Below are 196972 nucleotides of genomic sequence, written 5' to 3' on the forward strand. Positions count from 1 at the left end.
AACGGCCTCTCCCCCGCGCACCGGGCCTTCTTCGCCAACGGGGGCCTCGGCCTGCTGATCGGCGACGGGCGGCTCAATTACGGGACCGAGCGCGCCTTCGAGGCCTTCTACGCGCTGAGCCTCGCCAAGTCCGTGACGCTCACGTTCAACTATCAGTTTGTCGTGAACCCCGCCTACAATCGGGACCGCGGCCCCGCCAACTTCTTCGGGACCCGGATCCACGCGGATTTCTGAGGCGCGCCTATCCGGCCTCCCGCTCCTCCGCGTGGAGCGCGTCGAGGTCCGGCAGCACCACCACGCTCTCCTGCTCGTTCGGGTCGGTCCGGGCGATCACCGCGATGCAGGGCTCCGTCGCGCTGAGGTTGTAGGGCCGGTGGGGCATGTTCGCCGGGATGTAGACGAAGTCGCCGGGGCCGGCGACGAGGTGGTGCTCCAGCCCCTCCCCGTACCACGTCCCGGAGCGCCCGCTCAGGATGTGGATCGCCGTCTCGTGGTTCTCGTGCTTGTGCGCCTTCGCCCAGGCCCCGGGCGGGATCGTCACGATCTGCATGTGGAGCCCGCGCGCGCCGACGGTCTCGGCCGAGATCGCGGGCGCGTAGGTGAGCCCCTGCTTGCCGATGAAGGCGGCGCCGGCCCCGACGACGCGGCAGGTCGGCACGAGGACGGTCGGGAGTTCGGGATCGGTTCGGTCTTCGGGATCGGTCGGGAGTTCGGGATCGGTCGGCATGGCGTGGCCTCCGGTGCCGGCCGGGGACGAGGCCCCCGCGCGGCCCGCCCCACTCTACGCTCCGGCCGGGCCGCGTACAGGGCGCCGCGCGTCGCAACCTCTTGGCGCCCCGCGAGTTCAAACCCCATCGCGATCCGGTCTTGCGGGACCAGTCTTGCCGGATCGTCCTGAGCCGGGCGGGTCACCGACCCGCCTCGGCGCCACTCGGACCCCAGATCCCGCGCGCGTTCCTCAGTGCAAGCTGACATCGGGCAGGCCGAATCGGGCGGGCCAGACGGAGGCGGCGATGACGCGGTCTCAGAAGATGAAACTGAAACGCTGGATCATGCGTGAGATCGATCGGACGCTGACACGAGGGGGACACGGCCCCGCGTGCGATCGAGCGATGCCGGAGACGGACGGTCGAGACGGGCACGGCCCCGTCCGATGATGCGCTCGCGCTCGCGCGGGACGCCCTCTTCCCGGGCGATCGACAGCCGCGCCGGGCGGCGCACTTCCAGGAGGATGCTGGCGCCGCCGACGACCGCGCCCGTCCGGTCCCGCAGGAGCGTCGGATAGGGCATGAACGTCACCCGCGTCCCGTCCGGCCGCTCGAGCACCGCCTGCGCGCCGCGCACCTCGCGGCCCTCCCGCAGCGTCAACGCCATCGGGCAGCGCTCGTGCGCGAGGGGCGCCCCGTCCGCGTCGTAGAGGCGCCACGCGCCGCACCAGCGGTCGAGCCCGAGCACGGGCCGGCGGCCCCACAGGGCGGCAGCGGCCTCGTTGTAGTAGGTCAGGCGCCCGTCCGGATCCGTCGTGTAGAGGGCGGCGTCGACCTGCCGGAACAGCTCGGCCCGCGACGGCTCGTAATTCCAATCGGAATCCGGCGCATCGAAATCATACTCGAAATCGGCTGGGTCCACGACGCTCTCCCACGACAGGCGGGCTCGAAATGCCCGCTCTAGCATTTCGCCTGCCCCCATCTGTCGCGGGTCCCTGGGAGCCGCCCGAGCCCGCATGGTGCGGGAAGGGCCGCCCTTCGGTGGGCGCCGGACGGCGCCTCACTCCAGATCGTCCAACGATACGGGATTGTGCCTTGCAAGCTTCCGGGGGCGGTCGCTCGCGAGACGCCATAGCCGAATCGCTTCGGCCTGGGCTCTCCCGTATTGCCTTGTACGGACGATTGATCAGTGTCACGGCACGCGGCGCGATGCAAGTGCTCCGAGAGACAAAAAGTGCCCCCTCGACCTTCCGGCCCCGCAACGGTGCAGGGTTGTGCAGTGCAATAGCCTCACGGAAATTCTAAATACTGACCGGCGACGCGAATCATCGTCGGCTGAGCTCGCGCGTCGTCATCCCGCGAGGTGCAGGTAGCCGGGATCGAACTCGGCGAAGGCGCGAAGGCGGGCGACGTCCGGCACCGTGAGCACGTGCTTGCCGGACACGATGAGGCCGCTCGCGCGCAGGGATTGCAGCACGCGGTTGACGTGCACGAAGGAGATGCCCGCCGTATCCGCGAGATCGACCTGCGAGAGGCGCAGGTCGATGCTGCTGTCGCCGGCGAGGTCGACCGCCTGGAGGCGGACGAGGAGCTCGCAGAACAGGTGCGCGATCCGCCGGTCCGCCGGCCGGCTGTCGTTGGCGAGCCATTCCCGGGCGGTGCTGAGTTCGGTCAGCGTGATCCAGCGCAGGGCCCGATCGATGCCCGGATGCGCCCGTGCGAGCTCCGCGAGCCGCTCCCGCGGGATGTCGGCGATGGCGCAGGGCGTGAGGGTGCCGATGCTCCAATCCGCCGCCCCGGAGGCGCTCGCGTGGACGTCGCAGAGGTCGCCCGGCAGGAGGTAGGAGACGATGCGCCGGGTCCCGTCGAGCAGGATCTTGTAGCGGCAGGCGATGCCGCCGAGGACGAGGTGCACGCTCTCGGCGGCCGGAGGCATGGCGATGTCCCGCCGGGGCGCCACCGCGCGCGGGTTCAGCGTCAACTCCCGCAACACCCCCTGCTCCGTGTCCGAGAGGGGACCTGCGTGAGCGAGCCTTCTGGTCAGCGGATCAGGCACGAGCCCCTCGGTGCGGCTGCTCCGTACAGCCTAGGCCAAAGCCCGCTCCTGACAATATGTCACAACCCCGAGTTGATTTTTCTCGGTGAAAGGCCGGGCGGAGTGCGAACCGCTCACGGGCCGTACTGGTGTCCCGTCTCCGCGTAGACGTGCCGCTCGGCCTTTCCCACGATCGTCGCCGGATCGTGGCCCCGAAGACGGGCGAGGAGCAGCAGGTCGGTGATGAGATCCACGATCTCGCATTCCGAGACATCGTGGAGACGGCGCCCGCTGGAGCGCCAGCGAGGGGGGCTCGCGGTCTGGCGGGCGTAGGTGTCGAGAGCCTTCTGGGCGAGCTCGGCGCGTCGGTCCTCCGTCGGCATGAGCGTTCTCCACGATCCCCGCGGGCAACCTCCGCCCGGCAGGGCCGCCGCAGAGTACCAGCCTTCGCAGGATCCGCCGGCTCCGTACGCTGGCGGACGGGGCGTGGATATCAGATCGCCTCGTAGGCGAAGGCGACCGCGAGGGCCGTGAGCGCGATCAGGCCGAGGAGGAAGAACAGGTCGGCCATCCGCTCCAGGCGCAGGCTGACGGGGCGCCGGACCGGCATCCGCAGGGAGAGATAGGAGGTCAGCGCGCTGGCCAGGAACAGCAGCGCCGACAGCCCGACCCACTCGTCGACCCGGGTCATGCCGACCTGCCCCTCCGCGATCTTCACGAGCCCGATCAGGGTCGTGCAGATCCCGATCATCGTCGCCGCGCTCGGCAGGATGTGGTGGGACAGGGCGCTGTCGCGCCCCTGCCGCTCGCCCGCGCCTCTCCGCTCGCCGGCCGTGGGCGGCCGCTCCTCCGACGCCATGGTCTCCTCCCGACGGGTGCCCGGCGCCGGCGATGGTATCATCAGCTGGGCTTCTGCAACCGTCAGGCGAGCATCGCCTCTGCGGCGGGGCTGAAGCGCTCGACGAGGCGCCCCTCCTCGCGGGTGAGGAACCGGGCGGCGATGCGGTGTCGGCCCGCGTGGCCGGGGCCCGCCTCCGGCCCGAGCGCCATCAGGGCGGTGGCGAGCCCGTCCGCCATCATGCAGGAGGCGTGGAGCACGCTCACCGCGACGAGGTCTCCCGGGACCGGCCGGCCCGTGCGGGGATCGAGGCTGTGCCCGTAGCGGCGCCCGCCATGCTCGAAGAAGCGCCGGTACTCGCCGGAACCCGCCACGGCGAGGTCGTGGAGGGCGACGACGGTGCCCGGGCCGCCCGTTCCCTCCCCGCCCTCCAGCGCGACCCACCAGGGCTCGCGGCCGGGCTTCAGCCCCCGCCCGCGCAATTCGCCGCCGATCTCGACGAGGTGGTGGACGAGGCCCCGCCCGCTCAGGAGCTCCGAGACGCGATCGACCGCGTAGCCCTTGGCGATGGCCGAGAGGTCGAGGCTCAACCCGCCGGGCTGCAGGGCGCTGCGGCCCTCGCGATCGAGGGCGAGGCGTTCCCAGCCCGCCGCCGCCCGCGCCGCCGCGAGGGAATCGGGCGCCGGCGGCGCGGCGACGGGACCCGGCGGCCCGAAGCCCCAGAGGTCGACGAGGGCGCCGAGAGTCGGGTCGCAGGCGCCGCCCGTGTCCCGCGCGATGGCGCAGGCCGCATCGAGCACCGTGAACAGGGCATCGGGCAGGACGTGGCGGCTGCCCGGCTCGGCCCGGTTGAAGCGGCAGAGGGCGGAGGCCGGCTCCCAGTGGCTGAGCTCGGCCACGAGGCGGGCAAGCTCGGCCTCGATCGCGCTCCTCAGGGAGGCGCCCTCCCCGCCCGCTCCGGCGCAGCGGACGGACCAGGTCGTGCCCATGGTCCGCCCGGCGAGCGTGAGGACCGGGCCGGCGGGTGCGCCGCCCGGGCCGATCGGCGCCACCGTCGCGGGGATCAGGACGCGGCGCATGCGGGCTTATTGCGGAAGCACCTCGAGCGTCGCGTTGTAGGCGGCGCGGCGGCGGGCATTCGGGATCGTCGCCTTGTCGTCCTGCACCTCGGCGCCGAGCCAGTACATCCCGGCCTGGGGCCATGTCACGCTGAAGCTGCCGTCGGCGCCCGTCTTCAGGCGGATCTCGCCCGGCGCGTCCCGGTAGCGCACGCCGCCGCGGACGATCTCGACGTCGACATTGGCCGCGGGCGCGCCGTCGAGGAGGAGCGTGAAGCGGGCGGTCTCGCCGGAAGCGAGGTTGTTCGGGTGGGTCTCGGCCCGCAGGTCCAGCCCCTTGGCGGCGGGCGCAAGCGCCGGCGTGCTCGGCTTGCCGAGCGACACGAAGGTGTCGGTGCGCTGCTGCGTCTGCGTCAGCCTGAGGTCGGTCGCCTCCTTCGGGACGTCGCGCTCGAGCGCCTCGGGCCGGCCGCGCCAGCGCTTCGGCTCACCGTTGAGCTTGTAGGTCGCGAACAGGCCCTCGCCGACGACGCTCGCCCGGTAGGTGCCGGGCTTCGTCAGGTGCAGGTCGAAGGTGCTGCGGAACTTGCCCGTGGCAGCGTTCTCGGCCTTCACGGCCTCGCCGTCCGGCCCCGTCACGACGAGGTTGTCCAGCCGCATCGGCACGTGCTCGAACACGAACAGGTCGTTCGAGACCGCCGCGTCGACCGTGACCCAGACGTCGGCTCCCGACAGAACCGTCGAGGAGGGCAGCATCCAGGCCTTGTGGGCGGCGGCGGGCGCGGCCGCGGCGAGGGCGGCGAGGAGGGGGAGCGCGAGGCGGGCGAGATGGCGCATGGGATCTCTCACGGCGGGGTCGTGTCGGGGCAGTTCTGTCGGCAGGTCTGTCACGGCAGGTCTTTCGGCAGGTCTTTCGGCAGGTCTGTCACGGCAGGTCTGTCAGGGCTTGAGGCCGACCGAGACGGCGCCGAGCTCGCTCGTGCCCCTGGCCTCGGCGCGCGCCCCGGCCTGCGGCGGCCAGGAGACGGGCAGGCGCAGGACCTCGCGGCCGCCGACCTCGCGGGCGGCCTCGACCACGATCTCGTAATGGCCGGGCTTGAGGGCCGCGAAGGGGGCGGCGTCGGTGGAGAAGCTCAGCGCGTGGGCGCCGACGGGCTTCGTCGCGCCGCTGATTCCGTCGAGGGGCAGGTCGGTCTCGCGGCCGATGCGGCGCCACCATTGCCGCATGTCCTTCAGCCACTTGGCGCCGCCCTCCCCCTCCTTCTTGCGCACGTCGTACCAGACGGCGAGGTTGGCGAGCGCCGCCCCGTCCGCCCCCTCGAGCCAGACGGCAAGGTAGGGGCGATGGTACTCGGACACGTGGAGGCGCGGGATCTCCACGCTCACGGCGACCTCGCCCGCGAGTGCGGGGCCGGCGATCAGGGTCGGAAACAGGGCGGTGACGGCGCGGCGCATCGGATCTTCGCCTTTCAGGCGTGGATGAACAGGAGGGCGAGGCCGAGCGGTAGGGCGAGGCCGACCCCGACCACGGGCCACGTGGCGGGGCGCCGCCCGGCGTGGAAGTGCAGCAGGATCAGCCCCGTCAGGCAGAAGATCAGGCAGGCGCCCGCGAACAGGTCGATGAACAGGCTCCAGGCGGCCCCCGCGTTGCGGCCCTTGTGGAGGTCGTTGAGGTAGGAGATCCAGCCGCGGCTGCTCCGCTCGTAGAGGACGGCGCCGTCGCTCCGGCCGATGCTGACGAAGCCGTCGCCCCCGGGCCGCGGCAGGGAGAGCAGCACCTCGCTGCGGGAGAGCTCGGCCTCGCGACCCGCGGCCGCCACGCCGAGCGCGCCCTTCAGCCAGTCCGCCAGGGGACCCGGCAGGGCGGCGCGGCCGGTCGCCGGCAGGGCCGCCAGCGCTTCGCGCAGGTCCCGGGGCAGCACGGCATCCCGGCTCTCCACCGCGGCGCGCGCCTCGAAGCGGCCGGCATGGTTGAGCGTGAAGCCCGTCACCGTGAAGAGCAGCATGCCGACGAGGCAGAGGGCGGAGGAGACCCAGTGCCAGGCGTAGAGCTGCTTCAGCCAGAAGGCCCGGCGGCCGCGCGCGCGGCGGCGCGCCTCCTCCGCCCCGTTCTCCGGAGCGGTCTCCGCGGCGGCCTTGGTGGCGAGGCCCGCGCTCCTCACAGCTCGGCCCAGCGGCGCAGGAGGTTGTGGTAGGTGCTGGTGAGCGCGATCACGGCGGGGTTGTCGTCGGAGAGATCGCCGCGCACGCCCGTGATGCCGCGGTCGAGGTCGTAGAGGAGGGCGCGGGCGCCGTCGTCCTTGACCAGGGATTGCGACCAGAAGAACGCCGACCAGCGCGAGCCCCGGGTGATCGGCTCGACCCGATGCAGCGAGGTCGCGGGATAGACGATCATGTCGCCCGCCGGCAGCTTCACGGCGTGCGAGCCGAACGTGTCCTCGATGACGAGCTCGCCGCCGTCGTACGCGGCGGGGTCCGTCAGGAAGAGGGTCGTCGAGACGTCGGCCCGCATCCGGATGCCGGCGCCGGGCACCATCCGGATCGCCCCGTCGACATGGGCGCCGAAGCCCATGCCCACATCGTAGCGGTTGAAGAGGGGCGGCAGCACCCGCAGGGGCAGCGCCGCCGCGTTGAAGAGCGGGCTCCGCCCCAGCGCCCGCAGGATCAGGTCGCCGAGTTCGCGGGCAACAGCCGAATCCTCCGGGATCTGCAGGTTGCGCTTGGCGCGCGCCGCCTGGGCGCCGGCCGTGACGCGCCCGTCGACCCACTCTCCCCCCTCGAGCCGGCCGCGCATATGGGCGACCTCCTCGGGCGAGAGCACGTTCTTCACATGGACGAGCACGGTTTCCGACCCTCAGAAGCGGGTGCCGAGGCTCACCAGCACCGTCCGGCCCGAGAGGGGCACGGCGCGGGTCGAGAAGCCGGAACCGTAATTCAGCTCGTCCGTCAGGTTGTAGACGTTGACGGCGACCCGGTAGGCGTCGGTCTCGTAGGAGATCAGCCCATCGAGCGAGAAGGTCCCGGGGATGCGGGCGATGTTGTCGCTCGCCGGGAAGTAGCCGTCGTCGAAGGTCACTCCGCCGCCGACCGTGACCTTCCCCGGCAGGTTCCACCACGAGCGGCCGAGGGCCGTCAGGTCGTAGGTCGTCCAGAGGGTGAAGGCGTTGGCGGGCACGAAGGGCGCGACCCGGCCCGCATTGACGCCGGACAGGACCGTCCCGTCGAGGTGGGTGTAGCCCGCGATGATGTTCCACTCCTCGCTGAGCTTGCCGGTGATCGAGGCCTCGAACCCGTCGACCCGGCGGCGCTCGCCCGCGTCGAGGGCGCCGTTGATGATGTTGCCCGTGACGGGATCGATGTCGAAGCTGTTGCTCTTGTCGATCCGGAACAGCGCCGCGGCGAGGCCGAGGCGGCCGCCGAGCACGCTGACCTTGGCGCCGACCTCGTAGAGGTCGCTCTCCTCGGGCTTCAGCGCGGCGGCGTTCGGGATCTCGATGCCCGTCGAGTTCGCCACGTACTGCCCCTGCGGGGAGAAGCCGCGCGAATAGGAGACGTAGTAGGTCTGCTCGGGGGTCGGCTGCCAGATGCCGCTGACCTTCGGGCTGACCCCGGTCGAGGGGGCGATCACGGAGGGGGTGAAGACGGCGTTCGCGTTGGTGGCGGTGTAGCTGCTGACGAAGCGGTCGACGCGCACGCCGCCCAGGATCGAGAATTGCTCGGTCAGCCAGACCCGGTCGCTGAAGAAGGCGCCGAGATTGGCGCCTTGCGTCAGGCGGCGGCTGGCAGGGTTCGGCACCAGCGAGTAGCCGACCTGATCGTGGAGCGGGGTCAGCAGGCGCTGGTTCGGGCGCGTTCCGAGCACCTGGTAGTTGATGCGGTCGTCGTCCTGGTAGAACAGGTCGAGCCCGGTCACGACCTCGTGGCGCAGGAAGCCGGTGTGGAACTTGGCGATGGCCGTCGTGACGTTCTGCGCGCCCCAGGCGTCCTGTCCGAACGTCTGGCCGCCGCCCGCGCTATAGGTCACGAAGGGATTGCGGCCCGCGAAGAAGTCGGTGACGCAGGTGCCGGTGCAGATCGCGGCGGTGGTCGAGAAGTTCCGGTCGTAGAACGAGAGCCGGGAATCGTTGGTCACGGTCAGCCAGGGGGCGACCTCCCACTTCATCAGCGAGGTGAGGAGGTGGACATCCGCGACGTCGCGGTCGCTGGTGCGCACGTAGGAGGTGTTGCGCGCCAGCCCGAACTCGGTGATCGGCAGGGCGTTGCGGGCGCCCGGGCGCAGCACGGTCGGCACGCCGTAATCGGGCGTGCGCTCGCTGTGCTGGTAGAAGTAGTTGAGGTGCCAGGTCGTGTCCGTGCCGAGGCCGAAGCCGAGCGAGGCGGCGAAGCCGGCCCGGTCGGATTTCACGAGGTCGCGGTCCTGCACGTCCTGGCGATGGACCATGCCGGTGAGGCGGATCGCGGTGGTCTCGTCGATGCGGCGGTTGATGTCGAAGGTGCCCCGCGCCGTCGGCCCGCTGCCGCCGAGCGTGTCGATCGTCGTGAAATCGGTCAGCCCCGCCCGCTTCGAGACGATGTTGATGGCGCCGCCTGCGGTGCCGAGGCCGAGCGTCTCCGAGGCCGGGCCCTTGATGACCACCACGTCCTGGATGTTGAAGCTGTCGCGGGCGTAGACGCCGAAATCGCGCAGGCCGTCGAGATAGACGTCGTTCTTGGCCTGGAAGCCCCGGATGCGGAACTGGTCGCCGTTGAGGCCGCCATTGCCCTCGCCCGCCGAGACCGTGATGCCCGGCACGTTGCGCAGGGCCTGCTCCAGGGTGGTCGCCTGCTGCTGCCGGATGACCTCGCCCGGGACGACGCTGATCGCCTGCGGCGTGTCCTGGATGCGGCCGGGGAGCCGCGAGAGGCCGGTGCCTTCGTTCAGCACGTTGGGGTCGCTCAGGCGGAAGCCCTCGACGCTGAGGAGCGGCAGGTCGGCGGCGACGTCCTGCGCCTCCGCGTCGAACGGCACGAAGGCGCCGAGCGTCGCCGCGAGTCCGAGGCCGACCGCATTCGATCCGCTCGTGTCCCTCATCGATAGTTGGGCACGCATCACCGATACTCTCCGCTGAATGAGCGTCCATAGTGAAACTCTGCCGCCGGATGCAACGGTTATCCCGCGGTTTTCAGCGGAAGATACACAAGTGCAACATTTTAGATTTGCTCTAAATCGAGTTTGAAATCATTCTGAACTGCGATCGATTACACGCAATCGATGCTTTTCATCTGTGCGATGCATGGTATTGCGGCCGCTGAATGCGGCCCGCCGGGGTGCGCTCGCGGGATCGACGGCTCGGGCGTGGGATCGGACGTGCCACCTTCCGGATCAGCTGCCCGCGCGGGAAGCGGGATCGGCGGCGCGGCCCCGAACGTCTGGGATCTGCACCGGCATTCGGAGGCCGATTGGCGGGCCCTGTTCGCGCGACGCCCGCAGGAGGCGGCGTCCTGGATCCGCTTCGCGGCCGGCAAGGGATTCCGCGCGGCGCAGCTCGTGCTCGGCCAGATGCATCTCGACGGGACGGGCGTGCCGTGCGACGCGGGCGCCGCCTACGAGTGGTTCGCGCGCGCGGCCGCCATCGGCAGCCTGGAGGCCCGCAACATGGTCGGGCGCTGCCACGAGCTCGGCTGGGGCGTGCCGGTCGATCAGGCCGAGGCCCTGCGCCATTACCGGCGGGCGGCCGCGGGCGGCCTCGCCTGGGCGCAGTACAATGTCGGCTGCCTCCTCCTCTACGGCACCGGCGTGCGGCGCGACCATGCGGAGGCGGCCCGGCACTTCGCGGCCGCCGCCGCCACGGGCCACGCCAAGGCGATCGGCCTGCTCGGTCGCTGCCACGAGGAGGGCTGGGGCACGCCCGTCGACCGGGCGGCCGCTCGGGCCTGCTACCGGCGCGCGGCCGAGGGCGGCGATTGCTGGGGGGCGCTCAATCTCGGCCTTCTCCTCGCCGAGGGCGGGCGGCCGGACGAGGCGGGGCCGTGGTTCGAGACGGCGCTGGCCACCGCGACGCCGAACTGCCTCGCCACGCTCGCCGATGCCCTGGACAGCGGGCGGCCCGCCGGCTTCGAGGGGATCGCTCGGCGGGCACGCCGGGCGCTGGGCCAGGGCGGAGCCGAGCCCACCCGCGCGGAGCCCGACGTCGCCGCCGCTCCACCGGCCGTCCCGGCCCGCGCGCCAATGCGAGTCGCTCTCGCCGTGGCGGCCTGGCTCTGCCTGCGCCGGGCCTTGACGGCGCAGCGCGGCACCCTCCCCCGCCGGAGCGGGGATCTCCCGCGCCTCCCCGTCCGGACGAGGGTCCGGGCGGGGCGGCCGGGCCGGCCTCAGGTCAGGAGACGGCCCTCGTGGATCCCGTACTGGAGGTAGTGCTCCAGCGGGTCGATCTGAGCCTGGGCCACGTCCGGGTTCTGGGCGAGGTAGGCGTTGGTGTCGAACGCCTCGCTCGGGTTGCGGCCCTCCCGCCAGCCGAATTCCTGGTAGTGGATCAGCGGGTTGATGCCCGCCGCCGCCACGTCCGGGTTCTGGGCGAGGTAGTAGGTCGTGTCGAAGAAGGCGCTCGGATCCCGGCCCTCGCCCGCGCCGTAGGTGAGGTAGTGCTGGAGAGCCCAGCTCTCGGCTTCCCGGCCCGCCGGGGTCGCGGCCGCGACGTCCCGGTTGTTGGCGAGGTAGTAGCCGGGGTCGAAATCGCCGGTGACGTTGCCGGGGCCCTCGCCGGCCAGCACGCTGCGGCCCTCGTCCTGGCCGTAGGCGAAGTAGTGGGCAAGCGCGTTCAGGTTCGCCTGGGCCACGTCGCCGTTCTGCTTGAGGTAGGATTCCGCGCTGAACCCCTCGCTCGGGCTGCGGCCCTCGCGCTCGCCGTAGGCGAGGTAGTGGCTGAGCGGGTTGACGCCCGCCGCCGCCACGTCGGGATTCTCGGCGAGATACTCCGCCGTGTGGAAATAGGCGTTGGGGTCCCGGCCCTCCTTCCAGCCGAAGGTCGCGAAATGGTCGTCGGCGTCGACATGGGCACGCCAGACGTCGAGATTCTTCGCGTAGTAGTAGATGTCGTCCACCACGCGGTAATTGTCGTTGTTCTGGATCGTGCCGTCGCTGAAGCGCAGCGTGTCGATGCCCGTGACGTCGTGGACGATGCCGTCCGGCCCGACCAGGACGAGCTTCTCCCCGTCGAGGCTGACCTTGGCGTCCGTGAACGCGAAGCCGAAGCTCTGCTCGGCCCGCGGCACCTCGCCGACTACGGTCACGTCGAGCCGCGTCTGCGCGAAGCCGCCGTGGCCGTCGCTCACCGTGTAGTAGAAGGACTCGACCGCCGTGGCGCCGGCATTCAGGCTGTTCGCGCCGATCGCCTGGTAGCTGTAGCTGCCGTCCGCGGCGAGCCGCAGCGTGCCGAAATTGCCCACGACCTCGACGCTGCCGTCGCCCGTGACGGCGTGGCCGAGGCCACCCGCGAACTGCACCGCGGCCACCCGCAGCACGTCACCGGTGTTCACGTCCTGGTCGTTCGCGAGCACGTTGCCGGCGATCGCCAGGGCGTGGGCCGTGGTCCGCGCGCTGTCGACGACCCCGGTGGGCGGAATGTTGGCCGGGTCCGGCACCGCGTCGATCGTCAGAACCACGGGCGCCCCGCTGGCGCCGCGGTTGCCCTGGGCATCGGTGGCGTCCACCGTGAACGTGTAGGTGCCGTCGGGCAGCGGCGGCACCTCGACGCTCCAGCGGCCGTCGCTGCCCGTCGTGCCCGTCACCGTGGCGGGTCCCTGCGGGGTCCCGTAGGTGACGGTGACCGTGCTGCCGGGCTCGGCCGAGCCCGTGAAGACGGGCGAGGGATCGGCGCTGGTGCCGCCGCTCGTGCCGTCGACCGTGGGCGCGGCCGGCGCCACGCTGTCGATCGCGATCGGCTGGCCGCTCGCCGTCGCGACATTGCCGGCCGCATCGGTCGAGACAAGGCTCGACGTGACGGTGCCGTTGAGGCTCGACAGGTCCGCCGTGTAGCGCCCGTCCGCCCCGGCCTGCACGGTGACGCTGCGCGTGCCGTCCGTGAAGGTCACCGCCGCGGTGGCGTCGGGGTCGAGCCCGCTCACCGTGAAGGCCGTGTTGGCGGCCTCCGCCGCGCCCGCGACGCTATCCGCGGGCGGAGCGACGGCGAGGGCGACCGGTGCGCCGGCATCGGCCACCGTGTCGATCACCACCCGCAGGGGCTGCGATGGCGCAGAGACGTTGCCCGCCGCGTCGCGGCCGGTGGCGACCACGTCGTAGGTGCCGTCGGGCAGCGTCGGCAGGTCGACCCGCCAGCTCCCGTCCGAGGCGACCGGCACGGTCAGGTCGTGCGGGCCGGCGGCATCGGTGTAGCGGAGCACAACCGTGGTGCCGGGCGTGCCGAGACCCGTGACGGAGGGCGAGGTGTCGCTGGTGATCGCGTCACCCGGCGTGCCGGTATCGGCGTCGATGCCCGCGATCAGCGGCGTCACGAGGTCCGAGGGCTGCGCCCCGCCCTGGTCGACATCCACGGCGTTGCCGCTCCCGGTCGCCCGGTTGCCGGCCACGTCCGTGATCACGACCGTCGATGTCACGGTGCCGCTGAAGCTCGACAGGTCGACGGTGTAGGTTCCGTTGGCCTGCGCCACGGCGTCGACGCTGCGGATGCCGTCCGTGAAGGTCACGGTGGCGGTGGAGCCGGCGTCGAGCCCGGCGAGGGTGAAGGCGGCCGCGGCCGCCTCCTGGGGCGTCAGCGCGCCGCTGGCCGGCTCCGCCACCACGAGGGTCACGGTCGGCGCGGCGTCGGCCGTCGTGTCGATGGTGAGGGCGAGCGGCGCCGAGGCGCGGCCCGTCTCGCCGTTCGGTCCAGTCGCGCTCGCGGTGAAGCTGTAGCCGCCATCCGCGAGGCTCGGGAGCGCGAGGCTCCAATTGCCCTGCGGGTCGATCGCGCCGGTCAGCGTGTGCGGGCCGGCCGCGTCGGTGTAGCTCACCGAGACCGTTCCGCCCGCGATGCCGGTGCCGGTCAGCACCGGCGCGGGATCGTTGGTGATGCCGTCGCCGACGAGGCCGGAATCCTCGCCGAAGCCGGTGATCACCGTGCGTGCCGGCTCCCCCGGGACCGGGACGTCGACGGCCCGCGAGGCCGGGATCAGGCTCGCGAGGTTGCCCGCGGCATCCGCGATGTCGGAGCCCGGCGCCAGCGAGAGCGTGAGCGTGCCGCTGCCCGTCACGTTCGCGACGGTGACCGTGTAGCTGCCGCCCGATCCCGCCACCGCGCTGATCGTGCCGGCCGAGTCGCCCGTGCCGCTGAGCACGAAATCCTCGGCGCCGAGGCCGGTGACGGTCTCGGGGAAGGTCACGGTCACCGTGAAGCTCGTGGCGGCGGGGCCGCCCGCGGCGGAGGCGGCGGCGGTGCCGGCCGGTGCCACGGTGTCGAGGCTGAGCGTCGGGCCCGTGATGGTGGCGCCGTTGCCGGCCGTGTCCGCGAGGACGAGGCTCGAGGTCACCGCCCCGTTGAGGGCCGACAGGTTGGCGCTGTAGGTGCCGTCCGCGCCGACGGCGACGCTGACCGTGCGGGTGCCGTCCGTGAAGAGGGCCGTGCCGCTCGTGCCCGGGTCGAGACCGACCACGGTGAAGCCGGTCACGGCCGCCTCGGCCGCGTTGAGCACGCCGTCGGCGGTCGTGTTCACGCTGAGGGCGGCGGGCGTCCCCGTGTCGATGGCGGTGTCGACGACGACGTTGAGCGGTGCGGAGGCCGCGCCGACATTGCCGGCCGCATCCGTGAGCTGGACGGTGAGGCTGTGCGCGCCCTCCGCCAGCGGGCTCGTCGGGCTGACCGAGAAGGTGCCGTTCGGGCCGACCGTGGCGGTGCCGATGGCGTTGGTGCCGTCGAGGAGCGTCACGGTGGCGCCGGCCTCGCCATTGCCGGTGATGGCGGGCGTGGTGCTCGCGGTCGGCCCGCCCGGGCTCGTCAGCGTGGGTACGCCGGGTGCGGCAGTATCGACCACGAAGCTGACCGGGGCCGAGGCGACGCCGGTGTTGCCGGCCGCGTCGCGTGCCGTGGCGGTGAGGCTGTAGCTGCCGTCGCCGAGGGTGGCGGGGGTGAACGTGAAGTTGCCGGTGCCATCGGCGGTCACGGTGCCGAGCGGCGTGCCGTTGTTGCTGATCGTGACGACCGCGTTGGGCTCGGCCGTGCCCGTGAGCGTCGGCGTGTTGTCGTTCGTCGGCCCGGCGACCGGGGCGAGGCTCGGTGCCAGGGGCACGCCGGTGTCGACGGTGAGGCCGAGAGCGGCCGAGGCCGGGCCGGTGTTGCCGGCCGCGTCCCGCGCCGTGGCGGTGAAGGTGTAGCTGCCGTCCGGCAACGCGCTCCCGGGCGTGAAGGACCAAGCGCCGTTGCCGTCGGCCATGGTGGTGCCGAGGGCGCCACTGGCATTCGACACGGTGATCATGGCACCCGCTTCCGCGGTTCCGGTGATGGTGGGCGTGCTGTCGCCCGTCGGGCCAGCCGCCGTGGTGATCACGGGCGCGGCCGGGGGCAGCGTGTCGACGACGACGTTGAGCGGAGCGGACGCCGCGCCGACATTGCCGGCCGCGTCCGTGAGCTGGACGCTGAGGCTGTGGGTGCCCTGCCCCAGCGGGCTCGTCGGGCTGACCGAGAAGGTGCCGTTCGGGCCGACCGTGGCGGTGCCGACGGCGTTGGTGCCGTCGAAGAGCGTCACGGTGGCGCCGACCTCGCCGTTGCCGGTGATGGCGGGCGTGGCGCTCGCGGTCGGCCCGCCCGGGCTCGTCAGCGTGGGCACGTCGGGTGCGGCGGTATCGACCACGAAGCTGACCGGGGCCGAGGCGACGCCGGTGTTGCCGGCCGCGTCGCGTGCCGTGGCGGTGAGGCTGTAGCTGCCGTCGCCGAGGGCGGCGGGGGTGAAGCTGAAGTTGCCGGTGCCATCGGCGGTCACGGTGCCGATGGGGGCGCCGTTGTTGCTGATGGTGACGACCGCGTTCGGAGCGGCCGTGCCTGTGAGCGTCGGCGTGTTGTCGTTCGTCGGCCCGGGGACCGGGGCGAGGCTCGGCGCGGCCGGTGCTGCCGTGTCGACGGTGAGACCGAGAGCGGTCGAGGCCGGCCCGGTGTTGCCGGCCGCGTCCCGTGCCGTGGCGGTGAAGCTGTAGCTGCCGTCGCCGAGAGCGGCGGAGGTGAAGCTGAAATTGCCGTTGCCGTCCGCGGTCACGGTGCCGACCGAGGCGCCGTTGCTGCTGATCGTGACGAGAGCGTTGGCCTCGGCCGTGCCCGTGATGGTGGGCGTGCTGTCGTTCGTCGGGCCGGCTGCCGTGGTGATCACGGGCGCGGCCGGGGGCAGCGTGTCGACGACGACGTTGAGCGGAGCGGAGGCCGCGCCGACATTGCCGGCCGCGTCCGTGAGCTGGACGGTGAGGCTGTGGGTGCCCTGCCCCAGCGGGTTCGTCGGGCTGACCGAGAAGGTGCCGTTCGGGCCGACCGTGGCGGTGCCGACGGCGTTGGTGCCATCGAAGAGCGTCACGGTGGCGCCGAGCTCGCCGTTGCCGGTGATGGCGGGCGTGGCACTCGCGGTCGGCCCGCCTGGGCTCGTCAGCGTGGGCACGCCGGGTGCGGCGGTATCGACCACGAAGCTGACCGCATCGGAAGCCGGGCTCACCTGCCCGGCCGCATCCGTGGCCGTGGCGGTCAGGCTGTAGCTGCCGTCACCGAGGGCGGCGGGGGTGAACGTGAAGTTGCCTGTGCCATCGGCGGTCACGGTGCCGATCGGGGCGCCGTTGTTGCTGATCGTGACGACCGCGTTGGGCTCGGCCGTGCCTGTGAGCGTCGGCGTGTTGTCGTTCGTCGGCCCCGCAACCGGGGCGAGGCTCGGTGCCAGGGGCACGCCGGTGTCGACGATGAGGCCGACAGCGGCCGAGGCCGGGCCGGTGTTGCCGGCCGCGTCCCGCGCCGTGGCGGTGAAGGTGTAGCTGCCGTCGCCGAGGGCGGCGGAGGTGAAGCTGAAATTGCCGTTGCCGTCCGCGGTCACGGTGCCGACGGACGTGCCGTTGCTGCTGATCGTGACGACGGCGTTGGCCTCGGCCGTGCCGGTGATGGTGGGCGTGCTGTCGGTCGTCGGACCCGCCGCCGTGGTGATCACGGGCGCGCCCGGCGCCGTCGTGTCGATGCCGAGCGTGACCGCGGCGGAGGCGCCCGAGGCGTTGCCGGCCGCGTCCCACGCCGTGGCGGTGAAGGTGTAGCTGCCGTCGCCGAGAGCCGCGGGGGTGAAGCTGAAATTGCCGTTGCCGTCCGCGGTCACGGTGCCGATGGGGGCGCCGTTGCTGCTGATGGCGACGAGCGCGTTGGCCTCGGCCGTGCCGGTGATCGTCGGCGTATTGTCCGCGATCGGACCGGGCGTGTTCGTGATGGTCGGGACCGGCGGCGGAGCGGTATCGATGATGGCCGTCACCGGCGCGGAGGCCACCGAGACGTTGCCGGCCCCATCCTGCGCGGTCGCGGTGATGGAGACGGAACCCGTCTGGAGCGGAGTGCTCGGCGTGATCGTGTAGACGCCGTTCGCATCCGCCACGGCGCTGCCGAGCACGAGGCCGCCGGCCGTGAGCGTGACGGTCGAGCCGATCTCGGCCGTGCCGGTGATGGTCGGCGTGGTGTCGTTCGTCGGGGCGATCGGGTCGATGGTCGGCTGGCCGGGCGGCGTCAGGTCCACCTGCACCGTGATCGGGGCCGAGGCGGCCGACACGTTGCCCGCGACGTCGCGGGCCGTCGCGGTCAGGGATGTCGGGCCCTGCGGCAGGTCCGTGGCCGGCGTGAAGGAGAAGGTTCCGTTCGCGTCGGCGACCGCGGTCCCGATCGGGTTCGTCCCGATGCTGATGGTGACCGTGGCGCCGGCCTCCGCCGTGCCGCGGATGATCGGGCTCGCGTCGTTGGTCGGCGCCGAGAAGGCGACGAGGGCCGGTGCGTCGGGGGCTATGGTGTCGACGAGGACCGCCAGGGTCGCCGTCGGCGAGACGTTGCCGGTGGAGCCCCGCGCGACGACGGCGAGGGTGCTCGCGCCCTCGGGCAGTTCCGTGACCGTGATGTTGAAGACGCCGCCCGGGCCGGCCGTCCCGCGGCCGATCTCGGCGCCGTTCAGGCTGATCGTGACGAGGTCGCCGGCGGCCGCGGCCGTGCCGGTGATGACCGGCGTGTCGTCGTTCGTCGGTGCGAGGTAATTGACGATCGGGGCACCCGGCACGCGGGTGTCCACGGTCACCGTCACCGTCGGGGAGGCCGCGGAGAGGTTGCCGGCCGCGTCGCGGGCCGTCGCCACCAGCGGGGAGGTGCCGTTCGGCAGCGGCACCTCGGGCTCGATCGTGAAGTTGCCGTTGGCGTCGGCCGTCACGGTGCCGAGCACGAGTCCGCCGCTCGTCACCGTCACCGAGGCACCCGCCTCGGCCCTGCCGGTGATGGTCGGCGTCGCGTCGTTCGTCGGGGGGATCGCGTTGATGGCCGGCGTGCCCGGCGCCACGGTGTCGACCGTCAGCGGCACCGGCGTGGACGGTGCCGAGAGGTTGCCGGCCGCGTCCCGCGCCGTGGCGACGAGCGGGGCGGTCCCGTCCGCCAGCGCGGTCGTCGGCGTGACGCTGAACGTGCCCTGCGCGTCGGCGACCGCCGTGCCGATGACGGCTCCGCCGCTCGTCACGGTGACGGTGGCGCCGGCCTCGGCCGTGCCGCTGATCGTGGGCGTGCTGTCGCTGGTCGGCCCGAGCGGCGTGATCACCGGGGCGCCGGGCGCGGCGGTGTCGATCGTCAGCGAGACCGCCTGGGAGGCGGGCGAGACGTTGCCCGCGAGATCGAGCGCCGTCGCGGTGATCTGCGCGGTTCCGGTAGCGAGCGGCGTCGTCGGTGTGAAGCTGAAGCCGCCGTCCGGCCCGGCCGTCGCGGTGCCGATGGCGGCGCCGTTGCTGAGGATGGTCACCGTAGTGCCGGCCTCGGCGGTGCCGGTGATGGTGGGCGTGGTGTCGCTCGTCGGCGCGAGCGGGTCGAGCGCGGGCGCGGTCGGCGCGGTCGTGTCGATCGTGACGCCGACCGTCGCCGAGACGGGCGAGAGGTTTCCGGCGGCGTCGCGCGCGGTGGCCGTCAGGTTGGCGGTGCCAGCGGCCAGCGCGGTGCCGGGCGTGAAGGTGAAGGTGCCGCCCGGCCCGGCCGTCGCGGTGCCGATGACCGCGCCGTTGTTGAGGATGGTCACCGTGGCACCGGCCTCGGCGGTGCCGGTGATGGTGGGCGTGGTGTCGTTCGTCGGGCCGAGCGGGGTGATCACGGGCGCGGCGGGCGCCGCGGTGTCGACCGTGACGCTGGCGGTGGCCGAGACCGGCGAGAGGTTGCCGGCGGCGTCGCGCGCGGTGGCGGTGAGGCTGGTGGTGCCGTCCGTGAGCGGGTTCGCCGGGGTGAAGCTGAACGTGCCGTTCGGGGCGGCGGTGACGGTGCCGAGCACGGTCGTGCCGTCCGAGATCGTGACGGTGGCGCCGGGCTCGGCGGTGCCGCTGATGGTGGGCGTGCTGTCGCTGGTGAGCGGGATCGAGGCGAGGGCCGGGGCGGCGGGTGCGGCGGTGTCGATCGTCAGCGAGACCGCCTGGGAGGCGGGCGAGAGGTTGCCGGCGGGATCGCGCGCGGTGGCCGTGAGGCTGCGAGTGCCGTCCGTCAGCGGAGTCGTCGGGGTGAAGCTGAACGTGCCGTTCGCGCCCGCCGTCGCGGTGCCGATGGCGGCGCCGTTGCTGAGGATGGTCACCGTGGTGCCGGCCTCGGCGGTGCCGGTGATGGTGGGCGTGGTGTCGCTCGTCGGCGCGAGCGGGTCGAGCGCGGGCGCGGTCGGTGCGGTCGTGTCGATCGTGACGCCGACCGTCGCCGAGACGGGCGAGAGGTTGCCGGCGGCATCGCGCGCGGTGGCCGTCAGGTTGGCGGTGCCGGCGGCCAGCGCGGTGCCGGGCGTGAAGGAGAAGGTGCCGCCCGGCCCGGCCGTCGCGGTGCCGATGACCGCGCCGTTGTTGAGGATGGTCACCGTGGTGCCGGCCTCGGCGGTGCCGGTGATGGTGGGCGTGGTGTCGTTCGTCGGCCCGAGCGGGGCGATCACGGGCGCGGCGGGTGCCGCGGTGTCGACCGTGACGCTGGCGGTGGCCGAGACCGGCGAGAGGTTGCCGGCGGCGTCGCGCGCGGTGGCGGTGAGGCTGGTGGTGCCGTCCGTGAGCGGGTTCGCCGGGGTGAAGCTGAACGTGCCGTTCGGGGCGGCGGTGACGGTGCCGAGCACGGTCGTGCCGTCCGAGATCGTGACGGTGGCGCCGGGCTCGGCGGTGCCGCTGATGGTGGGCGTGCTGTCGCTGGTGAGCGGGATCGAGGCGAGGGCCGGGGCGGCGGGTGCGGCGGTGTCGATCGTCAGCGAGACCGCCTGGGAGGCGGGCGAGAGATTGCCGGCGGGATCGCGCGCGGTGGCCGTGAGGCTGCGCGTGCCGTCCGTCAGCGGTGTCGTCGGGGTGAAGGTGAAGGTGCCGTTCGCGTCGGCGGTCGCGGTGCCGAGCACCGTCGTGCCGCTGGAGATCGTCACCGTGGCGCCGGCCTCGGCGGTGCCGGTGATGGTGGGCGTGGTGTCGCTCGTCGGCGCCAGCGGGTCGAGCGCGGGTGCCGCCGGACCGAGGGTGTCGATCGTGACGCTCACCGCAGTGGAGGGGCCGGAGAGGTTTCCGGCGGCGTCGCGCGCGGTGGCGGTCAGGCTCGCGGTGCCGTCGGGCAGCGCGGTGCCGGGCGTGAAGGAGAAGGTGCCGTTCGCGGCCGCCGTCGTCGAGCCGAGGATCGTCGCGCCGTTCGAGATCGTGACGACCGAGCCGGCCTCGGCCGTGCCGGTGATGGTGGGGGTGCTGTCGTTCGTGGGCGCGAGCGGCGCGATCGTCGGGACGCGGGGCGCGGTGAGGTCGAGCTGGAGCGACAGCGCCGCCGAGGCCGGCGAGGCGTTGCCGACCGCATCGCGGGCCACCGCCGTGAGGTTATAGGCGCCCTCCGTCAGCGGCGTCTCGGGCGTGAAGGTGAAGACCCCGTTCGAGCCGGCGATCGCGGTGCCGAGCACGGTCCCGCCATTGGAGATCGTCACGGTCGCGCCGGCCTCGGCGGTGCCGGTCACCGTCGGGGTCGAGTCGTTGGTGAGGCCGCCGCCGGAGAGGAAGACGGGCGTCCCGGGGGCCGTCGCGTCGACCCGGAGGCTGATCGCCCCCGAGGCGGGGCCGAGATTGCCGGCCGCGTCCCGCGCCGTCGCGGTGAGGGTGTAGGTGCCGTCGGCGAGGGCGACCGTCGGCGTGAAGGAATAGGCGCCGTTCGCGCCCGCCGTCGTGGTGCCGATCGCCGCGCCGTTGCTGAGGATGGTGACGGTGGCGCCGGCCTCGGCCGTGCCCGTTAGGGTGGGCGTGTTGTCGGCGGTGGCCGCGGTGCCGGCGCTCAGCGTCGGGGCGGTCGGCGCGGTGAGATCGACGGTGACGCTCGTCCCGCTCGAACGCCCGCTGACGTTGCCGGCCGCGTCGGTGGCGGTGGCGGTCAGGCTCGCATTGCCGGCGGGCAGCGGGCTCGTCGGCGTGATCGTGTAGGTCCCGTTCGCGGCCGCGGTCCCGGTGCCGATCACCGTCGTGCCGTTGTAGAGCGTCACCGTGGAGCCGGCCTCGGCCGTGCCCGTCACGGTCGGCGTCGGGCTGTTCGTCAGGCTCGGCGCGGTCACGGTCGGCGCCCCGGGGGCGGCCGTGTCGATCCGCAGGCCGAGCGGTGCGGAGGTGACGCTGGTGTTGCCGAGGCCGTCGCGGGCGGTGGCAGTGAGATTGTAGCTGCCGTCGCCGAGGGTCCCGCTCGTCACGCTCCAGGCGCCGCTCGCATTCGCCGTGGTGGTGCCGACGAGGGTGGTGCCGTTGAAGACCGAGACGGTGGCGTTGGCCTCGGCCGTGCCGGAGACCGTCGGGGTGTTGTCGTTGGTCAGGCCGCCGCCGGCCGTGAAGACGGGCGCCGGCGGGGCGGTCGCGTCGATCCGCAGGCTGATCGCCGCCGAGGCCGCGCTCGCATTGCCGCTGGCATCCGTCGCCGTGGCGGTGAGGCTGTAGGTGCCGTCGGCGAGGGCGACCGTCGGCGTGAAGGAGTAGGCGCCGGTCGCCCCCGCCGTCGTGGTGCCGACCAGCGTGCCGTTGCTGAAGATCCGAACCGTGGAGCCGATCTCGGCGGTGCCGGTCAGGGTCGGGGTGTTGTCGGCCGTGGCCGCGGTGCCGGCGCTCAGCGTCGGGGCGGCCGGCGCCGTCGTATCGTTCGTCACGACGTCATCGATCGCGAAGCCGACGCCCAGGTTCACGTTGGCGAGGCTGCGGGAATAGACGCGCACCTCGGTGACGCTGTCGAAGGCGGAGCCGAGCTGGATCCTCTGGTCGCCGACGCCGAGGATGTTGCCGAAATCCGCCGAGGCGACCTGGACGCCGTTGCGATACCCGACGAACAGCGTGTTGCCGAAGAGAGAGATGTCGCGGTCGATCGTGAGGGCGTCGAGGTCGAAGACGCCGCCGGAGGCCTGCGCGATCGAGAGATAGCCGACCGCCGTGGTCGAGAGGTCGAGGACCGCGTCGTTGAACTCGTTCTCGACCGCCAGGGTCCCGATCGATGCGCCAGTGCTGGACCGCAGCGCGTAGGTGTAGCCACCGATCGTGACGGGATTGCCAGAGGTGCCGACGAACCCATCGAAGGTCTGGTTGATGGTAGCCATGGGGGGACCGACGCTCCGTACCGACGCTGACGACTGGGGCGGGAGCTTCGGGAGCTCGCGCTGCGAGTGCATCCGCGGACGGGCGGCCCGATCAGCGAGCTTCCGTGTCGGACAGATCAACCTGTCCGCGTGCCGGGCTTAAACTGATCATCAATGAAATGATGGAAAGCATTGATTGCAGAAAGCACTTTTCCATCAGAGCAAAAGTCGAGTTTCTGCCAGTCAAGCTGCCAGATTTTGTATTGAGAATATGTGGCGCTGGCAGGCGTTGCGACAATTTGACTGGGCCGAAATTCGGGATGATGACAAAATCCTGTCTCGGCGGCAGAAAACATCTGTGTCCGGCTGAGGCCAGCCAGGGCCGCCGCAATGCGGCGACCCGCGTTCCCGCTGCGAAAAGCACGGTGCGGGGAAAGTCTAACCACAGCAGATCCGGGCCTCGAGGAAGGATCTGCTTGGCGCTCCAAGTCGTCCCTCAGCCCTCGTCAGGACGGGCAATTCGGGAAAGTGTTTTTCCAAAATCTCGTCTGTGTCCTGTGCTGCCTCGGGTTATGTCCGATGGGACGGCAGTCACAGTGAGGTTGCTCATGTTCGCGATCATGATGGCGGCGCTCGTCGGAGGTCCCCTGACGTCGGCGATGCTCTGGGACAACGGCGCCCTCGTCGCGCTCTCGGCCGCCCCGTTCGGCGGCAGCGTCTCCGGCCTCGCGGCGGCATGGCTGATCGCGTCCCTGCGGAGCCGGGCGGAAGCCGGGCCTCGCCGGGCCGCGCCGCTCCCGCGCAACCTGCGCAGCACCTGGTAGGCCGCTCCCGGGCGCGGCCGGCGCGAGGGCGCCGGCCCAAGGCGCGGCGCGGGCGCGAGGCCCGCAAGGCCGCCGTTTGTGTGGAACGTCTCTCCGCGACTGCTCAGGCTATAAGCCAAGACAATCGAATTTTATCTAAAATTTGACGAAGAAAATGCAGCGTCGATATTAAGCATATGACGCTGGAAAACTCTTTTCCGTGGCCAACTCTGTTGCGGAATACCTTGACGGGGGCGGCGGTACGTCTATCTAGGGTTGTGTCCGCGGTGGAGGAGGAAACCTCACCTCGGCAAACTCGGGGGAAGAGAGCCAGAGGATATGCCGCAGCCTCAAGTCTTGCGCGATATGGCCCTTTTCGTTGAGGTGGCGAAACGCAAGAGTTTCAGCCAGGCGGCGGCGGCTCTCGACATGCCGATCTCCTCGGTCTCCCGCCGGATCACGCAATTCGAGACGGCCGTGGGCCTGCGCCTCCTCGACCGCACCACCCGCAAGCTCGCCCTCACCCCCTACGGCGAGGCCTACCTCGCCCAGGCCACCCGCATCGTCGACGAGGCCCAGCGCACCTTCGACGACATGATCGCCCAGGCGAAGGGTCCGTCCGGCTTCCTCAAGGTCGCGGCGCCGCCGGATTTCTGGGTGCTGCGGCACCTGACGGACATCGTCTGCGCCTTCTCGGAGAGCCACGAGCACATCCACGTCCATCTCGACCTGCACGCCTCTCAGGTCGACCTCGTGCGGGAGGATTACGACCTCGCGATCGCCGTGGAGGAGCCCCGGCAGACCTCGCTGATCGTGCGCCGGATCGTGGAGACCGAGAACGTCCTCGTCGCCGCTCCCGCCTACCTGCGGTCGCGGGGCCGGCCGAAGCATCCGAAGGATCTCGCCGAGCACGACGTGGTGCTCTCGGTGCCCGGCGCCAGCGACACCTGGCAGCTCACCCGCGGCGACGAGATCGTCTCCGCGCCGGTGTCGGGCCGGATCTCCTGCAACAATCTCAGCCTCGCGCGCCGCCTCGCGGTGACGGGCCGCGGCATCGCGGCGGCGAACCTCGTCAATGTCGAGCGCGACCTCGCCAGCGGACGCCTCGACCGGGTCCTGCCGGACTGGCGCCTGCCGGCGACCTCGATCTACATCGTGACGACGTCCCGGCTCCTGCCGGCCAAGACCCGGCGCTTCATCGACTTCGTCTCGAAGCGTCTCGCGGGCGTGTTCTCCGGCGCGCTGCGCGGCGAGGTGATGACGCTTCCGGAGCGAACCCTCGCGCCGTCGGCCTGCCTCGTCGCCAGGTCCTGACGCGGGCGGGCCGGCCGCCGCAGCCGCCCGTCCCCGACGCTCATTCCCCCTCGAAGGGCAGGGCCCGCACCGGCCGCTGGCCGCTCCCTACTGGCGCGCCGGGGGGATCGAGGCGCCCTGCACGTAGGCGAGGCAGCGGGCCCGCGTCTCGGAGTCCTCGATCGCCAGGAAGGCCTGAAGCAGGCTCGCGGCCTCGGCGAAGTTCGATGCCTCGCCCTCGAAGGCGGGCCGGGCCGACGCCTCGGGCAGGGTCAGCGCCGTCGCGACACCGAGCGCTCCCGCGAGCTGGCGCAGGGACAGTTCGGCCTGGACCGGCAGGCGCAGGGCGAGCAGCTCCTGCTCCGCCTCCCGCTCCGCCGTCGCCGCACCGGAAGCCTTGTCCGCCTGAAGCCAGATCATCGTAGCGCCCCGTTGGGTCCTTGCCGCCGCACCGCCGTGATCGCTTTTCGCCACGAGTATGCGCAACCCTGAGTCTGACCATATGAATATTGCATACTTATAGGATATCCGTTGCGATCACGTATGGAAAATGGGGCTTCGTGCAGACCGTACGTTAACCGCGGCGTTTCCGTTTCCCGGCCGCGGTCCCGCCCCGCGCGCGGCCCGCATGCGCGGCGCCGGGCTGTGCGGATCGGGCCACCGCTCTAATACAAGCGGTGCGCGCCGGGCCTTGAGACCTCGTGGTGCTGCGGCCTCGAGGAGGATCTGCGTGACGGGCGACGAAACCCGATACTGGCTGGCGACCGGGCTCGCCGTCGCGGCCGCCCTGGCCGCTTGGTATCTCCTCCCCGTCGATGCCTGGCTCGCGGCCTTCAAGGCGTGGACGCAGGGGCTCGGCCCCTACGGGCCCGTCGCCTTCGCGGCCCTCTTCGTCGTCGCGACGCTCCTCGTCGTGCCCTGCACGCCCCTCACCATCGCGGCGGGCGTCGCCTTCGGCTGGTGGTCGCTGCCGATCGTTCTCGCCGCCGCCACGCTCGGCTCGGTGCTCGCGTTCGCGGCGGGGCGCACCCTGCTGCAGGACCGGGTCCGCGCCCTGATCGAGCGGCGGCCGGCCATGAAGGCCACCGTCGAGGCGGTCGGCGAGGGCGGCTGGCAATTGCTGACGCTGATGCGCCTCAGCCCCTTCGTCCCCTTCAACGCCCAGAACTACATCCTCGCCATCACCGACGTGCGCCCGGGGGCCTTTCTCGTCTCAACCATCCTCGGCATGCTGCCCGGCACGCTCGTCTGCGTCTATCTCGGGGTGATCGGCCGCGCGGCGGGCGGGGACGCGCCGGAGCACTGGATCTCCCTCGGGCTCGGCCTCGTTGCGACCTTCGCGGCCGTCGGCCTGACCCGGCGGCGCGTACGGGCCAAACTGAGGATGCGGAGAGCCGGCGCGGGCGCATGAGAGATCTATCGAGCATCGAGACCCCGGACGCGGGCTGGCTGCGCCCCGGGGAGACCTGCTGGCGCCGGGAGCCGGCCGCCCGCATCGCCCTGCTCCACGACGGGGCGGCCTATTTCGCCGCCGCGCGGCGCGCCCTCCTCGCGGCGCGACGCTCCATCCTGCTGATCGGCTGGAGCTTCGATCCGCGCGTGCGCCTCGATCCCGTCGGCGAGGCCGAGCGGGAGAGCATGGCCGACCTCCTGCGCCGCCTGAAGGCGCAGCGGCCCGACCTCGCGATCCGGCTGCTGATCTGGGACATGCCCTGGCCGATCTCGGCGGGCAACGACCACACGCCGGACACGGTGCGGGCGGCGCTCGGCCCGCAGATCGATTTCCGGATCGACGGCACCCTCCCCTACGGCGCCTGCCAGCACCAGAAGATCCTGGTCATCGACGACCGCGTCGCCTTCTGCGGCGGGGGCGATTTCGAGGTGAACCGCTGGGACACGCAGGCGCACCGCGACCGCGACCCGCGCCGACGCCTGCCCTCGGGGGAGACCTACCCGCCGCGCCACGACGTGATGATGGCGGTGGACGGGCCTGCCGCCGCCGCCCTCGGCGACCTCGCCCGGCGCCGCTGGCTGGACGCGACGGGCGAGCGGCTCGGAACGCCGGAGGCTGGGCCGGAGGGCTTCGGCGACCCCTGGCCCGACACGGTGACGCCACTCCTGCGCGACGTCGAGGTCGGCATCGCCCGCACCGAGCCGGCACGGGCGGGCCGAGCGGCCCTGCGCGAGAGCGAGGCCCTGTATCTCCGGGCGATCCGGGCCGCGCGCCGCATCATCTACCTGGAGAACCAGTATTTCACGTCGCCCCTGATCGCGGCGGCGCTGGCCGCCCGGCTCGCCGAGCCGGACGGGCCCGAGATCGTCGTGGTGCTGACCGAGCGCAGCCCAAACGGCTTCGACCGGCTGACCATGGACAGCGCCCGCCGCGGCCTGATCGCGCGGCTGCGTGCGGCCGACCCGCACCGTCGCCTGCGGGTGCTGGCGCCCCGCACGCCGGCCGGCGGCCCGATCCTCGTCCACTCGAAGGTCGCGGTCTTCGACGACCGGCTGCTGCGGGTCGGCTCGACGAACCTCAACAACCGGTCGCTCGGCCTCGACACGGAGTGCGACCTCGCGATCGAGGCCCTGCCCGGTGAGCCCTACGACCTGCGCCGGGAGGCGATCGCGCGCGTGCGCGACGGCTTCGTCGCCCACCATGCCGGCTGTCCGCGAGACCGGTTCGAGGCGGTGGTGCGGCAGCGCGGCTCGGTGCGCGCCGCCCTCGACGACCCCGCCCTCGTCTCGCCCGAGCGCCTCTGCGCCGTCGTCGCCTCCCGGCGGGGCCTCCTCGCCCGGTTCATCGAGGCGTGGCATGTCGGCGATCCGGTCGGCACCGCCGACCTCTGGCGCCCGTGGCGCCGCCGGCGCGCCCTGCGCGTCCGCACGGAACCCGCGGCGCGCGGGGATGCCGCGCGCGTCCCATCCCGGTCCGAGAGGGAGGCGGTGAGGGAGGCGGCCTCTCCGGACAGGGCGCATCCCTCGCCCCACTCATCTCCCGCCCGGGAGAGGGAGCCCGTCGTGCCCTCCGGCCCGGACCGCTAGACCGTCGCCGACGCCCGCGCGGCGATCCCGGCCGGTGCCGGCACGAGGCAGAGCTCCGTGAGGAGCGGCAGGTGGTCCGAGGCGAGGCGCGGCAGCGCACCCCGGACGACGCCGGCCCGCTCGGCCGTGACGCCGTCGCTGACGAAGACGTGGTCGAGGCGCAGCACCGGGAAGCGGCTCGGGAAGGTGGCGCCGCGCCCCTGCCCGCCCGCGAGGCCGCGCACGTCGGTGAGCCGGGCGGCGAGCCGCCGGTAGGCCCGGGACAGGGGCGTCGCGTTGAGGTCGCCCACCAGAACGAAGGGCGTGCGCGCCCGGTCCCCGCCGAGCCAGTCGGGGCCGAGCAGCGCCTCGACCTGCGCCAGCCGCTCGCGCCCGGACAGGCCGAGATGCGTGTTCAGGATCTGCAGGCGGCCCCCGCCCACCGCGATCTCGACCCAGAGGGCGCCCCGCGGCTCCAGGCCGGGCCGGCGGGCGAGGCCGGGCAGGGCGCCGGCCTTGACGAGGCTCGCGGGCCGCGTCGTCAGGATGGCGTCCCCGTAGCGCTCCTCCAGGATCTGCAGGGCGGGATGGAAATGGTGGCGCATGTCGAGGAGCCGCGCGATCTCCTCGGCCTGATCGAGCCCGCCGGTGCGGGCGCGCCCGACATCGACCTCCTGGAGCGCGACGACGTCCGGCTCGCAGGCCGCGATCACCTCGGCGATGCGGGCGGGCGAGATCACCCCGTCCACACCCCGGCAGTGGCGGATGTTGTAGGTCATCAGGCGCAGCCGCGCCGGCCGGGGAAGCGGGAGATCCATGCGGGACGCTGGTGGGGCGATCGGCGGATCGCGGGCGAAGGGATCTAGGGCGGTGCGGCCCCCTCTGGAACCCGCGCGGCGCCCCTCTCCCCGACCGGGGCGGCGATCCTCACACCGACAGCCAGCGCCGCACGTCCGCCTCGACCATGGTGGCGCGGGGTCCCGCCTCCACCACCTGGCCTCGGTCCATCACCGCGTAGGTGTCGCAGAGGTCGCGGGCCCACTCGAAATACTGCTCGACGAGGATGATCGCGATCTTCTTTTGGGAGCGCAGAAACGTGATCGCTCGGCCGATATCCTTGATAATCGAGGGTTGTATTCCCTCGGTCGGCTCGTCGAGGACGAGAAGGCGCGGGCGCGTCACCAGTGCCCGGCCGATGGCGAGCTGCTGCTGCTGGCCGCCCGAGAGGTCGCCGCCGCGCCGGTGCAGCATGTCCTTCAGCACCGGGAACAGGTCGTAGACCTCCCCCGGCACGTGGCGGTCCGCCCGCCGGCAGGGGGCGAAGCCGGTCTCCAGGTTCTCCTTCACGGTCAGCAGCGGGAAGATCTCGCGCCCCTGCGGCACGAAGGCGACGCCCGCCCGCGCCCGGTCGTAGGGGGCAAGGCGCGAAATGTCCTTGTCCCCGAGCCGGATGGCGCCCTTCGAGATCGGCTGCTGGCCGACGATCGCCCGCATCAGCGAGGTCTTGCCGACGCCGTTGCGGCCGAGCACGCAGGTCACCTGGCCCGGCTCGGCGGTGAGCGAGACGCCGCGCAGGGCCTTCGCCGCGCCGTAATGGAGATCGACGTCCTCGACGGCCAGCATGCTCAGCGCCCCAGATAGACTTCGACGACCCGGGGATCGCCCGACACGGCGTCGATCGAGCCCTCGGCCAGCACGGCGCCTTCGTGCAGGCAGGTGACCCGGCAGGCGAGCGCCCGCACGAAGTGCATGTCGTGCTCGACCACCATCACGGCGTGGTCCCGCGCGATGGCCCGCAGCAGCGTCGCCGTGGCCTCGGTCTCGGCATCCGTCATGCCGGCGACCGGCTCGTCGACGAGGAGCAGCTTCGGGTCCTGCGCCAGCAGCATGCCGATCTCCAGCCACTGCTTCTGCCCGTGCGAGAGGTCGGCCGCCGGGCGCCCGCGATGGGCGATCAGCCCGACCGTCACGAGGATCTCCTCGACGCGCGCCGCCTCCACCCGGTTGCGCCAGCCGAACAGAGAGGCAAGCGCGCGGCGCGGCCCCTTGAGCGCGAGCACGATGTTGTCGGTCACCGTGTGGCTCTCGAACACGGTCGGCTTCTGGAACTTGCGGCCGATGCCGAGATCGGCGATCGCCGGCTCGTCGAGGCGGGTGAGGTCGTGCACCCCGTCGAAGACGGCCGCCCCGGTATCGGGCCGGGTCTTGCCCGTGATCACGTCCATCATCGTGGTCTTGCCGGCCCCGTTCGGGCCGATGATGGCGCGCATCTCGCCCCGCTCGAGCGTGAGCGAGAGGCCACGCAGCGCCCGGTAGCCGTCGAAGGTGACGCGGACGTCGTCGAGGTAGAGGAGCGCCCGGGTCAGGCGGCGCTCGGTCGCCGGGCCGACCGCGGGCTCGGGGCTCAGGAGATCGGCCTCGCTCATCAGCCGCGCCCTTCCTCGGCGAGCTTGCCCGGGATCTCGGGCTCGGGCGGGAGCCTCGCCGCCGCGCGCCGGCTGCCGAACCGCTCGATCGCGGTGCCGACGATCCCCTTCGGCAGGAAGAGCGTCACGAGGACGAACAGGGCGCCCAGCGCGAAGAGCCACGCGTCCGGCAGGGCGCCGGTGAGCAGCGTCTTGGCGTAGTTGACGAGGATGGCCCCGAGCGCCGCCCCGACGAGGGTGCCGCGCCCGCCGACCGCGACCCAGATCACCGCCTCGATCGAGTTCGTGGGCGCGAATTCGGAGGGGTTGATGATGCCGACCTGCGGCACGTAGAGGGCGCCCGCCACCCCCGCCATCATGGCCGAGACCACGAAGGCGAGCGTCTTGTAGGCTTCCGGCCGGTAGCCGAGAAAGCGGGTGCGCGGCTCGGCATCGCGCACCGCGATCAGGACCTTGCCGTAGGCCGAGACCGTCATGAACCGGGCGATCAGATAGCCGATGGCCAGGGCCGCCGCGGTGGCGAGGAAGAGCGCGACGCGCACCCCTTGAGCCTGGACGGGGAAGCCGAGGATGTCCTTGAAGTCGGTGAGCCCGTTGTTGCCGCCCAGCCCCATGTCGTTGCGGAAGAAGGCGAGCATCAGCGCGAAGGTCATCGCCTGCGTGATGATCGAGAGGTAGACCCCCGTCACCCGCGAGCGGAAGGCGAGCCAGCCGAACACGAAGGCGAGGAGGCCGGGCACCGCGAGCACCATCAGGGCCGCGAAGGGGAAGCGGTCGAAGCCGAGCCAGTACCAGGGCAATTCCGTATAGTTCAGGAACACCATGAAATCGGGCAGGACCGGGTTCCCGTAGACGCCGCGGGGGCCGATCTGGCGCATCAGGTACATGCCCATCGCGTAGCCGCCGAGGCCGAAGAAGGCGCCGTGGCCGAGCGAGAGGATGCCGCAATAGCCCCAGACGAGATCGAGGGAGAGGGCGAGCAGCGCGAAGGCGAGGTACTTGCCGAACAGCGAGACGAGGTAGGTCGGCAGGTGCAGGCCCGAGCCCTCGGGCACCGCGAGGTTGAGGAGCGGGACGGCGAGGCAGATCGCGGCCAGCACGCCGAGGAAGATCCGCCCCTTCAGGTCGATGAGGGCGGGCCTCGGCAGGGTGGCGCCCATGCTCACGACTCCACCGCCCGGCCCTTGAGCGCGAACAGGCCGCGCGGGCGCTTCTGGATGAACAGGATGATGAAGACGAGGAGCGCGATCTTCGCGAGCACCGCGCCGAGATACGGCTCGAACAGCTTGTTGGCGACGCCGAGGGTGAGCGCCGCGACCAGCGTGCCCCAGAGGTTCCCCACGCCGCCAAACACCACGACGAGGAACGAGTCGATGATGTAGCCCTGGCCGAGATTCGGCGAGACGTTGTCGATCTGCGAGAGCGCGACGCCCGCGATCCCCGCGATGCCCGAGCCGAGGCCGAAGGTCAGGGCGTCGACGAGGGGCGTGCGGATGCCCATCGCCGCGGCCATGCGCCGGTTCTGGGTCACGGCCCGGGTCTTCAGGCCGAAGGAGGTCCTGCGCAGCACGAAGAGCAGGCCGAGGAAGACGCCGAACGAGAACACGACGATCCAGAGTCGGCCCCAAGTGATCGAGAGGCCGAAGAGGTCGAAGGCGCCCGTCATGAAGGCGGGCGCGCTCACCTCGCGGTTCGTCGGGCCGAAGATCGAGCGCACCCCCTGCTGCAGCACGAGGCTGATGCCGAAGGTGGCCAGCAGCGTCTCGAGCGGCCGTCCGTACAGGTAGCGGATGACGCTCCGCTCGATGAGGACGCCGACCGCGCCCGCCACCAGGAAGGCTGCCGGGATGCTGGCGGCGAGCGACCATTCGGACAGGGCGGGGGCGTGCGCGCGGATCGCGCCCTGGACGAGGAAGGTCGTGTAGGCGCCGAGCATCACCATCTCGCCGTGCGCCATGTTGATGATGCCCATCACCCCGAAGGTGATGGCGAGCCCGATCGCGGCGAGGAGCAGCACGGAGCCGAGGGAGATCCCGTACCAGACGTTCTGCGCCGCCCCGATCAGGGCGAGCCGCGTCTCGACCGTCCGGACGCCGCGGTCCGCGGCGGCGCGTACCGCCTCGCTCGAATCGGCGGAGAGGGCGCGAAGCAGGCCCAGAGCGTCGCCGTCGCCGCGGCCCGCGATCGTCTGGATGGCCGCGAGGCGCTCGGGCTCCGCCGCGCCGGGCCGGGCCAGGATCACGGCGGCGCGGGCTTCCGTCAGCGCCCGCCGCACGCTCGCATCCGCCTCCTTCGCGAGGGCGGCGTCGAGGGCCGGGAGCGCGCCCGCGTCGCGGGCCTTGAACATGGCATCCGCCGCCTCGTGGCGCTTGCCCGGATCCGGGCTCGTCAGGTTGAGGCCGCCCATCGCGGCCTCGATCGCCCGGCGGACCTTGTTGTTGGCGCGCACGGACTTCAGGCCCTCGGCGCTCGCCGGGGCGCCGGTGCGGGCCTCGACGAGACCGGATCCGTCGCGGATGAACAGGGCCCTGTCGGCGGGCCGATAGAGGAGGCGCCCGTCGGCGAGCGCCCCGATCACGGCCCCGGCGCGCGGGTCGCCGCTCGCCCCGAGCCCGACGATTCCGGCCTCGATCTCCGCATAGCTGTCGCTCGCGAGCCGTGCATAGGCCGCGTCGCCCGGCGCCTGCGCGAGGGCGGGGCCGGCCAGGAGGCAGAGGAGGAGAGTGAGAAGGCGGATCATCGCGGTGCCTCGACGCGCTCCCTCCCCCGTTCGGGAGAGGGCCGGGGAGCGGGATGCGCCCTCCCCCATGCGGGAGAGGTCGGGCGCGCCCTGCCGGGCGGGCGCATCACGCCCCACCGCACTTCTTGGTCTTGGTGTTGTAGTTGCCGCAATTGAGCGTCACCCAATCGGCCTCGAGGTCCTTCGAGCCGTCGAGCTGCTTCGACCACGCCTCGCCGGGGATGAGACCGTCCGTCTTCCAGACGACGTCGAACTGGCCGTCATCCTTGATCTCGCCGATGAAGACCGGCTTGGTGACGTGGTGGTTCGGCAACATCTTCGCGGTGCCGCCGGTGAGGTTCTTCTGCTCGATGCCGGGCAGCGCCGCGATCACCTTGTCGGGCTCCGTGGTGCCGGCCTTCTCCACCGCCTTCACCCACATGTTGAAGCCGATGTAATGGGCCTCCATCGGGTCGTTCGTGACGCGCTTGGCGTTCCTCGTGAAGGCGCGCCACTGCTCGATGAAGGCCTTGTTCTCGGGCGTGTCGATCGACTCGAAATAGTTCCAGGCGGCGAGGTGGCCGAGAAGCGGCTTGGTGTCGATGCCGGCCAGCTCCTCCTCGCCGACCGAGAAGGCCACGACCGGGATGTCGGTCGCCTTCACGCCCTGGTTGGCGAGTTCCTTGTAGAAGGGCACGTTGGCGTCGCCGTTGATCGTCGAGACCACCGCCGTCTTCCTGCCGGCCGTGCCGAAGGCCTTGATGGCGGCCACCCGCGTCTGCCAGTCCGACTGGCCGAACGGCGTGTAGTTGATCGAGATGTCGGCGGGCGCGACGCCCTTCGCCTTGAGGTAGGCTTCGAGGATCTTGTTGGTGGTGCGGGGATAGACGTAATCCGTCCCCTCGAGCACCCAGCGCTCGACCTTCTCCTCGCTCATCAGGTAGTCGACGGCGGGAATCGCCTGCTGGTTCGGGGCGGCGCCCGTGTAGAACACGTTCCGCTCGCTCTCCTCGCCCTCGTACTGGACGGGGTAGAACAGGATCGAGTCGAGTTCCCGGAAGACCGGCAGCACGGATTTGCGCGACACGCTCGTCCAGCAGCCGAACACGGCCGAGACCTTGTCCTTGGCGATCAGCTCGCGGGCCTTCTCGGCGAAGAGCGGCCAGTTCGAGGCCGGATCGACCACGACCGGTTCGAGCTTCTTGCCCAGGACGCCCCCCTTCCGGTTCTGCTCCGCGATGAGCATCAGCATCGCGTCCTTGAGGGTCGTCTCCGAGATCGCCATCGTGCCGGACAGCGAATGCAGGATGCCGACCTTGATCGTCTCCTGCGCGCGCGCTGCGGACGCGCTGGCCAGTCCGAGGGCGAGGATGCCGGCCAGCGCGGCGGCGCGGGTCCAGCGTCCGACGGGCGACGGATGCTCCGGTCCGGTCGAGAGGGCTCTGCTCATCGTCGAGGTCTGCCGTTTCCCTGCCCGTTCGGTGGGCGCGAAGGACTGGCAAGCGATGTGCCAAGCGCCGCCGCGACCGTCGCGCCGAGCCCGTCCGAACGCGGCGCGCCCTCATCCGCCCCTGCCGAGGCAGGCGCCCCGTCGCGCGTGCGGCATCGGCCGTGCATGAGCGCCCGAGCGCGCCTTCAGCGCGTCGCCCGGGCGGGCTAGAACGCGCTGGGGCCTCGCAGGATCGGCTGGGAGCGGCGCATGAGCGGGCGACAGGCGGGGGCGGCCCGCATCGAGATCATCGGCGCGCCGATCGAGGTGGGCACGAGCGAGCCCGGCGCCCTGATGGGGCCCGCGGCGCTGCGCACGGCCGGCCTCGTGCGGACGCTGGCCGATCTCGGCCACGCGGTCGCGGATCTCGGCGACGTGGTGCCCGGCTGCCCGGCTGAGGCTCGGGGCCTTCCGGCGGTCGCGGCCTGGACCCGGGTCCTGTCCGAGCGTGTCGGGGCGAGCCTCGCGGGAGGCGCTCTGCCGGTGGTGATCGGCGGCGACCACAGCCTGTCGCTCGGCTCGGTCGACGGGGTGCTGCGCCATCGCGAGGGGACCGGCCGGCCGCTCTTCGTGCTGTGGCTCGACGCGCACGCGGATTTCAACACGCCGCAGACCTCGCCCTCGGGCAACATCCACGGGATGCCGCTGGCGGCGCTCTGCGGGGAGCCCGGATTCGAAGGTCTGTTCGCGCAGGGCCCGCGCCCGCTCCTCGATCCCGGACGCATCCACCTGTTCGGTCTGCGCTCGATCGATGCCGGCGAGCGCGCCCTCGTGACGGATCGGCACGTCGGCGTCACCGACATGCGGGCCATCGACGAGTTCGGGGTGGTTGCGCCCCTGCGCCGGGTTCTGGAGCGGGTCGCGGCGGCCGGCGGCCACCTGCATGTCAGCCTCGACATCGACTTCCTCGATCCCGGCATCGCGCCGGGCGTCGGCACAACGGTGCCGGGGGGCGCCACCTTCCGCGAGGCGCATCTGATCATGGAGATGCTCCACGATTCCGGCCTCGTCGGCTCCCTCGACGTGGTCGAGCTGAACCCGTTCCTCGACGAGCGCGGGCGCAGCGCCCGGGTGCTGGTGGAACTCGTCGCGAGCCTGTTCGGCCGCCGCATCCTCGACCGGCCGACACCCGTGATCGAGGCCGTGCCGCGGGACCCGACGCCGTGAGGCGGCGCCGCGCTGACTGTCCCCTCGCCCTGTCCCCTGCCGGAACGGGCGCGCGGCCCCCGCGAAAGATCCGTTAGTCCATGCGGCCCCTCCCCCCGCCCGAGGCGGTGCAAGCCCCCGCCCCGCTGCGCCAGCGCTCCCGCGGCTGCGTCCGGCTCCGGATGGCGCGGGCGGGTGCCGCAACGGTCGTCGCCGACCTTTCGGAATCCGGTCCCTCGCGCCTGCGCTTTCCGAGAACCCACGGGCCGGTGCCGGAGGCCGTCCTCGTCAACACCGCGGGCGGCATCGCCTGCGGCGACCTGTTCGAGATCGGCATCGAACTCGAAGCGGGCGCCGGCCTCGTCCTCACCACAACCGCCGCGGAGAAGGTCTACCGCTCGGACGGGCCGGCGAGCTTGATCCGGAACCGCCTCTCCGTCGCGCCGGGCGCACATCTCGCCTGGCTGCCGCAGGAGACGATCCTCTACGACCGGGCCCGGCTGGAGCGCCGCTTCGAGGCGGATCTCGGCGCGGGTGCGGGCCTCCTCGCCTGCGAGATCGTGATGCTGGGGCGCGCCGCCCGAGGCGAGACCTTCGCTTCGGGCGCGATCCGCGACCGCTGGTTCGTCCGCCGCTCGGGCCGCCTCGTCTACGCGGATGCGCTGCACCTGTCCGGCCCGGTCGCCGACATCCTCGCCCGTCCTGCCACCGGAGGGGGCGCACGCGCCTTCGGCACGATCCTCGACTTCGCCCCCGGTGCGGAGAGCCGTGTCGAGGAGGCACGGGCGCTCCTCGACACGCCGGGGGACGGCGTCGAGGCCGGCGCCAGCGCCTGGAACGGGCACCTCGCCGTGCGCCTCCTCGGCCAGGATCCGGACGGGCTCCGGAGCCTTGCGGCCCGCTTCCTCGCGGGTTACCGGCGCGCGCCCCTGCCCCGGGTCTGGCAAGGGTGATCTCCGGCTTCGCGGGCCTGCCTCCCGCTCAGGCCGCCTGCCCCGAGAGCCAGGCCCGCGCCAGGGCGAGGTCCGCCTGGCCGAGTCCGTGGCCCGTGGGGAGCGTGCGGTGCTCCACCCGGGCGCCCGCCCGCTCCAGCATCGCCGCGAGGGAGGCGGCATTCTCCGCCGGCACGATCGGGTCGAAGGCACCCGACAGGATCATCACTCCGGCTCCCGCGAGATCCGCCGCCGGCGGCGCGGCGAGCGGCACCATCGGCCGGATCAGGACGGCGCCGGCAAGGGCCTCGGGGTGCAGCAGCAGCGTCGCGGCGGCGATGTTCGCCCCGTTCGAGAAGCCGAGGGCGACTGGCGCGGGCAGGCCGTAGATCCCGCGGGCCTCGGCGACGAAGCGCGCGAGGTCACCGGCCCGGCGGATCACGTCGGCCTCGTCGAACACGCCCTCGGCGAGGCGCCGGAAGAACCGCGGGCTCCCGTTCTCCAGGACCTGCCCCCGCGGCGAGAGCAGGGCGGCGCCCGGCGCCACCATGCGTCCGAGCGGCAGGAGGTCGGCCTCGTCGCCGCCGGTGCCGTGAAGGAGCAGGAGCGGCGGCCGGCTCGGATCGCTGCCCGGCTCGAAGCGGTGGACGAAGCGTGCGGTGTCGGTCGTGGTCGTCATCGGAACCTCCTCGATCTGGGGCGTGTCACGCGATCTTCGGCAGGACCTCCTCGATCCCGGCCCGGTGCGGCTCCAGGAAGTCCGGGAGCTTGAGCGCCTGCCCCAGCGCCTCGACCGGCTCGTCTGCGGTGAAACCCGGCGCGTCGGTAGCGATCTCGAACAGGACGCCGCCCGGCTCGCGGAAATAGACCGAGCGGAAGTAGTTGCGGTCGCGCTGCTCGGTCACTGTGAGGCCGTGCCGCTCGCTCAGGCGCCCGGCCATCGCCGCCTGGGCCGCGTCGTCGGCCGCCCGGAAGGCGATGTGGTGCACGCTGCCCGCTCCCGGCCGGCCGGGCAGGAAGCCGCCGACTGCGCGCAGGGTGACGAGCCCGCCAAGCCCCGCGCTGCCCGAGAACCGCGTCGCCGAGCCCTCGCGGCCGGACTCGGTGAAGCCGAGCACGTCCGTCAGGATCGCAGCGGTCGGGCCGGCTTCCGCCAGCAGCAGCGTCACGCCGTGGAAGCCGCGAATGGCGTGCTCTTGCGGCACCTCGCCGCCGCTCCAAGCTGCCGCCTCGCCCGCATCCTCGATGCCGACGAGGGCGAGCGCCATCCCGTCCGGATCGCGGAAGCGGAGCGTCGACTCGCCGAAGACCTGCACCAGGGCCTCGTGGCGCACGCCGTGGGCGAGGAGGCGGTGCGTCCACCAGCCGATCGAGGCGCGCGGGACCCGGAAGGCCGTCTCCTGCGTCTCGCCGATCCCGACGCGCCCCGGAGCGGCGTGGGGGATGGGGAAGAAGGTGAGGATCGTGCCGGGCCGCCCCGTCTCGTCCCCGTAATAGAGATGATAGGTGCCCGGATCGTCGAAGTTCACAGTCTTCTTCACGAGGCGCAGCCCGAGGACGCGGGTGTAGAAATCAAGGTTTCGCAGGGCGGGGCCGGAGAAGGCGGTGACGTGGTGCAGGCCGGTCTCGGACATGGCGTGTCTCCTGTGGCTCGCCCGGAGCGGGACCGGGCGGCGTCGTTCGATGGGGCGAATGTGAGCCTTGTCTTCGTCCGCGAAAACGGAAACAAAGGAAAACCATCGTTTCCGGATTGATCGATGAAGCTTCCCGATTTCGAGGCCTGGGCCATCTTCGCGAAGGTCGCCGAGTCCGGCTCGTTCGGACGGGCGGCGGCCGATCTCGGCGTGTCGCCGGGCACGGTCTCGAAGGCGGTGGCGCGGCTCGAGGCGCGGATCGGCGCTCGCCTGTTTCACCGCACCTCACGCCGCCTCAGCCTGACCGAGGCCGGCCGCTCCGCACGCGACGGCGCAGCCCGCCTCCTCGCGGAGGGCGAGGCCGCGGAGGCCGAGGCGCGCGAGGCGGCGGCCGCGCCCCAGGGGCTGGTGCGGCTCGCCGCGCCGATGTCCTTCGGCGTCACCCACGTCGCCCCGCGCCTGCCGGATTTTCTCGCGGCCCATCCGGGGATCTCCGTCGATCTGCACCTCAGCGACGCCCTCGTCGATCTCGTCGGCGGCGGATTCGATCTCGGCCTGCGGATCGCCGCCCTCGCCGATTCCTCGCTGCGGGCACGCCGGCTGTGCGGGATCCGACGCTCCCTCGTCGCGGCGCCGGCCTATCTCGACCGCTGCGGGCGCCCGGACTCGCCGGAGGATCTCGCCCGCCACGCCTGCCTCGGCTACGCCTACCTGCCGACGCCGGACCGCTGGCATTTCCGCGGGCCGGACGGGGCGGAAGCGACGGTCACGCCGGCCGGACCGCTCCGGGCGAACAATGCCGACGCGCTCGGGCCGGCCCTCCGCGCAGGCCTCGGCCTCGCGGTCCAGCCGGATTTCATGATCTGGGAGGACCTGCGGGCGGGCCGCCTGGAGCGCGTCCTGCCCGAATGGTCCGCCCCGCCGATCGCGCTCCACCTCGTGACGCCGCCCGGCGACCCGCGACCCGCCCGGGTGACGGTGCTGATCGCCTATCTGGCCGAGGCCCTCGCGGCCGCTCCCTGGGCCGAAGGCGCGCGCTGAGGCGAAGGCCGGATTGCGCACGGATGTCCGCTCCCGGGGCGAGCGCATCGCGGCCCCTGCCCGGCCGGACCTCGCCGCTGCCCGGCTGGCGCCGGGCTTGCAGAGCGTCGCCGGATCCTGAAGATCGGCGCCCGATACCCTTGGAGCGAACGCGACCCGATGCGACCGAACCGCCTTCTCGCCCTGCCTCTCGCTCTCGTCCTGTCCACGGCCGCACGGGCCCACGACCTCTGGCTCAGTCCGTCGCCCGGCGGCGTCGCGGTGCAGTTCGGGCACGTGCACGAGCCCGTACTGCCGAACGCCGACAAGCTCGTCCACCTCTCCGCGCTGACGGGTGCCGGCACCACGCGCCTCAGCGCCCGGCCTGAGGGCACGGTGCTGGCGGCGGCGCTGCCGGCCGGGGCCGACGGGGCGCTCGTCTCGGCCGCCTACGACAACGGCTTCTGGGTGCGCCTGCGCGAGGGCGGGGAGCGCAATGCCGACCGGCGTTCGGTGCCGGATGCGCAGCGCAGCCAATGGTCGATGAAGTTCGCGAAGGCCGTGATCGGCGCCGGCGCGCCCTGGGAGCGGGTCCTCGGCCAGACCCTCGAGATCGTGCCCCAGGAGGCGCCGGGCGCGGCCGCGGGGGCGATCCGGGTGCGCGTGCTGTTCGAGGGCCGGGCGGTCGCCGGCGCCGAGGTCGTGGCCACCAGCGGCGAGGCGCCGGAGACCCGCGTCACGACGGATGCGAAGGGCGCCGCGCGCGTGCCCCTGGCGCAGGGAGGCCGGCAGATCCTCGCCGTCTCCCACCGGGTGAGGCCCTCGCGTACCCCGGATCTCGCGGATGCCGACGCCTACAGCGCGACGCTCGCCTTCGCGACCGCCGAGCCGCGCACCAACTGATCGTCCTACCCAGGCCCCGCCCCTCGGCCCCTCGGCCTCTCACCCGAGGCCGCCCGCCTCCTCCACGAAGCGGGCGATCGCGTCGGCTCCGCGCCCCTCGCGCAGGGACGCGAAGACGAAAGGACGCTGCCCCCGCATCCGGCGGGTGTCCGCCTCCATCACGGAGAGGTCCGCGCCGACGAGCGGGGCGAGGTCCGTCTTGTTGACGATCAGGAGATCGGAGCGGGTGATGCCGGGGCCGCCCTTGCGGGGGATCTTCTCGCCGCCCGCCACGTCGATCACGTAGAGGGTGAGGTCGGCGAGTTCCGGCGAGAACGTCGCGGCGAGGTTGTCGCCGCCCGACTCGATCAGAACAAGGTCGAGCGTCGAGAATCGGCGGCGCATCTCGGCCACCGCCGCGAGGTTGATGGAGGCGTCCTCGCGGATCGCCGTGTGCGGGCATCCGCCGGTCTCGACCCCCAGGATGCGCTCCTCCGGCAGGGCGCCGGCCACGGTGAGGATGCGGGCATCCTCCTTGGTGTAGATGTCGTTCGTGATCGCGCAGATCTCGTAGCGGTCGCGAAAGCGCTTGCAGAGCTGCTCCATCAGGGCGGTCTTGCCGGACCCGACCGGGCCGCCGATGCCGACGCGGAGAGGGCCGTTCAGGGAGGTCATCGTCTCAGCTCCGGAAGAGGCGGGAATATTGCGTCTCGTGCCGGAACGAGCCGAGATCGAGCCGCAGGCAGGCCGAGCCGAGTTCGTCGAGCCCCGCCCCGCGGAGGGACTCGGCGAGATCCGCGACGCGGGGGCTCAGGTCGGCGATCACCCGCATCCCGGCGCTCTGGCCGATCGGCGCGACGCGCAGGGCGGCCGAGACGAGGTTCTGGACGAAGGCGAGGCCGTAGGCCGCGACCGTGACGTCGCGCGCGAGGCCGTGGGCGCCCGCGGCCGCACCCACCGCGACGGGGTAGGCGACGGCGCCCGGCAGGGCGGCACAGACGGCCGGAAGCGCAGGGCTGGGCCAGGCCGCCGCCGTCGCGTCGAGGAAGCTGCGGCCCTGCTGGCTCGTCTCGAGGTGCAACTCGCGGGAGGGCGCGAGCGCGAGCGCGAGGTCGTTCGTCTCCGCGAGCGCGGCCCCATCGCCCTCCGCCGTGGCCCGGTGGGCGGCACTTGCCAGGATCATGTCGTTGCGGCCGGCGCCGCGCTCCAGCGCGTCCGAGAGCCACGCCTCCAGGCTCGCGGCGTCGGTGACGTCGCCCGCCTCCACGGCCCCTTCGAGGCCGTGCGAGTAGGCGTAAGCCCCGACCGGATAGGCGGGAGAGAGCCATGCCATGAGGCGCAGGGTCTCAACCGTGGGCATGGTGGCCGTGGCGGTGCCCATCTTCATGCCCATGCCCATGCCCATGCCCTTGCCCGTGTCCATGCCCGCCCGCATAGGCGCCGCCTTCGGGGCGGAAGGGGCGCTCCACCGGCTCGGCGGTGCCGCCGAGGCCGCGCACCATCTCGGCGAGCACGTGGTCGTCGGCGATGAAGACCGCCTCCTCGCCGATCTCGGCCGGGATGTGGCGATTGCCGATGTGCCAGATCAGGCGCTTGAGGGCGAGCGGGCTCGGCGCCCGGATCTCGAGGAGGCGCTCGGCCGCGGCCTCCACCCAGACGAGGCGCCCGTCCTCGAGGACGAGGGCGTCGCCGTCCTCCAGCACGGCCGGTTCGGCGAGGTCGAGGAGGAACGGCAGGCCGCCGACGCCCCGCATCGCCACACGGCGGCGGTGGCGGTCGCCGTGGTCGAGGACGACGCGGTCGACGATCTCGCCCGGGCCGATGGCGCGGGCGCGCAGGATGCGGGTGGCGCGGATCATGGGCTCAGAACGGATGATGGGCTCAGAACGGATGATGGGCTCGGAACGGATGATGGGCTCGGAACGGATCATGGGCTCAGAACAGGAAGTAGCGCTGCGCCATCGGCAGCACCTCCGCGGGCTCGCAAACGAGGAGTTCGCCGTCGGCCCGCACGTCGTAGGTCTCGGGGTCGACCTCGATGACGGGCGTGGCGTCGTTGAGCACCATGCTCGCCTTCGAGATGCCGCCGCGCACGTTCTCGACGGCGACGAGCGCCTTGCCGACGCCGAGGCGCTCGGCGAGGCCGTCCTCTACGGCCGCCTTCGAGACGAAGGTGAGCGCGGTGGCGTGGGGGGCGCGGCCATAGGCGCCGAACATCGGGCGGTAATGGACGGGCTGGGGCGTCGGGATCGAGGCGTTGGGGTCGCCCATCGGGGCGGCGGCGATCATGCCGCCCTTCAGGACGAGGTCGGGCTTGACCCCGAAGAAGGCGGGCGACCAGAGCACGAGGTCGGCGAGTTTGCCGGGCTCGACCGAGCCGATATGGCGGGAGATCCCGTGCGCGATCGCGGGGTTGATCGTGTATTTGGCGATGTAGCGGCGCACGCGCAGGTTGTCGTTGCCGGAGGCGTCGCCGGGCAGCGCGCCCCGCTGGCGCTTCATCTTGCAGGCGGTCTGCCAAGTGCGGATCGCGACCTCGCCGACCCGGCCCATCGCCTGGCTGTCCGAGGACATCATCGAGAGCGCGCCGATGTCGTGCAGGATGTCCTCGGCGGCGATCGTCTCCCGGCGGATGCGGCTCTCGGCGAAGGCGAGGTCCTCGGGGATCGACGGGTCGAGGTGGTGGCAGACCATGAGCATGTCGAGATGCTCGTCGATCGTGTTCGTCGTGTAGGGCCGCGTCGGGTTGGTGGACGAGGGCAGGACGTGGGGCAGGCCCGCCACCTTGATGATGTCGGGGGCGTGGCCGCCGCCGGCCCCTTCCGTGTGGAAGGCGTGGATGGTGCGGCCCCGGAAGGCCGCGATCGTGTCCTCGACGAAGCCCGACTCGTTCAGGGTGTCGGTGTGGATCATGACCTGCACGTCCTGCGCGTCGGCGACGGTGAGGCAGGTGTCGATGGCGGCCGGGGTCGTCCCCCAATCCTCGTGGAGCTTGAGGGCGCAGGCGCCCGCCCGCACCATCTCGTCCAGGGCCTCGGGGCGCGAGGCGTTGCCCTTGCCGGCGAAGGCGAGGTTCATGGGGAAGGCGTCCGCCGCCTCGATCATGCGGGCGATGTGCCAGGGGCCGGGCGTGCAGGTCGTGGCGAAGGTGCCGTGCGCGGGGCCGGTGCCGCCCCCCAGCATCGTGGTGAAGCCGGCGCAGAGCGCCTCCTCGATCTGCTGCGGGCAGATGAAGTGGATGTGGCTGTCGAAGCCGCCGGCGGTGAGGATTTTTCCTTCCCCCGCAATGACTTCCGTGCCCGGCCCGATCACGATGTCGACGCCCGGCTGCACGTCCGGATTGCCGGCCTTGCCGAGCCGGGCGATGCGCCCGCGCACGAGGCCGACGTCGCATTTCACCACGCCCCAATGGTCGAGGACGACGGCGTTGGTGATGACGGTGTCGACGGCGCCGGCCGCGTTCGTCGCCTGCGACTGGCCCATCCCGTCGCGGATGACCTTGCCGCCGCCGAACTTCACCTCCTCGCCGTAGGTGGTCAGGTCCCGCTCGACCTCGATCCAGAGGCTCGTATCGGCGAGCCGGATCCGGTCGCCGGTGGTCGGGCCGAACATGTCGGCATAGGCCGCGCGCGGCAGGGCGGCGGGGCTCGGCGCATCGCTCATGGGGTCAGAGCCTCCCCATCACGGCGCCGCGGAACCCGTAGACGGTGCGCCCGCCCGAGAGGGGCACCAGCGTCACCGAGCGGGTGGCGCCGGGCTCGAAGCGGATGGCGGTTCCGGGGGCGATGTCGAGGCGCCGGCCGCGCGCCTGCTCCCGGTCGAACTGCAACCCCGGGTTGACCTCGTAGAAGTGATAATGCGAGCCGACCTGGATCGGGCGATCACCGGAATTGGCGACCGCGATCACGATTCGCGGGGCCCCGACGTTGATCGCGATCCTGCCCGGCGCGGTCTCGATCCGGCCCGGAATCTCCTCGGAGGGCGCCCCGCGGATCGGGTGGTGGACGGTGACGAGCTTGGTCCCGTCGGGAAAGGTCGCCTCGACCTGGATGTCGCGGATCATCTCGGGGATGCCCGGCATCACCTGATCGGCGGTGAGCACCTGCGCGCCCGCCCGCATCAGGTCGGCGACGCTGCGCCCGTCCCGGGCGCCCTCGACGACGACATCCGTGATCAGGGCCACCGCCTCCGGATGGTTCAGCTTCACCCCCCGCGCCAGCCGGTTGCGCGCCACCTGCGCGGCCATGGCGATCAGAAGCTTGTCCTTCTCCCGGGGCGTCAGGAGCATGGGCGGGTCCCTCTTTTTCGTGGGGGCCGGTGCGGGCCGATCCGTGCGGGGGCGGAGCAAGGATCGTGCGCGGCTTCGCTGCCGCTGACGACGTGTTCTAGCGAAGCCTGAGTCAGGAGCCGGCGAGTTTTGCCTCAGAGGCAATGCGCGAAGCAATGCCACGGTCAAGGTAGACAGACGTCGGTGACGCAAATTTCTGATCATTCGGTCCGTTGAACCAACGCTTCTTTTACGCCGATGCTTTCGCCTGATCGTTGCGCTGCATTTTCTGATTTGTCATTGCAATCCAACCGAGAACGCCGAACCGCTAGACATATGTAGCCGAGGGACGCGAGCCGATAGGTAACGCTGATAGCCGCGTCCACTGGTTAGGATGTGCAGAAATGCGTGCTGCGCTTGCCTTTCGCGCATGCGAAGCATTTATGTACCGGTTTCATCGCGCTCTTAGTCGAAAGAGCCCCGCGTGACTTCATCGGTGGGCAGGCTGTTAGAAGATAAACTGATTGGCATTGGAATGCCTCAGGCACATGCGCGTACCTTCGGCGCGCGAAAGGATCAGTCGGTTACGAAAATGCAGATCAATAGGGATTGCTCATCTAAAACCAAATGAGGTCGCCTTCGATTATTGCAGTTGCGGCGGCACCAGAGCGGAGCGTGTCGCTCATGCCCTCGCGAGCCAAAGAACGGTCTTTCTAGAGCTGTTCCCGACCAGGTAGCGATGGCCAAATCTTCTTCGCACCCAGCTGCGGCGAGGTCGTTGCGGCACTCCTCCAGAGTGACACGCGGTCGTAATCTGACGCCTGTTACCTGTTCTGAAGGTCGGCAACGGGACCGCGAAGGAGCCAGATGATGAGGCCGGTGACCCGAACGATGATCCTCAGCGTCGCGTCAGCCGCACTCATGCTGCCGCATTCTGCCTTGGCGCAGACGTTGCCGAAGCTTTCGCAACAGCTCGCCGGGAAAAGCCTTCAATGCGGCCTGGGGTCGGACTTGTATTTCGATCCCAGCATGCGCACGGCCTCGGTCGTGGACTGGGAGAGTGGCCTTTTTCCGATCGTCGAGAGCCAGACCACGATCGAGCCCTCGCGGATCAGTTCCGATGACGTTCAGCTTTTCGAGGTGGTTCTGAAGACCAGGGAGGGAGAGACCCGCCACAGATTCGAGCGCCGGGGCCGCATCTTCCTGCGCCTCGGCGACAGCGCGGGGGACGACGAGTGCGTGCTCGCGGATGGCCGCGCCGCTTACGTCGAGACCCGCTTCAACATGATACGCGAGGGCATCTGCGGGAACGACCCGAAGCCGTCCTGTGAGGAGGGCTTAGCGCAGACCTGTGGTCCGCACCCTGACGCGGCGTGTGTCCGTCGGGTTGCTCCGGGCCAAAGGTAGGAAGCAGACCCATACTTCGGATATCAGGCGTCAGATTACGACCGCATGTCACTCCGCAGGAGCGCCGCACTAACCTCGCCGCGGCTGGGTGCGAAGAAGACTTGGTCGTCGCTACCTGACCGGGAACAGCTCTAGCCTGCGCTTGGCCGGGAGGCTCTACGACTTCAACTCGCAGACCATGCGGCGGGCACGTGCGACACTTGCGGAGCTGGCCCTTGCCCGTGGCAAAGACCCGCCCTTCGCCGCCCGCCCGCCGCCAAGCTCATCCCAGCGCGCGGCAAGCAAATTTTCCTGAAACGACAAGAATTGCTCAGTTTCTGTGCGAAACAAACATAAAAAATAGCCAGATTGACAGATCTGACATCAGAAGAGCAGCTTCGCCCCCCTGAGTTGTCCCCCCCACGGCACGGCCCCGTTGCTGGGCGGCCGCTCCTCTCGTGACGCGTCCCGCGGCGGGGTCCGACATCGCGTTCGGACGACATCTCGGCTCGTCGATACGTCTCACCCAGACATCTCCGGAGGACGAAGCCATGGCGCTGTTCATCGACAAGGCACCGGCATCTCTCGACGCCTTCACCCAGGCCCTCGAGGCCATCCAGACGGGCGAGATCGTCCGGGACACGGAGGAGGTCTTCCGCGTCCGCACGGACGATCTGATCGTGACCCTGCGCGGCAGCAATTTCGACTATGACGAGACCAGCGGACGGCTCGTCGCAGGGGATCTCGACTCCTACAAGGTCTCGGACGGGGACAACACCCTCTACGCCGCGCGCGACCTCGGCGCGGACATCGCCCAGATCGGCGAGCTCACGACGCCGCTTGCCGTGCTGCGCTACCTGTCGAGCGGGGACGACCGCATCATCGCCAACCAGCACGAGGCGAACGACGACGACCTCGCGGGATTTGCCGGCGACGACGTGATCTTTGCCGGCCCCGGCAACGACACGGCGCGCGGCGGGCGCGGCGACGACAGGCTCTACCTGCAGGCCGGGGACGATGTCGGCCGCGGCGGGCCCGGCGACGACCTCCTCGACGGCGGACGGGGCGACGACACCCTGACGGGCGGGCGCGGCGACGACACCTTCGTGTTCAAGCACGGCTACGGCACCGACACGATCACCGACTTCCACACCGGCACGCCGGCAGCGGCCCCGGTCGAGACGGCGGCCCCGGTCGAGACGGCGGCGGCGGACGACGCGGCCGCGGCCGACGGGGCGCCGGGGGACGATTCGGGCACGGACGGGACCGACGACACGCCCGGCCCCGTGGATCCGGGCGATACCGGCTCGCGGGCGGGCGAGCGCGACGTGGTCCGCCTGTCCGAGCGCGACTTCGCCGATTTCGACGCCGTGATCGCCGCCGCGAGCCAGGAGGGCCGTGACGTCGTGATCGTGATCCCGCCCCATGACGGCGGCGACGACCATCACCCTGCCTGGCATCACGACGAGCGCGGCGGGGACGAGGCAAGGGGCGCGGATCCGGCCCCGGATCACCCCACCACGCCCGAGACGCCCGACACCCCCGACACGCTGATCCTGAGGGACGTGGTGCTGGCCAATCTCACGGCGGAGAACTTCGCCTTCGTCTGAGGCAAGGGCGCCCGGGCATCCGCGCCCGCCGCCTCGCGCCGGCGAGGGGGCGGGCGGCGCACCCGACGCCTCGCGCGCCCGGCCCCGCTGCGGGCCGGGCCGCACCATGCGGCAAACTCTCCCCACGGGTTGCGGGGGAATCGGCGTTCCGGTACAAGAACAGAACAGGAACACACAGGGTGGCTCCGGCGTCAACGGAGCCGCCGCCCGCAAGCGACCGAAACCTGTGGAGAGGTGTGGATGAAGCCCCGGTCCTACCGCTTTCACTGCACGGACGGCCACGTCGCCATCATCGACACGCACGGCGTGCGCGTGCCCTCCGAGATGCAGGTCTGGACCTATGCCGAGCAGGCCGCGCGGCTCGCCATGGAGCGGGTCGGGCGCGCCCTCGACTGGTCGGACTGGATCGTCGACGTGCACGACGCCTCCGGGCGGCGCGTGCTGACGCTCCCGTTCCGGGACGTGCGCGACCCCGCCCTGGCAGCCTGACGGAGACCGGAGACAGCGATGCGACGCAAAGCCTTCCGCGCGGCCGAACCCCGCGCCGCGACCCTGCCCGCCTACGTGATCGAGCCGATGGAATACGGCTCGGCGAGCCTCGTGCGCCACGGAGACACCAAGGCCGCGATCCTGTTCGCGCCGATGGCGCCGGGCGAGCCCTACCAGCTCTATCCCCATCCCGACACCTACCGGAGCCTCGACTTCGCCGGGCTGCCGGCGCCGCTGCGGCCGGAATTCATGGCCTTCGCGAGCCTCGACGCCGTGCGCCTGTTCCTCGGCATCGCGGAGGCGGCGGCGCAGGAGGCGGCGGAGGCGGATCACGCCGAGATGGCGCTCGCCGCCTGAGCGGCCGCGTCTGCAGCGTTATCGGCACGGTCTTCCGGTATCCGCGGCTCACAGACCCGCGAGATGCAGGATTTCCCAGGCCGACCAAGCGGTGATCCCGAGCGAAGTCTTGAGAACGACGATCACCATGACCCACGAGGCTTTGCCGAGCATGGCTGGAGAACTCCGATGCGTGCCGGACTGATTGCCGACGTCTGAGGAGATCGGTGTCGAGGTCTTGAGGGGCGTGGAGCTTTGTACGCTGGCTGACGCCGCTTGGGAATCATCCCTTCGGATGGGCCGGCCGCGCATCGGGGCTATGGCGAGGCTCGGGCCGAGGGCTGGGCCGAGCGCTGGGCCGCGGGCGGGATCACGGGTCGCGGCGGGCGGCGCGGCGGGGTGCCGGAGATCCCGGAACTCGGCCGAATCGGGCGGCGTTGCCGGTGTGGGACCGACACGAACCGGAGGGATTCCATGGCGCTCGACGATCTCGGCCTCGATGCCGGCAGCGACGCGGTCGGGGCCGCGAACCTCATCGGCAGCGACCGCGTCGAGGGGACGGCCGTGCGGCGCAGCGACGGCAGCCCCGTCGGGACGATCGCGCGGCTGATGATCGACAAGCCGTCCGGCCGCGTCGTCTACGCGATCCTCGACCTCGCCGGCTCCGGCCACCAGCACGCCCTGCCCTGGCGCCTCCTGCGCTACAGCCCGGATCTCGGGGCCTACGCGCTCGACCTCACCGAGGAGCAGCTCCGGGCCGCGCCCCGCCGGGAGGCCGGCCCGGGCGACGGCCCGTTCGACCGCGCCTGGGAGGAGCACGTCCACAGCTACTTCAACACCGAGCCCTACTGGGAATCCGAGACCGGGCGGGCGACCGACGTGCCCTTCGGCAAGGACAGGCCGTGATCGCGGCGGGCGGCTGAAACCCGGCCGCTCGCTCCCTCGGGCCCTTCCCGCGCGGGGGCCCTCCCCCGCGGCGGGGGCGCGCCTTCAGTTCTGCACGGAGGTCGGCAGGCTCGCGCAGATGCCGCGGGCCTTGATGTCGATCAGGCGCACGAGCTTCTCGTCCGCGCCCTCCGCGCGCCAACCGCTGAGCGCGGCCTCGAGATAGGCCGCGAAATCCTCCCGCCGCATCACGCCCTGCTTCTCGAGGAAGGCGATCAGCGCGTTCAGGATCGCCATGGTGGCGTTGTCCGCCGCGGCGACCGCCTCGGCCTGCTCTGGCGTCATCTCGCAACTCCGCAATGGGTGGGCTGACGGGCCACCCTATCGCGGGCGCGGGCAGGCGCAAGCACCCCGCGCGGATCACGGCCCAGAACGCGGACGGGCCCCGCGCACCGGTCTCGATGCGCGGGGCCCGGATTCAGGCGCGATGCGGGTGGCGGTTACGGGCAGGGATGCCGACGACCGTCATTGCCGAGATAGGTGCCGGTGCGGACGTCGTAGGACCGGAAGCGCTGGCGGCAATACTCGACCTGATCGGCGCTCCCGTCGCCCTCCTGCGCCACCGGGACCTCGGCGTAGCCGTAGCCCACCGGCGCGTAGCCGCCGTAATCGGCACCGCCGTAATAATAGGGGTCGTAGCCGTAGGCGCCGTAGCCGTAGCTGCCCGCGGCGAGGCCGAGCCCGAGGCCGAGACCGAGGCCCCCGTAGCCGTACCCGTAGCCCCGGCGCCACCCGCGATTGCCGTTCCAGCCCTGGCGATAGCCGTAATTGCCGCCGGCCACCCGGCCGGGGCCGGCCCCGATATTGCCGCCCCGGAAGGCGCTCGAGCCGAGGCCCGCCTGGGCGCCGATATTGCCGCGATAGCCGCCGCCGCCAAGGCCCGCTCCGCCGCCGCGGAAGCCCCCGCCGCCGATCCCGGCGCCGCCGCCGCGGAAACCGCCGCCGCCGACGCTGGCCCCGCCGCCGCGGAAGCCGCCGCCGCCGATGCCGGCACCGCCGCCGCTGAAGCCGCCGCCCCCTCCGCCACTGAAGCCGCCCCCGCCTCCGCCCATCGGGGCTCCGGCGGTGCTGAAGCCGCCCACGCTGCGGCCCTGCGCCAGCGCGGCGACGGGCGACAGCGACAGGGTTCCGACCAGGACGGTCGAGGCGAGAAGGATTCTATTGGTCGACAGGCGTCCCATCGGCATTCTCCCGACATCAAGATAATATTCGTTCCCTCATCAAACGCGCCGGGCGGGCTTCGGTTCGTGCTACCTTCCGTCCCACCGCGCGGCTGCGCCCTGGGGAACGCCTCACCCGGAATCGGCGTGCGAACCGCGCGGCTTCATCCGCGCGCCGCAGGATCGGCGGCGCATTCGTACGAAAGCGCACGCGGGCTGAACCGCTCATGACTGGTATCGGCAACATCAGTCCGGCGGGATGATCGGAACGGAGACTTCGGGCTCCCGCGAAAGACGAGGTTCGGCGGGACTTCGCAAATGTTAGGGCCGGGAGCGCACCGGCTGCATCCTTCCGGCAACATGGTCATCGAAGTGTTCCCGTTCGCTACACGTTCCCGTTGTGGAAAACTCGCGAAGCAGACAGTCTGCCTATAGGGTTAAGGGGCACATCATGCATTTGCGAGCCGGGAACCGGCTGCGCCTCACGCTGTGGGGCGCGGGAGGTCGCGCTATGGTCAGTCTCAACACCTACGCGGTGACGCAGCCGGCGCTCGAAGGGCTGGAGCCCTCCCTCGACGGCTTCACCTACGACGTCACGGCCTGGCTGCACGAGGGGCGCAACACCCTGACGGTGGTCCTGATCGGCCCGCCGAGCGGCCGGCCCTTCCGGATGAGCGTCTGCGCCGACGGCGAGGCCGCCTGGACCCTCGACGAGGACGAGTTCCTGCCCCTGTCGGCGCCCTGGCGGCTCTGGACGATCGGGATCGAGCGGCAGAGCGAGGCGGCGTCCACGGGGCGGCGGGCCGGCCGGCGCCCGCCCCTGCGCCTGCGGAGCTGAGGCGAGGCACCCGCCGCGGCCGCGCTGTGCGCGGCCAGGATTGCGCGAGACAGTAAACAGCGCTTAGATGAGCGTGCTGCATGATACAATGCCAGTACGCCGATGGATGTTTCTGCAACGAGACCAGATGATCGACCGGGACCGTACGGTTGGAGACAATCGAGTTCCGGGGCGACATCGGTCGCCGGACACCTAGCCGCCGCGCTGATCCTGATCGTTTCTGTTTCCGCGGGCCTCGCGGGCACGGAGCCCGCGGCCGCCCAATCCTTCCTCGATGCCTTGAGCGGCAAAAGCCAGGCGCAGCCGGCGCCCCGGGCTCCCGCCGCCCGCGCCCCCGCCCGGCCCGGCCCGCGCCCCTCCGCGCCCGCCATCCGCACCGTCACGCTGGTGGCGGGCGAGCCCGGCAGCACGGCGCTCGACACGGCCTACGACCTCATGACCGCGCTCGGCGGCGAGGGCCCGCGGCTCCAGGTCGTCCTCGGCTCGGGGGGCGAGCGGGCGGTCGCCGACGTGCTGCGCAGCCGCGGCGTGGACATGGGCATCGTCACGACCGCGGACCTGAAGCAGGCCGAGGCACCGGGCAGCGGCGTGGTCTACATCGCCAAGCTCCACAATGTGGAGCTCCACCTCCTCGCGCGGCGCGACGTGGCGGACCTGACCGACCTCGACGGACGGCGCGTCAACCTCGGCGAGAGCGGAAGCTCCACCCAGCAACTCGCCCGGCGCCTCCTGCAGCAGCTCGGCATCCGCGTCACCGAGGCGAATCTCGGGCCGGCGGAGGCGGCGGCGCGCCTGCGCGGGGGCGAGCCGGAGGCGATCGCCGCGAGCTTCTTCCTCACCGGCAAGCCGGCCGCCCATTACGCCGGCCTGACCGAGGCGGACGGGCTCCACTTCCTGCCCATCCCCTACGAGCCCGGGCTCGGCGACATCGTCTACCCGGCCAATCTCGGGCGCGCCGACTATCCGGGGCTGATCAAGGCGGAGGCCGGCATCGACACGGTCGCGGTCTCGGCCGTCCTCGTCGCCTTCGCCTGGCCGGAGACGTCGGAGCGCTACCGGCAGCTCGCCGCGTTCACGGCCGCCCTGTTCTCGGGCTTCGACCGGATGCGGGCGCCGGGGCGGCACCCGAAATGGCGGGAGGTCAACCTCGCGGCGAGCCTGCCGGACTGGCGCCGCTTCAAGCCGGCGCAGCAGGCGCTCGACCGTCTCGCCTCCGCGGCCGGACCGGGGCCGGCCGCGGGCTCGGCGGTGGCGGGGGCGAGCCGGTGAGCGGGCCGGGACCGCGGAGGGTGGGGCGCCGAGGGCGCCAGGGAGGACTTGCGGATGTCAGCGTCGTTCAGGAAGCCGCCGGAGCCGAAGGGCGAGGTCCGCGCCCTGTTCCCGGAGCAGGCGGCCGGGCCGTTCCAGAGCACGGGAGGCGATGACACGGACCTCGATTTCCTGAGGCGGTTCGGGCCGAAGGACCGGCCCGTCGACATGCGGGGCTTCGTGGAGGAGCCGCCCGAGGCCGCCGCCTCGGCCCTGTCGGCGCCCGACAATTTCATCGCCGACGGCGCGACCCGCCGCCTCGTGCGGCACATGTTCGGCCGGCGCCGCTGGCCGCTGGTGCTGATCGCCACCGCCCTCGGCGGGATCCTGGCGCTCGGCGCCCACCGCCTCGGCCTCGTCCCGTTCCTCCGGCCGGCCCCCGAGCGCCCGGCGCCGGAGGCCGCCAGGGGCGCGCCCGCGGGCGATGCCCTCGCGACCGCGACGCACCCGCCCGCCCCCGCCCCGGCGAAGGCCGCCCGCGCCGCGCCTGCCGAGACCGAGCCCTCGGCCACCGCCGAGGAGGCCGCCGCACTGGCCCGGCGGATCGCGGCGGGCGGACCCATCGCCGGCGAGGGCGAGGCGGCCGCCTCGCCGAAGGTCACCGCCTTCCCGCCGCTGCAGGCGGCCGAGCCCGAGCCCGCGGCGAACCCCCCGGCCGCCGCTGCCCCTGCGCCGAACACGAAGCTCGACGCCCTCGTGGCGCGGGGCGAGCAGCTCCTCACGGCGGGCGAGGTCGCGGCGGCGCGCCTGTTCTTCCGGCGCGCGGCCACGGAGGGCGACCCGCGCGGGGCGCGGGGCCTCGCGCGGAGCTACGACCCGAGCGTGCTGCGCACCCTGCCGGTCGTCGGCCTCGACGGCGACCGGGCGGAGGCCGAGCGCTGGTACCTGAAGGCGGCCGAACTCGAGGCGCGGCGGCGCTGAGCCACCCTCACTCCGGCGCCCCATCGCCGGCGCGCGGGGGGCGCCGGAGCGGGCCGGCGGGCACCGTCTTCGGGATGGTGGTCACGTTCGCCTCGGCCGGGCGGATCGTCGGCACGGGCGCGGGCGGGCCGCTCGCGAGGCGGCCGAGAGCGAGCGCGGCGGCGAGGGCGAGGAGGCCGGCGAGGACGAGCGTGCGCCGCCGCTTCCGGCTCGGCCGCGCGACGGCGCAATGCGGGCAGCAGCGGGCATCGTGCAGGATCGGCTGGCGGCAGCGGCGGCAGCGCGTCAGCGTCATGGCCCCGGCAGCTCCCCGTCAGCGGCCGGAGCCCGGCGCGCCGGCTCCCTCCGGCCCTTCCGCCGCCCCGGCGAAGCAGCGGCGGACGGCCTCCGCGAAGGCGGCCCGCTGCTCCGTCGTGAGGCGCTGCAGCCGTTCCTGCAGCAGGGCCTGCCCCGCCACCGCGTCGGGATGGCGGGCGGCCTCGGCCTCGGTCGGCGCGGGCGGTCTCGTCCGGTTCGGCATCGCGGTGGCGGCCTTCCTCCCGTCCGGGGCCCTCGCGGCCCGGGCCGTCCAGCATCGTGCAATCCGTGCGGGAAGGCCAGTGCCGGGCCGGCGGCGGCTCCTCCGGGCGCCTTGGACGCAGACTTGCTAGGCTGGGGCTCATGGACCTCAACACGATCACCAGCGTCGTCGTCCCCCGCGCCTCCGAGGCGCTGCCGCCGTGGCGCGCGGGCGATGCGTGGCTCGCGGGCGGCACCTGGCTGTTCTCGGAGCCGCAGCCCGACGCCAGCCGCCTGATCGACCTGACGGGCCTCGGCTGGCCGGCGGCGGAGGTGACGGAGGCGGGCCTCACGCTCGCGGCCACCTGCACCATCGCCGCCCTCGACCGACTCGACCTGCCGCCGGACTGGAGCGCCGCGCCCCTGATCGGGCTCTGCTGCCGGGCGCTCCTCGGCTCCTTCAAGATCTGGAACGCGGCAACCGTCGGCGGCAACCTCTGCCTCGCGCTGCCGGCGGGGCCGATGATCGCGCTCGCCGCCGCGCTCGACGGGACCTGCCTCGTCTGGAACGCGGACGGCACCTGCCTGAGCCTGCCCGTCCTCGACTTCGTGCAGGGGCCGCAGGCGACCGTGCTGCGGCCGGGCGACCTGCTGCGCTCGATCGCGATGCCGGCCGCCGCCCTGAGGCGGCGGGCCGCCTTCCGGCGCGCATCGCTCAGCCCGCACGGGCGCTCGGGCGCCCTCGTGATCGGCACGCGCGACCCCGGCGGCCGGTTCGCGCTCACGGTGACCGCCTCGGTCCGGCGCCCGGTCCGCCTCGCCTTCCTCGAGCCGCCCGACGCGGAGACGCTGGCACGGGCGCTCGCCGCGATTCCCGAGGGGCACTGGTACGACGACGTGCATGGCACGCCCGACTGGCGCCGGCACGTGACCCGCGACCTCGCCGAGGAGATCCGCGCGGAGCTCGCCCGATGAGGCTCACCGTCAACGGCCTCGCCCAGGACGCCGCGCCGCGACCGGGCCAGTGCCTGCGCACGCTCCTGCGCGGGCTCGGCTGGTTCGGGGTCAAGAAGGGCTGCGACGCGGGCGATTGCGGCGCCTGCACGATCCATCTCGACGGCGAGCCGGTCCATGCCTGCCTCGTCCCGGCCTTCCGGGCGGAGGGCCGCGCCGTCACCACGATCGAGGGCCTTGCCGGCCCCTGCGAGCCCGGCGCCGCGGCCCCGGCCGAGCTCCACCCGGTGCAGGACGCCGTCCTCGCCGCGCAGGGGTTCCAGTGCGGCTTCTGCACGCCCGGCCTGATCATGACCGCCTGCGCCCTCGACCAGGGACGGCGCCGGGATCTCGGCGACGCCCTCAAGGGCAATCTCTGCCGCTGCACCGGCTACGGCGCGATCCGCGACGCCCTCGACGGGACGAGCCGGGTGGCGGATGCGGCCGCCGCCTCCGGCACGGACCCGGTGGGGCTGAGCCTGCCCGCGACCGCGGCCCGGGCCGTCGTCTCCGGCACCGCGCCCTTCACCCTCGACCTCGCCGTGCCGGGCCTCCTCCACCTCAAGGTGCTGCGCTCGCCCCACGCCCATGCCCGCATCGAGCGGATCGAGACGGCGGCCGCCCTGGCATCGCCCGGCGTCGTGGCGGTGCTGACCCACGCGGACGCGCCGGACGGGCTGTTCTCGACCGGCCGCCACGAGATCCCGGAGGACGACGCCGCCGACACGCGCCTCCTCGACCGGGTGGTGCGCTTCGCCGGCCAGCGGGTCGCCGCCGTCGTGGCCGAGAGCGAGGCGGCGGCAGAGGCCGGCTGCCGGGCGCTCGAAGTCACCTACGCGCTCCGTCCCGCGGTGCTCGATCCCGAGGCGGCCCTGCGGCCCGGCGCGCCCCTCGTGCACGATCCCGCCGACCGGCCGATCGCGGAAGCGGGGATCGACGCGCCGCCGCTCCACGCCCACCCGAACCTCGCGGCCGAGGTGCACGGGGCGATCGGCGACGTCGAGGCGGGCTTCGCCGAGGCCCACCGGACCTACGAGGCGACGTTCCGCGCCCAGCGCGTGCAGCACGCCCATCTCGAGACCCACGGCGCGCTCGGCTGGCTCGACGAGGCGGGCCGCCTCGTGATCCGCTCCTCGACGCAGGTCCCCTTCCTGACGCGGGACGCGCTGGCCTCCCTGCTCGGCCTCGACCGGGACCGGGTGCGCGTGCTCTGCGGCCGCGTCGGCGGCGGCTTCGGCGGCAAGCAGGAGATGCTGACCGAGGATCTGGTGGCGCTCGCCGTCCTGAGGACCGGCCGCCCCGTGCGATGGGACCTGACCCGCGCCGAGCAGTTCGCGGCCACCACCACGCGCCACCCGATGCGGGTGCGGGTGCGCCTCGGCGCCAGGGCCGACGGCACGCTGACCGCGATCGTCCTCGACGTGCTGGCGAATACGGGGGCCTACGGCAACCATGCGGGCGGCGTGATCCATCACGGCTGCAACGAGGTGATCGGCGTCTACCGCTGCCCGAACAAGCGCGTCGACGGAGCCAGCGCCTACACGCACACCGTGCCGGCCGGCGCCTTCCGGGGCTACGGCCTCAGCCAGACGATCTTCGCCCTCGAATCCGCGATGGACGAGCTGGCCCGCCGGCTCGGCCTCGACCCGTTCGAGATGCGCCGCCGCAACGTCGTGCGCCCCGGCGACCCGATGGTCTCGACGAGCCTGGAGCCTCGGGACGTGGAATACGGCAGCTACGGGCTCGACCAGTGCCTCGATCTCGCCGCGTCCGCCCTCCGGGCCGATCCGGGCGAGGCGGCGCCTGGCCCCGAATGGCGCACCGGCACCGGCATGGCGCTCGCCATGATCGACACGGTGCCGCCCCGCGGCCACCGGGCCGAGGCGCGCATCCGGCTCGAGCCCGACGGGCGCTACGGGCTCGCGGTCGGCACGGCGGAGTTCGGCAACGGCACCGCGACGGTGCACGCCCAGATCGCGGCGAGCGTGCTCGGCACCCATCCCGACCGCATCCGCCTGCACGCCGCCGATACCGACGCGGTCGCCCACGACACGGGCGCCTATGGCAGCACCGGGATCGTGGTGGCGGGCCAGGCGACCCTGCGCGCGGCCGAGGCGCTCGCCGCGGCGATCCGCGACCGGGCGGCGCGGAGGCTCGGCGCGGCGCCGGCTGCCTGCCGCCTCGGACCCGAGGCGGTCGCGGGCGGCGGCGCGCGGGTGCCGCTCGCGGAGATCGCGGGCGGTGGCGCGCTCGAGGCGCGTGGATCCGCCGACGGCACCCCGCGCTCGGTCGCCTTCAACGTCCAGGCCTTCCGCGTCGCCGTGCACCCGACGCGCGGCGAGGTGCGCATCCTGAAGAGCGTGCAGGCGGCCGATGCGGGCCGCGTCGTCAACCCGATGCAGTGCCGCGGCCAGATCGAGGGCGGCGTCGCGCAGGCGCTCGGCGCCGCGCTCTACGAGGAGGTGCGCATCGACGCGGCGGGCCGCGTCGCGAATGCGAGCTTTCGCGGATACCACGTGCCCGCCTTCGGCGACGTGCCGCCCACCGAGGTGCTGTTCGCGCAGACCCACGACCGGATCGGCCCGCTCGGCGCGAAATCGATGAGCGAGGCGCCGTTCAACCCCGTGGCGCCCGCCCTCGCCAACGCGATCCGCGATGCCACCGGCGCCCGGCTCGCCGCGACGCCCTTCGCGCCGGACCGGATCTTCCGCGACGTGATGGCGGCGCTCGAAGCGGGGGAAAGGGCGGACGGGCGCGCATGAGCGGTCCGGGGCGGGCGGTCACCCCATCGCGAAGGGCACCCGGAACACCGTCGTCCGGTCGCTGTACTGCACCTCGACCCACCAGGAGGTCCAATCGAAGCCGGTCGCGTTCGGCCCGCTCAGCATCTGGCGGACCATCTGCTGCGCCTCGCGATAGGCGAGCCCGACATTGTTGCAGAACGAGCCTTCGAGATCCGAGATCCTCTCGTTCTCGGAACACACGTCGAAGAAGAAGCGCGCCATGTCTCCGCAAGCCCCCACGAGATCGAGTCGAGACCTTCCGTCTCGACGCCGGGGTGGTAGCAGCAACGGCGAAGGAGACTCATTAACATTTGCCGAGTCGCAGCGTATTCGACCGAACGTTCCACTGCTGCGAAACAGCATATCTCGGGATTATTGTGCGCAATCTCATCGCGTAAGACCGTATTCGGACATCCGTCTCGGACGAATACGATGTATGATCCATGTTGTTGCGAGCGCTGCGAATCGGGCCCGGGCGGCCGCGCGGTGCGGCCCGGCATCGGCGGTCGCCCGCCGCCGTGACCGGCCCGCATCGTCCGTGGCATGATGGCTGCCTCGCCGAGCTTGAGCCCCCGAGGGGGCTCTTGCGGGCCTCCTGCCGCGAAGGATCCGATGACGAACCCCGCGCCGCTCAACCGCTTCTCCGTCGCGCCGCTCGCCGTGATGACGCGCCGCCTCGCCGACGTCGCGGCGGGCCGCGCCGAGCCCGACCGCGTCATCACCGGCGCGCGGGTGCTCTCGACCTATTCCGAGCGGATCCTGCCCGACCGCGAGGTCTGGATCGCGGGCGGGCGCATCGCCGCCGTGAAGCCGGCGGGCAGCCACCGGGGCGGGGCGCCCCGCTACGACGCGCGGGGAGGCCTGATCGCGCCCGGCCTCGTCGACCCGCATCTCCACATCGAGAGCAGCATGGTCACGGCCTGCGCCTACGCCGAGGCCGCGCTCCTCAACGGCACCACGACGATCGTCTGCGACAGCCACGAGATCGGCAACGTCCTCGACGCCGAGGGCGTCGCCTGGATGCTGGAAGATGCCCGCGAGGCGCCGCTCAACATCTTCCTCACGGTGCCGAGCACGGTGCCGGCCACCAGCCCCGACATCGAGACGGCGGGCGGCGACCTGACGCCCGACAAGATCGCCGCCCTGTTCGACGCCTGGCCCGAGGCGCTGGCCCTCGGCGAGAAGATGGATTTCGTGGCGGTGGCCGAGGGCGATCCCCGCGCCCACGCCATCATCGCGGCGGCGCTCTCCCGCGGGCGCCCGGTCTCGGGCCACATCTACGGGCGGGATTTCGTCGCGCCCTACGCGGCCAGCGGCGTCACCGACACGCACGAGGCGATCGACCGCGACATCGCCGACGACCTTCTGGAGGCCGGCCTCTGGATCTTCCTGCGCGGCGGGCCGCCCGGGACGCCCTGGCACAGCCTGCCGCGGGCGATCGGCACCGTGACCGAGTACGGCGCCGCCTGGAAGCGGGTCTGCGCCTGCACCGACGACCGCGACGCCGACGACCTCCTCGCCTTCGGCCTCGACTGGGTGGTGCGCGAGGCCCATCGCCACGGCATCCCGAAGCCCGCCGCCTGGGCGATGGGCTCGCTCCACCCGGCGACGCGCTTCGGGCTCGACGGGGAGGTCGGCGGCCTCGGCGGCGGCCGGCGGGCCGACCTCGTCCTCCTCGACGACGACCTCGTCCCGCAGGCGACGTGGTACGGCGGCGAACTCGTGGTCGAGGATCGCCGCATCACGCCGCGTCTCGAGGCGGCGCTCGCCCGGCCCTACCGCTACCCGGCCGCCGCCTACGCGACCGTGCACCTGCCGGACCCGCTTCCCGGCCTCGTGCCCGCCCTGCCGGCCGGCCCCTGCGCCGTCAACGCCATCCGCACGACGCTGCCGGGGATCGAGCTCGTCCACGAGCGCGTTGCGCTCACCCCCGGCGCCGACTGGGCCGAGACGCTGCGGGCGCACGATCTCTGCCACGTCGCCGTGGTCGAGCGGCACGGGCTCGGGGCCCGCGTCGCGCACGGGCTCCTCAGGGCCTTCGGGCTGAGGCGGGGCGCGGTGGCGAGCAGCGTCGGCCACGACGCGCACAACCTCGTCGTGACCGGGCTCGACGAGGCCGACATGCGGGTCGCGGTGGAGGCGCTCGCCGCCGAGCAGGGCGGCGTCTGCGTGGTGGAGGACGGCAGCGTCGTCGCGATGGTGCCGCTGCCGGTCGCGGGCCTCCTCTCGGACAAGCGCGTCGGGCCGGTCGCGGCCGAGATGCGGGCGCTGAAGGAGGCCTGGGCGCGGGCCGGCTGCGCCATCCCCTACATGGGCTTCAACCTGATCCCGCTCTCGGTGATCCCGCAGATCCGCCTGACCGACAGGGGCCTCGTGCTGGTGCCGGAGATGCGGCAGGTGCCGCTGTTCGAGCCGTGAGCGAACAATCCCCGATGGACCCGACCTACCCGCGCGACCTGATCGGCTACGGCCGGCACCCCCCGCAGGCGCGCTGGCCGGGCGGCGCCCGCATCGCCCTGCAGATCGTCCTGAATTACGAGGAAGGGGGCGAGAACTGCATCCTGCACGGGGACGCGGCCTCGGAGGCCTTCCTCAGCGAGATCGTGGGCGCCGTACCCTGGCCGGGCGAGCGCCACATGAGCGTCGAGTCGATCTACGAATACGGCTCGCGCGCCGGCTTCTGGCGGCTCTGGCGGCTGTTCACGGCCCGCGCGATCCCGGTCACCGTCTTCGGCGTGGCGCAGGCGCTCGCCCGCAACCCGCAGGCCGTCGCCGCCATGCGCGAGGCGGATTGGGAGATCGCGAGCCACGGCCTCAAGTGGATCGACTACGCCCATCTCTCCCGCGAGGAGGAAGCGGAGCAGATGGACGCGGCGATCCGCCTGCACGCGGAGGCGACGGGCGAGGCTCCGCTCGGCTGGTACACGGGGCGCTTCTCGGTCCATACCCGCGACCTCGCGATGGAGCGGGGCTTCACCTATCTCGCCGATTCCTACGCGGACGACCTGCCCTACTGGATCCCCGGCCCCCGGGGGCCGGGCCTCGTCGTGCCCTACACGCTCGACGCCAACGACATGCGCTTCTCGGCGCCGCAGGGGTTCAATTCCGGCGACCAGTTCCTCGCCTACCTGCGCGACACGTTCGACGTGCTCTATGCGGAAGGCGCGGAGGTGCCCAAGATGATGTCGGTGGGGCTGCATGGCCGCCTCGTCGGGCGGCCGGGCCGGATGGCGGCGCTCATGCGCTTCCTCGACCACGTCGCGGCGCACGAGCAGGTCTGGATCGCCCGCCGCATCGACATCGCCCGCCACTGGATGACCCATCATCCGCCGCCCGGATGAGCGCGATCGCGCGGGCCGCCGTAGACGCGGCGGGTGACCGCGGAGACGGAGCCGGGGAAGCGCCCCGCGTCGGGCTTGGAGCAACGAGGACCGGATGACGGCAACGCGCCTCTGGATCAGGAACCCGCTGGCGATCCTCGCCGAGGGGGCGGGCGCCGGCCTCGTGGTGGAGGGAAGCCGCATCGCCGAATTGGTGCCCGCGGGCGGGCGCCCCTCGGCCGCCGTGGACGAGACCGTCGACGCCTCCCGCCACGTCGTGATCCCGGGCCTCGTCAACACCCACCACCACTTCTTCCAGACCCTGACCCGGGCGCATCCGGCCGCGATCAACAAGCCGCTGTTTCCCTGGCTGAAGGCTCTCTATCCCGTCTGGGACAAGCTGAACGAGGAGGCGTTCCGGCTGGCCACCCGGCTCGCCTACACCGAACTCCTGCTGTCGGGCTGCACCACGGCGGGCGACCACCACTATCTCTATCCGAAGGGGCTGGAGGCCGCGGTCGACATCCAGGTGGAGGAGGCCCGCGCGCTCGGCATCCGCGCCGTCGTCACCCGCGGCTCGATGAGCCTGCCCGAGAGCGAGGGCGGCCTGCCGCCGGACGCGCTGGTGCAGGACGACGACACGATCCTGGCCGACAGCGAGCGGGTGCTCCGCCTGTTCCACGATCCCCGCCCCGGCGCCATGGTGCAGATCGGGCTCGCCCCCTGCTCGCCCTTCAACGTGACGAAGCGCCTGATGCGCGAGAGCGCGCGGCTCGCCGACGTCCACGATTGCCGCCTGCACACCCATCTCGGCGAGACGCTGGACGAGGACGCCTATTGCCTGGAGGTGTTCGGGCAGCGCCCGGTCGACTACCTGGAGGAGGTCGGCTGGATGAACCCGCGGGTCTGGCTCGCCCACGGCATCCACTTCACCGATCCGGAGGTGGCGCGCCTCGGCCGGGCGGGGGTGGGCGTCTGCCACTGCCCGACCTCGAACATGACGCTGGCCTCCGGCCGCTGCCGCACCTGCGAGCTGGAGGCCGCGGGCAGCCCGGTGGGCCTCGGCGTCGACGGCTCGGCCTCGAACGACAATTCGAACCTGATCGAGGGCGTTCGCCACGCCTTGATGCTCAACCGCCTGACCTACGGGGCCGAGGCCGTCACTCATCTCGACGCCCTGCGCTGGGCCACGGACGGCTCGGCGCGCTGCCTCGGGCGCGCGGATATCGGCCGTATCGCACCGGGGCGCGAGGCGGATCTCGCCCTCTTCACCCTCGACGAATTGCGCTTCTCGGGCGCCCACGACCCGCTCGCCGCCCTCGTCCTCTGCGGCGCCCACCGGGCGGACCGGGTGATGGTGGCCGGGCGCTGGCGCGTCCTCGACGGGCAGCCCCTCGGCGTCGAGACGGGGCGCCTGCGCGAGGAGCATTCGCGCCTCGCCCGCACGCTGTTCGGGGGCTGACGGCAATCAGCGCAGGAGGTGCGGCGCTCCCGCTCCTGTTTGGGAGCGGGCGTGCGGTGCGCTTCGGTCATCGCACGGGGTCCCTCGCCAGCGCCCGCAGCGTCCGCAGCATCACCCGCGCGCCCGCCTCGATGTCCTCGAGGCTCGCGAACTCGGCCGGGTTGTGGCTGATGCCGCCGCGGCAGCGCACGAAGATCATCGCGATCGGGGCCAGGGCGGCCACCGCCATGCCGTCGTGGCCCGCCCCGCTCGGCAGGCGCAAAACCGCGTGGCCCTCGGCCGCGATCGCCGCCGCGACCGCCCGGGTGAGGCGCGGGTCGCAGGCGGCGGCGCCGGCCTCGTGGGTCCGCGCCACCGCGAGGTCGAGGCCGCGGCGTCCGGCGATGGCGCGCCAGGCGGCCTCGATGTCGGCGAGCGCGGCGAGCCGGCGCCCATCCTCCGGGGCGCGCAGGTCGAGGCTGAAGCGAGCCTCCCCCGGGATCACGTTGACGGCGCCGGGGCGCGCGGCGATCTCGCCCACCGTGCCGACGAGTTCGGCCTCCGCACGGCAGCGCGCCTCGACGGCGAGGACGCATTCGGCGGCGCCGGCGAGCGCGTCGCGCCGGCCCGCCATCGGCACGGTGCCGGCATGGCCCGCCTCGCCGCGAAGCGTGACGGCGAGGCGCGTCGCGCCGCTGATCGCGCTCACGACACCGACGGGCAGGCCCGCCCGCTCCAGCATCGGCCCCTGCTCGATATGCAGTTCGAGGTAGCCGAGGAGGTCGCCCGGCCGGCGCGCCGCCTCCCCGATCCGGCCCGGGTCGAGGCCGAACGCACGCAGCGCCTCGGCGAGGCTGATCCCGGCGGCGTCCGTGGCGGCGAGGAGCGCCGGGTCGAGGCGGCCGGCAAAGGCCCGGCTGCCGATCAGGGTCGAGCCGAAGCGCGTGCCCTCCTCGTCGGCGAAGGCGACGACCTCGACGGCGAAGGGCGGCCGTCCGTCTTCGGCGATCCACGCCGCGACGCAGGCGAGGGCCGTCAGCACCCCGAGCGGCCCGTCGTAGCGGCCGGCGTCCCGGACGGTGTCGAGGTGCGAGCCGATCACGAGGACCGGCCCTCCGGGCTCGCGCCCCTCGGCGCGGCCGATCAGGTTGCCGGCGGCATCGAGCCGCGCGCGCAGTCCCGCCTCCTGCATCCAGCCCGAGACGAGGGTGTTGGCGCGGGCCTGTTCGGGGCTGAGAGAGACGCGGGTGAGCGCGCCTTCGTCGGCGCTGATCAGGGCCAGCGCGTCGAGGCGGGCCTGGATGCCGGGAGCGAAGCGCAATCCGTCAGCTCCCCCGGTAGGTCTGGTAGCTCCAGGGGCTCGCCACCAGGGGCACGTGGTAATGCCCCTCCGGATCGGCCACGCCGAAGCGCAGCGTCACGACGTCGAGGAAGGGCGGCTCCGGCAGGGCGTGCCCGGCCGCGCGGTGATAGTCGCCGAGGCCGAAGCGGAGTTCGTAGGTCGCGATCGGCACCGGGCGCCCGCCGATCAGCGGCGCCTCGGTGCGCCCGTCGGCATTGGTGCGGGCGCGGGCGACGACGACCGATTCGGTGGCCGAGACGATCTCGGCCAGTTCCAGAAAGACGCCCGCCGCCGGGCGCCCGTTCGCGGTGTCGAGGACGTGGGTCGAGAGGCGCCCGGCCGTTCGGAGCGCCCCCTCCCCGCTCACCAGGGCACCGAGCCGGATCGCGGCGATGCGCAGCACCTCGGCCTCCGCGTTCCGGCGCTCGGCCTCGGGCGTGCCCGCGAGCCGCGCCTCGAAGCTCCGCAGGAGCGAGGCGCGCCCGTGGCGCTTGACGCAGACGATGAACGGGAAGCCGAAGCGCGCGCGATAGGCCGCGTTGAGTTCGGCAAAGCGCGCGTCTTCGGCCTCCGACAACCGGTCGAGGCCGGCCGCCGCCTGCTCGGCGATCGAGTCCGGGGCGATGCGGCCCGCGCGGGCGGCCCGCCCGGCGAGTTCGGGGTGGCCGCTCAGCAGGGCGAGGCGCCGCTCCTCGGGCGCGGCGGCGACGGCCTCGCGCATCGCCGCGAACAGCTCCTCGACGCGGCCGAAGGGCCGGCGCCCGGCGGCCTCCTCCGCGACCCAGGGCGCGTGCTCGAACACCGCGCCGAGCGCCGAGACGAACGCGGCGCGGGACGCCGCGTTCAGGGTGCCGAGATCCCAGCCCATCGCCCGCAACGCTCCTCCGGTGACGCGGCCTCCGAGCGTAGCAGACAATGGGCCAGGGTTGGGGCCAGGGTTGGGGCCAGGGTTGGGGCCAGGGTTGGGGCCAGGGTTGGGGCCAGGGTTGGGCCCAGGATGCGTCCGGGCCGGCGCGGCACGGGGCTTGCCGATCCGCCGCGCGGGACCCGACAATCGCCGCCGGAGGAACGACCATGCCCCTGACCGCCTCGCGCTACGGCAAGGCCCGCGTGCGGGTGATGCGCCTCGCCCGGGACGGCGACCACCACACGCCGCGCGAGCTCGACCTCACGGTGCTGATCCGGGGCGCGTTCGACGCCGCCTGGACGGAGGGGGACAACCGGGCCTGCATCGCCACCGACAGCCTGCGCAACATCGTCAACGTGACGGCGGCGCGGAACCTCTCGGCCGGCGCGGAGGCCTTCGCGGGGATCCTCGCCGGGCACCTCCTCGAGACCTACCCGCAGGTGGAGGAGGTGAGCCTCGAGGTGCGGGAGACGCGCTGGATCCGCCACGCCGTCGCGGGCGAGCCGCACGGCCACACCTTTATCCGCGACGGCAACGGCTTCGGCTATGCCGGGCTCGTGGCGGAGCGGGGTTCGCGCCGCCTTTCCTCGGGCCTGCGCGGCTTCACCTTCATGAAGACGACGGGCTCGGGTTGGGCCGGCTTCGTGGACGATCGGTACCGGACGCTGCCCGACACGACCGACCGCATCGCCGCCACCAGCATGGACGCCACTTGGACCTGGGCGCGCTCGCCCGCCGATTACGCGGCGGCGAACGCGGCCGTGCTCGCCCGCCTCCTGGAGGTGTTCGGCACCACCTACAGCGCCGGCCTCCAGGACAGCATGTACCGGATGGGCGAGGCGGCGCTCGCGGCCGTGCCGGAGATCGCCGAGATCCACTTCGCCCTGCCGAACAGGCACTACATCCCGCTCGACCTGAGCCCCTTCGGCCTCGCCAACCCAGGCACGGTCTTCCTGCCGACGGACGAGCCGCACGGCCAGATCGAGGCGACGATCGGCCGGGGCTGACGCGCCCTACTCGGCCGGGGCGAGGCTCTTCGCAGCGTCGCTCCGGGTCAGCGCGAGGAAGCCGAGGGCCGAGGCGAAGATCACGAGCCCGAACAGGGACGCCGTCCCGAGGACGAGGCCGAAGCCGCCGCGCTCGTGCATGAGCGCGATCATCGGCACCACGAAGCCCGCGGCGGTGAAGCCGAGGAAGTAGCGCACGCTGTAGGCCCGGGCCCGGTAGGCGGCCGGCACGTAGCGCGCGATCATCGCGTCGTTGATCACGACCTGCCCGTAGAGCGCCGCGATCGTCAGGACGAGCCCGATCAGGAGCGGGATGCCCGAACTCGCCGCCGCGAGACCGAGGCCGATCGGCTGCAGCACGGAGAGGCCGACGAACAGCACCGGCAGGGTGAAGCGGTCGACGAGGCGGCCCATGGCAAGCTGGGTCAGGGCGCCGAACACGAAGATCAGGGTCGCCACCGAGCCGATCAGCTCGAGCGGCATCCCCTCCGCGAGGCGCTCGTCGATCACTTTCGGCAGGGCGATGGTGGTGAGGTTGAAGGTGAGGCCGCCCGCCACGATCGCGATGCCGAACACGGCCAGCAGCGCGAGCGGCCGCGAGACCGCGATCACGCTCGCCCCGGCCCCTGCCCGGGCATGGCCCTCGCCGTCGCCGGGCACCAGGGCGACGAAGGCGATGCCGCAGACGAGGCAGATCGTGCCCGGCACGAGGAAGGCCGCCTGCCAGCCGAGATGGGCGGCGAGGAAGGCGGTGGCGCCCGAGGCGAGCGCCGCGCCGAAATTGCCCCAGACGCCGTTGACGCCGAGGTCGCGGCCGAGGCGGCGGGCATGGCTCACGAGCATCGTCGAGCCGACCGGATGGTAGATCGCCGAGGCGAGGCCGAGCACGCAGAGCCAGAGGGCGAAGGCGGTGGGGCTGCCCGCGCTCGCGACCCCGAAGCAGGACAGGCCGTAGCCGAAGAAGAAGATCGCCAGCATGGTGCGCCGTCCGTAACGGTCGGCCAGCCACCCCATCGGCAGCGAGCACAGGCCGAAGCCGACGAAGGCGCCGGTGGCGAGCCCGATCAGCTCGCCGTAGCTCAGCCCCGTCTGAGCCGCGATGGCGAGGACCGCGGTCGGGTAGATCAGCAGCACGTAATGGTCGAGGCCGTGCGCCACGTTCACGAAGCGCAGGATGCGGCGGGACAGGATGTCGGACTCCATCGGGGCGCCTTTCCTCTCTCGCCCCTGTCTACATGACCCGTTGGACGCTGTCGGGCCGAAGGTGTACGCAATCGGGCCAGGGAGGCTGGCGATGGATCCGACCCCGCCCGCGCGAGCCCGCTCGATCCGGGCCGAGGATTACCAGACGATTCCGCGACGCGTCGCCGTGATGCCGAAGCACTTCGCGGCGGGCAGCCGCACGGAGCGCCATTTTCACGCCCGCGCGCAGCTCCTCTACGCCACGACCGGCCTGATGATGGCGACCGCCGAGGACGGGACCTGGGTGGTGCCGCAGGGGCACGCCCTCTGGATCCCGCCCCGCCTGCCGCACGCGGTCGCCATGCACGGCGCGGTGGCGATGTGCTCGGCCTATCTCGACGCGGAGGCGGTGGCGGCCTTCCCGGGCCGGGCGCAGGTGATCGAGGTCTCGCCCCTCCTCGCCGCCGCCCTCGCCGCGCTCACGCACGAGCCCGTCCTCTACGACGAGGGGGGCCGCGGCGGCCACCTCGCCGCGCTCGTCCTCGACGAGATCGCGCGGGCGCCGGAGACGCCGCTGGCCCTGCCGCTGCCGCGCGACCCGCGGCTGCGCCGCGTCTGCCTCGGCCTGATCGACGATCCGGCCGCGGGCCTCGATCTGGACGCCTGGGCCGAGCGCGCCGGGCTCAGCCGGCGGACGCTGACGCGCGGCTTCCGCCGGGAGACGGGCCTCAGCTTCGACGCGTGGCGGGCGCGGGCCCGCGTCGCCCGGGCCCTGGCGCTCGCCGCGGACGGGCGCGGAATCCGGGCGATCGCCGCAGCGGTCGGCTATCGCAGCCTCCAGGCCCTGCGCGGCCGGATGGGGCGCCTGATGCCGGAGCGGGAGACGTCTCCTCTAGATGCGGGCAATGTACGCTCGGTGACGGGTCAGTCGTCGCCGCCGTTACCGACCCGTTCATCTCGGTCGATGTAGAAATGGGAAGCATCCTTCCCGAGGCGGCGCGATGATGAGTGACGAGCCCTCGAAGCGGGATCAGCAGGCCGCATCCCGCGTCGCGCTGCTGTTCACCCTGCTCGGCATCGCGATCGTGATCTACGCGCTCGTCCTGACGAACATGCACTGACCCGCGCCGCGTCTCGCCCCCTCAGGGGAAACGGCAGGAGCCGTAGCTGATGCTCACGTCGGTCCGGCTCTCGGGGTTCATCTGCGACTTCGCGAATTTCAGCTGCGAGTAGTCGATGGTGAGGAAGTAGATGCCGTTCTGGCACTTCATCGTGTTGCGCGGCCGGCCCTCGTTGAGGCGGGGGACGACCTTCTGGCACTCGTAGAACTCGGATTTGCCGGCCGAGATCAGGTTCATCGTGTCGCCGCCCGAGGTCAGGGAGAAGGAGCGCCGGTCGAGTTCCTCGGTCCGGGGCGCGTCGGGCTTTGCGGGCTCGCTCAGGCGGACGGAGACCTCCTCGGAGCAGATCAGCGCCCGGCGCGACTGCGCCAGGAGGGGCGACGCGCTCGCGACGAGCAGCGCGATCCCGATCACCATCCGCATGACGAGGCCCCCTGCCCGGCCGCCCGAAGACGCTGCCCCTGCGTCCGGTCCGGCCCGTCCTTTGTCGATCGCGCCCCGACCGAGTTCAAGAAGCGCGCCGGCCACACCTGCGCTATACCGCGTCCGTCCGCTATCGCACCGGCTTTGATGAGCGTTTTCGCGGCCTTTCTGCTCATGTGAGGCCCTTTGTGGCCGGTTCGAAGTCACCGGAATTTTCGGAATTGTACGAGGACCGGTCTCGACGCGAGCACGAGCGAAGAGAGCCGCCCGGGATCTGGTCGATCTGCAGGGAGCGATCGATTTAACCGGTTGATGACGGCTGCAGCCTAGATTGCTCTCCTGTTGAGGAGGGTAGCCGATCGTGCCCGTCTGGATTCCAGCTCTATCTCTCGGCGGGCTCGTCTGCCTGATGATCATCCCGGCGCCCGGATATTGGGGCGTGGCCATCGGCGGGCTGTGTCTGCTGATCATCGTCGTCTGGGCGCTGCTCTGGGCCCTCGACCGCATCCTGGCCCCGGTCCGGAACAGGCTCGCCCTCTGGCGGGATGCGCGCGCCCGCAAGAGGCGCCGGGCGATCCACGCGGGTTCGGGGATCGCGCGGAAGGCGTGATCCGGGTGCCGGAGGGCCTGGTGCCGGAGGGCCTTCGCGGAACCCGGGCCGACGCCTCGGCATAGGTCCGGGCGGAGCGCGGCGCTCCCGGAGGAGCATTCATGAAGGACGTCCCCATCGGCAGCACGGGCAGCTTCACCCTGCTCGTCGGGCCGCAGCACCTCGCGAGCCAGTTCAAGGACGCGATCCTGCCGCCGGTCTTCGCCACGCCGATGATGGTGCTCGCCATGGAGAACGCGGCCCTCAACGCGGTCCGCGCCTATCTCGAGCCCGGCGAGAGCGCCGTCGGGACCAAGGTCGAGGTCGAACACCTCGCGGCGACGCCCGCGGGCCACTGGGTTCGGGCCGAGGCCGAGGTCGTCGGCGTCGAGGGGCGCCGCCTCCGGTTCCGCGTCGCGGCCTACGACGAGGCCGAGCAAGTCGGCGCCGGAACGCACGAGCGCATGGTGGTCGACCTCGAGCGTCTCGAGAGCCGGCTTGCGAGCAAGCGGCTCGCCACCCCGGTCCTGCCGCCGACGCGTGAATGACGCGCCGCTCGAATCAACCCGCGGTTGCTCTGCTGGCGATCAGCTTGACAACCGCGCGATGCGCGCAGCGTCACGAGATCAGGAAGTTCCTCGCCTCTGGCGAGTAGCGGCGATAAGGATAAGCTGCCCTATATCGACGACGGCGCGCTTGCCGATAGTGTGCGGATTCCTGCAGATTTCTTGCGGCGCTCTCTTGATTCGCTTACCCTTCGGATGATTTATGCGCCAGAGGGGTACTAAGAACTATAGGATTGCACTCGTGGTGGATGAACCTCAGGCCCAGAATCTCGACTTCGTCGAACTCGCAGGCGACATCGTATCGGCCTACGTCTCGAACAATTCCCTGCCGGTGGCCGAACTGCCCGCGCTCATCGTCAGTGTTCACGCCGCGCTGAACGGGCTGGCCTCGGGAGGCGTCACCACCGCCGCGGAGACGGTCGAGAAGCCGACGCCGGCTCAGGTCCGCAAGTCGATCACGCCGGACGCGCTGATCTCGTTCATCGACGGCAAGCCCTACAAGACGCTCAAGCGCCATCTCTCGACCCACGGGCTCGACCCCTACAGCTACCGCCAGCGCTACGGCCTGCCCAACGACTACCCGATGGTGGCCGCCAGCTACGCCGCCCAGCGCTCGGAACTCGCCAAGTCCATCGGACTCGGCCGACCGGGTGGCCGCACCGAGGACGAGCCCAGCAAGGGCCGCCGCAGCCGCAAGGCGGCCTGAGCCGGAACTCGGGCGACGGCTCGGGATGGGGCCGGACCGGCGCGGAATCCGTGCCGCTCCCGGCTCGCCGCGGCGCCTGACGGGGCCGCCGCGAGAGCCGATCCGGACAATCCGAGCGGTTTGCTTCGTCGAACGGTGAGATCCGTCACGCAGGCTGCCGCATGCCCTGCGATCCCCTCAGCGCTCGAAATCTGGCCGGCGCCTGCGCCCTCGGCGGCCTCGTCGTGATGATGCTGGAGCCCGCGCCGAGCTGGAGCGCGGTCGCCACCGGCCTCCTCGCGCTCGCCGCGTTCGCAGTGCTTACCCTCGCGGGATCCCGGCGGCCGGCCGGGCTCGCCCCGCACCGACGCCGGATCAGCGTCGAGGTCGTCATCGAGGATCGGCCTGTGCCGGACCCACGCCTCGCGCCGCAACGGGAGCCGGGTCCCCCCGGCCCGGCCGACGCCATCGCGGCCCATCCCGCGATGCTCGCGGGTGTCCGGGCCCGGCGCGCCGCGCGATAGCGTCCGTCCAGTCCTCGCTCCGTGCTAGCGCCGCCGCTCGCTGCCGGCGCTCATGCGACCGGCGACGTCGTCGCTGGATCGCGAGGCCTGCCCGAAGATGAGCCACGCGATGCCGAAGCCGACGGCGCCGGCGATCAGCAGGCCCGTCGCGGTGGTGCCGTCGACCTCTCCCAGGGCGCGGCTGCCCTGCCTGTACGTGTCCGCGCCGCGCTCCGAGAGATCGTCCCAGGTCTCCGAGGCGCGGTCGCCGACCGTGCGGAGCGTCTCCTGCGCCTGCTGTGCCATGCCCGGGCCGCCGTCGGAGGGCCGGCCCGCGTCCGAGCCGGTCTGCCCCGACGACCGCCCGAGAGGATCGTGTGCGTGAAGGTCTGCCACGGTGTCGCCTCCCGTCTCTGCCCGGCCCCCGAGGAGCCGGGACGCCTCTGCCGGTCCGGCCGCGCCGGCCGGACCCTCTCGCCCCAGCCGGCCGGCCCTCAGGCTGGCGTGCCCTTGCGGCTCGTCATCTGGCTGCGATCGGTCGGCTGGTCGTTCCCGATCGCCGGATCGCCGCGCGGCCCGGTGCTCGGAATCGTGCCGCTCTGGACCGACTTGTCCGCGGCGCCGCCGAGATCGAAGCCCGGCCGATCCGCGCCGCCCGCCGGCGCACCGGCGGCCTTCGGGTCCGGCCGCTCGCTCGGCACCTTGGGCTCGATGCCCGGATCCTCTGCCTCTGACATCGCGCTGCGCCTCTTCCCTGGGACCTGTCCCGGAGCTTCGCCGGAGCTTCGTCTGCCTACCTGAATCCCGAACTCCAGGTTGTGGTTCGATGTTCCGATCGGTGGCGGGCCGCGCCGGGAGGGCGCTCGAACATTCCTTCGCCGCGGCCGAGGCCGCATCGTGGCCCGCTCCCCGCAGCAGGCTCGCGAGGCCGGCCATCATCTCGTCGCAGAGGGAGCGTTCGACGATCTCCCATCCGCCCGCCTCGATCGGACAGGCCGGACCCTCGCCCCACCCAAGCGCCGAGGGCGCGCGCGGTTCGGCCGGCCGAACCCCAGGCCCGCGAAGCGATTGTCGGAGGGGAGCCGGCGCGGGGCGCCGCAGGAGGAGCGTGATGACAGGTACAGGCCCGGCATTGGGAGACGCGCCGCCCTCGGGCTGGAAAGCCGCCGACATCCCGCCCCAGACCGGGCGGACCGCCATCATCACCGGTGCCACGAGCGGGATCGGCTTCGAGACGGCCCTGGCGCTCGCGGGGGCCGGCGCCCGGGTCGTGCTCGCGGCGCGCGACCCGGACAAGGCGGCCCGCGCCGTGGCCGCGATCCGGCGCGCCCGTCCCGGATCCCGGCCGGAGGCCCGGCCGCTCGACACGGGTAGCCTCGCCTCGGTGAACGCCTTCGCCGCCGGCTGGAGGGCCGAAGAGCAAGCCCTCGACCTGCTCGTGCTCAATGCCGGCATCGCCTCGGTGCCCCGGCGCGAGGAGACGGAGGACGGGTTCGAGCGGCAGCTCGGCACGAACTATCTCGGCCACTTCGCCCTCGCCGGGCTTCTCCTGCCGTCCCTGAGGCCGGACCCGGCCTCCCGGGTCGTCTTGGTGGCGAGCATCGCCCACCGATCCGGCCTGATCCACTTCGACGACCTGCAACTGCGCCGGACCTACGGCGCCCAGGTCGCCTACCGGCAGACGAAGCTCGCTCTCCTGATCTTCGCCCTCGAACTCGACCGCCGCCTGCGGGCCGCGGGCTCGCCGATCCGCTCGATCCCCGTCCATCCCGGGCTGGCGCGGACGGACATCACCCGGCGCGGCGATCGGGCCGGCCCCCTCGCGCGGCTCGCGGGCCGCGCGATCTTCGCCGCGATCGGCCAGTCCGCCGCCCGGGGCGCCCTGCCCCTCCTCTACGCGGCGGCGGCGCCGGCGGCGCAGGGCGGCACCTATTACGGCCCGAGCGGTTTCCGGGAGTTCCGGGGCGGCCCGGCCATCGCCGAGGTCGAGCCGCACGCGCGCGACGGGGCGGTCGCGCGCCGCCTCTGGGCGATCTCGGAAGACCTGACGGCCGTCCGCATCCCGCTCGCGCCGGCGCCCCTCCCGCCGGGGTGAGGCGCGGCCTCGCCGGGGGCGCCTACACGATCCGGATCGACAGGTCCGGCAGACCCTCGATCTGTCCCCGCAGCACGTCGCCCCGCACCACCGGGCCGACATTCTCCGGCGTGCCGGAGTAGATGATGTCGCCGGCCTTCAGCTCGAAGGCGGCGGAGAGGTTCGCGATCTGCTCGGCCACCGACCAGATCATGTCCGAGAGATCCGCCTCCTGGCGCACGGCATCGTTCACCGAGAGCCGGATGCGGCCCCTGGTCGGGTGGCCGCCCGAGGCGACGGGCACGATCGGCGTGATCGGCGCGGAATGGTCGAAGCTCTTGCCGATCTCCCAGGGCTTCTTCTGGTCGCCCATGCCCCGCTGAAGGTCTCGGCGGGTCATGTCGAGGCCGGTGGCGTAGCCGTAGACGTGGTCGAGCGCGCGCTCCTTCGGGATGTCGCGGCCGCCGGATCTCAGCACGGCGACGAGCTCGATCTCGTGGTGGTAGTTCTTGGTCAGCGTCGGGTACGGGTGCTCGCCGACCTCCCCCTGCCCGACGACCTGGATCGCGTCGGAGGGCTTCTGGAAGAAGAAGGGCGGCTCGCGGGCCGGGTCCGAGCCCATCTCGCGGGCATGCGCCGCGTAGTTGCGGCCGATGCAGTAGATCCGCCGGACCGGGAAGAGCGTGTCCTGGCCGATGACCGGGATGGTCGCCTGCGCGAGGGGGAACAGGGCCTCGCCCGCCCCCGCCCCCGCCGCCAAGGCGGGACGGGCGAGTGCGCCGGCAGCGAGGCCGCTGGCCGCGCCGAGGGCGGTGCCGAAGGCGTTGCGACGGGTGAAGCTGGACATCTGAGGACAATTCTCGGGCGGCGGTTCCGGGGGCGGGCACGCTATGCCAGGCCGGGCTGGCATGCCAGGGGCCGCGGGCTGGCCGTGCCGCTGCGCGGGCCCGCCCCGGGCGGAGATCCAACGTCACCTAGCCTGCGACAAACTGACCGATGTCCGGCGGCTCGGGGGGCCGGTGCCGCGCCGGAACCTCGGGCGTCGCCGGTGTTGTCTTTTCAAGGCGGTTCACCGCCGGTCCGACGAGGAGGTACGCATGACCGAGGGACATCAGCCGCGGCTCGACCCGATCCTGGAAGGCGCCCATGCCCGGGCGATCGGACGGCCGAAGGACGCCTGCCCCTACCCTGCGGGCTCGTCGGAGCGGCGGGCTTGGTTCGAGGGCTATGACGGCGCGCCCGCCGACGACGGCCCCGACCTGCCGATGGATGCCGGCCGGTGAGCCTCGGCGCCGGCGGAGCCCGACCAATGGCTGACGGAAAGCGGGCCGCCCGAGGGCGGCCCGAAGTCGAGGGAGGAAACGCCCGTCAGTGACGGGTGCGGCGCCCGCATGGCGAATGCCGGGTGCCGTACGCGACCAACCGGCCCTGCGGGCCGGGGTTCCTGGAAATGATTTGTGCCGGCCGCGGGTGCGGGCGGGACGTCTGCCCCGACGGCGCGGCGGCCTGTTGACGATCCGTTAAGGGATGCGGCCCGAGACTGGCGCCGTCGCTGCGGCCTCCCGATCCGGAGGCCGAACGGCAAGCGGGCCGCGCAGCTCCGGTGATCCCACCGAACTGGCGGCCCGATGTCGTTCGGGGACCGCCCGCTCAGCCGCGCCGGCTCAGGGCCGGGCAGCTCGCCGCGAAGGGGCCGAGCACGACGTCTCCCTGACGCGGGTTGTTGACCGTGAACGGGCTCGTTCCCTGCGTGCCGAAGAAGCCGCGGCCGAGCGCGGCGACGAAAAACTGCGTGCCGAACTCGACGTAGCAGCGGTCGAGGAGCGCCTGATAGGTGAATTGCGTGCGGGCGACGGGCTCGGCCCCTCCCCCGTAGGCCGAGCACTGGACGCTGAGATCGAGCGTGCCCGGCCGCGAGAGCCGCACGGGCGCCGAGGAGCCGGGCCGCAGGCTGATCGGCGGCCCGCCATCCTGGCTGACGACCAGCACATAGGCGGAGCGGTTGTAGATCCGCCGGGTGCAATCGGCCGAGGCGGCGCTCGCCCACCCGACGAGAACGGCCGCGGCGACGAGCGCTGAACGGAACTTCGTGTGCTGGCGCATGCCCATCCCTCTCCCTCGGCCGGCGGCGGACGCGACGTGCCGGGCCGTGATCCTGCTTGCGATCTAGGGCGCAACCCCTGCGTTCGAAGAGGCGCCGCCGTACGACGATTCCGGCGGCAACGCGGCGTGGGCCGCGCGACGGCTCGCCGGGTGCGCGCAGGCCCGCCGGCCATCGGCGTGCTGCCTCGAACGCCGCCACGCGCGGAGGGCGGGCAAGTGGCGGAGGGCAGGCAAGTCGCGGAGGGCAGGCAAGTAATTGCTATCTCGGATCGGCCGCCCGGTCCCTAATCCGTCGGCCACGACAGGCCCATGACGGATGCCGATCCATGACCCCTCCCGCCGAGCCGCCCTTCGACCCGGACGCCGTGCCGGCCGAGATCGTGCTCGCGCCCGGCGGCCGGGCGCTGCGCCTCGCTTGGCGGGACGGCGCGTCCGGGATGCTGAGCGCGGAGGCCTTGCGCCTCGGCTGCCGCTGCGCGTGGTGCACGCGGGACCGGGTCCAGGGCCGGTTCCCGGCCTCCTTCGAGGCGGCCGCGGTGACGCGCATCGACCCGATCGGCGGCTACGCCGTCCATCTCGGTTTCTCCGACGGACACGCGCGCGGCATCTATCCCTGGCCCTACCTGCGCGATCTCGCCCGCGGGAGCGCCGGCCCCGCGACCGCTGCGGCCGCCTGAGCCCGGCGATCCGCCTCCCAGTCCCGCGCGGTCGCCCGCGCCCACCCCATCAGGGCCAGAATGAGCGCTCCTCAACCCAAGACCGAGATCATCGAGACCGACATCCTCGTGATCGGCGGCGGCACCGGCGGCCCGATGGCCGCGATCAAGGCCAAGGAGGCCGATCCGAGCCTGCGCGTCGTCCTCATGGAGAAGGCGAACGTGAAGCGCTCCGGCGCGATCAGCATGGGCATGGATGGGCTCAACAACGCCGTCGTGCCGGGCTACGCGACGCCCGAGCAGTACGTGAAGGAGATCACGGTCGCCAATGACGGCATCGTCAACCAGAAGCCGGTGATGGCCTACGCGCAGGGCTCCTTCCCGATGATCCAGTACCTCGACAGGCTCGGGGTCAAGTTCGAGAAGGACGGCTCCGGCGAATACACCATGCGCAAGGTCCACCACATGGGGACCTACGTGCTGCCGATGCCCGAGGGGCACAACGTCAAGAAGGTGCTCTACCGGCAGCTCCGCCGCCTGCAGGTCGGCGTGACGAACCGCTACATGGCGACCCGGCTGCTGAAGGGACCGGACGGGCGCATCGCGGGGGCGGTCGGCGTCAACACCCGCACCTCCGAGTTCCTCGTCGTGAAGGCCAAGGCCGTGGTGCTCGCCTGCGGCGCCGCCGGGCGCCTCGGCCTGCCGGCCTCCGGCTACCTGTTCGGCACCTACGAGAACGCGGCCAATTGCGGCGACGGCTATGCCATGGCCTACCACGCGGGCGCCCAGCTCGCGAACCTCGAATGCTACCAGATCAACCCCTTGATCAAGGACTATAACGGCCCCTCCTGCGCCTACGTGACGGGGCCCTTCGGAGGCTTCACCGCCAACAACAAGGGCGAGCGCTTCATCGAGTGCGACTACTGGTCGGGCCAGATGATGCTGGAATTCTGGCGCGAATTGCAGAGCGGCAACGGGCCGGTCTTCCTCAAGATGGATCATCTGCGCGAGGAGACGATCTCCGAGATCGAGACCATCCTGCACACCAACGAGCGGCCCTCCCGCGGGCGCTTCCACGAGCGCCGCGGCAACGATTACCGCCGGCGGCCGGTCGAGATGCACATCTCGGAGATCGGCTTCTGCTCCGGCCACTCGGCCTCCGGCGTCTGGGTCGACGAGCATGCCCGCACCACAGTGCCCGGCCTCTACGCGGTCGGCGACATGGCGAGCGTGCCGCACAATTACATGCTCGGCGCCTTCGTGAACGGCGGCATCGCGGGCGCGGACGCGGCCGCCTATTGCGCGGGCACGAGCCTGGCCTCGTACGACGCGGGCGACCTCGTCGCCGAGCAGGAGCGGGTTCTGGCCCCGACGCGGCGCGAGGACGGGCTCACCCCCCACGAGATGGAGTTCAAGACCCGCCGCCTCGTCAACGATTACCTGGAGCCGCCGAAGGTGACGGCCAAGATGAGGCTCGGCCAGCGCCGCTTCGCGGAGATCCGCGAGGATCTCGGCCTCCTCTGCGCCCGCGATCCCCACGAACTGCTCCGGGCGCTCGAGATGCAGTCGATCCTCGACTGCGCCGACATGGCGGCCGCCGCCTCCCTCTACCGCACCGAGAGCCGCTGGGGCTTCTACCATCTCCGCGTCGATCATCCGGAGACGAACGACGCCGAGTGGGCCTGCCACACGGTGCTCTTCAAGGACGAGGCCGGCCGCATGGCCCACGCCAAGCGCGCGGTCGACCCCTTCATCGTGCCCGTCGCGGCCGAGGAGATGAACGCCTACCACCAGCTCCGCATCAGGATTCCGGCCGCCGCCGAGTGATCGTCACCCGTATTCCGGAGACTTGAACCCATGCCGATCATCCATCAGGCCAAGAGCGCCGCGGTCGTCGTCGACGACGACAAGTGCATCGCCGAGAAGGGCTGCCGGGTCTGCGTCGATGTCTGCCCGCTCGACATCCTCGCGATCGATGACACCCGCCAGAAGGCCTACATGAAATACGACGAGTGCTGGTACTGCATGCCCTGCGAGGTCGATTGCCCGACGAACGCGGTCACGGTCAAAATCCCCTACCTGCTCCGCTGAGGCTCGCGATGGCATCTCCGTTCGAGACCTTCGACGACGATCTGGAGGATCTGTCCGGGCGCTGCGCGGATCCCGATCCCGGGATCCGCCGCGTCGCCATGATGGAGCTCGCCGAAGCCGTCGGCCCCGAGGCGACGATTCTCCTGCTGAAGGGGCTGGCCGATTCCGATGCCGCGGTCCGCGCGGCCGCCGCCCGCGCCCTCGACGAGCATGACGGGCCGGAGGTGGTCGAGGGGCTCGTGCGCTCGCTGGAGGACGCGGACGAGGCGGTCCGCCAGATCGCCGCCGAGACGCTCGCCGAGAAGAAGGAGCCGGCCTGTGGGCCGCTCCTGATCGAGCGGGCCGAGCACGCCGACCCCTTCGTCCAGGCCGCGGCGCTCCGCGCGCTGCGGGACCTCGTGCTGCCGGACGCGCTGGCGGCCGCGCTCCGCGCGCTGCGCAGCCCGGTGCCGGAGGTGCGCCGCGAGGGCCTCGGCGTGATCGGCTACCTCAAGGCCGAGGAGGCGCTGCCCGCCCTCATCGCCACCGCCGGGGACCCGGACGCGAGCGTGCGCCGCGCCACCATGGCGGCCCTCGTCTTCCTGCGGCCCGGCGGACCGGGCGTCCCGACCCTGCTCGCCGGCCTCGGGGACGCGAACTGGCAGGTCCGCGAGCAGGTCGCGGTCTCGGCCGCCAAGATCCGGCTGCCGGAGGCCGTCGACCCGCTGATCGCGGCCATGGACGATCCGATCTGGCAGGTGCGCACCAAGGCGGCGAACGCGCTCGGCCGCATCAAGGCTTGTTCGGCCGTCGACGTGCTCGGGCGGGCGCTCGCCTCCGATGTGAGCAACCTGCGCAAGGAGGCCGCCGCGGCGCTCGGCGAGATCGCCGACCCGCGCGGCCTCGCCGCCCTCGAAATCCATGCCGAGGATCCCGATCCCGACGTGCGCAAGCTCGTCCGCTGGGCGATCGGCCGCTGCCGGGCCGAGGCGTCGGTCTAGGGGCCCAAGCCGCCCCTAGGTCGCCGCGCCCTCGCATCCGCCGCGGTCCCGATCGACTCCCAGACCGGTGCCGGCCGGGCTGCGCGCCGTCGTCGCAGCCTCTGATAGGTTTCGCCTCACCCTGGGTTGTAGCCATCGGCCACACTCGGGAGACCACGCCGCATGATCAGTTCGACGGAGGCGACGCAGACGCAGATCGAGCCCAATCCGGGCTTCGAGAGGCATTGGAGCCGCGCCCAGTCGGTGCTGCAGAGCCTGATCGCCCTCGTCGTCGTCGCGGGTCTGGCCGGCCTGTTCGGTCAGGGTTGGCTCTCGCGCATGACGCGGACTTTCCCCACGCAACCGCTCACCGTGACCTACGAACGCCTCCTGCGGGCGAATGCGCCGGCCGAGATGAAGGTGTCCGCGACGCAGCCGCTGCCCGGCGACATGCTGCGCGTCGAGATCGGCGCCGATCTCCTCGATCACGTCTCGATCAACGCGACCCAGCCGCGCGCCGCCTCCGTCGACGCCACGCCCGACGGCGTGACCTACACGTTCCGGCTCGGGCCGGAGCGGCAGGGCAGCGTGCTCTTCAAGCTGGCCCCGAGCCGCGTCGGCCGCGTCGACGGCTCGATCTCCGCCCAGGGCGAGCGGCTGAGCCTGCCGCTCTTCATCTATCCCTGACGAACCGTCGAGACCGCGGAGAGACGCGCCCATGGACATCGTTCTTCGCGCCGCCCTGATGTATCTCGTCGTGCTGATCCTGCTGCGGCTCTCGACCCAGAGGATCATGCGCTCGGCCACGCCCCTCGACATGGTGGTGATCTTCTTCTTCGGTGGGATGGCCGTTCCCCCGATCCTCGGCGACGATCGCTCGGTGACGGGAGCCATCCTCGCCCTCTGCACGATCGCCGGGCTGCACACCCTGCTGTCGGCGCTGAAGCGCGTCTGGCCGACGATCGGCATGGTCACGGAGGGCAATCCCGTCGTGATCTATTCCGATGGCCGCTGGGATCAGTCGCAGATGCGGCATCGGCGGATCGACGCGCGCGACGTGATGGCGGAGATGCGCCAGCAGGGCATCACGAACCTCGACGACGTGCAATCGGCCATCATCGAGCATACGGGCGCCATCACCGTCGTCCCGAAGCGGCGCTCCTGAGGCGTGCGCGCGCCGATTTGGGCCGTCTTCCCGTATCCACGGTGCGAACGGCGGCACCGTCTTCGAGGGCCGCAGGAGCGGCGCCGGGACGCTTCGGAAACAAACCGACATAACATAGATCAATTGAGTAAACTGTGTGGATGGAGAGCACCTTATTTGAAAATTAACAACAGGATGCTGTGATGCTGGCCTGATACGGCGCGCTTATTCATTCTGCGTACGCTGAGCGGCACCCGGGTCGATCACAGAATGCCTCCATCCCTTCGCGCCCTCCCCGCTCTGCAGGTGGGTTTCGATCCGGCGGGCGGCGACCGCGCGCGACCCGCTCCGGCGCTGCTGGCCGGGCTCAACGCCCTTCCGCAGGGGCTGCTGCTGATCGACCGCCTCGGCCGCATCATCCTCCGCACGGATCGCGTGACGCATCTTCTCGGCCTGCCGGGCGAGGAGACGCCCGACCGGGTATCGTCGCGGCAGATCCTGTTCGCCCTGCGCCTCGCCCCGCGGGATGGTCGGCGCGCCCTTGCGCGGCGGCTGCGCTGCGCCCTGGAGCAGCGCAGATCGGCCGCCTTCGAGCTCGCCATCGAGACGGCCTGCCTCGAAATCGAACTCCATCCGGTCGACGACGGGGGCTGGTCCGTCAGCGTGGCGGATGTCAGCCTGCGGCGCGCGGCCGAGGCTCAGGCCGAGGAGCGCGCGCGCATCGATCCGCTGACCGGGCTCCCGAACCGCCTGCTCCTGCGCGAGCACCTCGACGAGGCGCTCGCGCGCCTGGCGCGGTCGGGCGAGGGCTGCGCCCTGCTGGTGATCGATCTCGACCGGTTCAAGCCGGTCAACGACACGCTCGGTCACCCGGTCGGCGACGCCCTGCTCGTCAAGGTCGCCGAGCGCCTGCGATCGACGCTCCGGGCGACCGACACGGTTGCACGGATCGGCGGCGACGAGTTCGTCATCCTCCAGACGGCCGTGTCCAACCCGGGCGACACGCAGGCCCTCGCGCGCCGCCTCGTGGACCTCGTCGGCCGGACCTACATGGTGGACGGCCACCTTCTCACCATCGGCGCGAGCGTCGGCGTCGCCTTCGCGCCGGACGACGGACGGGATGCCGACAGGCTCCTCAAGAATGCGGATCTCGCCCTCTACCGGGCCAAGCTCGACGGGCGCGGCACCTACCGGTTCTTCGAGCCCGAGATGGACGCGCGCATGCAGGCGCGCCGGCAGATGGAGCTCGACATGCGGCAGGCTCTCGCCCGCCGGGAGTTCCAGCTGCACTACCAGCCGCAGCTCAACCTGGAGACCAACCAGCTGACCGGCTGCGAGGCGCTGATCCGCTGGCGGCATCCCGAACGCGGCATGATCTCGCCGGCCGAGTTCATCCCGCTCGCCGAGGAGATCGGGCTGATCGTCCCGATCGGCGAGTGGGTCATGCGCCAGGCCTGCCGGGACGCCGCCGCTTGGCCGGTGCCGCTCTCGATCGCGGTCAACGTCTCGCCGGCGCAGTTCAAGAGCGATCGCCTCGTCGAGATGATCCTGTCGGCGCTGGCGAGCTCCGGGCTGCCCGCCCCGCGGCTCGAGGTCGAGATCACCGAGGGCGTGCTCCTGCAGGAGGGCGAGAAGACGCTGCAGACGCTCCATCGCCTGCGCGACCTCGGGGTCCGGGTCTCGATGGACGATTTCGGCACCGGCTACTCGAGCTTGAGCTACCTGCGCTCGTTTCCCTTCGACAAGATCAAGATCGACCGGTCCTTCGTGAAGGATCTCGCGTCGAAGCCCGACGGCGACGCCATCATCCGGGCCATCGCCGGGCTCGGGAAGAGCCTCGGCATGACGACGGTCGCGGAGGGCGTCGAGACCTCCGAGCAGATGCAGCGTATCCGGGCGGAGGGCTGCACGGACGTCCAGGGCTACCTCATCAGCCGGCCGGTTCCGGCCAACGACCTCGTGGCGCTCCTGACGCGCCAGCGCTCCCCCGCCTGACCCGATCGGAGCCCGACCATGAGCGACCTCTACCGCCTCGTCTACGCCAGCAAGAACCTGCTGCCGGGCTCCGACGCGGACGCCGCCGCCTCCGTGGCGCAGATCCTCGCGACCTCCCAGCGCAACAACCCCGCGGCCGGCGTCACCGGCGCGCTGATGTTCAATGCGGGGGCCTTCGCGCAGGTGCTGGAGGGGCCGCGCAGGGGCGTGGAGGATACGTTCGAGCGCATCCAGCGCGACATGCGCCACGGCGACGTCACCGTCCTGCAATGCGGCCCGGTCGAGAGCCGCGGCTTCGCGAACTGGTCGATGGCATTCGTGGGCCATTCGGCGCAGGGCCGTTCGCGCTGGAGCGGGCTCGCGGCCGAGAGCGGCTTCGACCTCTCGCGCCTCGACGGCGACGCCGTCTTCGCCATGCTGCACGGCCTCGTCCTGGAGGAGGAAGGTCTGGCTGCGGCTCCCGCCCCGGTGCGGGACGAGCCCGACCTCGGCCCCGCTCCGGCCGCGCTCGACGTGACGCGGGTCCGGGCCGAGATCGGCGAGATCTGGTCCGATCTCGGGACCGCGCAAGAGAGAGGGCACGAGACCGGGCAAGAGACTGGGCAACAGACCGGGCAGGCGCCCCGCGCCGGGGCGCAGCGGGACGCGGCGGCGCGCCGGCAGCCGCGCGGCGCGAGCGAGGCGGCGCTCATCATCCTGAAGGCGGCGCTCGCGAGCGAGCGCGAGCGCACGAGCGCCCTGCGCAACGAACTCGACGATGTCCAGGTCGATCTCGCCACCGCCCGGGACCAGCTCGCCGTCCTGCGCGAGGAGCGCGACCGCTGGATCGAGCGCGCACGCCTGCTCGCGGCGGCCCTCTGCGAAGAGGCGGCCGCGATCGGGGCCGCGCGCGGCGACGAGGCCGGCGCGGTCTCGCAGCCGCGACAGGCGCCGGGGAAGGCTGGATCGGCGCGCAACGCGGCCTGACGAAGGATTGGGCCGGCAGTCGCGCCCTCGAGCGGCCGGTCCGGCTTGGCAGGCTGGGAGCCTGCCCTGCGCCGGGCTCCGTGCCCACGCTGCCACCGGCTCGGTCGGAAGCCCGCGATCCGCGGGGCAGGGCCGCATCCCGGGCGGCCGGGGCTAGCGGAGCCTGTTCCGGCTCCTATCTGCGTCTCACCGGGCACCTGCAGGCGAGAGGCGGATCGCGATGAAGCCTGGGCCGTCCTGACCGGGATCGTCAGATGGCTCCTGATCGGAGGCGCGCTGGCCTGCGCCCTCTGGATCGCCTTTCACCTCCGATGAGGCCCGGGAGAGGTTCGTGGAATGAGCGGCATCCGCCGAGCTTGGCGGATCAGTGTTGGGAGATCGACGTGGCGTCACGCCTCGAGGAGTTGAAGGGCGATCCGGCGTTTCGGCAAGCCGTGCAGGCGGTGCGGGGGGCTGCGAGCACCCTGAGCGGTCGAGCCGTCACGCACGAGGAGGCGGAGCTTCTGGTCAGCTTCGCGCTCGCGACCTTCGCGAATGCCGGAGGCTTGGCCGAGCCGAGCCTCAGCCGGTTGGCCCGCTTCTGCGAGAGGCTCGGGGCCGAGGCGAAGTTCGAGAGCCTCGCACGGCATTGAGCGAGCCGCAGGCCGGCCCCGGTCCGGCCTGAGCGTGGTCGCCTTCGCCGTCGCTGCCGACCCGGCGGAACTGCTTGCCGCGCCTGTTGTTTGTCTTGCCTCAAGGATGCGGCATGAAGGAGACGCGTGATGCTCGATGTCGGGACGGATCGGACGGCTGATCCCGTCGATGCCGGGGCGGAGAGCCCCGCCGGGTTCGCTCAGGCCGTCCGCGGGCAGACGCAGAGCTACATCGAGAAACGCAAGAGCGACGTCGCCCGGGCCGTCGCGGACGTCGCGGGCGCCATCCGCACGAGCGGGGACGGGTTCTCCGAAAGCCCGAACGTGAAGGCCTTCTTCGACAATGCGGCCGACGGGGTCGAGGAATTCTCCGCCGGGATCGAGCGGCGCACGGCCGCCGAACTCTACGATGAGGTGGACGCGGCCATCCGCCGTCGCCCCGGCGTCGCCGTGGCCGCGGCGGTGCTGGCCGGCTTCGCGCTCTACCGCGTCCTGAAGCCGTCCGGGTTGCGGCCGATCCCGCGCTCGCACGCCGTCGTGCCCGCGGACGTCTTCCCCACACCGGACCTGTGAGGCATCGATGGCCACAGCGCAGACCCGGAGCATCCCCTCCCTCATCGGCGACGCGATCCGCGAGACGCAGGATCTGGTGGGCAAGGAGATCGCCCTCTTCCGCCGGGAGATGGGCGAGGGGCTGGAGCGCTTCGCCCTCGGCATCAGCCTCTTCGTGGCGGCGGCGGTCTTCGCGCTCACCGCGGTGCTCGTCTTCATCCTCGCCGCGGTGAAGGCGCTCGCCGTCCTCCTGAATTCCGAGGCGCTGGCGGCCCTCATCGTGGGCGGGCTCTTCGCCGCCGTGGCCCTCGCGCTCGCGCTGTGGGGTCGCAGCAAGGCATCCGCATCGAGCCTCGAGCCCGCCCGGACCGAGCGGCAGGTCCAGGAGGATGCACGGATCATCACGGAGCGCATGGACGCATGAGCAGATCGGCCGACGAGCTGGAGCACGACGTCGAGGCGAGCCGCGAGCGGCTCGATCAGACGCTCGGGGCCCTTCAATCCCGCCTGACTGCGCCCGGCTTCGCCAGGGACCTCGCGGGGCTGCGGCAATCGAGCCGCACGCTGAACGAGGGCTTCGGGCAGCTTGCCGCGACGATCCGCGCCTACCCGCTCCCGGCCCTCCTGATCGGTGCGGGCCTGAGCCTCCTCGTCTACGACGAGATCCGGCGATCCGGCCGGGGCCGCCGCCCCGTCTTCGAGCCAGGTCCGGTCGCCCGGCGGCCGGACAGAGACCTTCCCGAGAACGAGCGCGCGCGCGCGGACCGGCGCCTCGACGAAGGCGTGGAGGAGAGTTTCCCCGGCAGCGACCCGGTCTCGGTGCGGATCACGAAATAGGCGTCGCCCGCCCCGCCAAGGGGCGGCGAGGCCCGCTTACGGTCGCGCCCTGCGGGCGGGATCGGCCGCCGAATCTCCCCTCAGCCGCCCTGCAGGCTCTCGGCGAAATCGTCCGGCACCTCGCCGAACTGCGCCAGGATGGTGGCGCTCTCCAGTTCTCCGGTCTCGTCGTCGGCCACGACCTTGAGCGCCGCCGTGCCCGGGAACCGGCCAGCCATGGCCTCGGCCTTCTTCAGCGCGCCGCTCTCGGTCCCCGTCACCTCGCGGTCACCCGGCGTCAGGCGCTTCCGCTTCAGCACGAAGGTCTGCACCACGTAGGTCGTCTTCATCGCCATGCTCGATCGCCCCAACGTCCCGGAATGGGCTCGACGCCCTTTGCCCTCGTGCCGGACGCTCTACACCTTGAGCCGGCGAGGCGCGACCGGCGTTGCCGACGACAGGGAGCTCAGCGCACGGATGGAGCAGGACATGAACACCAACGATCCGGACACCCTCGACGACCTGTCGCGCCTTCACGCGAAGATGGTGGCGATGGAACTCGTGCTCGGCGTCCTGATCGGACGGCTGTCGGAGGAGAATCCGGAGGTCCGGGAGGACGTGAAGCGGGACGTCTCGGTGCTGCTGGCCGACATGGCGGGCGGCAGCCCGAGCGAGGAACTGATCGTCGAGGAGGTGCGCCGGGCGGCGGACAGGCTGACGAGCGTCGCGGTCGGCTGAGCCCTCCGGCAGCGTCGGGACGTCGCGTCCAGGAACTCCCGGATCGCCGGGCTTCTTGGCCCTGGGCCTCCCCACGGAATCCTTGGAGCTCGATATGTCGCGAATCCCTCTGCTCGCCCTCGGCGCGATCGGCGCCTTATGCGCGGCCGGCCCCGCCTGGGCGGAAGGCAAGCCCCTGCCCCCGCCCGCCAGCAGCGCCATGCCGCCGGTCGAGCTGACCATCACCCTGGACAACGGCAAGCCGGTCTGCGCGCCGGCCGAGGTGCTGCTGCCGGCCGACACGAACGTGGAACTCCACGTCGTCAGCCAGGCGAGCGCACCCGTGACGATCACGATGGGCGACCAGTTCGAGAACGGCCGGGTGCTGCACGCCGACGGCGATCTCATCCACGTGATGAGCGAGAAGGGCTACCTCGTGAAGCAGAACGGCAAGGGGACGCTGCGCCTGCGGACGATGAAGGCGGGCAGCCAGGACTACGCCTGCACGAGCACGAAGAACCAGGACGCGCCCTTCAAGGGCAAGCTGACCCTGACGCCGCCGGCGAATTGAGACTGGGCCTCGGCCGCGAGGGTGGGGCCCGGCCCCGCCCTCACTCGCCGGAACGGACCGGCCCGTAGAGCCTCGCGATGCCGCGGCGGTAATCCTCCAGGGTCATCTGGTCGATCGCCTTGTCGGCGGATCCGCGCAGATGCCCGACCAGGTCGAGCCCGTGCGATTTCCCGTCCGCGTAGAAGTGGCCGTCATCCGTCCAGCTGAGAAGCGCGTCCATGCCTTCGACGAGGCCTTCCCAGGGATGAACCCGGTCGCCGCGCCTCCTGACCGGCCCGGCCGTGCGGCCGCTGCGGGTCCGGTAGAGCAGTCCATTCTGCAACTTCATCCCGAGTCAGGTGCGGTGTCGGCGCGCGCGATCAAGGATCTGCGTCCAAATGTGCGCGCCATTGCTCCCCGCCCGGTACCGCCGCTGCGCAAGCGTACGGACCCGCCGGGAGCGTGGGCGGTGCGCTAAAACCGGTTCGGCCCCGCTCGTCGCAGCGGGCCGAACACGGGAGGAAGCTATGCCGCTGTTCATCACACAGGGACGCTTCACGACGGAGGCCGTCAGGGGCATGATGGCCAACCCCGAGAACCGCGAGGAGGCTGTCCGCGACCTGATCGTGCGGTCGGGGGGCAAGCTCCTGAACTATTACATGACCTTCGGAGAACACGACTTCCTCATCATCGCGGAGGGGCCGACCGAGGGCATGGCAACCTCGGTCCTCGTCGCCGCCGCGGGAGGCGCCATCACCGACATGACGACCTCGCTGGCGATGACCACGCGCGAGATGGAGGACGCGTTCCAGCGCGCGCGCGAGGTGGCCGGCACCTACAAGCCTGCGGGCGCGCCGCGGGGCTCCGTTCTCTGAGCCTCGGCCGACAGGCGTCTCGCCGGCGAACCCGCGGTTCCCGGCGGGACCATCTCCGTCGATGGAGGGAGGCGGGAATGGTGGGCCCGGCAGAAGTAGCACCTGCGTGTTGTTTCAGGGCCGTTTAGACAAGGTGCGGGATAAAGGCGCGCTTTGATAGCAAAGCGAATTTTTCAGCCGATCCCGCACCTTCGCTTGGCCGTATGGCGTGGGTTCGCCGATCCTCCGAAGGAGTAGGCCAGTGAGGAAATCCACCAACTTGGAAATCGACGTCGCACAGGCAGAAGTTCGGTTTGCTGAAGCTCGCCTCGCGCTGCTGCGGCCCGAAAATGCTTACAAGCAAAACGACGGTGGGGACGGCAATCTGCTGGCAGAGATCGGTGATCGGATCGCTCGCCTCATTGCAGCGCGCGCCGAACTGGATCGAGGTGTGGTCGAATAGGCTAAAGAGTCAGAGACGGTTCCCGTAAACCGTTGCTGTGACCGCCCTGCCCTAGCGACTCAACTACCCTCCCCCGTATGCCCGGCGCCTCGTCAACAGCGCCGGTCCGATGTCCGCCTCCCCTGCCCTTCAGTTCGTCCCGTCCCAGGTTCAGGCGTGGCGCGACGCCTTCTCAGCGCTCAAGCCGTCAAGCCCGCCCTGCCCCGGCCTGTCGCAGACGGCTTGGTTGCCGATGTACGACAACGCCCTCGACTTCCTCGATCGGTTCGGCGCTGAGGCGCTGGATCTCGGCTGGAGCGTGACGGACCTGTTCGGCGTCCACCCGACCGCCGGCACGATGCGCGCGGATCAGTGCGGTGCCCTGATGCTGAGCGGGCAGAAGGTGACCGGGCTCTCGGCGGACCAGATGAAGCACGGCCTCGTCACCTACTACCGGAACGTGCTGGGGGGCGACCGGCATCCCGGTCTGGGAATTTAGGTGGTGAGCCCTATCCTCGGCCCATGGCCGAAAAGACACCACTCCGACCCGTCGACAGCTATACCGCGCAGGAGGTGATGGAGATCGCTCAGCGCGCCGAGTGGCGCCGAGGCGAGGGCTTCATTGTGCCGCCAGCGTCGGTGCCGCTCTATGTCGAGGCGCTGAAGACACTGGCCAGGGAGCGTGCACGTGGCTGACGGACCGACGACCGGCGAGCTCTTCAAGGCGAAAGCCATCACTGACGACGACCTGTGCGCCGCGGTCGACGCCTTCATGGCCGACCCGACCACGGCGTTGTTCGTGATGGGCGACGGCTGCGTCCTCAATCTGGCCGAGGCCGTTCAGGCGCACGAATGGGCGAAGGTCACGACCTCGGACCCTACGGCCACCGATCACCTGAAGCGCCGCGGTGCGCACGGCGATCCTGCTGGCGCGACCGGAGAGGCGATGAGTGACACCCCACCCTGGTTTGAGGTCACACCCGACGACTTCCATTACCGCCGCGCCTTTGGCGACCTAGAGCCAGTTCGGGCCTGGGTGGCGCAGGAGCACCGAGTGAAGGAGCTGCTGGATGCGCAGGACCGCGGCGAGTACCGCCTACGACTGGTACTGCGCGAGGCGGCCGATCTGATGAAGCGTCCGAACCCCGACCCGTGCTGGTTCTTCAGCTACGATGTCGGTGCGTCGATGATCTCGCTCGCCGAGGAGGTGGTGATCGAGTTCCGGAACGGGCGGCGCGAGGTGGTGTTGATCGCTCGCGGACCGGGGCACCTGCCGGGCTCAGGATGGGCGAGTGGGCGGCGGTGAGCCGCTTCTCACCGCACGTCATGCGCTGGGTGCTGGATGCTCTGACCGACGAGTTCGCTACGGCAGACCAGATCGCCAAGGCTGCCCAACTGGCGACCTGCACGCGCGCCGATAAGGCTGAGCGGATCTGCATCGCTCTGGACATGCCTGCGTTCTCTACGTGCTCGTGCGGCACTTGATGGGGTGAGCTGGGTGCAGAGCGGCTCGGTTGAAAACGCAGTTGGCACAAGGCCGCCTGCTACAAAATCGGCGCTGTCTTCCACTCCCTCCCTCGGGCGTCGCTCCCGCTCGGGAGCTCGGTTCGGCCTCCTGTCCCGCGATGTGGACCGTTACGCGGGCTTGAACTCGGTGCCCTGCCGCAGCATCGCGTGCATGATGATCGCCAGCCGGCGCGCGATGCGTGCCTTGCGCAGCAGGATAGGCGTGGCGGTGATATTCACCTATGAGGCGGATCATGGACTTGTATTACGAGATGCAGTGAATGATCCGCGCATCTCAAACAGCCGCGGCCTGCCGCCGTCGTTGTTAGGGGCCCGAAGCCTGGCGCATCGAGCGTGCCTGATCGAGGAGTGTCCGGAGTTTCGGGGCGGTCTCGCCAGCAAGCACACGCATCCATTCGTCAGCGGCATTCGCAGCGCCGCCGTAGATCTGGATCTCCTGCTCCAAAGCTTGAACCTGGAACTCAGCGTAGCGCCGGGTCAGCTCCAGATGGTCGAGCGGCTCCAGGTTCTCGACAATGACGCGGTGCTCCAACTCGGGCTGCTTGGGTAAGGGGACCTTGTGCTCCCGAGCAGCGGCTTCAAGTCTTGGGATCTGCTCACGCCTGAACTCCACCATGCGTTGGACAAATGCCTTTGCTTCGGCGCGGGTATCTCGAGTGGCGGCCAGTTCCGCCGCCCGAGCTTGGACAGTCGCCGAACTGTGGGCCAGCCGAACGAAGGTTGCTGCGTGCGGCGCTTTGGTCGTCTGAGCGTTCGGCGTCGGCGGCTCGTGTTGGGCGAGGCTAAGGAGCGGTGTGACGCAAACGAGTAGGGCTGCTACCCCGAGCACCCCACCGGTGAGAGGCCGGAAGCGGAAAGAACTTCTCCCGCCGCTTGCCATCACTGCCACCCCGAAACGCCGGACATGTCAGGCAGTTTGTGGGCGATCCCCTTATGACAGTCGATGCAGGTCTTCTCGCCCGTGAATAGGAATCGCTCATGTGCCTGGGCGGCGCGCGGGTTCTGCTTGGTCAGGTCCATGGACTCTGCCGAATGACAGTTACGACATTCAAGCGAATCGTTGGCCTTCATGCGATCCCATTCGCGCTCGGCAAGGTGCCGGCGCAGGGTCAGGAACTTCTCGCGCGTATCGATGGAGCCGAAGATGTGGCCCCAGACTTCATTGGAAGCCTGCATTTTGCGGGCGATCTTGTTGGTCCATTCGTGCGGCACGTGACAGTCCGGGCAGGTGGCCCGCACACCGGAGCGGTTCGTGAAGTGGATGGTCCCCTTCAGTTCCTCGAAAACGTTGGTCTTCATCTCGTGGCAACTTACACAGAATTTCTCCGTGTTCGTTGCTTCGAGCGCTGTATTGAACCCGCCCCAGAAGAAAACTCCCGCGGCAAAGCCACCAAGGGTAAGGAAGGCGAGACTGAGGGTTCGCGCGGGCGTCAGGGCAATGCGGATCCACTGACCTGCGCGGGAGGCGCCCATGTTGCGGAAGACTGACGCCACCATGTCAGCGGCTCCGCCGCTCGTGTTCCGTCAGGGCGTCCATATCTGTGAAAGTGTTCTCAACGAGCGGCGGAGCCGCCGTTTGCGGCACGTGGCACCCGAGACAGGCATATCGCCGAGCCGAGACCCCACCTAGGAAGTTGCCGTCGCGATCCTGGTAGTGGGTCACACTGATCATCGGGGCCTGGCTCTGCTCCGTGAACTTGCGGGAGTGACAGGACAGGCACTTGTTCGCATTCAGGTCGAGGGCATACCCCTCGATGGAATGTGGGATGAGGGGTGGCTGGTCGGGGTAGCTCCGGCGGCGGCGCACATCGTCCGTGATCTGGCGCTGCATAGGCGGCGCCGCCGTCTCGCGGGTGAAAGGCTCCGGGCCTTTCAGGCGCGGAGCGTCCCGCCCGGGCCCCCCGACCTGAGCCAGGAGCGCACCCGCGAACAGGCAGGGCAGAGACGCGGCGAGGGCGACTGAAAGAGGATGCTTCATCGCGGCACCCGTCCATCAGGGGCCGCAGCCGGTGCATTCTCCGCAATCGTAGCGGCCCTGACTTTCACGGCGCATTTTTTGAAATCACTCTGCTTCGAGATCGGATCGGTCGCATCGAGCGTCACCTTGTTGATGAGCTGGCTTGCGTCGAAGAACGGCACGAACACGATGCCGGCTGGCATCTTGTTGCGCCCCCGGGTCTCGACTCGCGTCCGGATCTCGCCACGCCGCGAGGTGACCCGCACCTCCTGCCCCCTGCGGAGGTTGCGTTTGGCGGCGTCGTCCGGATGCATGAAGAGCACCGCACCCGAGAAAGCTCTGTAGAGTTCGGGAACTCTGAGCGTCATCGAGCCGGAATGCCAGTGCTCGAGGACGCGGCCCGTCACGAGCCACAGGTCGAACTCTTCGTCGGGAGCCTCGGCCGGCGGCTCGTACGGTGCCGCGACCACGTTCGCCTTCTTATCCGGGTTGCCGTAGAATTCCCAGCCGGTTCCTTTCTGCACATACGGATCACGGCCTTCCCGGAAGCGCCATAAGGTCTCTTTGCCGTCAACGACCGGCCAGCGCAGTCCGCGCACCTGATGATAGGTCTCGAACGGCGCAAGGTCGTGTCCGTGGCCGCGCCCAAAAGAGGCGTATTCTTCGAACAATCCTTTCTGGATGTAGAAGCCGAAGTGCTTCGCTTCCCAGTTCTCGTGCGCCGCATTTACCTCAGAAAGCGGGAACTTGTTGGCCTCGCCGTTGGCGAACAGCACGTCATAGAGCGTTTTGCCACGATATTCCGGTGACTTGGAGAGGGTCTCCTCCGGCCAGACTTCGTCGGTCGTGAAGCGTTTCGAGAACTCGACGAGTTGCCATAGGTCCGATCGGGCCTCGCCGGGCGCGTTCACGAGTTGGTACCAGAAATGGGTGCGTCGCTCCGCGTTGCCGTAGGCCCCCTCCTTCTCAACCCACATGGCGGCCGGCAGGACGAGGTCCGCGGCCATGGCCGTGACTGTCGGATAGGCATCCGAGACCACGACGAAGTTCGCAGGGTTGCGGTAGCCGGGGTATGTTTCGTTGCCGGTGTTCGGCGCCGTCTGGAGATTGTTGTTGCACATGATCCAGTAAGCGTTGAGCTTACCGTCCTTCAGCATGCGGTCCTGCTGCACCGCGTGGTAGCCGACTTTGCCCGGCAAGAGTCCTTCCGGCAGCTTCCAAGTCTGCTCGGCATGCCGACGGTGCTCCGGGTTGTTCACCTGCATGTCGGCCGGGAGGCGGTGCGCGAAGGTGCCGACCTCACGCGCGGTCCCGCACGCGGATGGTTGGCCAGTGAGCGAGAAGGGGCTGTTGCCCGGCTCCGCGATCTTCCCCGTCAGGAGATGGAGGTTGTAGACCATGTGGTTTGCCCACACGCCGCGGACATGCTGGTTGAACCCCATAGTCCAGAGCGACATCACCTTCGTCTGGGGATCGGCGTAGAGGCGGGCCAACGCCTCCAGCTGCTGAGGCCTTACGCCGGAGATCTCGGAGGCTTTCTCCAGCGTGTATTCGCTCATGAGCTTTGCATACGCCTCGAAGGTCGAGGGATGCGAGACCTGGGCGTCATTGGCGTGCTGCGCCCGCTGTTCGAGCGTGTGGTCCGAGCGCAGCCCATACCCGATGTCGGTGTTGGCCACGCGGAAGTTGACGTGCTTTTCCAGAAAGTCGCGCTTCGCGGAGCCGCTCTGGATGATGTGGTTCGCAATGTAGTTCAGGATCGCAAGGTCGGAGCCGGGCTTGAAGATGATGGCCGCATCGGACAGGTCACTGGTGCGGTGTTCATAGGTTGAGAGCGTGTGGATGCGGACATGCGGTGAGGACAGCCGCCGATCCGTGATCCGGGTCCACAGGATCGGATGCATCTCGGCCATATTCGAGCCCCACAGCACGAAGGCGTCGGCATGCTCGAAGTCGTCATAGCAGCCCATGGGCTCGTCCATGCCGAATGTCCGTATGAACGTGACAGCCGCCGAGGCCATGCAGTGGCGGGCGTTCGGGTCGAGGTTGTTCGTGCGGAAACCGGCCCGCATCAGCTTGGACGCCGCGTAGCCTTCCCAGATCGTCCACTGGCCCGAGCCGAACATGCCGACGGCGTCAGGCCCCTTCTCTTTGAGCACGCGCTTGAACTGCCGCGCCATCTCATCGAAGGCTTGATCCCAGGACACCGGTTGAAGCTCACCCTCCTTGGCGAACGCTCCGTTCTTCATTCGCATGAGCGGCTGTGTGAGCCGGTCGGCGCCGTACATGATCTTGGAAAGGAAGTAGCCCTTCACGCAGTTGAGGCCGCGATTGACCTCCGCTTTCATGTCGCCGTGGGTAGCGACGACTCTGCCGTCCTTCACGCCAACCATGACCCCGCAGCCGGTACCGCAGAAGCGGCACGGAGCCTTTGACCATTGGATTTCGATGGCCTCCCCCACGGTCAAGTTCTGCGCTTGGGCGGGGAGCGCGACGTTGGCAGCGGCTGCGGCAGCGCTGGCGGCTTGGGCCTTCAGGAATGCGCGGCGTGAAAGGTCCATGACGCTCATTCTCTTCTTGCCGCGAAGCCTGCATCCGCTTCGAAGTGGTGAAACACGAGGGCGGCCGACATGACCCCGTCGAGAAGCGAGATCGCGTTCAGGCTGGTGACAATCTCCGCGTCGCTATCGGTCTCTAGGGTGACGATGAGCTTGCCCGCAGCTTCGGCATGGATCTCGACGCCGGGCATGCATTCCAGTGCGGCACGCGCGCCAGCGGCCCGCTCGGGGCGTACGTGGACAACGAGACCGGAGACGTGTGCCTCCGCGATGGCAGGATGATCGGCGAGGCGTCCCGTCAGAATTTCGCGACGGGACAGGTGGTCGGTGGAATGCATTGCAGATGCCTCAGACCGGACCCGGGGGGCCGGTAAAGAGGTAATACATCCAGACGAGGAAGCCCCATCCGGCAACAACGCCAACCGCGATGAACGGCCAGATTACGACGGCGAGCAGGAGGAAGAGGATCCGTTCCACGCGCTGGCGCTCGCGATTCAACGGCTGAGAATGCATTTGCGGCCTCCGCACTGCCTAGTGCATTGCATGAGTGCCTCCAACGTGTGGCCCAGTCAGCTTCCGTATCTTCGTCACGCTAATTGAACAGCAACGTGGCGTTTGCTGCTTGATCAAAGAGGACAGACGGCCACGCGTTACTCCGAAAGCGCGTCGCCCCACACTTAGTCGTGCAGACGCCGAATCCGCGGATCTCCACGCGGTCCTCGGCCGCGAGTGCGTCTTCGATCCGGCCGAGGATCTCGTTCACGATGGCCTCGCAGTCCTTCTCTTGGTGGTGCGGTTTCTGCGCCGCGAGGCGGGTGACCAGTTCGGAGCGGACCAAACGCAGGCAGAGACCAGTAGAGGTACAGAAAATCCGCCCGCGGCGGGGGCGCGCGGGCGGAAGATATACTCGCGACAACGTTGAGGTGGGGCAGCCGCGCGTATGCCCCCCTGAATGCGCCTCGGGGCTGCCCCTGTCCATGGTCGAGAGTGCACCAAAACGAGCGCCGGCCGCGTCCCCGTATGCTCACAAGACCGCCGGCTCTCGGTGTTTCCCGCCACCCCCGAGTGGACGGGCCCGCACGCCTCGGAAACGAGCCGTCTACGAGACGAGCCGTCGACGAGAATAGCTCACGCGGTCGCCGCCGCTGGAACCGCAGTGGACCGCTACGCCCGGTGCCCGTTGGAGTTGTGCGAAGCCGCTGTCAGCCTCCGCGGCAAGCCTGGCGAAGAGGCTAAATATGGACGCTAGCAGACATGGCTGGAAATCCGACCCTAAGTTAATGCGGAGTCGATTAACCGAGATTATAGGACCTGGCCGGGGTCACGCGGGCCGATTCGCCCTGAGATGAGGAGGGCTACGCCGTGGCCTCTTCTGCTGGATTGCTTGCGCGCAGACGCTCAGCTCCGTCTTCCGCAGCCGAAAAGCGCAGCACATCTGAGACGCCGCCCGTTGGTCACAGCGTTCCCGGGGTCGCGCGGGCGATTTGCGCTGTCCTCGGCGAACTCGGCGCCGATCCCGATACCCTCTTGGCCGAGGTGGGCCTCGGTCCAGCGCTCTTCGATGGCGGCAGTGCCCCCATCCCGTACGCCGCGCTCGGCCGCCTGATCGCCCTTGGGACCGAGCGAACCGGGTGTCGCCATCTCGGCCTCCTCGTCGGGCAACGGACCGCCCTGGCCTCGCTCGGGCTGATCGGCCTGCTGATGCGCCACTCGGACACGGTGGGCGACGCCCTGCGGGCTCTCGAGGAGCACCTGGGCATGCAGAACCGGGGTGCCGTGGTCGGGCTCGGCGTCGCCGGGGGCGTGGCGGTCCTCAGCTACTCCCCGTACGAGCCGGGAGCCGAGGGGGCCGCTCTGCATTCGGAGCGAGCCCTCGCTACGGCGACCAACGTGCTGCGGGTGCTGTGCGGGGCGGACTGGGCGCCGCTGGAGGTGCTGCTGCCGCGCTCTGCTCCCCACGACACGGCCCCGTACGGCAGCTTCTTCCGGGCGCCCGTCCGGTTCGACGAGGAGGTGGCCGCCCTGGTGTTCCCGGCCGGGCTCCTGAAGCAGCGGATCGCGGGCGCGGATCCAGTCATCCGCCGGAAAGTGGAAGAGCGGCTCCGCCGGCTTGCGGCTGCCCAGCCACCCACCCGGGCTGATGAGTTGCGCCGGTATCTCTGCACCGAGGTGACCCGGAACCGCTGCAAGGCCGAGAAGACGGCCCGCCTGATGTTGTTGAACCGCCGTACCCTGAGCCGCCGGTTGCGTGCTGAGGGCACCAGCTTCAAGCAACTCGCCAACGAGACGCAGTTCGGGTTGGCACAACAGCTCCTGGCCGACACCAGCATGAGCTTGGGGCAGGTCTCAGCTGTTCTGCACTTCTCCGAGCCCGCCGCTTTCAGCCACGCCTTCCGGCGCTGGTCGGGCATGACGCCGAGTGCGTGGCGGCAGGCCAACCGGCAGGAGACGACGCGCGACCAACACCACGAAGATCCTCATCCACGCGGGAAGGGGGACATCAAATGCGGCGGCACGTTCGCGCTTGGGCTTGTGCCCTCGTGATGTTCGCAGGTGGGGTGAGCGCGCAGGAGGCCCGCTCGCCCCTGGTGGACCAAGCGGACGCGCGCATGCAGCTCGGTGCGGCCTCGCTGGTCCCGACGCTGCGCGGACGCTGGCTCTATGCCGATCACAAGCTTGTCGTGGGCCGGGTGCAGGATGTGCGGGTCTCGGCCGACGGCACCACGCTGATCGCGGTCGTGGCGCGGCGGCGCTGGCTCGGCGGCGGGGAGATCGGCATCCCGGTCCCGCACCTGCGGCAAGCCGACAACGACCTGTCGGTCAGCGGCACGCGCGAGAGCATCCAGCAGATCCCGCTTCTCAAGCCGTGAGAGACGAGAGCCGATGGCCGCTACTCTCAACGACGACCCTGGAGGCGTACCATGATGTGGTTGTCTGCCCACGACCTTGCTCTCACGAAGCGCCACCTTGTCGAGGAGGAGGCGCATTGAACCTTTCCTGATGAGGGCGACCCAGGTGCTCAGACAAGAAGACAGAGCCAATCCGCTTGGCACAGCTCTCGACGCCTTTCGCGCAGCGCTGGTCACTTTTGCTCGGGAGGTCGCGGACAGCGACGAGGCTGTTGCCACAGCAGCGTTTGCGCAGGCACGCCGCGCAGCCGAAGTTGCATTAGGCGCTTCCAGCCCCACCGAGACCGAAGGAACGGCATCCAGCTACGACATGGTGGTGCGCAAGGCCGTGCACTTCAGGGTTGAGGCAATCCTGGACGAAGCGCAGGCGGCAATCGCCAGACGGCATCAGCCGTCCTGAGCCGGAAGGCCGCTATTCAGGAGACGGCGCTCCAATAGGGCTTGCTCGTATGGACCGTTCCACGAGCCGATGTCCCTCGTTCCGCATACGTCGCCCGGCATTCTGGACCGGCGGAGCCAAGGTTAAAACAGTCTAGGTTCGCGAGCGTACCAAAAGCGGCACCGGTCCCGGCCGCGGAGCAGACAAGACACCGCTAGGGCCGTGCAACTTCGACGAGTGCGGTCATAGAACGAAGAAACCGCCCGCGAGCGGCAGCACGCGAGCGGTCCCATACGTGCGGCTTCGATTCCAGGAGGTGGAGCGCGCGTACACCCAATGGTGCCTCGCCAGGTTCAAACCAGTCTAGGCCCGCAAGCGTACCAATAGACGGGATGTATAACTTCGGACAATATCTGTTTGTCTCTTCTGATCAAGCAAGAATATTTGCATCAGGTCATCTGACCGGGGGAGAGGAAATTACCATGCTCTCCTCGGTCGGGCTACATACCAAGGGCGGCCCGAACGGGGTGGCCGCGGACGAGAGTTCTGACGCGGCTGAGCAAGCTCCTCCCACTGGCTTCATCCATCTTGATGTCGTGTGGGCGATCCGCACCGTCCTGGTGGAACTCGGCGCGGACCTCGACGGCCTCATCGGTGAAGCGGGCCTTGATCCCCGCCTCTTCGACGGCAGCAGCAAGTTCGCTCCGTTCACCGCGCTCGGCCGCCTGATCGCTCTGGCGGCCGAGCGCACGCGCTGCGCTCATCTCGGGCTGCTGGTCGGGCAGCGAACCACGCTGGCTTCGCTCGGGCTACTCGGGCTGCTGCTGCGCCACTGCGCCTCGGTGGGTGACGCCCTGCGGGCTCTCGAAGCACATCTGTGCGTGCGAAACCGAGGTGCGGTGGTCAGCCTCGTTGTCCACGACGACATCGCCGTCCTCAGCTACGCCCTGCATGAGCCCGAGGCTGAGGGAGCTGCTCTGCAGTCCGAGAGAGCCCTGGCCACAGTGATCAACGTGCTGCGGGCGCTGTGCGGGGTCGAGTGGGCACCACTGGAGGTGCTGCTGCCGCGCTCGGCGCCGCGCGACACAAGCCCATACACCGGCTTCTTCCACGCACCCGTCCGGTTCGAGCAGGAAACGGCTGCCCTGGTGCTCCCGGCGGAACTCCTGCAGCAGCGGATCGCGGGCGCGGATCCGGCCGTGCGCCTGAAGGTAGAGGATCGCATCGGCCAATTTGAGGCGGCTCAAACCTCCACGCTGACGGACAAGCTTCGCGAGTATCTCCAGACCGCGGTGACCCGGCAGCGCTGCAAAGTCGAGAAGGTGGCGCGCCTGAGACTGGTGAACCGCCGCACCTTCAGCCGTCAGCTGAGAGCCGAAGGCACCAGCTTCAAGCAGCTCAGCAACGAGGCTCAGTTCCGGGTAGCCAAGCATCTCCTGGCTGACACCAGCATGGCCATAGCGCACATCTCGGTGGCTCTGGACTTCTCCGAGCCTGCTGCCTTCACGCACGCCTTCCGCCGCTGGTCGGGCATGGCCCCAAGTGCTTGGCGGCAGGCGAACCGACCGGAGACGAAGCGCGACGACCACCGCTGAAATTTTCGCCGGTTCGGGAGGAGGGACACCGGATGCCGAAGCACGGTTTTGCCTGGACCTGTGCCCTCGTGAACTTGGCTCAGGATCACGAGGACGTCGTGATGCAGACCCCACCCCGTTGCGCATACAACCTCGCGCTTGGCAGCCTGCTCGCTGTCTGCGCCAGCCTTCCGGCCGCTGCCGACCCGGCAGAGGACCATCGCATTCAGGGCTGGACCCTGGCCGCGCAACTCTGCAGCCAGTGCCACGTCATCGGCCGTGGCCTGCAGGAGGGCGGGTCCGTTGGTCCGTCCTTCAGGGCGATCGCCAACATGCCATCGACAACTGGCTCGGCGCTCAACGTCTTCCTGCAGAATCATCACCAGCGGATGCCGAGCCTGCGACTGGACCGGGAAGAGATGGACGCAGTCACTGACTACATCCTCAGCCTCAAGGCTGCCCAGGCGGCGGAGTGACCTGCCTCGCGAGGTGACTCTTCGCCAACTTTCGTGGAACGACCTAAGCCATTAGGCCTCAGAGCTTCTGCTACGCTTCTCGGACGATGGCCGTTACGTCAACGGAATGCGGGTCTCTACAGCGTCAGCGCGGCGGTACCGGCGTAGTCCTCCGTCACCGTTCCTCTTATGGGTATTACGGCTGAGGCTGGTGAGCCAAAGTCAGGCTGTCCGAGAAGCCGACATCTGGCGAAAGGCCTGAGATGCAGCTCGTCAGATGGGTGTCCCGGCCGATCAAGCACTAGGAGGAGACGCCGCTAGGATGAGGTTGCCGGCTTCCGGGCCGCAGCGAGGGGCGCCCATGAGCGACCGCCGGTATTACCGCTGTAATTGTAACCGAAAGTGACCTCCAGCCTCGCAAATGCCGAGGTGGGCAAACCGTGAGGCAGACCAGCCTGGGCTTCCTTGGCCTGGCGGCTTAATCGGGTTTGCTATCACGCCGCGATTGGAGGCCGGAACTGTTCCCTCGCTGAGCTGAGGAGGCTTACATGGACATCCGCAAATGCTCAGCCGAGGCGATCGGCACCTTCTGGCTCACCTTCGCGGGATGTGGCAGCGCTGTCGTCGCAGCCGCTTTCCCGCAGGTTGGGATTGGCCTGCTCGGCGTCTCGCTTGCCTTCGGCCTGACCGTGGTCACCATGGCCTACGCGGTCGGTCACATTTCGGGCTGTCACCTCAACCCGGCCGTCACCTGCGGCCTTGCTGCCGGAGGGCGCTTCCCGACGAAGGATATCGCGCCCTACGTCATCTCGCAGGTCATCGGCGGCATTGTCGCCGCGGCCTTGCTCTACGCCATCGCGAGCGGCTCGCCGGACTTCGACCCAGCCAAAGGCTTCGCAGCCAATGGCTACGGCGCGCACTCGCCGGGGCATTATGGCCTCGTCTCGTGCCTGGTCGCCGAGGTGGTGCTCACGATGATGTTCCTGTTCGTGATCATGGGGGCGACGCACGGCAAGGCGCCGGTTGGCTTCGCGCCGCTGGCGATCGGGCTCTGCCTGACGCTCGTGCACCTTGTCGGCATCCCGATCACGAACCTGTCGGTGAACCCGGCCCGCAGCACCGGGCCAGCCCTGTTCGCGGGCGGTTGGGCTCTGGCGCAGCTCTGGCTATTCTGGGTCGCACCGCTGCTCGGCGGCGTGCTGGGCGGGATCCTGTACCACTGGATCAGCGCGGAGCCCTCGGCGCAGGTCACCGGCATCGCGCCGGCCACTCCAGCCGAGTGAGGTCACGCGCGGAGCCGTCGGACGCCGCGGGAACAGGGCTGACGATGCACCAAACCACCTTCAGGTCTGTTTGGTGCCCAACGTTCCCGAAGGCTCCTGTACCCTTGCGCATCCAACCATCACGTTCTCTGCGGCTCGCTTGCAGCGCAGATTCCGGCGAACCGTGATCTGCCTCCTCCCCTGTTCAGGATTAAATTCCGAGGCTCTGGTAGGCCAACCGCGTCCCCACCACCCGCCGTGACTTGGCCACGGCACCGCGCGAGTATCGCTGCGTCGTCGAAGTCTGCGAGTGCTCCGCGGCCGAGCGGATATGAGCGAGGTCTGCACCGGCGTCCTCGGTCTCCGTGATTGCGCCGGCACGCACGTCGATGTTCCACACATGGTGGAAGAACGCTCGTGACCGGCCGCTCTTCCCGCACGCCGTGACGGTCTGGAAAGGGACACTCCAAGGCATTCACTCAGCCGCGCAAAACGTCCGCTTACCGGCAGCTTGAGCCCCGAGCTTGGAGTGGGCCCTTTGGGGTGGACGGATTGAGGAAGGCTGATTGACCGATCTGGCGGGTCTTCGGAGGATGAAGACCATGGCACGGCACCGTTCCCACAGCGTCGCGTTCAAGCGTCAGGTGGCGCAGGAGTACCTGTCCGGCGAGACGCTGCATGGCTGGGCCAAGCGCCGCTACCTCTCGCGCAACCTCATGCGCGTCTGGGTGCAGAAGTACGAGGCTGGCGCGCTCGACGACGATGCGGCGGCCGCCCACACGATCCAGGTCTATGAGGCACGCATCGCGGCGCTCGAACGCCTTGTCGGCCGACAGGCGCTTGAGCTGGAGTTTCTAAAGGGGGCGCTGCGAAGCACGCCGCTGCCGAGAAGCGGGCCTACGTCCGTAATCACCGGCCCGATGGTCTCTCCGTCGCAGCGGGATGCCGGCTGATGGGCCTCGCGCGCTCCACCTACTACGATGCTCCGACACGGGCTGCAGACGACACCGCTCTCGTCTAGCCATGGCTGCGATCTGCGACACGTTCGAAGCTTACGGCTGGCGACACGTTCAGGCGGCGCTGCGCCAGCAGGGGGTGGTGGTGAACCATACGGAGGTCCGCCGCCTCATGCGCGAGCACGACCTGCAACCGCGCGTCCGGCGCCGCTACGTCGCCACCACCGACAGCGATCACGGCGGCCCGATCTTCCCGAACCTCGCCAAGGACATCGTGCCGGCCGGCCCCGATCAGCTCTGGGTCGCGGACCTGACCTACGTCGCGGTAGCGAGCGGCTTCGTCTACGTCGCGATCATCCTGGATACCTGGTCGCGGCGGGTGGTCGGCTGCGCGCTCAGCCGTTCCATCGACGCCCGCCTGACTGTCGCGGCCCTGCGCGCGGCGATCGAGCATCGTCGCCCAGCGCCAGGACTGACCTACCACACGGACCGCGGCAGTCACTTTGCGGCCGAGGCGTATCGGAAGGTGTTGGCCGAGCACGGGCTTGTCGGCTCGATGGCGCGGCAATCCCTACGACAACGCCAAGGCTGAGAGCTTCATGAAGACGCTCAAGGTCGAAGGCGTCTACCTCATGGCGTTCGAGACCTTCGCCGAGGTGGCAGCCGAGCTGCCGCGCTTAATCGAGGAGGTTTACAATGCCCGCCGCCTACACTCTGCACTCGGTTACCTGAGCCCCATGCAGTTCGAGGAGCAACACGCCCAGCAGACAGTCAAAACCGCAGCCTGACCGTGCCCACCCGCAGGGGCCCAATCCATGCAGGCTGTCACGGCTTCGCGTGACAATGCCCATTCACTGACAATCGTAGACGGCCACGATTCCCGGTTCAACGCTCCTATTAATAGCGCCGGTCCATTCTCTGGTCGTGGCGATCCATCCTGCGTTCCTGTCGATTGACCTGTCGGTCCATCCTGCGATCTTGCCGATCCATCCTTCGATTGTGCCGGCGTTCCATTCCCAGGGTCTGCGCCTTGATGACCGGCCCGTCCGTCACACCAAACGCTGCAACCGCGGCCTGAGAACTGATCAGCGGGGCCGCATTTGCCCCACTGTCCAGCCCGAGCGCAAGCGCCGCAGTGATGGAGAGCCCTGCAAGTCTCAGGTACAGCATTGTCATCTCCCATGCCTTGTCTCGGCCCGATGGACCGACAGTGCCGCTCCATTCTTGCAGGTTCTACGTGCGCTGCTTGATCCGATGAGACGTTGCCGTCCGCGCGCTAAGCGGGTCGCAGGCAGTACGCGTGAGGTGGTCACAAGCATCAGACCTGGGCCACCAAGTGCACAAATGTCCTTTCTGGAGACCCAGGCGATCAAGACGGCCGCTGGAGATCAGGTATCTTCGTCGGTCGTGACTGCGGTCCCGCGCCAGTCGAGACTGAGTTCGGCCCCTGAGGACAATGCCCGGGGCAGCCTCCCTGTGGCGCTGTCTTGATGGGATGGACCGCTAAAGGGTCGGGCTCCTGCCTCTGCGGATTGGTCGATCGGTTCCGAACGCGCAACTGGCAGCCATCGAGATGCACATCGCCGCGCCGGTCGATGGCAGCACGTCGGAGAGAGCCACCAGTGGATTACACCCATGAGCGATCCGCGCGTTCAGGCGTCCTCGCCTCCAGACCTCACTCCATCGGACTCTGCAGTTCAGGCCGTCGGCCGGATGCAGCGAATCAGACTTCGGGTACTCGAGGAGGCGAAGCGAATCCTCGGCATATTCGCCTATCTCTGGGTCGTCTTCGGGCTCCTGATCCTCCACGAGCACATCGTTCTGTCGCGCCATGGCGTGGGATACAGCTTCTACGGCCTGGCCTTCATCAATGCTTGGATCCTGGCGAAGATCATGCTCGTGGCCGAGAGCCTGGACGTTCGCCCGCACTTCCAGGGCAGGCCCCTAGTCTACCCGATCCTCGCTCGCTCATTCGTTTTCGCGATACTCCTCGTAGGTGCCTACGCTCTTGAAGAGATGGCGCTCGGGCTCTGGCGCGGGAAGACGGTGTTAGACAGCGTGCCGGCGATCGGCGGGGGCGGAATCCGGGGGCTTGCTTCGGCGAGCGTGATAATGGCCGTGGCCCTGATCCCCTACTTCACATTCCGGGAGCTCGGCCGGGTGCTGGGGCGGGAGCACCTGCACACCCTTCTTTTCAGGGGCGAAGAGGCCACCAGAGAGCTACGGCGCGAGCGGAGCATCGAGGCTTGATGCGCGGGCTGAGGTGCGACGTAGCGGGACCCGATCTCCGCGCGAGCCGAGTGAAAGAGGCACCGCGTCGCAGCAGCGGATCCTCAAGCCAGTGACGTCCCATCCGATCAAGCGCGTTGCGCGAAAGCTGCGAAAATAGGTGCAATGCCGCATTCACAGGGGCGGATGCGAGATGAGGGACGACCATGGTCCACTTTCCCTCTCCATTGCTCGCCGCGCTGGTTGCCGTCGGGCTCAATCTGCCCGCACGCGGCGAGCCGGCTCCGGCCGCGGCGGTTCCGGTCGGGACGGCCTATGCCCAGCGCAAGGCCCTCGATCAGTCGCTCGACTTCGTCGGCCGCGTCGAGGCGGTCGGCCGCGTCGAGGTGCGCGCACGCGTCACCGGCTTTCTCGATGCCGTCCTGTTCAAAGAGGGCGATCCCATCAAGGAGGGGGCATTGCTCTACCGGATCGAGCCGGACCTATTCGAGGCGGGAGTGAAGCAGGCCGAGGGCGCCCTTGAGCGCGGCAAAGCCGCCTATGCCCTGGCGGCCATCCAGTTGCAGCGAGCGCAGGAACTCCTCGATAGGAACTCCGGGACCGTCGTGGCCCGCGACCAGGCCCGCGCCGCCCTCGATCAGGCCAAGGGCGCAGTCACGGGCGACGAGGCAAACCTCCAGACCGCCCGCATCAACCTCGGCTACACCCAGATTTCCACGCCCATCGCCGGCAGGATCGGCCGCACCAGCGTCACCAAGGGCAACGTCGTCGGGCCCGACAGCGGCGTGCTGACCACGATCGTCAGCCAGGACCCGATGTACGTCACCTTCCCGGTGAGCCAGCGCGAGTTCCTGCGCTACCAGCAGGGCGCAGACCGCCCCGACCGCGGCAAGATCGGCGTCCGGATCCGGTTCCAGGACGGCTCGGAGTACGGCCAGGTCGGCCGGGTCGATTTCGTCAATGTCAGCGTCGACCGCGCCACCGACACGGTCGTCGTGCGGGCTGTCATGCCGAACCCGGCGGGCGCGCTGCGCGACGGGCAGCTGGTGCGGGTCGCCCTGCAGATGGGAGCACCCGCGCAGAAGGTGGTGGTGCCGCAGGCGGCGCTGATCGCGGATCAGGGCGGCGTCTACGTCTTCATCGTCGAGGACGGCCGGGCCGCGATGCGGCGCGTCAGGCCAGGGCCCAGCAACACCGGACCAGATTCCGTCATCGAGGAGGGTCTCTCCGGCGGCGAGCTCGTCATCGTCGACGGGCTGCAGCGGGTGAGACCCGGGATACCCGTACGGGCGAGCCCGATCGACCAGCCGGCAAGCAGGACCTGAGGCGATGTTCTCTGCCATCTTCGTCGACCGCCCACGCCTCGCCGTGGTCATCGCGATCGTGATATCGATCGCCGGCGCGCTGGCGCTCCTGACCATCCCGGTGGCGCAGTACCCGGACATCGTGCCCCCGCAGGTCTCGGTGACCACGACCTATCCGGGCGCGTCCGCCGACGTGGTGGAATCGACCGTGGCGCAGCCGATCGAGTCCCAGGTCGTGGGCGTCGACAAGATGATCTACATGAAGAGCGTCAGCGGCAACGACGGCAGCTACACGCTCATAGCTTCGTTCGAGCTCGGCACCGACCCCGACATCAACGCCGTCAACGTCAACAACCGGGTCCAGATCGCCCTCGCCAAGCTGCCCGAGGACGTCCGCAAGCAAGGTCTCACGGTCAAGAAGAAGTCCTCGGCCCTGCTCGGCGTCCTGGCGGTCTACTCGCCGAAGGCGACGCAGGACCCGCTCTTCATCTCGAATTACGTCACGATCAACCTGCTCGACCGCATCAAGAGCACGCCCGGCGTCGGCGACGCCACGCTCTGGGGCCCGCAGGACTACGCCATGCGGGCCTGGGTGCGGACCGACCAGCTCACCGGGCTGAATCTGACGACAGGCGACGTCATCGCCGCGATCCAGGCCCAGAACGTCCAGGCGCCGGTCGGGCGGATCGGCGCTCGGCCGATCTCGGACGAGCAGCAGCTCCAGCTCAGCATCCAGACGCAGGGGCGCCTAAGCTCGGCCGAGCAGTTCCAGCACATCGTCCTGCGCACGAACCCGGACGGCTCATTGCTACGGCTCGGCGACGTCGCCCGGATCGAGCTCGGCGCGGCCAACCTCGACCGCGAGACGCGGCTGAACGGCAGCCCGGCTACGGCTATCGCGATCTACCAGTCGCCCGGCGCGAACGCCCTCACGACTCTCAAGGAGGTCAAGGCCCGCGTCGCCGAGCTGGCCAAGGCCTTCCCCGAGGGGCTGACCTGGAAGGTCACCTACGATCCGACGGCCTTCATCACTGAGACAGTGCACGAGGTGCAGAAGACGCTCGTCGAGGCCTTCGTGCTCGTCGTGATCGTGGTGTTCCTGTTCCTCGGCAGCCTGCGTGCGACACTCATCCCGACGCTGGCCGTGCCCGTCAGCCTGATCGGCACCTTCATCGTGCTCAAGGCAGTCGGCTACTCGGCGAACTCGGTCTCGCTCCTCGCCTTGGTGCTCGCCATCGGCATCGTCGTCGACGACGCGATCGTGGTGGTGGAGAACGTCGAGCGCGTCATGGAGGAGCACCCGGAGCTCTCGCCGAAGGAGGCGACGAAGCGGGCCATGGCCGAGATCACCGCACCGATCATCGCCATCACGCTGGTCCTGCTCTCCGTGTTTGTCCCGGTGGCCTTCGTGCCGGGCATCTCGGGCGAGCTCTTCCGCCAGTTCGCGGTCGCGGTCGCGGTCTCGATGCTGATTTCGGCCGTCAACGCGCTCACGCTGTCCCCCGCCCTGTGCGGCGTGCTGCTGCGCCCACATCACGGCCCGCGGCGGGGCATCATGGGCCTGATCATGCGGGCGATCGACCGGGTCCGCGACGGCTACGGCGCTGCCGTCGCGCGCATCGTGCGTTTTTCGTTGATCGGCCTCGTGCTGGCTGCCGCCGCCGCCTACGGCACGGTGCAGCTCGCCAAGATCACCCCGACGGGCTTCCTCCCGGAGGACGACCAGGGCGCCTTCTTCGTCGTGGTGCAGCTCCCCGAGGGGGCATCGGTCGGCCGGACCTCCGAGGTCGTGGCCCGCGCCGAAGCCGTCCTGCAGCGGGAGCACGCGGTCGCGGACTATACCTCGGTGATCGGGCTCAACTTCATCGACAACTACTCGCAGGGGAACGCCGCCTTCCTGGTGGTGACGCTGAAGCCCTTCGAGGAGCGCAAGGAGGTCTCCGACGGCGCGGCGGCGATCATGACCCGGCTGGGCCAGCAGTTCCGGGAGATCCAGGGCGGGACGGTGGTGCCGCTGGCGCCCCCGCCCATCATCGGCCTCGGCACCGGCGGCGGCTTCACATACGTACTGCAAGACCTGCGCGGCGGCGATCCGAAGGAACTGGCACAGGTGCTGCGCGGCCTGACTGTGGCGGCGAGCGAGGAGCCGCGGCTCGGCCGCGTCTTCAGCACCTTCTCGGCGACGAACCCATCCGTCTACCTCGATATCGACCGCAACAAGGTCCAGATCCTCGGCGTGCCGCTCGACGCCGTGTTCCAGGCGCTCCAGGCCTCGCTCGGCGGCTTCTACGTCAACGACATCAACCTGTTCGGGCGCACCTGGCAGGTGCAGGTCCAGGCCGAGGCGGCCGACCGGGCGAGGATCGACGACATCTACCGCATCAACGTGCGCAACAAGGACGGCCAGATGGTGCCGCTGCGCAGCCTCGCCGAGGTTCGGATCGTGGTGGGACCACCGTCGCTGATCCGATACAACAACCTGCGCGCCGTCACGGTCCAGGGCGCTCCCGCGCCGGGGGTCTCGTCCGGTCAGGCACTCGCCGCGATGGAGGCGGTCGCCGCCCGAACGCTGCCGACGGGCTTCGGCGGCGAGTGGACCGACACAGCCTTCCAGGAGAAGCGGGCGGAGGGCAAGACGGCCATCATCCTGGTCTTCGCGGTGCTGTTCGCGTTCCTGTTCCTGGTCGGCCTCTACGAGAGCTGGACGATCCCCGTGCCTGTGCTGCTCTCGGTGACCGTCGGCATTGTCGGGGCCTACGCGGCCATGGTGTATGCGAAGCTCACGCTCGATCTCTACGCTCAGATCGGCATGGTCGTGCTCATCGGCTTGGCTGCGAAGAACGGCATTCTGATTGTCGAGTTCGCCAAGGAGCTGCGCGAGAAGGGGATTCCCCTGCGCGAGGCGGCGACCGAGGGGGCGCGGCTGCGCTTCCGCCCCGTCATGATGACCTCCTTCGCCTTCATCCTCGGCCTGCTGCCGCTCGTCATCGCGACCGGCGCCTCGCAGCTGGCCCGGCGCGACGTGGGTACCCCGGTCTTCGGCGGCATGATCGCGGCCTCCTTCATCGGCATCTTCGTGATCCCGCCACTCTACGTGGTCTTCCAGAACCTGCGCGAGCGGGCCTGGGGCCTCATGAGCGGCAAGAGCGCGAAGGGACCCAGGCCGGCCGACCGTCCGGCGGCCACCCCGGGACACCTCCCGGCCGAGTGAGGGCGCGGCGCACAGGAGCACGGCCATGCACGAGACCGAGCAGATCACGCTGGACGAGCGGCCGGAGGCGGACGAGGGCAAGCGGGGCAAGAAGCTCAAGCGGAAGATCTACGAGCGGGAGCTGCGCAAGCTCCAGGTCGGGCTCTGCCACCTGCAGGAGGCGGTGCGACAGAGCGGCGAGCGCGTCATCGTCGTCTTCGAGGGGCGGGACGCGGCCGGCAAGGGCGGCACGATCAAGGCCATCACCGAGCGGGTCAGCCCGCGCGTCTTCCGCGTCGTGGCGCTGCCCGCGCCCTCCGACCGCGAGAAGTCGCAGATGTTCCTGCAACGCTACATCGCGCACTTCCCGGCCGCCGGCGAGATCGTGATCTTCGACCGGAGCTGGTACAACCGCGCCGGCGTCGAGCACGTGATGGGCTTCTGCACCAAGGCGGAGTATCGCCGCTTCCTCGAGCTCTGCCCGCGCATCGAGAACTTCATCGTCGACGGCGGGATCCAGCTCATCAAGTTCTGGCTGGAGGTCGGCAAGCAGGAGCAGAAGCGCCGCTTCGAGGCCCGGACCGAGGATCCCCTGCGGCAGTGGAAGCTGAGCCCGATGGATCTCGAATCCTACGGCCGCTGGTACGACTTCTCCCGGGCGCGCGACGCGATGCTCGCGGCGACCGACACGGAGGAGGCGCCCTGGCACATCGTCCGCTCGGACGACAAGAGACGGGCACGGCTCAACTGCATCGCCCACCTGCTCCACCTGATCCCCCACAAGGCGGTGAAGCGCGAGGCGGTGAGCCTGCCGAAGCGCGACCGGGACAGGGCCTACGACGACGCGCTTCGGGACAGGCGCTTCGTGCCGGAGCTGTACTGAGGCCCGCTCTCCGTGGGGAGCGGGCGCGCGGGCTCCGCGTCGGAGAGGATCCGGTTCAGAGCCCGAGGCTCGCCTTGTACTCCTCCAGGCGGCCGATCGAGACGTCGAACCGGGCGCGGGCCGCGTCGTCCATCGTCCCGTCCCGCTGCGTCTGGAGATGGAGGATCTCCTCCTCGAGCTGGTCGCGGGTCAGTTCCTCCACCGGCAGCACCAGCTCGGCCAGGATCGTGAGGCGGTCGCCGGCCACCTCGGCGAAGCCTCCGCGCACGAAGGCGCGGCGTCCCGTCCCGGCGGCGTCGGTGGCGAAGACGATCCCGGGATGCAGCATCGTCAGCAGGGGCGCGTGGCCCGGCAGGATGGTCATGTCACCCTCAATGCCGAGCAGGACCACTGACCGGACCTCGCCGGCGAAGGCGACCCGGTCCGAGGAGACCAGTTCGGCGAAGAGATCAGCCATCGGGGTGCGCACCCGGAGAGCGGGCCGAGCGCGAGCGCTCAGGCCATGATGCTGAGGCCGCCGTCCACGTAGACGGTCATGCCCGTGAGGTGGGCGGCGTAGGGCGTCGTCAGGTAGGCCGCGGTCAGGCCGACATCGTCGATGTCGACGAGCTCGCCGATGGGCGCGCGCTGCACCGCCTCCGTCAGCAGCAGGTCGAAATCCTTCAGGCCCGAGGCGGCGCGCGTCTTCAGGGGTCCGGGCGAGACCGCGTGGACGCGGATGTCCTGCTTCCCCAACTCGTAGGCGAGGTAGCGGACCGCGCTCTCCAGCGCCGCCTTCACGGGGCCCATCAGGTTGTAGTTCGGCACGACCTTGTTGGCGCCGTGATAGCTCATGGTCAGGAGGGTGCCGCCCTCCGTCATCAGCGGCGCGGCGAGCCGGGCCATGCGAATGAAGGAGTGGCAGGATACGTCCATGGCGACCTTGAAGCCCTCGGACGAGCTGTCGACGAGCCGGCCCTGCAGGTCCTCCTTGGGCGCGAAGGCAATGGAATGCAGGGCGATGTCGAGGCCGCCCCAGGTCTCGCCGATCCGCCGGAAGACGGCGTCGAGATCGCCGTCCCGCTGGACGTCGCAGGGCAGGAAGATCGGGGCTTCGAGCTCCCGCGCCAGCGGCTCGACGTAGGGCCTCGCCTTCTCGTTGAGGTAGGTCAGCGCGATCTCCGCCCCGAGGCGGCGGAACACGCGGGCGCAGCCGTACGCGATGGAGTGGGCGTTGGCGACCCCTAGGACGAGGGCGCGCTTGCCGGCGAGGGCGTTGCCGTCGGGAATCTGGGTCATCGGTGAGCCCTCTGCGACTTGCCCCGCCCGGCTGGGCGACGGGGCGGCTGTGATAGAGTTGTCGGCGCTAGGACTCGCTGGAGCTCGGGCATCAGCGCTCTCTGCTCCGGCGCGAGGTCGATCGTGTCCGTCAGCCGCTCCAAGATGTTGAGCAGGCGTTGACGCTGCTCAGCCGTACGGACGAGCGCCGGCAGCGTTGCGAGCGCGCGTTCGGGCTCATGCTCGACGATGTAGGATTGCTGCCGCACGACATGGCTGGCCTCGCCGGCCGCCAAGTCGAGCAAGCCGACCTCGCGCCCAACAAGCTCCCGGATGTGCTTGGCCGTCGAGAGCCGCTTCTCGCGCGGCCCGAGCCGGGCGGCGAGCAGGGCTGCCCGAACGGTGGCCTCGGTGAACCCACCTTCCTCGATCCGGGCGAGGGCCTCACGGATGGCTGGCATCTCACCGCCCGGAAGGGGCACAAGCTTCTCGGCCGCGGGCTCGGCCGGAGCCAGGACGCTGACGGGGCCGTAGACGTTGTAGAACAGGTTCTCGACCGCGGCGTCGCGCAGCTGCCGGTAGAGGTCCCACCCGGCGGTGACGCTGGCCGCGAGGAGCCGCTCCGACGCGACGCTGGGGCCCGCCTCATCGCGCGGCGTGCGATGGGCGCGCGCGAACTCGGCCCAGCCCTTGAGCGGAGCCAGGAAGGGGTTCAGGTCCGAGATCGCCCAGCGCCGCGCCCGGAGCGGATGACAGGCGCGGGCAACCTTCCCTGCCTCCGGCGTCACGAGGGCGCCGAGCACCGGGTGCACGAAGGTCTCGTAGAGCGAGGCATTGAGCTCCGAGACCGTTTCCACCGCGGCGAAGGGGACCTCGTCCTTGCGGGCGTACTTCTGCAGTTGCTGCAGATCCTCGACCCGCCGCTCCCTCAGAACGACGTCGTAGCGGCTCGCGCCGTTCGTCCGCTCCTCGACCTGCATGCCGTACAGGCCCGGCGGCAGATGTTCGATGTATTCGAGCAGGTCGACGATCTGGGCGTGCTCCCGCCGCGCGACGCCGGCCGACACGAAGATGCCGAGATGGCCGATGCTCTCGTGCATGAGGCCGACGATCACCTGTCCGCTCGCCTTGAGCTCCTCAGTCGTCGGATAGAGATCGGCAACCCAGTTGAAGGCCTGCTGCGGCGGGGTGATGTTGTCGCCGAGCGAGGCGAACAGGATGATCGGCGAGCGGATCGCGCGCAGATCGACGGTGTGCCCTTCCGACCACTCCGCGCTGCCGGCAGCCAGCTTGTTGCCAACGAACAGGTTGTCGACGATCCACCGGATCTCCTCCCGGTTCATCAGGAAGTAGCCGCCCCACCAGCGCTCGAATTCCAGGTAGCGCTCAGACTCCGTGTCGATCTTCGCGAAGAGATTGTAGCTCTTGCCGAAGTAGGTGTTGGCCGGGTTCAGGTACTCGAAGTTCTCGACGAGGTAGGCGCCGTCGAAGGTGCCGCCCCCGAGGTCGCTCGCGAGCGAGGCGGTCCAGCTCCCGCCGAGCATGCCGCCCGCGTAGCGCATCGGGTTCTCGGCGTCGTTGCCGGCCCAGTAGGACATCGGGGCGCCGTTCACCACGATGGGCCCGGCGCAATCCGGGTCGAGCGCGCCCACCAGCATCGCGGCCCAGCCGCCCTGACAATTGCCGACGATCACCGGCTTGCCGCGGGCGGGATGACGCGCGCGCACGATGCGGAGGAACTCGGCCTCGGCCCGCGCGACGTCGGCGAGCGTCTGCCCCGCGACGGGCTCGGGGAAGAAGATCACGACGTAGACGGGATGGCCCGCCCTGAGCGCGACGCCGACCTCGGAATCCGCCTTGAACCCGCCGATGCCCGGCCCGTGGCCGGCGCGGGGATCGATGATGACGTAGGCGCGCCTGTCGGGGTCCGTGCGGGTGCCGGGCGGCGCCTCGATCCGCGCGAGCGCGTAGTTGACCGGCCGCGCGAAGGTGCGCGCGTCGGCCACGATCTCGTAGTCGAAGGCGAGGAGCGGGGGCTTGCCGGCCTTCTCATGCTCCAGCCAGTTGTTGCCGCGCTGCCGGAGCGTGTCCCAAAACAGAAGCGAGCGCTGACCGAAATCGGACCAGTACTGGGTCGCGTCCTCCCAGGCCTGCAACGGGGTGAGCGGTCGGGCCGCCGCATCTAGCCAGGCATGACCGGCGGCCGTCATCGCGTCGAAGTAGGCCTGCGCCGCCGAGGCGCAGCGGCCCTGGCAGACCTCCGCAACGCGCGCCTGCATCACGAACACCGAGGAAGCCGCGGATTGTTCGCCTGTAGGTTCGGGGCGAGGTGTCTGGGCATCGGTCATGGTTACGGTCCCGAACCTTGAGGGGCTCATGTGCGGCGGGTTTCCCAGGTGAGGAAGAAGCCGACATCGCCCGGCATCCCGTCCGGCCAGTCGACGATCATCGCCTTCAGGCCGTAGCCGGCCGGCCGCAGTCGGTCGCGCCAGAACTCGAAGGCCTGACGTGGCCGCCCGGTCAGCGTCTCGGGCCAACCCGCCTCCGAATTGTTGATGGCGCGGCCGCCGTCGGTGCACATCAGATTTGGAAACCGCATCACCAGGAGCTCGTTCTTGCCCTGCTCGGCGGCAACCTGAAGCTTGTGCAGGAGCGACTTCGTGATCTCCTGCACCTTCTGAGGCGTGACCTCGATCGTCTCGGACAGGGTCTTGATGAGCTCGGCCCGAGCCTTGGAAACGCGGTCCTCGGCCTGAATGTCCTTCATGGCCTTAGCGGCCTTCAACTTCGCGGTGTAGGCGCCGAGGTCGGCGGCGGACATGAAGGTCTCGTCCCCGAGCTCGTGCTCGGCCGGTGGCTTGGTCTTCAGCGCTTCCATGGCGGACTCCCGTTCCTCATAAGGCCGGCTGGCGCTGGGACCGACCCAGCACCTCGCGCGTGCCGCGCGCGATCATCAGTTCCTCGTCCGTCGGCACGACCCAGGCGGTAGGGCCAGGCCCGCGCGTGACGCGCGGGCCTCCCGACGCGTTCGCCGCCTCGTCGAGCTCGAACCCCGCCCAGGCGGCGGCCCGCAGAACCTCGGCCCTCGTGGCCGCGTCATTCTCGCCGATGCCGCCGGTGAAGATGAGGGCGTCGATGCCTCCGAGGGCCGCCACGAGAGAGCCAAGTTCCCGCCCCATCCGGTAGACGAACAGGTCGATGGCCCGGCGGGCATCGGGATCGGTCGCCGCGAGGGCGCGCAGCTTGCGCATGTCGTTCGACAGCCCGGAGACGCCGAGGAGCCCCGACTGCGTGTAGAGCATCCGCTCCGCCTCCTGCGGGCTGAGCTTCATCTCGCGCAGCATGTAGAAGACAACGCTGGCATCGAGGCTGCCGCAGCGTGTGCCCATGGGCAGCCCGTCGAGGGCGGAGAAGCCCATCGTGGTCGCGACGCTTCGCCCGTCCCGCAGGGCGCACAGGCTGGCGCCGTTGCCAAGATGTGCAACCACTACGCGTCCAGCGGCGAGCGTTGGATCGTACTCCGCCAGCACCGAGGCGACGTAGGCGTAGGACAGGCCGTGGAAGCCGTAGCGTCGTACGCCCGCCTCGGTCATTGCGTGCGGCAGTGCGAAGAGCTGGGCCATCTCCGGCTGATCGCGGTGGAAGGCGGTATCGAAGCAGGCGACCTGCGGCAGGTCCGGGAAACGTCGCCGAACGATCCGGATCGGCTCCAGGTTGTGCGGCTGGTGGAGCGGCGCCAGCGGCACAAGGCGTTCCAGCGCCTCCAGCACCGCTGCATCCACCTGCACCGGCTCAGCGTAGGCGCGACCGCCGTGGACGACCCGGTGGCCGACGGCGGCGAGCCGGAGGTCGCGGCTGTTCGCGCGCAGCCACGCGGCGACGTGCAGGAGCGCCGCCTCGTGGCCGGGGGCCGGCGCCTCGACGGTCTCGTCGGCCACCACGACCCCGGCGCCGTCCCGGATCAACAGGCGGGCGGACCCGTCCAGGCCCTCGAACAGGCCCCGGAACAGTCGGCCCGGATCCTCGGCCTCGCCCGCCTCGAACACCTGGAACTTCAGGCTCGACGAACCGGCGTTGAGGACGAGGAGGACGGGGGTCATCGCCTAGACCTCGGGCAGGACCCGCCGCGCGCGCTCGGCCGCGGCGACCAGGGAGGCGACCGCGCAGGAGGCGAGACGGGTCAGCCGCGCATCGGCGCGGCTCGTCAGGATGATCGGGACCCGCGCCCCGAGCACGATCCCGGCCGCGTCCGCGCCGGCCAGGAAGGTCAGGCTCTTCGCCAGCATGTTGCCGGCCGCGAGGTCGGGGACGACGAGCACGTTGGCTTGGCCGGCGACGGGGGAGCGGATCCTCTTGATCCGAGCCGCGCCGAGGTCGATGGCGTTGTCGAGGGCGAGCGGCCCGTCGAGCACCGCGCCGGTGATCTGCTCCCGGTCCGCCATCTTGCAGAGGGCGGCGGCGTCGAGCGTCGAGGTCACCTTCGGGTTGACGGTCTCCATCGCCGACAGGATGGCGACCCGCACGGTCTCGACACCGAGCGCGTGCGCGAGGTCGATGGCGTTCTGCGTGATGTCGCGCTTCTCCTCGAGCGTGGGCGCGATGTTGACGGCGGCGTCGGTGACGATCAGGGGCGTCGGGTGGCCCGGCACGTCCATGACGAAGCAGTGGCTGAGGCGGCGGGCCGTGCGCAGCCCGATGTCCCGGCGTACCACCGCAGCCATCAACTCGTCGGTGTGGAGGCTGCCCTTCATGAGGGCCTCGGCCTCGCCGGCGCGCACGAGCGCGACCGCCCGCTCGGCGGCCTCGTGGCTGTGGGCGGCCTCGCAGAGGCGGAAGGGGCCGATGTCGGCCCCGAGGGCTGCCGCAGCGGCCTCCACCTTCACCCGCGGCCCGACCAGGACGGGCTCGACGATCCCGAGCTCTGCTGCTTCGAGCGCGGCCCCGAGGGCGGCCTCGTCGCACGGGTGCGCGACTGCGACCCGCAGCTTCGGCAGCGCCCGGGCGGCCGCGATCAGGCGGTCGTACCTCTCGTGCTCGCGGGGGTTCACCGGCGCCCGCTCGATGGTCGAAGTCGACACGGTGGCCTCCTCTGACATTCCGAGGACAGGACCCGGAGCGTGGCGACCACTCTGGACGAAGGATCAGGGCTTGCTCGGTCTGCAGCCGCCCTACCCGCCCGATGTCGCCTCTCGCGAGTGTGCCCGGTCGCCCTCGACACGGAGACGACCACTGCGAACTCATACGCCTTTGGAAAAATTCCGACTTGATCGGACAGGACGGGTCAGCAGCCGACTGAACCGGCAACGCAGGGTGTACGAATTCGACTTTGGTCATCTGTCGCCGCTGCCGGTGCTTCGATCTGCGCCACGCCGATCTCTGATGCATCTCAAAAGAAGGCCGCATTCTATCTTGTAGCAAGCGCCTTCATTCTCGCGAGCGAACACTAGCGCACTCTCGTACGTCCCATCAGCAGCCCCGCGATCGATCAGATGTCATCTGGATTATAGCGCAGGCGCGAGCTATTATGTTCGTGGTGCATATGCCTCCAGCCTGGAGGGCAGCCGTGAATCATCACTCGACGGGAGCTCGATCTCGGTAAGCGCGTGCCGAGACCAGCGCGGCCTTTCTCGCGCGCCTTGAGGCATGAGGTGCCCTCATCCTCGATCTGCCACTTCGCCTCACCGCCGAGATGATGTGCTTCGCGAGGCACCTGGAGGCCCAGGCGGAGCACTGGTCGGCACTCGGGCAATGCGGTTCGGAGAAGGACGCCGTCGACCTGCGGTCGGCGCTTCTGATGCAAACCGTCTGCGGCGACAAGGCCAAGACGACACAGGCGCAGGACGCTATCAGGGCCAGGGCCGCCTAGGCGGCTACGCCCTGCCCGGCGGAGTGCGCTGGGAAGCGGCATGGGAGCAGGCGATGTCGAGGCATGTTCGCCACTGGGGCTGCCTCACGGCCGCCGTGACGCTCGCCGGCTTGGCAAGCGCACAAGAGGCCCGCTCGCCCCGGTGGACCAGGCGGACTCACGCATGCAGATTGGCGCGGCCTCGCTGTCCCGACGTTGCGCGGACGCTGGCTCTATGCCGATCACAAGCTCGTCGTGGGCCGGGTGCAGGATGTGCGGGTCTTGCTGGACGGCAAACAGGCTGATCGCGGTCGTGGCGCGCTGGCGCTGGCTCGGCGGGGAGATCGGCATCCCGGTCCCGCACCTGGGGCAAGTCGACAATGACCTGACCGTCAGCGGACAGCGCGACCATCTGGGCGATGCCCGCCCTCTGAGGAGTGGAGGCCAGACTATGATCTGGGCACCCTCCCCTAAACCCTGCTTCGGCACTCGTTCCAGCTCCAGAGGAGAAGGGCTGCCATGGATGACCTGTCGCAATTCTCGGCCGTCGAGGTCCTCCGCGACGGGGGGACACTCGAAATCCGCGCGCTTCGGCCGGATGACCGCGAGGGGCTGTTGGCTGCCGTCGGCCAAACGAGCGCGCTGTCGCTCTACCGCCGCTTCTTCGGCGCGAAGAGCCACTTCACCGACACTGAGGTCGCGTACTTCCTGAACGTCGACTTCACGAACCACGTTGCCCTGGTCGCGACCGCGAACGACAACGGCGAGCGCGTGATCGTCGGCGGCGCTCGCTACGTCGTGACGCGACCGGGCCAAGCCGAGGTCGCAATCACCGTGGTCGACGAATACCAGGGCCAGGGCATAGGCGCCGCGCTGGTGCGGCACCTTATCGGCATCGCCCGCACCAGCGGGCTGGCGGAACTGACCGCGGAAATCCTGCGGGACAACGCTCCCATGCTGAAGGTGTTTGAGCGGTGCGGATTGCCGCTAAGCAAGAGGGTCGAGGCTGAGGCCGTCCACGTGCTTCTGCAACTCGGTTGAGCGCCCTCCTTCGCCGGTCCCCACTTTCACCGGGGAGGAGCGGCGGTCACCTCAGGATCGCCGGAGGCGGACGGCTCCGTGCGGGCTGGAGAAGACGGACCGATTCACGGCCGCGGGCGCAGGCGGCAGCGTTAACGTCGGTCGGCGCGTGTGCACGCAATCTGGCGAACTTCCTCAGGATGACAAGAATCTACCCGATGAGGAGCCCACCAACGGTTGGGCTAAGGTCGGGCTCGGGGACGACGAGTTCGGCCTCAGTGGCGGCCCGCACCTCCTCGACGCTGACGCCCTCCGCCGTCTCGACGAGGGTTGCGCGCCCTTCCGGGAAACTGATGACCGCCAGTTCCGTCACGACGAGGTCGACCGGGCGGGACGAGGTCAGCGGCAGTGAACATTCGCGGACGATCTTCGGCCGGCCCTTGGCTGTGTGCTGCATGGCCACGATCACGCGCTTGGCTCCGGTCACGAGGTCCATCGCGCCGCCCATGCCCGGCACCATCTTGCCGGGCACCATCCAGTTCGCGAGGTGCCCCTGCTGGTCGACCTGCAGGCCGCCGAGCACCGTCAGATCGAGATGCCCGCCCCGGATGAGCGCGAAGGACATCGCGCTGTCGAAGGCGGAGGCTCCCGGCAGCGCCGTTACCGGCTTGCCGCCGGCATCGGTGAGCCAGCGCAGGCCCATGCCCTGCTCCGGCACCGGGCCTGTCCCGATCAAACCATTCTCGGATTGAAAGAACACGTGGATCCCGTCCGGGACATAGTTGGCGACGAGCGTCGGGATGCCGATGCCGAGGTTTACCAGCATCCCATTGTGAAGTTCTTGGGCGATGCGCCGCGCGATGACGATCTGCGGATCCATCGGGTCAGGCCCTCGCGATGACATAGTCGACGAGGGGGGCTGGCGTGACGACGTGGTCGGGCGCGATCACGCCCACCGGAACCACGTGCTCCGCGCAGACCACGACCGTGCGCGCGGCCATGGCGATGAGTGGATTGAAGTTGCGCCCGGTCAATGCGTAGGTGAGGTTCCCGAGATAGTCGCACAAAAAGGCCTGCACGAGCGCGAAGTCGGCCTGCAGCCCGGTCTCGATCAGGTATTCGCGGCCGTCGACCTCGATCCTCCGCTTGCCTTCTTCGACGACGGTGCCGACCCCGGTGGGGGTGAGAACGCCGCCCAGTCCGCAGCCGCCAGCCCGGATGCGCTCCACCAGCGTCCCTTGAGGCACCAGCTCCACCTGCAAGGTCTCTTCGATCATCTGCTTCTGGGTCTCGGGGTTGAGTCCGATATGGCTCGCGATCAACCGCCGGATCGCCTTGGCGGTCACCAGCTTGCCGATGCCGATGCCTGGCGAGGCGGTGTCGTTCGCGATGACGGTCAGTTCTCGCCGGCCCTGCAGGACGAGTTCATCCATGAGCGGCTCGGGCGTGCCGACGCCCATGAAGCCGCCGACCATCAGCGTTGCGCCGTCGGGGATCGCGGCCACCACCTCGTCGAGCGCGATCATCCTCATGTCGCAAGCTGCCCCTGTTCCATGCGAGCGCGGTCGAGCCTCATGCCGATGAAGGCCCTGCCGCGCCCGCGCTGTCCGTGCCCAGGGCCACGCCGCCGAACGTGGCCGGCGGGCCCGGGCGCGGACTCTCGGATCCGCCGATTAGTAGGGACGGCAGCCGCCGGCATACCTGTCGTAGTAGGCGTTCGGTCCGCATCCACCGTACGAGCCGTAGTAGCCAGCGGCAGCGGCAGCGCCGACGCCGGCTGCGGCGAGCCCGTAGCCAGGACGGTATCCATAGCGGCCGTAGCCGTAACGGCCGGCTCCTGCGTAACCGTAACGGCCGTACCCGCCACGATAGCCGTAACGGCCGTACCCGCCGCGATAGCCGGCCACGCCGCCGCGATAGCCACCGACCCCGCCACGGAAGCCGCCCGCCCGGGCGCCCTGGAAGCCGCCGCCGCGGAAGCCACCGCCCCGGAAGCCGCCAGCGTGGAAGCCGCCACCGCCGCGGAAGCCGCCGCCGCCCCCACGGAAGCCGCGCGCGTCGGCCGCCACACTGGTCAGAATCAGGGCGGCGAAGGCCGCGGACGAGATCAGGAACGCTTTCATGACATCATCTCCGTGACGGAGGACAACACGTCGAGGTGAGGCAGGTCGGAACTGGCCGCTGTGGCCATCCCTGAAATCCGCTCGACTTCACCACCATGGTTGTCGGACCTTAGGACCAAGTCAGCAGCGTCGCTTGATCCAAGAGGACATCCGGCGAAGTCCGTTAAAGGCCGTAGTCGGATGCACATGGCCTCGCGAGGCAGGCCACCAGCACGCGCCGCCAGCGCCACTCGGGCCACCGCGCTGCCCTGCCCACGGCGCCTACTTGGCCGACTTCCTGAGGCGGGCGTAGACCCGTGCACCCGGAGGCATTGCGCCGAGCCGCACCAGGCGCACCGCCGCGAACCGCGTCGCGGTTCACTGCCGCTCTCTTCGCTACGGCCAGTGCAATCGTCGCGCTCTAATGGGCCAGCAATCCGTAGGCGATGACCGCGCATTCTGCCGCGATGATCGAGTACATGAAGGCGAAGAGCTGCGTCAGCCCGGCCTCGGTGTCCAAGTGCGTGTCGAGGGTGCGAAGAACTGTCATGGTGTGACCCCGCTCAGTTCGAGTGGCATTAGAGCAGGCTTCGGCTGCGTCATGAACGGCCAAGCTCCGGAGCCAATGCATTTTTCACGGTTCTGTCCGCCCTCGCACGAGCGGAGCCACGTGCCTCTAGCTCGTACAGCAGGCAAAGGTTCGTCGATGCTCGCGTCTCCGATCCGTCACGAGTCGAGATGCTCAGGATCGCGCGTCAATCTCGGATCAGGCACCGGTTCCCGCACTCGTGCTCAGGCATAATCGGGCAGCGGAGGTTGGAGATGTTGATTCAACTGGTGGTTGGATAGGTGCGAGCATCTGCAGCATCACGGTTCATTCCATCATGATGACGATAGTCATCAAGGTGGCCTGTGTGCATACGGATGTTCGCAGGTACAGCGGCGCTTCCCTGTCGTGGATCATGTCATCTGCCGTGTGTGTCCTGATGGCGCTGCATATCTTGGAAGCCTTAATTTGAGCGATGGTGTACGAGACCGTCGGAGTCGCTCCGGTCGGATCTGATGTCTTGTACTTCGCCTTCGTGAATTACACGACGCTGGGCTATGGCGGCGTCATACCGGTCGAACGCTGGCCTCTCATCGGTCCTGTCACCGCCATGAACGGTATCCTGCTGTTCGGGTGGTCGACAGCCGTTATCTTTGAGGTCCTTCGGCGAACCCTGATCCGCATGGACGAGATCGTGCATTGAAGTTTTCGGAGGCGACGACCCAGCCCGCCCGATCCCTCATGCAGAAAGCGTCGAAGCCCTGATAGGATTGGCTCTAGTGCCTGGCCAATTGCGGAGGGCCGCACATGACGAGCCTCGGATCGACAATGCAGGACTTCCGGAACGGCGCGCCGGCGGAGCTTCGTTTCGACGTCCCAGCAGGGCTCACGGCCGCGGCTGTCGTCCTCCCCAAGGCGATGGCCTATGCCACGGTGGCAGGGTTGCCGGTGGCGGTCGGCCTCTACACGGCCTTCGTTCCCGCGGTCATCTACGGTCTTCTGGGCTCGTTGCGTGTGCTCAGCGTGAGTTCGACGACGACGCTGGCCATTCTGACGGGGGCCGAACTCGGCAGCGTGGTGCCGGATGGGAATCCGGCACGGCTTATCGCCGCCACGGCAACGCTAACGTTACTCGTTGGCACGTTGCTTCTCGCGGCCAGGCTGATGAAGCTCGGCTTCGTTGCCAGTTTCATCTCCGTGCCAGTTCTGACGGGGTTCAAGGCCGGGATCGGGCTCGTGATCCTGCTGGACCAAGCTCCCAAGCTGCTGGGGCTCCATTTCGCGAAGCAATCGTTCTTCGCCGACTTGGTGAGCCTGGTCCAGCACCTTCCCGAAACCTCGCTGCCGACCCTGGCCGTCGCTGGGGCCACGCTGGCCGTGCTCGTCGGCATGGAGTGGCTCAAGCCGCATTCGCCGGCCCCATTGGCCACGGTCGCGGCCGCCATCGCCGCCTCCTGGCTGATGGGTCTCGCCGCATCGGGGGTCTCGACCGTCGGGACGATCCCGCAGGGCCTTCCCTCCCTGACCCTGCCCGACCCGACCCTGATCCAGGCGCTCCTACCCGGCGCCATGGGGATCGCCCTGATGAGCTTCACCGAGAGCATCGCCGCGGGACGGGCGTTCCTGGGCCCCGGCGATCCGCCTGTCGACGCCAACCGCGAGTTGATCGCCACGGGAGCGGCAAACCTAGGGGGCGCCCTGCTCGGGGCCATGCCGGCCGGCGGCGGGACCTCGCAGACCGGCGTCGTACGGGCAGCCGGCGGCCGGACACAGGCAACCTCGCTCGTAACAGCCGCAGCTGCCCTTGGCACGATGCTGCTTCTGGCCCCGATTCTGGGCCTCCTGCCGCAGGCGACCCTCGCGGCGGTCGTCATCGTCTACTCGGCCGGCCTCATCCAGCCAGCGGAATTCCGCGCCATCTATCGGGTACGGGGTATGGAGTTCCGCTGGGCGGTCGTGGCTGCGCTGGGGGTGCTTGTCTTCGGGACGCTCGAGGGCATCGTCGTCGCCATCGTCCTCTCGCTCGTCGGGCTCGCTCTCCAGACTGCCCATCCCCCGGTTTCGGTCGTCGCGCGCAAGCGCGGAGCCGATGTACTGCGCCCCCTATCGCCCGAGCACCCCGACGACGAGACGTTCGAGGGTCTACTCATCCTGCGGCCAGAAGGGCGTCTGTACTTCGCCAACGCGCAGAACGTGGGCGACCGGATCCGGGCGCTGATGGCCGCGCACAAGCCGAGGGTCGTCGTCCTCGACTTCAGCCGCGTGCCCGACATTGAGTATTCGGCGCTGCAGATGCTGCAGGAGGGCGCACGGCGGACCATCGCGACCCTGTGGCTGGTGGACCTCAACCCGGGCGTGCTCGACATGGTGCGGCGCGCGGGCTTAGATCGGGAACTCGGCCCGGACCGCCTGTTGTTCAATGCTCGAACGGCAATTGAGCGCTATAGGAAGCTTCACTCTCAATCAGCGCCTGAATAGGAAGACGCTGGGTCCAGCAAGCGTTGGGCACCCGGCGGTACCGTCGTGGCCGAGTCGCAGTCGCGTGCGGGCCAACCCCGCGGCCTCATGGAGGCAGCACCATCATGACCATGGGCTAGCCCGCGGGCCAGCGGCCGCAGCCCCGCTCCTGTCATTCCGATGTCTTGCGCCTCATGGCGAGCAGCGCTGGTAGGTGACGCCAGTCGGATCCTGATCGCTGTAGTAACGTCTGAGCGTCCCGTTCGAGGGCGCCATCAGAACCCGCACCTCATTGCCGGCCACAGCGTTCGCGCAGTCAAGGAGGAGGATCTGACGGTCACCGACCGGCCGGGCCGATTTGATCTGGCACGATGCCATCGGGGTCCTTAGGCGCTTGCCTGAGATCATGAAGGCGGGCGCGAAGACGTCGATCGGCTTCTTGAACGACGTCGCTTTACCCTCCGACGAATAGACATCCGCGCAGTCGCGCCCCTGCAAGACCCAAGCGCCCTGATAACCCGCAAGGCCGGCCTGGGCCGCGCGTACGGCCGGCACTCCGGTCGAGATGGCGAGGCCTAGCCCGAGCGCAGCGGCCCCCACGAAACTTGCAATTCCCATCGCGATCTCCTTCGACGGCAATACGTTCGTTATCAATTTCCCCAGGCAGGCTCCGCTGGCGCAACGCGCGAATGTCAATGGCGCAATCCTACCGACTGAAAGCTCTAAGTTGCCGGTACGAATAAAACGTAGAAGAGCTGCGACGGCTTCCGCTCCTTGGACGCGCCGATGTCGTTGGATGCGAAGTCACCGCAACCCCGAAGCATCCCACCCTCGATGATTGACCTTAGTCATAAGGACACGCTTTCGCCTCTCTGCGATTGCCGCGTGGTCGTCATGATGAGTGAGGCGCCCACCTTCGAAGGCCAAATCACAACCAGCGAGACTTGCTGCATCCTGCGCGCCGACCGAGCGCGAAGTGGCCACGAAGGCGGAGACCCTGACCCGCAGGGTTCATGCCCGCGGCGAGTTGATCGGCTTCAGCATCATGGGACCAAGCGCGACCGGCATCGGGCGGCTAAGGCCTACCTTGAGGATGTCCTGATCGAAGTAGCGCGGCTGAGCATCTGAGCGCGGTCGTTCGCTCTCATGGAGCGCCGCATCGCGGCCTTTGCCTGTCCTGTTGGATCAAGCGAGGCGCCCGGCGCGGTGTTAGCGTTCCCAACATCAAGGATTGATGCTGCGCGGACCCGATGGGCGGGCGTACGCCCCGGTCCGACGTGGCTCACCCAACTATGTTGTCCTCCGGCAAGGAGACGACCTCATGAAAGCGCTCCTGATCTCATCCGCGGCCTTCGCTGCCCTGATCCTGACCAGCGTGGCGGCCGACGCGCGCGGCTTCCGCGGCGGGGGCGGCGGCTTCCGGGGCGGTGGCGGCTTCCACGCTGGCGGCTTCCGCGGCGGTGGTGTGGGCGGTTTCCGCGGCGGCATCGGGCGGCCCGGCTGGGGCGCGGCGGGACCCATTGCTGGACGGGGCGGTTGGGGTGCGGGTCGGATTGGCGGGGGCTACGGCGGATATCGCGGTTATCGCGGCTACGGGTGGGGCGGCTATCGTCCCTACGGCTACGGGCTGGCCGCGGCCGGGCTCGGTGCAGCCGCAGCGGCCGGCTACTACGGCAGCGGCTACGGAGGCTGTGGGCCATACGCCACCTACGACCCCTACGCCGGCGTCTGCACCTCGTACTGAGGAGCCGGGCATTCGGGCGTCAGCGCAACCATGAGACACGGCGGCTGGAAGCGTGCGGCGCGCTGATGCCGAATGCTTCCGCCTGAAACAAGCCATTCGCTCGCGTCAGAACAGACATAGTACCGTGCTTGGGTAGGAAAATGGACGCTATTGTCAAAGACCGGCGGCAGCCCAAGCGCGCGGCGCAAAAGCTCGACCTCACCCTGATCGACGCTTACTGGCGGGCGGCGAACTACCTGTCGGTCGGCCAGATCTACCTGTACGACAATCCTCTGCTGAAGGAACGGCTGACCAAGGAGCACATCAAGCCCCGCCTGCTCGGTCACTGGGGCACGACCCCGGGCCTGAACTTCGTCTATGTTCATCTGAACCGGCTGATCAAGAAACACGATCTTGATATGATCTACATCACCGGGCCGGGGCACGGCGGGCCGGGCCTGGTTGCGAACGCTTATCTCGAGGGGACCTACAGCGAAGTCTACCCGCACATCTCCGCCGATACCGAGGGCATGAGGCGCCTGTTCAAGCAGTTCTCCTTCCCCGGCGGGATCCCGAGCCACGTCGCCCCCGAAACGCCGGGGTCGATCCACGAGGGCGGCGAGCTAGGCTACTCCCTCTCGCATGCCTACGGGGCGGCCTTCGACAACCCCGACCTCATCGTCGCCTGCGTGGTCGGCGACGGTGAGGCCGAGACCGGGCCGCTGGCGACGAGCTGGCACTCGAACAAATTTCTCAGTCCAGCAACCGATGGAACGGTTCTGCCGATCCTGCACCTGAACGGGTACAAGATCGCGAACCCGACCGTCTTGGCCCGGATCAGCCACGAAGAGCTCGAACACCTCTTCCGCGGATACGGATACACGCCCTACTTCGTCGAGGGACATGAGCCGGCCGAGATGCATCAGCTCATGGCCTCCACGCTGGACGCGGTGCTGCGGGACATTCGGCGCATCCAGTCCGACGCGCGCGACAAGGGTTTCACGGGCCGCCCGCTCTGGCCGATGATCGTTCTTCGGACGCCCAAGGGATGGACGTGCCCGAAGGAAATCGACGGGCGGCGCACCGAGGATTACTGGCGCTCGCACCAAGTGCCGATGGGCGAGATGCACGACAACCCCGCCCACGTGCGCCTCCTAGAAGACTGGATGCAATCCTACCGGCCCGCCGAGCTGTTCGACGAGGACGGCCGGCTGCGCCCCGAAATCGCCGAGCTTGCGCCGACGGGCGAGCGCCGCATGAGCGCCAATCCGCATGCCAACGGCGGCGCTCTGCTCCGCGACCTCCGACTACCGGATTTCCGCGACTACGCGATACCGGTGACCGCTCCCGGCGTCGCCGTGGCGGAATCCACGCGCGTGATGGGCCGCTTCCTGCGCGACGTCATGGAATTGAATGCCGAGGCACGGAACTTCAGGCTGTTCAGCCCGGACGAGAACAACTCCAACCGCTGGCAGGACGCACTCGAAGTCACAAACCGCGCCTGGGTGGCCGAGACCCTGCCGTGGGACGATCACCTCGCGCCCGACGGCCGCGTGATGGAGATGCTGAGCGAACATCAGTGTCAGGGCTGGCTCGAGGGCTACCTGCTGACGGGCCGGCACGGCTTCTTCTCATGCTACGAAGCCTTCATCCACATCATCGACTCGATGTTCAATCAGCACGCCAAGTGGCTGAAGATCTGCAACCACATCCCGTGGCGGCGCCCGATCGGTTCGCTGAACTACCTGCTGTCGAGCCACGTCTGGCGCCAAGACCATAACGGGTTCAGCCATCAGGACCCAGGCTTCATCGATCACGTCGTGAACAAGAAGGCAGAGGTCGTCCGCGTCTACTTGCCGCCCGATGCCAACTGCCTGCTCTCGGTGACCGACCACTGCCTGCGGAGCCGGAACTACGTGAACGTCATCGTCGCGGGCAAACAACCGGCGCCGCAATGGCTCACGATGGATCAGGCGGTCAAGCACTGCACGGCCGGGCTCGGGATCTGGGAATGGGCGAGCAGCGATCGCGGCAGCGAGCCGGACGTGGTGATGGCCTGCTGCGGGGATGTGCCGACCCTGGAGACGCTCGCGGCCGTCGACCTCCTGCGCCGCCACGCTCCGGATCTCAAGGTGCGCGTCATCAACGTCGTGAACCTGATGAAGCTGCAGCCCGAGACGGAGCATCCGCACGGCCTGTCGGATCAGGACTTCGATGCCCTGTTCACGACGGACAAGCCGGTCGTCTTCGCCTTCCACGGGTACCCGTGGCTCATCCACCGGCTGATCTACCGCCGTCACGGCCACCGGAACTTCCATGTGCGCGGCTACAAGGAGGAAGGCACGACGAGCACGCCGTTCGACATGTGCGTGATGAACGACATCGACCGGTTCCACCTGGTCAGCGACGTCATCGACCGTGTGCCGGGCCTGGCTACCCGGGCGGCCTACGCCAAGCAGGCGATCCGGGACAAGCTGATCGATCACCGGGAGTACATCGGCCGGCACGGCGACGACATGCCCGAAGTGTCCGGCTGGTCGTGGAGCCAGACGGCGCCGGCGCGCGGCGCCAGCTCGACGGAGAGCGACAATGTGTGAGGAGGGGCGCCGCGACCGGCGTCGAGTGCAGTGAGGCCGGCGCTCACCGCGGCGATCTTCGACGTGGACGGCGTGCTCGTGGATTCGCCCCACGAGCGCGCGTGGCGAGAGGCGCTGGCGGGGTTCGCCGACCCGGCAGGCTTCACCACCGCGTTCTATCAGGCCAACGTTGCCGGAAAACGGCGCCTCGAGGGCGCGCGGACGGCTCTGGAGCAGCTCGGCGGGCCCGAGGCCGCCGCCCGGACCGCGGAATACGCGGACAAGAAGCAGGCTCTCATCGACCGGTTGATCGAGGAGGGCAGCTTCGAGGTGTTTCCGGACGCCATGCGCTTCGCCGCCGCGCTGAAGGCGGCCGGGCTGCGGCTGGCGCTTGCCTCTTCGTCGAAGAACGCCGCGGCGATGCTGGCCCGACTGAAGCTTCCGGACGGGCGCACGCTCCTCTCGCTGTTCGACGCCGATCTCAGCGGCCGGGAAGTGCCGAGGGGCAAGCCGGATCCCGCGCTCTTCCTGCTCGCGGCCGAAGCCGTGGCGACACCGCCGGCGCAGTGCGTGGTGGTGGAGGACGCGCCCGCCGGCATCCGGGCCGCGCGCGCCGGTGGGATGACCGCCCTCGGGATCGCCCGGCTCGGCGACGAGGCGCTGCTCCGCGAGGCGGGTGCCGATCTCGTCGTGACGAGCCTCGATCAGGTCGAGCTCGCCGCCCTGGCCGAGGGCGCGCTGCGCACCCGGGCCGTCACGGAGACCGCCGCAGATGCTTGAGGTGCTTCAGCCGACAGAGGAGCCCGGTTGGGTTCTGGCGCACGAAGGCTACAGCGTGCTCACGGAAAGCGCCGTCGAGTCGCGCTTTGCTCTCGGCAATGGGTTCCTCGGCATGCGCGCCGCGCGCTCGACGAGCCGAGGGCCGACTTGGGCGAGCTGGCTCGGCTACATCCGATGGGCCTCTTGGCCGCGCTGCTACGTCGCTGGGCTCTTCGATATGCCCAACACAGAGCCGCCCGTGCCGGCGCTCGTGCCTGTCGCCGACTGGTCGCGCGTCCGCCTCATCCTCGATGGAGAGCCGCTGGTGGCACGCGAAGGAGAGATGCTTCACGGCATGCGCCGACTCGACATGCGGCGCGGCGTGCTGCTCTCCGAATGGACGCACCGGACATCGGCGGGCATCACCGCGACGGGCCACGAGCTTCGCCTTCTATCACTGGCGGACCGCGCGGTGGGGCTGCAGCTGCAGCGGATCGTCCTGGACCGGGACGGCGTCGAAGTCCGCCTCGAAGCGAGCTTCGGGCTTGCCGGCCTCGGCATGGAGCCGGTGCGACTTGAGGACGACCTGGGCACTTGGCGCACGGAAGGGACCGGCAAAGCCGTCGCGATGGCCGGCGGCGCCGAGCTGCGCCTCGACGGGACCTCGATCCTTCCCGAGCGTCCGTTCCCGCTGCGGTGGATCTTCCAGTGGCGCTCGAAGGCCGGCCAAGTTGCTGAATTCTCCCGCCTCGTCACCGTCGCGCGGGCCGATCTATCGGCGGAAGATCCGGCTCCGCGAGCCGTGGCCGCGCTGGAGCGCAGCACCTCCGTGGGTTGGCGCGCCCTCCTCCAGGCGCATGAGAACGCCTGGGATGCGCATTGGAGCGAAAGCGGCATCCGCATCGACGGCGACGACGATCTGCAGCGTGCCCTACGGTTCGCCGTGTATCATCTGACGAGTGCCGCGAACCCGAACGACGACCGGGTGTCGATCGGCGCGCGTGGCCTGACCGGCGATGCCTATTTCGGCCACGTCTTCTGGGACACCGAGACATATCTCCTGCCGTTCTACACCGCGGTGTGGCCGGAAGCGGCGCGCGCGCTGCTGATGTACCGGTACCACACCCTGCCCGGCGCGCGTGCGAAGGCTGAGCTCTGCGGGTATCGAGGCGCGCTCTACCCCTGGGAGTCGGCCGACACCGGCGCGGAAACCACGCCGGAATCTGTGCTGGGGCCCGACGGGAAGCCGATCGAGATCCTGACTGGCAAGATGGAGCACCACATCAGCGCCGACGTCGCCTACGCGGTCTGGCATTACTGGCGCGCCACCGCCGACGACGACTTCTTCCGCGATGCGGGTGTGGAGATTCTCCTCGAAACAGCTCGTTTCTGGGCCTCCCGAGCTGTCGTCGAGGCGGATGGCCGCCGCCACATCCGCCATGTAATCGGGCCGGACGAGTACCATGAGGATGTGGACGACAACGCCTTCACCAACGTGATGGCACGCTGGAACATCTCTTGTGCTCTGGAAGCGCTGGACCTGCTGCGGCAGCGCTGGCCTGATCACGCCTCCGCGCTCCAGAACAGGATCGCTCTAGACGACCGCGAACTCGACGACTGGCGGGACGCGATGGGGCGGATCGTCACCGGCCTCGATCCCGCGACCGGATTGTACGAGCAGTTCGCCGGCTTCCACGCATTGAAGCAGCTGAACGTGGCGGACTATGCCGACCACGCGCTCCCGATCGACGTGGTGATCGGCCGTGAGCAGACGCAAGGCTCGCAAGTGATCAAGCAGGCCGACGTGGTGGCGCTGATAGCCTTGTTGCCCGAGGCGTTTCCCGAGCAGGGAGCGGAGACCAATTTCCGCCACTACGAGCCGCGCTGTGCCCATGGCAGCTCATTGAGCGCGGCGATGCATGCACGCGTGGCCGCGCGGCTCGGAGACGCCGAGATGGCTCTCCGGTACATGCGAGAGACGGCCTCCCTCGACCTCGATCCCGATCCGAACAGTGCCGGCGGCATCCGAATAGCCGGGCTTGGCGGGCTGTGGCAGGCTGCAATCCTGGGCATCGCGGGTCTGAATCTCGCGAGCGAAACCCTGGAGCTGGATCCCAGGCTGCCGCACCAGTGGAGCTCCTTATCGTTCAGGGTCTGGTGGAGGGGCCGGTCCGTGAGGGTCAATGTCGCCGGTGATGTAGTGGAGGCGACGCTCATCGAAGGTGACGAGATGTACATCACTGTTGCAGGCCTCAGGCTGAACGTGAAACCTCGGTCAACACTGCGTGTTGACCTGTCGTCGGAGGCCTTTCGTGGCGTAGCGGATGTCGATGCATAGCTTAGCGCGCTGACCATCCAGTTCGAGGCGCATCGGCAATGGTCAGCCAGCGAGGGAGAGCAGGCCAATGATCTGCACGCTGAAGACCTTCACGATGGTCATCGAGGGGAAGATCATCGCGTAGCACACGTCCGGCCGCTCGGTCGGGGCCGTGCGCGCGGAGTAGGCCAGAATCGCAGGATTGCCCGTGGCGCCGGAGGCGACGCCGAGCAGATCATCGAACGGGATTCCGAGCAGGTAGAAGCCGGCGAGCAGCACGATCGCCACGGTGGTTAGCAGCACCGCCACACCGATCAGCAGCATCAGCGGTCCGGTCTCCGCCACGGTCGTGACGAAGGCCTGGCCCGAATTGATCCCGACCGTTGCCAGGAACAGCGTCAGGCCGAGATTGCGCAGCACAATATTCGCGGGCAGCGGCATGACCCAGCTGAGCGGCCCAGTGCGGCGAAGCCTGCCGAGAATCAGCGCCACGATGAGCGGGCCGCCGCCGATGCCGAGAGTGACAGTGCCCACACCCGGCACCGGGATCGGCATCAGGCCGAGAAGGACGCCAAGCACCATGCCCAAGCCGACCGAGACATAGCTGAATTCCGCGGCCGCCTTCACCGTATCGCCGAAATGCGCGCGCGCAGCGGCCACTTGATCAGGTGCCACGAGGACACCGACCCGGTCACCCATCTCTAGCATCAAGTCCGGCGAGGGCATCAGGTCCATGTCGTAGCGTCGGACATGTAGAATGCGGATCGGCACGTCAGGCGGCATCGGCAGCTCGGCCAACCTCACACTGGTCAGGGCCGGCTTCGAGACGAAGAAGCGCTGATAGGTTAGGTCGCCACGATCATTGGCAAGCCGGCCGCGGTCGATATGGCCGAGCGCCGAGGCGACCTCGTCCACTGCCACGGCGCGATCGGCCGCAATTAGGAGCGCGTCGCCGGGATGCAGTTCGAGCTCCGGATCGGGCAGCCGATTGCGGTGCTCCTGCCGCACGCCCGCGATTTGCACGCCGTCCGGGAGCGTCGCCATGACCGCGCCAAGCGTGGCGCCGGCTACCGGCAGGCGCTCGACCGTGACCTCGCCGAGGTGGAAGCGGGCGGGTTTCGGCGGAAAGACCGGCTTCACGCGCCGCGTCATGAAGTACAGGCAGAGGATGGGGCCGATCACGCCGAACGGATAGGTGACCGAGTAGCCGATGGAGGGATCCCGGTTTCCGATCGTGTCGATCGCGGCTTGCAAGGCCGCCGTGCTGACCATCGATCCGGCGAAGATACCGAGCGTGTGGCCGAGCCTCACTTGGAAGATGGCGCCGAGGCCGAGCGCCACCAGCAGGCCAGCGATAACTGCAACGGCCGCGAGCAGGTTGTAGATACGCCCGGGTCCCGACAGGCCCTCGAAGAACTGGCGGCCGTAGAGAATGCCGATCGCGTAGAGAAACATGATCAGCCCGACCAGCCCGAGAGGCCCGGCAATCTGTACCTTCGGTGCGATGGCACCGATGAACAGGCCGACGAAGAGCACTGCCCCCACGCCGAGCGAGAAGTCCAGAAATCTGACCTGGCCCACCGCATAGCCGAGGCCGATAGCGAGGAAGAGCGCAAGGATCGGCTGTGTTCCGATGAACTCGCTGATTGAGGCCGTCATGGGAAGCTCTCCGCTTCAGTGCGTGAACCCCGCCAATCCGGACGATCTCCGGCGCAGTCCGCACCTGCGCTGGTCGATGGGGCGGCGCTACCCTCTTTCGGATCTGACCATCCGCTGACCCTCATCGGCTTACATGCTGGTCAATTCGGTTGGCTGGAACGAGAGCGTCCGCCTGCGGCTGGCCGAGCGGGCGTGTCAGAAGCGGCTCCGCAGAGGAGAGGATCAGATCCTCACCGGCGTGCGAGAAACTCAACTGCTCGCCGTTCAGAAGCTGGTAGGTGGCCGACGCGTGGTCGATCTCGATCCGGAACGTCTGTCCTCTCACGGTCAGGACGAGCTTCAGGCCCGACCATGAGTTCGGCAGGATGGGATTGAACGAGATGCGGCCCTCACTGTCGCGCAGCCCGGCGAAGCCGTAGGCGAGGGCGAGCCAGGTACCGCCAATCGCGGCGACGTGAGCACCGTGCATCATGTTGCCGCCGATATCCGACATGTCCATCGCCGCCGCGAAGTCAAAATACTCGATCGCCTTCTGCCGGAGTCCGATCTCGTTCGCGACGATGCTCTGAATGCAAACCGACAAGGATGAGTCGTGCGTCGTCAGGGGATCGTAATATTCGAAGTTCCGCTTTTTCTCGTCCCGCGTGAAATGGTCATTCAGCAGAAACATGGCCATCACGGTGTCCGCCTGCTTGATCACCTGAGACCTATACAGATTCAATGGATGGTAGTGTAGCAGAAGCGGATAATTTTCTGATGGAGTAGCCGTGAAGTCCCATCTCTCCAGATCAAGAAAGTCATCATCCTGGGGGTGGACTCCGAGGCGCTCATCGTAGGGCAGGTACATCCGCTCGGCCGCGTCGTCCCACTGGCCGAGCTCGGAACGTTCCAGACCCGTACGAGCGACCAGCGCAGCAAACCGGTCGGGGTGCAAGCGCTCGAGAGCCCGGACGGTTTGGACGGCGTAGCGCAGGTTCGCCCGCGCCATCAGGTTGGTGAAGCAGTTGTTGTTGACGATCGCAGTATATTCGTCCGGTCCGGTGACGCCGTTGATGCAGAAACGGCCACCTTTGACGTCGGAGAAGAAGCCGAGATCGAACCAGAGGCGCGCGGTCTCGATCAGGATCTCTGCGCCGTAGCTCCAGAGAAACTCCTCATCGCCGGTGACCTCGACGTATTTCCGCAGCGCGTAGGTGATATCGGCGTTGATGTGGTACTGCGCAGTTCCTGCCGCGTAGTAGGCTGACGCCTCCTCACCGTTGATCGTCCGCCAGGGGAAGGTCGCTCCGCGGTGTCCCAGCTCGCGCGCGCGCGCCCGCGCCTTGTCCAGCATGTCGTAGCGAAATTTGAGGACGCTGCGAGCGATTGAAGTGTTCGTATAGATCAGGAACGGCAGGACGTAGATTTCCGTGTCCCAGAAGTAATGTCCCTCATAGGTCCGTCCGGTCAGGCCCCTGGCGCCGATCCCGTGCCCTTCCGCTCGCTCGGAGGCTTGCAGAAGCTGGAAGAGATTCCACCGGATCGTCTGCTGCGTTCTCGGATTGTCGCTCTCCACTGTCACATCGGCCCGCGCCCAGAAGCGCTCGACATCGCTCCTCTGGCGCTCGAAGATCGCCTGAAACCCATGCTTCGTCGCGCGGTCGAGTGTGGAAGCCGTCTGGAACAGGATCTGGGCGGATTCTGAGTCGCCGGAATAGTGATAGCTCAAGTACTTGTAGATGCGCAGCGGCTTGTTCCGCGAAAGCTTGCAGCGGAATACGACGGCAACAAAATCATCGTCGCCGGCCATCTCGCTCAGAACTGAGCACTCGGTGAAGACGCTGTGGTCCATGCCGCAGCCGAGGCTCAAGCCGGAGCTTCCGGTTCGGTAACTCAGCATCGCCCGCAGGCCCTCGGATCGTGTCCCTGTGGGGTGTAGAACCCGGCCGACAAAACCCTCTGCGAGGCGGGGATCCGCTGTATCGGCGCTCAACGGCTGATAGTTCTCGAGCTCCGATGAGACCGCGACCTCGACGTCCGCGTCCTCGGCGGTAAGTTCAAACTCGATTGCGGCGAGATGCCGATGCGCGAGTGAGACCAGCCGGACCGTTCGCATGCGCAGGCGCTTGCCCGTGGGAGACACCCAGCGGACATCGCGGTTCAGCGTGCCGGCTCTCAAATCGACGGCGCGCCGGTAGTCCAGAATTTCCGCGCGCGGCACGACGAACGGCTCGTCTTCGACGAATAGCTTCAGAGCCGTGCCATTCGGGCAGTTCAGGATGCTCTGGCCGACGGTCGGGAAGCCGTATGCATGCTCACCGTAGGAGATCGGCCGATGTTCGTAGAAGCCGTTGAGATAAGTGCCCGCCTCTCGGACCGGCGTGCCTTCCTCCACGGCGCCGCGGATGCCAACATACCCGTTCGACAGAGCAAACATCGTCTCGGCCTGCCCGGTCAGTTCACGGGCAAGTCTCGCGTCGTAGCGGGTAGCCTCGAACGCCCAGGGGTTCGGCGGGAAGATGTCTTCGGGCGGGATGTAGCGCGGGCGCAGCATAGATCATTCTCAGGTGCGGCCGGGCGCGGCGATTTCATTCGTGAGCGTATGACCCGCCTCAAATTCCGATATGCTTGTAAGCGTTGTGCCGAGGATCGTCTCCAAGGCCTCGCGCGTGAAGAAGGCTTGGTGGCCCGTTACGATCACGTTCGGGAACGAGACGAGACGCTGGATGACATCGTCCGGAATCACGGCGCTCGATAGATCTCTGTAGAACAGATCCGCTTCCTGCTCGTAGACGTCGATGGCCATCCCGCCGAGCCGGCCGGATTTCAGCGCATCGATCGCCGCGTCGGTGTCGACCAACCCGCCGCGGCTCGTGTTGATCAGGAGGGCGCCCGTCTTCACGCGTCCGAGCGTTCGCGCATCGACGATGTGATAGGTCTCGGGCGTCAGCGGGCAATGCATGGAGATGACGTCAGCCTCTTCGACACCTTTGGCATCGACGTAGCGGCCGCCGACCCTCTCGAACTCGGCTGAGCGATGCACGTCGAACCCGATCACCGTGCAGCCGAAGCCGGCCATGATACGGGCGAAGATGGTCCCGATCTTTCCTGTGCCGATCACCGCCACAGTACGCCCGACGAGATCGACCCCCATGAGCCCGTCGAGCTTGAAATTGCCCTCGCGCGTCCGGTTGTAGGCTCGATGGATCTTGCGATTGAGTGCCAGAAGCAAGCCGGCCGCAAATTCAGCCACGGAATTCGGAGAATAGTTGGCAACTCGCACCACACGAATTCCAAATTCCTCTGCCGCCTCTAAGTCGATGTGATTGAATCCCGTGCAGCGTGTCGCGACGAGCTTCGTTTCACCCTGAGCGAGGCTTCTCAGGACGTCGCGGTTGACGATATCGTTAACGAAGACGCTGACGGCCGGCGAGCCGGCCGCGAGAGAGGCGGTCTCGGGTTCGAGCAGAGCGTCGAAATACACAAGGTCATGGCCATGATCTGCATTGAGTTCATTGAGAAGCGCGCGCTCATAGTTTTTCGCGCTGAACATTGCAACTCGCATGCTGAAGCCTCCCTGCTTAGGCGCCGCGGTGTTGTGCGCTAGCGCGTCATCGAGCGAAGTGAGTGCCGGCTCGCGGGAAGAACTTGCCCTCCATCAAGAACTCGGAGCCTCTTCCAGGTCTCGGAATGCGGAAGCGTCTGTCACGTCGTAGGTTGCAGGATAAGCTTTCCCTCGTTCTGCACCGTCATTCTAGGCCGGGCAAAATCCTGCGCTTGATCAACGGGGACATCAGGTCGGACCGGGACAGGCGCTCCCGTCCGGTATCAGTATCGACGGCGTGCGGCGACGTGCGCCCAGTCCGCTTCAGGTGCGATGCCGGGCTCAGCCCGCCTGCCACACCTGCCCGTGATAGACGAACGCCGCGCCCTCGCTCGCCAGCGCCGCGAGCCCCGTGAGGGCCGGGTCGTGGACGGTGATCACGCTCGTCGGGATCTCGCGCATCATCGCGGCGAACGGCGCCTTGCGCTCGAACGCCTCGCGGAAACCGCCCTGCTGCAGCACCCGCACGATCCGCGGGGCGATGCCGCCGCCGATGTAGACGCCGCCGGTGGCGAGGAACGTCAGGGCGAGGTCGCCGCAGGCGCGGCCGAGGAGGCGCGCGAACAGATCCAATGCTTCCACCGCGTGCGGATCCTCGGCCGAGAGCCCGGTCTGGGTGATCGCGGCCGGGTCGAGCTTGTCGCGCGGTGCCCCGGAACGGACGTGGCAGACCGCCGCGTGCAGCCGCGCGAGGCCGGGGCCCGAGAGCAGGGCTTCCACCGTGACGCGCCCCTCGACGCGCTCGACCACGTGCCAGATCGATTCCTCGAACGCGTCGGTGGGCCCGAGTTCGGTGTGCCCGGCCTCGGTCGAGACGATGGCGAGGCGGTCGGAGTAGGGCACGAGGGCCGCCGCGCCGAAGCCGGTGCCCGGACCGAGCACGAGGCGGGCGCCCTTCGCCTCCTCGCGCGTCGCGCCGACGGGGGTGAGATCGTCCGGGGCGATGCCGGCGGCGCCGGCGGCGACCGGCACGTAATCGTTGACGACGACGGTGCTGGAAAGGCCGAAATCCCGGCCGATCCGCGCGCCCTCGATGACCCAGTGGGCGTTGGTGAGCTGCACGGCCGGTCCGTCGACCCGGCCGGCGATGGCGAGGATGGCCGAGCGCGGGGCCGGCGAACCGGAAGCCCCCTCGGCCGCTCCTTTTGCGAGCGCCGCGCGGATCGCGCTCGAAGGGTCAGGATGGCCGGCGGTCGCCTCGTGGGATAGGACCCTCGGCGCGGCCCCCTTCTCCGCGACCAGTGCGAAGCGGGCGTTGGTGCCGCCGATGTCTCCGACGAGGACCGGGAATTCGAACATGATCTTGAATCCGCATGGATGTCGTCGGCCAAGGGGCCGGCGCAGCCGACCGGGTGGCATTCACTGAGCGTCAGGAGCTACGTGCCGCAACCGGCTCGCCTCCGTCCGGGCAACGGAGCGCCCCCTCGCACCACCTCCGGCTGCCTTCGGCAGATCCGAGCCGGACGATTCCTGCCCCGGCCTGGAATGGTGGCAGAACCGCCTCCCCAACGATGATTGGAACCTCAGGCATCAATGGCTCATCAGACAGCACACGGACGCGGTCTGCAGGATGTCTCGTGTTACGCCGCCGAACAGCCACTCCCGCAGGCGTGAATGGCCGTATCCACCCATGACCAAGAGGTCCGCATCCTCCCGGGTCGTGAATTGCAGGATTTCATCGGCCACGTCTCCGGTCGCCGCGTTCAGCAGGTGCGTGACCACCTGTGCTCCGTGGCGGCCCAGAAATTCTGAGACCTGTTCGGCACCTTCGAAGCGGGCCTCCTCACCTGCGCTCACGACGTAGACCTGCTTGGCGCAACGCAGGAACGGCAGAGCGGCCGAGACCGCGCGGCGCGCCTCGGGCGTGTCCTTCCATGCAACGACGATTCGTTCCGCCTTGAGGTGATCGGGGACCGGCGGCGTCACCAGTACCGGGCGACCGACCTCCATTAACACAGCCCCGAGTGAGATGGCCAAGCCTCCGGCGGCGTCCTTTCCGCGCCCGACAACCACGATGTCCGCGGCGAGCGCCTGCCGAACGAGAAAGCTCGAGGCGTCTGCCTCCGCTTGCCGCCAAGTCGTCCGGATCTCCGCGCCGCAACTCTGCTCGAAGATCTCCCGGCACTGCGTCAGATCCTCAGTGAGCTTGGCCTGCTCTTTCCTGTAGGCTGCCCGGATGGTCTCGAGGTCCTCGCCCGGCCCGGGATCAGGGATCTTGCGCGCGGCGACACCCGTCAGGGTGGCCTCGAAGCGGCTCGCAAGGCTGGCCGCGAGCCGGACGCGTTCGGCCGCTCCAGTTCCAAGGTCGGCGGAGACCATGACGCTCGCGATACTCATTTGGGCGCCTCCCCTAGACCGGCGCAACACCGATCCACGCGCAAGGCGCGTACTGCGATCACCGCCAAGATGGCGCCCGTGGTGCACGCTGTCGTCAAAAGCGCGAGCGCCTTCCGGCCCCTCGTCAAAGGGATGTTGCCAGGCGAGAAAACTCCTCTAAGCAGAACCATGAGGGCGTGAGACACTCGACTCTGTGACTATGCCCGGCTCTCTTACCGGCGGAATCGGCCGCCCCCGTGGAAGGCACGACCACCGTGGATGCCGCCGACGCGGCCACCGTAGACAGCGCGCCCACCGTAAACTCGTCCTCCGCGATGCCCATAAACGCGTCCGCCTCGATAGCCGTAGACGCCCCGGCCGCCGTAGTAGCCGGGCCGCCCGTAATAGCCGCCGTAAACGTTTGGCCGGCAGCCTCCATAGGCACCTCGATGGAAGCCGGGCCCGCAGCCGCCCGCCGCCTCAGCTCTGTCAGCGCCGAGGCGGCCCTGTTCAAGTGAACCCATCCCGAACAAGGCTGCGAACGTTACAGCGACGAGCGCCATCAGCCTCGATGCTTTCGTCATGATATAGTCCCGCTTACACGTGTGCCAGCAGAGCAAGTGCCAGGCTGACACTTCATATCGCTCAGCCTGAGCCTGTCATGAGGTGATGTACAGCTCGATCAGAATCGCTAAAATCTTGAGTCAGGGACAATAGAGCGGCGCCAGAAGGCTTGCTTGATCCGATGAGACAAAATGGAGATCCCTCTACTGTGTATCCGGTGAGCATGTGCCCCGGCCGCTCATGCGAGGAGCTAGGCCGACGTACCGACCTTTCGGGTCGGCAAGGCCGCGCTTGGTCACGCTTATGTGCCTCACATGCCAAAGAGAGGTCGATGTCGATGTTTGAAGTAGCTCCTAAATGGCCGGACAGAGCCTCGCGCTTATGGAAGTGTGATGCCTATGGTGGCCCCTAAGGTGTTGAAAGACGGCCTGCGCCTGCTCCAGAGGCGCTGCGCTATGACTCGTCTAATCAAGCAGTGTACGCAGGAACTGCAAGAATGCTATAGCGGTGCCGTTCCTCGATTTACCAATCATTGATCCGCTGGAGGTTGTCGAATTTAAGCTTCAGGCGCTACCGGCACTTGACCGTACTGTGATCGATACTTGATCTGACGGACGAAAAGCACTGACGCCACAGCCTAGGTGCCCCATCTGAGCGCGAGGGGCAACAGCGTCCTTGTGCACTGACGTCATCAAAGCGCACACCCGCCAGTACGAATTCGCTCGTTTTTGCACGCACTTGGCGAGCCGGCGTGTGGTGCGGTTGCCTGCGTCTGTGCACTAGCTGCGGGACGTCGCAGCGTATAGCAGCAGACAGACCGAGATCGTGCCGCCTGAGGAAAAGAAAATTCGCTGTCCCGTTCGATCAAGCACGGATTTCTGCGTTTGCTCAACTGAGAACGGGAGGATCCCTCCATGCTCTCTTCTGCCGGGCTACACACCGGCGGCGGCCCTGATGAGGCCGTCGCGGCCGAGAGTTTCGATGCGGCTGACCAAGCTCCTTCCAGTGGCTTCATCCATCTCGATGTCGTGCAGGCGCTCCACACCCTCCTGGTGGAACTCGGCGCGGACCTCGACGGCCTCATCGGTGAAGCAGGCTTCGATCCCCGCCTCTTCGACGGCAGCAGCAAGTTCGTCTCGTTCACCGCGCTCGGCCGCCTGATCGCTCTGGCGGCCGAGCGCACGCGCTGCGCTCATCTTGGGCTGCTGGTCGGGCAGCGAACCACGCTGGCCTCGCTCGGACTACTCGGGCTGCTGCTGCGCAACTCGGCCTCGCTGCGTGACGCCCTGCGAGCTCTCGAAGCACATCTGTGCGTGCGAAACCGAGGTGCGGTGGTCAGCCTCGCTGTCCACGACGACATCGCCGTCCTCAGCTACGCCCTGCATGAGCCCGAGGCCGAGGGAGCTGCTCTGCAGTCCGAGAGAGCCCTGGCCACAGTGATCAACGTGCTGCGGGCGCTGTGCGGGGTCGAGTGGGCACCACTGGAGGTGCTGCTGCCGCGCTCGGCACCACCCGACGTGACCCCGTACAGTGCCTTCTTCCACGCACCCGTCCGGTTCGATCAGGAAACGGCTGCCCTAGTGCTTCCGACCGAACTCCTGCAGCAGCGGATCGCGGGCGCGGATCCGGCCGAGCGCCTGAAGGTAGAGGATCGCATCCACCAGCTTGAGGTGGCTCAGACCTCCACGCTGACGGACGAAGTTCGCGAGAATCTCCAGACCGCGGTGACCCGGCAGCGCTGCAAAGTCGAGAAGGTGGCGCGCCTGAGGCTGGTGAACCGCCGCACCTTCAGCCGTCAGCTGAGAGCCGAAGGCACCAGCTTCAAGCAGCTCAGCAACGAGGCGCAGTTCCGGGTGGCCAAGCACCTCCTGGCTGACACCTGCATGGCCATAGGGCACATCTCGGTGGCTCTGGACTTCTCCGAGCCGGCGGCCTTCACGCACGCCTTCCGGCGCTGGTCGGGCCTGACGCCCAGTGCGTGGCGGCAGGCCAATCGGGTGGAGACCAAGCGCGACGAGAACCGCGGCGATCCTCGCCTCCGCAGGAGGAGGGACATCGGATGCAGCGGTCCGCATTTCGGTGCCACAGCTGTGTCAGGCCAACAATGAACTGGCCGTCAGCGGCATCTCCGCGACCATCAGGCAAGGCCGCGGTGTAGAAGTTCGATTAGAATGTAGCGGACCCGGATAATACATTGCGACGAGGTGAGGTACGCAATGTCAAATTCTGGCTTGGCGCCACATGCGACACGGCCGTCCCGCCGCTCTCTGCTGACTCTCGCTGCGTGTGGCGCCCTAACCGACAGCCTCCTGGGCTGTGCTCTTCCGACGCGCCTCGCCGCCGTCCCACGCGGTTGCGCGAGTGCTGCAACGGTGCTCGGCGTGCCGAACGAGCGGTTCTTCCCGACACAGGTCACGGGCCAGGCCGCACTCCAGCGGGAATTCATAGAGGCTGTCGAGCGCCAGATCGTGTCGCGCGGCATCCGACCGACGACGCCGCTGCCCGATCTGGATCTGCTCGGCATCTCGGGCGGCGGGGAGAACGGGGCCTTCGGTGCCGGGCTCCTGAATGGTTGGACCGAGCATGGCGATCGTCCTAGCTTCTTCCTGGTCACGGGCATCAGCACCGGCGCATTGAGCGCCCCCTTCGCCTTCCTCGGCAGCCCCCGCGACGCGCAACTGAAGAGCGTGTTCACTGAGATCACACTGGCAGACGTGATGCTGGAGCGCTTCTACACCGCGGCAATCTTGGACGATGCCATGGCGGACAACAGCCCGCTGTTCCGCACGATTTCCCGCTACCTCGACGCGACGATGCTGGCTGAGATCGCCCGAGCCTATGCCGACGGCCGGCTGCTGCTGGTTGGCACCTCCAATCTGGATGCGCAAACCCCGGTCATCTGGAACATAGGCGCCATCGCGCAGAGCGGCCATGAGAGGGCCTTGGATACGGTGCGGCGGATTCTAGTGGCCTCCGCTGCCATTCCCGGCGCCTTCGCCCCGGTGTTGTTCGACGTGACGCTGAACGGGCAGCCCTTTCAGGAACTGCATGTGGACGGCGGGGCTTTCGCCCAACTGTTCTTGTATCCAGCCAGCGTCTCGCGGTTCCGCCGCGAGCGGCTGGCGCGCGGGCAGCCGACGGCACCGGCCCGGGCTTGGGTCATCCGCAACGGCCGGCTGGATGCAGAATGGGCCTCGACGGAGCGTCGAACGCTCGGCATCGTCGGCCGAGCGATCACCGCTATGATCGCCGCCAGCGGCTACAACGACGTGTTGCGAATTCACGCCGCCGCCGAGCGCGACGGGGTGGACTACAACCTGGCCTTCATCGGATCGGACTTCACGATGGAGCGCGACAAGCCGTTCGACCCCTCCTACATGCGCCCGCTGTATGAATATGGCCGGCAGCGCGCCTTGCGTGGCGATGCCTGGGTGAAGCAGCCTCCGATCTGAGGCCGACCGAGGTTAGCCGTGGCCGAGGCAACAGCCCCGGAACGCACAGGCAGCCCCGCTGCGTCACAGAAGGGTGCACGGCTGCGCGGATATCCGGCCGATGACCATCTCAGCGGCAGACCGTGCACGCGCATTGCTGCTGCGGCCTGAACGAAGCTAGACTGTTGCAGGGCAGGAAAAACGCCATGCCGTGTCACCATCAAGCCGACGGCGCACGACCGGGACCGATGAAGGCCATGCCAGCACGCTCCCATAAATGGCTCCGCTGGCCGAGCGAGTTGCCTCAGCCCTGCAATGATAACTGCGGCACGGGCAAAGCGCAGGCCACCAGAATCGCGGCCTTGGGCCTGGCTGGTCTCGTAGGCCTAGCAATCCTCGTTGCTGGCTTGGCGGCCTAGGTAGGACATTCATACACCCATTTGCTGGGGCTTGCGTTTTCCTCCTCAGTTTGGGTTTTCCAGCGCAGGAGGATCGTGATGTCACGGCTGTTCAGGCTCTTAGATTGGGGTTTCGGACGAGACTTGCGCAGCCGGCGCGCGATGACCGGACCGAAGGTGTGCACCTAGCGGCGGATGCTCTCGTAGGCGACGGTGATGCCGTGTTCAGCCAAGAATTCCTCAACGTCGCGGAAGCTGAGCGTGAAACGCAGATACATCCACACTGCACGCTGGATGATGTCGCGAGGGCACCGATAGCCAGAGTACGAGGGGCGCGTTCATCCCTTCCGGATGTGGCGCATCAACGGCCCTTGCAAGCTGGACACCTCCAAAAACCCCTTCTGGCTCCAACTCGGGCCTAATTAGATCAATGGTTTAGCACCCGCCGCGACCACGATCTCGGAGGTTTTTGGAGGTGTCCAGCTTGCGCGCCGCACAATGTGACAAGCACCGTGTCACTGCCTGATCGGCCTTCCGAGTTCGCTCATCGATACCTCAACGGCCGGCAGCAACCGGGCAGCCTGAGCATAATCGGCTGACGCTCGCCCGTAATCGCCCAGTCCGACGTGGAGTCTGGCTCTGAACTGGTAGGCGTCAGCTCGCTTCGGATCGAGGCTGATCGCCCGATCAAAATCGGCCAGTGCGGCCTTGGGGTCACCGCGCTCGCTGTAGGCAAGTCCGCGATTGAAGTAGGCAAGGGCATGACGCGGATCGAGGCGGATCGCCTGCTCGAAATCAGCCAGCGCATGGTCATGATCGCCTTTCCGGCCAAAGATGGCACCGCGGCTACAGAAAGCATTGGCATGTGCCGGGGCGAGACGGATGGCGTCTCTGTAGTCAGCGACCGCGCCGTCGAGGTCTCCGAGTTCTACATGGGCGCGGCCTCGATTGTAGTAGGCGCTGGCGAGATTCGGGTCGTGGCGGATAGCGTCGCCATAGTCGGAGAGTGCGCGGGCCCAATCGCCTTTGCGGTCATAAGCAAGCCCGCGATTGAAGTAGGCGACAGCAATGAACCGATCAGCGTGGCTGCCTTGGCCGATCAACTGTGAGCAGGCCCGGATCTGCTGATCGAGATCGCGGCCGCTGACGCAGTCCGCTTGATTTTGACCGTCTGCTTGAACCGCAGTTGTCACGCCGAGCAACAAGCCAGCAAAGACGCAAACTCGAACCAATCGCATGGCCCTACCTCGCAGCAGGTGCTTTGTCGCCAAGCTTAAACCTGAACGGCGTAGACTGGCACTGTGCGTTTCACGGAGATCCCCTCTGTGCCCAACCGTACTAAAGCCCCTCGCAGCGAAGGCGGCTTGGGGCGCGACCTCGGAACAGTTCCGTTCGGAGGCAGCCTGCGTGCAAGCTTCCCGTGGTGGCGCTCGGGGACCTGTCACGTTGGGGGCTTGCTGGCTTGCCGAGCTGAATTAAGCGTCTAGCCAGGCCGCATGTGCGTGCTCTCGTACACCAGCTGTCACTTCTCACGCGACATCATCCGGCGGGCCATCTGGATGTATCTGCGCTTCACACTGAGCTACCGAGACATCCAAGAACCCTTGGCTGAGCGGGCGTCACTGCTCCTCATAGAGAAGTCTAGCGTCCATTTACCTTGTTCGGCTCACAGGCGTTGGCTTCTGCCGTGAATCTCTGCGTTGACGCCGTCACAACGGACTAGGAGGGCGCCATGCCCGAGCCTCAGCGCACGAGCACTCGGGCGCCGACGGGCACGCGGTTGTACAGGTCGACCACATCGATGTTGCGCAGACGGATGCAACCCGATGACACGGCCTGACCAATCTTCTCGGGCTCATTGGTGCCGTGAATGCGATAAAGCGTGTCGCGGCCCTGGTCCGAAAGGTAGAGCGCGCGGGCGCCGAGGGGGTTTGCGGGGCCGCCCGCCATGGCGTGGACGTGCGGCCAGCGCCGCACCATCTCGGCCGATGGGTTCCAAGTCGGCCACTCCGCCTTGCGGGAAACTGTGGCGCTGCCAGTCCAGCCATAGGCTTCGTCCCCGACCGTGACGCCGTAGCGGAGAGCCTTGCCGCCAGACTGTACGAGGTAGAGCTGGCGCGCCTTGGTGTCGACCACCACGGTGCCAGGCGCCTCCTTGGTTGGGTCGTCCACGAGGTAGCGGGCGAAATGCGGGTCGAACTCGGCCTCCGGCACCATGGCCATGAAAGCCGCATCGCGCGACGACAAGGCCGGATCGGGCACGGACTTGAAGCTGCAGCCCGTGGCCGCGATAGCAAAAAGCGCGCCCAGGAATGCAGCGCGCGCGGAAGGCGAGAATGGCATGGCGCTTCGGATCCCGGCCCCGATCTCGCGTTCATGGTGGATGGGGCCGTACGCAGCTTAAGGGCGGAGCGCAGACCTCCACAGCCCGGAAGGTCGATGCCGCGGCACATTCGGCGCCCTTGTTGCGCGGGCGCGACATCATGTCAGAGGCCGAGTACGGCATATACACCCTGCACCTAACCTCGATGCTAGCGACAGCTGCCGCGATCTCACAGGGCTTGCCGAGGAGGCCGTGGAGCCTGACGTGCGCGCCCTCGCGGGCAAGTGCCAGACCGAAGCCGCTCGGCGGGCAAATCACACCAGCCCTCCAATCCTTCAACATGACGGCGCCCTCCGGGCGTCAAAACCTCTCTGGCGGGAGAATTCGCCGTCAGTGAGCCCAGCGGAAGCCTCGGCGAATCCGCTCGCGCTCCATGCGGCCACCGCGCAGGTGGCGGCGGAACAGCTTGTCCATGGCAATTGCCGCCTGATCGTATTCGGCGGCGCAGTTTTCTGCCCGCTCTCTGGGCAGGTCGCCGCGGTCGACGAGATAGCCGAAGGCGCGCTTGTCCGATCCGTAGGCGAGGCACAGCAGATTATAGAGGCGCTGGTAGAACGGGCCGTGATGATCGGCGAGGGTGTCCTTCTCCAGCTTTTCCTCCGCGCCGTAGCTCGTGAACAGGACGGCGCTGCCATCGATGATCTGCCGGGCCTGGGCCGGCCTCAGGCGCAGCACGACCAGCGCGGCGAACTGGTCGGCGGCGTCCTCTTCCCGGCCAAGCACGGGCACGTCCAGCAGGTGGAAGAGGGCGTGCCCGAACTCGTGCAGGAAGACTTGAGCGACCGGGCCGAAAATGGCGTCGTGACGGAACACAGCGGGTGGGGACGTGGCCTTTTGCGCCCGGTCCCACACATCCTGGATGTACTCGTAGCAGACCGTGACCGAGCGGGTCTCGGGTGCGTACCAGGCGTTAATCTCGCCGTCGCACTCGGACAGGCGCAGAGTGAGAGACCGCGGCAGCCGGACCATCCTGACGATCTCCCGCAAGCCCTCAAGAACGCGGCGCGCCCGCATCTCGCGATAGATCTCCTGTGCCTCCGATTTCTTCGGGGCCTGGTAGACTACCCGGATGAAGTCGCCGTGGCCGGCCCCGGTCGGGCCGGCCACGAGGAAGAGTGTCAAGGCAGCAACGAAGGGAAGCGCCCGTGGCATCGTCCCGCCTCCAGGGGCTCAGGGCATCGGCAGCGCCAGGGCGGTCTCGCGCGTCCCGCTCCTGGCAAGACCTGCGACCCTGCAGTCGGTCGCTGCGCCAGTAGCCGTTGCTCCACGCTGTTCATCGCAGGCGGGGCAGCGGTGTGGCGGGGAAGCAATCAGCCCTCATTGTCGTCGTCATCGTCGTCCGAGAGATTTCTGCGACGGTCTTCAGCAGCCTCCCGCAATCCCCCGATCACCCGGGTGACGACCACACGCATCCGCGCCTTTTGATCTGGAGTGAGGGTCTGGTAGAGCGGCTGCCACGCATCCGCGAGCTTCTTGAGACCGGCTGCGCGCTGACCCAACGAGTCGGCGCGCTCGCGAATCAGCGCGAGCGGATCGGCGTCGCCGCGCTGCTGGGACCGACCTTCCAGGGCGGACAGCCTGCGGTACCGGGTTTCGGCGCGTGCGCGGATCGCTTCCTCGATGGCAGGCCAGTACTGCTGCTGCTCGGGCGTCAGCTGGAGGGCCGCCTTCACCACTCCGATGCGGGCATCGGTCAGGGCCTTGAAATCGGTTTGACTCAGCTTCCCGCTGTCTTCGAGTGCGCCGGTGGTGGCAACATCCCCTGCCGAGGCCATCGGGCATCCGGCAAGGAATAGGGCGGCGGCCACGCCGATCATGCTTCTCTGCATATTGACCTCCTGTGAGAAAAGAACGCCCTGACGAACAAACAGGGCGGCGGCCTCCGACATGCGGTCTGATTAAGAGGCGACCCTATTCGCGATGATATTCGCGGCGAGCCGCGAATGGCTCAACAGTGTGGCGTGTGCGCCGCCTACTCTGACAGTGCAGGCGTGGCGACGATGCAGAAGCCGGACACAGAAGCACAAGGCATTACCCTCTCCTGTGGTTCGAGACCTGTGCTGGCTCCCTCCGGGAGTTTTTTACGTCAATTAAGCTCCGGCTGATCTCCGGCTCATCACGGCTCGGGCTGGCCGACCCCGGACAGCAAGCGCACCGCCGGCACAGCCGCTGACGGTACGAGCACTGGCCTCAGATGGCGCAGGACTGCAGCCGCTCTCGACATAAAACACCGTTCCGGGCTGGCTGCTTGATCATCTGGGTCTGCGATGCAGGCATTCGCTGCCCCAGGGTCAGGGGTACGCTGAGCGACCGTGCGAGGGCGAGCCGAGAGCCAACCCTCGGCAGCCCTGTGCCGACGAACGGAGTCGAACGCCGCAGGCGCGGACGTGAAGGTTTAGCTCTAAGGCGACGCCGGACCTCCGAAGCGCATCCTCTGCGCAGGCACCCGGTCATCACTTTATGCGTCTTGATTGAAACCGCCTTTCGGACGACCATGACTGCTAAGCTCAAAAGATACTTCGCCCCGAAAACTTTGCGCGCGTCTCAGACGATCAAGCACTCTTGTCTGTAGTGAGGGATATTAGCTGGGGGCGCCGTACCTGCGTCCTTGAACGACACTTCTAGGAGGAGGCTATGCCGAACATCCTCACACACACCACGAGTTGGCTCACCGGAGCCGGCGTTGCCGCGGCCGGTCTCCTGGCAGGCTCACTGGCCCTGGCTCAGCCGCTGGTGCTGCGCGTCAACCCGCAGCTGGCCGACCGGGGCGTTCTGATGAACGGCAACGAGCCCGGCAGCGTGCAGACTTTGTTCGACTCCGGACCGCGCTACAACGAACCGAGCGGTGTGCGCGTCGGGCGCGGCAGTGTGATCCCCGGCTGGCTGCAGATCGGCTCCTTCCAGAACGTGTCGCTCGGGGGGCTGAACCCGACCGGGTACTATGGCTACTACATCTCTCCTGACGACCGCGCGGTCCTGATCGACCTCGACTCACGCAGAGTTGTCCGCGTGATCCCACGCTGACGGTCGTCGGGCGGAGGGGCCTGGCGGCGCGCAGTGGAGGAGCGCCGCCGGACGTTTCAGATCACACTTTTGCTCTGGGGCGTCCTCGCCCACTCAGCAGATGATGGGAACAGCCGAGGACTGGCAGCTTGCCTGCAATCGTGGGCGGCCCGGTACCCTCGGATTGTTCTTCAGGAGGCAAGTCGATGCTTCGCTTCACGACGATCGCCCTCGCCCTCACGGGCCTAGCGGCCGCATCCCCTGGGCAAAGACAGCCCACACCCGCATCTGTGTCATCACAGACCGGACCTGCCGAACCCACGACCTTGGATGCACAGAAAGACAGGGAGATGCAGGACAAAAATGGGAAGGCCGCTGACGCGCGCACCAAGTCCTGGGACGCGAAGATGAAGAAGACGATGGGGGGCGTCTGCAGCGGCTGCTAACCCAACCTTCCCGGCTCCGGCGTTTCTCCCATCCGAGCGCCCTGCCATCGCGGCGGGCCTCAGCTCGTCTTTGGCCAATTTGGCGGACGTTTGAGCGTAGTGAGGTGACGAAGCGAACGTGGTGGCTAGGCCGGTGGCGTCCCTCGCCAAAGACACCACATGCCGCACCTACCCGCCCGGTCGCCAGTACCATCCTCACCTTCGCGCCGCTGTTCGTTCAGCGCTTCTGGCGGCATGCGGAGATCCTTCTCATCGGCGCCAACCTGGCTCCGGGCCGCCGCACCGTCACGAGCGTGTTGCGCATCACTGGTCGCAGCCAAGAGCGGCACTGCGTGAACTTTCATCGTGTGCTCAGCCGGGCGGCCTGGAGGCCGCGACAGGGGGCACGCATCCTGCTGCGCCTGCGTGTCGATGCCTTCGTATCATGCGGCCCCGTGGGGCCGGGGGCTCCACGACACGATCGAGCGGCACTTTGGGCCGGCGCATCCGGGCACACGGAATTGACCGCGACCCAGTCCGCTCGTCGGATGCTCGCTTCGTCGAGACGAGCGGCCTGCGCTGAATGAGCTTGATGGTGCTGGCTCCGGTGCCATGGGCCGGGCGTTGCCGTTCTTGACCGCTCTCGTTTCATCCGAATGTTGACGATTGGCGAAGCCGGGTCGGCGACGGGGGCGGGGATTTTTCCTGAAGCGGCCTGCCTGAGCGGGCGCTTCCCGGGAGGCGATCATGGATGTCACCAGGCGGATCTTCGCCGCAGGCGCCGCCACGTTGCCGTTCGCAGGACCCGTTCTTCCACGGGCCTGGGCACAGCCCGTTGTCCAGGACGCGCCAGTCATCGGCAACCAGGCCGTCGCGGGTCCCCTGGGGATGGCGGTGGACGCCCACATCTGCGGCTATCCGCTCGCTACCATGGACAAGTGCAGCCCGTATCGACAGGCATATGGTTCCGGTGAATGCGGCCTCTGCGCGATTGTCACCGTCGTGGACACGGTCTGTCACAACATCGATGAAGAGACAGCGGGCCCGTTCCTGTCGGCCCTTGCGCAGGCGCTTCCGGCGGAGACGGCGGTCGAGTTAGCACGCATCTTGTACGAGCAAGGGACAGACAGGTCTGAGATGGAACTCATGCTCGTGGCGGCTCAGGCGTGGACGCACGCACGCGGGTGGGATGTTTGGACGTGGCAAGGTGCGCATCCACAAGCGGCTGAGACAGCGGAGCACTTTTGGGATCGTTTGAGCGACGTTCTCGAGCGCTCCTACACGGCTGCGATCGTCGGCTTAGGCGAGGACACGCAACCTGACACCCGCTACAGCGGCCATTGGACCTGCCCTGAACACATCACCGAGCACGAGGTCTATTTGCGTGACAGCGATGTGTATCGCCGCATCCCGCGTGCTGACACAGGTATCCGGCCTGAGCCCCGGTGGGCCATCGAGGACTGCTACATTCTCAGTCGTGTAAGCTGACTGCGGTCTGCCTTGAGAGCGGGGTATGGGGGCGTGCCTGCATAAGGGGGCGAGCCGCAAAACAGCTTGAGTGGGAGCGTGACAAGAATCACTGTAGCGATAGCGGTACTGCTCATCAGCGCAGCACAAGCCACGATGGGCGAAGGTGCATACTTCTGCGCCGAAGGGGCCAAAGCCTCACTCGTCAGCCACGACAGTGCTGGAACGAGCCAAAAGAAGGCTCGCCGCTTCAGCATCGAAATATCAGATGAAATGATGCTTGCTAAAGATCGTTACGTCGGAATTTCAATTATAGCGATATATAATACGGCAAGACAAAATTTCATCCTGCTGGCCGCCCGATAAAACAACAGTATTCTTGCTCAGCCTCACGAACTTGCACTATTCCGTGGCTCGCCTGAGCACCGAGAAAGGTTCCGTTCCTATGGCAGCGAGCGGCGAGTGCTCACCGCAACAACGCGCTGATCCCTGGCACTCATTGTGGAAGCATTGCGGGCAGATGGGAAGCCGCTGTCCCCGGTCGTGAACTATGCTCCGTGTCACGCCACTCAATATAATCTGGGCGGCAGCGTATTCGAACGCTTGTTTAGGTTTGCCGAACTAGGGTTCGCCTCGGCGACCACCGCAGGTGGATGGGTAAGCCTCATGGTCACAAGTTAACCACAGCACTTTGGTAGTAGGGCGGAACTCAAGCATCGGAACGGCGTAGCTTCTTACAGGCTTCGCCATTTGCCGATGCGAGTTCCTATGCGCGCTCTACCACTCCTTGCGCTTGCCAGCTTCGTTGTCTCGGCATCACCCTCGTCTCCCGCACTGGCCGACGTTCGCATAACGATCGACAAGGCAAGCCAGCGAATGTCCGTCGCGGTAAATGGACAGCCTGTCTACTTGTGGCGTGTCTCGACTGGGTTGCCGGCGCACGACACTCCGAGCGGCACATTCAGAGTGCTACGTACTGAACGGGTATACTTCTCGCGAAAATACGACAACGCACCCATGCCGAACGCGATTTTCTTCACGTCGGTCGGACATGCGATTCACGGCACCAACCACGTCAGGCGCCTTGGTCGCGCAGCATCTCATGGGTGTGTACGCCTAGCGCCAGGAAACGCTGCTACCCTCTTCGCGCTCGTGCATGCCGAAGGTCTGGGCAACACGCGCATTACGATCGGTGGCGGTGAGCCTTTGGTCGCGAGAAGCATGGGCCGTGGGTTCCATGCTGTCCGGGCGCATCGCTCGTCCGAGTATGGGTATCCGGTACCGGCCCGCTTACAGCCTGAACGGTACGGGTTCGATGGTGGCGCTTACCCGCCAATCCGACGTTCCTATCCCGATTCATACGGTTATGGACCGGGCGGCTCATTCTTCGATGAGGTCGAGTAGGATCGCATCAATTGCTGGAAATGCCCAGGAGTTGCGGAAAAGCAGAGATGCGCTTCGGGGAATATAATTGTTCGCGATCTTCTGGTCCGTCTTGGCTCAGGCAGCGTTTCTGGCACGCATGAGCGACAAGCCCTCGGAGGACCGAGTGGCATCTTCCCACTGGTTATGCATGGTTTCGTACATTGGCTCTGGCGCAACTGGGAATCTTCAAGCGTCTGCAACAAACGTTATTGTGCAACGCCGCATCTGGTATACCAAGCTCGGTGGCAGGGTGGAGGTATGTGGCCTTGGCACAAGCTCGTTTTGCTCTGTGTCCCTTTCATCTCCGCACTTCCACACGCCAAGCGGACATCCCGTGGAACGAGGATGTCTCACGAACAAATTGACAGGCGGCCAGAATAGCCACTGTCTCGGAAGGGAGATGCGCCACGTGTCAGGAAATACTAAGGTGAACGAGAATCTTCCGCCGCAGATTCAGACAGCTTTGGCTGAGTGCATTTCCGGCGCTCACATCGCTGAACGAAAGGCGGACGACTACCTCAAGCTTTCTCGTGGCGAGGCGGATGACTCGATCTATGAGGCATGCCGCTCGATGCATCGGTTCTATAGCTCCATGCACGAGTTCTTCCGTGAGGAGCAAAGGGCGATCTCTGCGCTCCTGAAGACAGATAGGGGAGCCATGCCCTCTCAAGTGGCCGCGGCTGTTCGATGAGATAGAAATAATTCCGGATCGAGCAGGGAGGGTCCCGATGGAGCGGGTGCGCCTTCTGTTCCCGGCGATCCCGCGGGGCTGCATAACCGTCCCGCTGCCCAGTGAGCGCCACCAACGTGCGCGTGGTTCAACGGCAGGGCGCACCCGAAAATCGCAGTGCAATCCGACACCGACCGTATGTGACCAGCGTTCAGGTCGAGGAAGTCGAGAGCTACGTCTCCGGTGCGCCATCCTGGGCTGGCTCCGGCTGGAGTGCAGCCGGCGGCGACTCTGATAGTTAAGCTATAAAGGTCAAGCTTGTGCCTGGTGCATTTCCGACCAGAGCAGTTGCTGCTGGAACGCTATGTCCGCAATCCAGGCCTGTCGCAAACTTTTCTCGCCTGCTGAGTAAGCTGCGGGACGGCGAGTGGCGGCCCAACTTCCAGTCATTGATCGCGGCACTTATGCGGTCCGATCGCCATGTCGAGTTATGTCTAGGCAGGCTCGGCAGAGCGCAATTCCAGCAGAAATCGCGTCCCAGAAAACTTTGCGACAGGTCTCGTCCTTCTGTGGCAACCATAAATTTGGCCCACCCTGTCACTGCGGAGAGATGCGTCCGGTGAGCGTTCAGAGCGCGCCCAGTAGCCAAGCTCCCAGCGAGCGAGAGAGTGATGTCCTCGAAGGTCGGCGGACTGGCGAGAGCTCAGTCGTCCTCGTTACGCTTGGGACCCGGGGTGACGTGCAGCCCTTCTGTCTCCTGGCTCGCGAGCTGCAACGTCAGGGCTACGTGGTCCGCCTTGTCATAAACAACGATTATCTCCCGCTCGCGCGCTCTTTCGGGCTCGACCCGGTGGTGGTCAACCTCGGCTCCTTCGAAGACCTCTTCTCGCACGAGCGAGCCGCTTCTTTCGACCAGTACTCTGCCGGCGGGCGTAAAATCTGGACCGGATGGCGGCAGCTGCGGTTGGTGCAGGCGCGCTTTGCGGAGCTGCTGCGCGACTGCCTCCATGCGATCCAGCAGGCCGACCTCGTCGTCTACAACGCCCTGGCCTTCTTCGCGGGCGAACTGGCGCACGAGCTCGGCATCCCCGCCGTCCGAATGACATGCCAGCCGCTTCTGCCGAGCCGGCTCGCGTCGCTGAGCCTGCTCGGCGGCCGCGACCGCGGCCCCCTCCTCAACCGAGCGAGCTACGAGATCTTCCGCTTGGTCTCGGCCACGGTTCTCCGGGGGATCTTCCGAACCCGGCTGCGCTCGAGCGGCGCCGGAAAGCGGCTGCGCCCCGGCTGTAACCCGCTCACCCTGGGGCTGGGCGACAGCCATCAGCTTCTCGCCTTCAGCCCGGCTCTCGCGCCCGATCCGGGCGATTGGCCGCGCCCCTACACGCAGACCGGCTTCCTCCTCAGGGAGCCCGAGCCGGGCGAGCGGCTGCCGGACGAGGTGGAGAGCTTCCTAGAGGCGGGGCCACCGCCGGTCTATGTCGGCTTCGGATCCATGCGGATGCACGCCGAGCGCAACACCCGTGTCGTGCTCGACGCGCTCGCCCTGCGAGGCGGACGCGCCATCCTGGCCAAAGGGGCGGGGAGCTTGCGCCCGCCGGCGGACCTCCCGCCGGGGGTCCTGGTGCTGGGAGGGGTCCGGCACGAACTGCTCTTCCCGCGAGTCTCCTGCATCGTGCACCACGGCGGCTCAGGCACAGTCGCGGCTGCTGGGCGGAGCGGACGACCGAGCGTGGTGGTGCCGTTTCTTGGCGACCAGCTCTTCTGGGGACGGCGTTTAGCGGCGGCCGGGGCGACCGAGGAGCCGCTCGGTCTCGGACAAATGACTCCGGCCAAGCTCGCGGATCGGATCGTCCGGGCCGAGACCGACAGTCACTACGCGGCGGCCGCGGCGCGGCTCGGCACTACTCTCGCCCGGGAGCCAGGCCTCGCTGGGGCGGCCGATCTCATCCGCCGGCTCTTGGCCACGACTTCCCGGAGAAATGCCGCGTGACACCCCCTCCCTGCCCGATCACGGGAGAGCCGGCGCGACGCCTCGTCCAATGGGTCAGCGCCAAGCTGCTGGTCGAGCTCTGGCATCGTATTTTGCAGGTCGATGTTCGGCCGAGCTTCGCTGGCACAACTCGCTTTGGCCTATGGGAGTCGCCTACGGGGCTCTATTTCTTCGATCCGATGCTGGAGGGCGACGCATCTTTCTACAACGCCTTCTACCGCGTCCTCGACGATGCCGAGCCGCGCGGGCTGACGGGCCGGCTGCGGCGACTCGCGACCGCTCTCGGCCTGCCTAGCCGCAACACGCCGCGGGCGGAGTTCCGGCTCGCGGCGAACCACCTCTCGCCAGGTGACAGCGTCCTCGATGTGGGCTGCGGCCCTGGCGTGTTCCGGCATCTCGTCCCCGGCGGTCGTTATACCGGCCTCGACCCGCATTTCGGAGCCGACCCGGGACAGCCCTGGGCCAGCCCCGAAACCCTATCTGAGCACCTCCGGTCCGGCGCCCGGGCCTACGACGTCGTCTCGGCCTTCCAGGTGCTGGAGCACGTGGCGCGGCCCGTGGCTTTCTTGTCGGAGATGGCGCAAGCCGTCCGCCCGGGCGGGACCGTGATTGTCGGGGTGCCGCATGTGCCCTCCGCCGCGACACGCATCCCGAACTACCTTGTCAACGCGCTCCCACACCATCTCACTTGGTGGACGGCCGAGGCACTTCGGGCCATCGCCGCACGGGTCGGGCTAGTGGACGCCCAAGTCGAGACCATCCCATGGTCCGAGCTCGACAACTTCATCTACTGGATGGCACGCTGCTCGCCTGTGAAGTGCCAGCAGAGGCATTACGCGCATCGCTGGTCTTGGCACGCCTCTGCCCTGCTGGGCCTCGGGGGAGCGCTCGCCATCCAATGCCTGAGGCGGGCCCCGCCCATCAACGACGAAGGCGTCGGCCTGCTTCTCGTCGCGAGGAAGCCCGGCGGCTGACAGGAGCCCCATCCCGGCCGGCTGTCTTGGTCGATGCTTCTAGTGCACAGACGCAGACGAACGAACCACGCGCTCGTTCGCCAACTGCTTAAAATCGCAGCAAGAAACGCGCTGCTTGCTGTGTCAATGCACTAGGGTTTGGACTCGATCAGCACCAGAAGGTAATGACGGCGGCGATTGCGATGGCTGAGGCGTAGTTGCGGGCGAGCTTATCGTAGCGTGTGGCGATGCGCCGGAAGTCTTTGAGGCGGTTAAAGGTCGCCTCGATACGCCAGCGTTCGCGGTAGCGCCGCCTGTCGTGGCGGATACAGCGCTTGCGGCCACGCTTGCCCGGAATGACCGGCGTGATGCCGCTCTTCCGCAGTTCAGTGCGCAGCCAGTCCGCGTCATAGCCCTTGTCGGCGGCAAGACGCTGTATCCGGCCCGGTGCCTCGGCCAACACCGCCGAGGCGGTCGTCACGTCGCTGGCATTGCCGGGCGTCAGCAGGCGGACGCCGGGGCGGCCGAGGACATCGGTGAGCGCATGGATCTTGGTCGTCTGGCCGCCGCGCGACGGACCGATCCCCTGCGCCTTCGCCCCCCTTTCCCGCCGTGCGCCGAGCGATGCGCTCGCACGTAGGTGCTGTCGATGGCAGCCGCCTCGCCCGACCAGCCGGCGTTGGCCAGGGCCGCCAACATCGCCTTCCAGAAACCACGCCGGGACCATCTGTTGAAGCGATTGTAGACCGTGGTGTGCGGGCCGGAGGCGGCCGGGCAGTCACGCCAGCGGCAGCCCGAGGTGAGCACATGCAGGATGCCGGAGATGATCTGCCGGTCGTCCTTACGCTCCGGTCCGGGCTGGTCCTTGGGCATGAACGGCGCAATCACCGCCCACTGCCCATCCGAGAGCCAGAACAGGTCCGCCATCGCCGCCTCCATGCTGCAAACGGCGGCCCTGAACCACAAAACCATAGGCCATGCAATGCCTTGGTTCGGTTCACACCCTAACCTCCCGGTCGGCCGCGCCCCGCCGCGCGCGCGCGAGGTGGAGGTGTACTTGCGTCGGGTCCCGTGATCGCGTCGACCACGACATCCTGCACCGCCTGGACGTGGCTCATGCTGACATGGCCTTCGTTCTCGATCCCGGGCACGAGTGACCGGACATCGACGTTCTGGATCGAGCCTTCGAAGCCAGGGCTCGGCCTCAGCATCGTGGCCCATCCGGACACGTAATAGTGCACGACCTCGGCCACGTTGGTCGGAACTGGATCGGGGTTCCAGGCTTCCACGATCACGATCTTCCGCACCGGGATACCGGCACGGGCGAGCCACGCGGCTGTCGAGGTCGAAGCGCCCGCGCCCATCGAATAGCCGACTAGGATGATGGGGCCCGGCACGCGTTTCTCGATCAGCCCCCCGGTCACGCTGGGCCAGGTTGCCGGGTCGTGAATCTCCGCGGTCCAGCCGCTCGCGCGTAGCCGCTCGACCAAGCGCTCTACCGAGGAGCCGCGGACGGTGTCGCCCGGCGGGACCCAGCCGCTGAACGCTACCACGGTCGGCACACCGCCTGCGGGCGGCTGCGCCGGCTTCGCGAGCGTGTCCGCCACGGAAGGCACATTGCCTGCTGGCGCCCGCGCCGGCTTCGCGAGCGCCTCCGGCGCGACCGAGACCAGCGCGGCCGCGACGGCGAGGGCCGTGCCGATCGCCCGGGTGGCCACGGCGGCTTTCGTCGCGGTTCGGGCGATCAGACGGAACGAGATGACCATGAGCGAGGAACCTTTCGCGAGGAGGCCAGGGTCGCGTGTAGCCCGAGCTTAGCTAGCGAAGATCAGCTTGACCGGCGACCGCCGTCGGAGCCTTCGCGCCGCGCTGACGTGTTCCGGTAGCGCCTCACCGCCGCCCAAGCCTCGCGACGAAGCGCTCGGCGGTTGGGAAGATCCCGCTGACCACCCGCTCGACCTCTTCGGCTTATGAATGAACAGGCCTGAGGGGTATGTCGCGGCGGACCGCCGCAGGGTCGGCGCGTGAGGTTAACAAATCCTTTCCAGCCTGTTCACAGCGTAGAAATGAAAAGCGCCCCGGAGCATAGCCCCAGGGCGCGGACACGTTGCCTTCCGGGTTGATCGGGCCGAAAACGCTGGGCTTGTAGCGTTTTATCAGTAGCTACCGAACTTGTAGTTGAGGCCGGCGCGGACCACGGCGAACTCGTTGTCGCGACGGGATCTGACGATGGCGCCCGCCACCGAGGTGTTGTAGACCCCAACGAGCCCGCCGGCAGTGTTGAGGCCGCCGACGATCGGGAGGTTGCTGCCCCGACCTTGATCGAGGTTCACGTACAGACCTTCGACCTTGAGCGTCACCGCCGAGGCGCGGAAGAAGTTCAGCCAGCTGTCGTTCGCCAGCGCGTACTCGACGCCGCCGCCGACGGTCCAGCCGGTCAGGAAGTCGTCGCCACGAGCGACGTTGGCGAACTGGGTCAGGCGCGTGTCGCCCGAGGCGTAGGCGAAGCCGCCGGTGCCGTAGAACAACGTCCGATCCCAGGCGTAACCGATCCGGCCGCGAACGGTGCCGAAGAAGTCGAGCGTGCTGAGCACGCCGTTCACCGGGACGAAGTTCGGGTTGATCGTGCCGATCGGCGCGGTCGTGACGAAGCGGTTGTTGCGGCTGGCGCCGAAGTCGAGGTACTGGGCGTCAGCCTCGATGCCGATCACGAAGCCGGAGCCGGGCGTGAACTGGTAGTTGTAGCCGATCTGACCACCGCCCGAGAAGCCGTCACGCTCCGAGTTGCGGTAGGCAAGGGTGGCGCCGAGCGGCAGGATGGAGGTGGTGACCGGCGCGCCGCCGGGACCCGTCAGCGTGACCGGGTTGGTCAGCGTCTGGGTGAAGCCATTGGCGGTGTTGCTGCTGACGTCGAAGGCGTAACCGGCGTTGAAACCGGCGTAGAAGCCCGTCCAGGTGAACACCGGAACCGGCGTGAACACCGGCGGGGGTGTCGGACGCGGCAGGTCAGCGGCCGAGGCGGCGCCGGTCAGCAGGGCGGTAGCCGTGCTGGCGAGAAGAAGTTTTCTGATCATCTGGTCCTTGGTCCCCTCTGTCTGGAGAGAAAGTCAAGGAGAGCGCCTGTTACTGCGGGTGCATAGTGCAGCGGCACAACACCTAGCCGATGGCTGAGTGGGAAGCTGTGCTCCGCTCGCCCGAGGCCGCATTTTGGCCTTAGATGTGGCGCCGGAGCCACATTGAACCGTCAGCTTCTGGACAGAAAAGCCCCGCGAGCCGAGGGCTGGCGGGGCGGAGGTGGATTGTAGTCATTTCCCAGGACCAGCCAGGAAAGCTCGCGGTTCAATGGAGCCGTTCGGGGCGGCACTTGCAAGGTGCCTGAACTCTGGAGGCATCAGATATCCGGGAGCGATGCAGCTGAGCCACACCCGACACAGCCGAGGGGCACGGACGATCGGCGGCAGATCGTTCCTGAACAACACGCTGACCCACGCTCCATAACGCCTCATCCGGGAGCGGCCCTACGGCTCGGGTACGAGAAGGGCATGCCCGAACCGTGCCGACGCGGGCGCATAGCTCTGCGGGCAGAGAGAGCCCCGCTGCGCCAAGGGGGTGGGGCGAGCGGGGCTAAGGGAAGGTTGAGTCGAGGGCTGGGGTCCCCCACGGCCAAGCTTCGCACGAACCGGAGCGTAGCGGCACCTCTGACAGCCGATCTGTCGGAAACCGCACGGCTGCGCTCGAGCCGAGCAAAGAAACACCCCAGCCGAAGCCAGGGCAGCTGCTCTCGTAAGTGTGCCTCAAACCAGGTCTCGCGGGCAGCTTTTACGTCCGCTTGTTCCTGCACTGTTGCGTGCGTCGCCTGTTCGAGCCCCGGCCAGAGGAGATCTTACGCAACGGCGGCAAGCGCCGTTTTCTCAGTCGCAGGGCCGGGCAGCAACGTCGCCGGCTCCGCCCAGCGGCCCTCGTCGATCTCCGCGATCCGGCTATCAAGCTCGCGGATGACGTGGCGTGAGAACGGGTAGAGATGCAGATAGACGACCATGTTCATGATCACGAGGTCGAGCGCGCGCGGATTGTGCCGCGCAATGTCGAGGAACGCGGCGCAGAAGTGACGCGCCAGTTCCGGCCGCTTCACCGTCATGCGCCAGCAGGTACGCCCAAGCAGGCGCAGATCTCGTAGCACCGCCTGCCATCGCGGCTTGGTTCCGAAGGTTGGCCGGTCCAACATCCGTCCGAGCGCGCGGACCCGCCGGAAGAAGGCCGAGGGCTCGTAGATCTGCAGCAGGACCTGGCGATAGTCAGCCAAGATCTCCCGGCGCGGGCGCAGCGTGACGAAGTTCAGCCCGCCCGTGCACTGATCGCCGACCTCGGCTGGCGTGAGATTGTAGCCCTCAAACAACCGCCCCTCTCGGGTCAGGCGCCGCATCAACTGGGTGTTCGGCAAGGCATGCAACAAGCCGACCATGGCGACCGGAATCCTTGTTGCATCGATGCAGTCCACCATGGCGCCGGCCATGCTTCCGCGCTCGGTGTCGAACCCGACGATGAAGCCGGCGGTCACGAACATTCCAGCCTTGTAGATGCGGGCGACGCTCTCGGCGATGCTGCGGCGGGTATTCTGCTTCTTCTGCGTCGCGACCAGCGTTGCCTCGTCAGAACTCTCGATCCCGACAAAGACAACGAAGAAGTTGGCCTCTCGCATCATCTGGAGGAGTTCGGCGTCGTCGGCCAAGTTGAGCGAGGCCTCGGTCGAGAACCGGAACGGATACCCGTTGCGCTCCTGCCAGACCTTGAGCTCGGGTAGAAAGCGTTTGATCGCCTTCTTGTTGCCGATCAGGTTCTCGTCGACGAAATCGACATGGCCGCGGTAGCCGAGTGCTAACAGCCGGTCGAGCTCGGCCAGCATCTGCGCGTTGCTCTTGGTGCGCGGCACTCGACCATAAAGCTCGATGATGTCGCAGAACTCGCAGGTGAAGGGGCAGCCGCGCGAGAATTGAACGCCGACATAGAGGCAGTGGTTGAAGTCGAGCAGATCGAAGCGCGGGATCGGGCTCCTTGTCACGTCCGCCTGGAACTTCGGTGCCTCGAAGCGGCCGCTGCGCGCGCCCGCATTCCAAGCCTCGACGAAGCTGTCGATGATGCCCTCGGCCTCGCCCAGAACGCGGAAATCGGCGTGCGCGTAGACGTCGGGGTTCGAGGTTGGGTCGGGCACACCCACGCAGACAGGTTTGCCCTCCGCTCGGCACATCGCCATCACCGCGAGGGTGTCGATCTGCTGGGGCGGCATGCCGCCGGTCAGGACGAGTTCGGCCCAGGCGATGTCGGCATCTGTAAGGTCCTCAGCATTGCGGTTGACGAGCCTGAGGTCCCAGCTGCTCGGCAGGAGCGCGGCGAGGGTGATCAGGCCGAGCGGTGGTGCCGGGCAGCGCGCGCCGAACAGCTCGCAGGCTTCCTTGAAGCTCCAGAAGGAATTGTGATTGAAGCGCGGGAAGACCAGCAGCACGCGAGGACTTGATCGGCTCACCCCTGACATGCCCCCTCCTGCAGCTATTCTCGTCTGCGGCGGCTTCTGCGCCGCACGTCCGAGCGCTCGACCTTGCTCTCGGCCCAACGCGGCTTTTTGGAGGTGCACATCGCTGCCGCACCCGACAGTGCGGAGCCGATCGAGATTGAATACTCATTGGGCCGTCGGGCGCAGAAAATGCGGTCAGCCGAGTGAACAAAATGCAAGCGAAGGAAATGTACGGTTCCTGTCGCAGTTGACATATTTCGTGCGACTCACCTTCTGTGTTGTTTGCGTTACAGGATGGCTCTGAGACGCGTGTTATAGATCGCCGGCATGAAGGTTTTTCTTGTCGCAATTGGCAGCCACGGCGATGTTCTTCCATTCATCGTGCTCGCGGCCGAGCTGAAACGCCGCGGCCGAACGGTCGCACTCGCAGCTCCCGCGCCATTCGCTGCCATGGCGGCTCGCGCTGGGGTTGCCTTCGAGGCCCTCGGTACATGCGAGGATTTCGACCGCTTCGCGGACGAGCCGGATCTCTGGCGCCCCTGGCGCGGCGTTGAGGTTGCATTTCGCTTCATCTCGTCTCTGACGGAGCCCACCTACCGCTGGCTTGCCGCAAATTGGCGGCCCGGCGAGAGCGTCGTCATCGGGTCGACCCTCAGCCTCGGCGCGCGGGTCGCACAGGACAAGCTCGGGCTGCCGCTGGTGACAGTCCACGTCATGCCAGTGCTGGTGGAAAGCCGCCATGCTCCACCGGTGCTGCTCGGCCTGCCGCTGCCCGCCTATCTACCCAATCAGCTGCGGCACTGGATTGGGCGCGGCGCAGACAAGTACGTCATCGGTCCCGCGGCGCTGCCCGCCTTGAACAGGTTCCGCGGCACCCTTGGCCTGCCGCCTGTGCGCCGGCTACGCCACTGGTGGAACAGCCCGCAGCGGGTGCTGCTCACCTTCGCTGATTGGTACGCTCCACCCCAGCCCGATTGGCCGGCCCAGGCCGTACAGGTCGGCTTCCCGCTCGCCGACCGCTTCGGAGATGCCGACGATCTCAGCCCGGACCTCGCCGCTTTCCTCGATGCGGGCGAACCGCCGCTCGCCTTCACCTACGGCTCGGCCATGCGCCGGGGCCGCGCATTCTTCGAGACCGCCGTGCGGACATGTGCGCGCCTGGGCCGGCGCGGCATCCTCCTTGCTCCGCAGAGCGGGCAAGTGCCGAGTGAGTTGCCAACGCAGGTCTTGCACGTGTCGTATGCGCCGTTCAGTCAGCTGCTGCCGCGCTGCAGGGCCGTTATTCATCACGGTGGAATCGGCACGGTCGCGCAGGCGCTGGCTGCCGGCATCCCGCAGCTCATTGTACCGGTCGCCGTCGACCATTTCGATGAAGCGCAACGCTTGAGGCGACTCGGCCTTGGTTCAGCTCTCAACCATCGCCACTTCACGCCGTCCCGAGCGGCTGCGGAGATCCGCCGGCTGTTGAGCACGCCCGAGATCCTGCAGGCCTGTGCGGCGGCGAGAGCGAGAATGATGGATTCGAACGGCCTGCCAGCCGCATGCGACACCATCGAGTCACTCCAGGCGGTTGCGGCATGAGATGGGATAGGATCGCCAAGCGGCAGATGGCAGGGGCGATTTACACGAGCTGCAGGAGGCAATGTTGATGACACACCGTCCGCGCTGCCCCAGAGCAGGTGCATATACGATGGCTGCGCGGATGAGCTTAGCGGCTGCATTTTTCGCCGCGCTCCTGTGCGTGCGTGGTGAAGCGGTGGCAGCGCAGTGCGGTGACACAGCTGCAGGCTTCGAGGCGTGGAAGAAGGAATTCGCCGACGAGGCACGGGGGCGGGTCAGCGCGTCGAGTCTCGCAGCGCTCATGGCTACATCGTACTCGACGGCCACCATCACGGCAGACCGCGGACAGAGGAGCTTCCGCCTGTCGCTGGATCAATTTCTAGCAAAGCGCGGCGGTTCGGTTATTGCGGCGCGCGGGCGTACGCTCAAGCGCTCCAATGCGGCGCTACTCGCATCGATCGAGCAACGCTACGGCGTTCCACCGGGGCCGCTCATGGCCATTTGGGGCATGGAAACGGGCTTCGGTGCATCGCGCGGCAACGTGAACACGCTGTCAGCCGTGGCGACGCTCGCCTATGATTGCCGCCGCTCAGCCTATTTCACCGATCAGCTCTACGCTGCCCTGACACTGATTGATCGCGGGGTCTTCTCACCGAGCACGCTCGGCTCCATGCACGGCGAGGTTGGCCACACCCAATTCCTTCCCAGGAATGTCTTGAACTACGGAACGGACGGGAATCTCGACAACTCAGCCAACGCACTCAGTGCGACAGCAAATTTCCTCAAAGCGCACGGTTGGCGTGCCGGGGCGGGTTACCAGCCTGGAGAGGCCAATTTTGGAGCTCTCCAAGCCTGGAACGCGGCGTCTGTCTATCAGCAGGCCATTGCGCTGATCGGCCGGCAGATTGACGAGGAATAGCGGCCTCTGCAGAACCTCGGCAGACGCCAGCCGAAGATGGCCATGAAGCTGGCCGGTGTTAAGAGCCTTGCTGGCCGGATACATGGGTTACTACTGGTCTGAGTTAGAAATGTGAGTGCATTTGCGAGCAGGGGTCGCAGACTAACGCCCACCTGCGAAGCTCCTCGCCGATGAGCTGTTAAGGAGCACCCGAGTGAACCCTGGATCTTCTAGGGGCTCAGCATCGTGTGCTCGTCGTCCAGCGGGAGCGACCAGACTAGGGTGTGAACCGAACCAAGCTATTGCGGCGTTTGTGGTTTCATGATTCAGGGCCGCCGTTTGCAGCGTGGAGGCGGCGATGGCGGACCTGTTCTGGCTCTCGGATGAGCAGTGGGCGGTGATGGCCCCGTTCATGCCCAAGGATCAGCCCGGACCGGAGCGTAAGGACGACCGGCAGATCATCTCCGGCATCCTGCATGTGCTCACCTCGGGCTGCCGCTGGCGTGACTGCCCTTCCGCGTATGGGCCTCGCACGACCGTCTACAACCGCTTCAACCGCTGGTCCCGGCGTGGCTTCTGGAAGGCGATGTTGGCGGCCCTGGCCAAGGCCGGCTGGTCGGGCGAGGCGGCTGCCATCGACAGTACCTACGTGCGCGCGCATCGCTCGGCGCACGGCGGGAAAGGGGGGCGACGGCCCAGGCCATCGGCCCGTCGCGCGGCGGCCAGACGACCAAGGTCCACGCGCTCACCGATGTCCTCGGCCGGCCCGGCGTGTTCCTGCTGACGCCCGGCAACGCCAGCGATGTTACCGCCGCTCCGGCCGTCCTGGCCGAGGCGCCCGGCCGGATCCGCCGCCTGAGCGCCGACAAGGGCTACGACGCCGATTGGCTACGGGCTGACCTACGCAGAAGCGGCATCACGCCGATCATCCCGGGCAAGCGCGGCCGCAAGAGAAGGATCCGCCACGACAAGCAGCGCTATCGGGAGCGCTGGCGCATCGAGGCGACGTTCAACCGCCTCAAGGACTTCCGCCGCATCGCCACCCGATACGGCAAGCTTGCCCGCAACTACGCCTCAGCCGTCGCCCTGGCTGCCGTCATCGCCTTCTGGTGCTGATCGAGTCCAAGCCCTAGAGCCCCGCGCTCGTCCGTGAGCCAGGCCAGGTTGGCCCCGTCGCTGATCAGGAAGTCGTCGTCGGCCAGGGCCGCGCTCACGGCCGCGGAGGCGGTGGCGGCCTCAATGGGGTGTACCGCCGTGACGTGGTCGGTGACGAGGCCGTTCGGCTCGCGCCAGCCGCGGTGCAGCCAGAACCGGCTCATCGGGAATCCCGCCGCTCGGGCTGCTCGCACGTCTGCTCGATCACGTTCCTCTCTCCTCCCGCGCCGGAAATCCCTCTCTGCTGGCGAGGGCGGTCACGACTTCGTCCGCATGATTTGAAGCTGCGCTCGGCGGGCGCGCAGCGCTGCGAGATGGGTCTTGATGTTCTGCAACATGCCCCTGGCTCCGGTCGCACACTGCCCGTTCTCGTTCAGCTGCTCGATCCGCGCGACCTGCCCGGCGTGGCGCTTCTCGCCCTCCGCGATGAGGCGGTCGAGGGCATCCAACTGATCGTAGATCGATCGCGTCACGCCTCGCTCCGCACGGCCTGTCTCCCGATACCCGTTTCTATCCAGGGTCAGCAGGAGTGCGAAAGCGGCAAGCGCCGGGTTCGTGCAAAGCGCTTTATGGAGCAGACTGGCTCCCGCTCAAGCTTGAGCAAGGGGAACGCTACGGCGTCCGATGCAGGTGGGCACAGATGCTCAGCCGCTGAGCGTTCGCGTTGATGTCGCCAGCGGACGCGAGGCCGCAACGAGCTCGCGCTCACTCACCTCGTGCGTGCCCGCCTCAACGCCCTTGATCCGATAGCGCGGCACACCGCCCTGATCGGGCAGCACACTCACGATCTCGTAGATGCTGTTTCGCGCTGGCGCACCGATCTGGCCTAGGCGCCGCACGAGTTGGCCAAGTTGGAACCGGCAGTGCGACAGCATCGCCTCCCCAAGTCACTGAGACGGATCGCAGTTTATGCATTCTCTCCTGCAACGTCTCCTCCGAGTGCTGATCGTACACGCGCAGCTTAGGCCGGAGCGGAATGCTGAGCATGAGGCCGTGCGATGTACGCAGCTTAGGCGTTAAGGAGCCGCCCGGCTCATCTAGGCGGGAGGCCACATCTTCGACCTCGATGGCATTGATCCGGCGTGAAACTGCGGCGTCATTGACTTCCAGCGGTTACTGAGCCGCAAGGTCATGCAGCATGTGGCAGAGCTGATGTATTCGGTCGTGTGCGTTGCGTTAGGTCAACCAAAGCTTCGCAGGGCGGCCAACTTAGACATACGCCAATTGGATTAGCGCCGAATTTCTCTTGGTATTAGGTCCGCGTCTGCCGACGAACCTCGACAGCAGCGCTGTAGTTGCCACAAAGAAATAAATTCATACTATTCTCAGTTGAGGCCGATGCTGAGTCGTTCCGCGATCTCTGGTGCCGTGCTCACTCACCCTGAAGGGATTGGTCATGCGCAACTTCCTGATCGCTTCGACCGCCGCTCTCGCTCTGGGCATACTCGTCGTCCCACCGGCAGAGGCACAACGCTTCGGCGGCTATCGCGGAGGCGGCTTCGGCGGAGGATTCGGCGGCTATCGCGGAGGTGGTTTCGGCTATCGCGGTGGCGCGGTTGGTTGGCGCGGCGGCTATGGCGGCTGGCGCGGTGGCGCAGTTGGCTGGCGAGGCGGCTACGGCAGCTATGGCTATCGCGGTGCCGGGCTCGCGGCAGGTGCGGTGGGCTTCGCGACGGGAGCGGCCCTGGCGAGCAGCTATGGTGGCTATGGTTACGGTGGCTACGGCTACGGCTATCCCGCCGCCTACGGTTACAGCTACCCGTCCTATTACGGCTACGGTTGCGACGGCTACTAGCGGATAAGCGAACAGCGCTGGCGGACCACCAGCGCTTTTCATCAAAGGAAATTCTACTCTGTTACTCGTCGTTCGATTCGGCGGGAGCGCTGCGTAGCGCACGCGGCCCATGGCGGAACGAGCAAGGAGCAGCGTCCCGAGGGGGAGTTCCCAGAGGTCCGGCGCAGTCCCGGCGACTTCCTGTTCGCTGGATCTGACCTCGAGCGCTTCGTTCCGCCTAAGATCCAGCGCATCTTGTCGTTCGCACCAGGCGTGTGGACGTTATGGAGCCATCTGGTTCGCTAAAGTGCTCCGCGCAGGCTGCGGTAGGCCGCAGCGCTGCTCCGGACCAAGCGGCTGTAGCCGTAAAAATTGATGCGACCAGTCAGCGCCATCTCGGTACCTATCTGCAAGGTCCTCGACGCCAGGAATTCTGCCGGAGACATGGAGAGTTGGCGATCTCGCCGGCGGCAAGGGTACAGTCGCGAACGCTCAAGCTTGTGGGCTAGGTTTAAAAGCGGAATGGCCGCTGTGGCACACCCCAACGGACAAGATGAGACATGCGCGAGATGCATGCTCGTTCCAGTGGGGTCTTGAGGTCGACCAAGTCCGCATTGCCAGTCGCAGGAGCACCTTCTTGCAACGGGGTCACGCCAATCTGGAGCGTTCTGCTAGAGGCTCTGCTAGAGCAAGCGATATTGAAACGGTCGAAAATCATTCTGATCTGCCGGGCAGCCGTCCCAATCGATCAAGCTGCCTTGTTTTTTCCTTGGTATGTTGTGGTGAGCCGCGATCCGGTGTGGCTCTCGAAGTGCTTGCCCATCAGCCTGTTTCCTGACGAGGCGTGGGGTGACGGCTGGACTGCTGGTCATGGTGAGGGCTCGCTGAGGTGAAATGAAAAAGGCCCTCGTGAACAACGGCTAAGGTTAGCGCGTTGTCATGCTAGGGCCCACCCTGAGGTTGCCGCCATGTTCCGCCATGTTGTGGTTCTCGTGCTCCTTGCTATGCCAGGAGCTGTCTCTGCGCGCCCTGCTCAGGCTCCACCGAAGGTCGCCAAAGTGGTAGCCGCTGCCGCGCCCGCACCCGTCTGTGTGCCTGTGCGGAAGAAGTCCTTTGATCACGCGGAAGGCTGGTCAGTGAGGACGGTTTCGCTCGCCTGCAAGGCAGTGACAGCCGTGATCAGCCGACCAGGGAATAAGAGCTTCACGAGCTTGCAGGCGAAGGCGATCAGCAAAACCAAGTAGTGCCTCCACGTGACAGTCACCTGGCACGAACCACAATGGCACCTCCGCGAGAGGTGCGCTGATTGGACTGGGGCACGCAGTCGATCAAAGGAGACTTTGAGGTTACTGTCCGAGCAGACTTCCGTAACTGTTCTCAGGACTGAACTGGCCGGCTGCCGCGGTCAAGGCCCCGCCTCATACTCGCGCCGCACCTCGGCCAGCTCCCTCGTGCGCTCCTCAACCTTCCTGAGGACGCACTGGTCGGATAGCGGATGCCACATCGTACCCTCAAAGACGCTCATGTAAAGGTCGCACTGGGATGTGCTGTACCTTCGCCACGCCTCCTGGGCGGACCCGACATCCTTCTGCTTGTCGGTTGGGACCGCCTTGAGAAACCGCTGGTACTCTCGGTCCAGCTCCTTCTGAGCCTTAGCGATCTGGCTGATCCAGCAGGCTCTCGTATCAGCGGTTGTTCGCACCTTCTCGGCACAGGCGACGGCCTCTTTGGCGAAGGCGCTCTGCTGCTCCTTGAATGCATTTGATCCACGCGCTTGCGCCTGAGGTTCGTTGACGGCGAGCGATACCAGCTCAAGGCCTGCGATCAGGGCAGCTAAAGGTGTCCATCGTGGCGCTACTGACATCGCAAACCTCATGCCGACCGCTACAGCACGCGCTTCACCTATATCGCTGACCACTCGCTGCCGCGTGCTTCTTGACGTTCCGCACGGTCGATTCAGCCGCGAGATTGCAAAACGTGCCAGAGCCCTGCGCCTGAAGGTTGTTTCTCCCCGAGCCCAAGACGTTCTGCGCCTAGGGAGGCCCAGGCTGCGGCCTCAGTGCTTGGCGTCGGTCGGATTACCGTTGATGCCGGCGGGGCCCACATGCGGCGCGGTGGGTGCCTCCCCGTCGAAGATGCGTTTGATGACCTGGGCGACGCTGGCGCCCACCTCCGGCGGCTGGATCGACTTAGCTCGCTCAACGGCCTCGATCATCAGGGTGTCGTGGTCCACGAGGCCGAGACGCTCCAGCTCGTGCAGCAGAAGCGCGTTCATCACCAATCCCGCGATGGCCTGATGTGCCGTAGCCGTCAGGGCCTTTCCGGTCTGCGCGGAAGTCTGCGCTTGCTTCAGAGCCAGCTCGGTAAGCTGCTCGTTGGTGAAGCAGTCGTCCGTTTTGCTCATGGCAGACCTGCTTAGCAGAGTCACTTGAACCTCAGATGCAACGACCTGCAGCGGATCCGGGATTGACCAGCTACAGATCGCATAGGGCCAATCCGGGAGGCGGCCACAGGAATGATACGAGTTCCTATCTTTTTGGGTATGCGACGTAGAAGATGCCGATCACGTCCTTCTTCAGGGTGCGGATCGGCTCGTAGCGGGTGGTGTAAGTTCTGCCCTGAATGTCGGCCTCACCGGAATAGGCATAGCCCTTCGCGATGGCTGCCATGGCCGGCCCCTGCGGATCCTGAATGGGGCTGCCGGATCGTGAACCATCGGCCCTCTTGACGCTTGTCGCGACGAGGACGAACGCGCCGCTGCTCTTCACGAACAGGGCCGCGGTTCCGCCCAGCTCCGTCTGCACGTCGTCCACGGACGGGAAGGTGCCGTGCATCCTGGTCTCTCCGACGTAGAGATCCGGAACGGGCCTCCCGGCCACGACATATTCGCCTTTCAGCTCGGGAGAGCCCAGCTCGGCAGCCTTCGATTTGAGGCGCTGCAACGCATGTCGCGCGACGAGGCTCGGCGGATCGCCATCCGGATCGCAGACATCCCGGATATGCAGATCGCCATGATGGAGCTGAAGAACGAGCGCGATGAGTCGTCTACTAGCGCTCGAGCGATCGCCGCGTCTCGTCGGATCAAGCAGAGCACGCGGAACCTGCAAGAATGGAACTGCACTGTCGGTCCACCGGGCCGAGACAAGGCATAGGAGATGACAATGCCCTATCTGAGGCTTGCAGGGCTCTCCATCGCTGCGGCGCTTGCGCTCGGTCTGAGCAGCGGCGCAAACGCGGCACCATTGACCTCTTTTCGCCCCGCAGTTGAAGCGTCTGGTGTTGCCTCCGAGCTCGTCGTCAAGACGCAGACCCACGGGATGGATCGTCGGGGAGACCGAAGGACCGATCGGCAGGACCGCAGGAACGACCGGCGCCGCTGATACCGGCCGTTGAACTGCGAAAGCGCGCCGCCGCACACGATCACCGAACGTGTGCGGGGGAGAGGTTCGCACGCAGGCGACGTCGCGCGGCTGTTCGTCCTCTTCCGGCTTGGCGGCAAGGCGCCGGAGGACGATGACCATGAAGCAGCCGCCGACGCTGACGGAAGAGCTTCGCCAGTACCTTCACGCCGCGGTGACCCGGCAGCGCTGCAAAGTCGAGAAGGTGGCGCGCCTGAGACTGGTGAACCGCCGCACCCTGAGCCGTCAGCTGAGAGCCGAAGGCACCAGCTTCAAGCAGCTCAGCAACGAGGCGCAGTTCCGGGTGGCCAAGCACCTCCTGGCTGACACCTGCATGGCCATAGGGCGCATCTCGGTGGCTCTGGGCTTCTCCGAGCCTGCTGCCTTCACGCATGCCTTCCGCCGCTGGTCGGGCATGACGCCCAGCGTGTGGCGGCAGGTGCACCGACTGGAGACCAAGCGCGACGAGAACCACGACGATCCTCGCCCACGCGGGAGCAAGCGCTGAAGCCGGACCTGACGTTCCAGGAGGGCTTGGCCTGGTGAGCCCCCGATGCGCAGTCCGGGTATTCTGGAGGCCAAATTCGCGTCATGACAGCCAAGCCCGGTCCTCCAACACGGCGTCCGGCAGATGCGAAAACTCTAGCCTCTGGCGAGCCGTCTCCAGATCTAGTTTTGAGCCCCCTACAACTGACGGCCTCGCCTTCGACCTCGATCAGGTTTTGCTGTAGGAATTTGAAACCAGGAAACTCACTGGTTTCGGTCAACTGGGCAGGGCCATGGCAGCGAAAATAGACAATCTCCTGCCGCTCTCGGCCGAGCCACCGTCGAACAATCAACGATTGTTTTTACGATATTTTACGGGGGTATTGATTGATCTCGTGGTATTAAACCTCTTCGTGGAATATTCTGGGAAAGTATTTATTAGTTCGTTCAGTATTTCCTTGTTAGCTGCCATTCTATTGCAGTTATTGCTGAAACTGACCATCGCAGTTGAGCATTGGGTGGCGGGCTTTTTCCATGAAAGGCCCGGCGCGCCCATGAAATTTCTGCGCTTCTTCTTTGCTTGGCTGGTGTTGTTCGGATCCAAGTTTGTGATCTTGGAAGCTCTTTCCCAGGTGTTCGGGGACAACGTCCGTTTCCAAGGTGCTTTCCACGGAATAGTGACGCTGATTGCTGTCGTCGTCACGATGCTCGTAGCCGAAGAGGCGATTGTGCGACTCTACCGGAAGCTCAATTGAGAGATCGGCCTAGCCATGGTTCAGGTGTCAAATAGCCGAGAGAGCGACAGCTTCGCGCCTGACTCACCACCGCAAAAGCGAAGCCGCACAAAAAACCCGGTGCGCCGCGTCACTCTGGTGGTCGTCGCGCTCGGCGTTGCTCTCTTCGCCTACGGTATCGCCAGTGATCGCGAGACGCCTTACACCTCACAGGGGCTCGTCCAGGCCTACCTGGTGCGGATTGCCCCAGAAGTCGCGGGCAAGGTGACCCAGGTCGGCGTCCGCACCGACCAGCGCGTGGAGGCCGGCACAGTCCTCTTCCGCATCGATCCGGATCAATACGCGCTCGCCGTTCGGCGCGCCGAGGCGAAGCTCGAAGCCGCCGGGCAATCTATCGGTGCCTCGACGGCGGCCGTCGCATCAGCACAGGCGAAGCTCGCTGAGGCGGTCTCCCATCGGGAGAATGTGCGCGAGCAGTCGGGGCGCGTCTTCGAGCTGGTCAAGAAGGGCGTCTATGCCCAAGCCCGTCAGCAGCAGGCGCAGACGGCGCTCGATTCCGCCGAGGCGCTCGTGTCCCAGGCTGAAGCCGAGGTCGAGAAGGCCCAGCAAACCCTCGGGCCGCAGGGTAAGGACAACCCGCAGATCCGGGAGGCCATGGGCGCGCTGGAGCAGGCGAACTTCGACCTCACACGCACCACGGTCGTTGCCCCCTCCGACGGCGGCGTCACCAATCTCTCGCTTGCGGTCGGTCAGGTGCTCGGCAAGGGCGAGGCCGCCATGACCTACATCGACCTGCGCGAGGTTTGGATCGAGGCTGCCTTCCGGGAGAACAGCCTGGAGATCATCGCGGTCGGCAATCCTGTCGAGATCGTTCTCGACCTTCTCCCGGGCCGGGTGATCCGGGGACAGGTCGCTTCCATCGGCTATGGCGTCGGGAACCGCAGCGTCGATGCGCGCACCGGCTTGCCCAGTCCACACAGCCAGAGCGGCTGGATCAGAACGCCCCAATCCATGCCGGTGCGGATCGAGTTCGACAAGGAGACTCGTCCCCTGCAGCTGCGGGTCGGCTCGCAAGCCAGCGTGATGGTCTATCCCGGCGACAGCCCCGTGATGAACGCCATTGGGCGGTTCCGGATGCGGCTCATGGCGCTCCTGACCTATGTCCACTGATCTGACAAGCGACCTAGAGCCTATCGGGGTGCGCCGCGCAGCGCTCCGTCTCGCCATCGGCGTAACCGCCTGCTTCACGCTGGTCGAGGCGCTCGGTTTGGACGCGACGTTCGTGGCGCCGATGCTGACGGCGCAGCTGCTCACGAAGCTGCGCCAGCCCCTGAGCCTGAGCCAGGGCCTCTCCATCGTCGTCCTGATTGGATTGTCGACGGGAGTGGTCCTCGCGATCACGACGTCACTCCTCAGCCACCCCGCTGTCCTGATCCTCAGCCTCGCACTGCTGCTCTACCTGTCGTTCTACGCCCACCTGAGGGGCGCACCGAACCTCGTGACGCTCCTCGTCCAGATCTCAGCCGTCTCCTTGCCGGTCCTCGCCGTCGCCTCGCCCGCCGCAGCCGTGGGATTTGCTGGTGTGCTCATCTTTGCCGGCTTCGTGGCGGTGCTGACGGCCTGGGCCGCGTTCGCAGCGTTCCCCGCAGACGCGGCTGATACCGCACCTCAGGCGTCGGCAGGCGCCTCGGAAGCTCCTAGCCCGCCTGAGGCGGCACGGGAGGCGCTCCTGAACACGCTCGTCCTGCTGCCGGTCCTGATCGGGTTCGTCCTCGTCGAGACGGAACTCGCCGTCGTCGTGCTGATCGTGATCGTGAACCTGCTCCGTCAGCACGATCCCCAGCAGGGGCAGCGCGCGGCGTTGGGCCTGATCCTCGGCAACCTCATCGGTGGGTTGGCGGCGGCGGCGGCCTACAGCTTGGTCCTGCTGAACGAGACCCTCCCATTCTTCGTCGCGGTGTGTCTCGCGGCGACCCTCACCTTCGCGGGTCGCATCGCAACCGCCGGCCAGCGTGCGCCGATCTACGTCATCGCTCTCGCAACCTTTATCCTCCTGCTGGGCCTCGGGATGACACCGTTGCCGGGCGGTAGCGGCGAGGCCTTCCTCACGCGGCTCGCCAACGTCCTGTTGGCCTCCTCCTATGCCGTTGGGGCGGTCTCGGTCCTGGAGTTCTGGCGCGTCCGACCAACCCACGACACGCCCATCGGGCCCAGCGCGCGATGAGGCCCTTCCTCAAGATCGTTATGGTCGTGGGGGTCCTCTTCGCGGGGATGGCGGCCACTGCCTACACCCTGACGCGCCATCCCTGGCTCATCTCGGCCAAATACACTCTGACCTTGGCAACCGGCCCAATTGGAAGCGACGGGCAGAAGGTGCTCGCCGCCTTCATCCGCGATCTGTCCGCCGAGCATCCCCTCGTCCGCTTGGTCCCCGTCCCGACAGACAATTTGTCCGAAAGCGGAAAGGCGCTCACGGAAGGCCGGGTCGACCTCGCCGTCGTGAGAAGCGACGCTGAGGCGGCTGCGAACGGACGGACGATCTTCGTGCTTCGGCAAGACGGGATCGCGGTCATTCTGCCACCGGAAGCAAAGATCGAAAACGTCAGTGAGCTCGCGGGCAAGAAGCTAGCCGTGGCGAGAGGGGCCGATCCCGGTCTGCTCAAGGCTTTCACGGAGTTCTATGGCCTGCGCGACGCCGATCTCATCGAGATGCCGGCGGCGGAATTTGGACCCATGCTGAAGGCGAAGCGCGTCGTTGCCGCCATCGTCTCCGGCCCGCTCGGTCCAGGGTCGATCACGGATGCCTTCGCCGGCATCCGAAAGAGCTTCAAGGCGAAGCCGTCCTACCTCGACATCCCGGAAGCGGATGCCATTGTCGCCCGCACACCTTCCTACTCGTCGGTCGAGATCAAGCAGGGCACCTATGGGGGAACGCCGAGCGAACCCGACGAGAGCATCCACACCTTCGCGGTCCGCACCCTGCTGGTCTCGCGCGCCTCGCTGCCGGACCGCGTGGCTGGCGAGATCACGCGGCTCATGTTGACGACGAAGGCGAAGCTGGTCGCCACGCTGCCAGCGGCGGGACAGATGGAGGCGCCCGAGACCGAGCGGTCCTTGCTGCTGCCTGTGCATCCTGGAACGCTCGCCTATCTGAACGGAGAACAGGAGAGCCTGCTGGACCAGACGGTCAACTACTACTGGCTGGCCGTCATGGTATTCGCCGTTCTAACACCCATTGCGGGCTGGATTGCCTCCAGACGTCGGCTGCGCCGCAGCCGCCAGGATCGGGCGAAGCTGCTTCGCTTGGTCGAGCTCGTCAGGCTGGCTAAGGTGGGTTCAGCGGCACAGCTCGCCACCGCCGACGAGGAGCTCGAAGGCATGTTGGAATGGCTGTTCGAGCGGCTTGCCGCAGGCGAAATCGAGCGCGACCACTTCCTATTTTTCGAGCGGATGATCGCAGGATTGCGTGGGACCATCGAGAAGCGCCTCGGCGATCTTGCCGCGCTCGAGGCACCTCCGAAGTCTAATCTCACATCACCGCATGATCTCGGTGTTCTCGGTACTGCGCCGCGTCAGGTTAGATGACGGGAGGGGGATACCGATCCAATAGGGCTTGCCTGGGCGGAACATTCCAGACCCACTGAACGCTGAACTCTGCCTTAAAGCTTGGGTGCGAGACGGCTCTGCCGGGCGAAGCTCTCGTGCCAGCGGACGGCTGTCGCCGGGCTGACGCCGAAGTGTTTGGCGGCCTGGCGGCGCGAAGCGCCGCGTTCGATCGCGGCGATGACCCGTTTGCGCAGATCGGCAGACAAAGCTGACGGAATGGCGGCCCTCCTGCGAGAGCCGCCCATCGAATAACATCCTGACCAAGCCAGCGGCCCAGCCCGACTCGGTTCGCTCGGATCTTGCTCTAGCGCCGAATTTTTCTGGTTTTAAACCCGCGTCTGCCGACGAAGCCCGATTGCAGCGTTGTATTTGCCAGAAATAAATAACGGTATACAGTTCTCAGTTGAGGTGGATGCTGGGTCGTTCCGCGATCTCTGGAGCCGTGCTCACTCACCATAAAGGGATTGGTCATGCGCAACTTCCTGATCGCTTCGGCCGCCGCTCTCGCCCTGGGCGTACTCGTCGTCGCGCCTGCAGAGGCACAGCTGCGATAAAGCGAACACTCAGCCATTCTTGCGTCGCCGCTTCCGCGGCTTGATCTCATTGCCTCCTATTGCCGCCCGGCAGGCTGGGCTCAGCCTCTGTCTCTTGCTTAAGAGGCAAGTTTTTACTCGGCCAGCGTCGGGGATGAAGTCACCGCAGAAACTCATGGCGTCCGGCGTGCAAGCCTGTCGCTGCTCCGGGGTTCCCTGTCCAAGAGCAGGTGTCGAGGCTGCGAGCGCGGAGATCGCCAGGCAGGCAAAGAAGGTCCTCACGCCCATGGCTCGTCTCTCCCTCGCCACCCCGATGCCAGCTTAGCAGTAAACGTCGGGAGTTGAAGCAAGAATGCTGAGCCGTCCGGGAAGACTTCCGTGGGTATGGAGGAGGTGGCTCACCTCGCTGACGCTGATCGTACAGATTACCTCGGTCGCGCTCTGATCTTGTGAGATCAGCGCATCGGCCTGCCGCAGCATGTCAACGATCTCCTCAGGCTTGGATCGCTTCGTGATCCCGTCCGTCCACCTGGCTCAGAAGCCATACCAAAGGGCGACCACTTCAACGGCGATGTATCACCCCCGTGAGCACAGTGTCCTTCCGGTCACGGTTCGCGAGCATCAGCGGCCGCTTGGCCACCAAAGATTGTCTCAAGCGATTTGTAAAGGCTACGCTTGCCGTCCAGGTGAGCCGGCATTGCCGTGCCCCTGCAGCACGAGCGAGGCTGACCATGACCATTCGCGCTCTTTCTGCCTACACCGCCGCTCTGACAGTTGCGCTCACCGGTGTCGCGAGTGCACAGGGCACTACAGCCCAACAGAATGCCTGTATTCCGGACGTGATGCGGCTCTGCAGCGCCTACATTCCCGACGCCGGCCGGATTACCACGTGCCTGCGCAGTCAACCGCAGAACCTCAACACGCAATGCCGTGCTGCGGTCACACAGTCGTCCTCGCAGCGTGCAGCACGTGAACGCACGAAGACTTAAGCGCTCGCATTCCCAGATCCGGATAAATCAAAGCGCAGTTGCAGCAGGCGCCTACTACGGCCTGTTATGACTTGAGCCAGTCGAGTGCGGCGGCAAGGCAGAGGACACCGGCGAAGCTGGTGGCGGTCTTCTCGTAGCGGGTCGCGACGGCGCGCCATTCCTTTAACCGCGCCCAGAGACGCTCGACCCGGTTGCGGTTGTTGTAGATCCACTCCGGACAGGCGACAGGCGCCTCGTGCCGCTGCGGCGGGATCGCAGGCCGTGCACCCATGCTCCAGATGTGCTCGCGGAAGCGATGGCTGGTGTAACCCCGGTCGCCCACCACCCACTTGGGCACGCCCTGCAGTTGATCGAGCAGCGGGATAGCCTGGGGCAGCTCATGTGCTTGCCCAGGCGCGATCCGGAACGCGATGGCACGACCCGCGCCGTCAGCGATCACGCAAGCCTTGGTGCCATATCCGCCACGAGAGCGGCCAAGCGCCTCACGATGGTCTCGCTCAGCTTGAGATCTCCCCTTCGCGCAGCCCCCGCCGCCTTCTGGTGAGCGCGCACGCTGGTGCCATCGAGAAACACCATGCCGAGTTGCACGCCGCGCTCTTGGACGAGACTGAGGAGCCGCTCCCAGACACCAGCGCGTGCCCACCGGATGAAGACCTGGGCGGCACGCCACCAGGGTCCGAGTTCAGCTGGCACGGCGCGCCACTTGGCTCCATTCTGATGCCGCCACAGGATGGCCGAGACGGTGCGGCGCAGATCCTGAGGCGGTGTCTTGCCCTTTGGCCGACAGGCCTCAATGAGTGGCTCCAACTCGGCCCATTGTGCGTCCGACAGCATCGCTCCTCCTCGCTCAGGAGAGGCGAAACGCTCACACCATCAGGTGGTTCAAGCGATCACAGGCCGTAGGCGGCACCTCTTCGACTACACCGGCCACGGTGAGCCTATCGCGCCGCTCACGCCTCGACTGTGAGCGGGGGGCTACATCAGCGTCATGGGCACTTGGGAACTGCGGATTGCCGGTAGCCGGGGTTGTATGACCTGGACCAGATGTTCGCCCGAGAGGGGGCGACCCATCTCCCATGCATGAGGCTCGGCACCGGAATTCGGCGCAACCCTCGTCAATCTGCATCATGTGAGACGGGCCGCCGCCTCTCGGGCGAACATCTGGTCTAGGTCCCGGAAGCCGCCCTTGCCCTTCGAGCAGCCGAGACTCTTCAGCTTCCTGCCCCGGATCTCGCGCTTTCGCTCCTTGTCGATGAAGAAGATATGCTCTGGGACCGGCCCTGGCTCGTTCTTGTAGCACCGCAGTGTTGGCGCAAGGCGGTCCGGGCACTGCGCAGACTGGACAGAATGCGGCCGGTGTGAAGCCAACAGACGACATGACCGGACAGAACGCAGGCGCACGCTCCGAAATGACGAGTGGCAAGACGAAGTAAAAGTCGAGCAAGCGGAAGCCGTGACGTAGGGTTAGCCGTGCCTGTGGACCCAGAGAACCTGTGCCGACTGTGCTGAGTTTCCCTTCAGCCCGCCCGGCACTGCTGCGGCGGCTTTTTTGACGCGCCCGCCGGAGAAGCCAACGGCGCGAAACGGGTTCGTTCTCCAACGGCGTCGCCGGCTCAACCTCTATGTCAGTACGATCCTGACCCTCACCGTACTGAGGGCTCAAGCGTGCACTTCCAGTTTGTGCCTCTCGTTTAGGCAGGCGATCGTTTTCGCGAGACATCCCCAGATTACCCACCTTGAGCCCGTCCGATGATCGCCGTCGTCGTGGCGGGCTTTTTCATGCGCCAGCAAGTATCGGCGCCCATCTTCCGATTCGAGGGCGACTCGTAGTCCGCTCTCACCCGAGACCGTCCGGCACATACCCTTCGGCCGCGGCGGGCTCAGTCGTGTTTGGAGCGCTTCCACCTCCGGAATTGCCCCGCTCGGGCTTCTTGCAGCCATGCCGGCCAAGGCTGCAGGCTCGGAGTACGGGGCATCGAGTTCGCGGCCGAGGGGCTCCAGAACGACGGCAAGGAGGACTTGAGCCGGCCCTCGACGTCAGCGGTATCGCCTGCATGCCGCCAGACGGGCAGGGGCGCCGTCCCTGTCTCGTCGTCAACGATTGGGAGACCTTTGCCCAGCCCGCGACGCTTGATGATCAGGAGCTTCAGGGCGGCGAACTTGTGTCATTGTTTCGCTCCCTTTCGTTCTCCTGACGATGAGGAAACACGAGGCGGAAATAGCAGGTTCCGGTTCGTCTGCCTGATGACGATGAGCATGATGAACTCACCACAAAGAAGCCCGCCAGGGCTAAGCCGGGCGGGCTGAAGTTCATTCATCGGAAACAGAGAAGTACTGCCGCTCGGACAACCGGCGGCGGGGCCAGTGGTTCAATCAGCGCAGCGCATGTTTCGCAGCCTATCGCTGAGGGACAGCACCGCGTCACACATAGCGCGCTGCTCAGCATGGCGCTCTCGGGCGAGATCGTTCTCGTGCGCTCGGCACTCCTTCGCCAGGTGCTTCATCGTCTCCATCTCGGCCTCGCGGGCGAGCGTGCAGCGATCGTGTGAAGCTGCCACACCTCGCAGGGCCTCGATGAAGTCCTGCATCTGCTGCTGACCCAGCACCATGCCGCCGATCTGCGCGAGGCCGCTCGGGGGAACCGCAGGCTGAGCGACAGGCGGCCTCTCGGCCTTCGCCTTCAGCCAGCCGAAGAACGCCAGGAGAATGCCGCCTACTGATCCCACGCCCGAAAACGTGACGAGGTAATCGAGGACCTCCTTAGCTTCCGGCGACATCTCACGCTCGACCGAGAGAGCCGTTCTTCTGCACATCGTAGCCAGCCGCCGCGAGGCACCAGCCCTCGAATACGAAGAACACAGGGTAGAAGTGCACGCCGGCTGGCAGCGTCGCACCCTTCTTGGCGCTGGCTGCAAACATCAGGACGCAGAGCGCCAGCCAGAACAGGCCCGAGAGGAGCGAGCCGACGGCTCGGATCAGCGGCGAGCGGCGCCACCAGCCGTTGATGGCAAGCCCGACCAGGCGCAGGCACGCGATGGAAACGGCGAGCGCCCCCCAGGCGGTCTCGCGCATCAGTTCACCGAACAGACGGTATGCTGGCAACTCGAATACAGCGCTGGGCGAAAGCACGCCATAGCCCCAGGCAATCGCGACGAAAGCCAGCAGCCATTCGGTCGATCGGGTCTTGTTGAGCGAGGTTATGGCGACGTTGTTGTTCGTCATGGCGTCACCTCTTGGCGGCTGCGGTACTCAGGTTCGTGATGGTGTCGTCCTTGCGCTGCGAGGAGCGGTTCGACCCGAGCCAGAACTGTGTGACGAGGCCGACCGCCAGCCAGAGCGCGCCGTAGGCTCCACTCAGCAGGTTGTAGAGGCGCTCCGGGATCTCGGTCTGCACGAAGAACAGCGCGACCGTCAGCAGGATCGCAGAGCCAATGATCAGGTAGCTGATGATCGCAGGCGTGGAGCTCGTCCAATGGCCGGCCTGCGCGAGGCTGACCTGCATGGCGCGGGCGTTCGCCGTGTCTGCGAGTTCGGCCTTGTAGCGCTCGGCCTCGGCGTTGAGGCGGGCGGCGAGCGCGTCGCCGAGCGCCGGGTCAGCCTGCACGCGAGCCTGCGCCTCGGCCGGGTCGGTGGTGCCGAGCACGTCGCGCACCGCCTTGACGGCACCCTCCGCGACTTCGCCGGCCTTGTCACCGGCCAGGAGGCCGATCAGGGCGGGCGCGTGCTGGATCGCGAAGCCGAGGATGGGAACGAGGATCGGGAGCATGCTTAGGAGGCCTTCTCGAAGAGCGCGACGATGGCCGCGAGGAGACCGCCTGTCTTCACGGTCGGCACGGGCTGGGTCCGGGGTGTCACGGCTGGCGGCGGGACTGGGATCGGCCGTGCGGGAGCCGGCGCGGGTCGTGACGGAGAGATGAGCGCCGCGGCCGTCGCCAGCGCCAGCGCCTCGACCCGGACACCCTCGACCCGCTTCGTCCAACCCTTGCCGAAGGTCGGCCAGGTCGATAGGCGGCGCAGGAACACCATGCGGTCGTCGCAGATCCGTTCGATCGTCTGCGTGCTCGAGCGCGAGGCGACATTGGCGAGCGTGATGGGGCCGATCACGCCATCGTCGGCCACGCCGATAGCGCGCTGAAGCGACGGGATCGCGCGTCCCTGGCCTGAGTTCACGGCGAAGTCGAAGACGCAGTAGTCGACGCCGCCAGGCAGGTCGTCGCCGCGCACCGCGTCCCAGTAGTTGCGCCGGTAGATCGGTGCGACCGCGGCCCTGGTGAGTGCCTTCACCTCGGCCTTGGTTGCTGGTCGGCCGAGCCAGCCCGAGAGCGTGCCGATCGTGATGCCGAGGTTCGTCGCGCCGCCTGGGTCGGCGGGATGGTCGACGTAGCCACCCTCGTGCTGCAGGACGAGCGCGAGCGCCCGCTCGAAATTGGCGGCGGCCATAGAGATCTCCACGATGTCAAAGAGCGCCGCCCGCAGGCGGCAATGAGCAGAGGCGTTGGCGGGCGCTACATCGGCGCCCAGGTGCCGTCCGTGCTGGCGGGCGACGTCACCAGAGCGATCTTGAGCGCGGCAAGCACCCGCAGGATCGCCAGGGCGTCGGACGGCGCCGCGTCGATCTCGATGTTGGCCCGCATCCGCAGCTTCTCGATCTGGTCGGACTCTTTCGCCATCTCCAGGATGACATTGGCCCACGCCTCGACCGTTAGGTTCAGGGTCGGGTCCTTGGCGTTGCGGTCAGCGACTTCCTGGGCGATCAGATCGGACGTGCCGCCATTGACGACGCGCCGCGCCTCCTCCGCCTTGCGCACATACATCGCCCGCACCACGTCCGGCACCTGGTCCCGCCGGGCCGCATTGGCGTAGAAGATCATGGTGCTGTACTTCGCGAGCGCCCGGATCTGCTCGGCGTCGGGACCGATGATCTCCTCTGCCGTCTCGATCCCGGCCGTCTCGTCCGCGGGCAGCGCCACGGAGAGGTCGAACAGCTTGCGCTTGTATGGGAACGCCTCGACGATGATCCGGTAGCTACCGGGCAGGGTCAGGCCGAAGCTCGCGTCGATGGTCGGCGCCCCTTCCGCATCCCACCCCGTCGTGGCCGAGACCGGCCCCTGGATGATGATCTTGGACTTGTCCGGCAAGGCCGGGAACGTGACCTTCTCGCCCGGCGCGACGCTCGTCTTGTCGAAGGCGCCCGGCAGCTCACCGCGGGGCCAGATCGCCCAGCCTCCGCCCTCCAGCCGCTCGATCCAGCCCGACTGCTCATCGAGCGGCATGATGAGATGCGGCACCCCCTTGGCGTCGAGAAAGGCCGAGTGCGCCGCCTCGTCGGCCGGGGTCTGGGTCGCCTGCGCGACGTAGCCGGTCTCCGTGACCTGCTTCAGGGTGAGAAACATGCCGACCATCAGTACAGTCCTCTGCCAATCAAGAACATCCGCAGCACCCCGGACGCGAACTCCCGGTAGTTGATCTGCTGGATGGTACAGTTCGCGTTGAACATATTGCCGCCGCGGTGCACGACATCGACCGTGAACCGGGCCATGCCGTCGAGCGAGTAGGTGGTGCTGGTCTGGGTCGGCCGGTTGTTGAGGGAGCGCACGAACGGGTAGACGATGATGCCGTCGTCCCGGAATAGGGCCGCGTGCACGTTCGGATAGGTGCCGAACTGACGGGTCGATGCCCAGGACGGCTGCCAGAGAATGTCGGCCTGCGCGTTCATGTCGAGCCGCCAGGAGACCTGGTCGTAGAGCATGCACGGCCACAGGCCGGAGAACAGCACCTCGGGGCTGAGGTCGTTCCACTGGAAGCCGGCATGGGTCAGCACGCGCATCGGGTCGCGCCGGGCCGCGCCGCCGTCAACCGGCTGGTTGAAGCGCACGGACATACTCATCAGAGTTTCGGTCTCCGATGCACGGTGAAGATCATGCCAGTCGGCTCGGGCGGGGCGCCCGCGATGTTGGAGGAGATCGGCACGGTGCCGGTCCAGGCGTTGGGTGCCATCGTCACGTTCACGGCGTCGGCGAGCACGAACTGCTTGGCCGCGTCGAACCACTTGGCGGGCGGGATCGAGACGTGGTCGCCGTAGAACATCTGGAACCAGACGTCCGGGGTCTCGCCGAAGCCCTCCGGGTAGGCGATCCAGAAGTTGCGGTTGCTGTCGAGCGGCGCGTGGGCGTGCTGGAGGATCGCCTCCGTCTTCCTGGAGATTTCCAAGAGGTAATGGTCGCTGCGGGCCGCGAAGACGTCGACCCCCGGCTTGGTCACTGCGATCTGCCCCGCGGTCATGTAGACGCGACACGCCATCTCAACCTGCCACCGGGATCGTGTAAGCGAGCCAGCGGAAGGTCGGGGAGACCGCGCCGGAATCCGTGTTGGGGTCGCGCTTGAAGATGGCGAACCCGTCCGCGTACTGGTCCATGCGGTAGCGGGTCCAGTCGGCCCGGTAGAAGCGGCCGTTGGCCGAGAACGGGAAGCCGAAGTTGGGGTAGGTCACGATGCCGTCGTTGACCACCTGCTCGAAGCGCAGGAGCGGGTAGTAGCCCGGGTTGGCGTAGTAGACGCGCTGGCCGTGCCCGCAGGTGCCCCGATCGTGGATGCGGGCGACCTGACCGAACTGCGTCGAGAACCAGAGGTTGTTGTAGTCGGCCGAGCCGACGCCGCCGACATCGACGCCGGGGCGGGAGATGAAGAGGCCGCAGGCACCGTCCGGGTGCCGGCCGATGAGGATGCGCTGGGGCATCACTCGGCCCAGTCGCGGCGAGGGCGCAAAAGCAAGGCTTTCTCCCTAGTCGTAGATCAGGATCTGGCCCGCATCCAGGTTGACTTGGAAGCGGTTGTCCTTCGAGCGCAGCATCCCGCCCGTGATCGTGCCGGCCTCCGTGTTGAGGGCCTGGAGGTTGCCGACCGCGATCTTGGCGGCGGTGAGCTGGTTGATCTGGGCGTCGCCGATGATGGCGCCCCGGATGTAGGTGGTCAGGTTGGCCGCGTCGATCGCCACGCCGCCGTTGCCCGGGTTGTAGGGCGACAGCTCGGTCTGACCCTCTCGGGCCGGGCCGAACATCGGCTGCGTCACGAACAGGATCGGGTTGACCTCGTTGCGGCAGTAGCCGCGGACGAAGGGCAGGGCGTAGTAGGTGTCGCCCGGCGCCCTGAACACCCCGCCGACCCGCTGGTAGTGGTTGAGCACGTAGGCGGCGTGATCCATGTCGGTCGTGGTCGACCACACGGCGGTCCCGGTGTTCTGACGGTTGGCGTTGTAGAACTCGATGATGACCTGGATCACGCTCAGCCGGTGCCCGTGCACGTAGGCCGAGAACTCGTAGTTCTTGCCCGCCTCGACCGTGTGCCGGTCCCAGGAGTTGCCGTTCTCCGGAGCCGGGCCGGCGACCTGCGAGGTCGGCGCGAACATGTAAATGTCGAGGAAGTCGCCCGAGCTGATCGGGGTCGAGTTGGTGGCCGCCACGCTGAGCGTGTTGCCGCCCCAGAGGGAGTAGCTCTGTCCGTAGATGTTGCGCCCGAACTGGAACGTGACGAAGGGGTTGCTGGACCCGTAGCTGTAATACTGCGTGCCCAGGAACATGGCGGCGTTGGGCAGGATGTTGGAGCCGACGCCGGACGGCACCGAGCTTCCGGGCACGGGCCCGTTCAGCATGGCGGCGTTGACGCGGGCGGCGGCGCCGTTCGAGCCCGAGTTCAGGATCTCGTTGCCGTCCTTGTCCCACAGGACCAGCCCGAAATCGTCGTTGGCGTAGCCCCAGTCCCGCAGGGCGCCCAGGGCGACGCGCCAGCGGTCGGCGCGGCCGTAGAGGGCGCCATTGTCCTTGACGCCGATGGCGCCGCCGTAGCGGGCGATCGAGCCGTCCGGGTGGTAGGCGGCGCCACGCGCCCGCAGCTCGAAGCGGTCGTTGCCGACGTAGATGCCCACTCCCGCCGTGATGGTGCCGCCGTTGATGGTGTCGGCACTCAGCGTGCCGGCCGAGATGCGGTCGCCGTTGATCGATTTGGCCGTCATGTGGCGGGTCTGGATCGCGTCCGAGGCGATCATCTCCGCGGCGATCGACCGGGTGGTGATCTTGGTGCCGTCGATGATCGTGCCGCCGTAGATCGGCATGAGCCCCGTGGTGCCCGAGGACACGCACAGGATGATGTTGTCAGTGTCGCTGTTGATCGTCGCGGCGACGGACGGCGTGCTCGTGTCGTTGGCGAATTGCAGGGCCGTGTTCACGCCGGCCCGCCGGCACCACCACACGTAGGAGCGGATACCGTTGATCGCGCCCGCGCCTGCCGCGATGTCGGACGAGACGGTCGCGCCCGTGTCGTCCACGTAGACGATCTTGCCGGCGGTCCAGGTCAGGTTGCCGGTCAGCGCGCCGGCCGCGTTGCGCTCCATCGCGAACTCGATCCCCGAGACCGTGATGCCGCGGACGCCGATTTTCAGGAGGTTCGCGCCGATCGTGTTGGCGAGAATTGCTCCCCCGTTGATCTTGGTGGAATTGCTCCCGGCGAAGACGCTCGACAGCGTGCCATCGCCGACCAGGATGCCGTCCGGCCCCAGCTTGATGGTCGCCATGTTGATCTGGTCGGCGGTGATCGTGCCGGTCTTGATCTCGGCGGCCGTGATGGTCTGAGAGGCGATCTGATCGGCGGTGATCGTCTTGCCGGCGATCTGGGTCGCGGTGATCGTGTCGTCGCCGATGTAGACGCCGTCGATCTTGATGGTGGTCAGCGCGAGCGGGCCCGTGAAGCTCGCGGCCGCGAAGCCGGACGTGTTGACCGGACGGACCCAGTAGTAGCGCGTGCTGGCCGGGGTCAGGCCCGAGCCCACGAAATAGTCCCGCGTCGCGGAGCCGATCTGCGCCGCGTTGGCGAGGACGTCCGTCGCCCCCTCCCACACCTCGATGTAGGCGAGATCCTTGGCCGCCGGGTTCATCCAGCGCAGCGTTGCGGTCTGCGAGGCCGCGCTGCCGGTGAGGTTCGTCGCCGGCCCGGGCGGCGTCGTGTTGAGCGCCACCGTGATGGTCTGGACCGTCGACCAGCCGGAGATGCCGAAGCCGTTCTCCGAGATCGAGCGCACGCGCACGCTGATCGAGCTGCCCGGGACCAGGCCGCGGCGGTTGAATTCCTGGACTCCCTTCTCGACGGATCCCACCGTGATCCAGCCGCCGGTACCCTCCCGCATGGCGACTTCGTAGAGGCCGAGGTTCTCCGTCGTGATCGCGTCCCAGGTGCCCTTGACCCAGCCCGTCACGGTGCCGTCCGGGGCGACGTCGACTCCCGTGGTGAGCGCGAGCCCCTGCGGGATGCCCGGGTCGGTCGGATCGAACGCCACGTCCGAGATCGTGACCGGCTCCTCCGCGGAGATGTTCAGCTCGCCCGGCGTCTTGCCGAACGCATCGTAGGCGGCCGAGCGCACGTAGTAGGTGCCGCTGCTGCGCGGTACGCTCGTGAAGTTGCTCCCGACGTCGAGCGTCGGCGGCGTCACGAGCGGATCGAACCCGGAGGTCTCCGAGATCCAGTGCAGGTAGCCGACCCAGTCCTTGTCGGAGGGCTGGTCAATCGCGATGAAGAGGAAGCCCGGCGCGGAGTCGAGGTCCGAGTTCACCAGGGCCGGCGGCGGGTTGTTCACGAGCAGCGAGGTCTGGTTGCCCTCCGCCCCCGCCGGGTCCGTGGCGGAGACGGCCACGCGGAACTGCCGGCGCGGGCCGCCCTCGTTCACGTTCGTGTCGTAGGCATAGGTCCACTGATCCACGCCCTGCGCAAGGATCTCGCGGTGCAGGAGCGCGCCCGAGCTGGCGTCGTAGACGTAGGCCACCGGCCGGATCGGATAGGCGTCGTAGCCGCCCGGGAACTCGTAGTCCCACTCAACGGTGCAGGCGCGGCCCACGAAGGTCTGCCCGCCGCCGAGCACCCGGAGGTTGACCACCTTCGCGATCTGGCGACCGCCCCAGCCGACCACGTCATAGGTGATCTGCGCCGGCGCCGAGACCGCGCGGGTCAGGCCGATCGCCGTGACGATGAAGGTCCAGGTGCCGGCCGCCACGTCCGTGAAGTCGGCCGACGCCGAGGCGCGCTGCGGCAGCGTGACGATCGCGCCATCGGGCTTGATGGCGGTCACGTAGTAGCCGACCGAGTTGAACGGCTGGCCCGCGGTCCAGGAGAGCGTGAGCGCCTGCTTGGCCTGCCCCAGCTCGTAATAGACCGACTCCATCACCGACAGGTTCGTGGGCGGCAGAACCGTTGACGGGAAATTCGAGATCGGCAGCTCCTCGAAGGGAGCGCCGGTGTCGACGGTCGCGTACTTACCGGGCTCGTGCTGGAGGGCCTGCACGGAGTAGATGTGCGGCTCGTCCTCCTTGATCGAGATGACGCGGAAGAGCTGCGGCTTGAGCGTTGTCGCGACCACCCACACGGCGGCCGGGTCCGGGGCCGCCGGCAGCGCGCCGGTAAGGCTGATCTCCGTCGCCGCGGTCGCCGGCTGCACGCCGCGCTCAGCCACGGTGCCGTCCGGCATCGTCACGGAAACCGTTGCCTCAGAGCCGACCGTCACTGGGCGGTCGAGCCGCAGCACGGTCTGGGTGGATCCGGCGAGCAGGCGGCCGGACAGGTCGACGGCCGCGATCTGCGGGTCCTGCACGGCGATCAGGTCGCCCGGGCGCACCACCGCGTGGTCGAGGCCGGCGTGGTAGGTGAGGACCTGCGTCTCCTGCAGTTCGGTCAAGAGTGTCCAGAGGCCGGCGCGATGCGCCTGGCCGCGCGAGGTGCAACCGAGGAGATCGACCTTCGTCGGGTTGTAGCCGTAGCGCGCGACGCCGGCGGGATCCTCCACCACCTCGTAGTTCGTCCGGTAGAGGTCGGTTGGGTCGTTCCAGGCGACGATCGCAACGGTATGCCGCGCCTGCCGCCCGGAGGAGGCGTAGGAGAACTCGCCTTCGATGACGTTCGCCTCGGTCACGAGGAGCCTGACGTCGCCGGGCCGGTCCTGGGTCGCCGTCACCGTACCGGACGACCAGTAGGTCATGCCGCGGAAGACCTGCGCGACGAGCTCCAGCAGGTCGAAGGCGTCCTGCTGCTCGGCGATCACCCCGTTGAAGGTGAACCGCGGCTCCTGCCCGCCCCGGCCGTCCGGCACGGGCCCGTCGCAGTAGGCAGCGATCTGGTAGAGCGACCACTTGTCGATGGCCGAGACGTCGATCAGCTGGCCGAGACCGAAGCGATCGTTCTCGAGCAGCATGTACAGGACCCAGGCCGGGTTGTTGCACCAAGCCTCCTTGAAGGTCCCGTCCCAGATGCCGGCATAGGTCCGGGCGACCGGGTCGTAGTTCGCCGGGACGCGCATCCTGATGCCGTCCACGAGGTACTGCCGCTGGGGCAGGCTCGAGCCGAACTGGCTGGCATCCGCCGTGATGCCGACAATCGCCGAGTTCGGGTAGGTGAACTTCGCGTCCACGATCGTGGTGAGCGACTGATAGATCAGGTCGCTCGCGAACTGCATGTTCGGGAACTGCGTGTTCGAGGTCTCGGTGTCATCCGAGAGGCGCACCACCTGGATCTGCCAGGGCGCCGACGCGCCGCTGGGGTTTCGGGGAAGGTCGATCTCGTAGCTCGGGAAGAAGGCCGAGGATGCCTTGCCCTGGACGGCCAGGGCGCCGAGCTGGTTGACCCAGGGGCCGCCCGAGTACCGGGCCTGGATCAGGAAATCGATGCGCCACGCGTTCACGTTCCCCTTGCTGTCCGCGTAGAGCAGCGAGGGGATCTGCAGCGTGATGCGCGCCCGGTTGGCGCTCGGGTCGGTCACCGTGGCGGTGACGGGAAGCGCCTTCTTGACCTGTACGCCGACGTCGAGCGGCGTCTCCACGTCCGGATAGCCGGGCATGTAGGTCTGGCCCGGCGTACCGGACCGCGAGTCGACGGAGATGCCCTGGAAATTGCGCGAGCCGTCGGCGTTCTCGATGGGCGTGTTGTTGAGGTAGACACCTTTCAGGCCACCGACGATGCCGTTGATCTCGCCCTCGCCGATCAGGTCGACGAGCCGCACCGTCGCGTTGGTGAAGAGCGTGTCCCTCGCGACGCTGGCACCGCCGCCGGTCTTCGAGCCGGATGACTTAGCGGCCTCGACGAGCGCGCGCGAGTCCTCAGCCGGGACCGGGGTCCCGTCTTCGTCTCGGTTGAAGCTGCCCATGGTTTCCCTGGCGCGAGCGATCAGATGCGGGCGGTGGGAAGGCCGTTGCCGTAGTCGGTGGTGACGCCGGCCGAGATCGTGATGCCGGTCAGCATGCAGCGCCCGATCGGCACCGGCACGCAGCCGCCCTGATCCGAGGTGTTGTTGCCGCCGTCGAACATGTAGCTGCGGCGCTCCTTCTCGGTCTTCTTCTTGGGCGTCAGCAGGCTGGCGACACCGGTGAGGGCGAGCGAGGCGCCCATGCCGACGAGCCACATGGGCCCTCCGACGAACCACGTGGCGGCCGCGATCAGCGTGCCGACGATGATCTTGCCGATGCCGCCCGACTTCGCGGCCGAGGCGACGGGCACGATGTGCAGATCGCCCTTCGGCAGCCCGAAGGTGATCTGGTCCTCGCCGAGCCGCAGCCCCTTGCCGCGGGAGGCGCCGCAGGTGACCCGGAAACGGCCCTCCTCGATCGCCCTGCGAAAGCCAGGAATCTGGCTGCCGAGGGCGAGGCAGGCCTCGGCCAGCGAGCGCACGTCGAGCTTGAACGACGGTCCGAAGTCGCGCGCGAGCGAGCCGTAGAGCCTCACAGTTCGGAGCATGTGAAGTCCTCCGGGAGATCGCGGTGCCGGACGAGGAAGTCGAGCTTCGGCCGCCACACCGCTGCGGGGTCGCGGCCTGAGCACATGCCGGCGAGGTGGTGCAGGATCAGCCCGCCACCGATGTAGACGCCAGCATGGTTGAGCACAGGCGAGCGCACCGAGCAGATGAAGCAGTCGCCCGGCAGGATGCTGCCGCGGCTGCGCTCGACGCAAACGAACCCGGCCTGCTCGAAGCCTTGAGCGTAGAGGTCGAGCGGCGGCTCGCCCTCATGGGGCGCCCACCAGTCGGGATCGCGCACGAAGTCGGGGATCTCGATGCCCGCCACCTGGCGGTGCCAGTCCCGCACGAGGCTGTAGCAGTCATCGACGCCGTGGCGGAACGGGCGGCCGAGCAGCGGAGGGCGCTCGACCTGGTCGCCGAACCAGAACGGGTCCGTGGCGCCGCCCTCGGTCACGAGCGAGATGCCCCAGGGCACCGCCCAGTCCATCTGCGAGCGCATGTCCTGCGCCGAGGGGCAATCCTGGGGCGGGACGATCTTCCCCTGCTCGTCCTCGCTCGAGCAGTGCGAGTGCAGGATGGCGGCCGGCCGGTGCCCGCACACCGCTTCCATCTCGTCCTCGTGGATCTCGAAGTGCGCGATCTTGTCCGCCGCGATGCTCGTGCAGGCGTGATAGCGCCCATCTTGGTCGATCACACCGCCGGCCTCGTGCGGCCACTCGCGCGCGACGTGCGCCTTGTGAGCGTCGACCGCCTGGCGCCAGCGGTCGTTCAGTCCGTTGTCAAACTCGAACGCGGCCAACACCTGGGAATCCTCCGAAGGGCAGCTGCGCGGCCGCACCGAAGCGGACTTTGCAGCAGGTGTTGATGTGACGGCTGGGCGTGTCCTTGTCTGGCGTCGTCGGATTGCCGTCGGCGTCGTAGGCCTGCCCGCCGGTGTAGGGGCATTTCACGTGGCTGTAGTCGAACGCCCCGGCCGCCGCGTCCCAGCGCCGGTAGCGCCACAGGCAGATCTCGCGCACGATCAGGCGACCGGGCAGCGCGCGGCCCTCCTGGTCCATCGCGGAGGCGAGCTCCCACTCGATCAGCCGCTTCGTGTGCCGGGTCTTCTGATCGAAGAAGAAGATGTCCTGCGCGTAGGCCGCCTCGGCATCAGGTGTCGCGCCGTTGTCCAGGAACTGCGTGTAGGTGCGCGTGCGGATGAGCTTCGCGCCGATCAGGTCGTCGTAGAGCAGCGAGGCCGAGGACATCAGCCGCGTGGCGTTCGAGACGCTGATCTTCGGCCGGGGCATCGCGCCCTTGCCGGTGTACTCGAAGCCCTCGCACCGCACGTCGACCGGCTGGTACTGGATGCCCTGGAACGGCAGGGCGGACGTCTTCTTCGTCGAGGGCGTGAAGGCGAACTGCTGGGGCACGCCAAGCGGCGACAGGTCGATCACGTAGAGCGCGACGAGGGCGCCGGGCGTGAGCGACTGCCCCGCCCGGCGGAGGGCGGCGTTGGGTTGCGTCACGGGTCGAAGTTCTCCTTGAACGTCGCCGTGAGCGTCCAGAACAGGGCGCTCGTGTAGTCGACGCTCCACTCCTCGCAGGTGAACTGGCGCGCGGCCGCCTCGCCCGGGGGCAGGAAGGTGAAGGGCTTGTAGCCGGCCCGCTCGCCGAGGAAGTCCTCGAGGGTCTGGATGTCGGCGGACGGCAGGATCGCGGAGCGGTAGGTGAAGTCGCGCGGCAGCGGGTTGATGCCGTCGCCGGCACGCTGCGAGTACCGTCCCCCGAAGTTCGCGGTCAGGATGGCCGGCGCGACCTGCTTGCTCGACCCGGGCGCGACCGGGCCGAACGTGCCCCTGCCGAGCGTCGGGAAGGCCGGATAGGGCATCGGGCGTCAGGCGCCCGGCGCCGCGGGCGCGGGCAACTGCACGATCACCACGGTGTAGGGCTCGGTCACGGCGAGCGCCGCCAGGTCGCTCTCGTCTTCGAGCGCATCGAAGAGCGCCGTGGCGCCGTTGGCGCCGCCGACCACCATGCCCGGTGTGTAGGCTCCGGTGTAGCCGGCAACCGGAGCGGGACCGGCCTGCGCGTACACGCTCTGCCCGGCGTAGCGGTTGGCGAGGTCGAAGAGGCGGCCGGCCTCGGCGTTCACGACGCGAGCCTCGACCTTCTCGCCGTCCGAGCCCTCGATCTCGATGGTGCCACGGGCGTCGGCGAAGCGGTCGACCCCGCGGAAGAACAGCGCGGTCGGCGTGCCGCGCGGAATCAGGCCCGCGGCCATCCCGGCCACGACGAACTTCTTGGAACGTGCCATGCGTGCGGTCTCCTTACGCGACGGGCTTCAGGAACTGCCGCGCGCTCGGCGAGAGCTGCGCGACGCGCGTGGCCGACATCGCCACGTCGCGGAGCCCGCCGGGGGGCGGGTTGTAGGGGCTGCCGCTCATGTCGAGCAGGAACATGAGGGTGATCTCGGCCACGTCCGCGGCTCCGATGCCCGGCCCGGGGCGGAACAGGCACAGAGGCTCGTTCTCGGCGGTCGGCATCGGCACGTCACCGGTCTGCGCGAGTTCGGCGCTGCGATCGATCGGAGGCTTCGAATCCATGGGTGCTGAGGTCTCCGGTTAGAAGCGACGCGCGCCGGCCTGATGCAGCATTCCGCCCGGGCGCATCTCGCGCTGAGCCCAGCCCGCGAAGGCGCCTTCCATCTCGCGGCGCATAGTCTTGGCGGTCTGCTCTGCGTGGGCCTGATCCTGGGCAGCGTTGCCCGACGAGCCCTGCATGGTGACGGAGACCGGCATCGAGACCTTGACCCCGCCGTTCCCGGCACCTGCGCCAGCCGCCGCGATGTCTTGCGCGGTCCAACCGCCGACCGGCCCGCCCACGTCGTAGCCGCGCAGGCCCGCCCGCATCGCCTCGAGCGGCGCGAGGCCGATCCGGCGCACGGCGGCAGCATCGAAGACGTACTCGCCCCGGTGAACCACGCCGGCCGGCTCCAAGCGCCCGCCCGGGCCCGTGTAGCCACCGACCGCGAACTTCGGGAAGAAGTTGCCCGAGATGAAGTCCAGGAAGCTCGGGCTGCCACTCCCGGAGCCACCGCCGAGCAGGTTGCCCAGCAGGCCGCCGTTCGCGGAGCCGCGCGCGCTGAACAGCGAGGAGAAGATCTGGTCCGACGCGAGGTCGAGCAGGCGGTCGGCCATGCGGTTGACCGCGTTCGCCATCGCATCGGCTGCCGTCGCGCCCTGGCGGATGTCGCGCAGGAAGCCGCCGAGCCCATCCCGGCCGGCGCCGCGCACGGCGTCGTCGAAGCGCATCTTCTCGCGCAGGTCGTCCATCCGCTCGGCCGCGGCCGCCGCCTGATCGGCGTAGCCCCGGATCTGCGCAGAGAGCTCCGGCGTGATCTCGCGGTCCGCACGCTTGGCGGCGGTCAGCAACTCCTGCTCGACTCGGTACCGGGCGACGGCGGCGGCGCCCAGGCCGAAGGTCTCAGCCTCCTGCTGCTGTCGGCGGATGCGATCTTCCTGCGAGCGCACTGCGCGGTCGAAGTCGTCGCGGCTGTCGCTATCGGATTTGCCGCCGCCCTTGCCTGCCTCGGCGGCCGCAGCGAGCGTCCCGGCCCGCTGGATCTGCCCGCGGGCGTCGCCCGGCGTGATGGTCTTGCCGATCAGGTCGAACGCCTTCTGCCGCTCGGCCACAGAGCGCTTCTCGGCCTCGGTCTTCGCGTTGATGGCGTCGAGCCGCAGCTGGTCCTGTCGACGCGCCATCTCCTCCTGACTAATCAGCTTGCCGGCGGAGTCGGTCAGCGTTTCGATCGCCCGGTTGACGCCGAGGTACGCGGTCTCGGTCTGGCTAAAGTCGGAGAGCTTGCTGCGTGCCAGCGGGTCGGCAAGAGCGGCGCTCAGGTCGGTCTGCTGCTTCCGAAGCTCGGAGAGCCGGGCGAAATTGGGGTCGGTCTGCCGCGCGATATCGCCCGCTAGGCGGCTTGCGGTATTGGCACGTTCCTCTGCCGCCCTTGCATCCGCCTGACGCTTCTCCGTATCGGCAACCAACGCTGCGGTGTCGCGCTCCCGCACGAGACGATCACCCAAGCCAAGCGGCTCCATGCCAAGCGCCTTGCGTCGCTCGTTGATGTCGTCGACCCGCTTGTTCAGCCGGTCGGCCGCCTCCTGAGCGCCCTCCGGGATGAGCCCGAGTTTGATCCCGGCGATCTTCTTCGCCGCTTCCCAATACCGGTCTGCCGCAGCCGTCGCGATGTCCCACGCCGCGCCCCAGCGACTAGTACTGCTCGCGTTCGCATCAATCGACGCCTTCAAGGTGTCGGCCAGCGTCTGCTGCGCGGCAGAGCGATCGCCCTGCTCAACTTGCGTCTGGATCAGCTGCCGGGTGCGATCGTCGAGCCCACCGATCTTCGTCGCTAGGTCGTCCGCACCCTTGGCCGGCTCGGAGAACATCCGCGCGAGTTCGGCCGTGGCCGCGGGCACCTCTTGCGAGGTCAGGCGTGCGTACTCCGACGTCGCCCGGGTGAGCTCGCTAATCACAGGCAGGGCCAACTGCCCCGTAGCGACGTAGCCGGACACTAACTCCCGAGCTGCACTGGTCGAAAGCTTGCCGCCCTCCGAACTGGCCCGAGCCAGCGCGTCGATCTGCGAGACCGTGGCTCCCGTAGCCGCGCCGACCCCGCGCGTCGCCTTCTCCATTGCGTCCTGGTCGCGCGAGGCAGCCACAGCAGCGGCCGTGAAGGCTGCGCCGATCCCAATCACTGCCGCCGTACCCACGGTGAAGGGCGTCACTAGGCCAAGGGCGCTCTCGCCCAGCGCCTTCAGCCCGCCGCGCAGACCGCCTTCGCCGGCGGCGAGCCCCTGGATGATCTGTGGCCCCTGCTGGAACGCGACGGTGCCGAGGCCGGCACCGGAGCCGAGCGAGGCAACCACGTCGCCGCCCTGGTACATCAGGTCCCGGCGCTGATTGGTGTCCAGGCCGCGCCGCCCAGGCTGGTTGTCGTTCTCGCTGGCGGCTGATGGCATGAACCGAGCGCGGGCCATAGCCAGCGCCCGCTCACGCTCCGCTGCGTCGATCAGCCCCTGGTTGAAGGTGCGATCGATCACGCCGCTCGCGCGGTCGAGCCGCTGCTGCGCGCGGTAGGTCTCGTCGATCTGCTGCCGGAGACGATCGTAGGCAGTCGCGGCCGACAGCTGCCGGCGGGCGGACTGCTCCGTGACGGTCGCGGTCTGGTTGGCCGCTTGGCCCACCCGCTCCTGCGACGTTGTCACCGCATCCGCGTCGCTCCGCATCTTCTCCGCGCCCTCGGAGATGTAGCGGACCGTCATCGTGCGGATCGTGTTGAGGCTGACCATGGCACGACCTCGCGGGCCCGGCCGTCGCCGACGGGCCTCTCGGATTTCAGCGGTGCGGGATCGAAGCCGGCTGGCCTAGGGGTTGCCGGCCGTCTTCATGTCCTCGCGCATCCGCTCGCGCCACACGGTGTCCATGGCGCGGATCAAGCGGGAGAGGCGCTCGAACTCCTCAGGGTCCGAGACGCCAACGCGCCCGGCATAGCGGTCGATCGACGACCACGGGATGGGGCCGACGACGCCGAAGCCGAGCGCGCGATCGTTCGACAGGTCCCAGAACGCGTCCCACACGAAGGTGAGATGCTCGGGCAGGTCCGGCCGCGCGAGCAGCGCTGCCGGCACCGCGCCCTCTTCCTCCGCGAGGTCCGCCAGCCACTCGGCGCGCTCGGCCCATTCGAGGTGCCAGCGGAGCACGTCTGTCAGTTTCCCCGGTCGGCCTCGTCGTTGCCGGCGACCTCGTCGGCCGCCACCGTCGCTGCCCAGGACACCGCCTGCCGAAACCGGGCGTAGTCCGGGTCGGTGAGCAGCTGCTCGGCGACGTCCCGCGAGTAGGGCAGGGTGGCGCCGCTGTCATCGGTGAGGCCTTCCCAGTCGAGCAGCACGGTATCGAGAAGGCACTGTGCCGTGATGCGGTCGACCTCGTCGGGGTCGATGCGGCCGTGCACCCGCTTCGAGCGCGGCACGGCGTCGAACAGCTTTGATTGCAGCCGGCGGTACTCGGTGTTGCCGATGCCGCGGACCTTCAGGCGGAGATCGCCCATCTCGGGGATCTCGCCGATCCAGCGGCCCTGTCCGAGCCGCGCGGAATCGACCTTGATGGCGGAGAGCTTCACGCGTCCGTGTCCTTCTTCTTGGAGGCGGGCTGGCGGGCGGCCGGCGCGAGATCTTCGGCCAGGCCTTTTGCGATGAGCAGGTCGGCATGCTCGTTCGACAGCTCCGGCTCCTCGCCCTTGGTGAAGGTCCGCCGATCCTTCCCGTTGGGGTAGCTGTCGAAGTCGGCCGTGATGCGAACCGTCTTCACGACACGGCCCTCGTGATCTGAAGGCTGCAGGCCGCGGTGCTGTCGTAGACGCCGCGGAACGGGATCGAGACCATCACGTCGTCGGTGTTCCCGCCCGGCCGACGTTCGGCGTTGCCGAGGATCAGCTTCGGCACCAGGACGGTGTACTTCTTGTTCGCGGCGTTCCCGACCGTGAAGGACAGGGCGCCACCGCCGGAGTGCGCAAGAGCGGCCGCATAGAGCGTGTTGCTCTCGAAGTAGCATTCGAGGGTGCCGGTCACGTCGCACATCCCGTAGCCGAAGCTCTCGGTGTAGAGGTTGCCGACGAGCGGACGGGTCCGAAGGTTGTTGTTCACCTCCAGGGTGAGGCTGCGGACCTTCGGGTTCGGCGTCACGCCCGAGAGCGTGAGGTTCGCCACGTTCGCCGAGGCAGTCGAGATCGGGTCGGTACCAGGCGCGGCGTAGGTGGCGCCCGAGACGATCGCGGTGTCGAGCGTCTCCTTCTGCGCCATGATACCGACGGCGCCCGTCACCTTGGCGCGCGCGCCGATGCTCAGCGAGAGCGTGTTCACCACCGCGCCGAGGAAGCGCGAGTAGGAGGAGGCGCCCTGCAGGTCGAGCGTCTCCTCGAGGGTGAAGCTCTTCAGGTTCGAGCCGTTCTTGAGGACGTTCGTCGCCCAGGCCGAGAACAGCGCGCCCTCCAGGAGGTCATCGAGGTTCCCGTAGGCGAGCTCGAAGTTGTAGTCCCCGGCCACGTCCTGGCCGAGCTGGAACTCGTCTCGCACGTTGCGGTCGGGCTGGATCTCGTCGGAGGTGCCCGTCGTCTTGTTCGTGCGCGGGCCACCGCCGGTCGAGCGGAAGGTCTTGAACGACGGGGTGTCCGGCGTGGTGCCGAACACCGTCTCGGCGACATAGGCGATCCGACGCCCACTGCCCGAAGCAATAGCCATGGTGGTCTCCTGGTTTCGAGGTCAGTGCGCTCGGCGTCAGCCGATGATGTCCGCCTGGTACGGGACGCTGAGCGAGAGGACGAAGTACATCCCCTCCTCGTTACGGTCGTCGATGACCGGCGAAGACGGCGCGAAGGTCTGCACGCCGCCGAAGTCCTTGCCGCGGAATAGGGCGGCGAGCTCGTCGGCCCAGGTCAGGCCCTCGATCACGCCGCGGCCGCGCCGGCTGTTGATCACGAGACGGAAGGTACCGGTCTCCCGCCAGATGTTCTCGCCGGGCGCACCGACGGTGAGCTGCTCGCCGTTCGCCACCGGGTACGAGACCTGCACGAACGGGTCGCCGCCTTTCGGCGTCTCGCCCTGCTTGTTGATCCCGTAGATCGGGCACTTGTCCCAGCCGTCGGCCAGGCGGGCCTCGACAGCGTCGACGACGAGCTTCAGCGGCATGTCAGCGGCCCTGGTCGATCAGGATGGCGGGCTGACGCGTCAGCCAGTCCTGGCGTGCGCCGACGCGCCCACCACGGACATTCTTCGCCAGCGCCGCGGCGCTCGCTGTCTGCGCCCACCGGCCCACCGCGCCGCCCGGGAACGAGCGGTAGCTGAAGCCGACATAGGCCACGTTGCCGAACCGCCGCTTCGCCAGCGTCGCCACGCCCTCGTAGACGCCGTCGGGCGCTTGCGAAGACTGGCCGCGCTCGATCTTGCGGGCGTAGGGCTGGGCGTTGAGCACGACGTACTGCTCGGCCGCGGGCAGCGTCCGGGAAGCTTCGAACTCCACATCGTCCGCGAACCAGACATGGCTGCGGGCGTAGCGCTCGGTCCGCACGGGCGAGTGGATGATCAGCTGCTCGTCGATCCAGCCGACGATGTCGGTGAGCAGCTTGAACTCGAAGGTCACCGTGCTGCGAGGCGTCAGGTTCGCGAGATCGTCGCGCCGCGAGCCGTCGACGAAGGTCTCGTGCTCCGGCACGTAGCCGAGGGCCTGCCGGTTCGTGTCCTGTGCCTCGCCGAGCGCCTCGCGTGCGGCCTCCGCGAGCAACGCTGCCTGAGCATGCGACGACAGGGTGTCGTCGAGCATCAGGGCGACGTCGCGCGCAACCGGGTCGATGCGGACGGAGGTACGGGTCGCCATCAGCCGCGCACCGTGCACTCGATCCGGACCACGACGTCGTTCAGCACGACCGGGTTGGCGACCTCGACGTAGCGGGCGCGGCCGGCGACGGTAACTCCGTCGCCGCGCTCAATCGTCTCCACCGCTGCAAGATGCGTGGGCGAGAGGATCATCAGCGTGTCGCCTTGCTGGACACCGCCCCCGAGCTCCTCCGGTCGGTAGCCGCGCACGAACGCGCGCACCGTCGCGCCAGCCGCATCCGGATCAGCCGCAGCGGCGCGCAGCTGCACGTCCTGGCCGTGCTGCGCGATCTGGCGGTCGAGCGCCGCGATGGACTGAGCAGGCGTCATGCGAAGAGCAGCCGCCGATAGCCGGCAAGTGCCGCCTCGGCCTCCGGATGCGGCAGGGCGGCGGTGGCGCCCTGCACGTACCAGGAGGTCGAGCCGATCCCCTCGACGTCCTCGCTCTTGATCATCGTGTCGCGTCCGTTCGCGGAGATCGCGGCGGCAACGAGCTTGATCACCGCCGCCTCGACGTCGGCGGGCAGGTCGGGCGCGGTGGTGGTCGGTGGATCGCCGCGAGTCTCGCTGGGCAGGAGCCAGCCGGCCTCGTAGTCCACGACCGCGATCCGGCCGCTCCAGCCCTCCTGCTGGCCGTCCTGCAGCAGAAACACCGAGCTCGCGTCCGTCTCATAGGCTCCCTGCGACAGAGTTGCGCTGTCTACGGTCACCCCAAGGATGCGCACCACCGGCCAGCGGTCGAGCAAGAGGCCGGCTCCGCCGTCGGCGGCGCTCGACAGGCAGAGCGCAATCCGCTCGCGCACCGTCTCTCGGCCGAACGGCCGACGGCAGTAGCTCGCCACGCGCGCCGAGGCTTGGTCGATCCAGCGATTGAGCTGGGCGTCAGGCGGCACGGTCGCAGCGAGACCGAGATCGCCACGCACGTTGGCGGGCGTCGTGAGACGTTTGGCCGTGGCGGGTGTGATAATGCTGACGCTCATCGAATGCTGACGCTCATCGCCACTTCGCTCCGTCGGCGCCGATCTGCGTCAAGTCTCGGCCGGCCTCGCCCTGTCTGCCCTGTGGCCCACGCTCGCCGTCCTTGCCATCCCGGCCATCGCGCCCGCGCTTCACAGCGAGGCGCCAATCGTCGCTCTCGCCAGGCCGGGCGCTGGTCTCCTTCTGCGCGAGCCACCATGAGCCGCCCCAGGTGACGCCGTCGCCTGGCTTGTATGTCTCTCCCGCCTTGTAGACGCCCCGGTCGAGCGGGACGCTCAGGGCGTGCCGGAACTCCTTGACCTCGTCTCCGCGGCGATAGCGGCGGACGATGGTGCGCCCGCCGTCCTCAAGGGTCTCGTCCATGTCCTCGAAGCCGAGACCGTCAGCGCCGCGTTCGCCGTCTCGGCCGGGAGCGCCATCGACGCCATCGCGACCATCCCGCCCGTCACGTCCGACAACAGCGCCAAGCTCCCGGGTCTCGCCGTTCGTGAGCGTCACCACCAGCTCTCCGGAACGGTCAATCAGCGCGGAGGCAAGGCCGACACCGTCGCGACCATCCTGACCGTCCTTCCCATCCACGCCGTCACGGCCCGGAGCCCCATGCGCTCCGTCCTTCCCGTCCACGCCATCGCGACCATCCTGACCGTCCTTCCCATCCACGCCGTCACGGCCCGGAGCCCCATGCGCTCCGTCCTTCCCATCCACGCCGTCACGGCCCGGAGCCCCATGCGCTCCGTCCTTCCCGTCCACGCCATCTCGGCCGTCGGCGCCGTCCTTCCCAGGCGGGCCCTGCTCCCCCGGCTCGCCGTCGCGACCGTCCTTGCCCGGCTCGCCCGGCCGGCCATCGACGCCATCGCGGCCGTCGGCACCGTCCTTTCCAGGCGGCCCTTGCTCCCCCGGCTCGCCGTCGCGGCCATCCTTGCCCGGCTCTCCCGGCCGACCATCGAGGCCATCGCGGCCGTCGGCACCGTCCTTCCCGGGCGGACCTTGCTCCCCCGGCTCGCCGTCGCGACCGTCCTTGCCCGGCTCTCCCGGCCGACCATCGACGCCGTCGCGGCCGTCGGCACCGTCCTTCCCAGGCGGACCTTGCTCCCCCGGCTCGCCGTCGCGGCCCGGAACTCCCTGCGCTCCGTCCTTCCCGTCCACGCCATCTCGGCCGTCGGCGCCGTCCTTCCCAGGCGGGCCCTGCTCCCCCGGCTCGCCGTCGCGACCGTCCTT

At 68.6% G+C, this 196972-nt stretch carries 194 protein-coding genes and 5 pseudogenes (1 of these 199 cut by a window edge); 91 read left to right on the forward strand and 108 right to left on the reverse strand.

The window, feature by feature from the left end; translation table 11 throughout:
* On the forward strand, positions 1 to 234 hold the end of the coding sequence (locus J2X36_RS03150) for a carbohydrate porin (protein ID WP_310346069.1). The gene continues 1857 nt to the left of window position 1, outside the view; 234 of the gene's 2091 nt are visible here — the last part of the coding sequence; its start codon lies off the left edge, out of view; the stop codon is at positions 232 to 234.
* A 7-nt stretch (positions 235 to 241) separates the two neighbouring features.
* Here the strand turns inward: J2X36_RS03150 and J2X36_RS03155 are convergent, their stop codons facing one another.
* The 11 genes from J2X36_RS03155 to J2X36_RS03205 all read right to left on the reverse strand — a co-directional run bounded on the left by J2X36_RS03155 (position 242) and on the right by J2X36_RS03205 (position 9727).
* Positions 242 to 727: a cupin domain-containing protein gene (locus J2X36_RS03155; RefSeq protein ID WP_310346071.1), complete on the reverse strand. Its 486-nt coding sequence runs from the start codon at positions 725 to 727 to the stop codon at positions 242 to 244.
* A gap of 323 nt (positions 728 to 1050) precedes the next feature.
* Positions 1051 to 1629: a PAS domain-containing protein gene (locus tag J2X36_RS03160; protein ID WP_245516689.1), complete on the reverse strand. Its 579-nt coding sequence runs from the start codon at positions 1627 to 1629 to the stop codon at positions 1051 to 1053.
* A gap of 429 nt (positions 1630 to 2058) precedes the next feature.
* Complete coding sequence (locus J2X36_RS03165; RefSeq protein WP_310346075.1) at positions 2059 to 2700, reverse strand: Crp/Fnr family transcriptional regulator; 642 nt, start codon at positions 2698 to 2700, stop codon at positions 2059 to 2061.
* Between the two features lie 176 nt (positions 2701 to 2876).
* Positions 2877 to 3125, reverse strand: coding sequence for a hypothetical protein (locus tag J2X36_RS03170; protein WP_132255802.1), 249 nt, complete (start codon positions 3123 to 3125; stop codon positions 2877 to 2879).
* Between the two features lie 110 nt (positions 3126 to 3235).
* Positions 3236 to 3643: a hypothetical protein gene (locus tag J2X36_RS03175; protein ID WP_310346077.1), complete on the reverse strand. Its 408-nt coding sequence runs from the start codon at positions 3641 to 3643 to the stop codon at positions 3236 to 3238.
* Positions 3644 to 3663: 20 nt separating this feature from the next.
* Positions 3664 to 4659, reverse strand: a complete 996-nt coding sequence (locus J2X36_RS03180; protein ID WP_310346079.1) for an FAD:protein FMN transferase — start codon at positions 4657 to 4659, stop codon at positions 3664 to 3666.
* A gap of 6 nt (positions 4660 to 4665) precedes the next feature.
* Positions 4666 to 5475, reverse strand: a complete 810-nt coding sequence (locus J2X36_RS03185; protein ID WP_132255805.1) for a DUF4198 domain-containing protein — start codon at positions 5473 to 5475, stop codon at positions 4666 to 4668.
* Positions 5476 to 5577: 102 nt separating this feature from the next.
* Positions 5578 to 6093: a DUF2271 domain-containing protein gene (locus J2X36_RS03190; RefSeq protein WP_310346083.1), complete on the reverse strand. Its 516-nt coding sequence runs from the start codon at positions 6091 to 6093 to the stop codon at positions 5578 to 5580.
* A 14-nt stretch (positions 6094 to 6107) separates the two neighbouring features.
* A complete protein-coding gene (locus J2X36_RS03195; protein ID WP_310346086.1) occupies positions 6108 to 6800 on the reverse strand; it encodes a PepSY-associated TM helix domain-containing protein in 693 nt (230 codons plus the stop codon).
* Positions 6797 to 7480, reverse strand: coding sequence for a Fe2+-dependent dioxygenase (locus tag J2X36_RS03200; protein WP_310346088.1), 684 nt, complete (start codon positions 7478 to 7480; stop codon positions 6797 to 6799). The genes J2X36_RS03195 and J2X36_RS03200 overlap by 4 nt, the downstream gene beginning before the upstream one ends.
* Before the next feature lie 12 nt (positions 7481 to 7492).
* Positions 7493 to 9727 (reverse strand): TonB-dependent receptor domain-containing protein, encoded by a 2235-nt coding sequence (locus J2X36_RS03205; RefSeq protein WP_310346091.1) that lies wholly within the window; start codon positions 9725 to 9727, stop codon positions 7493 to 7495.
* Between the two features lie 258 nt (positions 9728 to 9985).
* Here J2X36_RS03205 and J2X36_RS03210 point away from each other — a divergent pair, with 258 nt between their 5' ends.
* A complete protein-coding gene (locus tag J2X36_RS03210; RefSeq protein WP_310346095.1) occupies positions 9986 to 11032 on the forward strand; it encodes a tetratricopeptide repeat protein in 1047 nt (348 codons plus the stop codon).
* On the opposite strand, the gene J2X36_RS03215 is transcribed toward J2X36_RS03210, so the two are convergent.
* The gene (locus tag J2X36_RS03215) at positions 10990 to 22395 is read right to left on the reverse strand and encodes an Ig-like domain-containing protein (RefSeq protein ID WP_310346097.1); all 11406 of its coding nucleotides are present in this window, start codon (positions 22393 to 22395) and stop codon (positions 10990 to 10992) included. The two genes, J2X36_RS03210 and J2X36_RS03215, sit on opposite strands and share 43 nt — an antisense overlap.
* 116 nt (positions 22396 to 22511) lie before the next feature.
* Positions 22512 to 22730 (reverse strand): hypothetical protein, encoded by a 219-nt coding sequence (locus J2X36_RS03220; RefSeq protein ID WP_310346099.1) that lies wholly within the window; start codon positions 22728 to 22730, stop codon positions 22512 to 22514.
* A gap of 252 nt (positions 22731 to 22982) precedes the next feature.
* Here J2X36_RS03220 and J2X36_RS03225 point away from each other — a divergent pair, with 252 nt between their 5' ends.
* Positions 22983 to 23198 carry a hypothetical protein gene (locus tag J2X36_RS03225; protein WP_132256767.1) on the forward strand — a complete coding sequence of 72 codons (216 nt, stop codon included), beginning with the start codon at positions 22983 to 22985 and terminating at the stop codon, positions 23196 to 23198.
* 345 nt (positions 23199 to 23543) lie between these two features.
* A complete protein-coding gene (locus J2X36_RS03230) occupies positions 23544 to 24491 on the forward strand; it encodes a LysR family transcriptional regulator (RefSeq protein ID WP_310346103.1) in 948 nt (315 codons plus the stop codon).
* Positions 24492 to 24578: 87 nt separating this feature from the next.
* Here the strand turns inward: J2X36_RS03230 and J2X36_RS03235 are convergent, their stop codons facing one another.
* The gene (locus J2X36_RS03235) at positions 24579 to 24890 is read right to left on the reverse strand and encodes a hypothetical protein (protein WP_310346106.1); all 312 of its coding nucleotides are present in this window, start codon (positions 24888 to 24890) and stop codon (positions 24579 to 24581) included.
* 310 nt (positions 24891 to 25200) lie between these two features.
* On the opposite strand from J2X36_RS03235, the gene J2X36_RS03240 reads away from it, so the two are divergent.
* Together J2X36_RS03240 and J2X36_RS03245 are read left to right on the forward strand one after the other, a co-directional pair.
* Positions 25201 to 25881: a TVP38/TMEM64 family protein gene (locus tag J2X36_RS03240; RefSeq protein WP_310346109.1), complete on the forward strand. Its 681-nt coding sequence runs from the start codon at positions 25201 to 25203 to the stop codon at positions 25879 to 25881.
* On the forward strand, positions 25878 to 27509 hold the full coding sequence (locus tag J2X36_RS03245) for a phospholipase D-like domain-containing protein (RefSeq protein WP_310346111.1): 1632 nt from the start codon (positions 25878 to 25880) through the stop codon (positions 27507 to 27509). The genes J2X36_RS03240 and J2X36_RS03245 overlap by 4 nt, the downstream gene beginning before the upstream one ends.
* On the opposite strand, the gene J2X36_RS03250 is transcribed toward J2X36_RS03245, so the two are convergent.
* From J2X36_RS03250 to urtA, 6 genes are all read right to left on the reverse strand, one after another.
* Positions 27506 to 28306 carry an endonuclease/exonuclease/phosphatase family protein gene (locus tag J2X36_RS03250; RefSeq protein ID WP_310346113.1) on the reverse strand — a complete coding sequence of 267 codons (801 nt, stop codon included), beginning with the start codon at positions 28304 to 28306 and terminating at the stop codon, positions 27506 to 27508. The genes J2X36_RS03245 and J2X36_RS03250 overlap by 4 nt on opposite strands.
* A 109-nt stretch (positions 28307 to 28415) precedes the next feature.
* Positions 28416 to 29111: an urea ABC transporter ATP-binding subunit UrtE gene (urtE, locus tag J2X36_RS03255; RefSeq protein WP_310346119.1), complete on the reverse strand. Its 696-nt coding sequence runs from the start codon at positions 29109 to 29111 to the stop codon at positions 28416 to 28418.
* A gap of 2 nt (positions 29112 to 29113) precedes the next feature.
* A complete protein-coding gene (urtD, locus tag J2X36_RS03260) occupies positions 29114 to 29914 on the reverse strand; it encodes an urea ABC transporter ATP-binding protein UrtD (RefSeq protein ID WP_132255389.1) in 801 nt (266 codons plus the stop codon).
* On the reverse strand, positions 29914 to 31074 hold the full coding sequence (gene urtC / locus J2X36_RS03265) for an urea ABC transporter permease subunit UrtC (protein ID WP_310346124.1): 1161 nt from the start codon (positions 31072 to 31074) through the stop codon (positions 29914 to 29916). The genes urtD and urtC overlap by 1 nt, the downstream gene beginning before the upstream one ends.
* Before the next feature lie 2 nt (positions 31075 to 31076).
* Complete coding sequence (gene urtB, locus J2X36_RS03270; RefSeq protein WP_310346127.1) at positions 31077 to 32654, reverse strand: urea ABC transporter permease subunit UrtB; 1578 nt, start codon at positions 32652 to 32654, stop codon at positions 31077 to 31079.
* Positions 32655 to 32760: 106 nt separating this feature from the next.
* Positions 32761 to 34083 carry an urea ABC transporter substrate-binding protein gene (urtA, locus tag J2X36_RS03275; protein WP_310346129.1) on the reverse strand — a complete coding sequence of 441 codons (1323 nt, stop codon included), beginning with the start codon at positions 34081 to 34083 and terminating at the stop codon, positions 32761 to 32763.
* A gap of 249 nt (positions 34084 to 34332) precedes the next feature.
* Between urtA and rocF the strand changes: the two genes are divergently transcribed.
* Together rocF and J2X36_RS03285 are read left to right on the forward strand one after the other, a co-directional pair.
* Positions 34333 to 35289 carry an arginase gene (gene rocF / locus J2X36_RS03280; protein WP_310346131.1) on the forward strand — a complete coding sequence of 319 codons (957 nt, stop codon included), beginning with the start codon at positions 34333 to 34335 and terminating at the stop codon, positions 35287 to 35289.
* An 80-nt stretch (positions 35290 to 35369) separates the two neighbouring features.
* Positions 35370 to 36221, forward strand: a complete 852-nt coding sequence (locus tag J2X36_RS03285; RefSeq protein ID WP_310346133.1) for an urease accessory protein UreD — start codon at positions 35370 to 35372, stop codon at positions 36219 to 36221.
* 28 nt (positions 36222 to 36249) lie between these two features.
* Here the strand turns inward: J2X36_RS03285 and J2X36_RS03290 are convergent, their stop codons facing one another.
* Positions 36250 to 36879, reverse strand: a complete 630-nt coding sequence (locus J2X36_RS03290; RefSeq protein WP_310346136.1) for an alpha/beta hydrolase — start codon at positions 36877 to 36879, stop codon at positions 36250 to 36252.
* Positions 36880 to 36904: 25 nt separating this feature from the next.
* On the reverse strand, positions 36905 to 37834 hold the full coding sequence (locus J2X36_RS03295) for a ring-cleaving dioxygenase (protein WP_310346138.1): 930 nt from the start codon (positions 37832 to 37834) through the stop codon (positions 36905 to 36907).
* Positions 37835 to 37957: 123 nt separating this feature from the next.
* Here J2X36_RS03295 and J2X36_RS03300 point away from each other — a divergent pair, with 123 nt between their 5' ends.
* Both J2X36_RS03300 and J2X36_RS03305 read left to right on the forward strand, forming a co-directional pair.
* Complete coding sequence (locus J2X36_RS03300) at positions 37958 to 38875, forward strand: LysR family transcriptional regulator (RefSeq protein ID WP_310346140.1); 918 nt, start codon at positions 37958 to 37960, stop codon at positions 38873 to 38875.
* 159 nt (positions 38876 to 39034) lie between these two features.
* Complete coding sequence (locus tag J2X36_RS03305; RefSeq protein ID WP_310346142.1) at positions 39035 to 39757, forward strand: DUF4198 domain-containing protein; 723 nt, start codon at positions 39035 to 39037, stop codon at positions 39755 to 39757.
* Positions 39758 to 39796: 39 nt separating this feature from the next.
* Here the strand turns inward: J2X36_RS03305 and ureG are convergent, their stop codons facing one another.
* The 5 genes from ureG to J2X36_RS03330 form a co-directional block, all read right to left on the reverse strand.
* Complete coding sequence (gene ureG, locus J2X36_RS03310; protein WP_310346144.1) at positions 39797 to 40411, reverse strand: urease accessory protein UreG; 615 nt, start codon at positions 40409 to 40411, stop codon at positions 39797 to 39799.
* Positions 40412 to 40415: 4 nt separating this feature from the next.
* Entirely contained in the window at positions 40416 to 41117 is a 702-nt protein-coding gene (locus J2X36_RS03315) for an urease accessory protein UreF (RefSeq protein ID WP_405029720.1), read from the reverse strand.
* Complete coding sequence (locus tag J2X36_RS03320; protein ID WP_310346145.1) at positions 41083 to 41595, reverse strand: urease accessory protein UreE; 513 nt, start codon at positions 41593 to 41595, stop codon at positions 41083 to 41085. The genes J2X36_RS03315 and J2X36_RS03320 overlap by 35 nt, the downstream gene beginning before the upstream one ends.
* A 76-nt stretch (positions 41596 to 41671) precedes the next feature.
* Positions 41672 to 43399, reverse strand: a complete 1728-nt coding sequence (ureC, locus tag J2X36_RS03325) for an urease subunit alpha (protein WP_310346147.1) — start codon at positions 43397 to 43399, stop codon at positions 41672 to 41674.
* Between the two features lie 4 nt (positions 43400 to 43403).
* A complete protein-coding gene (locus J2X36_RS03330) occupies positions 43404 to 44024 on the reverse strand; it encodes an urease subunit gamma (RefSeq protein WP_310346150.1) in 621 nt (206 codons plus the stop codon).
* 870 nt (positions 44025 to 44894) lie between these two features.
* Here J2X36_RS03330 and J2X36_RS03335 point away from each other — a divergent pair.
* The 5 genes from J2X36_RS03335 (at position 44895) to J2X36_RS03355 (ending at position 48730) form a co-directional block, all read left to right on the forward strand.
* The gene (locus tag J2X36_RS03335) at positions 44895 to 45410 is read left to right on the forward strand and encodes a hypothetical protein (protein WP_310346152.1); all 516 of its coding nucleotides are present in this window, start codon (positions 44895 to 44897) and stop codon (positions 45408 to 45410) included.
* A 530-nt stretch (positions 45411 to 45940) separates the two neighbouring features.
* On the forward strand, positions 45941 to 46999 hold the full coding sequence (locus J2X36_RS03340; RefSeq protein WP_310346154.1) for a hypothetical protein: 1059 nt from the start codon (positions 45941 to 45943) through the stop codon (positions 46997 to 46999).
* A 240-nt stretch (positions 47000 to 47239) separates the two neighbouring features.
* Entirely contained in the window at positions 47240 to 47488 is a 249-nt protein-coding gene (locus J2X36_RS03345) for a DUF6894 family protein (RefSeq protein WP_132255374.1), read from the forward strand.
* An 18-nt stretch (positions 47489 to 47506) separates the two neighbouring features.
* Positions 47507 to 47845, forward strand: coding sequence for a hypothetical protein (locus tag J2X36_RS03350; protein ID WP_132255373.1), 339 nt, complete (start codon positions 47507 to 47509; stop codon positions 47843 to 47845).
* Positions 47846 to 48298: 453 nt separating this feature from the next.
* Positions 48299 to 48730 carry a PRC-barrel domain-containing protein gene (locus J2X36_RS03355; RefSeq protein WP_132255372.1) on the forward strand — a complete coding sequence of 144 codons (432 nt, stop codon included), beginning with the start codon at positions 48299 to 48301 and terminating at the stop codon, positions 48728 to 48730.
* Positions 48731 to 48814: 84 nt separating this feature from the next.
* On the opposite strand, the gene J2X36_RS03360 is transcribed toward J2X36_RS03355, so the two are convergent.
* Entirely contained in the window at positions 48815 to 49054 is a 240-nt protein-coding gene (locus J2X36_RS03360; RefSeq protein ID WP_132255371.1) for a hypothetical protein, read from the reverse strand.
* Between the two features lie 155 nt (positions 49055 to 49209).
* Positions 49210 to 49950, reverse strand: coding sequence for a BA14K family protein (locus tag J2X36_RS03365; protein WP_310346161.1), 741 nt, complete (start codon positions 49948 to 49950; stop codon positions 49210 to 49212).
* A gap of 490 nt (positions 49951 to 50440) precedes the next feature.
* Here J2X36_RS03365 and J2X36_RS03370 point away from each other — a divergent pair, with 490 nt between their 5' ends.
* The 3 genes from J2X36_RS03370 to J2X36_RS03380 all read left to right on the forward strand — a co-directional run bounded on the left by J2X36_RS03370 (position 50441) and on the right by J2X36_RS03380 (position 52996).
* Positions 50441 to 50767: a hypothetical protein gene (locus tag J2X36_RS03370; RefSeq protein WP_310346163.1), complete on the forward strand. Its 327-nt coding sequence runs from the start codon at positions 50441 to 50443 to the stop codon at positions 50765 to 50767.
* A 279-nt stretch (positions 50768 to 51046) separates the two neighbouring features.
* Positions 51047 to 52036: a TAXI family TRAP transporter solute-binding subunit gene (locus J2X36_RS03375; protein ID WP_310346166.1), complete on the forward strand. Its 990-nt coding sequence runs from the start codon at positions 51047 to 51049 to the stop codon at positions 52034 to 52036.
* Positions 52037 to 52090: 54 nt separating this feature from the next.
* Positions 52091 to 52996: a hypothetical protein gene (locus J2X36_RS03380; protein WP_310346168.1), complete on the forward strand. Its 906-nt coding sequence runs from the start codon at positions 52091 to 52093 to the stop codon at positions 52994 to 52996.
* Between the two features lie 7 nt (positions 52997 to 53003).
* Here J2X36_RS03380 and J2X36_RS03385 read toward each other — a convergent pair whose 3' ends face one another.
* Both J2X36_RS03385 and J2X36_RS03390 read right to left on the reverse strand, forming a co-directional pair.
* Positions 53004 to 53291: a hypothetical protein gene (locus J2X36_RS03385; RefSeq protein WP_132255968.1), complete on the reverse strand. Its 288-nt coding sequence runs from the start codon at positions 53289 to 53291 to the stop codon at positions 53004 to 53006.
* An 18-nt stretch (positions 53292 to 53309) separates the two neighbouring features.
* Positions 53310 to 53516: a hypothetical protein gene (locus J2X36_RS03390; protein ID WP_132255969.1), complete on the reverse strand. Its 207-nt coding sequence runs from the start codon at positions 53514 to 53516 to the stop codon at positions 53310 to 53312.
* 140 nt (positions 53517 to 53656) lie between these two features.
* Between J2X36_RS03390 and J2X36_RS03395 the strand changes: the two genes are divergently transcribed.
* Complete coding sequence (locus J2X36_RS03395; protein ID WP_310346176.1) at positions 53657 to 54469, forward strand: FAD binding domain-containing protein; 813 nt, start codon at positions 53657 to 53659, stop codon at positions 54467 to 54469.
* A complete protein-coding gene (locus J2X36_RS03400) occupies positions 54466 to 57249 on the forward strand; it encodes a molybdopterin cofactor-binding domain-containing protein (RefSeq protein ID WP_310346179.1) in 2784 nt (927 codons plus the stop codon). Before J2X36_RS03395 ends, J2X36_RS03400 begins: the two co-directional genes overlap by 4 nt.
* A gap of 18 nt (positions 57250 to 57267) precedes the next feature.
* Here the strand turns inward: J2X36_RS03400 and J2X36_RS03405 are convergent, their stop codons facing one another.
* The gene (locus J2X36_RS03405; RefSeq protein ID WP_310346181.1) at positions 57268 to 57492 is read right to left on the reverse strand and encodes a DUF6894 family protein; all 225 of its coding nucleotides are present in this window, start codon (positions 57490 to 57492) and stop codon (positions 57268 to 57270) included.
* A gap of 390 nt (positions 57493 to 57882) precedes the next feature.
* Here J2X36_RS03405 and J2X36_RS03410 point away from each other — a divergent pair, with 390 nt between their 5' ends.
* The 3 genes and pseudogenes from J2X36_RS03410 to J2X36_RS03420 all read left to right on the forward strand — a co-directional run bounded on the left by J2X36_RS03410 (position 57883) and on the right by J2X36_RS03420 (position 62052).
* On the forward strand, positions 57883 to 59688 hold the full coding sequence (locus tag J2X36_RS03410; protein WP_310346183.1) for an adenine deaminase C-terminal domain-containing protein: 1806 nt from the start codon (positions 57883 to 57885) through the stop codon (positions 59686 to 59688).
* 14 nt (positions 59689 to 59702) lie between these two features.
* Positions 59703 to 60599, forward strand: a pseudogene (gene puuE, locus J2X36_RS03415) (allantoinase PuuE); the annotation flags it as partial.
* Positions 60600 to 60705: 106 nt separating this feature from the next.
* Positions 60706 to 62052, forward strand: coding sequence for an 8-oxoguanine deaminase (locus J2X36_RS03420; protein WP_310346186.1), 1347 nt, complete (start codon positions 60706 to 60708; stop codon positions 62050 to 62052).
* A gap of 67 nt (positions 62053 to 62119) precedes the next feature.
* Here the strand turns inward: J2X36_RS03420 and J2X36_RS03425 are convergent, their stop codons facing one another.
* Together J2X36_RS03425 and uraD are read right to left on the reverse strand one after the other, a co-directional pair.
* Positions 62120 to 63352, reverse strand: a complete 1233-nt coding sequence (locus J2X36_RS03425; RefSeq protein ID WP_310346188.1) for an allantoate amidohydrolase — start codon at positions 63350 to 63352, stop codon at positions 62120 to 62122.
* A 4-nt stretch (positions 63353 to 63356) separates the two neighbouring features.
* Positions 63357 to 64241, reverse strand: a complete 885-nt coding sequence (uraD, locus tag J2X36_RS03430) for a 2-oxo-4-hydroxy-4-carboxy-5-ureidoimidazoline decarboxylase (protein ID WP_310346190.1) — start codon at positions 64239 to 64241, stop codon at positions 63357 to 63359.
* A 206-nt stretch (positions 64242 to 64447) separates the two neighbouring features.
* Between uraD and pucL the strand changes: the two genes are divergently transcribed.
* Positions 64448 to 65287 carry a factor-independent urate hydroxylase gene (pucL, locus tag J2X36_RS03435; RefSeq protein WP_310346192.1) on the forward strand — a complete coding sequence of 280 codons (840 nt, stop codon included), beginning with the start codon at positions 64448 to 64450 and terminating at the stop codon, positions 65285 to 65287.
* 6 nt (positions 65288 to 65293) lie between these two features.
* Here pucL and J2X36_RS03440 read toward each other — a convergent pair whose 3' ends face one another.
* On the reverse strand, positions 65294 to 66490 hold the full coding sequence (locus J2X36_RS03440; protein WP_132255979.1) for an MFS transporter: 1197 nt from the start codon (positions 66488 to 66490) through the stop codon (positions 65294 to 65296).
* A gap of 91 nt (positions 66491 to 66581) precedes the next feature.
* On the opposite strand from J2X36_RS03440, the gene J2X36_RS03445 reads away from it, so the two are divergent.
* Positions 66582 to 67439 carry a helix-turn-helix transcriptional regulator gene (locus J2X36_RS03445; protein ID WP_310346199.1) on the forward strand — a complete coding sequence of 286 codons (858 nt, stop codon included), beginning with the start codon at positions 66582 to 66584 and terminating at the stop codon, positions 67437 to 67439.
* Between the two features lie 172 nt (positions 67440 to 67611).
* Here J2X36_RS03445 and J2X36_RS03450 read toward each other — a convergent pair whose 3' ends face one another.
* Positions 67612 to 68013 (reverse strand): hypothetical protein, encoded by a 402-nt coding sequence (locus tag J2X36_RS03450; RefSeq protein WP_310346202.1) that lies wholly within the window; start codon positions 68011 to 68013, stop codon positions 67612 to 67614.
* A 361-nt stretch (positions 68014 to 68374) separates the two neighbouring features.
* Between J2X36_RS03450 and J2X36_RS03455 the strand changes: the two genes are divergently transcribed.
* From J2X36_RS03455 to J2X36_RS03470, 4 genes are all read left to right on the forward strand, one after another.
* The gene (locus J2X36_RS03455) at positions 68375 to 68623 is read left to right on the forward strand and encodes a hypothetical protein (RefSeq protein WP_310346204.1); all 249 of its coding nucleotides are present in this window, start codon (positions 68375 to 68377) and stop codon (positions 68621 to 68623) included.
* Between the two features lie 101 nt (positions 68624 to 68724).
* Complete coding sequence (locus J2X36_RS03460; RefSeq protein WP_310346206.1) at positions 68725 to 69150, forward strand: thioesterase family protein; 426 nt, start codon at positions 68725 to 68727, stop codon at positions 69148 to 69150.
* A gap of 259 nt (positions 69151 to 69409) precedes the next feature.
* Entirely contained in the window at positions 69410 to 69874 is a 465-nt protein-coding gene (locus J2X36_RS03465; protein WP_310346208.1) for a MucR family transcriptional regulator, read from the forward strand.
* Between the two features lie 161 nt (positions 69875 to 70035).
* Positions 70036 to 70377, forward strand: coding sequence for a hypothetical protein (locus J2X36_RS03470; RefSeq protein WP_310346211.1), 342 nt, complete (start codon positions 70036 to 70038; stop codon positions 70375 to 70377).
* 24 nt (positions 70378 to 70401) lie between these two features.
* Here the strand turns inward: J2X36_RS03470 and J2X36_RS03475 are convergent, their stop codons facing one another.
* Positions 70402 to 70752: a hypothetical protein gene (locus tag J2X36_RS03475; protein ID WP_310346213.1), complete on the reverse strand. Its 351-nt coding sequence runs from the start codon at positions 70750 to 70752 to the stop codon at positions 70402 to 70404.
* A gap of 98 nt (positions 70753 to 70850) precedes the next feature.
* The gene (locus J2X36_RS03480) at positions 70851 to 71093 is read right to left on the reverse strand and encodes a hypothetical protein (RefSeq protein ID WP_132255965.1); all 243 of its coding nucleotides are present in this window, start codon (positions 71091 to 71093) and stop codon (positions 70851 to 70853) included.
* Positions 71094 to 71467: 374 nt separating this feature from the next.
* Between J2X36_RS03480 and J2X36_RS03485 the strand changes: the two genes are divergently transcribed.
* Entirely contained in the window at positions 71468 to 72451 is a 984-nt protein-coding gene (locus J2X36_RS03485; protein ID WP_310346216.1) for an oxidoreductase, read from the forward strand.
* 22 nt (positions 72452 to 72473) lie between these two features.
* On the opposite strand, the gene J2X36_RS03490 is transcribed toward J2X36_RS03485, so the two are convergent.
* Positions 72474 to 73277: a fumarylacetoacetate hydrolase family protein gene (locus J2X36_RS03490; RefSeq protein WP_310346218.1), complete on the reverse strand. Its 804-nt coding sequence runs from the start codon at positions 73275 to 73277 to the stop codon at positions 72474 to 72476.
* 250 nt (positions 73278 to 73527) lie between these two features.
* On the opposite strand from J2X36_RS03490, the gene J2X36_RS03495 reads away from it, so the two are divergent.
* Positions 73528 to 73713 carry an Rmf/CrpP family protein gene (locus tag J2X36_RS03495; RefSeq protein WP_310346221.1) on the forward strand — a complete coding sequence of 62 codons (186 nt, stop codon included), beginning with the start codon at positions 73528 to 73530 and terminating at the stop codon, positions 73711 to 73713.
* A 367-nt stretch (positions 73714 to 74080) separates the two neighbouring features.
* Here J2X36_RS03495 and J2X36_RS03500 read toward each other — a convergent pair whose 3' ends face one another.
* Positions 74081 to 74533 carry a hypothetical protein gene (locus tag J2X36_RS03500; protein WP_132255961.1) on the reverse strand — a complete coding sequence of 151 codons (453 nt, stop codon included), beginning with the start codon at positions 74531 to 74533 and terminating at the stop codon, positions 74081 to 74083.
* A gap of 326 nt (positions 74534 to 74859) precedes the next feature.
* On the opposite strand from J2X36_RS03500, the gene J2X36_RS03505 reads away from it, so the two are divergent.
* The 12 genes from J2X36_RS03505 to J2X36_RS03560 all read left to right on the forward strand — a co-directional run bounded on the left by J2X36_RS03505 (position 74860) and on the right by J2X36_RS03560 (position 84365).
* Positions 74860 to 75210 (forward strand): DUF971 domain-containing protein, encoded by a 351-nt coding sequence (locus J2X36_RS03505; RefSeq protein ID WP_132255960.1) that lies wholly within the window; start codon positions 74860 to 74862, stop codon positions 75208 to 75210.
* Positions 75211 to 75270: 60 nt separating this feature from the next.
* Positions 75271 to 77016, forward strand: coding sequence for a fumarate reductase/succinate dehydrogenase flavoprotein subunit (locus J2X36_RS03510; protein ID WP_310346225.1), 1746 nt, complete (start codon positions 75271 to 75273; stop codon positions 77014 to 77016).
* 30 nt (positions 77017 to 77046) lie between these two features.
* Positions 77047 to 77280 carry a 4Fe-4S dicluster domain-containing protein gene (locus J2X36_RS03515; RefSeq protein WP_310346227.1) on the forward strand — a complete coding sequence of 78 codons (234 nt, stop codon included), beginning with the start codon at positions 77047 to 77049 and terminating at the stop codon, positions 77278 to 77280.
* 8 nt (positions 77281 to 77288) lie between these two features.
* Positions 77289 to 78260: a HEAT repeat domain-containing protein gene (locus tag J2X36_RS03520; RefSeq protein WP_310346230.1), complete on the forward strand. Its 972-nt coding sequence runs from the start codon at positions 77289 to 77291 to the stop codon at positions 78258 to 78260.
* Positions 78261 to 78422: 162 nt separating this feature from the next.
* Positions 78423 to 78926 carry a hypothetical protein gene (locus J2X36_RS03525; RefSeq protein WP_310346233.1) on the forward strand — a complete coding sequence of 168 codons (504 nt, stop codon included), beginning with the start codon at positions 78423 to 78425 and terminating at the stop codon, positions 78924 to 78926.
* A gap of 31 nt (positions 78927 to 78957) precedes the next feature.
* Positions 78958 to 79404, forward strand: coding sequence for a DUF421 domain-containing protein (locus J2X36_RS03530; protein WP_132255954.1), 447 nt, complete (start codon positions 78958 to 78960; stop codon positions 79402 to 79404).
* 249 nt (positions 79405 to 79653) lie between these two features.
* Entirely contained in the window at positions 79654 to 81378 is a 1725-nt protein-coding gene (locus tag J2X36_RS03535; RefSeq protein ID WP_310346238.1) for an EAL domain-containing protein, read from the forward strand.
* An 18-nt stretch (positions 81379 to 81396) separates the two neighbouring features.
* Positions 81397 to 82344, forward strand: coding sequence for a BLUF domain-containing protein (locus J2X36_RS03540; RefSeq protein WP_310346241.1), 948 nt, complete (start codon positions 81397 to 81399; stop codon positions 82342 to 82344).
* Positions 82345 to 82727: 383 nt separating this feature from the next.
* Positions 82728 to 82976 (forward strand): hypothetical protein, encoded by a 249-nt coding sequence (locus J2X36_RS03545; RefSeq protein WP_132255951.1) that lies wholly within the window; start codon positions 82728 to 82730, stop codon positions 82974 to 82976.
* A gap of 129 nt (positions 82977 to 83105) precedes the next feature.
* Positions 83106 to 83549: a hypothetical protein gene (locus J2X36_RS03550; RefSeq protein ID WP_310346245.1), complete on the forward strand. Its 444-nt coding sequence runs from the start codon at positions 83106 to 83108 to the stop codon at positions 83547 to 83549.
* 7 nt (positions 83550 to 83556) lie between these two features.
* A complete protein-coding gene (locus J2X36_RS03555) occupies positions 83557 to 83952 on the forward strand; it encodes a phage holin family protein (protein ID WP_310346248.1) in 396 nt (131 codons plus the stop codon).
* Complete coding sequence (locus J2X36_RS03560; RefSeq protein ID WP_310346249.1) at positions 83949 to 84365, forward strand: DUF3618 domain-containing protein; 417 nt, start codon at positions 83949 to 83951, stop codon at positions 84363 to 84365. The genes J2X36_RS03555 and J2X36_RS03560 overlap by 4 nt, the downstream gene beginning before the upstream one ends.
* Before the next feature lie 80 nt (positions 84366 to 84445).
* On the opposite strand, the gene J2X36_RS03565 is transcribed toward J2X36_RS03560, so the two are convergent.
* Entirely contained in the window at positions 84446 to 84700 is a 255-nt protein-coding gene (locus J2X36_RS03565; RefSeq protein WP_132255947.1) for a hypothetical protein, read from the reverse strand.
* Between the two features lie 133 nt (positions 84701 to 84833).
* Between J2X36_RS03565 and J2X36_RS03570 the strand changes: the two genes are divergently transcribed.
* The gene (locus J2X36_RS03570) at positions 84834 to 85082 is read left to right on the forward strand and encodes a hypothetical protein (protein ID WP_132255946.1); all 249 of its coding nucleotides are present in this window, start codon (positions 84834 to 84836) and stop codon (positions 85080 to 85082) included.
* 94 nt (positions 85083 to 85176) lie between these two features.
* Positions 85177 to 85632 carry an anaerobic typically selenocysteine-containing protein gene (locus tag J2X36_RS03575; protein WP_132255945.1) on the forward strand — a complete coding sequence of 152 codons (456 nt, stop codon included), beginning with the start codon at positions 85177 to 85179 and terminating at the stop codon, positions 85630 to 85632.
* A 40-nt stretch (positions 85633 to 85672) separates the two neighbouring features.
* Here the strand turns inward: J2X36_RS03575 and J2X36_RS03580 are convergent, their stop codons facing one another.
* Entirely contained in the window at positions 85673 to 85960 is a 288-nt protein-coding gene (locus tag J2X36_RS03580; protein WP_132255944.1) for a hypothetical protein, read from the reverse strand.
* 178 nt (positions 85961 to 86138) lie between these two features.
* Between J2X36_RS03580 and J2X36_RS03585 the strand changes: the two genes are divergently transcribed.
* The 6 genes from J2X36_RS03585 (at position 86139) to J2X36_RS03610 (ending at position 88392) form a co-directional block, all read left to right on the forward strand.
* Positions 86139 to 86486 (forward strand): GYD domain-containing protein, encoded by a 348-nt coding sequence (locus J2X36_RS03585; RefSeq protein WP_165937947.1) that lies wholly within the window; start codon positions 86139 to 86141, stop codon positions 86484 to 86486.
* A gap of 259 nt (positions 86487 to 86745) precedes the next feature.
* Positions 86746 to 86928: a hypothetical protein gene (locus J2X36_RS03590; protein ID WP_310346254.1), complete on the forward strand. Its 183-nt coding sequence runs from the start codon at positions 86746 to 86748 to the stop codon at positions 86926 to 86928.
* Between the two features lie 109 nt (positions 86929 to 87037).
* The gene (locus J2X36_RS03595) at positions 87038 to 87406 is read left to right on the forward strand and encodes a hypothetical protein (protein ID WP_310346256.1); all 369 of its coding nucleotides are present in this window, start codon (positions 87038 to 87040) and stop codon (positions 87404 to 87406) included.
* A 23-nt stretch (positions 87407 to 87429) separates the two neighbouring features.
* Positions 87430 to 87603 (forward strand): hypothetical protein, encoded by a 174-nt coding sequence (locus J2X36_RS03600; protein WP_310346258.1) that lies wholly within the window; start codon positions 87430 to 87432, stop codon positions 87601 to 87603.
* Positions 87596 to 88213: a hypothetical protein gene (locus J2X36_RS03605; protein ID WP_310346262.1), complete on the forward strand. Its 618-nt coding sequence runs from the start codon at positions 87596 to 87598 to the stop codon at positions 88211 to 88213. The genes J2X36_RS03600 and J2X36_RS03605 overlap by 8 nt, the downstream gene beginning before the upstream one ends.
* A complete protein-coding gene (locus J2X36_RS03610) occupies positions 88210 to 88392 on the forward strand; it encodes a hypothetical protein (RefSeq protein WP_310346266.1) in 183 nt (60 codons plus the stop codon). The genes J2X36_RS03605 and J2X36_RS03610 overlap by 4 nt, the downstream gene beginning before the upstream one ends.
* Positions 88393 to 88738: 346 nt before the next feature.
* Here J2X36_RS03610 and J2X36_RS26820 read toward each other — a convergent pair whose 3' ends face one another.
* The 7 genes from J2X36_RS26820 to J2X36_RS03645 form a co-directional block, all read right to left on the reverse strand.
* Positions 88739 to 89314, reverse strand: coding sequence for a DUF4142 domain-containing protein (locus J2X36_RS26820; RefSeq protein WP_405029716.1), 576 nt, complete (start codon positions 89312 to 89314; stop codon positions 88739 to 88741).
* Positions 89314 to 89931, reverse strand: coding sequence for a NapC/NirT family cytochrome c (locus tag J2X36_RS03620; protein WP_310346270.1), 618 nt, complete (start codon positions 89929 to 89931; stop codon positions 89314 to 89316). The genes J2X36_RS26820 and J2X36_RS03620 overlap by 1 nt, the downstream gene beginning before the upstream one ends.
* A 1-nt stretch (position 89932) precedes the next feature.
* Positions 89933 to 90412: a nitrate reductase cytochrome c-type subunit gene (locus J2X36_RS03625; RefSeq protein WP_310346273.1), complete on the reverse strand. Its 480-nt coding sequence runs from the start codon at positions 90410 to 90412 to the stop codon at positions 89933 to 89935.
* A complete protein-coding gene (napA, locus tag J2X36_RS03630; protein ID WP_310346276.1) occupies positions 90409 to 92952 on the reverse strand; it encodes a periplasmic nitrate reductase subunit alpha in 2544 nt (847 codons plus the stop codon). The genes J2X36_RS03625 and napA overlap by 4 nt, the downstream gene beginning before the upstream one ends.
* Before the next feature lie 5 nt (positions 92953 to 92957).
* Positions 92958 to 93287, reverse strand: coding sequence for a chaperone NapD (locus J2X36_RS03635; protein ID WP_310346278.1), 330 nt, complete (start codon positions 93285 to 93287; stop codon positions 92958 to 92960).
* A 10-nt stretch (positions 93288 to 93297) separates the two neighbouring features.
* Positions 93298 to 93462, reverse strand: a complete 165-nt coding sequence (locus J2X36_RS03640; RefSeq protein ID WP_310346280.1) for a periplasmic nitrate reductase, NapE protein — start codon at positions 93460 to 93462, stop codon at positions 93298 to 93300.
* 79 nt (positions 93463 to 93541) lie between these two features.
* Positions 93542 to 93928, reverse strand: a complete 387-nt coding sequence (locus J2X36_RS03645) for an HU family DNA-binding protein (protein WP_310346282.1) — start codon at positions 93926 to 93928, stop codon at positions 93542 to 93544.
* A gap of 503 nt (positions 93929 to 94431) precedes the next feature.
* On the opposite strand from J2X36_RS03645, the gene J2X36_RS03650 reads away from it, so the two are divergent.
* From J2X36_RS03650 to J2X36_RS03690, 9 genes are all read left to right on the forward strand, one after another.
* The gene (locus J2X36_RS03650) at positions 94432 to 95493 is read left to right on the forward strand and encodes an AraC family transcriptional regulator (protein WP_310346564.1); all 1062 of its coding nucleotides are present in this window, start codon (positions 94432 to 94434) and stop codon (positions 95491 to 95493) included.
* Positions 95454 to 95819, forward strand: coding sequence for a PRC-barrel domain containing protein (locus J2X36_RS03655; RefSeq protein WP_310346284.1), 366 nt, complete (start codon positions 95454 to 95456; stop codon positions 95817 to 95819). Before J2X36_RS03650 ends, J2X36_RS03655 begins: the two co-directional genes overlap by 40 nt.
* A 130-nt stretch (positions 95820 to 95949) precedes the next feature.
* Complete coding sequence (locus tag J2X36_RS03660) at positions 95950 to 96258, forward strand: hypothetical protein (protein WP_310346286.1); 309 nt, start codon at positions 95950 to 95952, stop codon at positions 96256 to 96258.
* A 461-nt stretch (positions 96259 to 96719) separates the two neighbouring features.
* Positions 96720 to 97832 carry an AraC family transcriptional regulator gene (locus tag J2X36_RS03665; protein WP_310346289.1) on the forward strand — a complete coding sequence of 371 codons (1113 nt, stop codon included), beginning with the start codon at positions 96720 to 96722 and terminating at the stop codon, positions 97830 to 97832.
* Between the two features lie 32 nt (positions 97833 to 97864).
* Complete coding sequence (locus J2X36_RS03670) at positions 97865 to 98287, forward strand: cytochrome C552 (protein WP_310346292.1); 423 nt, start codon at positions 97865 to 97867, stop codon at positions 98285 to 98287.
* Between the two features lie 527 nt (positions 98288 to 98814).
* Positions 98815 to 99549, forward strand: coding sequence for an aquaporin Z (aqpZ, locus tag J2X36_RS03675; RefSeq protein ID WP_310346295.1), 735 nt, complete (start codon positions 98815 to 98817; stop codon positions 99547 to 99549).
* A 545-nt stretch (positions 99550 to 100094) separates the two neighbouring features.
* The gene (locus J2X36_RS03680; RefSeq protein ID WP_310346298.1) at positions 100095 to 100481 is read left to right on the forward strand and encodes a helix-turn-helix domain-containing protein; all 387 of its coding nucleotides are present in this window, start codon (positions 100095 to 100097) and stop codon (positions 100479 to 100481) included.
* 70 nt (positions 100482 to 100551) lie between these two features.
* Positions 100552 to 101076, forward strand: a complete 525-nt coding sequence (locus J2X36_RS03685) for an IS3 family transposase (RefSeq protein ID WP_310346300.1) — start codon at positions 100552 to 100554, stop codon at positions 101074 to 101076.
* 7 nt (positions 101077 to 101083) lie between these two features.
* The gene (locus tag J2X36_RS03690) at positions 101084 to 101272 is read left to right on the forward strand and encodes an IS3 family transposase (RefSeq protein WP_310346303.1); all 189 of its coding nucleotides are present in this window, start codon (positions 101084 to 101086) and stop codon (positions 101270 to 101272) included.
* A gap of 109 nt (positions 101273 to 101381) precedes the next feature.
* Here J2X36_RS03690 and J2X36_RS03695 read toward each other — a convergent pair whose 3' ends face one another.
* Positions 101382 to 101654, reverse strand: coding sequence for a hypothetical protein (locus J2X36_RS03695; protein WP_310346304.1), 273 nt, complete (start codon positions 101652 to 101654; stop codon positions 101382 to 101384).
* A 465-nt stretch (positions 101655 to 102119) separates the two neighbouring features.
* Here J2X36_RS03695 and J2X36_RS03700 point away from each other — a divergent pair, with 465 nt between their 5' ends.
* From J2X36_RS03700 to ppk2, 4 genes are all read left to right on the forward strand, one after another.
* Positions 102120 to 102734 (forward strand): hypothetical protein, encoded by a 615-nt coding sequence (locus J2X36_RS03700; RefSeq protein ID WP_405029717.1) that lies wholly within the window; start codon positions 102120 to 102122, stop codon positions 102732 to 102734.
* A 185-nt stretch (positions 102735 to 102919) separates the two neighbouring features.
* A complete protein-coding gene (locus J2X36_RS03705) occupies positions 102920 to 104038 on the forward strand; it encodes an efflux RND transporter periplasmic adaptor subunit (RefSeq protein ID WP_310346306.1) in 1119 nt (372 codons plus the stop codon).
* A 4-nt stretch (positions 104039 to 104042) separates the two neighbouring features.
* Entirely contained in the window at positions 104043 to 107228 is a 3186-nt protein-coding gene (locus tag J2X36_RS03710) for a multidrug efflux RND transporter permease subunit (protein WP_310346309.1), read from the forward strand.
* 25 nt (positions 107229 to 107253) lie between these two features.
* Positions 107254 to 108090 (forward strand): polyphosphate kinase 2, encoded by an 837-nt coding sequence (gene ppk2 / locus J2X36_RS03715; RefSeq protein WP_310346312.1) that lies wholly within the window; start codon positions 107254 to 107256, stop codon positions 108088 to 108090.
* A gap of 55 nt (positions 108091 to 108145) precedes the next feature.
* Here ppk2 and atpC read toward each other — a convergent pair whose 3' ends face one another.
* The 6 genes from atpC to J2X36_RS03745 form a co-directional block, all read right to left on the reverse strand.
* Positions 108146 to 108547, reverse strand: coding sequence for an ATP synthase F1 subunit epsilon (gene atpC / locus J2X36_RS03720; protein ID WP_310346315.1), 402 nt, complete (start codon positions 108545 to 108547; stop codon positions 108146 to 108148).
* 38 nt (positions 108548 to 108585) lie between these two features.
* Positions 108586 to 109368: an enoyl-ACP reductase FabI gene (gene fabI, locus J2X36_RS03725; RefSeq protein ID WP_310346318.1), complete on the reverse strand. Its 783-nt coding sequence runs from the start codon at positions 109366 to 109368 to the stop codon at positions 108586 to 108588.
* Positions 109365 to 111626, reverse strand: coding sequence for a DUF3141 domain-containing protein (locus J2X36_RS03730; protein ID WP_310346320.1), 2262 nt, complete (start codon positions 111624 to 111626; stop codon positions 109365 to 109367). The genes fabI and J2X36_RS03730 overlap by 4 nt, the downstream gene beginning before the upstream one ends.
* Before the next feature lie 95 nt (positions 111627 to 111721).
* A complete protein-coding gene (locus J2X36_RS03735; RefSeq protein WP_310346323.1) occupies positions 111722 to 112225 on the reverse strand; it encodes a hypothetical protein in 504 nt (167 codons plus the stop codon).
* A gap of 16 nt (positions 112226 to 112241) precedes the next feature.
* Entirely contained in the window at positions 112242 to 113447 is a 1206-nt protein-coding gene (locus J2X36_RS03740; RefSeq protein WP_310346327.1) for an acetate/propionate family kinase, read from the reverse strand.
* A gap of 3 nt (positions 113448 to 113450) precedes the next feature.
* A complete protein-coding gene (locus J2X36_RS03745) occupies positions 113451 to 114425 on the reverse strand; it encodes a phosphate acetyltransferase (protein ID WP_310346331.1) in 975 nt (324 codons plus the stop codon).
* A 1286-nt stretch (positions 114426 to 115711) separates the two neighbouring features.
* Between J2X36_RS03745 and J2X36_RS03750 the strand changes: the two genes are divergently transcribed.
* Positions 115712 to 116233: a GNAT family N-acetyltransferase gene (locus tag J2X36_RS03750; RefSeq protein ID WP_310346334.1), complete on the forward strand. Its 522-nt coding sequence runs from the start codon at positions 115712 to 115714 to the stop codon at positions 116231 to 116233.
* A gap of 190 nt (positions 116234 to 116423) precedes the next feature.
* Here the strand turns inward: J2X36_RS03750 and J2X36_RS03755 are convergent, their stop codons facing one another.
* From J2X36_RS03755 to J2X36_RS03770, 4 genes are all read right to left on the reverse strand, one after another.
* A complete protein-coding gene (locus J2X36_RS03755) occupies positions 116424 to 117092 on the reverse strand; it encodes a 3-oxoacid CoA-transferase subunit B (RefSeq protein ID WP_310346337.1) in 669 nt (222 codons plus the stop codon).
* Positions 117093 to 117096: 4 nt separating this feature from the next.
* Positions 117097 to 117744, reverse strand: coding sequence for a 3-oxoacid CoA-transferase subunit A (locus tag J2X36_RS03760; RefSeq protein ID WP_310346340.1), 648 nt, complete (start codon positions 117742 to 117744; stop codon positions 117097 to 117099).
* Between the two features lie 141 nt (positions 117745 to 117885).
* Entirely contained in the window at positions 117886 to 118335 is a 450-nt protein-coding gene (locus J2X36_RS03765; protein ID WP_310346343.1) for a hypothetical protein, read from the reverse strand.
* Between the two features lie 400 nt (positions 118336 to 118735).
* Complete coding sequence (locus tag J2X36_RS03770) at positions 118736 to 118864, reverse strand: hypothetical protein (protein ID WP_310346346.1); 129 nt, start codon at positions 118862 to 118864, stop codon at positions 118736 to 118738.
* Positions 118865 to 119336: 472 nt separating this feature from the next.
* Between J2X36_RS03770 and J2X36_RS03775 the strand changes: the two genes are divergently transcribed.
* Together J2X36_RS03775 and J2X36_RS03780 are read left to right on the forward strand one after the other, a co-directional pair.
* A complete protein-coding gene (locus tag J2X36_RS03775) occupies positions 119337 to 119564 on the forward strand; it encodes an ion channel (RefSeq protein WP_310346349.1) in 228 nt (75 codons plus the stop codon).
* A gap of 104 nt (positions 119565 to 119668) precedes the next feature.
* Positions 119669 to 121339 (forward strand): SulP family inorganic anion transporter, encoded by a 1671-nt coding sequence (locus J2X36_RS03780; protein ID WP_310346352.1) that lies wholly within the window; start codon positions 119669 to 119671, stop codon positions 121337 to 121339.
* A 171-nt stretch (positions 121340 to 121510) separates the two neighbouring features.
* Here the strand turns inward: J2X36_RS03780 and J2X36_RS03785 are convergent, their stop codons facing one another.
* The gene (locus tag J2X36_RS03785; protein ID WP_405029721.1) at positions 121511 to 121936 is read right to left on the reverse strand and encodes a hypothetical protein; all 426 of its coding nucleotides are present in this window, start codon (positions 121934 to 121936) and stop codon (positions 121511 to 121513) included.
* 703 nt (positions 121937 to 122639) lie between these two features.
* On the opposite strand from J2X36_RS03785, the gene J2X36_RS03790 reads away from it, so the two are divergent.
* From J2X36_RS03790 to J2X36_RS03805, 4 genes are all read left to right on the forward strand, one after another.
* A complete protein-coding gene (locus tag J2X36_RS03790) occupies positions 122640 to 123062 on the forward strand; it encodes a hypothetical protein (protein WP_310346356.1) in 423 nt (140 codons plus the stop codon).
* Positions 123063 to 123202: 140 nt separating this feature from the next.
* Positions 123203 to 125638, forward strand: a complete 2436-nt coding sequence (locus tag J2X36_RS03795; protein WP_310346359.1) for a phosphoketolase family protein — start codon at positions 123203 to 123205, stop codon at positions 125636 to 125638.
* A gap of 30 nt (positions 125639 to 125668) precedes the next feature.
* Positions 125669 to 126397, forward strand: a complete 729-nt coding sequence (locus J2X36_RS03800; protein ID WP_310346362.1) for an HAD-IA family hydrolase — start codon at positions 125669 to 125671, stop codon at positions 126395 to 126397.
* Positions 126390 to 128714 carry a glycosyl hydrolase family 65 protein gene (locus tag J2X36_RS03805; RefSeq protein WP_310346365.1) on the forward strand — a complete coding sequence of 775 codons (2325 nt, stop codon included), beginning with the start codon at positions 126390 to 126392 and terminating at the stop codon, positions 128712 to 128714. Before J2X36_RS03800 ends, J2X36_RS03805 begins: the two co-directional genes overlap by 8 nt.
* A 42-nt stretch (positions 128715 to 128756) precedes the next feature.
* Here J2X36_RS03805 and J2X36_RS03810 read toward each other — a convergent pair whose 3' ends face one another.
* The 5 genes from J2X36_RS03810 to J2X36_RS03830 all read right to left on the reverse strand — a co-directional run bounded on the left by J2X36_RS03810 (position 128757) and on the right by J2X36_RS03830 (position 136272).
* Positions 128757 to 130352, reverse strand: coding sequence for a TrkA C-terminal domain-containing protein (locus J2X36_RS03810; protein WP_310346368.1), 1596 nt, complete (start codon positions 130350 to 130352; stop codon positions 128757 to 128759).
* A 121-nt stretch (positions 130353 to 130473) separates the two neighbouring features.
* The gene (locus tag J2X36_RS03815; RefSeq protein WP_310346371.1) at positions 130474 to 132885 is read right to left on the reverse strand and encodes a glycosyl hydrolase family 65 protein; all 2412 of its coding nucleotides are present in this window, start codon (positions 132883 to 132885) and stop codon (positions 130474 to 130476) included.
* Between the two features lie 9 nt (positions 132886 to 132894).
* Entirely contained in the window at positions 132895 to 133896 is a 1002-nt protein-coding gene (locus J2X36_RS03820) for a 2-hydroxyacid dehydrogenase (RefSeq protein ID WP_310346373.1), read from the reverse strand.
* 321 nt (positions 133897 to 134217) lie between these two features.
* Positions 134218 to 135234 carry a glucokinase gene (locus tag J2X36_RS03825; RefSeq protein ID WP_310346375.1) on the reverse strand — a complete coding sequence of 339 codons (1017 nt, stop codon included), beginning with the start codon at positions 135232 to 135234 and terminating at the stop codon, positions 134218 to 134220.
* Between the two features lie 231 nt (positions 135235 to 135465).
* Entirely contained in the window at positions 135466 to 136272 is an 807-nt protein-coding gene (locus J2X36_RS03830; RefSeq protein WP_310346378.1) for a universal stress protein, read from the reverse strand.
* Positions 136273 to 136311: 39 nt separating this feature from the next.
* Between J2X36_RS03830 and J2X36_RS03835 the strand changes: the two are divergent.
* Positions 136312 to 136452: pseudogene (locus tag J2X36_RS03835) on the forward strand (IS110 family transposase); the annotation flags it as partial.
* 32 nt (positions 136453 to 136484) lie between these two features.
* Here J2X36_RS03835 and J2X36_RS26825 read toward each other — a convergent pair.
* Positions 136485 to 136814: a GCG_CRPN prefix-to-repeats domain-containing protein gene (locus J2X36_RS26825; protein WP_405029722.1), complete on the reverse strand. Its 330-nt coding sequence runs from the start codon at positions 136812 to 136814 to the stop codon at positions 136485 to 136487.
* Positions 136815 to 137729: 915 nt separating this feature from the next.
* Here J2X36_RS26825 and J2X36_RS03840 point away from each other — a divergent pair.
* Positions 137730 to 138923 carry an AraC family transcriptional regulator gene (locus tag J2X36_RS03840; RefSeq protein WP_310346381.1) on the forward strand — a complete coding sequence of 398 codons (1194 nt, stop codon included), beginning with the start codon at positions 137730 to 137732 and terminating at the stop codon, positions 138921 to 138923.
* 264 nt (positions 138924 to 139187) lie between these two features.
* Entirely contained in the window at positions 139188 to 140267 is a 1080-nt protein-coding gene (locus J2X36_RS03845) for a patatin-like phospholipase family protein (RefSeq protein ID WP_310346384.1), read from the forward strand.
* 496 nt (positions 140268 to 140763) lie between these two features.
* On the opposite strand, the pseudogene J2X36_RS26830 reads toward J2X36_RS03845, so the two are convergent.
* From J2X36_RS26830 to J2X36_RS03875, 5 genes and pseudogenes are all read right to left on the reverse strand, one after another.
* Positions 140764 to 140943 (reverse strand): annotated as a pseudogene (locus J2X36_RS26830) (IS6 family transposase); the annotation flags it as partial.
* 216 nt (positions 140944 to 141159) lie between these two features.
* The gene (locus tag J2X36_RS03855; protein WP_310346387.1) at positions 141160 to 141882 is read right to left on the reverse strand and encodes a tetratricopeptide repeat protein; all 723 of its coding nucleotides are present in this window, start codon (positions 141880 to 141882) and stop codon (positions 141160 to 141162) included.
* Between the two features lie 505 nt (positions 141883 to 142387).
* Positions 142388 to 142987 carry a L,D-transpeptidase gene (locus J2X36_RS03865; protein WP_310346390.1) on the reverse strand — a complete coding sequence of 200 codons (600 nt, stop codon included), beginning with the start codon at positions 142985 to 142987 and terminating at the stop codon, positions 142388 to 142390.
* Positions 142988 to 143357: 370 nt separating this feature from the next.
* Entirely contained in the window at positions 143358 to 144179 is an 822-nt protein-coding gene (locus J2X36_RS03870) for a DUF4344 domain-containing metallopeptidase (protein ID WP_310346392.1), read from the reverse strand.
* Between the two features lie 158 nt (positions 144180 to 144337).
* Positions 144338 to 144916 (reverse strand): Spy/CpxP family protein refolding chaperone, encoded by a 579-nt coding sequence (locus J2X36_RS03875; RefSeq protein ID WP_310346396.1) that lies wholly within the window; start codon positions 144914 to 144916, stop codon positions 144338 to 144340.
* Positions 144917 to 145661: 745 nt separating this feature from the next.
* Here J2X36_RS03875 and J2X36_RS03880 point away from each other — a divergent pair.
* The 7 genes from J2X36_RS03880 (at position 145662) to J2X36_RS03910 (ending at position 152981) form a co-directional block, all read left to right on the forward strand.
* Positions 145662 to 146051, forward strand: coding sequence for a hypothetical protein (locus J2X36_RS03880; RefSeq protein ID WP_310346399.1), 390 nt, complete (start codon positions 145662 to 145664; stop codon positions 146049 to 146051).
* A gap of 1151 nt (positions 146052 to 147202) precedes the next feature.
* Positions 147203 to 147943 carry a hypothetical protein gene (locus J2X36_RS03885; RefSeq protein WP_310346401.1) on the forward strand — a complete coding sequence of 247 codons (741 nt, stop codon included), beginning with the start codon at positions 147203 to 147205 and terminating at the stop codon, positions 147941 to 147943.
* Positions 147944 to 148021: 78 nt separating this feature from the next.
* On the forward strand, positions 148022 to 148288 hold the full coding sequence (locus J2X36_RS03890; protein WP_310346403.1) for a hypothetical protein: 267 nt from the start codon (positions 148022 to 148024) through the stop codon (positions 148286 to 148288).
* 402 nt (positions 148289 to 148690) lie between these two features.
* Positions 148691 to 149326: a L,D-transpeptidase gene (locus J2X36_RS03895; protein ID WP_310346405.1), complete on the forward strand. Its 636-nt coding sequence runs from the start codon at positions 148691 to 148693 to the stop codon at positions 149324 to 149326.
* 448 nt (positions 149327 to 149774) lie between these two features.
* Positions 149775 to 150038, forward strand: coding sequence for a hypothetical protein (locus J2X36_RS03900; RefSeq protein ID WP_310346406.1), 264 nt, complete (start codon positions 149775 to 149777; stop codon positions 150036 to 150038).
* Between the two features lie 598 nt (positions 150039 to 150636).
* Positions 150637 to 152007, forward strand: coding sequence for a glycosyltransferase (locus tag J2X36_RS03905; protein ID WP_310346408.1), 1371 nt, complete (start codon positions 150637 to 150639; stop codon positions 152005 to 152007).
* On the forward strand, positions 152004 to 152981 hold the full coding sequence (locus J2X36_RS03910; RefSeq protein ID WP_310346410.1) for a class I SAM-dependent methyltransferase: 978 nt from the start codon (positions 152004 to 152006) through the stop codon (positions 152979 to 152981). The genes J2X36_RS03905 and J2X36_RS03910 overlap by 4 nt, the downstream gene beginning before the upstream one ends.
* A gap of 148 nt (positions 152982 to 153129) precedes the next feature.
* Here the strand turns inward: J2X36_RS03910 and J2X36_RS03915 are convergent.
* From J2X36_RS03915 to J2X36_RS03930, 4 genes are all read right to left on the reverse strand, one after another.
* Positions 153130 to 153887, reverse strand: a protein-coding gene (locus J2X36_RS03915; protein WP_310346413.1) for an IS5 family transposase whose coding sequence is annotated in 2 segments (ribosomal slippage) — positions 153130 to 153551 and positions 153551 to 153887 — 759 coding nt in all. Because the reading frame shifts where the segments join, the coding sequence is not laid out codon by codon here.
* Between the two features lie 77 nt (positions 153888 to 153964).
* Positions 153965 to 154726 carry a hypothetical protein gene (locus J2X36_RS03920; protein ID WP_310346416.1) on the reverse strand — a complete coding sequence of 254 codons (762 nt, stop codon included), beginning with the start codon at positions 154724 to 154726 and terminating at the stop codon, positions 153965 to 153967.
* A gap of 390 nt (positions 154727 to 155116) precedes the next feature.
* Positions 155117 to 156034, reverse strand: coding sequence for a porin family protein (locus J2X36_RS03925; RefSeq protein WP_310346419.1), 918 nt, complete (start codon positions 156032 to 156034; stop codon positions 155117 to 155119).
* Between the two features lie 809 nt (positions 156035 to 156843).
* Positions 156844 to 158490, reverse strand: a complete 1647-nt coding sequence (locus J2X36_RS03930) for a B12-binding domain-containing radical SAM protein (protein WP_310346422.1) — start codon at positions 158488 to 158490, stop codon at positions 156844 to 156846.
* A gap of 306 nt (positions 158491 to 158796) precedes the next feature.
* Between J2X36_RS03930 and J2X36_RS03935 the strand changes: the two genes are divergently transcribed.
* The 3 genes and pseudogenes from J2X36_RS03935 (at position 158797) to J2X36_RS03945 (ending at position 162043) form a co-directional block, all read left to right on the forward strand.
* Positions 158797 to 160050, forward strand: a complete 1254-nt coding sequence (locus J2X36_RS03935) for a nucleotide disphospho-sugar-binding domain-containing protein (RefSeq protein ID WP_310346425.1) — start codon at positions 158797 to 158799, stop codon at positions 160048 to 160050.
* A gap of 121 nt (positions 160051 to 160171) precedes the next feature.
* On the forward strand, positions 160172 to 160948 hold the full coding sequence (locus tag J2X36_RS03940; protein WP_310346570.1) for a lytic murein transglycosylase: 777 nt from the start codon (positions 160172 to 160174) through the stop codon (positions 160946 to 160948).
* Positions 160949 to 161339: 391 nt separating this feature from the next.
* A pseudogene (locus tag J2X36_RS03945) lies at positions 161340 to 162043 on the forward strand (IS5 family transposase).
* Here J2X36_RS03945 and J2X36_RS03950 read toward each other — a convergent pair.
* From J2X36_RS03950 to J2X36_RS03960, 3 genes are all read right to left on the reverse strand, one after another.
* Positions 161995 to 162246, reverse strand: a complete 252-nt coding sequence (locus tag J2X36_RS03950; protein WP_310346428.1) for a hypothetical protein — start codon at positions 162244 to 162246, stop codon at positions 161995 to 161997. The pseudogene J2X36_RS03945 and the gene J2X36_RS03950 overlap by 49 nt on opposite strands.
* A gap of 93 nt (positions 162247 to 162339) precedes the next feature.
* On the reverse strand, positions 162340 to 162555 hold the full coding sequence (locus tag J2X36_RS03955; protein ID WP_310346431.1) for a hypothetical protein: 216 nt from the start codon (positions 162553 to 162555) through the stop codon (positions 162340 to 162342).
* A 171-nt stretch (positions 162556 to 162726) separates the two neighbouring features.
* A complete protein-coding gene (locus tag J2X36_RS03960) occupies positions 162727 to 162957 on the reverse strand; it encodes a hypothetical protein (RefSeq protein WP_310346434.1) in 231 nt (76 codons plus the stop codon).
* Between the two features lie 521 nt (positions 162958 to 163478).
* Here J2X36_RS03960 and J2X36_RS03965 point away from each other — a divergent pair.
* On the forward strand, positions 163479 to 163877 hold the full coding sequence (locus J2X36_RS03965; RefSeq protein ID WP_310346436.1) for a hypothetical protein: 399 nt from the start codon (positions 163479 to 163481) through the stop codon (positions 163875 to 163877).
* A gap of 1384 nt (positions 163878 to 165261) precedes the next feature.
* Here the strand turns inward: J2X36_RS03965 and J2X36_RS03970 are convergent.
* The 3 genes from J2X36_RS03970 to J2X36_RS03980 form a co-directional block, all read right to left on the reverse strand.
* Entirely contained in the window at positions 165262 to 165774 is a 513-nt protein-coding gene (locus J2X36_RS03970; RefSeq protein WP_310346439.1) for a lysozyme inhibitor LprI family protein, read from the reverse strand.
* 138 nt (positions 165775 to 165912) lie between these two features.
* On the reverse strand, positions 165913 to 166260 hold the full coding sequence (locus tag J2X36_RS03975) for a hypothetical protein (RefSeq protein WP_310346441.1): 348 nt from the start codon (positions 166258 to 166260) through the stop codon (positions 165913 to 165915).
* A 124-nt stretch (positions 166261 to 166384) separates the two neighbouring features.
* Positions 166385 to 167377 carry a Cache 3/Cache 2 fusion domain-containing protein gene (locus J2X36_RS03980; RefSeq protein WP_310346443.1) on the reverse strand — a complete coding sequence of 331 codons (993 nt, stop codon included), beginning with the start codon at positions 167375 to 167377 and terminating at the stop codon, positions 166385 to 166387.
* Here J2X36_RS03980 and J2X36_RS03985 point away from each other — a divergent pair.
* From J2X36_RS03985 to J2X36_RS04005, 5 genes are all read left to right on the forward strand, one after another.
* The gene (locus tag J2X36_RS03985) at positions 167370 to 167762 is read left to right on the forward strand and encodes a helix-turn-helix transcriptional regulator (RefSeq protein ID WP_310346446.1); all 393 of its coding nucleotides are present in this window, start codon (positions 167370 to 167372) and stop codon (positions 167760 to 167762) included. The genes J2X36_RS03980 and J2X36_RS03985 overlap by 8 nt on opposite strands.
* 271 nt (positions 167763 to 168033) lie before the next feature.
* Positions 168034 to 168495 (forward strand): hypothetical protein, encoded by a 462-nt coding sequence (locus J2X36_RS03990; protein ID WP_310346449.1) that lies wholly within the window; start codon positions 168034 to 168036, stop codon positions 168493 to 168495.
* Positions 168496 to 168594: 99 nt separating this feature from the next.
* Positions 168595 to 169644 (forward strand): HlyD family secretion protein, encoded by a 1050-nt coding sequence (locus J2X36_RS03995; RefSeq protein WP_310346452.1) that lies wholly within the window; start codon positions 168595 to 168597, stop codon positions 169642 to 169644.
* A gap of 28 nt (positions 169645 to 169672) precedes the next feature.
* Positions 169673 to 170698, forward strand: coding sequence for a DUF2955 domain-containing protein (locus tag J2X36_RS04000; protein WP_310346456.1), 1026 nt, complete (start codon positions 169673 to 169675; stop codon positions 170696 to 170698).
* Complete coding sequence (locus J2X36_RS04005; protein ID WP_310346458.1) at positions 170695 to 172059, forward strand: TAXI family TRAP transporter solute-binding subunit; 1365 nt, start codon at positions 170695 to 170697, stop codon at positions 172057 to 172059. Before J2X36_RS04000 ends, J2X36_RS04005 begins: the two co-directional genes overlap by 4 nt.
* 80 nt (positions 172060 to 172139) lie before the next feature.
* Here the strand turns inward: J2X36_RS04005 and J2X36_RS04010 are convergent.
* The 26 genes and pseudogenes from J2X36_RS04010 to J2X36_RS04135 all read right to left on the reverse strand — a co-directional run.
* Positions 172140 to 172298, reverse strand: a pseudogene (locus J2X36_RS04010) (helix-turn-helix domain-containing protein); the annotation flags it as partial.
* A 1368-nt stretch (positions 172299 to 173666) separates the two neighbouring features.
* Positions 173667 to 174436 (reverse strand): IS5 family transposase gene (locus J2X36_RS04015; RefSeq protein ID WP_310346461.1). Its coding sequence is split into 2 segments (ribosomal slippage): positions 173667 to 174112 and positions 174112 to 174436, totalling 771 coding nucleotides; the frame shifts between segments, so codons are not numbered across the junction.
* A gap of 1535 nt (positions 174437 to 175971) precedes the next feature.
* Entirely contained in the window at positions 175972 to 176379 is a 408-nt protein-coding gene (locus J2X36_RS04020) for a hypothetical protein (protein ID WP_310346464.1), read from the reverse strand.
* Position 176380: 1 nt separating this feature from the next.
* Positions 176381 to 176824, reverse strand: a complete 444-nt coding sequence (locus tag J2X36_RS04025; protein WP_310346467.1) for a hypothetical protein — start codon at positions 176822 to 176824, stop codon at positions 176381 to 176383.
* Between the two features lie 4 nt (positions 176825 to 176828).
* Positions 176829 to 177368 carry a hypothetical protein gene (locus tag J2X36_RS04030; RefSeq protein ID WP_310346470.1) on the reverse strand — a complete coding sequence of 180 codons (540 nt, stop codon included), beginning with the start codon at positions 177366 to 177368 and terminating at the stop codon, positions 176829 to 176831.
* 2 nt (positions 177369 to 177370) lie between these two features.
* Positions 177371 to 178042, reverse strand: a complete 672-nt coding sequence (locus J2X36_RS04035) for a glycoside hydrolase family 108 protein (RefSeq protein ID WP_310346473.1) — start codon at positions 178040 to 178042, stop codon at positions 177371 to 177373.
* A gap of 65 nt (positions 178043 to 178107) precedes the next feature.
* On the reverse strand, positions 178108 to 179004 hold the full coding sequence (locus tag J2X36_RS04040) for a hypothetical protein (protein WP_310346476.1): 897 nt from the start codon (positions 179002 to 179004) through the stop codon (positions 178108 to 178110).
* Positions 179004 to 179489, reverse strand: a complete 486-nt coding sequence (locus tag J2X36_RS04045) for a hypothetical protein (protein ID WP_310346480.1) — start codon at positions 179487 to 179489, stop codon at positions 179004 to 179006. Before J2X36_RS04045 ends, J2X36_RS04040 begins: the two co-directional genes overlap by 1 nt.
* A complete protein-coding gene (locus J2X36_RS04050; RefSeq protein ID WP_310346483.1) occupies positions 179489 to 179902 on the reverse strand; it encodes a hypothetical protein in 414 nt (137 codons plus the stop codon). The genes J2X36_RS04045 and J2X36_RS04050 overlap by 1 nt, the downstream gene beginning before the upstream one ends.
* 1 nt (position 179903) lies before the next feature.
* The gene (locus J2X36_RS04055) at positions 179904 to 180338 is read right to left on the reverse strand and encodes a hypothetical protein (RefSeq protein WP_310346485.1); all 435 of its coding nucleotides are present in this window, start codon (positions 180336 to 180338) and stop codon (positions 179904 to 179906) included.
* A 45-nt stretch (positions 180339 to 180383) separates the two neighbouring features.
* The gene (locus J2X36_RS04060; RefSeq protein WP_310346487.1) at positions 180384 to 185777 is read right to left on the reverse strand and encodes a phage tail protein; all 5394 of its coding nucleotides are present in this window, start codon (positions 185775 to 185777) and stop codon (positions 180384 to 180386) included.
* 20 nt (positions 185778 to 185797) lie between these two features.
* Positions 185798 to 186364 (reverse strand): tail assembly protein, encoded by a 567-nt coding sequence (locus J2X36_RS04065; protein ID WP_310346491.1) that lies wholly within the window; start codon positions 186362 to 186364, stop codon positions 185798 to 185800.
* Complete coding sequence (locus tag J2X36_RS04070) at positions 186349 to 187167, reverse strand: NlpC/P60 family protein (protein ID WP_310346494.1); 819 nt, start codon at positions 187165 to 187167, stop codon at positions 186349 to 186351. The genes J2X36_RS04065 and J2X36_RS04070 overlap by 16 nt, the downstream gene beginning before the upstream one ends.
* Positions 187145 to 187873 carry a phage minor tail protein L gene (locus J2X36_RS04075; protein ID WP_310346497.1) on the reverse strand — a complete coding sequence of 243 codons (729 nt, stop codon included), beginning with the start codon at positions 187871 to 187873 and terminating at the stop codon, positions 187145 to 187147. Before J2X36_RS04075 ends, J2X36_RS04070 begins: the two co-directional genes overlap by 23 nt.
* Positions 187870 to 188235 (reverse strand): phage tail protein, encoded by a 366-nt coding sequence (locus J2X36_RS04080; RefSeq protein WP_310346500.1) that lies wholly within the window; start codon positions 188233 to 188235, stop codon positions 187870 to 187872. Before J2X36_RS04080 ends, J2X36_RS04075 begins: the two co-directional genes overlap by 4 nt.
* Positions 188236 to 188241: 6 nt before the next feature.
* Complete coding sequence (locus J2X36_RS04085) at positions 188242 to 188661, reverse strand: hypothetical protein (protein ID WP_310346504.1); 420 nt, start codon at positions 188659 to 188661, stop codon at positions 188242 to 188244.
* Positions 188662 to 188674: 13 nt separating this feature from the next.
* Positions 188675 to 188950 carry a hypothetical protein gene (locus J2X36_RS04090; RefSeq protein WP_310346507.1) on the reverse strand — a complete coding sequence of 92 codons (276 nt, stop codon included), beginning with the start codon at positions 188948 to 188950 and terminating at the stop codon, positions 188675 to 188677.
* 18 nt (positions 188951 to 188968) lie between these two features.
* Positions 188969 to 191698, reverse strand: a complete 2730-nt coding sequence (locus J2X36_RS04095) for a phage tail length tape measure family protein (RefSeq protein ID WP_310346510.1) — start codon at positions 191696 to 191698, stop codon at positions 188969 to 188971.
* A 75-nt stretch (positions 191699 to 191773) separates the two neighbouring features.
* Complete coding sequence (locus tag J2X36_RS04100; protein WP_310346514.1) at positions 191774 to 192109, reverse strand: hypothetical protein; 336 nt, start codon at positions 192107 to 192109, stop codon at positions 191774 to 191776.
* A 5-nt stretch (positions 192110 to 192114) separates the two neighbouring features.
* On the reverse strand, positions 192115 to 192528 hold the full coding sequence (locus tag J2X36_RS04105) for a hypothetical protein (RefSeq protein WP_310346516.1): 414 nt from the start codon (positions 192526 to 192528) through the stop codon (positions 192115 to 192117).
* Entirely contained in the window at positions 192525 to 192716 is a 192-nt protein-coding gene (locus J2X36_RS04110; protein ID WP_310346520.1) for a hypothetical protein, read from the reverse strand. The genes J2X36_RS04105 and J2X36_RS04110 overlap by 4 nt, the downstream gene beginning before the upstream one ends.
* Positions 192713 to 193645, reverse strand: coding sequence for a phage tail tube protein (locus J2X36_RS04115; RefSeq protein ID WP_310346523.1), 933 nt, complete (start codon positions 193643 to 193645; stop codon positions 192713 to 192715). The genes J2X36_RS04110 and J2X36_RS04115 overlap by 4 nt, the downstream gene beginning before the upstream one ends.
* Positions 193646 to 193681: 36 nt before the next feature.
* On the reverse strand, positions 193682 to 194092 hold the full coding sequence (locus J2X36_RS04120; protein WP_310346526.1) for a phage tail terminator-like protein: 411 nt from the start codon (positions 194090 to 194092) through the stop codon (positions 193682 to 193684).
* Between the two features lies 1 nt (position 194093).
* On the reverse strand, positions 194094 to 194777 hold the full coding sequence (locus J2X36_RS04125; protein WP_310346529.1) for a hypothetical protein: 684 nt from the start codon (positions 194775 to 194777) through the stop codon (positions 194094 to 194096).
* Positions 194777 to 195106, reverse strand: a complete 330-nt coding sequence (locus tag J2X36_RS04130; protein ID WP_310346531.1) for a hypothetical protein — start codon at positions 195104 to 195106, stop codon at positions 194777 to 194779. The genes J2X36_RS04125 and J2X36_RS04130 overlap by 1 nt, the downstream gene beginning before the upstream one ends.
* Complete coding sequence (locus tag J2X36_RS04135) at positions 195103 to 195756, reverse strand: hypothetical protein (protein ID WP_310346534.1); 654 nt, start codon at positions 195754 to 195756, stop codon at positions 195103 to 195105. Before J2X36_RS04135 ends, J2X36_RS04130 begins: the two co-directional genes overlap by 4 nt.
* 280 nt (positions 195757 to 196036) lie before the next feature.
* Between J2X36_RS04135 and J2X36_RS04140 the strand changes: the two genes are divergently transcribed.
* Positions 196037 to 196972 (forward strand): hypothetical protein (locus J2X36_RS04140; RefSeq protein ID WP_310346537.1); only part of this gene is annotated, 936 nt, incomplete at its 3' end.

It is taken from the genome of Methylobacterium sp. BE186 (assembly GCF_031457035.1).
GTDB classification, from domain to species: domain Bacteria; phylum Pseudomonadota; class Alphaproteobacteria; order Rhizobiales; family Beijerinckiaceae; genus Methylobacterium; species Methylobacterium segetis.

What these genes read in the sequence shown, in the direction of transcription:
- J2X36_RS03830 (WP_310346378.1), bottom strand. Translation starts at nt 136,272, where the DNA reads ATGAGTATCGCGAGCGTCATGGTCTCCGCCGACCTTGGAACTGGAGCG.
- J2X36_RS03660 (WP_310346286.1), top strand. Translation starts at nt 95,950, where the DNA reads ATGAGGGCGACCCAGGTGCTCAGACAAGAAGACAGAGCCAATCCGCTT.
- J2X36_RS03730 (WP_310346320.1), bottom strand. Translation starts at nt 111,626, where the DNA reads ATGCAGGCGCGCGTTGCGGAGGTCTGCCAGGGCCGCTGCGCCTCGGCG.
- J2X36_RS04030 (WP_310346470.1), bottom strand. Translation starts at nt 177,368, where the DNA reads ATGCTCCCGATCCTCGTTCCCATCCTCGGCTTCGCGATCCAGCACGCG.
- J2X36_RS03870 (WP_310346392.1), bottom strand. Translation starts at nt 144,179, where the DNA reads ATGCCACGGGCGCTTCCCTTCGTTGCTGCCTTGACACTCTTCCTCGTG.
- J2X36_RS04055 (WP_310346485.1), bottom strand. Translation starts at nt 180,338, where the DNA reads ATGCCCCAGCGCATCCTCATCGGCCGGCACCCGGACGGTGCCTGCGGC.
- J2X36_RS03665 (WP_310346289.1), top strand. Translation starts at nt 96,720, where the DNA reads ATGCTCTCCTCGGTCGGGCTACATACCAAGGGCGGCCCGAACGGGGTG.
- J2X36_RS03555 (WP_310346248.1), top strand. Translation starts at nt 83,557, where the DNA reads ATGGCCACAGCGCAGACCCGGAGCATCCCCTCCCTCATCGGCGACGCG.
- J2X36_RS03180 (WP_310346079.1), bottom strand. Translation starts at nt 4,659, where the DNA reads ATGCGCCGCGTCCTGATCCCCGCGACGGTGGCGCCGATCGGCCCGGGC.
- J2X36_RS03710 (WP_310346309.1), top strand. Translation starts at nt 104,043, where the DNA reads ATGTTCTCTGCCATCTTCGTCGACCGCCCACGCCTCGCCGTGGTCATC.
- J2X36_RS03410 (WP_310346183.1), top strand. Translation starts at nt 57,883, where the DNA reads ATGACGAACCCCGCGCCGCTCAACCGCTTCTCCGTCGCGCCGCTCGCC.
- J2X36_RS03940 (WP_310346570.1), top strand. Translation starts at nt 160,172, where the DNA reads ATGAGCTTAGCGGCTGCATTTTTCGCCGCGCTCCTGTGCGTGCGTGGT.
- J2X36_RS03170 (WP_132255802.1), bottom strand. Translation starts at nt 3,125, where the DNA reads ATGCCGACGGAGGACCGACGCGCCGAGCTCGCCCAGAAGGCTCTCGAC.
- J2X36_RS03230 (WP_310346103.1), top strand. Translation starts at nt 23,544, where the DNA reads ATGGCCCTTTTCGTTGAGGTGGCGAAACGCAAGAGTTTCAGCCAGGCG.
- J2X36_RS03985 (WP_310346446.1), top strand. Translation starts at nt 167,370, where the DNA reads ATGACCATGAAGCAGCCGCCGACGCTGACGGAAGAGCTTCGCCAGTAC.
- urtC (WP_310346124.1), bottom strand. Translation starts at nt 31,074, where the DNA reads ATGGGCGCCACCCTGCCGAGGCCCGCCCTCATCGACCTGAAGGGGCGG.
- J2X36_RS04135 (WP_310346534.1), bottom strand. Translation starts at nt 195,756, where the DNA reads ATGAGCGTCAGCATTATCACACCCGCCACGGCCAAACGTCTCACGACG.
- J2X36_RS03185 (WP_132255805.1), bottom strand. Translation starts at nt 5,475, where the DNA reads ATGCGCCATCTCGCCCGCCTCGCGCTCCCCCTCCTCGCCGCCCTCGCC.
- J2X36_RS04130 (WP_310346531.1), bottom strand. Translation starts at nt 195,106, where the DNA reads ATGACGCCTGCTCAGTCCATCGCGGCGCTCGACCGCCAGATCGCGCAG.
- J2X36_RS03490 (WP_310346218.1), bottom strand. Translation starts at nt 73,277, where the DNA reads ATGTCCAGCTTCACCCGTCGCAACGCCTTCGGCACCGCCCTCGGCGCG.
- J2X36_RS03510 (WP_310346225.1), top strand. Translation starts at nt 75,271, where the DNA reads ATGAGCGCTCCTCAACCCAAGACCGAGATCATCGAGACCGACATCCTC.
- J2X36_RS04005 (WP_310346458.1), top strand. Translation starts at nt 170,695, where the DNA reads ATGAGGCCCTTCCTCAAGATCGTTATGGTCGTGGGGGTCCTCTTCGCG.
- J2X36_RS03810 (WP_310346368.1), bottom strand. Translation starts at nt 130,352, where the DNA reads ATGACGGCCTCAATCAGCGAGTTCATCGGAACACAGCCGATCCTTGCG.
- J2X36_RS03765 (WP_310346343.1), bottom strand. Translation starts at nt 118,335, where the DNA reads ATGAAAGCGTTCCTGATCTCGTCCGCGGCCTTCGCCGCCCTGATTCTG.
- J2X36_RS03695 (WP_310346304.1), bottom strand. Translation starts at nt 101,654, where the DNA reads ATGCTGTACCTGAGACTTGCAGGGCTCTCCATCACTGCGGCGCTTGCG.
- J2X36_RS03350 (WP_132255373.1), top strand. Translation starts at nt 47,507, where the DNA reads ATGCGACGCAAAGCCTTCCGCGCGGCCGAACCCCGCGCCGCGACCCTG.
- ppk2 (WP_310346312.1), top strand. Translation starts at nt 107,254, where the DNA reads ATGCACGAGACCGAGCAGATCACGCTGGACGAGCGGCCGGAGGCGGAC.
- J2X36_RS03820 (WP_310346373.1), bottom strand. Translation starts at nt 133,896, where the DNA reads ATGCGAGTTGCAATGTTCAGCGCGAAAAACTATGAGCGCGCGCTTCTC.
- J2X36_RS03965 (WP_310346436.1), top strand. Translation starts at nt 163,479, where the DNA reads ATGCGCAACTTCCTGATCGCTTCGACCGCCGCTCTCGCTCTGGGCATA.
- J2X36_RS04115 (WP_310346523.1), bottom strand. Translation starts at nt 193,645, where the DNA reads ATGGCTATTGCTTCGGGCAGTGGGCGTCGGATCGCCTATGTCGCCGAG.
- J2X36_RS03550 (WP_310346245.1), top strand. Translation starts at nt 83,106, where the DNA reads ATGCTCGATGTCGGGACGGATCGGACGGCTGATCCCGTCGATGCCGGG.
- J2X36_RS03865 (WP_310346390.1), bottom strand. Translation starts at nt 142,987, where the DNA reads ATGCCATTCTCGCCTTCCGCGCGCGCTGCATTCCTGGGCGCGCTTTTT.
- J2X36_RS03370 (WP_310346163.1), top strand. Translation starts at nt 50,441, where the DNA reads ATGGTCAGTCTCAACACCTACGCGGTGACGCAGCCGGCGCTCGAAGGG.
- J2X36_RS03755 (WP_310346337.1), bottom strand. Translation starts at nt 117,092, where the DNA reads ATGGATCCGCAGATCGTCATCGCGCGGCGCATCGCCCAAGAACTTCAC.
- J2X36_RS03405 (WP_310346181.1), bottom strand. Translation starts at nt 57,492, where the DNA reads ATGGCGCGCTTCTTCTTCGACGTGTGTTCCGAGAACGAGAGGATCTCG.
- J2X36_RS03495 (WP_310346221.1), top strand. Translation starts at nt 73,528, where the DNA reads ATGACCGAGGGACATCAGCCGCGGCTCGACCCGATCCTGGAAGGCGCC.
- J2X36_RS03515 (WP_310346227.1), top strand. Translation starts at nt 77,047, where the DNA reads ATGCCGATCATCCATCAGGCCAAGAGCGCCGCGGTCGTCGTCGACGAC.
- J2X36_RS03645 (WP_310346282.1), bottom strand. Translation starts at nt 93,928, where the DNA reads ATGGACAGGGGCAGCCCCGAGGCGCATTCAGGGGGGCATACGCGCGGC.
- J2X36_RS03885 (WP_310346401.1), top strand. Translation starts at nt 147,203, where the DNA reads ATGGATGTCACCAGGCGGATCTTCGCCGCAGGCGCCGCCACGTTGCCG.
- J2X36_RS03740 (WP_310346327.1), bottom strand. Translation starts at nt 113,447, where the DNA reads ATGACCCCCGTCCTCCTCGTCCTCAACGCCGGTTCGTCGAGCCTGAAG.
- J2X36_RS03570 (WP_132255946.1), top strand. Translation starts at nt 84,834, where the DNA reads ATGAACACCAACGATCCGGACACCCTCGACGACCTGTCGCGCCTTCAC.
- J2X36_RS04080 (WP_310346500.1), bottom strand. Translation starts at nt 188,235, where the DNA reads ATGCCCTATCCGGCCTTCCCGACGCTCGGCAGGGGCACGTTCGGCCCG.
- J2X36_RS03205 (WP_310346091.1), bottom strand. Translation starts at nt 9,727, where the DNA reads ATGCGTGCCCAACTATCGATGAGGGACACGAGCGGATCGAATGCGGTC.
- J2X36_RS03585 (WP_165937947.1), top strand. Translation starts at nt 86,139, where the DNA reads ATGCCGCTGTTCATCACACAGGGACGCTTCACGACGGAGGCCGTCAGG.
- J2X36_RS03895 (WP_310346405.1), top strand. Translation starts at nt 148,691, where the DNA reads ATGCGCGCTCTACCACTCCTTGCGCTTGCCAGCTTCGTTGTCTCGGCA.
- J2X36_RS03320 (WP_310346145.1), bottom strand. Translation starts at nt 41,595, where the DNA reads ATGATCCGCGCCACCCGCATCCTGCGCGCCCGCGCCATCGGCCCGGGC.
- J2X36_RS03840 (WP_310346381.1), top strand. Translation starts at nt 137,730, where the DNA reads ATGCTCTCTTCTGCCGGGCTACACACCGGCGGCGGCCCTGATGAGGCC.
- J2X36_RS03825 (WP_310346375.1), bottom strand. Translation starts at nt 135,234, where the DNA reads ATGTTCGAATTCCCGGTCCTCGTCGGAGACATCGGCGGCACCAACGCC.
- J2X36_RS03690 (WP_310346303.1), top strand. Translation starts at nt 101,084, where the DNA reads ATGAAGACGCTCAAGGTCGAAGGCGTCTACCTCATGGCGTTCGAGACC.
- J2X36_RS03990 (WP_310346449.1), top strand. Translation starts at nt 168,034, where the DNA reads ATGGCAGCGAAAATAGACAATCTCCTGCCGCTCTCGGCCGAGCCACCG.
- J2X36_RS03700 (WP_405029717.1), top strand. Translation starts at nt 102,120, where the DNA reads ATGAGCGATCCGCGCGTTCAGGCGTCCTCGCCTCCAGACCTCACTCCA.
- J2X36_RS03980 (WP_310346443.1), bottom strand. Translation starts at nt 167,377, where the DNA reads ATGGTCATCGTCCTCCGGCGCCTTGCCGCCAAGCCGGAAGAGGACGAA.
- J2X36_RS03855 (WP_310346387.1), bottom strand. Translation starts at nt 141,882, where the DNA reads ATGCGATTGGTTCGAGTTTGCGTCTTTGCTGGCTTGTTGCTCGGCGTG.
- J2X36_RS03535 (WP_310346238.1), top strand. Translation starts at nt 79,654, where the DNA reads ATGCCTCCATCCCTTCGCGCCCTCCCCGCTCTGCAGGTGGGTTTCGAT.
- J2X36_RS03635 (WP_310346278.1), bottom strand. Translation starts at nt 93,287, where the DNA reads ATGCATTCCACCGACCACCTGTCCCGTCGCGAAATTCTGACGGGACGC.
- J2X36_RS04125 (WP_310346529.1), bottom strand. Translation starts at nt 194,777, where the DNA reads ATGGCGACCCGTACCTCCGTCCGCATCGACCCGGTTGCGCGCGACGTC.
- J2X36_RS04095 (WP_310346510.1), bottom strand. Translation starts at nt 191,698, where the DNA reads ATGGTCAGCCTCAACACGATCCGCACGATGACGGTCCGCTACATCTCC.
- J2X36_RS03875 (WP_310346396.1), bottom strand. Translation starts at nt 144,916, where the DNA reads ATGTCGGAGGCCGCCGCCCTGTTTGTTCGTCAGGGCGTTCTTTTCTCA.
- J2X36_RS03480 (WP_132255965.1), bottom strand. Translation starts at nt 71,093, where the DNA reads ATGTCAGAGGCAGAGGATCCGGGCATCGAGCCCAAGGTGCCGAGCGAG.
- J2X36_RS03560 (WP_310346249.1), top strand. Translation starts at nt 83,949, where the DNA reads ATGAGCAGATCGGCCGACGAGCTGGAGCACGACGTCGAGGCGAGCCGC.
- J2X36_RS03295 (WP_310346138.1), bottom strand. Translation starts at nt 37,834, where the DNA reads ATGTCCGAGACCGGCCTGCACCACGTCACCGCCTTCTCCGGCCCCGCC.
- J2X36_RS03300 (WP_310346140.1), top strand. Translation starts at nt 37,958, where the DNA reads ATGAAGCTTCCCGATTTCGAGGCCTGGGCCATCTTCGCGAAGGTCGCC.
- J2X36_RS03795 (WP_310346359.1), top strand. Translation starts at nt 123,203, where the DNA reads ATGGACGCTATTGTCAAAGACCGGCGGCAGCCCAAGCGCGCGGCGCAA.
- J2X36_RS03175 (WP_310346077.1), bottom strand. Translation starts at nt 3,643, where the DNA reads ATGATACCATCGCCGGCGCCGGGCACCCGTCGGGAGGAGACCATGGCG.
- J2X36_RS03525 (WP_310346233.1), top strand. Translation starts at nt 78,423, where the DNA reads ATGATCAGTTCGACGGAGGCGACGCAGACGCAGATCGAGCCCAATCCG.
- J2X36_RS04045 (WP_310346480.1), bottom strand. Translation starts at nt 179,489, where the DNA reads ATGAGTATGTCCGTGCGCTTCAACCAGCCGGTTGACGGCGGCGCGGCC.
- J2X36_RS03575 (WP_132255945.1), top strand. Translation starts at nt 85,177, where the DNA reads ATGTCGCGAATCCCTCTGCTCGCCCTCGGCGCGATCGGCGCCTTATGC.
- J2X36_RS03600 (WP_310346258.1), top strand. Translation starts at nt 87,430, where the DNA reads ATGGCCGAAAAGACACCACTCCGACCCGTCGACAGCTATACCGCGCAG.
- J2X36_RS04120 (WP_310346526.1), bottom strand. Translation starts at nt 194,092, where the DNA reads ATGCCGCTGAAGCTCGTCGTCGACGCTGTCGAGGCCCGCCTGGCCGAC.
- J2X36_RS03215 (WP_310346097.1), bottom strand. Translation starts at nt 22,395, where the DNA reads ATGGCTACCATCAACCAGACCTTCGATGGGTTCGTCGGCACCTCTGGC.
- J2X36_RS03960 (WP_310346434.1), bottom strand. Translation starts at nt 162,957, where the DNA reads ATGCTGTCGCACTGCCGGTTCCAACTTGGCCAACTCGTGCGGCGCCTA.
- J2X36_RS03305 (WP_310346142.1), top strand. Translation starts at nt 39,035, where the DNA reads ATGCGACCGAACCGCCTTCTCGCCCTGCCTCTCGCTCTCGTCCTGTCC.
- J2X36_RS04085 (WP_310346504.1), bottom strand. Translation starts at nt 188,661, where the DNA reads ATGGCACGTTCCAAGAAGTTCGTCGTGGCCGGGATGGCCGCGGGCCTG.
- J2X36_RS03385 (WP_132255968.1), bottom strand. Translation starts at nt 53,291, where the DNA reads ATGACGCTGACGCGCTGCCGCCGCTGCCGCCAGCCGATCCTGCACGAT.
- J2X36_RS03250 (WP_310346113.1), bottom strand. Translation starts at nt 28,306, where the DNA reads ATGGATCTCCCGCTTCCCCGGCCGGCGCGGCTGCGCCTGATGACCTAC.
- J2X36_RS03390 (WP_132255969.1), bottom strand. Translation starts at nt 53,516, where the DNA reads ATGCCGAACCGGACGAGACCGCCCGCGCCGACCGAGGCCGAGGCCGCC.
- J2X36_RS03775 (WP_310346349.1), top strand. Translation starts at nt 119,337, where the DNA reads ATGGTGTACGAGACCGTCGGAGTCGCTCCGGTCGGATCTGATGTCTTG.
- J2X36_RS03220 (WP_310346099.1), bottom strand. Translation starts at nt 22,730, where the DNA reads ATGTTTTCTGCCGCCGAGACAGGATTTTGTCATCATCCCGAATTTCGG.
- J2X36_RS03355 (WP_132255372.1), top strand. Translation starts at nt 48,299, where the DNA reads ATGGCGCTCGACGATCTCGGCCTCGATGCCGGCAGCGACGCGGTCGGG.
- urtA (WP_310346129.1), bottom strand. Translation starts at nt 34,083, where the DNA reads ATGAGCAGAGCCCTCTCGACCGGACCGGAGCATCCGTCGCCCGTCGGA.
- J2X36_RS04065 (WP_310346491.1), bottom strand. Translation starts at nt 186,364, where the DNA reads ATGCTCCGAACTGTGAGGCTCTACGGCTCGCTCGCGCGCGACTTCGGA.
- J2X36_RS03530 (WP_132255954.1), top strand. Translation starts at nt 78,958, where the DNA reads ATGGACATCGTTCTTCGCGCCGCCCTGATGTATCTCGTCGTGCTGATC.
- J2X36_RS03485 (WP_310346216.1), top strand. Translation starts at nt 71,468, where the DNA reads ATGACAGGTACAGGCCCGGCATTGGGAGACGCGCCGCCCTCGGGCTGG.
- J2X36_RS03780 (WP_310346352.1), top strand. Translation starts at nt 119,669, where the DNA reads ATGACGAGCCTCGGATCGACAATGCAGGACTTCCGGAACGGCGCGCCG.
- J2X36_RS03790 (WP_310346356.1), top strand. Translation starts at nt 122,640, where the DNA reads ATGAAAGCGCTCCTGATCTCATCCGCGGCCTTCGCTGCCCTGATCCTG.
- J2X36_RS26820 (WP_405029716.1), bottom strand. Translation starts at nt 89,314, where the DNA reads ATGGCAAGCGGCGGGAGAAGTTCTTTCCGCTTCCGGCCTCTCACCGGT.
- J2X36_RS03595 (WP_310346256.1), top strand. Translation starts at nt 87,038, where the DNA reads ATGTCCGCCTCCCCTGCCCTTCAGTTCGTCCCGTCCCAGGTTCAGGCG.
- J2X36_RS03625 (WP_310346273.1), bottom strand. Translation starts at nt 90,412, where the DNA reads ATGAAGCATCCTCTTTCAGTCGCCCTCGCCGCGTCTCTGCCCTGCCTG.
- J2X36_RS04060 (WP_310346487.1), bottom strand. Translation starts at nt 185,777, where the DNA reads ATGGGCAGCTTCAACCGAGACGAAGACGGGACCCCGGTCCCGGCTGAG.
- J2X36_RS03925 (WP_310346419.1), bottom strand. Translation starts at nt 156,034, where the DNA reads ATGATCAGAAAACTTCTTCTCGCCAGCACGGCTACCGCCCTGCTGACC.
- J2X36_RS03520 (WP_310346230.1), top strand. Translation starts at nt 77,289, where the DNA reads ATGGCATCTCCGTTCGAGACCTTCGACGACGATCTGGAGGATCTGTCC.
- aqpZ (WP_310346295.1), top strand. Translation starts at nt 98,815, where the DNA reads ATGGACATCCGCAAATGCTCAGCCGAGGCGATCGGCACCTTCTGGCTC.
- ureC (WP_310346147.1), bottom strand. Translation starts at nt 43,399, where the DNA reads ATGAGCGATGCGCCGAGCCCCGCCGCCCTGCCGCGCGCGGCCTATGCC.
- J2X36_RS03505 (WP_132255960.1), top strand. Translation starts at nt 74,860, where the DNA reads ATGACCCCTCCCGCCGAGCCGCCCTTCGACCCGGACGCCGTGCCGGCC.
- atpC (WP_310346315.1), bottom strand. Translation starts at nt 108,547, where the DNA reads ATGGCTGATCTCTTCGCCGAACTGGTCTCCTCGGACCGGGTCGCCTTC.
- J2X36_RS03685 (WP_310346300.1), top strand. Translation starts at nt 100,552, where the DNA reads ATGGCTGCGATCTGCGACACGTTCGAAGCTTACGGCTGGCGACACGTT.
- napA (WP_310346276.1), bottom strand. Translation starts at nt 92,952, where the DNA reads ATGGACCTTTCACGCCGCGCATTCCTGAAGGCCCAAGCCGCCAGCGCT.
- J2X36_RS03935 (WP_310346425.1), top strand. Translation starts at nt 158,797, where the DNA reads ATGAAGGTTTTTCTTGTCGCAATTGGCAGCCACGGCGATGTTCTTCCA.
- J2X36_RS03155 (WP_310346071.1), bottom strand. Translation starts at nt 727, where the DNA reads ATGCCGACCGATCCCGAACTCCCGACCGATCCCGAAGACCGAACCGAT.
- J2X36_RS03450 (WP_310346202.1), bottom strand. Translation starts at nt 68,013, where the DNA reads ATGCGGATGGTGATCGGGATCGCGCTGCTCGTCGCGAGCGCGTCGCCC.
- J2X36_RS03760 (WP_310346340.1), bottom strand. Translation starts at nt 117,744, where the DNA reads ATGAGGATGATCGCGCTCGACGAGGTGGTGGCCGCGATCCCCGACGGC.
- J2X36_RS03470 (WP_310346211.1), top strand. Translation starts at nt 70,036, where the DNA reads ATGCCCTGCGATCCCCTCAGCGCTCGAAATCTGGCCGGCGCCTGCGCC.
- uraD (WP_310346190.1), bottom strand. Translation starts at nt 64,241, where the DNA reads ATGGGCTGGGATCTCGGCACCCTGAACGCGGCGTCCCGCGCCGCGTTC.
- fabI (WP_310346318.1), bottom strand. Translation starts at nt 109,368, where the DNA reads ATGACCCAGATTCCCGACGGCAACGCCCTCGCCGGCAAGCGCGCCCTC.
- J2X36_RS04020 (WP_310346464.1), bottom strand. Translation starts at nt 176,379, where the DNA reads ATGTCGCCGGAAGCTAAGGAGGTCCTCGATTACCTCGTCACGTTTTCG.
- J2X36_RS03785 (WP_405029721.1), bottom strand. Translation starts at nt 121,936, where the DNA reads ATGGGAATTGCAAGTTTCGTGGGGGCCGCTGCGCTCGGGCTAGGCCTC.
- J2X36_RS03770 (WP_310346346.1), bottom strand. Translation starts at nt 118,864, where the DNA reads ATGACAGTTCTTCGCACCCTCGACACGCACTTGGACACCGAGGCCGGG.
- J2X36_RS04050 (WP_310346483.1), bottom strand. Translation starts at nt 179,902, where the DNA reads ATGGCGTGTCGCGTCTACATGACCGCGGGGCAGATCGCAGTGACCAAG.
- J2X36_RS03500 (WP_132255961.1), bottom strand. Translation starts at nt 74,533, where the DNA reads ATGCGCCAGCACACGAAGTTCCGTTCAGCGCTCGTCGCCGCGGCCGTT.
- pucL (WP_310346192.1), top strand. Translation starts at nt 64,448, where the DNA reads ATGCCCCTGACCGCCTCGCGCTACGGCAAGGCCCGCGTGCGGGTGATG.
- J2X36_RS03640 (WP_310346280.1), bottom strand. Translation starts at nt 93,462, where the DNA reads ATGCATTCTCAGCCGTTGAATCGCGAGCGCCAGCGCGTGGAACGGATC.
- J2X36_RS03580 (WP_132255944.1), bottom strand. Translation starts at nt 85,960, where the DNA reads ATGAAGTTGCAGAATGGACTGCTCTACCGGACCCGCAGCGGCCGCACG.
- urtE (WP_310346119.1), bottom strand. Translation starts at nt 29,111, where the DNA reads ATGCTGGCCGTCGAGGACGTCGATCTCCATTACGGCGCGGCGAAGGCC.
- J2X36_RS03920 (WP_310346416.1), bottom strand. Translation starts at nt 154,726, where the DNA reads ATGGTCATCTCGTTCCGTCTGATCGCCCGAACCGCGACGAAAGCCGCC.
- J2X36_RS03340 (WP_310346154.1), top strand. Translation starts at nt 45,941, where the DNA reads ATGGCGCTGTTCATCGACAAGGCACCGGCATCTCTCGACGCCTTCACC.
- urtD (WP_132255389.1), bottom strand. Translation starts at nt 29,914, where the DNA reads ATGAGCGAGGCCGATCTCCTGAGCCCCGAGCCCGCGGTCGGCCCGGCG.
- J2X36_RS04040 (WP_310346476.1), bottom strand. Translation starts at nt 179,004, where the DNA reads ATGGTCGGCATGTTTCTCACCCTGAAGCAGGTCACGGAGACCGGCTAC.
- urtB (WP_310346127.1), bottom strand. Translation starts at nt 32,654, where the DNA reads ATGATCCGCCTTCTCACTCTCCTCCTCTGCCTCCTGGCCGGCCCCGCC.
- J2X36_RS03345 (WP_132255374.1), top strand. Translation starts at nt 47,240, where the DNA reads ATGAAGCCCCGGTCCTACCGCTTTCACTGCACGGACGGCCACGTCGCC.
- J2X36_RS03400 (WP_310346179.1), top strand. Translation starts at nt 54,466, where the DNA reads ATGAGGCTCACCGTCAACGGCCTCGCCCAGGACGCCGCGCCGCGACCG.
- J2X36_RS03735 (WP_310346323.1), bottom strand. Translation starts at nt 112,225, where the DNA reads ATGGAAGCGCTGAAGACCAAGCCACCGGCCGAGCACGAGCTCGGGGAC.
- J2X36_RS03815 (WP_310346371.1), bottom strand. Translation starts at nt 132,885, where the DNA reads ATGCTGCGCCCGCGCTACATCCCGCCCGAAGACATCTTCCCGCCGAAC.
- J2X36_RS03565 (WP_132255947.1), bottom strand. Translation starts at nt 84,700, where the DNA reads ATGGCGATGAAGACGACCTACGTGGTGCAGACCTTCGTGCTGAAGCGG.
- J2X36_RS03360 (WP_132255371.1), bottom strand. Translation starts at nt 49,054, where the DNA reads ATGACGCCAGAGCAGGCCGAGGCGGTCGCCGCGGCGGACAACGCCACC.
- J2X36_RS03460 (WP_310346206.1), top strand. Translation starts at nt 68,725, where the DNA reads ATGAAGGACGTCCCCATCGGCAGCACGGGCAGCTTCACCCTGCTCGTC.
- J2X36_RS03335 (WP_310346152.1), top strand. Translation starts at nt 44,895, where the DNA reads ATGATCCTCAGCGTCGCGTCAGCCGCACTCATGCTGCCGCATTCTGCC.
- ureG (WP_310346144.1), bottom strand. Translation starts at nt 40,411, where the DNA reads ATGACCTCCCTGAACGGCCCTCTCCGCGTCGGCATCGGCGGCCCGGTC.
- J2X36_RS03975 (WP_310346441.1), bottom strand. Translation starts at nt 166,260, where the DNA reads ATGAGCAAAACGGACGACTGCTTCACCAACGAGCAGCTTACCGAGCTG.
- J2X36_RS03670 (WP_310346292.1), top strand. Translation starts at nt 97,865, where the DNA reads ATGCCGAAGCACGGTTTTGCCTGGACCTGTGCCCTCGTGAACTTGGCT.
- J2X36_RS03330 (WP_310346150.1), bottom strand. Translation starts at nt 44,024, where the DNA reads ATGCTCCTGACGCCCCGGGAGAAGGACAAGCTTCTGATCGCCATGGCC.
- J2X36_RS03285 (WP_310346133.1), top strand. Translation starts at nt 35,370, where the DNA reads ATGCGGCCCCTCCCCCCGCCCGAGGCGGTGCAAGCCCCCGCCCCGCTG.
- J2X36_RS04025 (WP_310346467.1), bottom strand. Translation starts at nt 176,824, where the DNA reads ATGACGAACAACAACGTCGCCATAACCTCGCTCAACAAGACCCGATCG.
- J2X36_RS03540 (WP_310346241.1), top strand. Translation starts at nt 81,397, where the DNA reads ATGAGCGACCTCTACCGCCTCGTCTACGCCAGCAAGAACCTGCTGCCG.
- J2X36_RS03365 (WP_310346161.1), bottom strand. Translation starts at nt 49,950, where the DNA reads ATGGGACGCCTGTCGACCAATAGAATCCTTCTCGCCTCGACCGTCCTG.
- J2X36_RS03930 (WP_310346422.1), bottom strand. Translation starts at nt 158,490, where the DNA reads ATGTCAGGGGTGAGCCGATCAAGTCCTCGCGTGCTGCTGGTCTTCCCG.
- J2X36_RS04090 (WP_310346507.1), bottom strand. Translation starts at nt 188,950, where the DNA reads ATGGATTCGAAGCCTCCGATCGATCGCAGCGCCGAACTCGCGCAGACC.
- J2X36_RS03950 (WP_310346428.1), bottom strand. Translation starts at nt 162,246, where the DNA reads ATGAGCCGGTTCTGGCTGCACCGCGGCTGGCGCGAGCCGAACGGCCTC.
- J2X36_RS03380 (WP_310346168.1), top strand. Translation starts at nt 52,091, where the DNA reads ATGTCAGCGTCGTTCAGGAAGCCGCCGGAGCCGAAGGGCGAGGTCCGC.
- J2X36_RS03440 (WP_132255979.1), bottom strand. Translation starts at nt 66,490, where the DNA reads ATGGAGTCCGACATCCTGTCCCGCCGCATCCTGCGCTTCGTGAACGTG.
- J2X36_RS03315 (WP_405029720.1), bottom strand. Translation starts at nt 41,117, where the DNA reads ATGGGCACCGCCACGGCCACCATGCCCACGGTTGAGACCCTGCGCCTC.
- J2X36_RS03190 (WP_310346083.1), bottom strand. Translation starts at nt 6,093, where the DNA reads ATGCGCCGCGCCGTCACCGCCCTGTTTCCGACCCTGATCGCCGGCCCC.
- rocF (WP_310346131.1), top strand. Translation starts at nt 34,333, where the DNA reads ATGAGCGGGCGACAGGCGGGGGCGGCCCGCATCGAGATCATCGGCGCG.
- J2X36_RS26825 (WP_405029722.1), bottom strand. Translation starts at nt 136,814, where the DNA reads ATGGCGCTCGTCGCTGTAACGTTCGCAGCCTTGTTCGGGATGGGTTCA.
- J2X36_RS03445 (WP_310346199.1), top strand. Translation starts at nt 66,582, where the DNA reads ATGGATCCGACCCCGCCCGCGCGAGCCCGCTCGATCCGGGCCGAGGAT.
- J2X36_RS03805 (WP_310346365.1), top strand. Translation starts at nt 126,390, where the DNA reads ATGCTTGAGGTGCTTCAGCCGACAGAGGAGCCCGGTTGGGTTCTGGCG.
- J2X36_RS03750 (WP_310346334.1), top strand. Translation starts at nt 115,712, where the DNA reads ATGGATGACCTGTCGCAATTCTCGGCCGTCGAGGTCCTCCGCGACGGG.
- J2X36_RS03420 (WP_310346186.1), top strand. Translation starts at nt 60,706, where the DNA reads ATGACGGCAACGCGCCTCTGGATCAGGAACCCGCTGGCGATCCTCGCC.
- J2X36_RS03290 (WP_310346136.1), bottom strand. Translation starts at nt 36,879, where the DNA reads ATGACGACCACGACCGACACCGCACGCTTCGTCCACCGCTTCGAGCCG.
- J2X36_RS03705 (WP_310346306.1), top strand. Translation starts at nt 102,920, where the DNA reads ATGGTCCACTTTCCCTCTCCATTGCTCGCCGCGCTGGTTGCCGTCGGG.
- J2X36_RS03245 (WP_310346111.1), top strand. Translation starts at nt 25,878, where the DNA reads ATGAGAGATCTATCGAGCATCGAGACCCCGGACGCGGGCTGGCTGCGC.
- J2X36_RS03225 (WP_132256767.1), top strand. Translation starts at nt 22,983, where the DNA reads ATGTTCGCGATCATGATGGCGGCGCTCGTCGGAGGTCCCCTGACGTCG.
- J2X36_RS03235 (WP_310346106.1), bottom strand. Translation starts at nt 24,890, where the DNA reads ATGATCTGGCTTCAGGCGGACAAGGCTTCCGGTGCGGCGACGGCGGAG.
- J2X36_RS04035 (WP_310346473.1), bottom strand. Translation starts at nt 178,042, where the DNA reads ATGGCCGCCGCCAATTTCGAGCGGGCGCTCGCGCTCGTCCTGCAGCAC.
- J2X36_RS03880 (WP_310346399.1), top strand. Translation starts at nt 145,662, where the DNA reads ATGCCGAACATCCTCACACACACCACGAGTTGGCTCACCGGAGCCGGC.
- J2X36_RS03395 (WP_310346176.1), top strand. Translation starts at nt 53,657, where the DNA reads ATGGACCTCAACACGATCACCAGCGTCGTCGTCCCCCGCGCCTCCGAG.
- J2X36_RS03620 (WP_310346270.1), bottom strand. Translation starts at nt 89,931, where the DNA reads ATGGTGGCGTCAGTCTTCCGCAACATGGGCGCCTCCCGCGCAGGTCAG.
- J2X36_RS03655 (WP_310346284.1), top strand. Translation starts at nt 95,454, where the DNA reads ATGCGGCGGCACGTTCGCGCTTGGGCTTGTGCCCTCGTGATGTTCGCA.